We start from the raw sequence: 208,106 nt of genomic DNA, 5'->3' as shown, positions 1-208,106 counted from the left end.
GACGCGGGTCCATCCATAAGTGACAGCCGAAGCCGCCTTTCAATTTCGAACCATGCAGTTCAAAATGTTATCCGGTATTAGCCCCGGTTTCCCGGAGTTATCCCAGTCTTATGGGCAGGTTACCCACGTGTTACTCACCCGTCCGCCGCTAACTTCTTGAGAGCAAGCTCTCAATCCATTCGCTCGACTTGCATGTATTAGGCACGCCGCCAGCGTTCATCCTGAGCCAGGATCAAACTCTCCAATAAAGTTAGTTTGTCTAGCATCTAAAAATAAAAATTGACGTTTCACGTTGTTTGTTTCGTTCAGTTTTCAAAGAACTTGTCCGCCGCTTCAGAAGCGACTTCATCATATTAACATCTTCATTTTTCGATGTCAACTAAGTTTATAAATTTCTTTTTTGTCGTTTTCTGCGTTTCCGCATCAGCGACGTTTATTAATATACCATCATGATTTTTAAATAACAAGTGTTTTTTATAAAAAACACAAAAAAATTATCTATCCTACTTTCTTCTATAGAAAGAATTATTATCCTTCCTACTAAAAATAGTTATTCTGATTGTATACTACTACACTTCATTCAACCAAATTGCATTTCACAATACCTTCCCAGGTTTTCATTCTCTTCTATATTAAAGTTTATAATAATTATCCTTCTATAGAATAACGATATAACTTAGCCGTAAGAAAAAATCCCATCCACATTAAACAATTCCAATGCAAATATAAACTTAAGAATATTATTAGAATTTTTTTACATTTAATTAATGAAAAATATCCATTTTTTGTTATATAGTAAGAAAGGATGTACTCAACTATAAATAAACCAATGGAGGAATTATTTTATGGATAGGTTAACAAAGTTTTCATTAAAAAACCGAGCTGCCATTATCATCATGATTTTTCTCATTTCCATACTCGGTGTTTATTCCGGCTCTAAATTACCTATGGAATTTTTACCAAGTATCGACAATCCAGCAATTACCGTCACAACCTTATCTCAAGGACTCGACGCTGAAACGATGACAAAGGATGTAACTGATCCTCTCGAAAAACAATTTCGCAATTTAGAACACATCGACACCATTACTTCTTCTACATACGAGGGATTATCACGTATCGACATTGCGTATACATCAAAAGCAAACATGAAAGATGCAGCACGCGAAGTCGAAAAAGCCGTCAATACAATTAAATTACCTAAAGATGTAACCAAGCCCGTAGTTAGTCAACTAAACACTTCTATGATTCCACTCGCCCAAATTACTATCCAGAAACAAAACGGGTTTTCAAAAGCAGATGAAAAACAAATTGAAAAAGAAATCGTACCACAACTCGAAAACATTGATGGTGTTGCTAATGTTATGTTTTTCGGAAAATCCACCTCTGAATTATCTATCGTACTTGATCCGAACCAATTAAAAAACAAAAACGTAACATCACAGCAGGTACTCACTGTTTTACAAGGAAAAGAAACTTCTACTCCAGCTGGGGCAATTACTGTTAATCAGGAAGAATACAACCTCCGCGTCATTGGGGACATAAAAAATGTAAATGACATTAAAAACATCACTGTGGCACCCCAAGTGAAATTGCAAGACATTGCTCAAATTGAAATTAAACAACACTACGATACAATCTCACATATAAACGGAGAAGAAGGCACAGGATTAATCATCATGAAAGAACCAAGTAAAAATGCAGTTGCCATTGGAAAAGAGATTGATAAAAAAGTTAAAGAGATAGATAAGGAATATAAAGATCAATTTTCTATTAAACTTTTGGCTTCAACCCATGAACAAGTTGAAAATGCTGTTACTAGCATGGGAAAAGAAGTAATACTTGGAGCAATCGCTGCAACTCTAATTATCTTAATCTTTTTACGTAACTTCCGAACAACACTCATCGCTGTTGTCAGTATTCCATTATCTATTTTATTAACACTCTTTTTACTACATCAATCTAACATCACACTTAACATTTTAACCCTTGGTGGTTTAGCTGTTGCGGTTGGACGTCTCGTCGATGATAGTATCGTTGTCATCGAGAATATTTTCCGCCGTTTACAAAAAGATTCTTTCTCTAAAAATATTATTCTTGATGCAACGAAAGAAGTCGCCGTCGCAATTACTTCTTCTACTTTAACAACGGTCGCTGTTTTTTTACCTATCGGCCTCGTATCAGGAGCAATCGGAAAATTAATGTTACCTATGGTATTAGCAGTTGTATATTCTATTCTATCATCCTTAATCGTTGCACTCACAGTCGTTCCACTTATGGCTTTTTTACTACTCAAAAAAACAAAGCATCGAAAGTCAAGTTCTTCATCACGATATGTCGCTACGTTAAAGTGGTCTCTTTCTCATAAATTCATTATTCTACTTACTGCATTTTTATTATTTGCAGGATCGATTGCAGTCTATATATTACTACCGAAAGCAAACATAAAATCTGAGGATGACACAATGTTATCTATTAACATGACATTTCCAGCCGATTATAATGCTGAAGCTCAAAAACAAAAAGCATTCGATTTCGAAAAGAAATTACTTTCTAATTCATATGTAACAGACGTTATTTTACGAATGGGATCTAGCGCAGAAGATGCACAATGGGGGCAAACAACTAAAAATAACCTTGCTAGTATATTTGTAGTCTTTAAAAAAGGTTCTGATATTGATCAATATATTAAAGAGCTAAAAAAGGAAAATAAAACTTTTGAGCCTGCTGAACTTGATTATATAAAAACAAGTTATTCAAGCTCTGGCGGCGGCAACAACTTACAATTTAACGTAACAGCTACTAACGAAGCGGATTTAAAAGAGGCGGCTACTATCGTCGAAACAAAACTAAAAAGCATGGATGATCTTTCTAAAGTAAAAACGAATTTAGAAGACTCTAAGAAAGAATGGCAAATTCATATTGATCAAACAAAGGCTGAACAACTAGGTTTAACACCAGAAATAGCTGCGCAACAAGTATCATTCCTTATGAAGAAATCACCTATTGGCGAAATTACAATTAATAATGAAAAAACTACTATTATGATAGAACATAAAAAGGAAAACATTACTAAACAAGAAGATATTTTAAATACAAACATACTATCACCTACTAATGGACCAATTCCTTTAAAAGACATCGCAACTATTTCAGAAAAACAAACGCAAACAGAAATTTTCCATAAAGACGGAAAAGAAACAATTCAAATTACCGCCGAAGCTTCAAATGAAGATTTGAGTAAAGTAAACACAGCAGTAAATAAAGCGATAACTGACTTAGATTTACCTAGCGGTTCAAAAGTAAATATCGCAGGAGCTACTGAATCTATGCAAGAGAATTTTACAGATTTATTCAAAATTATGGGGATTGCAATCGGGATTGTATATTTAATTATGGTTATCACCTTCGGGCAAGCACGCGCTCCTTTTGCAATCCTATTCTCCTTACCGTTAGCTGCTGTCGGTGGTATTTTAGGATTAATCATTTCACGAACACCTGTTGATGTAAATTCCTTGATTGGCGCATTAATGTTAATCGGGATTGTCGTTACAAACGCTATTGTATTAATAGAAAGAGTCCAACAAAATCGGGAACACGGAATGGAAACTAGAGAAGCCTTACTTGAAGCAGGTTCTACTAGACTACGCCCAATTATTATGACAGCTATTACAACAATCGTTGCTATGCTCCCGCTCCTATTTGGCCAATCCCAAGCAGGAAGTATGGTATCAAAAAGTTTAGCCGTCGTTGTCATCGGCGGTTTGGCAGTCTCGACTGTTCTTACATTAGTAGTCGTTCCAGTTATGTATGAACTATTAGATAAAATCGGGAGAAAAAGACGCTCCCGTAGGAAAATAAGCACTTCTACAGAAACACCTGATATTTAAAAACAAAAGACGTTATCTTCACAAATGAAGATAACGTCTTTTCTCTACTTAGTCATATAATCCATCATTTTTTCCACATATTGCTCTATAGGCTTACTAGAATCCACAATAAGGTATTCATTATTTAAAGGTCTTTGACTACCATTTAACCACTTTTCAAAACCTACTTCCGACTCCACCTTTTCAATTTGACTGATCATACGCTTACGTGTTTGCAGTCTCCTATTAATCTCTTCCATATCATTAAGATAACACTCAATATATTTATATTTCACACCATGTTTAGTTGATAATTTAATTCCTTTTTCAACCATTCCCTCATATAAACACGGACTATCCAATATAACACTATGCCCTTGTTCTAAATAAGAATCAATCAATACCCATTCGGCATCATACGCAAGCCCACCAACAATCGTTGATTCAATTCCTTTTACTTTTAATGATTTTAACAACGCGGATTTCAAAACATCATGATCTATAATTACAGCACCTGTTAATTTCGCTATATACTTAGAAACTGTCGATTTTCCTGACCCAGGAAAACCTGACATTTGCAGAAAAAACAAATTAAAACTCCTCTCTAAATTACATCTGTTCTTCTTTATAATTAATCACAAATTCAACAATCATTACATCCATTCCTTCTATATTAAAATACAAAAGAACCCCCTACTTATAAAATAGCGAGTTCTTCTTTATAATTTATGCCGCTTTTACCTTTTTCGTTGCTTTACTTTTTCTTTTCGTTCCTGTAAAGCGCTTGTGTAATATAGATGCTATCAAGCGTGAAATAACATTGAATAGTAATACCATAATAATTAATACAGCTGCAGATTTTGTCGCAATCAACTTCGCATCTGGAATAACTCCTTCAGAATTTAATTTCCAAATGTGAACCGCTAATGTTTCAGCTGGTCTAAACGGATTTAAAGGATGCGCAGGACTTGAGAAATCCGCTGCTGAATTTAAAATCGGGGATGTTAAACCCGCTGTGTAAATTAATGCTGCCGCTTCCCCAAATATACGACCCGCCGCTAAAATAATCCCTGTAATAATTTGTGGTAATGACGATGGGATAATAATACGAGCGATTGTTTGCCACTTCGTTGCACCTAATCCAAGACTTGCCTCTTTTACATTATGAGGAACTTCTGAAATCGCATTTTCACAAACACGCGTTAAACCTGGTAAATTTAAAATAGTTAAAGCAAGAGCACCACCCATTACTGTGTATCCCCAACCTGTCATTGTAACGAACACTAACAAACCAAATAAACCAACAACAATAGAAGGTAAAGACGCCATCGTCTCTATACATAGACGAACAAAATTTAAAAAACGTCCTTGTTTTGCGTACTCTGCTAAATATATTCCAGCACCTAATCCAAGAGGAATAGATATAATAAGTGTTATAACAAGCATGTAGAAGGAATTGAATAACTGCGGACCAATCCCACCACCAGCTCTTGTATTGCTTGGTTCTCCAAACAAGAAATTAGGATCCCAAAATCCCCATCCCTTTTGTAAAATCTCAAATACTAAGAACACTAGCAAAGCTACAACTAAAGCCGCAACCGCATAAAAGATACCCGTCCAAACTTTATTTACCGTTCTTGCATTCATTATTATCGCTCACCTCTTTGCCCAATCGCTCGAATTACTAAAATAAACAGGAATGAAATAACAAGTAAAATCATCGCTAAAGTCCATAGCGCATTGTTCCAAGCAGTTCCGTTCAATGTATTCGTCATGTCCATTGTTAAAATACCAGTTAACGTCGCTGTCGGACTATATATTCCTTCTGGTAATTTAATCGTATTCCCGATTACCATCTGAACCGCTAACGCTTCACCGAAAGCACGCGCTAAGCCTAAAACAACACCTGTTAAAATCCCTTTTTTCGCAGCAGGAACAATCACTCGGCTAATCGCTTGCCATTTTGTTGATCCTAGACCATAAGAAGCTTCTAAATAATCAAATGGAACAGAACGTATTGCATCAGAAGCGATACTAGCAATAGTAGGTAAAATCATAATACTTAATACAACAATACCCGCAATTAAACTAAAGCCTACTCCCCCAAACGAATCACGTAATAGTGGTACTAAAATCGTAACCCCTAATAATCCGTATACAACCGAAGGAATACCAACTAACAATTCTAGAACAGGCTTCAATACTTTATTTCCAAACTTTGGCGAAATTAAATTCATGAATATAGCAAGAGCTATAGCAATTGGTGCACTAATAATAACCGCACCTAACGAAACCACCGTTGAACCTACAATGAAAATTAAAGCCCCGAAGGATCCTTGATCAGCATTTGGATTCCATTTTGTCGATGTTAACATCTCAGTAAATGAGATACCACTTTGTGTAAAAGATTGAATACCTTTACCACAAATAAACGCAATAATAGCTAATGTAATTAAAACAATAAAAATACCACAAAACGTAACAAGTGATCTTCCTATATATTCACTTTTCACGTAATTAATTTGTTTTTTCCCCTTCATCACAGGACAGACCCCACTTCACAGATTGAAATGAACAGGACTGGCCTTGCAGCCAGCCCCATAAAACTTTATTACTTATTTAATTTAGACATTGGAATGTAGCCCATATCTTCTACTTGCTTTTCAAAGTCTTTACCTTTTACATAATCGATGTAAGCTTTTGTTGCTTCTTTCGCTTCACCTTTTGTTACCATATACTCGTAAGACCAGAATGGATATTTACCAGACGCAATGTTTTCAACTTTCGGTTCAGCACCATCAATTTTCACTGTTTGTAGTGCACCTTTTTTATCTCCAACCATGTAAGACATCGCTAAATAGCTTACTGAACCTGGAGTAGAATTGATAGCTTGCTCTACTGCACCGTTAGAATCTTGTGTTGTACCAGTTCCATCATTAATTTTCGCGTCTTTCATAATCGTTTTTTCAAATGTAGCACGTGTACCAGATGAAGCCGGACGATTAATTACGTTGATTTTTTCATCTTTTCCGCCTACTTCTTTCCAGTTTGTTACTTTTCCAGTGAAGATATCTTGTACTTGTTGCACTGTTAAGTTATCAACTTTTACATCTTTATTTACGACAAGAGCGAATGCAATCCCCGCTACCTTGTTATCTACTAATTCTTTCGCCTTTTCAGCATCTTTTATTTTATCTCCAGACGGAACATCTGAATTACCAATTTGTACTGCACCAGATGCTACTTGGTTAATCCCAGTTCCACTACCGCCACCTTGAACTTGAATAGAAACTTTTGAATTTTTCTCCATGAATTTCTTTCCAGCTTCCTCCGCAAGAGGTAGAAGAGCTGTAGAACCAGCTGCTGCAATCGTACCTGATAATTCTTGTTTTGTATTATCGCTTCCTTTAGCAGTTTCTTTACTAGTTGTATCTTCTGCTTTCCCACACCCAACTAATGCTCCTGCTACCACTAAAGCTGCTAAAGAAAATTTAATACCTTTTTTCATAACCATGTCTTGTACCCCCATTTGGATTATCACTTTTCGAATTCATTTTCTTTCGAACACAAATTCATTGTAGGACAACAATATTATGTGAGTGTTAAGCAATTTTTAATTTTAAGTAAATGACGATAATCATCCTCAAAAGCTAGGAATCCCAACATTTGTAGTTAAAGAAGCAAACAAAAACCACACTAACTATGCTGTAATGTAAATTTATTCTTAACAATGTAAATTCAATGTAAATGTTTTTCTCTCTTTTTCCCTTTTAGTTAAAGTTACATTTACAATTCCGCTGTATTTTGTAACTTTTTCACGCCTAATTTATGCACATTAAAAAGAATTTCAGTAATATTTTTTAGTACAACTAAATAAATTGGAACAATTCTAAAATTAAATGAATATTTTTAAAGTACTAATTGACAGCATCATCCAATGTAGTCTACTATATTACTAACAAAAAGTTTACCTAAGGAAACTTTTTAAACTAACACTAAAAATATAGAGAAGAGGTAACTTTTATGGTATCGGCTAATACTAAACCCCTTTCCGAGTTTAAAACAGGGGAGTTTGTACAAATTGAGAAGATACAATTAGAAGGAACTATGAAACGACGTTTATTAGATTTGGGATTTATCCCAGGGGCAACGATTAAAGTATTGCAACGCAGTCCACTTGGAGATCCGGTCGCTTATCAAGTGAGCAACACAACTATTGCACTGCGCAAAGAAGAAAGCTCCCTTATTTTCGGGGTATTAATAGGAGATGATTTCAGATGAGCAAACATCGTATTGCTTTAGCTGGTAACCCGAATACCGGGAAAAGTACATTATTTAATACTTTAACAGGTTTAAAACAACATACTGGAAACTGGACGGGAAAAACTGTTTTAAAAGCTGAAGGAGAATATGAACATAACGGAAGTAATTATACATTAATAGATTTACCTGGAACTTACTCACTATACTCAAATTCCGCAGACGAAGAAGTAGCGAGGGATTATATTATATTTGAAAAACCAGAAGTAACTGTAGTTGTCATAGACGCAACTGCTATGGAAAGAAATTTAAATTTAGCACTCCAGGTGATGGAGATGACAAATAATGTAGTCATTTGCATTAACTTAATTGATGAAGCCGAGAAAAAAGGGATTGTTATCGATGAAAAGAAATTAGCAAAATCACTTGGTGTACCTGTCGTTAAAATTTCAGCACGTAACCGAGTAGGCATTGGTCATTTGCTAAATGTTATTGCAAAAGTAGCAAATAAAAAACTAATTCCAACACCAATTAAAATTACTTACAGCGAAAAAATCGAAAATATGATTCAGGAATTAGAACCACAAATTTATAAAGTGTTCGGTGATACGTATCCAGCACGTTGGATTGCGTTACGTATATTAGATGGAGATAAAAATTTCTTAACTACACTTCAAAAACACCATAATGAACCACTTGTAAGGGAGGTCGTAATTAATGGAATCTCACTCAGCCAGTAAAGCTCTTCCATTAGACTATATTATTCAACATGCACAAACACTTTCAAAAGAAGATATACGAGATGATATAGTCGGAGATATTTACCGAACATCTGCAAGCATATGTAAAGAATCTGTCCAATATACAAATACTGATAAATTATATCGTTCCGAAAAACTAGATAAAATTTTCACATCTCCAATCTGGGGATTTCCAATTATGCTCGGTATTTTATCTATTATTTTTTATCTTACAATTGCAGGCGCTAACGTACCATCTGATATGATTGCCGAATTCTTCGGATGGGCCGAAGGATATTTAACATCTTGGTTCCAAGCAGCGCATGCACCTGAATGGTTACATGGCATTTTAATACTTGGTTTGTTCCGTGGTATCGGTGCTGTTATTAGCGTTATGTTACCACCTATGGCAATCTTTTTCCCTATGTTCGCGCTATTAGAAAACTACGGATACTTACCACGTGTCGCGTTTAATATGGACCGCTTATTCAAACGATCCGGCGCACACGGGAAACAATCTTTAACAATGGCAATGGGATTTGGTTGTAATGCAGCAGCCATTATGTCAACACGTATCATTGAATCACCACGTGAACGTATGCTAGCAATTTTAACGAACAACTTCGTTCCTTGTAACGGTCGCTGGCCTATGTTAATTTTAATGGCTTCACTATTTATGGCTGCTGGTTATACAGGCAGTATGCAAACATTGGTTACTGCTGGCGTTGTAGTTGGAATGGTTGTAATTGGTGTTATTATGACATTAACTGTTTCTTGGGTACTATCAAAAACAGCCTTAAAAGGGGTTCCAACTCACTACACACTGGAGTTACCTCCGTACCGCAAGCCAAAAGTTTGGAATACAATTGTTCGCGCAACACTCGATAAATCAATCTACGTTTTAAAACGAGCTATAGTTGTTGCTGCCCCTGCAGCTGCATTAACTTGGTTACTTGCTAATATTTTTATTGGTGACACAAGCTTACTTATGTATTTTGTAAACTTTCTAGATCCATTTGCTAAAATGTTAGGACTTGACGGCTTTATTCTAGCTGCATTCATTCTTGGACTACCCGCTAATGAAATTGTAATCCCAATTTTATTAATGTCTTACTTATCAACTGGGGCTTTAACTGAAATAGATGATTTTAATCAAATTAAAAATCTATTCCTAGAAAATGGTTGGACTTGGTTAACAGCGTTAAACACAATGTTGTTCTCACTTCTTCATTTCCCGTGCGGAACAACACTTGTTAATATATACAAAGAAACAAAAAGTGCAAAATGGACATTCTTATCGTTTGCAATCCCTACCGTTATCGCCATTGTTGTTACATTCCTCTCTACACAATTGGTACATTGGTTAGGGCTTGTATAAAGCAAAGCATACATAGAAGGCATCCCCCTTCACATATGCTTTGCACGAAAGAAACCTGAAAATTATTCAGGTTTCTTTTTTTGTACATCAGTATTCCACGGCTGTGCTCCATACGTTGTGAGTTTTTTATGAATGAAATAAATAGCCCCCGGCAGCACCGCCATTAATATCGTGCAACTAATTCCTAATCCAGTAAACAACTTTCATCACCTTATTTCACTCTTTTCGGTAAAGCTGAACCTGAATGTTCAATTGTTGGATGAACGTGAACAGTAATTTCAGCATTACTAAAGTAATTTTCGCCTTGATCCCAATTCTTACTTACCTTTTTCCACTCTTTATAATTATGTCGCTTATACACTTCCCCTAACTCTAGTACATCTACCTTATATTTTTTTTGAACAAGTTTAATTGATTTTTGAATACGCTTCTCCATTTCTTCCGATATATCCTTCTCTAAACGCTTTTCATTCAAAACCTTTTTATGATCACTGAAATGCAACTCAGCCAATGTGCCTTCCAGAGATAAATGAATATCAAACTTTGGTTTTGTAGCATTCGTTGTGGATACTTTAATTTTTCGACGTAACTTATGAATTTCATATGTAATAAGTTGATTCTTTTTACGGATGGTAAAAAAACCTCCAATTTTTTTGCCTATTATATAATTCATCCCTACTGTTTCTTCCCCACTCAAATTGCCTACACATTTATTATCCTTTCCACGAAACAATGCTGCACCGTTCATTTGTACTCCTTGTTTTGTTAGTTCCAGAATAGGTAATACAAAACTTCGGTTAGAGATCATCTTTTCCTGCACCTCACCAATTCTTGCAGCCTCAATCATTTGGGCATTTTTCGGAGGGTGTTCAGCTAACATATCAATATACTGCGCCGGTAAATTTTCAGGCTTGGCACTTTGTTTTAAAATAGCTTCGGCATTTTTATTAGAAACGAACAAACGAATATTTCTTCTCATCTCATGATCGCGAATATATACATCTAACGTATTTTGTAAAATGTATGGATGTGAAAGTAATTCTTCAGAGAAAATAATCACCTGTATATGAGGGAAAAATAATGTACGACTAATTTTTTTGGCGATTATTCTTATTTGTTCAAATACACTATCTGCTTTTGCACTAACATTAATATAATTTTCGCTATCCCCACCCCCTTGTCCACCCTGTTGAGACAATTTACTGGGGAGTACCATCTGATAGGTCCCTTTCATAATTGGATTCGCTTTCTTCTCCTTCACAATATCGTAAGCCGCTCCTACTACAAATCCTCTTTCTTCTATCTCTTCTAACTCAGAACACCCACTCATAAATCCAGTTAAAGCCATAACCATTATAATTTTAAGAAGGTGTTTCATTTCCACCATTCCTTCTTTTTATTTTATATACAATTAAAACGAGCAAAGGAGCTAACACAACAAACCCCATATCTATCCAAGCTAAATAAGTCCCATAACTTGATAAAGTATTTAAACTACTAGGTATCATATTCACCATAAAAATAATAGGGGCACTTATGAAAATAAAAATTTGTTTCTTCACTTTCGGAAACATAGCACAAAACAATAAAGATGCGACGTCATAATACATTGCTGTAGTGTTATAAATAGTAATAATCCAAGTCGTAAAAAAAATCGCATCAAACCTTTCTAAAAATCCTCCACCAATTTCAATTTCTTTCCCTAATTCAATTGTTGGATATGTCAATCCACGTGTTGTCATATACGTAAAAACGCTAATACAAGTTACATAAATTAAAATGTATGACAGCACGTTTACCATCACCGCTTTCGCGACTGCCATTGGCGCTTTTTTCGCTGTCTTATCATTCAGCAACACCGCATAAAATAAAGCTACTTCAAATCCAATAAACGTAAAAATAGAATTTTTAACTCCAACAGCATATTGACTTACTTTCGTTTGAAAAGCTGGTAGTAAATTATTTATTTCCATTAAATTTATATTCAATAAAGAAAGAAGTACTATCGCAATTAAAACAATAGGCAAGAATAAAACATTTAACCTTAATAAGGCTGCTCTTGATCCTGCTATTCCATAAATAACAACTAATAAGAAGAAAAAAGACAGTAGTTGTATTGGTGTATCACTAAATAAATACGTTTGAGAAATAACTGAAATCATTCGCGATTCATACGCTGTCAAAGCAGCAAACGTTAATACTAAAATACTACTAATTGTGTATGCAACAGGCTTCGTCAAATGCGCACTCGTATATTGAACAAAATTTTGTTTCGGAAATAAGATAGCCACTCTCGTCACAAACCAGCCTAAAACTGCGCAAATCAGTCCACCCAAAAGCAAGATAATCCAACCGTCCGAAAATAAAGTTTGGTTAGCGATATCTCTTGGCATAGACAATGCCCCTATACCAATAATGGTCGATGATACCGCAAACCCAATTTCCCGAGATCCAATCTCTTCATCGCCATACTCAAATGGTTTCAATTATTTTCGCTCCTTTGGACGTATTGTAGAATCTTTTGTTTGTAAGTACTCCGGTCTATCTTTCAACATCGCTTTTGGTATGCGAATAAATTCTTCTTTCCAATCTTTATAAAATGCAGGAGCAATTGGAGTTGTATACGGTATACCAACACTTGTTAAATTTGTAATATGAACAGCAAGTGCAATCAGAGCTAGAATGATCCCATACAACCCAAAAGCAGTTGCAGCTAATACAAAGACGAAAAGTAAAATCCGGAACGTAATCGTAATACTATATACAGGAAGCGAGAACGTAGCAATCGCAGTAACTGCAATAATAATAACTAAAAACGGATTTACAATCCCTGCATTTACCGCAGCTTCTCCAATTACAAGACCTCCTACAATCCCTATCGTTTGTCCCATCGGTTTCGGCAATCGGATTCCAGCTTCTCGTATTAATTCCATAGTCAAGGCCATCATTAACGTTTCAATATATGCTGGGAACGGAACACCTTCCCTCGCACCTGCAATTGAATAAGCCAGTTTAGAAGGAATAAGTCCTTGATGATAAGATACAAGTGCTACATACATAGCTGGTAACAAAACCGCGATTATACCTGAACCCATACGTAAAAATCTTAGTAACGTTCCAATCACCCAGCGCTCGTAATGATCTTCTACAGATTGAAAAATATCAACAAACACAAGCGGTGCAATAAGAGCAAACGGAGATCCGTCTACTAAAATGGCCGCTTTTCCCTTCGCTAATGACGCTATAATATTATCTGGCCTCTCTGTATTCAAAAACTGTGGAAATGGAGATAAATTATTATCCTGAATTAATTGTTCAATCGTACCTGTTTCCAAAATAATATCTGTCACTATTGATTGAAGACGGCGATCTAACTCTTTTACAATGTGAGGATTAATAATATCTTCTATATATACTAGGGTTACTTCTTTCTGCGATCGCTTCCCCATAATATAAGATTGGAACCTCAACTTTGGATCGCGTAAACTGCGTCGGATTAACATTTTATTCACATTAATATCTTCATTTAATCCAACTCTCGGTCCGCGTATTAAATCTTCTGTCACTGGTGGCTCTAAACTTCTCTTCTCCCAAGCCCTACTATTAATAACGATAGCAGTTTGAATATTATCAATTAATATAACTGTATCTCCCGCTAAAATCGCATTTATAATATCCGGAAACGTTGTCTTCTTACCCACTTCCGCAATAGAAATAAAACGATCCAATAACGTCTGAACGACAGCCGCTTCATTTTGCACTTCTTCATATTGAAGAGTACGAACTACATATTTATAAACATTATCCTTGTCTGTTAACCCACATAAAAACACAACCGCACAACGTGTAAAACTCCCAGCAAGAACAACTTCTCTAATTGTTAAATCATTAGGTGAACCTAACTCATCCCTAATTTCTTTCATAACTTCAAATAAGTTACCTTCAAGCTCTAACAATTTCCCCACCTAACTTCCTTTTCAACAAGTTTTTAGTTAGATTCCGCTAATAGAAGAAAATATATACAAAAAAGAGCTATCTCTTTGCAAAGATAGCTCCAATAAACGAATTACTTTTCTACTATTGTAGTGTTTTTCTTTATAAATACACCTTTTGTAAATCCACTAACTACAAACATCACAATCATATTAATTAACAATGCGACTATGCCCACATTCAAATCTTTTATATACTGCGGAAAACTCGGAAACATCGTAGCTATAGTTGAGCCAGATAAGGTAATATATGCGACCACTAACAGCCCAACTCCCATTCCTGCAATCGCTCCTTGCTTCGTAACAATTTGGCGCGGAAACAAGCTACATACAAGTGCAGGGAAAAGTTGCGTAACGATACTGTACCCCATTAAGAGAAGTGCTCCTATTGTTTCCCCTCCTTTAAATGTAAATAAAACTGCCACGAGCGTTACTACAGGCACAAATAATTTTGCCATCTTAGCAACTTGTCTATCTGAAGCAGACGGAACGATCGTTCGATAAATATTTTTTGCTAACAGTGTAGAAGCCGCCATAACAAGCATAGAGCCTGGAACCAATGCCGTTAATACTCCCGCACTACCAATAATCCCAATAAACCAAGGATCAAAAGTTTGTAAAGCAAGACGGACTAACGAAAGATCTACATCCGCTCCCTTTAACCCAGGAACTTGCAATATAGCAGCAAACCCTGCGAAAAATACGAAAAGTAACACTAAAGAATACAATGGCATAATTGTTGCATTTTTACGAAATACTTTTTCATTTTTTGCAGAAAAAGCAGAAGCAAATGTATGAGGCCACATATAGAAACCGAGGGCCGTTAATATAATAGTAGAAACAAACCAAGAAATACTCATTCCTTCTTCAGGTAAAGATAAAAATCCTGGTTTCGCTGCTTCTACAGCTTCAAACATCGGCTGAAATCCTCCATAATAATGATACGGTAAATATATACCTAAAAACATAACGATAAACAGTATCATAATATCCTTCAAAGCAGCCGTCCAAGCTGAACCGTGTATACCTGAAACCATTACATATATAGTTATAACAATAGCACCAATCCAAACCGCAACAACAGGTGATACCCTTCCGTAAGACGCTTCTGAAACGATAATTCCCAGTCCCTTTAACTGTAAAACAAGATATGGGATGATGGAAATAACACCAACAATTGAAACAATAAGTCCAAGCGCCTTACTTCTGTATTTCTTCGCAAAAAAATCCGACTGCGAAACAAGGTTATGCTCTTTTGCATACTTCCAAATCGGTGGCAATAAAAAATACGATAAAAGATAAGCTAGAGCACCATAACCTAAAATATAAAAGGTAGGTGCGCCTTTACTATATGCCCAGCCGCTTCCTCCTAAAAATGTAAACGTCGTATAAATTTCACCTGCCATAAGGAGAAAAACAAAAATAGTGCCAAACCCTCTTCCTCCAACTGACCATTGCTCTAAATTCATATCTTTTCCATGTTGTGCCCGAATCCCTAAAAATAGTGCGAGAAACAAAAATAAAATAATGATAAGTAATGCAGTCATTTTACATCCTCCTTATTAGCAGGATCAAACACGTACACAAGCCCCATACAAAGAGATGTAATAAACACTGATAATAATACCCAAAATAATAAAAAGGGCATCCCTAATACGTAAGGAGTAACTGAATTCGCAAATATTGGCCCAACTACTAAACAAAGAACTGGAATAAGCGCTAGGATGTGTATTTTCTTCATCTCATTCTCCTTTACTTATAAAGTTCATAATGGCTGATACAAAGACTTCCACTCCAATCGGTAATGCATCTTCGTCAATCGTAAAACGAGGGTGATGGTGAGGATATATAATACCTTTCTCTTTATTTCCTGCTCCGATAAAAAAGAATGTCCCCGGTGCCTTTTGTAAAAACGCTGAAAAATCTTCTCCAGCCATCGTTGGCTGTAAACGAACAACTCTATCCCTTCCATAAAGTTGTAATGCCGTTTGTTCAATAAGCTCTGTAGCTTCATAGTCATTTACAACTGGTCGATATCCATATTCATATGAAAATGTATATTTCGCTCCGTAAGATTCCGTAATATACTTCACAATCCGCTCAATCTTCTTCTCTGTTTCACCTCGTAATTCATGTCTTAAACTTCTCACTGTCCCTTCAATCTCGGCTTGCTCTGGTATTACATTATGAGTTGTCCCCGCATGAAATTGCGTAACAGATATTACGAGCGAATCTAATGGATTCGTGAGGCGAGATACAATTTGCTGAAGTTGCGAAACGACTTGTGTTCCGATTACGATACTATCCACCGTTTCATGAGGGATTCCAGCATGTCCACCTTTTCCCTCTATCTTAATTTTAAAAACATCCGGTGCAGCCATTGCAGGACCATAAATAACACCTATTTTCCCAACCTCTAACGACGCCCAAAGGTGAGCACCAATAATATAATCCACACCTTCCATTACACCTGCAGCAACCATCTCCTCTGCACCACCAGGAAAATTTTCTTCAGCATGTTGGAATAGAAAACGAATCTCCCCTTTAATCTTCTCTCTTTCTTCTACTAACTTATGTACAACCCCAAGTAATATCGCTATATGTCCATCATGACCACATGCATGCATTACACCTTTATATGTAGAAATAAAATCAAACTCATTTTCTTCATGAATAGGAAGAGCATCCATATCGGCTCGAACCGCAACTGTTTTGCCCGGATGTTTACCTACTAACTTTGCCATCACACTATATTTAGTCGGCCGTGACACTTCTAAATATGGGAATTTCCGAAGTATATCGAACACAAACTGCGATGTTTTTTCTTCTTGAAAAGATAACTCTGGATACTTATGAAAATGCCTTCTCCACTCAACTAACTGATTTTTTGACAAAACAAATTCCTTTGCAACATCCATACTCCTTCACTCCTTCTTCACCAAGTTAAATGTTATTATAACGTGAATTGTTAACTTTTAAAAGAATCTTCTAAATTTTCTGTAATAATAACTCAAAAAGAAAAAGCCACCCAAAAGATGACTTTTTCATTATTATAAAATAGTAATTGCTTGTTTTCCCATTTGCTCCCAAGCTTTCTCAAATTCTGCTCGCGGAACAGCCAAACGCGGATTATTTTTAAGAGGATCATTTACATATACAAAGTTTTGATCATATCCAATTACTACTGCACTATGCTCATAATATGTAATTTTCACTTCACCTGAACTCGTATTCCATGTTTCAAAACTACTTTCAGCTAGCGGCTTAAACGTCGTATTAATAATGACCCATACCGGTGAACCAGAACTAATTACTTTATATATATCTTGCATGTCTCTACCTGTTAAATTAATTACTTTTTCAGGAACATATTTTTCTGCCAAATTAAAAATTGGTTGATTATATACACCATATCCAGGCTCTGCCTTTGTATAAATATTTCCAACAAACCCTTCGTAAGGATTTCCCCGTACGCCATTTTGTTCAAATGGAACACGATGAATTTCGCTAGCAAGTTGCATCTTATCTACTTGTACACCTTTATATTGCAACAACATAGCTAAACTTGTCACTTCACATCCTCGAGGTAATTCTGGTAATTGTTTAATAAACGGAACATCCTCAATCATAGCTGCTTCTTTCATTTCAGATAGAAACTCTAAGCGTAGAACTTGCGCCTTTTGCATAATTTTATCTTTTCCTATAAAAAATGCAGCAGCAAGTATAATCCCAAAAACAAAAAGATATTTTAACTTTTTCATTATAAACAAAACTCCATTAATTATTATTTTACAGACACAACTCTTATCATTGTACCCTTCTTCTTACTAGTTTGCTAGAAAGATCATGTGAATTATCGCTCATAGAATTAATTATAAAAATTCTAATTATTTTTAATAAAAAGAAAAATAAATATACATTTCCAGAATATTTTGCTAAAATCAAAATTGTTAACATGGTGAAGATATCACCATGTTAACAAACATTCTTAGAGTATTTAGTCATAGTTCGTTTTTTTACATACTCCATTCATTTCATAGTAAATAAACCGAGTGTGTGTTGCATCCCCCACTAATGATTAAAAACTCAGAATAAAACGAAGTTCACACATTCAAGAAAATACGGGGTGAGGGGCATATGAATCAACAAATTGAACAAACAGATTTAAAACGAACAATGAAAAGTAGACACCTATTTATGATTGCACTCGGCGGTGTTATCGGAACCGGGCTATTTATGGGATCTGGTCAAATTGTCCATAATGCCGGACCTGGTGGTGCTATTCTTGCATTTTTAGTCGGTGGATTTGTTATGTATTTAACGATGTTATGTCTTGGTGAATTATCCGTTGCTATGCCAGAAGCAGGTTCATTCCAAAGCTATGCAAGCAAATTCATTTCACCTGGTTTTGGATTTGTTGTCGGTTGGATGTATTGGCTAAATTGGGCTGTTACAGTTGGCGTAGAGTTAACAACTGTAAGTATTTTAATGAAACGCTGGTTTCCAGACGTTTCTTCATGGATTTGGTGCGTTACATTTGCAGCAGCGCTATTTCTCGTAAACGCTTTATCAGCAAAAGCATATGCAGAAGCAGAGTTTTGGTTCGCAAGTGTAAAAGTTGCAACAATTGTTATTTTCATCGTACTTGGTGGCGCTGTTATGTTCGGTCTACTAGACTTTAATGGAAAGCCAGCTCCGATGCTTCATAATTTCACTGAAAATGGCGGGCTATTTCCAAACGGTGCATTAGCTGTTCTTCTTACGATGATTACAGTAAATTACTCCTTCCAAGGAACAGAATTAATTGGAATCGCTTCAGGAGAAAGTGAAAATCCTGAAAAAACAATTCCAAAAGCAATCAAAAATACAATTTGGCGAACTCTCTTCTTCTTCGTCTTAGCGATATCAGTTGTTGTAGGTTTACTCCCGTGGCAAGAGGCTAATCTAGTCGAAAGTCCCTTTGTACTTGTATTTGATGTAGCCGGTGTCCCATATGCAGCAGACATTATGAACTTCGTTATTATTACAGCTGTATTATCCGTTGCTAACTCTGGTCTATACGCAAATTCTCGTATGCTGTGGGCGATGGCAAAACAAGGAATGGCAAGTCCAGCGTTTACTAAATTAACTAAAAGAGGTGTACCGCTAAACGCATTAATTTTCAGTCTGATTTTTGCAAGTCTTTCTTTATTAACAAGTGTATTTGCGGCAGATACTGTCTTTCTAGTTTTAACATCTATTGCAGCGATGGCTGCTGTTGTCGTGTGGATGTCAATCGCCGCTTCACAGTTTTTCTTCCGTAGAAATTTCGTGAAAAATGGTGGCGACATAAATGATTTAAAATATCGTACACCGCTCTATCCACTAGTTCCAATCGTAGCGTTCTCGCTCAATTTCATTACATTTGTTAGTTTGGCTTTCATTCCAGATCAAAGAATTGCTCTTTATTGTGGCATTCCATTTATGATTACTTGTTACATTTTATACCAAGTTAAATATAAAAAAATTGTCAAACTTGAACAGCCACGAACTGTCACACAAGAAATAAATTAAATATACAAAATATTCAGCTATCTTTCTTATGATAAGATAGCTTTTTTCTATTTCTTGGATATCCTGGTATAACTTTATTTATCTTAAAATTTTCACAATCACGTTTTTCTCTGGAAAATAGTTTACAATGTAATCAAGTTACAAATGATATTCACCTTAAAAAGTGTGCATTTGTGTCTATTTTTTAACAATATATCAAAAACTATTGCCTTCTATAAATTAATAGGTTTATATTGTTTTATTGGCATAGTTTCAATCCAAGGAGAAAGGAGATTTTCAATCGTGCAACTAAAGAAAGCGTTTTGGAAGTTGGCTTCGCTTCTTCCGTTATCATTACTTCTGTTCCTCGGTGGCTGTGATAAAAAACTCGCAGTATTAAATCCGCAAGGACCTGTTGCAAAAGCACAGTATGATTTAATTGTTTGGTCATTCTTGCTTATGTCATTAATTATCGCAATTGTATTCATTCTGTTTACAGTCATCTTGATTCGTTATCGTGAAAAACCAGAGAATATGGACTATGAGCCACCTGAACAACACGGTAACACATTACTAGAAATTATTTGGACGCTTGTTCCTGTTATTATCGTTATCGCATTATCGATTCCAACAGTAAAAGCAACTTATGCTTCGGAAGAGGTTCCGAAAGAGTCCAAACATATTAAACCAGTTGAAATTTATGTTACATCTGCAAACTGGAAATGGTTATTCAGTTACCCAGAGGAAAAAATTGAAACCGTTAACTATTTAAACATCCCAGCTGGTGTACCAATTCAATTCAAACTGACTTCTGTCGGCCCAATGAATGCTTTCTGGGTACCAGAACTTGGTGGTATGAAGTACACAATGGATGGCATGATTATGGATCTTTATTTACAAGCTGATAAGCCAGGTTCTTACCTAGGCCGTAGTGCGAACTTCTCTGGTGAAGGATTCACACACATGGAGTTCGAAGTTGAAGCGAAAACTAAAGAGAAATATGACAAGTGGGTTAAAGAAGTACAAGAAACTGCTCCTAAACTAACAGAAGCTAAGTACAACGAAATTGTTAAACCTGGTGTAGTTGGTCGTATGACATTCTCTAGTCACCACTTAAGTTATGTAGATCCAAAATCACTTGAATATTGTGATTACAACTACTACAAAAACAAAAAATAATAGCTATTATTCCAACAGATTGGAGTGAACACAGTGAAGCTTGATGAATTCTTTGTCACAGGTGACCCGATTATTTACGGTGCAGACGCTTCTATCGTTCTTGTGACATTAGCAATCATTTTCGTACTAACAAAGTATAAAAAATGGAAATGGCTTTGGGACGAATGGTTAACAACTGTTGACCATAAAAAAATCGGAGCCATGTATATTATTTCTGCGGTTATCATGTTATTCCGTGGTGGTATGGATGGTTTAATGATCCGTGCACAATTAACATTCCCAGAAACAACTTATTTAAACGCTGAACACTATAACGGAATCTTTACAACGCATGGTACAGTAATGATTCTTTTCATGGCAATGCCATTCGTTATGGGATTAATGAACCTTGTAGTACCATTACAAATTGGTGCTCGTGATGTTGCATATCCGTTCTTAAATGCTTTAAGTTTCTGGTTATTCTTTGTCGGAGCAATGTTATTCAACATCGCTTTCGTAATCGGTGGTTCTCCAGACGCTGGGTGGACTTCTTACTTCCCAATGGCAGGTACAGAGTTTACTTCAGGCGTAGGAAATAACTACTACGCAATTGCATTACAGATTTCAGGTCTCGGTACGCTAATGACCGGTATTAACTTCCTTGTTACTATCTTAAAAATGCGTACACCTGGTATGACTTTAATGAGAATGCCAATGTTTACTTGGTCAATCTTAATTACAACAATTATCATTATTTTCGCTTTCCCAGTATTAACAGTTGCTCTTGCATTAATGACATTTGACCGTCTATTCGATGCTCACTTCTTTACGATGGCGAGCGGCGGTATGCCGATGTTATGGGCCAACCTGTTCTGGGTATGGGGTCACCCTGAAGTATATATCGTTATTTTACCGGCATTCGGTATTTTCTCTGAAATCATTAGTACATTCTCACGTAAGCGTCTATTCGGTTACAGTGCGATGGTATACTCAATGGTTGCAATTTCTTTACTAAGTTTCGTCGTATGGCTTCACCACTTCTTCACGATGGGTGCAGGTCCAGCGGTTAACTCATTCTTCTCGATTTCGACAATGGCGATTTCGATTCCAACCGGTGTTAAGATCTTTAACTGGTTGTTTACACTGTATAAAGGACGTATCCGTTTTACAGTTCCAATGCTTTGGTCATTGGCATTTATTCCAAACTTCGTAGTCGGTGGGGTTACAGGGGTTATGCTTGGAATGGCAGCAGCTGATTATCAATACCATAACAGCTACTTCCTAATCGCTCACTTCCACTACGTATTAATCGCAGGTACAGTATTCGCTATGCTTGCTGGATTCACATTCTGGTATCCAAAAATGACTGGTCATATGTTAAATGAACGCCTAGGTAAATGGACATTCTGGATCTTTATGAGCGGATTCAACATCTGTTTCTTCCCAATGTACTTCTTAGGTTTAGACGGTATGACTCGTCGTATGTACACTTACTCTGAAAGTCTTGGATGGGGATGGCTAAACCAAATCGCATCTGTTGGTGCGGTAATGATGGGTATTGGCTTCCTACTTCTTTGCTACAACGTAATTTGGAGTGCACGTCACGGTGAACGTGACACAACTGGAGATCCATGGGATGGCCGTACACTTGAATGGGCAACTCAATCTCCTGTACAACATTACAACTTCGCGAAACTTCCTGAAATCAAAGAAGCTGATGCTTTCTGGTACATGAAAAAACGCGGAGAAACAGTTACACCAGCAGCAGAAGATATCAAACCAATTCACATGCCAAGTAACTCTGGTGTGCCTATTATTGCGTCTTTATTCTTCGGTCTTGCAGGTTTCGCATTAGTATTTAGCTGGTTCTGGCTTGCAGCAATCGGCGGCGTTGGTATTTTAGCTTGCTTAATCTATCGTTCATTCGATTATGATGATGGCTACTACGTAAGTGTTGATGAAATTAAAGAAACAGAACATATAGCATGAGAGGTGAAATGACATGGCGGCTTTAGATAAAAGCTTACCTTTGGAATATCAATCCGAACAAAGCAGATTGAATATCCTAGGATTCTGGATTTTTCTTGGGGCTGAAATTATGCTGTTCGCAACACTTTTCGCCTCTTATCTAGTCCTTGCTGGTCGTACGGCAGATGGCCCAACTCCAGCGCAACTGTTTGAACTTAAAACGCTTTTAATTCAAACATTACTACTTTTAACAAGTAGTTTCACATGTGGTATCGTAATTCACGAAATGCGTAAGCACAACCAAAAAGCAATGCTTGGATGGTTCATCCTTACATTACTTTTAGGTGCAGGTTTCCTATTCTTTGAAATCGAAGAGTTCATTATGTACATCGGTGAAGGCGCAACAATTCAAACAAGTGCTTTCCTATCTGCATTCTTCGTTCTTCTTGGAACGCATGGAGCCCACGTAACAGGCGGTATCATTTGGGCAATTTGTGTTATTATCCAAATTTTAAAACGAGGTTTAACACCAGTTACAGCTCGTAAAGTATTCATTATCAGCTTATACTGGCATTTCCTTGATCTTGTTTGGGTCTTTATTTACACACTAGTTTACTTGAACGGGATGGTGGCGTAGATGGCTCAAAACAACAATCAAGCAAACGGGCATGCGCATAGCGGATTCCCTTGGTCACACGTTTTCGGATTTATTTTATCGCTTGCATTAACGTTTCTAGCGTTATACGTGGCACTTTACACAACATTGCCACTCTCAACAGTCTTAACAACTATTATCATAATGGCTGTTGCGCAAGCATTGTTACAATTAATTATGTTCATGCATTTAAAAGAAGGAGAAGGAAGAGTTCAAATTCTTACAATGATATACAGTTTCTTCGTTGCAACTGCAACAGTTGGTTTAACTGTATGGATCTTCTTCTCAATGTAATGTACATGAAAAAGACTGCTGAGGAATCTCAGCAGTCTTTTTTTATTCTCCTCCCCCATTACATCCACATTACAGAATTAACAGCAGAATCATGAAGAATATACTTATTATGACAAATGTTAAGAAAAGTCTTTCTTTATGAAATCGAATCCATATGCGTTGCTTTTCTACCTATTATATGGCTAAATAGGTACTATATTTATTTGAAGGGAGAGAACGCAATGGAACATCATACTTCTGTTCTATCACTTATGGTTGTCGTTGCAATCGCGTTTTTCGTTCCCCTTTTGTTACAACGCTTTAAATTAAAAGCACTTCCTGTTGTCGTTGCAGAAATTATTGCAGGAATCTTTGTAGGTAAAAGTGGGTTTAATATTATTGAGCCAGATATGTGGCTTCAAGTTTTATCAACATTAGGATTTATCTTCCTCATGTTCTTAAGCGGTTTAGAAATTGATTTTTCTATCTTTAAACAAAAAGGGAAAAAAAATACGACAAACGAACCAAATACATTTCAAGCAGCAAGCATTATCTTCTTATTTATTTTCATCTTATCTTATGCCCTATCATTACTATTCGTATGGCTAGGATTTGTAGATAATGCAATGTTCATGACTTTAATTATTTCAACTATTTCTTTAGGTGTTGTTGTACCAACACTAAAAGAGAACAACCTAGGAAAAACTGCAATCGGACAAATCATTTTATTAGTTGCTGTTATTGCAGACTTAGTTACAATGATTTTACTCGCTGTTTTCGTCGGATTAAATTCCGAAAGCGGCCAAAGTATGTGGCTCTTACTTCTTCTATTCGGTGCCGGTATTGTCATTTACTTTATTGCAAAACGCTTTAAAAACATTCCATACTTAGATAGTTTAAAAGCTGGTAGTGTACAAATTGATACACGGGCTGTTTTTGCACTCATTTTAATCTTAGTTGGGTTATCGGAATCTGTTGGAGCAGAAAATATTTTAGGCGCCTTCTTAGCAGGTGTACTTGTATCGTTATTATCACCCAATGAAGATATGGTGGAAAAACTTGATTCCATCGGCTATGGTTTCTTCATCCCTATTTTCTTCGTAATGGTTGGTGTAAATCTAGAGGTATGGTCTATTTTTAAAGAGCCTTCTAGCATGCTAATGATCCCAATCTTAATTGTAGGACTCTTTATTTCAAAACTCTTACCATCACTCGTCTTACGAAAATGGTATCCACGTAATATCGTACTTGGAAGTGCAATCTTATTAACATCGACACTTTCTTTAGTTATCGCAGCTGCACAAATTGGTGAAAAACTAGGGATCATCAGTCCAAGTTTATCTGCCTCTCTTATTTTAAGCGCAGTTATTACTTGTATTTTTGCACCTATATTGTTTAAAAAAATGTTCCCAAAAGTAGAAACACCAAAACCAAAAGTAGCTATTATTGGCGCGAGCAGAATTACCCTTCCGTTATCACTAGATTTAAAACGAGAAGATTATGACGTAACACTATATATGATGCGTCAAAACAAAATAAATGATGAGGAAGCGAAATCGCATGACTTCCCTATCGTGAAATTAGATGACATCACAATCGCATCATTAACTGAACAAACAGCATTTGATGCAGATCGCGTCGTTGTTGCAACAAGCGATGATAAACAAAACTTATTATTAGCAGAACATGCAAAAGAGCTAGGTGTTGAACATGTTATTGCAAGTGTAGAAGATCCACTTCTACAAGAAAAAGCAACGCAAGAACATATCGCTGTATTCTCAACAATTAACTCTACACGTATTTTATTACGTGCACTTATTGATAAACCTAGTCTCGTTCGCTTAATTACAACAGCAAACGAAACAGTACGCGAAGTTGAACTACGCAGCAATAAATATAACGGCATTGCGCTTCGCCGCCTTCCGTTTTTAGGTGATGTACTTGTCATTCAAATCTACCGCGGTAATAAAGCATTAATACCACATGGTGATACAAGACTACAACACGGCGATACATTACTTGTAACAGGTTCAAAAGAGCATATCGATACACTAAAAAACATATTAGAGTAAAAAAATGCCCCTCACATAATTGAGGGGCATTTTTTTAATTTCATATGGTAAAATGTTACTATCACATATTATGAGGATGGATTACATTATGTCTATTGTAACTTTAGCTCTCTTATTATTAGCGGAAGTACTCGTCGCCATTATTCTCATCGGTGTTAGCATTGAAATTTGCAGCTATGGTTGGAAAAAATCAAATGGAGTTAAATACTCATTCCTTTTTCTTTCACTCCTTCTCGGAACCGCTAGTATACTCGGCCTTCTCGCTGCACCTGCATACTTCTTTATACAACTTATAGAAAAAGGTTTATAAGAAAGGATGATAACATGATTACTGTGCAGTATATTGATGCATCCGAGACACACTTATTACGCCAAGCGGTGTTGCGTCCCAATCAGTCCCTAGGAGACTGTAAATACTCTTCTGATTACGAAAAAGACACATTCCACTTAGGTGCCTTTATAAACGATGAGTTGATTAGCATCGCTTCCTTCTCAAAAGAAATATATCCTGATTTGCAAAAAAGTATCCATTATAGACTACGAGGAATGGCAACATTACCTAACTTTCGGAACAAAAGAGCTGGAAGCTCCTTAATTCAGAAGGCAGAACAAATTTTAAAAGAACGGAAAGCAAACATCCTATGGTGTAATGGCCGAATTACTGTAACTGACTATTACAAGCGATTAGGCTTTCAGGAGCATGGTGAAATTTTTGAAATTGAACCAATTGGCCTTCATAAAGTACTGTATAAAAAGATATAAGAAAAGCTTTCCTCAATACGGGAAAGCTTTTCTTATATTTCAATCTTCTCTTTTTGTTTTTTCATATATATGTATATAAACAAACTAGGAACTAAAAAACAAGCAAAAATAATAAGTGCTGTTATACTTATTTCTTTTATCGAGATATCTGGTGTTACAATGATACAAACAGCTAATATCCCCATAATAATACCTACTGGAATTAATAATAATTTCATGAAATATCTACGTGACACTCCGCCTGTGTGCTCATATACCTTTACAGAATGTTTTAAATTTAAGAAGTTAATAACTACGATACCGCCAATAAATATCATTAATAAATCCGAAACACTTTCATATCCTGCCTCTTGCAAGACATAGCGGTAAAAGATGATAGCTAGTATGACGATATTTTGTAAGATGAAAGCCAATCTAATATGTTTTAACCCTTCAATCATTAAACGTTCATCTTTCACGATTTTCACCCTATCACTCCTTTTCCTCCCAAAACAAATCATTCAATGTTTTATCTACCGCATAACAAATTTTCAAACATAAATCTAAAGATGGGTTGTATTTCCCCTTCTCAATTAAACTAATCGTTTGCCTTGTAACGCCTACTTTTTCTGCTAATTGTTGCTGTGTTAAATCTAACTGAACACGCGCGACTTTTATTTTACTTACAGCCATTCATGTTCCTCCTCCACCTTTATTGTAATATATATATTCCATTAGGTAATTTATATTTTGCGAAATTAATTTAATTTCCCCATTATCCCGACTGATGCGGGCTAATACACAGTGGGGATAAATCCCCACTACTGCCTATAGTTTTACTTTATTATACACAAAAAAGGAGCCTCTCATAAGAAGCTCACTCTCCTATATCTATATTATAAGAATAAATGACATCCAAATAAAATTGTAAATAAGTATAGTAATGGATGTACTTCCTTTCCTTTACCCTTCACAATTTTCAAAACTGGATATACTAAAAATCCAATTGCAATTCCATTTGCAATACTAGACGTTAACGGAATACCTATAAAAATCAAAAATGCTGGTAAAGCATCTTCAAATTCATTCCAATTAATATCTCGAATGCTTTGTGCCATTAAACTACCTACTATAATTAATGAAGGAGCTGTAATAGCGGCTACACTTGATAAAGAAGCAATAACAGGACTGAAAAATGCCGTTATAATTGTTAGACCAACAACTACAATCCCTGTTAATCCAGTTTTCCCACCTGCAGCAATACCTGCTGACGATTCAATCGTCGCTGCTGTTGGGCTTGTTCCAAAGATAGAACCTGTAGTCCCGCCAATTGCATCTGCAATAAACGCTTTACCAAAACGCTTCTCTGTATTGTCTGTAATTAAACCTGCTTGTTTAATTAAACCAAGTAATGCACCTGTTGTATCGAATAAAAGTACAAGTAAAAATGAAAATACAACACCATATAATCCGTATTCAATTACATCTGAAAATGCATTGATTGGGTTTGAAACGATAATACCCTCTGGCAAATGAGGCATCGCCACAATTTTATCAGCAAACTTCAATTGCCCTGTAAAGAAGGCGATAACTCCTGTCACAATCATACTAATAAATAATGCACCACTCACACGTAATGCCATTAATACCGCCGCTAATATTAAACCAATTAAAGTTAAAATAACAGCTGGAGAATGAAAATCACCAATCGTAACTAAATTAGAAGGATGATCCACGATAATTCCAGAAAGGCGCAATCCAATAAAAGCAATAAATAGTCCAATTCCACCTGCAATTGCATGCTTTAAACTATCAGGAATTGCTAAAATTAACTTTTGCCTAAACGAAGTAAAAGATAATAAAAGAAAAATAATCCCCGTTACAAATACAGCTGAAAAGGCAACTACATATGTAATCCCTTCTGCCTTCTGTACAACAGAATAAGCAAAATATGCATTCATTCCCATAGCTGGAGCAATAACAATCGGGTAATTCGCGAAAATCGCCATACCTACTGTTCCAACAACGGTTGCAATAATTGTTGCTGTAAACGCTTGGTCAAATGGTACACCTGCATCAGATAATATTTTTGGATTGATGACAAGAATATACGCAAATGTAAAAAAAGTTGTGATGCCAGCTAAAAACTCTTGCTTCACAGAAGTGTTATATTTTTGTAATTGAAACATGCTTATGTACCCTTCCTACACCTGAATTATTATCACACATTCTTTTCTTACTAGTATGTGAGAAAATATAATACTTAATCTTAACAATCAATAAAAAGAAGAGTCAATATATTCCCTAATAGTTCGAATTTTAAGTTTAAGTCTGACAAGTACAGATGTAGTACAGTTCATTATGATTATTTTTGTAGCATAACAGATAGAAATGTTTTATAATTTGAAATAGTTAAATATTTAGTAAACGCATTCAAATATTGTTCACTCTACAAGGGGGATTCTTCTTATGCAGCACACAAACAAATCTGGAACTTTAAATCGTGGTTTAAAAGAACGACATATTACTTTAATGTCACTTGGCTCAGCTATTGGCGTTGGGCTATTTTTAGGATCTGCTTCCGCTATTAAACTAGCCGGTCCTTCTATTTTACTAGGCTATATGATTGCCGGACTCGTTATTTTTTTCATCATGCGAGCTCTCGGGGAAATGGCAATTGAACAACCTGTTGCCGGTTCTTTTAGTAAATATGCATATGATTATATCGGCCCACTCGCTGGTTATATTACTGGCTGGAATTACTGGTTCTTATGGGTTGTTACTTGTATGGCTGAAATTACAGCAGCTGGTATTTACATGCAATACTGGTTCCCTGATATCCCGCGCTGGACTTGGGCGTTACTTGCTCTATTGTTAATGAGCGCTTTTAACTTCTTATCAGTAAAAGTATTTGGAGAACTTGAGTTTTGGTTTGCTCTCATTAAAATTGTCACAATTATCTGTATGATAGTAGTCGGCGCTGGTATTATTTTATTCGGATTCGGAAACGGTGGTATCGCTACTGGTATTTCAAACCTTTGGTCACATGGTGGCTGGTTCCCAAATGGTTTTTCTGGGTTACTACTCTCCATGCAGATGGTACTATTCGCTTATTTAGGCGTTGAATTAATCGGTGTCACAGCTGGTGAAGCTCAAAATCCGAAGAAAACACTCGCAAAAGCAATTGATAATGTGTTTTGGAGAATATTACTGTTCTACGTAGGAGCTCTATTCGTTATGATGGCAATTTATCCATGGAACGAACTTGGTGAGAAAGGAAGCCCATTCGTATTAACATTCCAGCAAATTGGTATCGCGAAAGCAGCAGGTATTATTAACTTTGTCGTATTAACAGCAGCTCTTTCTTCTTGTAACGGTGGTTTATTTAGTACAGGCCGTATGCTATTTACATTAGCTCAGCAGAAAAAAGCTCCTGAAAGATTTGGTCGTTTAAATAAAAATGGCATTCCAAGCCAAGGAATTGTAGCAACTGCTATCGTTTTACTCATTGGTGTTATATTAAACTATCTCGTACCTGCAAAGGTATTTACATGGCTTACTAGCATTTCAACTTTCGGCGCAATTTGGACTTGGGGAATTATATTAGTTGCTCAAATTAAATTCCGTAAAAGCTTACCTACTCAAAATAAACAAAAGTTATCGTATAAAATGCCTTTATACCCATTAAGCTCATATTTCTCACTCGTTTTCCTTGTATTAGTACTAGGTATAATGGCGTATTCAGAAGATACACGAATTGCATTGATTGTCGGCCCAATTTGGCTTATCGGCTTAGCAATCGTATATTACATGAAAGGGTTTCATAAGATTGATGAAACACCTAACTCAAAAATTAGTTAAGCAAAAACCCCTTCCTTATTACTTGGAAGGTTTTTTTTATATCTATATAAATATTTCTCAACAAAATTCACGGTATTTTTACAATCTTTTAATATTTTTTATGTTTTCCGTCTTTATTTTTACAGAAAAATAAATTACATTATTAAAGCACATATATTTATTATTAGGGGGATTCTTCTATGAAGAATAAAAAATGGATTACATTTTCTTTAGCAACAGCAATTACACTAAGTATAGGGACCTCGTTCATACCGTCTACTTATGCCGAAAGCTCTGTAGACCCAGCTCCTGAAATTGCTGCAAAAGTTGTAAATCAAAACAATGGGAAGAAAGTATTATTCGATAATACACACGGTCAAACTGCTGGGACAGCTGACTGGGTTATTGACGGCGGCTTTTCTGACTTCGGAAACGGCATTGCAAAAAACGGTTATCACGTAAAAGAACTTCGTAAATCAACACCTATTACGTACGAAGACTTAAAAGGTTACAATGTATTTATCGTTCCAGAAGCTAATATTCCTTACAAAAAATCTGAGCAGGACGCTATGTTACAATATGTAAAAAATGGCGGTAGTATCTTCTTTATTGCCGATCATTACAATGCAGATCGTAATAAAAATCGCTGGGACTCTTCTGAAGTATTTAATGGATATAGACGCGGTGCTTGGGATAATCCAGCAAAAGGAATGTCTAATGAAGAAGCAAATTCACAAGCTATGCAAGGAGTAGAAAGCACTGATTGGCTATCTGACAACTTCGGTATTCGCTTCCGCTACAATGCACTTGGTGATGTTTCAGCGAAAACAATTGTATCGCCTGAACAATCTTTCGGAATTACAAAAGGTGTTTCTTCTGTAGCAATGCATGCTGGTTCTACTCTAGCAATTACAAACCCAAAACTAGCAAAAGGACTTGTTTACCTTCCAGAAAATCCATCAAAATGGAATAACGCTGTTGATAGTGGCGTTTATAATGGCGGTGGTCTTGCAGAAGGCCCATATGCTGCAATTGCAAAAGTAGGACTTGGAAAAGCTGCCTTTATTGGTGACTCTTCTCCTGTTGAAGATGCTACGCCAAAGTACGTTCGTGAAGATTCTGGCCAAACAAAGAAAACTTACGATGGTTATAAAGAAGAAAACGATGCGATTTTATTAGAAAACATCGTAAATTGGTTATCGAATAAAGAGACATTTACAAGTTTAGATCAAGTAAATGGTTTACAACTTGATTCACCTACAGCTCTACAAACATTTGAACAGCCAAGCTTATCAACAGAACCACAACCTGAACCTTGGAGTGCACCAAATGCGGGTTATCAATGGTTTAATACAAATACTTTTAAACCAGGTTCATACGGTTATAACGGTGCGGTAACAACAAGCGACTACGTCGTTACACACCCTAGCATTCTACCAAACAATGAAATTTTCCAAATGAAGATTCAAGTAAACAACTTACTACCTAATACAACTTATAACAACTATTCTTTAGGTATATTCACTACTGGTGGAACACAAGTAGCAAAAATTCAAAATACAAACGGCACTTGGCCATCTGCTTTTGGATATAGTAGTGCCTTCTCTTTCACAACAAACAGCTTAGGCTCTGCTGAGAAAGTTGTAAATGTACAGATTGATTCAAATACAACTGGACAAGCAACTCTTCGTCTACGCCAAAATACAACAACGAAATATAATGAAACTGTAACGATTAATAAGAAATAATGAAAAAGGCAATCCATACATGGATTGCCTTCTTCTCACTTCTCTTCCTTCGAGAAAAACATTCTTGAAATAACGATACCTATACTACCGACGATTAGGAATAACACTGCCCTAATCATCATCGATACCTCTGGTAAGTCAAGTAGGAATAACTTCCCTACCGTTACTACTAATACGATTAATCCAGCATATAATATTTCATTCATCTGTCTATAACGGCCAAACCAAACTGCAAATAACGCATATATCATCCATAATAACGATACAGATACGCTAATTATACTTCCATCTGTAGAAAGAACTTCACCAATTCTAGTGATTGTAATAAATACAATGACCATTAACCAGTAGAGCGCTATAGAGTACACATACTTACCCATACTCGCTAACACTTCTTTCGCTTGTCTCATGCAATAATAGAACGTTCCTATTAAAATAAGATGAGCAACAAAACCTGCCGAAATAAATTCATCAAACGGGCTAAAAATCGTCTGTATCATTCCAATTGCGTAAACCGTCGCACTAACATACAATTTTATCTGTTGTTTTGCTTTAATAGAAGTGACCATGCCGAGGAAACCTTGTAATAATAGTACAATCGCTGCATTCACTAAACTATACTCGTATAAAATCGCTAAACTAAATGCTCCCATTGCGAAACCAAATAAGAGATTTGTAAATGTAGAATGTCTATTCTTCCTATACTCAAGCACAAACATAGCAGCGTGCACAATTGCACTAATAATCAATCCCCATGTTGTAAAATCAGGTATTTTGGCAATAGCTAGTATAAAGAAAACTGCATTCGCACTAAATATCGCCAAACGTGGTTCTGGTATAAAACTTCTCTCCGTAAACATATGCCAAAATAATAGTAAATGAATCAAACCATATACAATCGTTAACTGTATTTGCAAGTTCTCTACTAATATTGACATAACAGCAAAGAAGACAAAAAGAACAATGGCCGCGACAGCGTAAGAAATCATATATAAGTATTTATAACGATTTTTCAATCCATACCATAATAAACTAAGTGTTAATATCGTCTCGTATCCAAAGAAAATATAAGGATTAGGAGTCGTACTATTTAACAAGAATGGCACGAAGAACGCTCCTACCGCTACGAAGATAGTAAGGTATTCCGAGTTATATCTTTTCGCTAAATAAATCCCTAAAATAACCCATGCAATATTAAAGAGAAACGCGATACTTGCCGGAATAAATGCATACAAATAATGTGCCGCAAACGTCGTTAAAACAATCCCCGAAATATTTCCTCCAACCAATACTAATCCTAACGCCTGCCGCTCTCTTTTAATTTGAATATCTCCTATATAATACAAACCGATAGATAATGCGATACCAAACACAATTCGTATTGCTGGTGTTAATAAACCAGCATCTACTCCTGCTTTAAATAACCAGATCACTCCAAGCAACATAATACCGACAAATACACGCGGTAACCACGTTTGACAAAACTTAATAATATTAAATGGCTCTGGTTTAAAAACAGATATATCTACTTGTTTTACCTCATATTCTTGCACAGGCTCTTTTATCGTAACTATTTCTTCTTTTGGCTTTTCCTCCATTACCGTTTCAATATATTCTTTCTTTTCCTTACTAACATGTTGCTGAGCGTTTTCTACTTCTATTTCCCTTTGCTTCACTTTTAATTCAGCAAGTGCCTCTTGAATTGTTTCAATTGCCGTTTCGAGTGCTTCTATTTTCTTATCCAAATCCTTCTTCATACGCTACCCCCTTATTCGTAACTCTCATTAAACCTATATATTACCAATTATCTTTATCATACTCTTAGTCTATTCATTTTCAATAGTATTTTTTCCAAAAAAAGAAAGATGCCTTCCCAAAATAGGAAAACACCTTTTTACTCATTTATTCTTATTTAGAACAATGCTAACGATGACACCAACACACACGCCTATAATAGCTGGAACTATCCACCCAACACCTTCTGTATAAAATGGAATGTATTTTAATACTGACGTCCACTGATTCATCATTACATTTTTATTTAAAATATCAATTGCACTAAATATTGCTACAATCCAAACAGTTACTGCATATACGTATGCATACTTCCCAATATACTTATGGAATAACCCTAGAATAATAAGCGTTAATGCAATTGGATAAATAAATCCAAGAATTGGTACTGATACTTTTAAAATTTGCGTTAATCCTAAATTAGCTAAGATCATACTAACAACGCTTACTATAAATGCCCACACTTTATAAGATACTTTCGGAAATGCACTCGCAAAAAATTGACTACAAGACGTAACAAGTCCAATTGAAACACATAAACAAGCGATAGTAAAAATAAGACCTAATAAAACGACTCCGCCCTGTCCAAATAATGTAATCATAACTTGTACTAACACTTTCGCACCGTTATCAAATGTTCCTAATGAGCCACTAATTGCCCCCACATATCCAAGGATGACATAAATAATAGATAATAATAGTCCTGCCCCAATTCCAGCAATACTCATATATTTCGCTAAACCTTTATCATCTTCAATACCCTTTGCACGTAATGCATTTGCAATAACAATTCCAAAGATTAAAGCAGCTAACGCATCCATTGTTAAATATCCATCTAAAAACCCTTGAAACATAGGAGCTTGGCCATAGTTCCCTATTGGTTCTTTCATATCTCCTACTGTTGTAAACATACTCTTTATAAAAATAAGTGCAATCATACATAATAATAACGGCGTCAAGACTTTTCCAAACAACCCCATTAGTTTAGATGGTGATAAACTTAACCAGTAAACAATACTAAAGAAAATAACTGTGTAAAACAATAATACTCCGCTTCCTGCTTCAGGGAATAACTGACCTGGCCCCATTTCAAAGGCTAAACTTCCCGCACGTGGTATACCAAGCCCAGGTCCAATAAATACATACACGATACATGGAAAAATAATTGCAAATGAAGAATGAACTCTACCCGCTAACGTTTGAAAACTTCCTGCTTTTGCAATAGAGATAACACCTAATATAGGAAGACCTGTTGCTGATATAATAAATCCTACTAATGAAATCCACACATGTTCTCCTGCTTCATATCCAAGAAAAGGTGGGAATATAAGATTCCCTGCTCCAAAGAACATCGAAAATAACATAAGACTAATAAGTAAAATTTCTTTTTTCTGTAACAATTTCATTTCTTTCTCCTTCTTTAATTTCATCTCTTATGAAATCAATTCCACATATAAAAAAAGTACAATAACCCGCTTCCTTACAAAGAAAACATAGTCCATAGTCTATCACAAAAGAAACACCCCTTCTATAGCTATTCCCTTTTTCCAATTTCTTCTGAAAAATCAACCTTTATTGACTTATAATAGTTAATAAGGTAAAATATTAAATGTACAAAATTATTAACTTTGTTTTTGTTTGTGTCAGGAGGAAAATAACATGGAATCAGCGATACAACTAGAAAGAGAACAACAAAGAAAAAAGAAACATCCTCCAGGTTTATACTTACTCTTCTTTACAGAAATGTGGGAAAGATTTAGTTACTATGGATTACGAGGATTATTAACATTATATTTAACGACAGCTTTAGTAAGCGGTGGTCTTGGGTTTAGTCCCGCATGGGCACTCTCTATTTACGGATTTTATACTGGAGCCTGTTATTTCACACCAATGATTGGTGGTTACTTAACAGACCGTTTTCTAGGTAGACGAAAAGCAATCACAATTGGTGGTATAACAATGGCAATCGGTAACCTTACACTATTTGCCTTGCAAAACCAATTAGGCCTATACCTCGGATTAGCGCTTATTATTATCGGTAACGGATTCTTCAAACCGAACATCTCTACACTGGTTGGAGAATTATACGAAGAGAACGACCCAAAACGTGATAGTGCATTTACCATTTTCTATATGGGTATTAACGTCGGGTCATTTTTAGCTCCACTCGTTTGCGGATTTTTATCAGAAAATTTATTCAAAACAACAGTTGATGGCGTTGTACATTACGGATTCCGTTACGGTTTCTTAGCCGCTTCAATCGGAATGATCATTGGACAAATTTTATTTACAACACTCTCAAATCGCTTCCTTGGTAATATCGGTAAAAAACCAACTCGCGATTTACAAACAGCTGCTGGACAACCATCAGTAGGAGATACACCGTTAACAAAAAAAGAAAAACAACGTACCGCAGTTATCGTCATTTTAACATGCTTCGTTGTCTTCTTCTGGGCTGGCTTTGAACAAGCTGGTAGCTCATTAACATTATATACAAACAAATTTGTAGACCGCTCTGTGTTCGGATGGGAAGTTCCAACATCTTGGTTCCAATCGGTCAATCCATTATTTATTATTTTACTTGCTCCAGTCATTTCTGCATTATGGGCAAAACTTGCAACTCGCAAGCAGGGTGATTTAAAAATCCCAACTAAAATGGGACTTGGGATGATCTTGCTCGGTATCGGTTATATCATTCTCGTTATCGCTACATTAAAAACAGGTAGTGATGAACATAACATTACAGAAAAAGCAAACTTACTATTTATCGTCTTTACGTATCTTTTCCATACGTTAGGTGAGCTATTCTTATCACCTGTCGGACTATCAATGGTTAGTGCGCTTGCTCCGGTAAAATTAGCATCTTTACTAATGGGTGTATGGCTAGCAAGTTCAGGTATCGCCAACATTTTAGGCGGACAACTTGCAAGCTTCACAACTTCACTTGGATACGCTGAAGTATTCACAGTTATTGGCGCTGTGGCAATTGTATTAGGTTGTGTTTTATTATTAATTTCTAAGAAATTAGTAAAATGGATGGATTAAAAAAGATGAGGAATTTCTCCTCATCTTTTTTATGCCGTTTTACCTTTTTCTATTGCTTGTTCGTACAGCTCTTTATGTTCTTTATATTCACTTGGTACGAAACTCTTATAGAAAAATGAGAACCAGCTGTCTCCCTTTTTATACCCTTCTTCTCGAATTTCCGCTGCTTTTTTATTCGATTTAAATCCTTCAGTAAACCATTTCTTTAACAATTCATTTCTTTCATACTTAGCAGGAACTTTTAAATCATAGTTTTCAAATGCATACTTATAGCCAGCTTTTTCTACTGCCTTTTTTGTAGATTTATAGCCTTTTTCATACGCTGTTTCATATGCCTTCACGTATACTTCTTTCTCTCTATTTCCAGGATTCTTTTCAGCTAATTCTTTCCCTGTCTTTTCCCCTAATTCAGCTTGCTCTTTTTCAATTTTTTCTACTCTTTCTTTATTCCCTACTTTGAACCCGTCTGCAAAGTTTACCTTAAACTCTGGAGCAACTTGACTATCGTCCATCGTCTCTTGTGCTAAACCTTGTTCTTTTCCTTTTTCAAAATGCGTTTTCTTCTGCTCTTCTAAAGACCATGCGGCTGCATAAGTCGCTTTAAACGCTTGTTTATATGCATCAGATTTTCCAGCTATATGCACTTCTGCATCATTTTTTCCTGCTTTAAAATCAGTTTCTCCATTCTTTTGACCTTCAAGTTGACCTTTTTCCATATCAGCTTGGCGCTGCGCTTCCTCTTGTTTACGTGCCTCTTCAGCTTTTCTTTGTTCCTCGGCTACACGTTGTCTCTCTTCTTCATCTTTACGCTGTGCTTCTGCATTACGTTGTTTTTCAGCCTCAGTATTGCGCTGTGCTTCTACTTGTCTCTCAGCTTCTACAGCACTATTATTATTCTGGCTAGGAGCTGGGCTCGTTGCACCACTACTAGAAGCTGGTTTATTGTGATAATGATATTCCCCGTACTGTAATCCCCATTTCTCACAATTTGTACGACACGTATGTCCGCCATTAGCATCTGTACGCCCTGGATGCGCATAAGCTGAAATTGGAGCTACCAATAACGCTATACTCGTTGTTAAAAGAAGTTTCTTCACCTGTTGTCTCACTCTTGTTCCTCCCAAAATATAGAATTCTAAATTTATTATACATAAATAGAAGAATACTTAAATACCAACCAAAATATTCTATTATTTCTCAACATTAGTAAAAAAGAAGGTGAACTCTTTAAAGAGTTCACCTTCTTTTTTACTTCTTCGCCTTCGTTCCTACTAAATCACCAGCAACAACATAACGCTTAGAATTATCCTTTACAGATACACATGTAATAAGCGTTATCTCATCTTTCCCATGATCCTCTACAACTTCCCACTTATCAGGAGTTACTTCAGATACACCAGTAACCGCATACTCATATTCATTTTCATTGTCATACAAATAAATTTTATCGCCTCTTTTCAAAGAAGCTATATCACTAAATAAAACACCTTTTTTAGACATGTTATGTCCTGCTAGTGCGTAATTTCCTTTTCCCATAACTTGATTCTCTTTTACTGTCGCTGCACCTGATAATAAGTTTTTTTCAGTAGAAGCTTTCAAAACAGGCAGTTCTACTGAAACACTTGGAATCGAAATACGACCGATTACTTGTTTCTTATCTAATGATGCATTCGCTACTTCCGCCAAGTCTGGTTGATTAATTTTGGAAGCATCTACAAATTCCGTCTCATGCTTTTCATAATCCATCTTTTGAACAGCCTGCACATTTTCAGTCTGTTTCTTTTCAGCCTGATATCCATCATAAAATGGCTTTCCAATTAACACGCCACCTACAACAAATAGAAGGATTGCTACTATACTATAAATTCTTTGCTTATTCATATACAATTCCTTTCCCTTACAAAATCTTACTCTATATAAAATGATAAAATAATATCGCCATATGTACAAGTATTAGCTTAAAAAGAAACCTTCTTGCCGGTGCAAGAAGGTTTCTTTTTAAGCTAATTTATTTCTGTATAGTGATACGTGAAATACTGTCATTTGAATAAAGAAAATCGAAAATATAATATATAATGGGTATCCAGGAAGATATTCATTAATAATAGGCGAAAAAGTTAAAAATCCAACTGCACAAGGTAACACAAACCATAACGATACAAATGTTGTTCGGCAAGCTTTATCCGTAATCGCTTTTTCACGTTCATCTTCTAGTGGAAATAATAATGGATACATCCAAAAAGATAAATTCTTATATTTTTTCTTTTGAATTCTATAAAAAATTGTAACTATAATTGCTCCAATAAATAATAAAATGAATGGTACTCCATTAAACCATACTTCAAATGGGAATTTCTCGTTTTTAATTATATCTGCTAACTCTGTAATGACACTATAAAATTCAACAAATGTCCAGCATGCTAAAGCAGTATAAAGCACGTTTATGATATAAGAAAAAACAATTCTATTCATCCTCTTCCCCCTCCTTATTTAAAACAAACACATCTTCCATCTTTAACTGAAACACATCACAAATCGTAAGTGCTAATAACAACGAAGGAACGTAATCCCCTTTTTCAATTGCTGCAATTGTTTGTCTCGTTACTCCAACCTTTTCTGCTAATACGCTTTGTGTAAAGTTAAAACGAGCTCTTAATTCTTTTACTCTGTTTAAAATGGTCAAATTTACCACCTCTCACCATTATTGTATGCTATCCTTAACAAAATGTAAACTCAACTTAACATTATTCTTACAAAAAAATCCAACTTTACGTATTGTAAAGTTGGATTACGTTTTAGTTTAAAATTGTAAGCTTAACATTTTTTCTGCCCCACTTACTAGACGAAGCTTTATCTGGCATTAAAACATCAATTTTGTGACCTTTAATCGCGCCACCAGTATCTGCTGCAATTGCTTCTCCGTATCCTTCAACATATACACGAGAACCTAATGGGATAACAGATGGATCCACCGCAATCAATTTCATTCCTGGGTTTGCAGTTAGATTATAGCCTCCCCATGCAGAATATACTTGTTGACCTGGTGCATAGCCATTTTCACCTGGATCTGCTGTATAAGCTGTTGCATGTACATAAAGTTCTTTCCCGCCAGCAGTTGGCTTAGAAGACGGTTCAGGTTGTGCAGGTTTTGCAGGTTCTACCTTCGAATTATTATTAGCAACTGGTTCAGCCGGTTTACTAGCTTTTTCTTGCTTTTGCTTTTCAGCAATTTCTGCTTGTGCTTTCGCTAAAGCTTCTTGCTCTGCTTTTGCAGCCGCTTCTGCTTTTGCACGCTCTTCCGCCGCAATTCTTGCTGCTTCTTGTTCACGAGCAATTGTTTCTTGTACTGCCTTCATATTTGATTCAATTTTAGCTTTTTCTTCCGCTGCTAAATTAAGTTGACTTGCAACCTCATTATATTTAGCTTGAACTGTTTGTAAGTTATCTTGACGTTTTTTCAAGTTATCTTGCAGTTCAGCTTGCGCTTTTGCTAATTTTTGTTTATCTACTACTAAAGATGCTTCTTTTTCGTCAATTGTTTTCTTATCTTCTTCAATTTGACGAAGATCTTGTTCTTGTAGACGTAAAATTTCTTTATCAGCTTCTAGAATAGTAGAAACTGCGTTCATACGTTGTAAGAAGTCTGCAAAGTTTTTTGACTCTACTACAACTTCTACTACTAAACTTGTATTTGAGCTGTTTTGAACAGAAACCATACGTTTTCTCATAATATCTTTACGAGCAAGGACTTTATCCTCTAAAACGACAATTTCTTCCTTTTTTTGTTCAATCTGCTTATGTGTTTCATCGATTTTACGTTGAATAGCAGCTTGATCCTCTTTATTTTTTGCAATTGTATTATTTAAATTATGTAGTTCGTTTTCGATACCTTTAATTTCTTTACTAACAGCTTGCTTCTCTTGCTCTTTCTTTTGCATTTCTGCATCGTTTTGTTGCAATTGCTGTTGCATGTTGTTAAGTTTCTCGTCGTTTGACTCTGCTTTTACAGCGACTGTACTAGAAAGACCGATAATTCCTGCTAATACTAGACTACTGATTCGCTTAAAATAGTTCATAATCCGACTCCCTTCTTATACAGTTATACATGATTTATTTTACAGTTTGTTTACAAAACGATTAAATACAGTTTATTTTTCGTGACAAAAAAAAGAGAATTATGAATAAAATGTAATAGATTCTTAAATATTTAACAATTCCTATATTTAAAAAATACAAAAGATGCTAAAATCCAAATATAGAGAAAATATAACTTTCGAAGGCGGTTGAAATAAATACATGTTTACTCAAAAGAAATCACTCCAACATACAATTGCTCAATTAGAAGAGCGTATACAAGAATTAGAAGCAGAATTAAAACAAAAAGATATTGAAAAACAAGAGACTATTTCTACTATCCACGATCGTGTACAAAGCGTTGTCCAAGAGCACCAACTTGTAAATAACCAACACAATACACTCCAAAATTTAGTTCAACAATTAAGTTCATGTTTCGAAAATGTTTCAACACGTACGACACATTCCAATGAGTTAAATAATGAAATGTTACAAAAGGAACAAAGCTTAATTCAGTCTATTGCAGAAATTATTGACTGCTCTAATGAAGGAAAAGAATCCGTTCACCGCTTACTTATTGTAATTAATAAATTAGGTGAACAATCCCAACGCACGTCTAATAGTATGAATCATCTAAGCGAACGCTCAAAGGAAATCGAGCAAATTGTAGAAGTCATTCAAAACATTGCAGCACAAACAAATTTACTTGCTTTAAATGCGAGTATTGAAGCCGCACGTGCTGGAGAACACGGTAAAGGATTCGCTGTCGTTGCCAATGAAGTAAGAAAACTAGCAGAAAGTACAGCAGAAAGTACAAAAAACATAGGCAACTTAACGAAAAAAATTCAAGAAGAAATTGAAAAAGCATACGATAACACAAAAGATAATTTACATTTAGTCGATGAAGGTGTAGAAATGAGCGCCGATACAAACGCTAGAATTGAAAATATTTTAGTTATGATTCAAACGTTACAAAATGGTGCTACAAATGTTATTAAGGCTATTGAAAACCAAAAATCTTGTAATGATGACATATTACGAGAATTCGCTAACACACAACAAATGTTCCAAAAATTAAATACTACTATTATGAATCATATTCATGATGCTGAAAAAGTCGATGTTCAATTGTCTAAAAGTCTTCAAGGAACAGTAAATTCTTAATTAAAAATAAAAATCCCTTATACTGCTATAAGGGATTTTTATTTTATTTCGAATATTTATTTCTTTTCAATATTCATCCATATCTTTGTTATAATGGAAAAGTTGTTTCTTTCAACTAATAAACAAGGAGGTTATTATGGAACAATTTTACTACGTTTTAAAATATTTAATTCTCGGTCTGTTCCAAGGACTAACAGAACCAATTCCAATTTCTTCAAGTGGTCATCTCGTTTTAGCACAACATTTGCTAGGACTAAAAATAGAAGGGTTTAGCTTCGAACTACTTGTTAATTCAGCTTCATTATTAGCTGTATTACTTATTTATAGAAATGATTTAATTCGTCTAACGAAGAATGGTCTCTCTTATATATTTACAAGAGCAGAAGACGCAAAATCAGATTTCTTCTTTATTATTTATCTTGTTATTGCAACCATTCCAGCAGGTGTTATTGGTGTTTTATTTAAAGATTACATCGATCAGTACTTAAAAGGTGTGAAGATGGTTGGGATTTCCCTTCTTATTACTGCTGTCGGCCTTTGGATTATTAGAAATTTACGCGGTCGTAAAAATGATGGCGACCTTTCTATGAAAGATGCAATCATCGTCGGATTAGCACAAGCTTGCGCACTGATTCCCGGAATAAGCCGATCTGGTGCCACAATCGTAGCAGCAATGTTACTTGGTATGAAGCAAGAAACAGCTCTTCGCTTTTCATTCTTACTATACATTCCTGTTAGCTTAGGTGGCTTATTGTTAAGCATTACAGACATTGCAAATGATCCAAATCTAGACACATTATTCGTGCCATATGTTGTTGCATTCATCGCAACATTTATCATGACGTATATTTCACTAAAATGGTTTATGAACATTATGGCAAAAGGAAATTTAAAATATTTCTCTTTCTATTGTATTATCGTAGGTGTACTTACTCTTATTTTCTTATAAAATGAAACTTACAAATTGAAAGCGAGTCATTCTATTACACTAGATGACTCGCTTTTTTATACCTGTATTAAGTTAAAATCTATCATTTACTTTGAATTTTCTGAATAGTATGATATCATTTAAGTTCACTATTATAGTAAAGCTATCTTTCCTACTATTATCGTAAAAGAGGTGTTTATATGTTTATTGTTACTAAACTCATTCATATTAAGTACGGATATGAAAGTGAGCTTCTTTATGGGCTTAAACAATATTATCCTTCTCCCGGAACGAACGGTTGTATTAACATAGAGTTTTCACATGTTCATCCTACAAATGATAAGGCAGAATATATGATTCGTATGTTATGGAAAACACAACAAGATTACCATACATGGCTTTCTCAAAGAGAAAGAAATGTAACTTTGAAGCACAAAATACAAGGCTATATCCTTTCTTCCAAATCAAATGCTAGCTATGTACATTAACCCTTCTCTTTTTATTCCTTACGAGGGGAAAAATGATAAAGTGGAACTTTAATCAGCTCTCATCAATCGGGCTGTTCACAAATAACGAGATAAGGCCCCTCTTACTTTTCATACTGTAAGAGGGCTTCTCTTATGCATACACTTTCTTCTCTTGACAATACAAACGAATAACATGTTTATTTTGTTGAAATACATCATGCGTCAGACGAATAATAATAAAGTTTCTTTTTGTTTGATCATCATGAACAAAAATCTGTTCTCCCTCCTGAAAACGCCATGCACTTTCAAAAGTCGTAATATGATCCCCACTTACAGAAAAAAGTTCATATCGCATCTCTTGTACCCTCTCTCAACTTCTATAATCATAATATCCTCATATTAAATTTATTATAACTTAATTCCTATAAAATTAGTAATTTTTTCTATTTCGAAAGATTTGAACTTTGTATTTAAATATTTTTGGCGCTATAATGATAAACGAATTTTCATTGAAAGGAGTTTTACTTTGACTGCATATTTATTTCCAGTAAAAACAGCATTTATTTTATTTCCCTTTTTAGCAATGTTTCTTTTAATCCCTTTTTTAATATTTAATTATCGAAAATACGGTTATTTAAATAAATGGCGCTCATTTATTTTATACTCATTATTACTTTACTTATTAAATGCCTATTTTCTTGTTATTTTGCCGTTACCACAAACGTTTGATACTTGTAGCCTACAACCAGCTAATACACAACACATGCAACTCTCACCATTTTATTTCATACAAGAGATTAGTAGTCATACATCGGCAGTTTTAACGAAACCAGCTACTTATTTCTACTTATTAAAAGAGTCTGCGTTTTTACAAGTTGCATTTAATGTTCTATTAACTATTCCATTCGGTATTTACTTACGTTATTATTTCCGACGTAGTTTCTTACAAACAATTTGCATTTCCTTTTTCCTTTCACTATTTTTCGAGCTAACACAAGTGACTGGATTATACGGTATATACAATTGTGCATACCGATTATTTGATATCGATGATTTGTTTTTAAATACATTAGGTGGCGTAATTGGTTTTATCATTGCCCCAATATTTACGTACTTCCTTCCGAAGACAAATGAGTTAGATAGTCATATTGATTTAGAAACGAAACCAGTCGGATTCATTCGTCGCCTTATCGCGATGCAAATTGATTGGATTTTCTTATCTATCGTCGTACCTGTCGTTAAAAACAAAGGAAATTCATTCTTCGTTTCTAATATGCAATCTTACACGAATATGTATGAACTCATTTTCATTACGTGTTCAATCCTTATTTATTTTATTCTTATTCCATACTTTACAAATGGAAAAACAATTGGGAAAGCATTGCTTCGCATTCATCTGAAAGGAAAATCAGATCGTATTACATTAAAAGAACTATTTATTCGCTACGGTATATTTTATTTTGCGTTAGGCGGAATCAATTATATTCTTTCTAGTAGCTCTATGTTAAATCATACAGAACCTTTAGTATTACTCGTTACATTGTTATTCCTATTTATCATTAACGGCCTATTCATTATTCATGTTTTACTGCATGTATTTAGCCGTGATAAACTACTATTTTATGAACATATTAGTCATACAAGAAATGCAATTACACTAAAAAAAGCTGACAAATAATTATTTGTCAGCTTTTTTATATACATAATGTGAAACTTTAATCAGTGGGGGTCTTACTGCCCGGCAAATAGCGGGATAAATAACTTTTCTGCATAAGGATTAAAAAACATTCCAAGTTCATCTAGAGACTTCCTCGCCTGTAAAAACGAATGAAACTCTGGATATATATCTTGTAATTGCTCATACGATAATGTATGCATTTTCCCCCAATGCGGACGCCCTTCATACTTCAGAAAAATTTTTTCCACTTCGCCAAAGTAAGCAGCATATTTCATACCTTTATACATATGAACAGCGATATACGCTGAATCTCTTCCATAGGCTGGACTAAGCCATATATCATCACCCTTCACATAGCGGCATTCGATCGGGAAGTGCACCTTATACTTTTTCTTTTCAATAAGATTTGAGATTTCTTCTACCACAGTCCTCATATACTTTGAAGGAATGCTATACTCCATTTCATAAAATGGTACCGTACGTGATGTAGCAAATACTTCATAGCTCGGGCCAATTATTTTTGTGTTTGGTACAGCCTTAGCTGATAATCGACTCACTCCTTTACTTATAGAAGGAAACCATTTACACCCTTTAGATAGCAAAGAGAACATCCTATTTTCAAGTAACTCCACCTTTAGTTTATGCCATTTCAAATCACTGCCTGTATTCGTTGTTTCGTTCGTAAGTTTTACTTGTACTTCATCAGAATAAGGAAAAACGAAAAATTCAAAGTGACGATGCTTCTTATACTCTTCTAGTTTGTTCATTACAGTAGATAATGACTGTTTTTCACTTTCATAAACGAGTGAATACGCTGGAATAACCTTCAATTTTATCTTTACAATGATACCTAACATTCCAAGTGACAACTGAAACGCTCTCCAATATTCTACGTTCTCAGCTTCCGAACAAACTATACTCTCACCATTAGATAAAACGGCCGTAATCTCTATAACTTGTGTTGATAAACTCCCAAAGGTAATACCCGTTCCATGAGTCCCCGTACTAATCGCTCCTGCAATAGATTGTGAATCAATATCCCCTAAATTTTCTTGCGCATAACCTTTTTCCTCAAGTAACTTCCCTAAATCATATAACTTTGTTCCTGCCCACACTTCAGCGACCATCTTCTCTTCATCAATATTCACAATGCCCTTCAATTCATCTAAAGAAACTAAAACTTCTTCGGTTTGCACAAGGGGTGTAAACGAGTGTCCTGAACCAACAACACGAATTTTCCGCCCCTTTTTTCGTGCAAGCCCCACTACTTCTACTACATCTTGTATACTTTCTGGATACATCGTATAATGCGGCGTTCCTTCTACATTCCCTGTCCAATTCCTCCACTTTTGTCCCTTTATAGAAAGCATTGGCCATCCCCCCGATATGTTGAATACTCCCCAACAATCTCTCCTTTTTTAACACGATACAAAAAAGGAAAGCGCTCACATAATTCACCAGCCTTACTATGACGAAACAAAATGGACTCTCCTATATCCACTCGTTCCTCGCCGCTATAAAAAATTGGCGTTTGTACCTCGCCAGCACCTTCTAAAGCTAATAGTTTTGCACCCTTCGGTCTCCAAACTTCAGGCTCTTTATCTTTTCCAACTGCTCCTGAAGCAATATATCCACCACCTAGGCAAGTGTAAATAAACGGGACTGGTTTACGCACAACTGGTAAAGCAAATCCGACCGCTGGATGAAATTTCACCTCTTTATAATAATCAAACAGCTTCGGAGAATAAAAAGCAGAACCTATTGTAATCTCTGAAACTGAATTATCTTTCTCAGTTGTTTTTATGCTTCCTGTTCCGCCTCCATTTACAAACCTTAGCTCAATACCAAGTTTTTGTATTGCTTTTACAATATATTCTCTTCTTTCTTTCACTTCTAGCACTGATTTCTGCTTTAAATACGAAATCACTTTACTCTTCAGCCATTGATTCGGTATATGGTCTCCCACCCCAGCAATTTGAGCTTCATAACCCATCACACCATCTAACATTAAATATGATGACCTTCTCACCTTTTCTACTACTTTCAACGCATCCTGCACATTTTTTACTGGGGATCTTTGTACACCAAAATGAAATTGAAAGAAACGACTACTCATATCAATATCCAAACAAACACGAAAACATCCTCTAGATTTCTCAGCAATTTTTTCTAAATACACAATATGCTCTTCACAATCCACCATACAAGTTATAATGAAACCTTTCTTTGTTAGCAAACTAATTTCACACAAAGCTCTTTCATCATAAGCAGGATATCCGAGCAATAAATCATTAAATCCTTGTTCTATTAAAAATAAAACCTCTCTAGGTGAAAAGCACATAATACCTTGAAATCGATCATTTGCAGCTAAAATCTTTTGCATAATCGGAACAGAACGTAACGATTTACTCGCTATACGAATCTTCTTATTTCCACTTAACTCTATAATCGATTGAATATTTCTATCTAAAGCCACTTCATCCAAAAATGCACAAGGTAATGGAACTTCTTTAAAAATTCCTCGATCCACATTTTTCTCTCCTCTTTTCAATATGTCTTATACATATTGGAAAGAAAGTATGATTTTCCTGTTTGCAAATAAAAAAAGTTTCTTCTTTACGAAGAAACTTTTTGAAACTACTTCATAGAAATAGTCGCCTCTACTGGATAATGATCAGAGTAATCATTATACGTATATTTTTGGAACCACGATGTAACAGTCCATTGTGGAGATTTCGGCTGTAACACCTTATTCTCTATATACGATGGGTTCGCATGGTCTTTGCTTGCAATAATATAATCTAAATATTCGGCAGGACTATCAGGGAAATTATATTTTGCAATACTGTTTGTCGTTGCATCCCAAGTCGCTGTATGTCCAGTATAAGATGGTACAGAAGCGTTCAATGTTTTAAACATAGATGCATACTCTGAATCATTATTGTTCTCTGCATTTATCTTATTTACGTTCATATCACCACCAATTAACACATACTCATTATTTGGTATATTTTTATTTTTAATAAAATCTTGAATTTCTTTTAATTGGTTCGTACGTACAGATGCTGGTGAAGTTTTTCCGCACATACTATCTTCAGCCTGCAAATGCGTCCCAATCACGTGAACGAAACGATCATTTTTCTTAATTTTCGTGTATACAAATCCTTTATTCGATAAATTATCTGGCCCGCATCCTTTTGCAAATACATATTGAATCTTTTCAGCGATTGGCCATTTGCTCACAATCGCAACGCCACCATCTTCAGGAGTTGAAGATGAATAGTTTCCTAACGTTTTATCCCATTCGCTTCCACTACTACGACCTAATACTGCTGTTTGATTTGGATATTCTTTCTTCAAATTGCCTAATAAACGATCTGAAGCACTATTATCAAACACTTCATTTAATATAACAACATCTTGATTCTTTATATAATCTGCCGCCCCGATTAAATCAGCACGCTCAGTTTGTCCCCAGTTTGGATATAAGTTTGTTGATAGCATATATACATTATGCGTCATCACTTTTAATGTATCATTTTGATTTGTAGATGCTTCTGCTTGAGCTGAAGTTCCGCTATATAAAGCTCCTAAACCAACCCCTAAGCTAAGTACACCTTTTAGCAATTTACCTTTCACGTTTCATACCTCCATGTATTGTATAGTAATAAAAAGGCCAAATACTCTATTCTGAGATTTGACCTTTTTCAAATACTTAACGATTTCCGTACGTATCAAACCAAAGCTGAATGTATCCAGCAGTAACACGTTGTGCATCCATTAAACGCTTACCTGTCATTGGTGTAACTTCAGCGCGCCATTTATCTGCATATTCTTGTGATACAGCTGCTCTTACGAACCAATCTTTCGTATTATCATTTACAATGCCAGCGTAATCTTGTTTCGCAACTACTGCCGCTCCATGAATCCAATCTTCTGGATTCGTACCTTTCCAGTTCCAATACCCATTTCCATCCGTTACTTTATAATTATCTTTTATCGTATCTACAAAGTTTTCATATTTAGAATGGAATCCTTGTGGATACGAAAGGTTCGTAAAGTTTGCCGCATGCATTGGTTGGTTTACATCCCCTAAATAATGAAGAGATAATCCTAAATAGAAGAATGCTTGTTTCATATCTTTATTTTTGTAAGACTCACCAGCTAATTTAAAATATTTAGCTCCAGTTTCCTTTGCCTGCTTTGCATACGGAATATAAGTTTTCCCATTGTCAGGGTCATAGAAATGTGAAGCAAATGTGCTATTATCATAATAAGGATTTTCATAGTCAGCAGCATAAATACCGTTCTCTAACTCAGTACGCCATTCATTTAATAGTGCAACTCGATCTTGTTTTACAAGTGTTGTATTACGAGACATAATATCAATTGCACGGTTTACAATCCATAAATGAGAATTCACGCCTTCTTTATGTTTATCTTCAGCAGACCAGCGCGGAATAACTCCAAATCTCTGTCCCCCATCATTTTCATGAGCAAATGCAACACTTTGTAATGGAGCAACTAATGTAATAGCTGCCGCTAAAGCAAGTACTTTCTTTTTCATATAAAATCCTCCATTTTATAATTGAATTATTGTAAACATTTTGTTAGGATCCTATGATGTCGTCCGGTTAACCTATGACTAGAATATCCCACCTTTCACGAAATTTCTATCACTAAATTAAAATATGCAAATGTTCATATCATTATAACTTTATACATAGTGAATATAATGAATGAATACACTTTCATTTTAATAAACTATTATTAAGGCTTGTCTAAACTAATGTAAAAAAAGAGTAAAGCACCCACATGCTTTACTCTTTTTTTCTATTCGATAATATACTTGGCAATTGTACATTAACTGCCAACTTATGTATAAATCCAAACACTAATCCGATCCCTATAAATATGTATAATATCGTAAATATCTTTCCGAAGTCAGTTTGGGGACTAAATTGCCCATCACCGACAGTAGTCAGCGTCACAACGCTAAAATATAAAGCATCCAGAGGACGTAACCCCTCCACTGTACTATAAAAGATTGTACCAGATATTAATGTCAAAATTGTTAATACGAATAACACTTGAAATTCTTTATCTTTCCATGCTCGCAAACAAGCTTTTAGCATCCGTTTCAATGTCAATATAAATGAAAGCATTAGACTTCCCCTTCCAAACAAAATACCTTTAGTTACAGGAAAGTCTATCACCTTTCTGTACAGAAAAAAAGTAGCCCTCTTCTATTTCTAGAAAAGGGCTACTTTTTTCGATTCTATCTTATTTAGGTGAAACAAGAATTTTCACTTGGGTTTTATCTTTTACAAGTGCTTCAAATCCTTCTTCAACAACTTGATCCACTGTAATTTTTTTCGTAATTAATTTCTCTGCTTGAATTTGTCCAGAGCTAATCAATTTAATAACAGCTGGGAAGATGTGACGGTATCCTAAAATACCAATAACTTCTTTTTCTTTTAATACTAAGTTATTTGGAGTAATTGTTGCGTCTTTTTCCCATACACTAACAATTACAGTTTGTCCTTCGAAGCTTGTACTTTCAATCGCTTGGCGTAGTACAACTTCAACACCTGTTACTTCAAAGCTAACATTTACACCTAAACCATTTGTTAAGTTACGAATTTCAGCTAACACATCTTGAGTTGCTGGGTTTAATACATAATCCGCACCTGCTAATTTCGCTAACTCTTGACGTTCTTTAGAAAGTTCAACTGCAATAACAGGAGTTGCTCCTGCTGCTTTAGCTGCTTGGATAACAAGAAGTCCAATTGGACCGCAACCAAATACCGCTACAGCTTCCCCTTCTTTTAATTTACTTTGACGTACTGCATGAACTGCTACTGCTGCTGGTTCTACAAGCGCACCTTGTTCATACGTCATTTCATCTGGAATGTGATGAACCATATCTTCTGGTACTACTGTATATTCAGAGAAACCGCCGCCTTCTCCGCCAAGACCGTGGAAAACAAGTTGTTCACAAACATTGTAATGTCCATGTTTACAAGCTTCACATTTACCACAAGAATAAATTGGCTCTACAACAACGCGGTCTCCCACTTTATGAGATGTAACTCCTTCACCAATCTCTATTACCTCACCACTAAACTCATGACCTAAAATAACAGGTGCTTTCACATGTGTTAATGGATGTTCTTCTGTTGGAATAAAAATAGGCCCTGCTAAATATTCATGCAAGTCTGTCCCACAAATACCACACCATTTAACTTTGATTTTCACTGTTCCTGGTTTTACTGTTGGTTCTGGTACTTCTTCTACTCGTACATCACGTTGATTATGCCAAAGTAGTGCTTTCATTTTATACATCCCTCTCTATGTATATACTTAACCTGGTGAAGTTTACAACTCTATTATAATACTTCTATCCATATATTTCAAAAAAACAATCACGTTCCCACTAATTTTTTACAAATAACGTTCAATATTTTGTCACTTTGTACTTTTTTCCACATCTGTTAATTCAATTTCATTGCAGGTGAAATTAGCATTGTGCCATAATAGCATAGGAGAGGTGAATATCGCTTGAAATATTTTATTTACTTTATCGTTATCGTGGCATTTTTAGATACATTTTCACAATTACCTATTATGAGTACTTTCGCTCAAAGCCTTGGAGGAACTCCTCTTATTATCGGTCTAGTTGTCGGTATGTACTCATTCGCTAATATGATCGGTAATATTATTGCTGGAGCCGCTGTCGATAAATTTGGTGCAAAAAAAATCCTTTATATAAGCATGGGAATTACGAGTTTCATAGTCTTGTTATACACCGTTGTTCAAAGTGGTGAACAACTATTAGTTGTGCGCTTTATGCATGGATTTAGTGATGGCTTTTTAATTCCTGCTGCCTTTACATTTTTATCAAAACAAACAAATGCAAAAAGACAAGGAAAAGCAATGGCTCTATCTGGTGCTGCTGTTGGAACAGCCGCAATCGTAGGACCTGCTTTCAGCGGTATTATGAAAGCAACAGCTGGCGTAGAGTGGGTCTTCATTACTATTTCTATTTTAATGGCTCTTGGTACGATCGTATCTCTATTCTTCTTACCAAATAACGTATCAAGAAAAGATACATCAAGAACGCAAATGATGAACAAAGAAGATATGGTTGAACTTTTAAAATCAGAACCGTTATTACAAGCATATATTGGTGCTTTCACATTAATGTTTTCACAAGGAATTGTCACTTATATGTTACCAGTAAAAGTTGAGGCATTAGCGCTTAAAGCATCCACAACAGGCATGATGTTAAGTGTATTCGGTATAACTGCTATCCTCTTCTTCTTGCTTCCAACAAATCGTATTTACGATCGATTTAATCGTTCGAAACTAATGCTAATCGGAATTGCAGTTATGGCATTCGCATTATCTTTACTCGGATTATTTGCTACAAAAGGTATGCTCTTTATCGTAATGATGATTTATGGAATTGGATTCGCAATCCTCTTTCCGTCTATTAACGCTTTACTCGTTGAAAATACTACAGACGATAATCGTGGAAAGGCATTCGGATTATTTTATGCCTTCTTCTCATTAGGAGTTGTTGCTGGCTCCTTTACAGTCGGCGCAATCGGAGCATCACCTAGCATCAGCTTCATTATCGGGACAGCATTTTTATTAACATTTGCTGGGATGATTTATGTAAGAAGCAAAGTAAAAAAGACAATGATGGGATAATCCATCGTTGTCTTTTTTAAAATGCATATTGATATAATCCGTAATATAATGGAAGCGTTGGAATAATGCCAATTAATTTAAATATAAAAGGTAATGGCTCATCTCGCTCTTCATATAAACGAAAAACAAAAACTGCAGTTAAAGTCCAAATGACGCTAAACAAGAAGATACATTTCCAAACAATTGAGGTTAATATTTGTATATCAAATACAAAACCAAAAAGCCCTATCCACGTAATAATAGATACTACAAAGTCAAACTTTTGAATTGGTGTTTGAAACATACCCCTTACTAACGAAATAATAGCTAACATTGCTACAATAACTAAATATATTTTCCAAAGCATAATGATAATCTCCTATTCAATTTAACTTTTAACTTTCAGCAAACCATATTTAATAAACAATATAGCATTATATTTTTCATAGAAATAATACAATGGATAACAAAATAAAAAGAAAATAAGTACAGTTGGTACATTGTCTACAATAGAAAAATATTTTACTAGTAATTCCTTAATACTCTCTCCAATAATAATAAACAATGGAATTATACAAATCACCGCTAATATTAAACATGGCGTTACCCTAATTTCTTTCAACTTCACCTTACAATGTGGACACCTTAATGAAAAAGGATGCGGGAGATCAATAATATGCTGTACAGTAATATCCCCTTCACACTGTGGACATTCAATAACTTCTTTCATTTATCGCTTACTCCTTTCTATCTATAAAAAGAGCCCTATTGAATAGAACTCTTTTTTGCCCAATATATTACTTTTGTGTATAACCAAATAACAATGTAAATAAATTGAGCCGTAAAGGCAATAATACATCGCTTCTTTTAAAAAGAAAGTTTATAAATACCGACGATACTTCGACAATTTCCTCGGAAATATTTCCTTTCCCCACATAATTTGATACACTACACATGAATAAACACTTGTATTACATAAACTAAAATAATAACTTACTGTACAAATTAAAAAGCACACTCTTCATATGAAGAATGTGCTTTTATGTTATTAACGTTTAATCCAAACAGCGCCTGCCGATTTATCTTCTGCCTGTCCAACAACTTGGAATTTAAGTCCAAGGTTTGGAACTTTTCTTCCTGCATCTGCAATTTGCTTGTTACTATATACTTTTGAATCATCAAAAGTTGTAACACCTTGTAATCCAGAATAGTTAAACTGACCACGTGTTAATGAATTTACACTCCATGCTGGTGTTTTATCAAATGAAAATGCAGCATCTGCAATTTGCATGCCCGTATTACCGTATGCTGGTTTTCCGTTTAAATTACCAACTAGCGCTTCTGGATGAGAATCTACAACACCAAGGAATCCTTCACCTGGATGCACCCCAACCCAGTTATCTTTGAAACTATCATCTGCATACCAAACGACAAGACCTGTATTATACACTGGACCTTTTCCTGCTTTTAAACCATTATCTGATCCCGCATAGTTTCTCCACTCTAAGTAGTAATAATGAGCTTTCTTCTCTGTCCCATCAGAAACAACAAAACCATTTAAATTCATTTTAGACTGTCCTTCTGCATCATCAGAAAATACAACTTGTCCATCAACAGTTACATTTACATTGTCCATCGCAAAACCTTTATATGTTACAGCCGGATCTGTAATATAGTCTAATTGTAGTTTCACTTTTTTGCCTTTAAATTGACTTAAATCATATGATTTATCAATCCATTTCCCATCTGTTGTATCTTTATCTCCTTGGACTACTTTTTCTCCAAGTCTATCAATTAACGTCTTCGTTCCATCTTCTGTTACTGCATGTACTTCGACGAAATCGCACTCTGCTTCTAACTCATAATTTGCTTTATAATCGAATTTTGCATTTGTTCCTTTTGTTAAATCAAAGAAAGGTGTCTCTAACGTTGTATGCATATCATCGCCTCTTGTACTATAATATGCATGCTTTCCAAACTCCGGTTTAATCGTTTCAACACTTTTACCTGGTAAGTTAACACGTACAACGCCTGGACGATTTGATTTCGTAACACTTTGATCAATATAGGTAGGAACTCCCACACCACTCTTAATTTTATCGTAATCTACTTCTAATATTTTTGCCCAGTTGCCACCCATATTCTTTTGTAAGAAGTCTTTATTTTGTGGTGAAAAACTTGTCGGCTCCGTTCCTGCGATTTTTCCTGTCCAACTACCTCCACTCATTAACGACCAAGCTTCGACAGGTGAACCATTTCCAGTATATTTCGTGTCATATTCATCTGGTAATCCAAGATCATGTCCAAATTCATGCGCAAACACACCTACAGCTCCATCTTCTGGTTCAATTGTGTAATCATGTGCTGCTACTTTTCCACCAAAGTAATCTACTTTTGATTTTGTACCTTCAATCGCTACTGGATCTACTGCTAATTTTGAACGATGTGACCAGATCGCATCATCACCTAATTTACCACCACCTGCTTCTTGACCAACACCAGCATGGATTACCATTAAATGATCAATTACACCGTCAGGTTCATTTTGATTCCCATCCCCGTTTGTATCATATCTATCAAACTGATCAAACTGAGATAAATCTAGTCCTTTCTCAGCAGCTGCATGCAAAGCTTCTTTCACTAAATCACGTGCACCTTTCGGACCTTTATTATCGTGACCACTGCTACCATCAGCTCCATAATCAGATGCTTTTCCTGGAACTGTTAGCCACTCCGTTACATATCCGTCTGTCGTATAACTACCACCAGACTGCTCTTCATAGTATTGTTTAAACGTTTTTACTTTTGAACCATCAAATAATGTATAAGGCTCCTTACCGAACAACATCTTTTGATAATGTTCTCTACTAAAGTCTTTCGAATACATATAACCTGGTGTTTGATCAATATTATTATGTTTATAATCACTAAATTCAACGAGTAGCACTAATACTTTATCCGATCGAACAGATCCTTTATATGGAGCTTGCTTTGCTTTTGAAGTTGGAACTTGCCCATTTAATTGCTTTTTATTTGGTTCTGGCTTTTGCTCAAGATTAATATTTTTTTCAGTCTTTTTTACATTTTCCTTTTCTTCCATCTTTTTCTCTTTTACTTTTTTTGTGAAATCAGACGTTTCTTGTGAGTGAGCATCTGGAAGAATTTCTTTGTTCGCCTGATCTCCTTGTTTCTTTTCAATATATTGCTCGACAGCCTTTTTCGTCTCTTCTTTAGAAGATGCTGGATTAATTGTTCCTCTTTCTTTCAAAGCTTCCGCTAAACGATCTTCTTGAATTAAATTGTAATCAATTGGCGTTGTAGACACATTCTCTTTCTCTTTTGCTGGCGTTTCTGCATATGCTAACGGCGCACTCATTACAGATGTGCATCCGATAATTGCTGCAATTGCTAATGATGACAACACTTTAAATGGGGCTTTTCTTCTCATTCCATTTCTCTCCTTTTATAAAACTTAAAATTCAGATAAATCGGTGCGTTTTTGTCGAAATCTCTGTTTACTACCCTCCCTATATAAAAAGACATAATTCTATAAACATTAAACTTTCTGTTATAGAATCATGCCCTCCAGTTTTCTGGTCAGACCCTCTATCTGTTTATCCCTTGGTTCAACTAATAATCAGTGTGCTGATGAACAAAGCCCCCACTGATTAAAGTTTCACTTTATATCGAAATATGAAAAATAAAGAGTTATGTGATATATATTAAATATCTTATATAACAAATTTAAAAGACAATATGCAAAATTGCATGAAAATTCTTTTAAATAAAAAAGAATCCTAGTCAATTAAACTAGGATTCTTGATTTTCTATTATTTCTCTTGTGTTTTTTCCCAATCAGCTAAGAATTTCTCAATTCCTTGATCTGTTAATGGGTGCTTCACTAATGAAGCAATTACGTTTGCTGGGATTGTTGCAATATGTGCACCGTTTAATGCTGCGTCAGTTACGTGAACGCTGTGACGTACAGATGCTGCAATGATTTCTGTTTCGATGCCATGAATTGCAAAGATTTCTGCGATTTGACGAATTAAATCCATACCGTTATGACCGATATCATCTAAACGACCTAAGAATGGTGAAACATATGTTGCACCAGCGCGAGCTGCAAGTAATGCTTGAACTGCTGAGAATACTAATGTAACGTTTGTACGAATTCCTAAATCTGAGAATGCTTTTACTGCTTTTAAACCTTCTGTTGTCATTGGAACTTTTACAACAACGTTTGGAGCAATCTTCGCTAATTCTTTTCCTTCTTCAATCATTTTATCAGCTTCTAAGCTAATTACTTCTGCACTTACAGGTCCTTCTATAAAGCTGCAAATTTCACGAATACGCTCATGGAAATCTACGCCTTCTTTTGCTACAAGTGATGGGTTTGTCGTTACTCCAGCTACTACGCCTAATGCATTTGCCTCTTTAATTTCGTTAATGTTTGCTGTATCAATAAAAAATTTCATTTGTTATTCTTCCTTCCTAATTTTCATTTTATATTTATTTATTTTTCTTAATAAGCTCTAATTCAATCGGAATAGATTTGTCCACTTTTTTACCTTGTGTTATCTCTTTTGCTGTTTGCATCGCCTTCTCTCCGATTAATTCCGGTTTTTGAGCGACTGTTGCAGCCATACGCCCATCGTTAACCGCTTTCACAGCATCTTCTGTTGCATCAAATCCAACAACTACTACATCTGTTTTTCCAGCAGACTTCAATGCTTCAAGTGCACCTAATGCCATCTCGTCGTTATGCGCAAACACGGCTTTAATATCACCATTTGCTTGCAAAATGTTTTCCATAACAGATAATCCTTTCGCTCTATCAAAATCAGCCGCTTGTTTGGCAACTACTTTTAAAGACTTATCGGCTACGTTATGGAATCCTTTCCCACGTTCACGAGCAGCAGACGATCCAGGGATTCCTTCTAACTCAGCAACGTTTGCTCCTTCGCCGACTAATTCACGAATGTAATCACTAGCCATTTGACCACCTTCGATATTATTAGATGCAATGTGAGAAACAACCTTACCTGAATTCGCAACGCGGTCTACTGTAATAACAGGAACATTTGCTGCATTTGCCGCACTTACCGCTGAAGCAACAGCATCTGAATCGGTCGGATTAATAACAACTACATCGACACCCTTTTGAATTAAATCTTCAACATCGTTCGTTTGCTTCGCTGCATCATTTTGCGCATCAACAGCAATCAATTCGATGCCGCTATCTTTCGCTTTCTTTTCTGCACCCTTTTTCAAAGTTACAAAGAAGGGATTATTTAAAGTTGAAACAGAGAATCCAACTTTAATAGTTTTATTTCGACCTTTATCGCTAGAATCCTTTGCCCATTCTGGTGGTTCCATTGAACAACCAGCAGTAATGACCATAATACATGCAACGAGTATAAGTAACCATTTCTTCATGAACTGTCCCTCCATTACGCTTCTTTTCGGCGATCAATTAATACAGCTAGTAAGATTACAAGTCCTTTTACAACTTGTTGGAAGAAAGAAGATACACCTAATAAATTTAAACCATTATTTAGTACACCGATAATTAGTACACCGATGAATGTACCAACAATCCATCCTCTTCCCCCAGAAAGACTTGTTCCACCTAATACAACTGCTGCAATTGCATCTAATTCGTAAGAAGTACCTGCAGTCGGCTGTGCAGAATCTAGTCGTGATGTTAAGACAATACCTGCAAGCGCTGCCAAAATTCCGGAAAGACCGTAAATCATTACTTTAATTCTCGTAACATTAATACCTGATAGTGCTGCTGCTTCTTCATTTCCACCAATTGCAAATGTACGACGGCCAAATGTCGTTTTCTTCAAAATGAAGTACAGTACTGCGAAAGCGATCATCATTGTAACAGCTGGTACCGGAATACCAAGAAAATAACCGCGGCCAAACATTTGGAACATTAAATGATCACCAAGACCAGTGATCGGACGTCCGTCCATATAAACAAGCGTCAACCCACGAAAAATAGTCATTGTTGCTAAAGTTGCAATAAATGGAGCTACTTTTCCTTTCGCAATGATGATACCGTTTACAATCCCCATTACAAGACCTGCTAATAGTCCAACTGCCATTGCAAGGAACGGATCCATGCCACTTGCCATCATTCCAGCAACAAGTGCACTTGATAATGCTAAAATAGAACCTACCGATAAGTCAATACCCCCTGTTAAAATTACGAAGGTCATTCCGAATGCAATAAGCGCATTAATCGATACTTGACGCAGTATATTAAATAAATTTGGAATTTCAATGAACGCTGGATTTAAAACTGTAATTACGACGATAATTAATACTAAACCGATTAAAGAACCGAGTTGTTGTAATACATTCCCCTTCTTAGCCATCCTTACTCTCCCCCTGTAGCTAGTGCCATAATAGACTCTTGTGATGCCTCATCTTTCCCTAAAATGCCGCCGACTTTTCCTTCATGAATAACAAGAACTCGATCACTCATTCCTAAAACTTCCGGAAGCTCAGATGATACCATAATAACGGCATCGCCTTGCTCTGTAAGCTTATTCATAATAGAGTAAATTTCTTTTTTCGCTCCAACATCGACACCTCTTGTTGGCTCATCTAAAATGAGTAATTGCGGATGAATGCCTAGCCATTTTGCGATTACAATCTTTTGCTGATTTCCACCAGAAAGAGATTTCACTGCCTGCTCTCCGCTAGATGCTTTCACATTAAGAAGCTTCATCATATCCTCTGTAAACTGTTGTTCTAGCTCATTGCTTAGAACACTTCCCTTTGAAAGACTTTCTAAATTCGGTAAAGCTAAATTTTCTCTAATTGAAAAATCTAACACTAATCCTTCAGACTTTCTATCTTCTGTAATGAAAGCAATTCTTTGTCTAATTGCATCTATCGGACTATCAATCTTTACTTCTTGTCCATTTATAAAAATTTGTCCAGAATCTAAAGGTTCATAACCAAATATCGCTTTCATAATATCAGTACGACCAGCCCCCATCAAACCAGCTACACCAAGGATTTCACCTTTCCTCACTTGAAACGAAACATTTTCAAATTTCCCTTTCTTCGTTCCGTTACGCATTTCAAAAATGACATCACCAATTTGACTATTTCGCTCTGGGTAACGTTCACCAATGCTGCGCCCCACCATCATACTCACTACTTCATCAAATGATGTTTCTGGAATTAATCTCTTTCCAACGTATTCTCCATCACGCAAAATCGTAATGGCATCACATATTGAGAAAATCTCTTCCATACGATGCGAAATGTACACGAATGAAACACCTTCTTTACGTAACTTGTTGATTACTGTAAAGAGCGTTTCGATTTCACGATCCGTCAGTGCCGCAGTAGGTTCATCCATAATAATAACGCTCGCGTTTGTCATTAACGCTTTCGCAATTTCGATAATTTGCTGTTGTCCAACCGATAGTTCCTCTGCTAACATAGCACCTCGTACATGCAATCCTAGCTCTGCTAGTTGCTGCTGCGCAATCGCGTTCATTTGTCGAGTGCGTAAAATACCTGTTTTCCCATACATTAACTCTTTACCAAGAAACATATTTTCAGCTACTGTTAAATTCGGCAATATGTTTAGTTCTTGATGTATAAATGCGATGCCGTACTCTTCAGCTTCTTTCGCATTTTTAAAGGTGCGCTCTTGCCCATCAATCGTGATTGTCCCATCATCTTTTTTGTATACACCTGTTAAAATCTTCATGAGCGTTGATTTACCCGCTCCATTTTCCCCCATCAATGCATGGACTTCTCCTGTTTCAATCATAAACTGTGCATTCTTCAAAACAGGATTGCCATTGAACGCCTTTGAAATGTTTTTCATTTCAATATGCATTCCCATCACTTCCCTTTATTAAAAAATCACGCCTGCATGTAAAATTACATTTGCATAAGGCGTAGCCTCGCCTGTACGAATAATCGCCTTCGCTTTCTTTGTATGCTCTTTAAATTGTTCATGAGATACATACTCAAATGCTGGCTCTATTAATTTTTGCTCGATCTCTTTATTTACTTCCGCATTATTTATAATGACTTCTTCTGCTAACGTCACTTTTTCAATTGCCATATCATCAGCTACAACTTGTAACACCTCTAAAAAACTCGGTTTTCCAATCTCAACAGCTAAATCAATTCGTTTTACTCCATCCGGAATCGGTAACCCGCAATCAGCAATTACAACCGTATCTGTATGCCCAAGTGAAGCAAGGACTGCCGCGATTTCACTGTTTAATACACCATGCTTTTTCATCCAACAATCACCTGCACTTCACGTACTCGATCTCTCGTTGGCATACCGCCCTGTGCTCCAAGTTTCGTTACAGAAAGACCACCGGCAATATTCGCGAAACGAATTGCTTTTTGAAGTGTCTCTCCTTCAGAAAGTGCAACTGCTAACGCACCATTAAATGTATCACCAGCTCCAGTTGTATCCACTACATCAACAGCAATGCTAGGAACATGTACAATCTCCGTGCCATTATGGAAACGAACACCGTTAGAACCTTCTGTCATCAATAATTTATTTGGATACTTCGCCAATAAATCTTCAATTGGTGATGTAAAATCATCTAATACGATGCGGCACTCATGTTCATTTGGCGTAATATAAGTTGCTTTTTCTAAAATTTCTTCTGATAAAACTTGTGCTGGCGCTGGATTCAACATAACAGGAATATTATGTTCCTCACAAATAGCCAATACATATTTTACTGTTTCAAGTGGAATTTCTAGTTGAAGAACAACCATATCCGCTTTTACAAGAAGGTCTTTGGAGCGATCTACAACTGACTTATTTACAAGAGCATTTGCCCCTTGTACGACAACAATACTGTTATCTTCTTCTGCTAAAACGATATGAGCAATTCCTGTCGTTCTATCTGTAACCGGTACCACATAATCGATAAAAATGCGTTCGTTCTCTAAATTTTTTCTAACTACTGTTCCATAATCATCATTTCCTACCGCTCCAACCATTGCTACATTTGCTCCTAACCTAGCTGCAGCAACTGCTTGGTTTGCCCCTTTCCCTCCTGGGATTGTATGAAACGCTTCACCAATTACTGTTTCTCCTGCTTTCGGCCGTTTTTTTGAAACAGCCACTAAGTCCATTGAAATGCTTCCTACTACTGCAATATTTGGCATCTGTTTCATCTCCTTACTTCGTTGTATTTCGTTCTATAATTTCAATCGGCAAACGATAGTGTTTCTCTTCTAATGTATTTCCTTCCATTTGCTCTAACAACAACTCTGTTGCAATTTTCCCCATTTCATATATCGGTTGTGCAACTGTTGTAATAGATGGATACATCATTTCTGTTAAAGAAATTCCATCAAATCCGATAATTTGTAAATCATCTGGAATGGCAATCCCCTTTTGAAGTGCAGCCTTTACAATACCAATAGCAATTAAATCATTCCCAGCAACAATACCATCAATATGCGGGTATTCTTCTAATAATTCCATCGCTACACGCTCACTATTTGCTGGCTCAAACGTACTCTCCGCAATCATATACGAAAGATTATTTTGCGTAATAACGTCTACAAAACCTTCAAAACGTTCATTTGCAGTACTCACATCACGTGGTCCGCGAATATGTGCAATATGTTTACATCCTTTATCTAGTAACAACTTTGTCGCAGCCTGACTTCCTGCATAGTTATCTGCATATACAGTAGGAATACGCTCATTAAACATACGGTCAATCGCAACAACCGGAACAGATAAATTCATGTAATTAACACTATTTTGTGGATTCGTTGCTACAATAAATCCATCTACATTATTTTGTCTAAGTACATCAATGTATTGTTTCTCTTTTTCTAAACTTTCATCAGAGTTACAAAGGACAACTGTGTAACCTTGTTTATGTGCTACATCTTCTACGGCACGTGCAACTTCTGGAAAGAACGGATTCACGATATTCGGAACAACTAAGCCAATTAAACGAGACTTTTTATTATACAGTGAACGCGCTACTGTACTAGGCTTATAATCTAACATCTCTATTGCACGCTCTACCTTTTTTAATGTATCTTCATGAACATATCCATTTTTATTTAGAACTCTGGAAACGGTCGCAACAGATACTCCCGCTAATTTCGCAACGTCTTTAATCGTACTCATTCTCTTTTCTCCTCATTTCATGTAACCGTTTACAGAAAATAATATAACGTATTTCTAAAAATACGTCAATCATTTCTCACTAAAAAGCTTTTAAGGTTATACTCAAAAAAGCACCGCCATAAGGCGATGCTTCTTCATTACGAGTATGATACAGTTTTTTCTTTTTCTTCAACAGCAGGCTCTTCAGCATCTTTTTTACGATCTGATAGTTTAATTTTTTGTAAGAAAATCGTAAAGATGGCACCTACTACGATAAATACTAATCCTGTTAAGAATACAGTATGAAGCGAGTCTACTAAAGAGTTTTTCAAAATAGGTACAATGCTGTTAGCAAACGCTTCTGGCATTTGTTTTAATGCCTCTGGGCTAAATAGCATCGAATATAAACCTTGTGGATCTGTGTGAATCATATCTTTAAATTTCGTTACCATTTGTCCCGCTTCTTTCGGGAATGTATCTAATACAGGTACTAATTTATTTGTTAACGTTGTACCTGAAGTGTTATTCATAATTGATCCTAAAATTGTAATACCAAATGTTCCACCAATTTGACGGAAGAACTGACTTGATGACGTTACGACACCAAGGTCTTTTTTCGGAAAGCTTTCTTGTAACGCTAATGTTAATGTCGGCATTACAAGACCCATTCCTAAACCGATAACCATCATATAAGAAGTAGCTGTAAGCTTCGTTGTGTGCATATCCATCGTTGTTAATAACCAAAAACCACCGGCCATAATAAGCATACCTGCGATAATTTGTGGTTTTACACCAACTTTTAATACAAGTTGCCCACCGATAATACTCATTACAATCATTGTAATCATCATTGGAGTCATAATTGTTCCTGATTCAGCAGCACTTACTCCTACAATACCTTGCATGAAGAATGGTACGAACATAATCGCGCCGAACATTCCAATACTCATAAAGAATCCAATCGCATTCAGTATTGTAAATGTGCGATTTTTAAAGAAATGCATTGGTAAAATCGGCTCTTCAGCTTTCGTTTCAACAATAACAAAGCTAACGATACCAATTACAGCTAGTGCGAATAAACCGATAATTTGCCAAGAATCCCATGCATAATCTTTTCCGCCAAACGTTAGCGCAAGTAATAAACTTACAACACCTAGAATCATCGTAAAGATTCCAGCGATATCAATTTTAATTGGTCCTGTTTGTTTATGTGATTTTAATCCCATTGCAATAAAGATTGTTGCTAAAATACCAACCGGTAAGTTAATGTAGAATACCCATCTCCAGTTCACTGCATCTACAATCCAACCACCAACTTGCGGTCCAATTACAGAAGCAAGACCGTATAACGCACCAAAAATACCTTGCCATTTCGCACGTTCTTTTCCCGTGAACATATCTCCAATAATAATCATAGCCATTGGCATCATAATACCGCCACCAAGACCTTGAATACCACGGAAAATAATTAATTCTGTCATACCATTCGCCATACCACATAACGCCGAACCAATCATGAAAATAACTAGCCCTGTTATATATACGTTACGACGACCAAGTAAATCCGCTAATTTACCTGCAATTGGTACAACTGTCGTTGATGTTAACATATAAGCTGTCGTTAACCATGTCATTAAACTTAATCCGCCTAGGTCACCGACGATACGTGGCATTGCTGTACCAACAATTGTTCCATCTAATGCAGCAAATAGCATCGCGATTACTAAACCGATTAACAACAACTTTCTATTTTGATTTTCTTGTTGCTCCATGTAATCTCCTCAATTCCTCTTAGTTATTCTCTTTTTTCTCTTGTGTCCCGCAAATAATGGTTTCTAACTTCTCAAAGAGACGTAATAAATCTTCTCTTTCTTGCAACTCTAAATGTGAAAAGTATTTTGCAATATGCTCGTTGCGAGCTGTCATTGCCTCTTCTACTCTAGCTTTCCCCTTTTTCGTTAACTCGATGATGACAACACGACGGTCATCTTTGTCGTGATAGCGTTCTACAAGTTCTTGATCGATTAGACGATCAATCATCACTGTAATCGCGCTAGGCTTCACATACATCTTTTTTGCTAATGTTGTCGCTCTTGAAGCCCCATAATGATCTAAAATCTTTAAAATATAAAACTGCGGTGGTGTAAGTCCTGTTGCTTGCATTTGTTCTAATAACTCCGTCTGCATTTTCTTTCCAATCGAAAAGGCAAGAGCTTGAATTTTATCGATATGCGTCATATCATTTGGCATGTTATCCACCTCTTATTTAAACAATAAAATATTTAACGTATTTAAATATTAATCCCGCGAACAAAATCCGTCAATACTTTTATTTATAAAAACGTTTACATTTTTGTCACAAAGTTGTATAATTTTCGACGAAGTTAATATTGACAGTCACGGAGAAACGGAGTACACGGCTATGAATCATAAAAAAGGAAACTTTTTTATATTTCATGGCCTTTTTATGTTCTCTGTCTTAAAACGCTTCGAATTAATTAGGGGAGGATTTTCATTTTATGTTTTTCACACAATTATTTAAACCTGCGCCCCACGCGGAACGCTTACCAGCTGATCGCGTTGATAGCGAATACCGTAAATTACGTTTACAAGTATTCTTAGGTATCTTCATCGGTTATGCAGGTTACTACTTTGTTCGAAAAAACTTTTCACTAGCTATGCCATACTTAATCGAGCAAGGCTTTAGTAAAGGGGAACTTGGGGTTATCCTTTCAGCAGTATCTATCGCTTACGGATTAAGTAAATTCTTGATGGGTATCGTATCCGATCGTTGTAATCCTCGCTACTTTTTAGCAGCTGGGCTATTTTTATCAGGTATCATTAATATTATTTTCGGCTCATTTTCTTTCATTACAACGAGCATTATACTTATGTTTGTACTTCAGTTTTTAAATGGATGGGTACAAGGTATGGGCTGGCCTCCTTGTGGCCGTACGATGGTTCACTGGTTCTCTATTAGCGAACGTGGTACAAAAATGTCTATTTGGAACGTCGCTCATAATGTCGGCGGCGCGCTTATGCCTTCTCTTGTAACATTAGGCTTATACTTCTTCGCAGATGACTGGAAAAGTATTTTTTACTTCCCAGGTATTCTTTCAATTTTAGTTGGTATTTATGTATTAATTACAATGAAAGATACGCCTCAATCTTGTGGACTACCTTCTATTGAAGAGCATACTGGAGAATATCCACCAGATGAGAAAATAAAAGATCGCGAACGCGAACTTTCGGCAAAAGAAATTTTATTTAAATACGTACTAAACAATAAGTTTTTATGGTACATCGCTATTGCGAACGTTTTCGTATATTTCGTACGTTACGGCGTTGTAGACTGGGCTCCTACTTATTTAGTAGAAGAAAAAAGCTTTACTCATAGTAGCTCACGTACTGCTTACGCTCTATATGAATGGGCTGGTATTCCAGGTACGCTTCTTTGCGGATGGATGAGTGATAAACTATTTAAAGGACGTCGTGCACCTGCTGGTATTTTATTTATGGTTGGTGTATTTATCGCAGTTCTTGTTTACTGGTTAAACCCTCCTGGTAATCCAATGGTTGATAGTATCGCACTTGTCGCAATTGGATTTTTAATTTACGGACCGGTTATGCTAATTGGTCTACACGCTCTTGACTTAGCACCAAAGAAAGCTGCTGGAACAGCAGCAGGCTTAACTGGATTCTTCGGTTACTTAGGCGGAGCTGCTTTCGCTAGTGCCGCTATGGGCTTTATCGTAGATGCATTCGGATGGGATGGCGGATTCATCTTATTACTTGCATCTTGCATACTTGCAATGTTCTTCCTTGCCCTTACTTTAAATACAGGGTCAACAAAACAAAAGCAAGCTTAAGTACAAATATTATACTTATCAAAAAAAGAGAGACCATTCTTTCCAGAATGCCTCTCTTTTTTCTACATATAAATCTTTTTTCTTACAAAAGATTTATTTTCCTCTCATATATATGTTAGCGCTTCCAAACAACTTCAACACCTAATACAACTGCATTCAAATTTTATATAAAAAGATTTTTGAATATTTTTTCAACTTATTCTTGTCAAACATTGTCAATTTATATTAAAATAACAACATACAAAATATTTAGTTTTTTCAGAAAAGATGGAGGGATAGCCATGAAGAATCCACTTCTTCGTATTGAAAACTTGCAAACTTCCTTTCGTATACAAGATCAGTATCATGCAGCAGTTGATGATGTATCCTTAACTGTTCATGAAAATGAAATTGTTGCTATCGTTGGTGAGTCAGGATGCGGAAAAAGTGCACTTGCCCTTTCCATTATGCGATTGCATAATGAAGCAAATACAAAATTACAAGGGCAGCTTAACTATAGAGATAAGGATCTATTAACCATGTCCGCCGCAGAGATGAATAAAGTACGCGGATCAAACATCGGTATGATTTTCCAAGAACCTCTTACAGCACTCGACCCTCTTATGACAGTTGGAAAACAAATCGAAGAAAACTTAGACTACCACACAAGCCTTTCAAAAGTTGAAAAGAAAGAACGCACCTTAGAACTACTCCATCAAGTTGGTATTCCAAAACCAGAACTTACATATAAACAATACCCACACGAATTATCTGGCGGAATGAGACAAAGAATTGTTATCGCAATTGCAATTGCTTGTAAGCCTGGACTCATCATTGCAGATGAGCCAACAACCGCTCTAGATGTAACAATTCAAGCTCAAATATTAGACTTACTAAAATCCATTCAAGAACAAACAAAAATGGGCATCATCTTAATTACACACGATTTAAGCGTCGTTGCCGAAACCGCCGATCGTATTGTCGTTATGTATGCAGGACAAGTTGTAGAAACAGGAACAGTAGAAGAGATTTTTAATAATCCTCTTCATCCATACACTCGTTCCTTATTAAACTCAATCCCGTCTGCATATGCAGAAAAAGAAAAGTTACACGTGATTCAAGGGGTTGTTCCTTCGTTGGCGAAGATGCCTCGCACGGGTTGCCGTTTCCAAGCTCGAATTCCATGGATTAGACCTGATCACCACGAGGAAAATCCAATTTTGCATGAAGTAAAGCCAGACCATTGGGTACGTTGTACTTGCTACAAGCATTTCAACTTCCAAGATAAGAAAGGAGATGACGTAACTCATGGCACTGCTTAAAGTAGACGATTTAAAAGTACATTTCCCAATTAAAGGTGGTTTCTTCGGACGTACATTAGATTACGTGCGCGCTGTCGATGGCGTAAGTTTTGAATTACAACCGGGTGAAACATATGGAATCGTTGGTGAATCTGGTAGTGGTAAATCAACAACAGGTAAAGCAATTATGCATTTAACGAAAGCGACAAATGGTAGCATTCATTTTAACAATAAAGACTTAACAAAGTTAAGTCGCTCTGAGCTACGTGAACAACGAAAAGATATTCAAATGATTTTCCAAGATCCCTATTCATCATTAAATCCGAAAAAACGTGTTCTCGATATTATCGCTGAACCTCTTCGGAATTTTGAGAAGCTCTCACCTGATGAAGAACGTAGAACCGTTCAAGAGTATCTTAGTATAGTTGGATTAAATCCAGAATCTGTTTATAAATATCCACATGAGTTTTCTGGTGGACAAAGACAGCGAATTGGTATTGCACGGGCACTTACATTAAAACCGAAGCTTATTATCGCGGACGAACCTGTATCTGCACTTGACGTGTCGGTACAAGCTCAAGTTTTAAACTTCTTGCAAGATTTACAAGCTGAACTCGGACTAACATACTTATTTATTAGTCATGATTTAGGCGTAATTCGCCATATGTGTGACCGTATCGGTGTTATGTATCGCGGACGCATCGTTGAAGAAGCAACAAGTGCAGAAATTTATAATAATCCACAACATATTTATACGAAGCGCTTAATATCAGCTATTCCTGATATTCGTCCTGAAAACCGCGAACAACAACGTAAATTACGTCGTGAAGTAAGCGCTGAATACGAAAAATCATACGAAAACTATTTCAACGAAAATGGTCGTGCTTACGATTTAAAAACAATCTCGCCAACACACCGGGTGGCATTACCTTAAGGGAGTGATAAAACATGTGGAAGTTTATATTACGGAGATTTTTAGTGATGATCCCGCAATTATTCGTGTTAAGTATACTTGTCTTTCTACTAGCTAAAGCAATGCCAGGCGATGCCTTAACCGGCAGAGCAATGAATCCAAAAGCGGATCCAAAAGTAATTGAAGAACAACGTGAAAAGCTTGGATTAAATGACCCAGTTACAACACAATATGTTCGCTGGATTAAAAATGCAGTCCAAGGTGACTTCGGTATTTCCTATGCACACAAAATGAAAGTAACCGAGTTAATTGGAGAACGCCTTGGAAATACAGTATCTTTAGCACTTGTTATTCTTATTCTTACTTATTTAATTGCCATACCACTAGGAGTTATAAGTGGGCGGTGGAATGATACATGGGCTGATCGACTCATTACCATTTACAACTATCTAGGTTTTGCTACACCACTATTTATATTTGCACTCGTTATGCTCTTCCTATTCGGATTTAAGTTTGCAATATTCCCAACCGGCGGTAGCGTAGATCCTCAAGTTGCAACAGGAACATTTGCTTACTATTTAAGCAAATTAAATCACATGCTACTACCAGCTTTATCAGGGGCATTAATTGCAACAGTTGGTACTGTTCAATATTTACGAAGCGAAATTATTGATACGAAACATAAAGACTTTGTGCGTACAGTAAGAGCAAAAGGTGTTCCAGAATCAAAAATCTATTCTAGACATATTTTACGCAATTCATTCTTACCAATTGCAGCCTTCTTAGGCTATGAAATTACAGGATTAGTTGGCGGTGCCATCTTCTTAGAAAGTATTTTTAGCTATCCAGGAATTGGACAACTATTTATACAATCTATTTCTCAACGTGATTTTAGTGTAATAACTGCACTCGTTATGTTTACTGGATTTGCAACGTTACTTGGAACTCTCCTTTCAGATATTATTCTAAGCATCGTCGATCCACGTATTCGTATTGATTAATGGAGGTGAAGAAACATTATGTTAGCAAAACCCGAAAAACAAACTGAAGTTATTCATTACGAAAAAAGCCCTTCCGGTTTCTCTATTATGTGGCGAGAACTTCGTAAAGATAAATTAGCAATGTTTTCACTTTTTTTCCTAGCAATTTTATTACTAGCAGTCTACGCAACATCTTTTATTATGAAACAAGAAGATATTGTACGAGTTGATTTATTCGCTATTTATGCTCCTCCCTCTGCTGAACATTGGTTAGGAACAGATTACGGAGGACGCGATATTTTCGGTCAACTTATTATTGGTACACGTAACTCATTTACAATTGGATTAGCAATTACTATTCTTTCTTGTTTAATTGGTCTTTCAATTGGATTAATTGCCGGTTATTTCGGAGGAACTATTGATAATATCATTATGCGCGTTATCGACTTTGTTATGGTTTTACCATTTTTAATGCTTGTAATTGTATTTATTACACTTGTTCCTACGTTCAATATTTTCACTTTCATTTTAATTATGAGCGTGTTCTTATGGACAGGAAAAGCCAGATTAATTCGCTCAAAAGTATTAACTGAAAAAGAACTCGATTATGTCTCTGCATCTAAAACTTTAGGAACACCAAACTGGAAAATCATTCTTTTCCAAGTACTACCTAACTTAAGTTCAATTATCATTGTTAGCGTTACATTAAATCTTGCTGGAAACATCGGTATTGAATCTGGTCTAACTTTCTTAGGATTTGGTCTACCAGAAAGTACACCAAGCCTTGGTACACTTGTTAGTTATGCTAGAAATCCAGATGTATTACAAGAGAAATGGTGGATTTGGTTACCCGCATCAATCATGATTTTAACATTGATGCTGTGTATAAATTTTATTGGTCAAGCGCTACGCCGTTCGGCCGATGCAAGACAAAGAAAGGGATAAGGGGTGGAAGAAATGACAAATAAGCCAAAGTTTTTCAAAGTATTAAGTACACTTGCAGTTTCAACATTACTACTTTCAGCATGTGGGGGCAGTGGTGGTAGTGAAAAAACGAGCAGCACAAAAAAAGTAGATACAAATAAATTTAGTGCATCTGTTAAAAATGATAAAAAGGAAATTAAAGATGGTTCATTAACATATGGTCTTGTTTCTAACACACCATTTGAAGGACTTTTAAATTTCGCTGTATATGAAGGAGATCCTGATAACCAAGTCATTACAATTTTCGATGAATCTTTATTATCAAATGACGAAAACTGGGAATACACAAATGATGGCGCTGCTACATATGAAATTTCTGCAGATAAAAAGACAATTACACTAAAAATCAAAGATAATGTAAAATGGCATGATGGAAACCCTGTTACTGCTGAAGATTTAGAATACTCTTATCTAGTGATTGGTAGTAAAAAATATGCCGGTTCTCGCTATGACACTCAAATGCAAATGATTGAAGGTATGGAAGATTACCACAATGGAAAAGCCGAAAAAATTTCAGGTATAAAGGTAACGGATCCAAAAACAATTTCGATTACATTTAAAGAGCCGAATCCTTCAGTGAAAACTGGGCTTTGGGCATACCCTCTTCATAAGAAATATTTAGGAGATGTACCAATCGATAAATTAGCAGAATCTGATAAAATTCGTAAAAACCCAATTGGTTTCGGACCTTTTAAAGTGAAGAAAATTACTCCAGGAGAATCTGTTGAATTTGAACGTTTTGATGATTATTATGGTGGAAAACCAAAACTGAAAAGTATGGTTTTAAAAGTTGTTAACCCTTCCGTTGTTAACGCGTCCTTAAAAAATGGTGATATTGACATTGCTGAAGTAAGTGCAGATCAGTATCCAAATGTAAGTAAATTAAAAAATGCACAATTAGTCGGTAAAACCGATTTATACTATAGTTATATCGGCTTTAAATTAGGCCATATGGATAAAGAAAAAGAAGAAGTAGTGATGGATAAGGATAAGTTTAAAGATGTTCGTGTACGTCAAGCAATGGCTTATGCTATTGATCGAAAAGAAATTGGCGAAAAATTATATCACGGCCTACGTTATCCGGCTAACTCACCAATCCCACCATCTCTACCAAAATATCATAACAATAAAATTGGTGCCTATGATAAAGATGTAGAGAAAGCTAAAAAGTTATTAGATGAAGCTGGCTATAAAGATACGAACGGAGATGGATTCCGTGAAGATCCGAATGGTAAAGAATTTAAAGCTAATTTCTTATCAATGAGTGGTAGCGATGTGAGTGAACCACTTGCAAAATTCTTTATTCAATCTTGGAAAGACATCGGCCTAAAAGTAGAACTTCTTGATGGTCGCTTACACGAATTCAACTCATTCTACGATATGATTAAAAAAGATGATCCAAAGGTTGATCTTTTCGCTGCTGCTTGGGGAACTGCATCTGATCCAGACCCTTCTGGTATTTGGGCTAAAAATGCAGCGTTCAATTACACACGTTGGGCTACTGACAAAAACACAGAATTATTAAAACAAGGTATTTCTCCAAAAGCTGCTGATGAAAAGTACCGTAAAGATGTCTACGATAAATGGCAAAAATTAGTTCATGATGAAGTACCATTAATTCCACTTCATTATAAATTTGACCTAAAAGGTGTAAATAATCGCGTAAAAGATTACAAATATACACCAGAAGATCAATATAAGTGGGGTAAAGTTAGCGTAACGAGCGATAAAGCAGAAACAGAGAAATAATAAAATAGCTCCTGGCACTGAGATACATGCCAGGAGCTATTTTTTATTTACAATCCTTTTCTTACTATTTATAACAACCAATTCCTTCCCTACTATAAAATCAAAAAATTTGATGAAACACCTTTATTAAAACAGCTAACGTAACAGATGCAGCAAATCCTCCTAGACAAATTAAGCTTACCCCTTGACTATATGACAAATTTTGAAATGATTTCATTGCTTCCATCCTCCCTATCTCCCCTTTGATACTTTTATTTTACCAATGGGAAAAATTTCATAACATCGATTTCTCTAACAACTAACTTACAAATTTGTAAGTTAACATCTTTTCAAATTATATATCTAGTATTTCCACAAATAAGAGTTCTTTATACATAAAAAAGACCTCAGTTATACTAAGGTCTTCATTACATTCTATTTTATTTTATAATCATCATCGGACATTTCACTCGTTTTGCTATTTTATGACTTACACTACCAAGTACCATTTCTTGCAGTGTATTTAGCCCTCTGCTTCCGGCGATAACAAGATCTATATCTCCTGTATTTACATATTGAACAATTGTATCTCCAGGATCACCATGTAATATCGTAATTGTATAAGATATGTTCTCTTTCTTTAATAAAACTTCAATCTCTTTTAATTTATCTTTTCGACTAGCCGATATTGTTTCTAAATCTGTTTGACCTTGTATAATATCTGATTTTGCCGTTCTATTATCTACTACGTACACAACTTCAACATTTGTTTCTGCGCTACATTTCGCAATATATGTTGCATGTTCCGCTGCTCGAAGTGCATGTTCAGAACCGTCACATGCTAATATAATTTGTTTGTACATATGCTGAATCCCCTTTTCGTTATCCTACTCGTATTATATAATAAAGCCTCCTAAAAAGGAGGCTTTTAACTAGCAATTCTTTTATTATAAGTAGCTAAATTTGCAACAAGTTTTGAGCTACGTTCATTTAATCCTGTTATACTTACTTTCACACCACTTTGCTCATACTTTATGATAACTTTATCAATTGATGCCACCGCTGAATCATCCCATACGTGCGCATGAGTAAAATTCATTTCAATTTCTTTTACATCTTCATTAAATGAAAAATTATTTATGAAATCGGCTGTGGATGCAAAGAAAAGTTGACCGTGAATTTCGTATATTTTCTTATTTTCAATATATAAATGTTTCACGTGAATCTTTGCCATATTGAATGCAAATAACACCGCACTAATTACTGTTCCGATAATTACACCTAATGCTAAGTTATGTGTAATTAGGACAATCACAACTGTTACGATCATAACAAATGCGTTTCCTTTTGGTACTTTATGAATCGTTGTTACAGAGTTCCAATCAAACGTTCCGATTGAAACCATAATCATAACCGCAACTAAAGCTGCCATCGGAATATGAACGACATAATCTCCTAAAACGAATAATAATACGATTAAAAATCCGCCCGCTACAAATGTTGATAGGCGACCTCGTCCACCTGATTTAATATTAATAACAGATTGGCCGATCATTGCACATCCTGCCATTCCTCCGAAAAATCCAGCAACGATGTTTGCGATCCCTTGTCCGCGTGCCTCTTTATGCTTATTACTTTCTGTATGCGTCATATCATCTAAAACTGAAGCTGTTAATAAAGACTCTAGTAAACCAATGATTGCAAGCATAACTGCATAAGGTAAAATAATCCCTAATGTTTCTAATGTAAATGGCACATCAGGAATACTAAAGAACGGTAATTCTTTCGGCAGGCTTCCCATATCCCCTACTGTTTTCAACTGTAATCCGCTCATAAGTGCAATACTCGTCACAATAATAATTGAAATAAGCGTAGAAGGTACAACCGTTGTAATACGTGGAAATAAATATATAATTGCAAGTCCTAATACAACGAGTGCATACATTTGCCAAGTTGTATTTTTAAAATGCGGTAATTGCGCTGTAAAAACTAAAATTCCAAGTGAATTTAAAAAACCACTCATAACAGATTTCGGAACAAACTTCATAAATGAGCTCAGTTTGAACACGCCAAAAATAATTTGGACGATACCTGTTAATATTGTTGTAGCAAATAAATATTGCAAACCATGATCTTTAACAAGCGTTACCATTAATAATGCCATTGCACCTGTTGCAGCTGAAATCATTCCAGTTCTTCCGCCAACAAATGAAATGGTAACTGCAATACAAAAGGCTGCGTATAGTCCAACTGTTGGATCCACGCCTGCAATAACAGAGAAGGCTATCGCTTCAGGGATTAATGCTAAAGCAACGACAATTCCTGATAACACGTCCCCTCTCACATTAGAAAACCAGTCATTTTTTATCGTTTGAAACAAAATACCACTCCTCTACTCCTTTATAATTTGATTTTCTCCATAAGAAAATCTAGCCGACTGCACGAAAGCTATTATATAACGAGTAGAAGATTTTTTGCTATGTAAAAGTTTCCTAAAGAAAAAGACGCTACCTTAGTAGCATCTTTTCTCATTTCATTAATGTCCACCGTGTCCTTGACCACTTTCCTGAACAATTTCTAACCTCTCATCTAGTATTCCTTGTGTTTCAAATGAAATATCACTCGTACTTCCTAATAAGAAACCGTGATTATATGGTCCAAGTGTTGGATCATCTTTAAACTTCGGCTGAATGCTTGCAAGGAAGTCATACACTGGTTGTGAAGCTTTACCTTCTTCTAATAATACAACAGGTGCGTGTTTACCCATATGTGAAAAAGGTGCCCCAGCAACTGCTAAATCTGGTGTTTTGCTTGAAACAAATGATAAACCGTGACCAGGTTTTGTGAATCCCCAGCCAAATTTTGTTTTTTCATCTTTAAATTTAGCGAACGCAATCGAGTTTTCTGTAGGGGTCTCTCCACTAATACGCGTTACTTTCCCGTATTTGCTTAACTCCTTTTCTACTTCTTTTGAAACAATTTTTTCTGGCCCTAATATATATATATTTGCTTTATCTTTTCTCATCTTTAATGCCTCTATTGTCGCTTCTGGCACTTTATTCTTTTCTGTATAGAGTAGTGGTTCCGGCATATGAGAAATCCAATTTACAGCGGGTGTTGTATATAAACGTCCTTCTTCTGCAGATGAACCGAGAATAACACTATTTGGGTAGCTTCCTGTTATATCGGCATACTCCTTATCAACATCTTTCGCAAATATAGCTGGGTCCGTTTCTTTTATTTGTTTTACTTTATAACCTTTTAATTGTTCAAGCGCGCTAGTACCTACATCCCCCATCACCATAATTTGTGTTCCATCTTTCGTTCCGATTGGATTTAATCGTTTTATTTCTTTTAACGTCATTTCCGGTATCTTTTCTTTTTCTATAAATAAAATCGGCCCGTTATTCGGATGATGAATAAGGTCTGCACTCGCAATACCTAATTGCCACTCGCTTGCTGGTACTAAAATAACAGCACCCGGCTGGTTCTCTTTATGGGTTGCTGGCCATATCGTTTGCGAAGTTAACACTGCCATTTGCAGGGGATCATTTGTATTTAACCTCGTCACATTTTTTAAACTTGTCGTTAATAAATCATACGATGCCCCTTGGTTCATTTCTTTTGGCGCCGTTACCTCCTGATTCATTTTCATTTCCTTTTGCTCTGTTTTTTTCTCTTTTGTAGATTCATGGTTTTTATGGTCTGTATTCGTTTGTCCGCATGCAGCAAGACCAACTGCTGTAATTATTGTTATCCCAAAAATTCGGGTCATTTTTTTCATTATACCGCCTCCGTATTAATCATTTTTGAGCCAATATGATTACCTAAAATGTAATTTCAACTCCACAATAACAAGCAATTCTGAAGAAATTATGCAGACACATCATAATCTGCACCATTTCTTCATGATTTTGCATTACACTTTAAGTAACGATTATAAATATGGAGGGCTCTCTATGATTGATATACTGCTCGTAGACGATGAACCGAGAATGCTTGAATTATTAACGCTTTATCTTACCCCAATTGGATATAACTGCGTATGTGCGACTTCAGGAGAAGAGGCTATTTTACATATAGAAAATCGAAACTTTAAATTTGTTTTACTCGATATTATGATGCCAAAGATGGACGGATGGGAAACGTGCAAAAAAATCCGATCTTTTAGTAACATTCCCATTATTATGGTTACAGCTCGTGATCAAACAGTAGATGTCGTTCAAGGATTAAAACTGGGAGCCGATGATTACGTAACGAAACCTTTCCATGAAGAAGAACTTTTCGCAAGAATTGAAGCCGTTTTAAGACGTACAAATGAACATAAACAAATCCAATATCACGGTATTGTATGGGATGAAACAAAACACTTCGTTTCTGTCCATAATGAAGAACTCCTTCTCACACCAATTGAATTTTCTTTACTCGGATTATTTTTACGCCATGTGAACTACGTATTAAACCGTGATCAGCTCATCGAACGAATTTGGGGGCTAAACACAAATACAGAAGATCGCACAGTCGATTCACATATTCGTAATTTACGTGATAAATTGCGAAAAGCAAATTTCCCTATTGATCACCATTTAAAAACTGTTTACGGAGTCGGATATCGATGGGTTGATACTCTAGATTAAGGAGCAAAGCAATGAAGCGAATTTCTATTCAGCTCGGATTTTATTTTTTGATTGTTACACTTTTAATCGAAAGTGTTCTATTTGTCTCGCTTTATTATAGCCTTGTCAACAATAGAGTAAATGAAGAAATGACAGCTTTATTAAAGCGCGGAAATAGTCACAGAGATGTCCTTGAAAAGTATTTTGATAAGCAAACAATCTCCCATGTTGCACTAATGGAATCCGAAGCCGAAACTACTGTTGTTATTACAAATGCAAATAAGGAGGTACTAGCTAAATCCAATGAAATAAATACTACTATAAAAAAGCATATTGAAAAGATGCAAACACGGACAGATCATGACGGAGCAATTATAGAGAATCATTGGAAAACATCTAATTATATATGTACAGTTAGCCCCATTGTAGTGGCTGGAAAAACGGAAGGATACGTATATATGTTTCTCGGGACGGAATCAATCGAGGAAATGGTTAACGGGCTAACAAGACAATTCATTATTGCCGGAGTCATTACGTTTCTACTAACAGCCATCACCATCTTTCTATTATCACGTTTGTTAACAAAACCATTGTTACACATGAAACATGCAACTGAAAAAATGAGTAAAGGCGATTTGTCCGTTTCGTTAACAACTACTCGAAATGATGAAATTGGTGAACTAGCATCATCTATTCAAACGCTCGCAAATGATTTACATTATATGAAAACAGAGCGAAGTGAATTCCTAGCAAGTGTTGCTCACGAATTACGAACACCGTTAACATACGTAAGAGGTTATGCTGACATTGCTTTAAAAGAAAGCACCTCTCCTGAACAACGTTTACGATATTTATCGATTATAAAAGATGAGTCTGATTACATTACAAACTTAGTTCAAGATTTATTTTCACTTGCACAAATGGAACAACATAACTTTTCTATTCAAGTAAAGGAAGTGCATTTACACACCTTCCTTACTCGCATAGCTGAAAAAGTAAACGCCATGTATAAAGAAAGATACATTAAAGTTTCTTTCTCTTGTTCTCCTACACTGCTAGTAAACTTAGATGAACAGCGATTTGAACAAGTTATAGTAAACATTTTAAATAACGCTTATAGACATTCAAAAGAACATTCTCATATAAACATTTCTATTACAGAAGAACATAAACGTATCTCCATTACAATTGAAGATGAAGGCGAAGGTATCCCGCCTGAAGACCTCCCTCACATTTTCGACCGCTTTTATCGTGTTGATAAAGCTAGATCACGAGCTACAGGTGGAACTGGTTTAGGACTATCTATCGTGAAGGAAATTGTAGAGCTACACGGCGGAAATATTACAGTAACGAGTGAAGTCAATCACGGGTCTTGCTTTATAATTTCATTACCATCTATAAAGAAACACGACTATCATCAGTAGTCGTGTTTCTTTATCCCGCATTAACGGGCAGTACGACCCCTACATCAAAATTCAGCGGAAGCAAAGAAGTTAGGTGGGGGATCAACTGCCCGTAAAAGCCCGATTGGTTCAACTAATAATCAGTGGGAGATGAACAAAACCCCCACTGATTAAAGTTTCACTTTATCATTTTACTTTATAATATAAATTTACAAATTGCCCAAAACGTTTCGTATCCGTTAAAGTTAAATTAATTTCTGGATTCTTTTCTTTAAATAATGGGACACCTGAGCCTAATATATGCGGTGTAATCGTAACAATATATTCATCAATTAGATTATTTTTAAAGAATTCTCTCAGTAGCTCTCCTCCACCAACCATCCATATTTTAGATCCTTCTTGTGCTTTTAACCTTTTTGTAAACTCCACTACATCTTCATTTACAAATTCCACGTTTCCGTCTGAACCTTTTTCTGAACGAGAAAAAACATAACATGCTTTATCTAAGTACGGGAATGTTTCCGTATGCTCTACTACATAATCGTACGTTCTCTTTCCCATTATTATTGTATCAATTGTTTCATACATTTCTGTATAACCGTTATCTCCCTCTCCTTCCGTTTCCATTAACCACTCTAAATCATCATTTTCTTTCGCAATATACCCATCTAAGCTCGCCGCTATAAATAAAACTATTTCACGTGACATATCTTTTCCTCCTTGCATCTCATCTTGATAACATATGATGTAAACAATATACTAACAATAAAACATGACAATTTATGTCATGTTAAAAAGAAAAAAGGTGATACATTTGTCAAAAGCTAAACGCTTATTAGATATTCTTATATTTGCTTCTGCAAAAAAAGCATTTACAGCTCAAGAAATAGCCGATGAATTTAATATTTCCGTTCGTACTGTCCATAGATATATTTTAGATTTAAGTGATATGGGATTACCCATTTACGCTGAACAAGGTCGCAACGGAGGATATAAAGTATTAACAACTAGGGTCATTCCACCTATCTTATTTACCGAAGAAGAAGCAGTCTCCATCTTTTTTGCCTTTCAATCTTTAAGCTACTACAGAGACTTACCTTTTAACACAGAAATAAATTCCGTTACACATAAACTATATAGCTCCCTACAACATGATGCGAAAGCGAAAGTTGATAAAATACGTTCTTATATCGCCTTTTGGAATCCGAAGAGAACAATTGAGACCCCACTTTTAAACGAAGTGTTAACAGCGGCTATTGAAAATAAAAATTTACACTTTCAATACGAATCTAAATCAGGGATAAAAACAAAACATGTTCATCCGATTGGTGTATATGCTCACGACGGGTTATGGTACTTACCGTCCTATGACTTCGGTAGAAAAAAAGTATTACTGTATCGCGTTGATCGTGTTCTCTCAATATTATCGATGGAAGAAAATACAGATACATTCATGAATTTAGAAGAGTGGTTTGCCTCTAACTCTAACGTAGTACACAATCCTACTCAGTTACATGTTTTACTGACAACAGAAGGCGTACGCCAATGTAAAAGCGTTCCTTATCTTGAGGAATTCGTTATAGTAAACGAGGATGGGACAGGATATATAAATTCAACAATTAATAAAGGTGAGATTAACTTTATTACTCCTTTATTTTATAGACTTGGAAAAGATGCAAAAGTTTTAGAACCGAAAGAATTGATAGATGGTTTACGTATACGTGCGAAAGAAGTTTTACATATGTATGAAGACGAAAAAAGCTGCTAAATATAAGCAGCTTTTTGTGTATTTGTTCCTATTGTTTTGACTGTTGACGAATATCAATCCACCAACGATATGACGCATTCATATTTTCAGTACTTCCATTCCCTCTGTAATGGAAAGCATCCAAAAAGATTGAATCTAGTTTATCTTCATCTACAAAGTAACCTAAGTTAACTTTTACCGTTTCTCCTGGTCGGATACTGCCAATATTGTAGAAGCTTTTCCCATCTCCGTGAGGCTCTAAATAATCAACTTCTCCCGTCATAATACGCGTTGCATCCATTCCCTCTTCTTTAGCGTATTTCCATGCATTCCCTTCAAATTTAAGCTGCTTTATGGATGGATGCATATAGATTTCTTCTGTTGCCTGTTTACCAATATTTCTCACTGTTGTTGTTAAATAGACAAATTTAACATTAACTAATTTCGAATCTACTAATGTATCAATTGAATCTTTACCATTCCCTAGTTTATATTCATCTCGTCTGTACGATAGTAATTTTCCCATCTGATCTAAAGCCTTATTCTTGCTTAATATCTCTAGGCCAAGTTCATTAAAATTCTCTTGTTTAAAATCTTTAATTGAATCAAAGACTTCAACTTTTTCTATCACATATTCAATTTGGCTGTTATCCATAGATATCGTTACTGGAACCTTTTGTCCTATATGAAATAGTCGTTTACTATCTTTTTTCAATGGAATCACCTTATTTTCTTTCGGTTCAGCTGCTTTGGTAAAGCGATTTTCATCATAATCTGCTATATATGATGCCTTTTCTTTTGACGTAGGCTCAAGTGAAATACTCCCTAACACATCTATCATTTGTTCTTCGTTTACATCGGATCCAATATAACTTTCTAACATAATCCCTTCTTTCTCAAAAAAGAGAAAGACCTTTCTGTCAAACATTACGTTGTTGTTTCCAGTTTCTTTATGGACAATTACTGCTTTCCTGCCATTTATCTCTTTTTCTTCATAACTTTTTGAATATAAAGTTTGAAAATCCGCATTTTCTCCCACTCTCGAAAGAACGAATGAAAACCCGCCCATTGCGTCGTTATCTTTAAATGAATATTTCATAGCACTATCATCGATTGCTTCCATATTTTCTGGCAATTTACCTATTTTCAGCTTATACCACTTATCACTCTTTTTTGAGTCCTTATTTTTTACCGACACATTTACTTCGTAATTTTGTTTTTGAACAATCATATTATAGACTTTCACTGCACCAAAAACAGTTGTTGGCATACCAATTAATAAACAGGCAGCAGCGATTAACATACGATGTCTTTTACGCTTTTTCTGTGGTCGCTCGCCTCTCAGCTTCATTTCTTCCATAAACAATTTCTTTTTGCGCGTATATGTATGTGAAAATTCATGTTGTTCTTCGAGTTTATCAAAATCATCTAAAGCAATTTTTTCAGCAAGTTCATATATTTCTTTGGAGTTCTTTGAATTCGTCATGTTGTATACCTCCTATCATATTTTGGACTCGTTTTCGAGCACGCTCAAACTGCTTGCGGACATTGGCCTCCGTTATCCCCATGACACTTGAAATTTCTTGATACGTTAAGTTATAGAAGACTTTATACTTAAACACCTGTCTATTAGACTCATTTAACTCTTTTAACAATGCATCAATTTGAAACTCGGACATTACACGTTTTTCCCACTCTTCAATATTTTCATCTACTGTTTCTGTTGATTCTCTTTCATATTCTTCTAAAAATGTTTCATGTCGTCTATTTTTCCGATAGCTATCAATCGCCTTGTTTTTCGCAACCCTCAAAATGTAGCGTTTAAGCTCTTCAGTACTCAAGCTATGGAGCTTTTCCAAGTTCTTATAAAGAGTAATAAACGTCTCTTGAACCGCATCTTCAGCCTGTTGAATATTATTTAAAATAGAATAAGCTACATAATAAATTTTTTGTTCATACAACTCATATAGCTCTTCCATCTTTTCATAATCGTTGTTTGTAACTTTCATATAATTCCTCCTCTCACTCTATATAACGAATGAGCACTGTAACTTTGTGACACTGCAAAATCTTTTTATAGATAAAATTTAATAATAGAATAAACAAAAGCCCAATTTCTCTATTGTAACTAAGAAATTGGGCTTTTTAATATTAGAATTTTCCTGACTGTATCTCTAAGAAAAATTCTTTTACACCTTTTCAATATGCAGTATTTGCTCTATCGCTTCTTTTAACAAATTCTTTGTCTCTTCAAAGTTATGATTCTTCTTTTCCTCCGTTTGCACCGTATAAAACTCAGCAAACGAACGCTCTTTATATCTTGGTACGACATGCATATGGTAATGTGTTAACTCGTTAAATACTCCACCATTTTGACAAACTGTAATTCCATCTGGTTTATATAATGCCTTAATCGCTTTTGCAATCAGCTTAGAAGCATCCATAATTGATCTTGCTACAATGTCATCTAATTCGTCTACTTCTACAACATGCTGCTTTGGCACAATTAAAGTATGTCCTGGGTAGAAAGGTGCATGATCTAAAAAGCAAGTTACATAATCATCTTCATATACTTTATATATTTTTTCCTCTTCGTTTGCTAATTTACAACCTAAACAGTCCACTACACTTTCCCCTCTTTCTAAAAACATAAAAACGTGAGAATACGGCTCTCACGTTTTTATGTTTCATTTTATTAGTTCAATTGTTTCCGTAACTTTTATACTGTCTTTTACAGATTGAACAATCGTGCAATTTTTCACTGCAAGCTGCAATGCTTTGTCCAACTGCTCTTCTGTAATGTTTTCCGCTTTAATTTTATAGTGCAAATGAACACTTTCAACTGGTTTGGATAAAGCTTCACTTCTACCAATTTCAGTTTCGATCGTAAACGTATCGTATGTAATACGTTTCTTTTCTAAAATTGTTCGAAAGACAATTGCACTACATCCTGCGATAGAAGAAACGAGTAATTGTAACGGTGAATACCCGTTTTCTTTTCCAATCGCTAATTGAGCGTACGATAAATCTGCCTTTATATCATCGTGTTTGATTGTTAGTTTCATTTGTTTTGTCCATCTCCACTTTCATCGGTTTCTGCTGTTTCTTACTCATATAATAATAATATATATAGCAGAAAATGATAAATGGAATACCGCAGTATAACGCCATTCTTTGTTCAGGAATAAACGCTAAACTAATAACAACGATGCTATTTGTAATTAAAGCTAAAATTGGAACAATCGGATATAGTGGTGTTCTATACTTTAAGTCCTCTAACTTTCCTCCGCCTTTTATATACTGACTTCTAAAGCGAAGTTGCGATAAAGCAATAATGATCCAACTTGAAACAGCCGATAAACCAGCTATCGATAATAAGTACATGTATACTGTATCTTCTGCAAGGAAACTTGTGAATAGAGATAATCCAGCTACCGCAATCGTTACGACTAGCGCTGTAATTGGAATACCACGCTTATTTACTTTCTGGAAGGAAGTTGGTGCCATTCCTTCATTTGCAAGTGACCATAATATACGTGTCGCTGCATATAATCCAGAGTTCGCTACAGATAATAACGCAGTAATAATAACGAAGTTCATAATATCAGCTGCATATGGAATACCGATTTTATCAAATACAACTACGAATGGACTTTCAATTACGCCTGCTTCTTTCCAAGAAATTAATCCTACTAAAATTGTCATTGTTAAAATGAAGAATAACATAATACGCCATACTGTATTACGGATCGCACGTGGAATTGTTTTTTCTGGATTTTCACTTTCTCCCGCTGCAATTCCGATTAACTCTGTTCCTTGGAACGAGAAGTTAACTGTAATCATTGTAAGTAATACGGCAGCTAGTCCATTTGGGAAAAGTCCACCATCGCTTACAAAGTTAGAGAAAAGAGGTGCTGCTTCTTTTCCGTCATATGATATAAATCCTAATAATGCACTACCACCAAGAACAACAAATGCAAGGATTGTAATTACTTTAATACTAGAAAACCAAAATTCTAATTCGGCATAACTTTTCGCCGAAATTGCGTTTGAAGCATATAAAATAACGCCGAATACAAGGCACCATACCCAAACATCAACATTTGGAAACCATCTTTTCATCATTAAACCGATTGACGTTAATTCTAGTCCTACTGTTACTGCCCAGCCAAGCCAGTATAACCAGCCGATCATAAAGCCCGTTCCTGGTCCAATAAACTTCGTCGCATACTTTTGGAAAGAACCTGAAACTGGCATTGCTACCGTTAACTCTCCAAGACAAAGCATTGTTAAATACATAATAAATCCGCCTACTAAATATGAAAGGATGGCTCCCCCTGGTCCAGCCTGATTAATAGTGTAACCAGAACCTAAGAAAAAACCAGTTCCGATTACACCACCTAGTGCGATCATAAATAAATGTCTACTCTTCATCGTACGATGTAATTTCTCATTCGTTGGTTGCTGCATCTAAATCCTCCCCCTACCATACCCCTATGTCTTGTTAAAATTTTCTGATAATAAAAATATACACGAAAGCGATTACATTTTCTATATAAAATTAAAACTTTTCTGATAAAATAATATAAAAAATCTAATTATTGCAAGATTTAGATTCTATTTAGAGGAAAATAAGGATAAACAAGGAAAAAACCCTTACATATATTGTAAGAGTCAACGAAGTTCTAACCTTCTCGATAAAATTGATAAACTATAATTTACGATAAAATACATACAAGCAACTACTATAAACGTCGGAATCATATAATTTACATTTTGCCCGCTAATAATTTGAGCATTATGAATAAGCTCTGGTAGTGATATAACGACTGCTAGCGCTGTATCTTTCAGCAATGAAATAAACTGACTGACAAGTGGCGGGACCATTCTTCTTAATGCTTGTGGCAAAATAATATGCCACAGCGCTTGCACATACGTTAATCCGGAAGACCTCGCTGCTTCGATTTGCCCTTTTTCGATAGATAATAGACCACTTCGAACAATTTCAGATATCATTGCAGCTTCAAATATTGTTAAAGCAACAATTGTAGCTGTTATAATTTCTAATTTCAAGCCTGCTTCTGGAAGTGCAAAATACGTGAAAAATATAATTAACAGTAGTGGTAAGTTTCGAATCACTTCAACGATAATTCCTAATATTTGTGAGAAGACAGGTATTTTCGTGTAGCGCAATATTCCTATTACACTACCGATAATAAAGCTAAGTACAATTGCTACGAGCGCTACCTCTAACGTTATAAGTAATCCTTTTAATAAAAATAGAATATGATCCCCTGTAATTGCTCCCTTAAAATCCATTTACACCGCCTCCTTTGCCAAGCGTTTTTCTAAATAACGCACTAGCATACTGAGCGGAATTGTTAATATTAAATAAAACATCCCGACAAATATATAAACATCAAACGTAACAAACGTCTTCGTTGAAATTAAATCTCCTTGATACATTAAATCAGTACCAGCGATAATTCCGAGTATGGAAGAGTTTTTTACTAAATTGAGAAATTGATTTCCTAGAGGAGGAATTACGATTTTCATCGCTTGAGGTAAGACAACATAATACATCGCCTGTACATACGTTAACCCTGAAGACCTTGCTGCTTCCATCTGACCTTTCGCGACTGATAGAATACCAGCGCGAATAACTTCCGCAATAAACGCTGCCGTATATACCGTAAGCGTAACTGTTCCTGCTACAAAACCATTTAAAGTAATTCCTATTACAGGTAAAGCAAAATAGAATATAAATGCAATTAATACGAGTGGAATATTTCTTACAAACTCTACAAAAGCTGATCCTACCCAATTTAAAATACGAATCGGTGCAATACGCATTACCGCCAAAATTACTCCTAAAATAAAGCTTCCTATTAATGCAATTACACTAGACATAACTGTATACTTAAAGCCTTCTAAATACATATCAATGTTATTCGTTAGTATAGAAAAATCAGGCACATATTCTCCCCTCTTTCTTTACAAGAAGAGGATGAGCATCCCTCATCCTCTCACTCTTATTATTTATTCCAATTAAGTGTCACTTTATTTTTCTTGTTTTTGACCAATCCATTTCTCATACAATTTATCGTATTCTCCATTCGCTTTCATATCTTTTAGCAAGCTATTAATCTCTTTCGTTAAATCATCTGCACCTTTTTGCACTGCAATTCCGTACGGTTCATCCGTGAAAATTTTCCCTACAACTTCATAATTTGAATCTTGTTTTGCCATGCCGTAAAGAATTGCATTATCTGTCGTTAAAACATCACCTTTTCCTGCTTTTAATGCCGTAAATGCCTCACTGTAATTTTCAAATTCTAATACAGTCGCTTCTGGTGACTTTTGACGAATGTTATTTGTAGATGTTGAGCCTTTTACAGCTAATACTTTCACACCTTGTTTTATATCATCAATACTCTTAATATTGCTTCCTTTTTTCACAAGTAACGATTGCCCTGCTTTAAAATATACATCTGAAAAATCAACTTCTTTTTTACGTTCTTCCGTAATTGTCATTGTTGCGATAATTGCATCAATATCACCATTTTTCAGTAGTGGAATACGTGTTTTAGATGTTACTTCTTTCAACTCTAGTTTCTTTTCGTCCCCAAGAATTTTTTTCGCAAGTGCCTTCGCGATATCAACATCGAATCCTTCTACTTGCCCTGTTGAAGGATTTTTTAATCCAAATAAATTCGTATCATTCTTCACCCCAACTACTAATTTCCCTCGTTTCTTAATTTGCTCAACAGCCCCGCCTTGCTTCGTATTTGTTTCCTTTGCCTCATCTTTTTTACTTCCGCATCCAGCAACGACAAGCACGAATAAACATGAAAATACGATTAAAGTAAATAACTTTTTCATTTTAAGCATGAAATTCCTCCTCTAATGATTTAGCACCCGACTTAAAAATAAACGAGCTCTTTCTTGTTCAGGATTTGCAAAAAATTGTGCCGGTGTTGTATCTTCAATAATTTGACCATCATCCATAAATAAAATCCGATCTGCTACTTCTCGTGCAAATCCCATTTCATGCGTGACAACGACCATTGTCATCCCTTCTTTAGCTAGCGTTTTCATAACATCAAGTACTTCCCCGATCATCTCCGGATCAAGAGCAGACGTAGGCTCATCGAACAGCATAATTTCCGGTTGCATCGCAAGTCCTCTAGCAATTGCTACCCTTTGCTGTTGTCCTCCGGATAATTGATGTGGATATACGTTAGCCTTCTCTGGGATTCCTACTTTCTCTAAATAAAGCATTGCTGTTTTCTCTGCTTCTTCTTTGGAAACTTTATTTACTTTAATCGGTGCTAATGTAATATTTTGCAGAACTGTTTTATGTGGGTATAAATAAAAATGTTGAAAGACCATCCCAATATTTCGCCGCAATTCATTCATGTCCGTTTTTTTATTGTGTACCTCTGTATTTTGTACAATTAATTCTCCATCTGTAATTGCCTCTAATTGATTTATACATCGAAGCAATGTACTTTTTCCTGATCCTGAAGGCCCGACAACTACTACCACTTCGCCTTTTTTCACTTGCACATTAATATTTTTCAAAACTTGAAAGTTACCATAATATTTATTTACATTACGAAATTCTATCAACATACTCCCCCCTTCCCCTAACAACGCATGTACATTCTTTTTATATTCAAAAATAGTCCCAAAAATAACTTTTAGCTTCAATTTGTCCATAAAAAAAAGCAAAGGGTTTCCCCTTTGCTTCTTCATTTCTATTCTATTAAGATACTTCTTCTTTCTTATCTTTCCCGTATTCATGCTCCCAAAAATCAGCATTTTTAATTCCTAATGGCCCTGGATCGAATACTGGATCTTTTCCTTCTTTTTTCTGTTTTTCATAATCCTTTAATGCGACTAATGCAGGTTTTTGTAATAGTAAAATCGCAATGATATTTACCCATGCCATAATTCCTACCCCAATGTCGCCTAAAGCCCAAGCCGTTGCTGCTGTTTTTATACAGCCATAGAATACTGCTCCTAAAAATACAAACTTTAGTATCATGGACAGCCAAGGACGATCCTTATCACGATTTAAGTACGCTATATTCGTTTCTGCAATGTAGTAATACGCCATAATTGTTGTAAACGCGAAGAATAATAGCGAGATTGCAACGAAACCGTTTCCAAATCCAGGGAAAACAGATTCTACCGCTGCCTGTGTATATCCTGGTCCTGGCTGAGCACCATTTAATTTATTAACGATAAAGTTTTTTCCGCTTGCATCAAATACGTTATACATGCCTGTAATAATCATCATAAATGCTGTTGCTGAACAAACAAATAATGTATCAATGTAAACGGAAAATGCTTGCACTAAACCTTGTTTAGCTGGATGTGATACTTCAGCTGCTGCTGCTGCATGTGGCCCAGTTCCTTGCCCTGCTTCATTAGAATAAATACCACGTTTTACTCCCCAAGAAATTGCTAAACCGATAATACCACCAAATGCAGCTTCTAATGCAAATGCACTTCTTATAATTAACATAAATGCTTCTGGCAATTTTTCAATATTCATAGCAACAATGACGCAAGCTACTAAAATATAGCCTATTGCCATAAACGGTACGACAACTTGCGCTACGTTAACAATCCGCTTTACTCCACCGAAAATGATAAGAGCTAATACGACAACTAATATAGCCCCTGATACGGTAGTATTAATACCAAAAGCTGTTTCTAAACTTACAGCAATACTATTTGCTTGTACACCTGGTAATAAAAGTCCTGTTGCAAGAATTGTCGCTGCAACGAATACTAAAGCATACCATTTAACTCCTAGACCTTTTTCGATGTAGTAAGCAGGCCCACCACGAAACTGCCCTTGATGTTTCGTCTTATATATTTGCGCGAGTGTTGATTCTACATAAGCTGATCCTGCCCCTAAAAAGGCTACTGCCCACATCCAAAATACAGCTCCTGGTCCACCGAATGCAACCGCTGTTGCTACTCCAGCAATATTTCCTGTTCCAACGCGTCCTGATAATGAAAGTGCTAACGCTTGGAATGAAGAAACACCAGCTTCTGATTTTTCTCCTTGAAATGTCAGCTTCACCATTTCTCCTACGTGCCTTACTTGTAAAAACTTCGTTCGAATGGAAAAATATAAACCTACTCCTAAACATAAATAAACAAGTGCTGGACTCCAAACAATATTATTTAACCAATTTACGAAAGCTTCCAACATTCCCCCTCCTTCTTTATAAAGAATATTCAGAATATATATAAAATTATAAGTGTATACCGAATCCAGGACAATATTATTTTAATAAAGTAAACATATTTTTGTATAAAAAAACAAAGTATATATTTGTTTTATATACTTTGTTTTGAACTAAATGTATTATATATTCACAATTGCTTCTCTTTTAATAATTCTTTCGTATAGCTCTTCTGATAATTTCAAGAAGTTATCAGGCATATCTTTCCCTTTAAACTTCTTCTGAAGCGTTCCATATAAACCTATATCACGTAAACGTAAAAATAGTGGTATCGATTCATACCAACTATCCGCCAGCCTGTGCTCATACTCATATCCTTTTCGTAACACTTGTAACTGTTTACGAGCAAAATCTGTCTTCTCTTCTGCTGTCCACGGTGTAAATAGAACAGAGTAGTATAGAACCATCGCTAAATCATGTATAAAGTAATTATAAGCTGCATCGTCAAAATCAAAGATTGTAAGCTCTTTTCCATCATAATGGAAATTACCTTGATGGATATCACCGTGCATAAGACCGAACGTTTCTCTTTCAACTGGAAGAGCCTTAATTTCATCCATTAATACCGCTGCAATCTCTTTCACTTGACCATCTTCTAATTCATTAACAATTCCACTTTCGTCTTCTTCCCACGTTTCACGGTAGTCTGTTTTAGGATAATCCATTGTAAGGCGATGCAGTTGCCCAATCGCTTTTCCCCACGCTTCAAAATAAGCATTTCCCCAATAAGGCGATTCTGCTCCTTTTACTGGCTCACCTTTTGCATATGTAAATAAAGAAGCGAAAAAGAAAGTCCCATCCTCTGCTACGATTTCTTCTACGAGATTTCGAGACGTTGAATAAAGAGGTCCTGCTACCTTTGCCCCATTCTCCGCAACATATCGTAAAAAATCTAGTTCAGCCTCTACCTCTTGTTTAGAACGATGAGAAGAATGTGTTAAACGTAATACGTAATCTTCATCATTATCACCCTTCGCCTTAAAAATATAATTCTCAAAATCTCCAAGTGGCTTTTCTTCTACTGTTACATGAAACAAATTCGCTGCTCTTTTTAAAATCTCTTTCGTAAAAACACGTTCTACAGCTATTTCCATATATATCCCTCCTATATATCTTCTTAATTCGACACAAATGTTAGAAGTACTGCTATGAAATTGAATAATGCACAAAAGACAATGTAACGTAACCTTCAATCCTCTTTTTTTTAAAATAATTCAAGCATAAATTTCTCACAAACAACAAAAATTAACAGAAACAATTGCACTTTAAGAGAGGTGGAAATTATGACAGAGCAAAAAGAACAACAAGAGAGTAAAAACCAAAAGCATATGTTTCCATCACTTCCGGAGAACATTAATTACATTGAAAATAAACTTTCTCATTCTGATGATATAAAAAAATTAGATCTCCCTTTTCAAAACGGAAAAGGAACAATCTTATATATCGAATCTTTAGCAGATCCAAATCTAATTCATCAGTTAGTCCTTGAGCCATTATTAACGCAATCAGATTTATCTTTAGATAAAGCTTTTTCTACGTTAAATATGAAAAAAGAAACGAATTTAAATTATGGGATACAACTTTTATTACAAGGTAAATCCTTATATTTTCATGAACACGTCGACAGTTTTTGTATTTTCGAAACAGCCTTATCTTTAAAGAGAGATATAGCAGAGCCTGATAATGAAGGAGTTGTGCGCGGTCCACATACTGGTTTTGTAGAGGATCTAGCAACTAATTTAACCTCTATTCGTAAACTCATTAAGAGTCCAAATTTAGTTGTTAAATATTTTACACTCGGTGAAGAAATGCACACGAAAGTGGCAATTACTTATATGCAAAATATAGCGAATGACGATTTAGTTATAGAAGTGAAAAGAAGATTGGAAACCATTAAAACGGATGCACTTATGCCACCAGGATACATACAAGAATTTATAGAGGATACGTCTTTCTCCCCATTTCCGCAGCAATTAAATACAGAGCGTCCAGATAGAACTGTTGCTAATTTAATGGAAGGGCGTGTTGCTATTTTATCTGACGGAGATCCAACAGCACTCATCGTACCGGTTACGTTATTCGCTTTTTATCAATCACCAGATGATTATAATAACCGTTGGATTGTCGGTTCTTTCGTCCGAATGATTCGCTTAGTAAGTTTTTTAATTGCCTTTCTCTTACCAGCTTTATATATTGCAACTGTCGCTTTTCATCCTGATGTGTTACCGCTCGAACTTGTGTATACGATTAAAGCTTCATTAGAGAAAGTACCGCTTCCTCCTATTTTTGAAGCTCTCTTAATGGAGTTAATTTTCGAGTTATTACGAGAAGCTGGTATTCGCTTGCCGAGCCGCGTTGGACAAACAATCGGTATTGTAGGTGGTTTAGTAATTGGGGATGCAATTGTAAAAGCTGGACTCGTTTCTTACACAATGATCATCGTTGTAGCTTTAACTGCAATCTCATCTTTTCTCGTTCCATCAAACGATATGAGTTCAGCAGTTCGGATTCTTCGTTTTCCATTAATGCTCCTTGCTGCCATATTCGGATATGTAGGAATATCATTCGGTCTCATTATAACTTTCGTTCACTTATGTCAGCTTCATTCATTTCATACACCATATCTTTCTCCTGTTGCCCCGATGCGGATTAAAGATATGAAAGATTCTTTCATAAGACTACCAATTTGGTCATTTTGGGAAAGACCACATGATCCAAAACCGAAAAAAATGCAGCGCCAACCTGTAACGAGAGAGGATGAGGACGGTGACAAACACGCAAAGTAAAATTTCACTTGTTCAATTTACCTTTTTCGTTATTCAATGCCAAATTGGGGTCGGTATACTATCTCTACCTAACCGGCTTCATCCGATAGCAAAAGGTGGTGGTTGGATTTCTGCGCTCATCGCGGGGCTTGCCATTCAACTTATTATTTTACTTATGTGGCTTTTCTTAAAACGATTTCCTGATGCAGATATGTATAAAAGTGTTTGTATGCTATTTGGTAATAAGTTAGGAAAACTATTGGGCTTTTCTTATGTTTTTTATTTTACCCTTATCGGTATGACGGTTATGTTGAATGCTTGTAACGTCATTAAAGTATGGGTTTTACACGCAACTCCGTGGTCTGCAATTCTCATATTATGTACAGTAGCTTGTTGTTATGTAGCTTATAACACATTTAAAGTCATCGTACGATTTTATGTCATGGCCTCTATTCTCATTATTCCAATGGCCCTTTTAATTGCCCTAGGGCTTTCACGAGCTGATTTCTCTTATATTTTTCCTATTACAGAAGCCGGATGGTGGAATATAATTCAAGCATCCAAGGAAACAATTACAGCCATGTATGGTTTTGAAATTATTCTTATCGCTTTCCCAAAAGTAAATGGGAGTTCTATTGCAAAACTGAAGGCCATTTCTATCGCCAATGGATTTGTAACTCTTTTTTATACTTTTACCGTTTGGATTTGCTTTATCGTATTTAGTCCAAAGCAAATTGAGCTTATTCCAGAGCCAGTTGCTTACTTATTACGCTCCTTGCATATTGGAATTATAGATCGAACGGACCTAATCTTCATCCCAATTTGGATGATAACAGTTGTCGCTTCTATTGCTAGTTATTACTGCGCTGCTTCAATCGGAATTGGACATATATTCAACCTTGCTAATCATAAAAAGGCTGTTCCAATCGTTGGTATTATTGCTTTTAGTGTAGCCTTATTTATAGATACACCTGAAGAATTAAAAGTAATTTCAACTTTCACTGATAAGTTCACCTATATTTTCATAGTTGTCCTTCCTCTTTTATTTCTACTTTATTCTGTGATACGAAATAAGAAAGGAGAACAGTATGTTCAAAAAAAGAGTTAAATTACTTTTAATATTATGTGCTAGTTCCCTCCTTTCTGGCTGTTGGGATCAAGAACCATTAAGGGAGGCAAGTTTAGCTTATAGCGTTGGAGCTGATATTACGGAAGAGAATAAACTCCAGCAAACAATCGAGCTCGTAAAAAGTTCAAGCGGAGAGCAATCTTCATTTGAGAATGAAATATATTCAGCAACCGGGCATAACATAATGGATACAGGCGATGCCCTAAAAAAAAATGTGACTGGGAATATTCGCTATTTTAAATATGGTGTTCAATTACTCGGAACCAAAATTCTAAAAAAGGGTATACTCCCCTATTTAGATGTCAGCTTTCGAGATCCAACAAACCCAACTGCTTTAGTAAAACTTATTGCAGTAGATGGTGAAACATCGGAGATACTCGAAAAAAAGAAAATAGGAAATTTACTAATTGGAGATTTTCTAAAGAAAAAAGTGAAAAGCTTAGAAGATATGAGTGTATTTCCAAAAGAAACTTTAGAAACAGCTGCTACAAAAATGTTAGATCCCGGTAAAGACTTTACCCTTCCTTCTATAAAAATAAAAGGAAAAGAAGTAGTTACAAACGGGTTAGCTTTATTTAACAATGATAAATTAACTGGGCATTTACCTTTGAAACAATCTGTTTTATTCGTGTTATTAACCGGAAAAATGGGAACAAGTGCCCGTATAACCCAAAAACTGACTAGTGATGAATCTGAGAAGACATCTGATTATTTAACAATGGAAATTAGTAATCGAAAATTAAAACGCGACTTAAAAATAACAACAGATAAAAAAGGAAATGTTTATGCTCACATTAAGCTCCAATTAAAAGTTATAGCACTTGAATCTCCAAGAGATAATATGTATACAATGGACGATAGAGAAAAACTAAATAAAGAACTTTCTAAACAACTCACGAAAGAAGCGAAAAAAATAACACGAAAACTACAAAAAGCAAATTGTGATGCTTTCGGTATTGGAAGACATCTTATCGCTTATCATCCTAACTTATGGAAGAAAAAAAATTGGAATAAAGATTATGCAAAAGTAAAATTCAAACCTGAAGTAGAAGTAAGCATTTTGTATAGTGGTGTCTTAAAATAAAAAGGTTGTATGCCGCTCGGGCATACAACCTTTTTATTTCGTATATCGATACACAATTGATTCATATGGTCTTAAGTTAAGTTTTGCAATATCCTTGCTGGCATCTTTATAATTCGAAAGTAGTACTTCTTGTTTCATTCCATCTAACTGAACGTGCGCTGGTACTGAATACGTTATTTCTTCTCCATAGAAGTTATTTATAACAAGTAGTACTTCACTTTCTGTAGTACGAGTATATGCCCAAATTTTAGGATCATTTTTATCCAAAATAGCATATTCTCCTTCTGTAATTACATCATACGTTTTTCTAAGCTCTATTAACTTTTTATAATGATAAAATACGGACTCTTTATCTTCTAATGCTTTCTCTACGTTTATTTCTTTAAAATTTTCAGCCGCTGAAATCCAAGGTGTACTTGTTGTAAAACCACTGTTCATCTCTTCATTCCACTGCATCGGAGTGCGAGAGTTGTCACGAGATTTTTGCTTTAAAATCCCTATAATCTCTTCTTTTGATAGCCCTTCTTTTAGCTTTATATCGTATATATTTAACGATTCTACATCACGATATTGCTCGATGGACTCAAATTTAGGATTCGTCATACCGATTTCTTCCCCTTGATAAATATAAGGCGTTCCTTGCAGCATGTGCATGGCTGTCGCTAACATTTTTGCAGATTCGTTTCGGTACTTTCCATCATCACCAAAGCGTGACACGATGCGAGGCTGGTCATGATTACACCAAAATAACGCATTCCATCCTCCGCCCTTTTGCATTTCAATTTGCCAGTTAGACATAATCTCTTTTAATTTAATAAAATCAAACTCTGCTTTCGTCCACTTATCACCATTCGGATAATCTACTTTTAAATGATGGAAACTAAACGTCATGCTTAATTCATTACGCTCAGGATTAGAATATTTAATACAATTATCAATTGTCGTAGATGACATTTCTCCAACTGTAATGACATCTTTTCCTGCAAAAACATTTCGGTTCATCTCTTGTAAATATTCATGAACACGCGGACCATCTGTATAATACTTGCGTCCATCACTTGTCGCAGTACTACCTTCATCGTTTAAGAAGCATTGGTCTTTTGAAATTAAGTTAATGACATCTAATCGGAATCCTGTTACCCCTTTATCCAGCCAAAAACGCATCATATCATATACTTCTTCACGAAGTTTTTCATTTTCCCAATTTAAATCAGCTTGTGTTTCATCAAATAAATGTAAATAATATTGCTCCGTCTTCTCCTCATATTTCCAAGCAGATCCACCAAACTTAGACTGCCAATTATTTTTTTCATCACGCCAAATATAGTAATTACGATATGGACTATTTTTATCTTCCTTCGCTTCTTTAAACCACTTATGTTCAGTCGAACTATGATTTACAACAATATCAAGCATAATCTCAATGTTACGTACTTTCGCTTCTGCTAAAAGTTCTTCAAACTCTTCCATCGTTCCGTAAGATGGATCAATGCTGTAGTAATCACTTACATCATATCCATTATCATTTTGTGGTGATTGGTATATCGGTGTTAACCATATATAATCCACTCCGAGTTCTTTTAAATAATCTAGTTTCTCTGTAACCCCTTTTATATCACCGGTTTCTCTATTGTAATAACTATTAAAGCTCTTCGGATAAATTTGATAGACTACACTTTTATGCCAATCCTTCATGTTTAACTTCCTCCTACTTCTGTTTGACTCTTTTTGCAAATAACCATGTTAAAGTAAATGGGATTACAACTGCAATAATCATTCCTACAATAAACATTGGAATCGATTTCGGAATGATAGAAATAAATGCTGGCAATCCGCCAATTCCGATAGCAGGTGCTAATACACCATTTAATGTAATGAATATCGCTGCCACAGCAGACCCTATAATCGCTGCATAGAACGGGAACTTATTTCGTAAATTCACACCAAACATCGCTGGTTCTGTAATACCGAAGTATGCTGAAATGGCTGATGTTGATGCCATACTTTTATCATTTTGATTTTTAGAAATCCAGAACATCGCAAGTGCCGCACTACCTTGCGCAATGTTAGAAAGAGCGATCATCGGCCAAATAAATGTACCGCCATGTTGTGCAATCAATTGTAAATCAATTGCAATAAACATATGATGCATACCTGTAATTACAAGGGGTGCATATAACGCTCCAAATAATACTGCTCCAACTACTGGTACTGTTTCATATACACCTACTAATCCTACTGTTAATAAATCTCCAATATGACGTGTAACCGGACCGATAATTCCTAGTGCCAACACACCTGTCACAACGATTGTTGTAATTGGTACAACTAATAATTGAATTGCATTTGGTACATGTTTCTTTAAGAAAATTTCCACTTTACTTAATACAAATGCTGCTACTAAAACAGGTAAAATTTGTCCTTGATATCCTACCTTCTCAATTTGGAATAGTCCTAAAATATTGAAGTACTCAATCTTTTGACCCTCTAAACCAGTCGCTGCTTTTCCATAGTCCCAAGCGTTTAATAAGGCCGGGTGCACAAGCATTAATCCCATAACAATCCCTAGTATTGGACTACCACCAAAACGCTTCGTTGCTGACCACCCGACAAGTGCTGGTAAGAATACGAATGCTGTATTGGCCATCATATTAATTAAATCCCAAAGCCCACCTAAGTTCGGATAAACATCTAATAAATTTTTCCCATCAAAAAATAAGTCCTTTGCCCCTAATAGATTGTTAATACCCATTAGTAAACCAGCCGTTACGATCGCTGGTAATATAGGCATAAATACATCCGAAAATATTTTTACAAACTTTTGAGCTGGATTTAACTTCTGATTTCCAGAGTCTTTTACGTCAGCTACAGTCGATTCTTTCATACCTGCAAGCGTTATCAATTCAGCGTAAACACGATCTACATCCCCTGGACCAATTACAACTTGAAATATACCAGCGTTATGAAACGCTCCTTTCACTAATGAAACAGACTGTAATTTATCATTATCTATTTTACTTTCATCTTTTAAAGCGATACGGAGCCTCGTCACACAATGTGCAGCTTGTTCAATATTGTCTTTCCCACCAATATACTGCAACACTTCCTCTGCTGTTTTACGATAGTCTTTCCCCATATTCCCGTCCCTCTTTTCTTTTTTTGATACCGTTTACAATTACATATTAACTCGTATATATAAGTTAGTCAACACTCGTATATACGAGTTCGTGTTTTTTTTTTATAAAAAAAGAGATGAAACAATATTTTGTTCCACCTCTTTACTTCCTGCGTGCCACATCCGAAAAGTGAAAAATATCTAAACGGTGGCGTGATTCTGTATATTCGAACTGACTTCCATCATACAAATGTGTAAAGTTTTTCACAACGACAACATAGTCTGTTCCATTTAAATCTAAATACTTTCTGTCATCCTCTGTACATGGCTGTACTTCTATTACCCTCTGCGAATAACTAATATGTAGCCCAAGCTCTTTCTCGATGTATTTATAAATCGATGCTGTTGCAATTTCTTTCGTTAATCCTGGAATAAATTCAGATACAAAATGATTTATATCTAAAATTACTTTTTCTCCATCAATATTTCGTACACGTTTAATATGGTCAATCTCTGTTTTTTCTTTTACATTTAATAATTTCGCAATTTCTTTTGTGGCTTTTTCTTTGTCCATTTCCACAACTTCCGTAATACAATGACGTCCTAAACGTTCATTTTCTTCTTGGAAACTTACAATACCGCCAAAATTAAATTCAATATTTTTTCGCTTTAAAACAAAAACACCTTTTCCATGAATTTTTTGCACATATCCACGCTCTTGCAGTAAATCTACAGCTTTTCTTACCGTGCCTCGGCTTGCCTCATACTGCTTCATTAATTCTGTTTCTGATGGAATTTTGCATCCCTCTTTTAATTGTTTATTATCAATAGATTTACTGATTTCTGTATAAATTTGTTCATACTTACTCATCATCTACAATAGCCCCTTGTCACCTTCTAATTCTATATGTATTATAACATGCTTCACTCTTCTGCCAATCTCTCACTTATTTTCCAGTACAAGAAAAATATAGGTAAATATTTAATCTTTAAAACGTATTTTTATAAAAATTTTTATATTTTTCTTTTCATTCAAAAAAACATGTAGTATACTAACTTCAAAATCAGAGGAGAAAGGGAGCAAAGAACTATGCTTACTTATACAACAACTGTAGTTACATTTGCACAAAAACATCATCATCATACGTAACCCTTGAAACCTAGCGGAAAAATTACGCGTAGGTACAAGGGTTATTCCCGTTGTACCTACGTTAGGCAAAGAGCCATGTAGGTATTTTTTATCTACATGGCTCTTTTTTATTGTCAAAAAGCTAGTAAAAAATGATGTTTAAGCAAAACTTACTACAAAGGAGTTAACAAAAATGGAAACGAAAAAATGGGGATTATGGGTTTTAACAGCATTTGTTATCGGGAATATGGTTGGCGGTGGCGTATTTATGCTTCCAGCAAATTTAGCACAAGTATCAGGTCCGATGGGTTCTACACTCGCATGGAGTATTACAGGCCTTGGCGTATTTATGATTGCACTTGTATTTGGAAATTTAGCGATTCGGAAACCAGAATTAAAGGCTGGACCACAAAGCTATGCTCAAGCTATGTTTCCTTCAAAAAAAGCTGGTAAAGTTGCAGGATATAGTATGGCATGGGGATATTGGGCTGCTAACTGGGCTGCAACAGCATCTGTAATTATTTCCTTTGCTGGATATTTATCAACATTCTTTCCAGTTTTACAAAGTAAGCAAATTCTTTTTTCAATAAATGGATTTTCACTGGAACTCGGAAAAGGATTAACTTTCCTCGTATGTAGCCTTATGCTGTGGGGAATTCAATATATTCTTTCTCAAAATATTGATCGAGCTGGAAACATGAATCTACTTGCTACCATTGCAAAAATTATCGGATTTACAATGTTTATTGTAATTACATTATTCATTTTCAATGCCTCTAATTTCGGAGACGGTCAAACCTTTATGAATGAAGCAGGACAATCCATCTCGTTAGGGGGACAAATCAATTCAGCTGCTATTGCAACACTCTGGGCATTTATCGGTATTGAATCAGCAGTTATGCTTTCTAATCGTGCAAAATCACAGCGCGATGTAAAAAAAGCTACGATTTTCGGATTAATTATCGCTCTTCTTATTTACATGTCAATTACTTTACTTACAATGGGAGCTCTTCCGCAAGATGCTTTAAAAGAGTCTCAAAAACCATTAGTAGACGCATTAAATTTAGCAATTGGAAATAAAGGCGCATATATCATGGCTTTACTCGCTCTTATATCTTTATTTGGATCTACAGTTGGCTGGATTGTTGTTAGTTCAGAAGTACCTTACCAGGCAGCAAAGAATGGACTTTTCCCTAAGTTTTTCGGGAAAACAAATAAAAAAGGTAGTCCTTCAAAATCATTATTGATTACAAATGTAATGACGCAAATCTTCTTATTTTCAACGATTTCTGGTACTGTTTCAGAAGCGTATAGTTTCGCTATCGTCGTAGCAACATTAGCCTATTTAATTCCATACCTTGTTTCTACTCTGTACCAATTCAAACTGGTTATTACAGGAGAAACGTATGATATAATGCCTGGTTCTCGAATAAAGGACGGAATCATCACTACATTAGCATTTATATACTCAATTTGGGTTATCAAAACAGGAACTGCTGACTTAAAAACGTTCTTCTTAGGAATTGGATTGTTCGTATTAGGTCTTATTCTTTATCCTGTACTAATGAAAGACTCACAAAAAACGGATTAAATAAAGAGAAGCTGCTGGCTTCTCTTTTTTATTAAAAATCTGTAATTAACTTTTCTTTTAGCTCTCCTACAGATAAAGGTTTCGCATAATAAAATCCCTGTACATAATCACAGCTCATTGATTGTAACAAACTCTCTTGCTCTACTGTTTCTACCCCTTCAGCAACTACTGCTAAATTTAAACTATGAGCAATTTCAATAACGGATTTTACAATCGTTCGTTCTGGCTGTGCGTGATCATAATGAAATTCACGAATAAAATTACGATCAATTTTTACAATATCCAGTGGTAGTTGTTTTAAATAATATAAGGAAGAATAACCAGTTCCGAAATCATCCAAAGCAATTAAAACACCCATATTTCTTAATTCTTGTAATGTAGCAATAATATAATCAAAATGGCGAACTGCAATGCTTTCCGTTATTTCTAATATTAAACGGTTCGGAGGAAAACCAGTTCTCTTTAAAATGCTACGTACAGACAAAATAAAACGTTTCTGCATTAATTGTTGTATAGATAAATTCACAGATAACTTTAGTCCTTCTTGATAATTTGGCAAAGTTTTAAACAATCGGCATGACTTTTCTAATACCCAGTCTCCTAGCTTTATAATAAGTCCAGACTCTTCAGCAACAGGGATAAATTCGCTTGGTGAAATAGGTCCGTCTTCTGTCATACAACGTACTAGAGCTTCTATACCAGAATATCTCTTCGTTTTCAAATCAATAATAGGCTGCAATGCTACATCTAACTCTTCATCACGAATTGCCTTTTGCAAAGCAAACTCAACTTTCATTCTACGATTTATTTTCGCGCGTAGCTCATCTGTAAAGAAACACGCAGCGTTTCTCCCCTGTTCTTTTGCACTATACATAGCTAAGTCAGAGTTTTTCAATAAAGTTTCCACATCTTGTCCGTCTTGTGGATAAGAACAAAGTCCTAGACTAGCTGAAATGTATACTTCATGGCCTTCCAGCATAAATGGTGCCTGAAAACATGACAACACAGATGTCGCTAACTGACTCATATCATCTTGTCTATGATTTTTTGTTAACAGCACAAATTCGTCGCCACCTAGCCTAGCCAGAACATCTTTCTCTCCTAGTACATAATGCAACCGTGAAGCAACTTCGCTTAAAAGTAAATCCCCTATCATATGACCTAACGTATCATTTACTAATTTAAAACGGTCCAAATCAAAGTAAATCATACCAAATTCTTTTTTATCTGCAATCAATTTATTAACGGTCGTTATTAATTGTAAACGGTTAGGCAAACTCGTTAAAGCATCATGATAGGCAAGTTCCCTATAACGACTTTCACTTAGCCGCAATCTATGTTCCGCTTCTTTTCTACTACTAATATCATTTCGAATTGCGATAAACTGGTATGGCTCTCCTTTTTCATTTAAAAATGGAACAATTGTTGTTTTGACCCAATAATATGTACCATCTTTTGCTCGATTCCGAATCTCACCTGTCCATACTTTCCCATTCAAAATACGTTTCCATAAGTCTTGAAAAAAGGTTTTTGGATGATGTCCTGAATTTAAAATACGGTGATCTTTTCCAATTAATTCTTCTCTTTTGTATTTAGAGATTTCACAAAATTTATCATTTACATATGTAATAAGACCTTTTCGATCTGTAATTGCAACAATTGAAGACTCATCTAATGCTAACTTTAAATCTCGCAATGAAGAGTCATATAATGCATGACCTCTCTGTTCTAGCATGCGCATCTCTCCTTGCTTCTATCTGACTAAAACACAACCTGTTTCTCTTCATAGAAATAGAGATATTTCATTTTCTAACACTAGCCCATTACATAAATTATCTTTTTAAATAGACCGATTAAAATAACATAATATTATTTGTAATAAAAAGCAATATTATACCGTTCCAATTATAACTAGTAACTTCTCATCTCCCTAATTATTTCGCGCCTTATTATACTGCAATCCCTTTAAGTGGCTCTATGCAAGCCTTGTTTCCAACTAATACCACTCACATCTGATCTCTTTGTTTTTAATAACGAAATAGAAATTAGAACATACTACATAACTATTCACGAATAATAATATAAAACTCTACATCAATGTATATGTTTTTGAATTACAATAACAAAATATTAACATATTTTCACCTTAATTTTGGAAGTATTTTATAAATAAATACCGTATTAAACTAAAAAAGAGGATAGCCTCTTTTTTAGTTTAATACGAATATGGTATTTGCTGATAACCTGGGTATGGCATTGGATACGTTACAGGGTATGGTGATGGATAAGCTACTGGATATGGAGCCGGATAATATCCTCCACTTGTTGCACCTGTTAACGCACCCGCTGTCAGTCCGCCTAACACTCCTCCTGCAAAGCTTCCAGGGAAAAATCCGCCTCCCCATGAACTACCACCACCCCAGCCCCATCCGCCTCCGTGATGATGATGGTGATCATAGTGATTGTGTCCTCCATGGTGATGATGTCCGCCGTTATGATTATGCCCACCATGATTGTGTCCTCCATGATGATTCCGATAGTACAATCCATTATTTTCTATATAATTCATGTTTCTCCGCTCCTTTTCGATTTTTTCATTTTCATATGCGTTAAGAGTGAGATAAAAAATGGGATAGTACACTGTATGTAGGACAAATGCGGAAAGTATAGGTGAAATGTCTATATTTTGTAAAAAAAGCAAAACACCTTATAATAAAGATGTCATATTACATCTTCTATTTAAGAAGTCTATATTGAAAAAAGATTAGGGGAATTATATAGAAATGAAGAAGCCTATCGTTCAATTACTATTAATATTTACAATTGTATCTATCGTTCTGTTCCTATTAAATACATCGTATATCTCGTTATATACATTTGTCGGTGCTCTATGGTCCATCACAATCGTAGGAATTTCATTCGTTATTTTTATAGAAAATAGATCTCCACAAAGTACATTAGCATGGTTTTTAGTATTAGCACTTCTTCCTATTATAGGTGTGCTTTTATACGCTATTTTCGGACGCAGCCGCTGGAGAAGAAAAAAACATCTCCATCGTTCAGAAGAACAAAGAAAATTATTCCGTGAAATATTAGAAGGAAGAAGACTAGAGTTATTACTCACAGTCCCACTAAATGAACGTTCCTTACATTTAACAGAAGTCATACAAAAATTTGGAGGCGGTCCTGCCGCAGATAAAACAACTACAAAACTTTTAACAAACGGAGATCAAACATTTTCAGAAATTTTGCGAGCTATAGAGCAGGCAAAACATCATATACATATTCAATACTACATTTATAAATCTGATGAAATTGGTACAAAAGTTCGAGATGCTTTAATACAAAAAGCAAAAGATGGTGTTATTGTACGCTTCCTTTATGATGGCCTTGGAAGTAATACGTTAAGAAGACGATTTTTACAACCTATGAAAGAAGCTGGGATTGAAATTGTAGAATTTGACCCTATTTTTTCAGCTTGGTTACTTGAAACTGTCAATTATCGTAACCATCGAAAAATTGTTATTGTAGATGGAAAAATTGGTTTTACCGGAGGACTCAATGTCGGCGATGAATATCTTGGCCGTTCAAAGAAATTTCCTGTTTGGCGTGATAGTCATTTAAAAATAGAAGGAAAAGCATTATATAAATTACAAGCAATCTTTCTAGAAGACTGGCTCTATGCCTCTAGTGGTTTAAATACTTATTCCTGGGATCAATTCATGAATAGACAATACTTCCCAGGTAAAGAGATTTCAAATGCAGAAGGTGCTGTTCAAATCGTAGCAAGCGGACCAAGCTCCGATGATAAAAGTATTCGTAATACATTATTAGCTGTTATGGGCTCTGCAAAAAAATCCATTTGGATTGCTACACCCTACTTTATTCCAGATCAAGAAACTTTAACATTATTACGCTTAAGTGCAATTGCCGGAATAGATGTACGGATTTTATATCCAGGTAAAAGTGATAGCATCATTAGTGATCAAGCATCTCAATCCTATTTCACTCCGCTTTTAAAAGCTGGTGCTTCTATTTACAGTTATAAAGATGGTTTTATGCATGCAAAAATTGTACTCGTTGATGATACAATTGCAACGATTGGAACAGCAAACATGGATGTACGTAGCTTTGAATTGAATTACGAAATTATTAGCGTACTTTATGAATCAAAAACAGTTCACGATATTAAACGTGATTTTGAAGAAGACTTTAAACATTCAACTGAAATTAAATGGAACTCTTTCCAAAAAAGAAGTATAAAAAAACGCATATTGGAGTCTTTCATGAGGCTCATTTCTCCTTTACTGTAAGCAATCAACTTCATCTTGATTGCTTTTTCTTTTCCCTTTATCCTCCTTCCTTTTCTTTGCATACCATATTAAAACAAGTTATCATAAGATGTATTACTTTATGAAAATAATGTTAGGTGGGAAATACATGTTAGAACAATTTCATATACATTCTGATTTAAAACAACAGCTTTCTACGATTCATGAAAAGAATAAACAAGAAGCTGGTGAAAATGCACATTTAATCGGAACGAAAATATATAAAGCGTCTGATAATAGCATTATTGAAGATGCGATTACAGCACTTCTTCTTGGCAAGAACATTCTATTAAAAGGACCGACTGGTAGTGGTAAAACAGTACTAGCGGAAACTCTTTCTTCTTTATTCCAAAAACCAATGCATAGCATTAACTGCTCTGTCGACTTAGATGTAGAAGGTATTTTAGGATACAACACACTACAAACGAAAGATGGTGCATCTGAAGTTTCATTCGTTAACGGTCCTCTTATGAAAGCAATGAAGAACGGTCACTTCCTATATATTGACGAAATCAATATGGCAAAACCTGAAACTTTACCGCTACTTCACGGCGCATTAGATTACCGTAAAATGATCACAAACCCATTTACACAAGAGGTTGTATACGGTGATGACGAATACCGTGTAATTGCTGCGATTAACGAAGGTTACGTTGGAACAAGTGAACTAAATGAAGCATTAAAAAACCGTTTCGTTATTATTGAAGTTCCTTACATTCAAGGTGACACATTAAAAGAACTATTATTAGCAGAATCAAAATTAAATAATGTTGCAACAATTGAAAAGTTTGTTGCATTTGCAAGCGACCTTATGCCTTTAGCTCGCGATGGACGTGTAAGTGAAGAAGCAGCAAGTATTCGTGGTATTATCGACGCATGTGATTTAGGTGTATATATTCCTGTTATGCGAGCGATTGAACGAAGCATAATTGCAAAACTTAATGATGAAACAGAACAAATGACTGTCCGTGAATTAGCAGAAAGTTATTTCTTTGAGGGATAATTTATGAGACAAATTTTTAGTGACAAAAAAATTGATGCGTCGCTGTTTCTACAAATGGAAAACTTAATGTATGCCCTTCTAAAAGAAGACGATGCCTATCTTGAATATGGCTATAAAGCATACTACGACGAAATTGAAAAGAAAGTTGTCATTAGTCACTTTTGGGATGATCGAAAAGAAGAAGATACAGTAATCGGATTAAAAAGCGAAGTGTTCTTAAAAGCACTTGGTAATAAACATTACTCGGACATGACTTTAATTCGTTCTTATGCAATTGAATTGCAAGAATCGCCCCTAAAAAAGTTTTTAACACAATTATTTGTTCTATTAGAAGATTTACGCGTTGAGGAAATCGTAAAGAACTTACGTCCTGGCACGAAACATATTTTTAAACGCCGAAAAGAAATGTACCGCAATTATTTCGGCTCTCAAAATGAAATAAACCGCGTTCGTAATTATCACGGTGATCGTCTATTTTGCCTATGCTATCTTTCATTAACGAGCGATAAATATGAAATGTTTAATAATGAATATTTTGAGCAAATTGAAGCGATTTTACATGAAACATTCCAAGCACGTAATACAGAAGATATTATGTATATCGTTGAGAAAATTCGCTATCGCTTAGAGGCGCTTCTTGAAAGTGATATGCTTAACAACTATTTCGGACATGCTCCACTTTACTTATCTGTTCTTGCAGACGAAAAGAACTGTCGCGTCGAAGATTTAGCAAATGATGATACGCAGCTTATAGATGACGATGAAAATAAAAACAAAATGGATGAAAGTTTCTCCACATGGCATCGTGAAAATAAAAATAACGAAAACGAGAACTTTTTACGCTTTGAATTAGAAAGCGGAACAAAAACAAACATGATGGGCGATACTGCTCGTGAATCAGAAGATGGCGACCAAGCACTTGGTTCTGTACAAGGTACTTCTCAAAAAAGTACACAATCCAACTTTGATGGCGCTGATACAGAAGAAGCAAGGGCTTCACACGCTTCTAGCCAGCACGACGGTGCATATGGGAAGTATAATGTAGGTGCTTCTCATACATTTAAAGAAGCTCGCAAAGTAAATATTGATGAGAAAAAAGATTACCAAGCTATCAAATCAGTCGTCAATAAAGATGTAAAAGAATTAAAGAAAATTATCGAAAAAACGATTGAAAATAAAACGAATGCGAATAGTGATAAATATTACGGAAGACTTCGTAAGAAATTCCTCCGTATTTATACCGAAAAACAACCGCGGATGTTTTATAAAAAAGGACAAGAGTCACAAGAACTCGATGTTGCATTCCAACTGTTAGTTGACTGTTCTGGTTCTATGTATAACAAAATGGAAGAAACGAAGAAGAGTGTTGTACTATTCCATGAAGCTTTAAAATCTTTAAAAATCCCGCACGCTATTAGCGGATTTTGGGAAGATGCCTCTAGCGCTAAACCTGAAGATAAGCCGAACGTTATCCATGAAGTTGTAAATTATAAAAACTCAACGTTACCAAACGTTGGTCCAGAAATTATGCAACTTCGTGAAGAAGAAGATAACCGCGACGGATATATTATTCGTATCGTTTCTGAAAAGCTTGCCAAAAGACCTGAGAAACATAAATTCTTACTAGTCTTCACAGACGGTGAGCCTTCTGCGCTAGACTATCAACAAGACGGAATTTTAGATACGCATGAAGCTGTTAAACTCGCGCGTAAAAGTGGTATGGAAGTAATCGGTATCTTCATCGAAGAAGGCGAAGCGAAAGAAGCAACTTATCAATTGATGAAAAACATTTATAACCATCACTTCTTAGTTGCAAATCACGCTGAAGATTTACGTCTAAAGATTAAACCACTATTGAAAAAGTTATTACTGAAGACGATTGAATAGAAAATAGGAGCCTTGTGGCTCCTGTTTTTTCGTTCAATTACTTTGTTTCTGGTTGAAACTTGTATGGAATGGCTACTTCTAACAAAGATTCAAATCCTCCGTCATAGTATGGGAAGCGCTCATTCGCAATTGTTCGACCCACCCACTCTATTGCAGAAATTTCACCTTCATCTTCCGCAATAAGTTCACCTTTTACTACATTCACTCGGAATGTAAAAAATAGCGCATGATTCCCTGATTCTTCAAAGAATTTTTCATTAATCGCAACAAGTCCAGCTAACGCAGCAGTTAAACCTGTCTCTTCTTTCACTTCTCTTATTAGTGCTTCCTCTAATATTTCACCTTTTTCTACAGCCCCGCCTGGCAATGACCAAACGTTTTGTTCTACATTATGTACCATTAATATTTTATCTGTTTCTTCGTCATGTATTAGTGCATATACGACATCAACTCTCTGCATAAGGCTTCTCTCCCTCCAAAAATGATGAAGAGCCGATTCCTAAGAATCGACTCTTCCTATTAATTCATCACTAACTCAGCTGTGAGCTTTTTTTTTAACTTAGCCAGCATGTCAGTTGTCATTTTATCTAAATCGTATTCTGCTTTGAAGCCCCACTCTTTCATTGCTGCTGTTGCGTCAATAGAGTTTGGCCAGCTATCAGCGATTGTTTGACGAGCTGGATCTACTGCATAATCCATTGTAAACGTCGGAATGTGTTTACGAATTGACGCTGCAATTTGCTCTGGCTCAAAGCTCATTGCTGTAATGTTAAATGCATTTCTATGCACTAGCTTACTTGGATCAGCTTCCATTAATGAAATGATCGCTTGTAAAGCATCAGGCATATACATCATGTCCATGTACGTTCCTTCAGCAATGTATGAGGTGTATGCACCTTTTTTAATCGCCTCATAATAAATTTCAACTGCATAATCAGTTGTTCCGCCTCCTGGAGGAGCTACGTAAGAAATTAAACCTGGGAAACGGACACCGCGCGTATCTACGCCAAATTTTTGATGATAATAATCACACAGTAATTCTCCCGCTACTTTGTTTACCCCATACATCGTAGTAGGACGTTGAATTGTATCTTGCGGTGTATTATCTTTTGGCGTTGATGGACCGAATGCACCGATAGAACTTGGCGTGAAGAACTTACAGTTTAATTCACGAGCTGCTTCTAGAGCATTTACAAGTCCACCCATATTTAGGTTCCATGCAAATAACGGATTTTTTTCTGCTGTTGCTGAAAGTAAAGCTGCTAAATGAATAATTGTATCTACTTCATTACGCTTTGCGATATCATGTAGTTTTTGTCCATCTGTTACATCTAACGTTTCAAATGGACCAGACGTTACTACTTCACTATCTGTTTCACGAATATCTGTTGCAATAACATTTGATGCGCCGTATACATCACGAAGTTTCATTACTAGTTCAGAACCAATTTGCCCTAAAGAACCGGTTACTAGAATTTTTTTCATTTTCCCCACTCCTCATTTGCAAGCTATTCAAAAGATGTCGTTACTTAAATGATACCCATTTCTTTCCCTACTTTTTCATACTTACAAATTGCTTCATCTAACATTTCTTTCGTATGAGCTGCTGTAGGCATATTACGAACACGACCTGTTCCTTTTGCTACAGTTGGGAACACGATAGATTTTGCGTATACGCCTTCTTCATTTAGACGTTTACTAAATTCTTGTGTTAATACTTCGTCCCCAATAATACAAGGTGTAATTGGCGTTTCACTTTCCCCAATGTTAAAGCCAAGTTCTTTTAACCCTTGTTTTAAATAGCGACCGTTTTCCCATAGACGATCATGTAACTCTGTGCTTTCCATTAAGATTTCAATTGATCTCATGCAAGCTGCCGCATCAGCTGGTGTTAATGCTGTAGAGAATAAGAATGGACGTGAACGAACTTTTAACCAGTCAATTAAGTTTTGTTTCCCTGCTACATATCCACCAATTACCCCAATTGCTTTTGATAATGTACCAATTTGGAAATCAACTTTATCAGAAAGACCGAAGTGCTTTACAGTTCCTGCACCTTTTCCAAGTACACCTGAACCGTGTGCATCATCTACGTATGTCATTAAATCTAACTCTTCTGCAATCTCAACAATTTCTGGTAGTTTTGCAACATCTCCATCCATTGAGAAAACACCGTCTGTAATTACCATTAATTTATTGTAAAGACCTGATTCTTTCGCCGCGATTGCTTTTTGGCGTAAATCTTCCATATCAGAATGTTTATAAACAATAATTTTTGCTTTTGATAGACGACTACCGTCAATAATAGATGCATGATTTAATTCGTCTGAAAGAATCGCATCATTTTTATCCATAACAGCTGAAATCGCTGCCATATTACAGTTAAATCCTGATTGATAAGCAATTGCTGCTTCTGTATGTTTAAACTTTGCAATTGTTTCTTCTAACTTAATATGCAAATCTAAAGTACCGTTAATTGTACGAACAGCCCCTGCTCCAACACCGTACTTATGAATAGCACCAATTGCTGCTTCTTGCAAACGGCTATCTGTTGCTAATCCAAGATAGTTGTTTGAAGATAAGTTAATATATTCTTTTCCGCCAATTGTAATGATTGGTCCATTCGAACTCTCAAGCGGATCAATTACGTTATAAAGCCCCTTTGATTTTAAATCCTCTAAATTTTCTTCTAAAAATTTCGCAAGTGTTTTACTAGACATTGTGAAGCCTCCCATCGTTCATGTAAGCGGATTATTGTCTTAATAGTTCTAATAATCCCTCTACTAGCTTAACACGTTTTCAGAATTTATTATAGAAAAATAGTTTAAAGTAACCGCTTACAATTCTAGATTATATATGATTCATTACAATAAATCTATCATTTACTTTTCATATTTGATAGAATTAAAAAAATATTTAGGGAGGCTTCAAACATGGCATTTACAGAATCTGATGTATACAATAACACAGCATTTTTCGAACAATATATGAAACGAAAATACCGAGAAAATAGCCCAAATGAATCCATTGAAAAACCAGTATTCTTTCAGCTCATTGGTCATGTGCAAGGAAAACAAATTCTCGATTTAGGCTGTGGTGATGCTAAGTTTGGTGCGGAATTATTAGAAAAGGGATGCTACTCTTACACCGGCATTGAAGGCTCCGAGCTTATGTATGGAAAAGCTAAAAAACAACTAGAAAATAAAAATGGATCTGTTCATTTTTTAAACCTCAAAGATTATACCTATCCCTCTTCCACTTTTGATTTAGTAACCTCTAGACTCGCCTTACATTATATTGAACATCTTGATATCATTTTTCAAAATGTGTTTCAAACTTTAAAAACAAATGGCACCTTTATCTTTAGCGTTCAACATCCCGTTATTACTTCTTCATTTGAAAGCTTACAAACAAGTGGTAAAAGAACGAGTTGGCTCGTCGATGATTATTTTAAACTAGGCAAACGGGTTGAACCATGGATTGACCAAGAAGTTATTAAATATCATCGTACAACGGAAGAGTATTTCACATTATTACAGCAAGCTGGATTTACCATTACATCATTAAAAGAAGCTACACCAAATCCAACCTATTTTCAAGATGAAGAAGAGTATAAACGTCGCTTACGTATTCCTCTCTTCCTCTTATTTTCTTGTACCAAATAAAAAAAACGATGACTCACTCATCGTTTTTTTATCTCATTGCCTGAGCAACTTCTTTAACTACACGTCTTCCTCTTCCGTGAGGGATACAAAGCGGTGTTCCAAACAACGGATCCGTACTAATTTGACACTCCATTCGGAATACATCACGTACTAGTTTCTCATCTACCACTTCTTCAGGTTTACCTTGTGCATATATTTGTTTATCTTGAATTGCTACAATGTTATCTGCATAGCGGCATGCTAAATTCAGATCATGTAATACCATAACAATTGTTCTTTGTTCTGTTTCATTTAATTCGAATAATAAATCTAGCACTTCAATTTGGTGAGTCATATCTAAGTATGTAGTTGGCTCATCCAGTAAAATGATATCTGTATCTTGTGCAAGTGTCATTGCGATCCAAGCACGTTGACGCTGCCCACCTGAAAGAGCATGCACATCACGCTCAGCAAATTCTGTCATACCTGTTGCTGCAAGTGCCTTCTGTACCATTTCCTCGTCTTTTTCTGACCATTGCTTCAGCCATGTTTGATATGGATAGCGTCCTTGCTTTACAAGTTGTAATACTGTAAGTCCTTCTGGTGCTTGTGGTCCTTGCGGTAAAATCGCCATTTGACGAGCAATTTGCTTCGTTTGCATACTTTGAATTGCTTGATTATCTAACAAAATATCACCATTTGTTGGCTTTAATAATCTGGCTAGTGAACGTAATAAAGTTGATTTCCCGCAACCGTTAGAACCGATAAAAATTGTAATTTCTCCTTTTGGAATTTCTAAGTTCAGCTCATCAATAATAATTGTTTCACCATAAGACAACGTCAAGCGTTTCGTCTCCAATGCTTTTTGCATATTCATCTCCCTTTATGAATTCCGACTTTTATAAAGTAAATAAATGAAATAAGGTGCACCAATTGCTGATGTAAATACCCCTGCTGGAATTTCAAGTGGTGTGAAAATTGTACGCCCTATTAAATCTGCAGCAAGTACTAGAATTGCACCGACAATAGCTGCAACTGGGAGTAATGCACCGTATAAAGAACCAACTAATCTTCGTGAAATATGAGGTGCCATTAAACCGACAAATCCAATCCCTCCGGCAAAAGCTACCGCACCACCAATTAAAGCTGTACTAAGTAATAACATAAATACACGCGACTTCGTTAAAGGAACCCCAAGTCCTACCGCTATATCATCCCCTAGCTCTTGTGCATTTAAATGCCTAGCTGCGATAAATGATATTACTGTTAAAATGAGAACCCAAGGCGCAAGTACCATAACATTTTGCCAAGAAGAGCCGTAAACGGTACCCGTAATCCATACATTCGCTTGGCTCGCTTGATAAATTGGTGCTAGCAACATAAATAATGTTGTCGCCGCCTTCGTTAATGCCCAAAATCCAACACCAATTAAAACGAGACTAATTGGTGATAATCCATCATTTTGCCATGCAAATAAGTATACAAAAACCGCTACAATCGTTGCTCCTGCAAAAGCTGCAAGCGGCATATAATGAATACTTACCGTTAGTGCATTATTTTTATCACTAAATAACGCTAAAAATAATACAACTGCGACACTTGCCCCGCCCGTAATCCCGATGATATCAGGAGAAGCAAGTGGATTTCGAACGAGCCCTTGTAAAATACAGCCCGCTACCGCAAGCGCAATTCCTACGAGGATAGCAATTAAAATACGTGGCATACGAAACTTATTTACAACCATATTTGACATTGCATCGCCATTTCCGGTAATTGCTTGCCATACGTCATAAGGAGCAATTTTCATGTCTCCCATACCTGCGCTCGCAAAGAATAATCCTATTAAAACAACTAGTAAACTTAACAAGACGAGACAAGCTCGTTTATACATTAAAAACGAGAGCTCGCCTTTTCCTATACGAAACGGAATATATTTCTTCATTTGCTAAGCCCTCTCTTACGTGCAATATAAATAAAGAACGGTGCTCCAATAAATGCTGTCATAACTCCTACTGGTACTTCTTGTGGCATAATGACATATCTTGCTGCTATATCAGCCAATATTAGTAGTATTGCACCTAACAATCCGCTATAAGGCACTCTCCATCTGTGGTCAACTCCAACAAGAAATCTAGCAAAATGCGGAGTAATAATTCCAATAAATCCAATTGGGCCAGCAACCGCAACTGAACCACCAGACAATAGTACAATAATAAGTAACACGAATGATTTCATTAAAATTGTTCGTTGTCCAAGTCCTTTCGCGACGTCTTCTCCCATCATCAATGTATTTACTTTCCCTGCCATCATAAGAGACGCAATCCATCCTATTAATAAATATGGGAATACAGATTGTAAAATTTCTAACTTTCTCCCTTGCACAGATCCGGCAAGCCAAAATAATACCTCTTCAAGCGCTTTTTCATTTAACACAAGTAATCCTTGTGTTAATGATGAAAATAACGCACTAATTGCGACCCCTGCTAACGTTAACTTAAGAGGAGTAGTCCCTTCTTTTCCTAAAGAACTAGAAGCAAATACAAGTACAGCGGCAACCGCCGCTCCTAAAAAGGCAATCCATGTGAAAGCTGATAATGATGTTACTGAAAAGATTACAATTGCTACAACTATGAAGAACGCAGCACCTGAATTTAATCCAATAAAATCTGGAGAAGCAAGTGGATTCTTAGTTAAAGTTTGCATAAGACAACCCGCGATGGCTAAACTAGCACCAACACTTGCTGCTATAAGTGCCCTTGGAAGGCGCACATTTTGAATAATAATATGTTCATTAGAACCATTAAAATGGAAAAAAGCATCTAGCGCTAATTTCCAGCTCGTATTTGTATATCCGAAAATAATACTTCCCCAAATACAAATAACGACTGCAATGATTCCAACAAATAATCCAATCCATTTTGCTTGATTTGTTTTTAATAACATGCAGCGTTTCCCCTTCAATGTATAATGATACGTTGTAAGTGTATTTCAACTTAATTCTTATTGTCAACGGAAATGAGAATTATTTTCAACCATATGTATTGACAATCAAAAGATAAAGGCTTAATATCATGCTTGCTATTGAAAAATATTCTCAACATGTAGGGGGTACATAATGAATTTCATGCGGAAAAAATCGTTTACAGTATTTGTATTTTTACTAGCATTTTCAATGCTTTTAAGCGCTTGTGGAAAATCAAATAACAAAGAAGAATCTACAAAAGAAGATAATAAAAAAGAAGTGGTTACTGTAGAACATGCAATGGGTAAAACAGAAGTTCCTGCTAATCCAAAACGTGTAGTTATCTTAACAAATGAAGGAACTGAAGCTTTACTTGAATTAGGTGTGAAACCAGTTGGTTCTGTAAAGTCTTGGACTGGTGATCCATGGTATCCACATATTAAGGATAAAATGAAAGATGTAAAAGTTGTTGGTGATGAAGGACAAGTTAACGTTGAAACAATTGCTTCTTTAAAACCAGACTTAATTATCGGTAACAAAATGCGTCACGAAAAAGTGTACGAACAACTAAAAGCAATTGCACCTACTGTGTTCTCAGAAACATTACGTGGGGAATGGAAAGATAACTTCAAATTTTATGCAAAAGCATTAAATAAAGAAAAAGAAGGTCAAAAAGTTGTAGCTGATTACGAATCACGTATGAAAGATTTAAAAGGCAAACTTGGCGATAAAGTAAATCAAGAAATCTCTATGGTTCGTTTCATGCCTGGTGATGTTCGTATTTATCATGGCGATACATTCTCTGGTGTTATTTTAAAAGAACTTGGATTTAAACGTCCTGGAGATCAAAATAAAGACGACTTTGCAGAGCGTAACGTATCTAAAGAACGTATTTCTGCAATGGATGGCGACGTATTATTCTACTTCACATTCGATAAAGGAAATGAGAAAAAAGGCTCTGAATTAGAAAAAGAATATATCAATGATCCGCTATTTAAAAATTTAAATGCAGTGAAAAATGGTAAAGCATACAAAGTTGATGACGTTATTTGGAATACAGCTGGTGGTGTAATGGCTGCTAACCTACTATTAGATGATATCGAAAAACGCTTTGTTAAATAATTTTATTCTAACCAGCTCTCTCTTTGATGGAGCTGGTTTTTTCATTTCACTGAAGTGTCACATTATTTCATTTTGTATTTTTATTCCCAATATGTTATATTATAAAAGTAAATAGAATATATTTTCTTTATATCAGAATAGATTTTTTAATCTAAATTTTCTGATTAATCACTATTTTATTTTCTTTTAGAATTCAATTATTACATTTGAAAACGCTTATCATCTCGTTTTCAGGGCAAAATACAGTAACGGTTGAAGAAAAATAGAACTTTTTTAGAAATTTTCTTTCTATTTCCATATAATTCTATTGACTTCTAAATATTTTGTAAATTAAAATGATTACATAAATATCCGTTATACAGGATTAGGGGGAAACAAAAATGGATGCAGCTTTAAAATTAGACAAAGCTGGAGAGCAACAATCACCAAAAAAACATCCACCAGGGTTGTATTTGTTGTTCTTAACAGAAATGTGGGAAAGATTTAGTTATTATGGAATGCGTGGCCTTTTAGTTCTTTATTTAACAACTGCTGCTGTTAGTGGTGGGTTAGGATTTGATAAGGCAGTCGCAGTGCAATTATATGGTACTTTTACAGCGGCAGTATATTTCATGCCAATTATAGGCGGATGGCTAACGGATCATTATATCACAAGACGTCATGCCATTACTCTCGGCGGAATTATTATGGCAATCGGCAACTTTGTACTATTCTCAATGAATACAAAAACAGGACTATTTCTAGGATTAATACTATTAGTTATTGGTAATGGGTTCTTCAAACCAAATATTTCTACACTGTTAGGTGAATTATATGGTGAAAATGATTCACGTCGTGACAGTGCATTTACTATCTTCTATATGGGTATTAACGTAGGTGCTTTCTTCGCTCCACTTATTTGTGGATTTTTAGCAGAAGATTTCTTTAAAACAAGCGTTGATGGCGTTATGGTTATGGGATATAAATACGGATTCTTAGCAGCTTGTATCGGTATGATTATTGGACAAATTGTTTTCAACTTATTAGCTCCTCGCTACCTTGGTACAGCAGGAACAACAATTGTTGGTAAAAAAACAAAAAATCAACCTGCAATCGAAAAGAAACCTTTAACAAAACAAGAAAAAAATCGCACTTGGGCAATTGTAATTTTAACTTGTTTCGTAGTATTCTTCTGGGCAGGCTTTGAACAAGCTGGTAGTTCTTTAACACTCTATACAGATAAATTTGTTGATCGTACAATTTTTGGATGGGAAGTTCCAACATCTTGGTTCCAATCCGTTAATCCAGCGTTCATCGTACTCCTTGCACCATTCGTATCTATGCTATGGTTAAAACTTTCTAAATCAAAGCGTGGCGATTTAAAAATACCAACAAAAATGGCATTTGGTATGATTTTACTAGGTATAGGTTACCTGGTTTTAACATTAGCGGTTCTAAAAACTGGAAGTAGTGAAGCTGATATAACTGTTAAAGCAAACTTATTATTCATCGTTATCACTTATATGTTCCATACAATTGGAGAACTATTCTTATCACCAATCGGTCTATCAATGGTAAGTGCAATTGCACCTGTTAAATTAGCATCATTACTAATGGGTGTATGGTTAGCTGGTTCAGGTATGGCTAACTGGTTAGCTGGTAAACTTGCTTCCTTTACACAATCATTAGGATACCTTGAAGTATTTGCAAGTATTGGTATTATCGTTATCGTCTTAGGACTTGTACTCCTTCTCTTCTCTAAAAAAGTTGCGAGTATGATGGAATAATACAAAAAAAGACGCTTCTAAAATTAGAAGCGTCTTTTTTATTATTTCTCCTCTAAAGCTGTCACGTCCACATGAACGCTCTCACCAGGATTAGATACATCATACACTTGAGCACTCCCCTTCTGCTCATCACAGCTCTCAATCCATACTGGTACGCCCTCATATGTAACGTCAATTCTACTTGAAGAAGATAAGATTTGTTTCACACGTTTCACATCCATACTAATATCCCTCCTTTTGCTTACTGCACTCCTTTCTATTTTTTCTTTTCCTTTTAGAATATATTCCGTAAAGCAGCATGTTGATTGATAGTCATTTCTTCCTCACATGCTAATATTTACTCTCTCGCTACCTTTCCGACAAATAAAAAAAGACGTATATTCTACACGTCTTTTTCCATAATATTCAAATTTTAAGAAAATAATGTTTTTACTACCGCACTTACTTTATCATTATGGATTTGGTAATACACTTCTAATCCTCGTCTTTCAAAGCGCACTACTTTATTTTGCTTTAACTTCGTTAAATGTTGTGAAACCGTTGATTGCGGAATTTCTAATACTTCCTGTAGTTGTGTTACATTACATGTTCCTCTTTGCATAAGTTCCATTACTAGACGTAGACGAAGTGGGTGAGCTAACGCTCTTAACATTTGTACATCTTCTTCTGAAATACGACATTCGAATTGATTTTGGCTCATAAAGTTCCCCTCATTTTCGTTTTTATTTGCGTTTTTATGTTCTTTTTATTTATTTATATATCTGTTCTTATATTTCCTGTTACGACATAACTTTATCAACCTATAAAGCCGAAAAATTTTTCCATTTTAATCAACAAAAATTCAGGAAAAAATCCTTGTTGATTTTGAATATTATACTATATGATATAACGAAAAAGCAAAATAATGGCCTACGAATACTTTGCTTGCAAACGTTGTTTTATCAGGCTTTTTGTTATATTTTCACCTCATTGAAATGCACAGTAACGGTATTGTAAAATACCGTCTATAATTGATAACCTATCGTAATGTAGCTGAACTATACTTAACCTCTTTGTTACGCTAAAAGGAATTTTCAGTAAAAAGAGATGATGTGGTATTAAAAATTTGTTTCTAATTTTTTATTCGTATTGCAAGCGGTTGGACTGTTGTGCCAAACTTCCTATTAAATCTACTCACCATTCCTCCCTCACTAGATCAAACAGGACAGATCAGTTCATATATCAAACTTTATACTCGATATAAAAGATGGCATCTAATATACGCCTATAAGGAACATGCCATCTGAATAAGCAAAATAATATGCAAATAACTTATACAGCACACTTAAATTCATTTGAGTGTGTTTTTTGTCTACTTTATGAACAAAGCTTTTCTTTTAACACTATTATGGAATAATTATACTTTTTTACGTTGACAATAGTGTTGAAGGAGAATATACTAAGCATGTAAGTTGATTGTGAACAGTTTCACAAATAATGTGAATTTCTTCACATATAATAGATAGGAGTTGTCATTATTATGAGTACTTGGACACAAATTTATGACCCATTAAACAATATTTGGCTATCTGCACTAATCGCAGCACTTCCAATCTTTTGTTTCATCATTTGTTTAATGGGATTCAAAATGAAAAGTTACATGGCTGGTCTTTATAGTGTGATTGTCGCTATTATCCTTGCAATATTTGTTTATAAAATGCCAGCAACAGTAGCTGTAGCATCTGCCGGATTCGGTGTTTTATCTGGATTTTATCCAATTTGTACTATCGTTATCGCCGCAATTTTCCTTTACAAATTAACTGTTAAAACAGAGCAATTCAATATTATTCGCGATAGTATTTCAAGCATTACAAATGATCAACGTTTACAAGTATTATTAATCGCTTATTCTTTCGGTGCTTTCTTAGAAGGCGCAGCTGGTCTAGGGGTTCCAGTTGCTATTACAGCTGCACTACTTGTAGGTATGGGATTTAACCCATTAAAAGCAGCAGGTATTTGTTTAGTAGCTAATATCGCTGGTGGTGCTATGGGTGCTATGGGTATTCCAGTTACAGTACCAGCACAATTAACTGAACTTGACGCATTAACTATCGGTCGTCAAACTGTTCTTATTTTACCTTTCATTAGTATCATCTTACCTTTCTTACTTGTTTCAATGGTCGATGGAATTAAAGGTATTAAAGAAACTTGGCAAGGTATTCTTGTAAGTGGTGTTTCTTTCGCAATTACTCAATTCGCTGTAACTTACTTCTTAGGTGCAGAACTTACTAATATTTTCGCAGCCGTTGTAAGTATGATTGCTCTTGCATTATTCTTACGTGTTTGGCAACCAAAATCTTCTACTAAAGAAGAAAAACAAGAAACTAAAGTATCACATACATTCAATCAAATTTTATATGCTTGGTCTCCATTCGTATTCTTAACTGCATTTGTAACAATCTTTAACTTAAAACCGATTAAAGCTTTATTTGCTCCAGATGGTGCGTTAGCGAACTTAGTATTTAACATTCAGTTCCCTGGTCTTCATAATGCTGTTATGAAAACTACACCAATTACAAAAGCTGATACACCTTTCGCAGCTGTTTTCAAATTCGATGTATTCTCTTCTACAACTACTGCGATTGTACTAGCAATTATCGTTTCACTTATCGTTTACCGCGTAAAAGGTAAAATGGTTAAAGAATTAATGATTGAAACAATGAAAGAATTAAAAGCTCCAGTATATACAATTTGTAGCGTTATCGCTTTAGCTTACGTAGAGAACTACTCTGGTATGTCATCTACACTTGGACTTGCATTCTCTTCTACTGGTAATGCATTCCCAGTTCTTTCTCCAATCTTAGGATGGATTGGCGTATTCATTACAGGTTCAGTAGTTTCAAGTGGTTCTTTATTCGCACCACTTCAAGCAGTAACAGCAGACCAGTTAAACATCGTTCCTTCTACACTCGTTGCCTTAAACGTAGTAGGTGGTACAATGGCAAAAATGGTTTCACCACAATCTGTAGCAGTTGCTTGTGCCGCAGTTGGACTAGTTGGGAAAGAATCTGCTCTATTTAAAACAGCAATGAAATACAGTTTAATCTTCTTAGCTGTTATTAGCTTACTTCAATTAAACGCTGTATTTAATATCTTTTAAAAATAAAACACCGATCCAAATGGATCGGTGTTTTTCACATTACATTTTTTTATTTTTTAATAAAGAAGCTCCAGCAATTTCAGGGTGAGTCATTTCGAATGGATCTAAAATAATATCCAATTCCTCTTCTGTCAGTACACCATGTTCTAAACATAACTCCCTAACAGATTTTCCTGTTTCAATTGCTTCACGTGCAATACGAGATGCTGCTTCATAACCAATATGAGGATTAACTGCTGTAATAATTCCAACACTTTTCTCAACATATTGCTTCAGCAATTCTTCATTTGCTGTAATTCCTTCAATACAATATTCACGGAATACACGGAATCCATTATTCATAATACTTATAGATTGAATTAAATTAAATACAAGCACAGGCTCCATTACGTTTAACTCTAATTGTCCTGCTTCTGATGCTAAGCAAATTGTATGATCGTTTCCGATTACTTGGAATGCGACTTGGTTAATCACTTCTGCCATAACTGGATTTACTTTACCTGGCATAATCGATGAACCCGGCTGACGTGCTGGCAATTGAATTTCAGCTAACCCAACACGTGGACCAGACGCCATAATACGAAGATCGTTTGCAATTTTAGACATGTTCATCATACATACTTTAAGTGCTGCAGATACTTCTGTGTATGCATCTGTATTTTGCGTTGCATCAACTAAATGCTCTGCACCAACAAGTGGGAATCCACTAAACGTTCTTAAATGTTTTACTACTTGTTCAATATACGTAGGATTTGCATTTAATCCTGTACCAACAGCTGTCGCCCCCATATTCACTTCATATAAATGTTGACGAGACTGTTTAATTCTTTTTATATCACGCGCAAGCACTCGGCTATACGCTTCAAATTCTTGCCCAAGGCGAATTGGAACTGCATCTTGTAAATGTGTGCGTCCCATTTTAATAACGTGATCAAACTCTTTTGCTTTTTTACGAAAAGCAGAATGAAGTTCTTCCATTGTAATAAGAAGCTTTTCTAACATCATAAGAGTTGCAATATGAATCCCTGTTGGAAACGCATCGTTCGTTGATTGGGCCATGTTCACATGAGTGTTTGGGCTAATTTTCGCATACGCCCCTTTTTCATATCCCATACGTTCTAACGCTCTATTCGCAATTACTTCATTTGTATTCATATTAATAGAAGTTCCGGCTCCGCCTTGAATAGGATCCACGATAAATTGATCATGAAACTTTCCATCAACAATTTCTTGCGCTGCTTCTGCAATTTCATATCCAATGTCTTTAGCTAAGTAACCAGTATCTATATTCGCAAGCGCCGCCGCTTTTTTCACAATTGCCATTGCTGTAATGAGTGATGGATGAATGCGATATCCTGTAATTGGGAAGTTTTCTACGGCACGTAATGTTTGTACACCATAATAAGCTGCACTTGGTACTTCTTTTTCACCTAAAAAATCTTTTTCTATACGTATATCCTTCGTTGCTATCATTTTTATCACCTATACTTTTTCATTCTAAATCCTTATCCAAAAAATCCGCCCTCTAAAAACACGAGTATCATTCAGAAGAATTTTTCAGTATCCACCTTCACTATATAGCACCTTTTTTGAAAGCGCAAACATTTATTTTTCTGTATATCCTTTTTATTAAAGTTTATAGAAAATCATTCTTCTACTTTCCTTATTTCCACTCGTTTAATTTGATGCATATCCTTTTCAAGGACTTTAAAATAAAAACCGTGTTTCTCAATAACATCTCCTTCAGCAACGATTTGTTTTTGTACCATAATCCAGCCACCAATTGTATCTACATCATCAGCAATTAAATGTATGCCAAGCAAATCATTTACTTCACTAATAAGCACTTTTCCCTCTACGATTTTATACCCTTCACTTACATGCTCTATAGGTGGATTCTCATCTTCATCGTATTCATCTCGAATTTCTCCAACAATTTCTTCTAAAATATCTTCTAGTGTAACAATCCCTGCTGTACCACCATATTCATCATACAATACAGCTAATGGAATGTGTTTTCTTTGCATTTGTAATAGCAAATCATGAATTGGAATATTTTCTAGCACTTCAATAACTGGCCTTGTATATGGCATAATCGAGCACTCCTCGTCCCGATTCCCATCCATATAACGAATAAATAAATCTTTTACATTAACCATCCCAATAATTTCATCTTTATCTTCACCAAATACAGGATATCTCGTGTACTTTTCTTGTGCGATTACTTTAATATGTGTTTCAAATGGTTCGTCCTCATATAAGCCTACAACTTCCGTACGAGGTACCATAATTTCTTTTGCTACTCTATTATCAAATTCAAAAATATTATTTACATATTTAAATTCCCTTTGGTTAATCTCTCCGCTCTCATAGCTCTCAGATAAGATTAACCTTAATTCTTCTTCTGAATGAGCTACTTCATGTTCAGAAGCTGGATGTAATCCGAATAAACCAGTAACAACCCTCGCTGAACCATTCAAAGCCCAAATAAACGGATACATAACTCGGTAAAAATAAATAAGTGGTTTCGATAACAATAAGCTAACTTGTTCTGCTTTTTGTATAGCAAATGTCTTTGGAGCAAGTTCCCCAATGACAACATGTAAAAATGTAATTACTGCAAAGGCAATAATAAATGAAACTGTACTGGAAATTGCAGGTGAGAATTGTAATTTTAAAAACAACGGCTCAAGTAAATGTTTAATAGTTGGTTCCCCTAACCACCCGAGCCCTAAAGCAGTAATTGTAATACCTAGCTGACAGGCCGATAAATATTCATCTAAATTTGAAGTTACCTTTTTAGCTGCCAGTGCACCTCGTCTTTTTTCGCTAACGAGTTGATCAATACGACTGCTACGTACCTTAATAATTGCAAACTCAACAGCCACAAAAAATGCTGTTAACCCAATAAGAATGACTACCATCAATAATTTTAAAATATCCACATATGTCCTTTAGCTTTCTTAGCTAAAGTTACACCTCCTTTTAAAAAGAAGTTTCACTTTAGTTTCTTCAATTATTGGAAAGCAACTCTATATAAAATCCACCAATTTTCAAACCTCATACAATTCTAAAGGTAAACCATCAGGATCTTGGAAAAAGACGAATTTCTTCTCCGTTATTTCATCAATACGGATTGATTCTGTCTCAACACCACATTGATTTAAATGCTTCACAGCTTCTTCTATATTTGTAACAGCAAATGCTAAATGTCTAAGACCTGCTGCTTCTGGAAAACTTTTGCGCTCAGGTGGATTTGGAAATGAAAATAATTCGATTTGATACTCTTCTCCTACACATAAATCTAATTTATAAGAATCTCGTTCCTTTCTATATACTTCATTAAGTTCTTTAAATCCTAATATTCTAGTATAAAAATACTTTGACGTCTCATAATTCGAACAAATAATTGCAACGTGATGCACTCTACATATATTCATACTCTCTCTATTCCTTTCTTTACCAAAGATGCATATTCTCTCTTGAAATGAAAAACATATATAGCAGAATATCTCTTTTAGGGGGCTTATCATGAAATTCATTACTTTTTTCGTCGGACTAATTGTTGTTTTCTTGCTCGCTTATATTGCTAGCAATAATAAGAAGCATATTAAATTTAAACCAATTTTTATCATGCTTATTATACAGTTAATTTTAACCTATTTACTACTAAATACAGAAGTCGGCCTCATACTAATTAGAATCATTTCCAGTTTGTTTACCAAGCTACTCGAGTATGCTGCTGATGGAATAAATTTCGTATTTGGTGGTCTTGCAAATAAAGGTGAAATGCCATTTTTCCTTAATGTATTATTACCAATCGTCTTTATTTCTGTTTTAATTGGCATATTACAACATTTCAAAATACTACCATTTTTTATTCATTGGATCGGGTACTTTCTTAGTAAAATAAATGGTCTTGGGAAATTAGAATCTTACAACGCTATTGCCTCTGCCATTGTCGGCCAATCAGAAGTTTTTATTACAGTGAAAAAGCAATTAGCTCAAATTCCAAAACACCGTCTTTATACACTTTGTGCCTCTGCTATGTCAACCGTATCTATGTCTATCGTAGGTGCCTATATGACAATGATTGAACCTAAATATGTAGTAACTGCACTCGTTCTCAATTTATTTAGCGGTTTTATTATCGTACTCATCATTAACCCTTACGACGTTAAAGATGACGAAGATATTTTAGAAATCAAAGGTGAAAAACAGAGCTTTTTTGAAATGCTTGGAGAATACATTCTTGATGGTTTTCGTGTAGCCATTGTTGTCGGCGCTATGCTCATCGGATTCGTCGCATTAATTAGTTGTATTAATGACCTGTTCCTCATTATATTCGGTATTACGTTCCAACAATTAATCGGCTATATATTTGCACCTATCGCATTCCTTATCGGTGTACCAAGTTCTGAAATTGTCGCAGCTGGCAGCATTATGGCAACGAAGCTTGTAACGAATGAATTTGTTGCAATGATGGACCTCAGTAAAATTTCTAATAGCCTTTCTCCCCGTACAGTTGGTATTATTTCTGTTTTCCTTGTGTCTTTTGCCAATTTCTCTTCCATTGGTATTATTTCAGGTGCGGTAAAAGGACTAAACGAGGAACAAGGAAACGTTGTTGCAAGGTTTGGCCTTAAATTACTATATGGAGCTACTCTCGTTAGTATTTTATCTGCAATTATCGTAAGCATTATGTTGTAATTAGGTAAAATTTTATCATTTTCTTATCCCTATCTTTTGTATACAATAACGAATAGGTGTCTTATAAATAATCAAGACATCTATTTTTTATACATGTACAATCGCTTTTATTTAGCGTAAAATATTTTTTATGTGTTTGAATACACTTCTAAATGTATACACTTTGATAGTTTTAAAGGAGAAAAAATGATGAAATCCGACACGAACAACAATACGCGAGCCAAAAAAGGACGCTCAAAGAAAAAACGCCTACTTTGGTTCCTTCTTATTCCATTACTAATTGTAGCACTTGGAGCAGGAGGCTACTCCTTCCATATATACAGTAAAGCAAAGTCCGTCTTAAATAATGCTTATGCTGAACTAGGTCGAGGAGATAAGTCCAGCAAACGTGAAAAAGCTGTTAAACCTATGACCGACAACATTTCCGTACTTATTATGGGTGTTGATGAAAGTGAAATTAGGGAAAAAGGTTATGGAAAAGCGACTCGAACAGATGCGTTATTACTTGCAACAATTAATAAAAACGATAAATCCGTTAAACTTGTAAGCATTCCACGTGACTCACGCGTCTACATTAAATCACGTGATAAATACGATAAAATTACACATGCGCACGTATTCGGTGGTGTAGACAGCACAATTGATACGGTAGAGAACTTTTTAGATGTTCCAGTTGATTACTATGTAAAATTCAACTTTAAATCCTTTATTAAAATTGTTGATTCTCTTGGTGGTATTACTGTAGACGTTCCAGTTGAGTTCACAGAGCAAAATAGTAAAGATGAAGCAGATGCAATTCATCTTAAAAAAGGACGTCAACATTTAAATGGAGAAGAAGCATTGGCGCTAGCTAGAACTCGTCATATCGATAGTGATTATATGCGTGGCCAACGACAACAGCTTGTATTAGAGGCCATTGCTGAAAAGGCACTATCTCTTAATTCCATTAATAAAATCGGTGGCCTACTAGACGCTGTCGATAAGGATTTAAAAACCAATTTAACGTTTGATGATATGATGACAATTACAAAAAATTCAATGGATTCAAATTTAAAGATGGAAAAAATGCAAGTAGAAGGTACAGATAAATATATAGGTGGTATTTATTATTACGTTCCAAATGAAAAAAGCGTCGACACTATTTCAACTACCCTTCAAAAACATCTCGGTGTTACGAATAAAAATGAACATAAAAAATTATAATAAAAAGGCTGCTAGATCTTTCTAGACAGCCTTTTTATTATATTTTTCAACATATTTTTCATACACATTGTGACAAGAAGTGACAATTATTACAACGATGTAACATTTTTTATGAAAACATTACACACAGTGAAAATAATAGTATACTAGTACGTACATAATGTTATTTTCATCATTTTTATACAAAAAATGTAATACATATATTTATACATAAATTTCTGGGGGGAAATAAATGAAGCTAAGTAAAATACTGATTGGTTCTGCAATTGCTGGGGGCATATTACTTTGTGTAGGCGGTGTTGGGGGATATCAATATGTATCCAAATTAAATAATCAATTAAATACTACTGCATTACCAAATACTACATTTGAAGGTATTTCTCTCGAAGGAAAAAATAGGAAAGATATTCAAGCAATTATTAATCAAAAGGTAACTGAGTTAGATCAAAAATCCCTTACCTACATATTCCAAAACGATAAACAAACTTACACATGGAAAGATTTAGGGATAAATTATAAAGAGAAAGATATTATTGACAAAATCTTCAAAGAACAAGAAGGAAACGTAATGAATCGTTACAAAATGCGTAAGCAAGCTGAAAACGGTGAATTAAAACGTGACTATAAATTAACACCACAATTAAATGCAACAGCTTATGAAACCTTTATAAAAGATAAATATAATGAAACATTAAAAAATCCTGTTAATGCAGAATTGAGTATTGAAGGCTCAACAGTAAATGTTAGTCAAAGCCAAAACGGAGAAAAAATTGATAAAGGGAAACTAAACGATTTAACAAACGAAGCTATTACTACTGGTAAATCAGATGTTACATTGCCAGTTACATTTATAAAACCAGAACGTTCTACAGAAGACATACAGAAAATGGGTATTAAAGAAGTCATCGCTGAATATTCTACTCCAATGGCCGGCCGTAACGGAAATCAATCATTTAACGTAAATAAGTCAGCCAATACTTTAAGTGGGGTTATTGTCGCACCTGATGAAACATTTAGTTTTAATGGCCGCGTTGGCGTAACTGATGCTGCACATGGTTATAAATCTGCAGCAGTATATTCACAAGGTAAAGTAATACAAAGTGCAGGCGGAGGAGTTTGCCAAGTCAGTAGTACTTTATACAGCGCAGCTTTAAGGGCAGATTTAGGCATTGTTTCTCGAAGCAATCATTCTATGCCGGTAAATTATTTACCACTTGGGCAAGATGCAGCAGTAGCAGATTATGGTCCAGATTTAAAATTTAAAAATAATACGGGCAATCATATTTATATTCAAGCATTTTCAAATGGAGGTAGTATTACTACACGCATTTTCGGTACAAATACTGGTAAAAATGTTGAAGTTTCTTCCCAAGTAATTAGTAGGACTAGTGATAAAATCACAGCGGTTACGTATAAAAAAGTAACACAAAACGGGGCAGTAATATCAAATGGACAAATTTCAAAAAGCGTATATAAAAGCGCTCCAAAAGAATAGATAATATCAACCGAATAGCATAAAGAAAAAGGCGTGATTTAATCACGCCTTTTTCTTTTGCAGTAATAGTAAAAAAGTTTCAAGATGGTCTTTCGTTTCTTCTAAAGACCACATACGATTCCCTTCCTTCGCAGCTAATACACACGCCTCTTCCCACACGTTCTTTTTCTTCATATTTATTAATTCATCACGTAATTTCAAAACGATTTCTTCGTCTTCTTGTTCAATAAACTCTTCCATCACGCTTACTATTTCATCCTCATGAATACTTAACGTACAGTACGATTTAAGAAAGTATTGTAATGTCGTATACATAATGTACTCCCCCTTCTTATTTATCAGATGGATAAGAAGTAATAATCTTAAACCCTAATTCTCCTGACTTATCTCTTGCTAAAACAGTAACAGTTTTTACCAACTTGTCTTTTACACTCATATTTTTCTTTATTACCGTTTTTCCAACCGGGAATGAATGTGTTGTATTTAATACGAGACGAGCCTCTTTAGAATTTTTTAACCAGTCTTGAATTTCCTTATCATGCTGCTTCAAACTATCTTTTACAGCTTTCGTTGCTGTTTCCTTGTCATAGTATGTACTTGCTGCTGATACTTTATCTGTCTTCAAGCGATTCTTCAAATCTTCTTCTGATTTGCCTACATGTCTTTCAATCGTATGACCATTTTTAGGTGGCCCTTCCATTTCATCTAAAATATTATCACTAATTTTTTCTACTGATGTCGATTGATTCCCTGTTTGTTTCTCTGTTTTTTGTTCTTTTCCTGCACATCCACTTAAGATCAGCATTAGTGCCAATAAACCACTCAAGAAAAGACTACTTATTCGTTTCATCATATCACCTCTTTCATGATTATTATCGCAACTTCACTAAAAGTCAATTTCACAACGAAAAAATCTATCAGTTTTCATTTTTTTCATCTATTTTTCCATATTTACCCGCGCAATTTCATCAATCCTCTATTTTTCGACTTTTATAATATATACCCCCTATATTTTATGATTATTTCCCATATAAAAACAATGATAATATAACTATAAAACTCTTTCATACAAAGGTTTTTATAGTGTTTTTCAAAATATTTTAAAATACCCCTGTTTTCATATACCCAATACCCATATAAGGTATAAAGCCCCCTTCTTATCAACGTTTTTCTACATTATGTAAATTTACCCTTGCCTATACAAACGAAATATGGTGTAATGCAAAAAAAGATAAAGGATTTTAAACAATGGCTGAAACGATTCAAAATTTCTTAACAGAATACTATTCAATCGCAATTCCACTTAGTATCTTAATTAACATCATCATTAGTCTTTTAGGCGTTATTCCTAGCATCTTTTTAACCGCCATTAATATACAGCTCTTCGGTGTAACAAATGGCACAATCATTTCGATCGTAGGTGAGGCCTTAGGGGCTATTATCTCGTTTTATATTTACCGCATAGGCCTTCAAAAGTTCACTCACGATAAAGTAAATAAGCACCCAAAGGTAGAGCGTCTTCTTTATGTACAAGGTAGAGAGGCCTTTCTACTCGTTCTATCGTTTCGATTGATACCTTTCATCCCATCAAGTATCGTGACTTTATTTGCAGCTCTAGGGAAAATGTCATTACTCTCCTTCAGTATTGCCAGTACAATAGGTAAAATACCGGCATTATTGATTGAAGTATATTCGGCATACCAAGTCATGAACGGAACAAATGAAGCGAAGTGGATTGTGACAATCGCAGGTTGTATCGGATTATATTATTTGTGGAAAAAATGGAGAAAAAAATAAAGAAGGAGCCTATGCTCCTTCTTTATTTTTGAGGTATTTTATTAATAGCTATCCTTTAAATCCTTAGTTAATACCAACAGCACTAAACGATTGCTTAACTGCCGCTACTTCCGCAGAAGTCGCACCATATAAATCAGCTGCAGCTTGTACTGCACCAGCACGAGCTTGGCTAAATGTAGTAGATTGCGTGAAATATTGTGTATTTGCACGGTAGTAAATCGCACCTAACTTATCTTTACCAATGCCCGTTACAGTTACACCCGAATGCGTACCACCATTTGCTAATAAATAAGCTTGTTTGTTAATGATACCACTGTTTGTATGAACCCCACCGTTATCACTAGTACCAGTGTAACGCTTAGAATAATGGTCTGGGTCACCATATTTCGCTGGATCACTCATAGAGCGAAGCGCATCTCCCGCTTTACCAGGCGTGTAAATATCTTCACCAATCTCCCAATCTGGGTTACGGTTATCATAGAATTCTACTAAAGTACCAAAGATATCAGAAATCGCTTCATTTAACGCTCCTGATTCATTTTGATAAATTAAGTCCGAGCTATTTTCCGTAACAGCATGCGTTAATTCGTGACCAATTACGTCAATTCCACCAGATAATGAAGTGAATGTTACACCATCTCCATCTCCGTATACCATTTGTGAGCCGTTCCAGAATGCATTATTATACTTACTTCCGTAATGAACTGTTGATTTTAAAGGTGCCCCTGCATCATTAATAGAGTTTCTATTAAATGTAGCTTTATAATAATCATATGTTTTACCTGCATAGTAATGAGCATCTACTGCCGCTGCATCATACGCTGCATTGAAAACATTATCTGCATCTACCCATAAAGTTCCTGGCAATGTAGTACGATTTTTCGCATCATATGTGAAAATCGTTGCTCCGCGCGTATTATCTTGTAAGTAGTAAGATGAGCCAGATAATGTTGTATTGAGTGATTTCGTATCTCCTAATACACCTTTACCAGTTCCTACTTTATTTGTTCCTGTTACAGGTTTTACTACTGCTTTCGCATCCTGTTTAGGAGCCTCTTGCTTAATTGGTGATTTATCTTCATTTGCTACATGATCCAATTTATTATATTTATTTAATACTTTACCGCTGTCTGCTTCAATGAAATAGTAGTAGTTTCCTGGACTTGGATCTAAGAAATTTAGATTTACAACATATGCATATGTTGTTTCTTCACCATTTTGATATACATATAAGTCCGCTTTTGGTTCTACCTCATATTTCGGTGTTACCCCTAAATCTTGCTGCGCGATTTCAATTGCTTTTGCGCCTTCAATCTTATTTTTATTTTTTAACTTTTCCTTTTTGTCTAAATCAGGTGCAACTGTTCCAGACAATACTTTTAAAGAACCGTCTTTACTTACGTGAGCTACTTGAGTAGAACCCCATACAGGTACTCCTTCGTAAACTTGTTGCATACGTACTACTGTTGAATCAGTTACAGCATCTTTCTTCACTTGTTTCACTTTGAAAGAATCTTGCGCACTCTTTTCCCCTAGCTTGTAATCACCTTTTGCTGCGTTTAAGTAATCAAACACAACAGATTCTGCTTTCTTACCAGTCGCTCCAGTTAGATCACCAGAAATAAACTCAGGTGACTGTACTGTCTCATTGTACTTCTTCGTAGAGAGTACATTTTTAGAATCCGCAAATGCAGAGCCTGTCCCTCCAAACGTTGTAACTGCCATTCCTGTCGCTAACACTAACGCTAAACTTTTCTTTTTCATGAACCTTCCCCCTAATAAAAATTTTTTTGAAAAAGAGTAGTTTCATATTAGCATTATGTTTCCACTATTAATATACTAAAAATTCAATTAATTTATTTCTCAAGTTTTGTAGAATTTTGAGGAACAAATATTGAAAAACCCCTTTCCGGTTGGAAAGGGGTTTCTTCATTATGAATTAATTTGTTCAACGGTTTTAGCTTCTTGACCAAGGACATCTGGTTTCCAAGCATACTGAATATCTAATACTATCGCCGCAATTGACATAATTACAAATGTTCCTACAATAAACTTTTTCATAATCTCACTCCTTTTTATTCTTCTAATAATTTTATTGCTAATTTATAATAATAATTACTTTCTTTAAAATCTGCGCATTCTTCTAAGTACTCCGCCAACTCTAAATATATAGTTTTCAAATCTTTTATATTGTTTTCAGCTTTAAAAAAAGGAACTACCTCTGTTTCCAAAAACCTTTTATAAGTATCTCTTTTTTCAAAATACTTATATTGTAAACTTAATAGTAAATATAACATTCCTTTGTATCTTTCAGCTTTCTTTGCAGCAAAAATACCTTTTTCAATCCATTTCTTCGCGTCTTCAAATTCTCCCAATTGAATACATTGTAAGGATAGTTCATACATAGCATCAATATAATTCATATCCTCTTCTTTTTTATACTTTAAACATTCTATATAATACTCTTTTGCCTTCACATAATTCTTTTGACGGTAATACAAATAACCAATATTATTTAAAGCGATTGACATAATATTATCTTTATCCGCAAAAGAATTTGCTTCTCTTAGAATATGATTATAGATTTCCATCGCTTCATTATATTGTTTTTTTCGAGTATAACTAAATGCAATTAGAAATTTACAATTAATTATATTTCTAAACTTATACTCACTCTTAAAGCCTTCTAACGCAACATTGGCAAAGTATAAAGTCATGTGGTCTATTTCCATCTGACTATATGTGAGCGCTAAATTATAATATATCCCCGTTTCATAATAGCCCAGTGCCTTCGCCATGGTTTCCGTTTGCAGTAAGTACTCCAAAGCCTGTGTATATTTATACTGTAAAGAATATAATAACGCCCTACTATACGTATAAAGCATTTTTTGAAATGGTGAATATTTTTTATACACCTTTTTCAACTTATCCAATTCTTCTTCAAGAGCTACTAAGTCCCTTTTCATAATTAAATATCGCGTATACAGCAGTTTATAATAATTTATAATTTCAAAATCCAACACATGCTTCATTTCACCTTGCAACTCTTCATATATACGTTCTACTTGTTGCTTGTCTAAATGAACTAGTGCATTTAACCATTCATCCAGCTTCCCCTTCACATCTTCTTCTACATCTCTCAAATCCGTCACGGCAATTTCTAGTCTTGTGCAGAGCAATTGTAGAATTTCTTCTGATGCTTCGATCTTTCCATTTTCAATCTTACTTAAGTATGAGACAGAACAAATGCCCTGACATAATTCTTCTTGTGTCATTTTTTGCTGAAGCCGTTTGTAAAAGACTTGTTTGCCTATTTTTTCTAATGTTTGTTGCATTGTCCTCCTCCATTCTCATTACCCCATTACTCTAATAATACATAAAATCTGGAGAAATATAAATTGATAAATATAAATTTTCTAAAAAATATGCATAATTTCATTTTTTTCTCTCTTGACTTCACTTCAATATCTCTTCTTTGCTACGAATGGTGAAAAATTGGTATACTATAACCAAATTATGGAGGTGTTCTCGCGATGACTCATTATAAAGACGATAGTTATGCCTTACATACAGACCTATATCAAATCAACATGGCTTATACATATTGGAAAGATGGTATTCATAATCGCCGTTCTGTTTTTGATTTATATTTTCGAAAGCTTCCATTTGAGAACGGCTACGCTGTTTTTGCTGGCCTTGAGAAAATTGTAGAGTACATAGAAAATTTCAGTTTTACTGAAAGCGATATCGCTTATTTAGCAGAATTAAAATTTGAAGAAGAATTCCTTCATTATTTACAAAATATGAAATTCACTGGGACGATTCGCAGTATGCAAGAAGGTGAAGTTGTATTTAATAACGAGCCTTTATTACGTGTTGATGCACCACTGGGTGAAGCACAAATTATTGAAACCGCCCTCTTAAATATTGTGAATTACCAAACATTAATTGCAACAAAAGCTGCTCGTATGAAACATGCTGCAAGTAATGATGAGCTTTTAGAGTTCGGCACAAGACGTGCCCATGAGTTCGATGCCGCCCTTTGGGGGACACGCGCTGCCTTTATTGGTGGTTTCTCCTCTACAAGCAACGTTCGTGCTGGGAAACGCTTCGGGATCCCTGTAGCTGGCACACACGCTCACTCTTTCGTTCAAGCATATCGCGATGAATACGTTGCGTTTAAGAAATACGCTGAAACTCATAAGAAGTGCGTCTTTCTCGTTGATACATATGACACATTGAAATCTGGTGTTCCAAATGCAATTCGTGTTGCAAAAGAATTTGGGGATCGTATTGATTTCTATGGTATACGTCTTGATAGTGGTGATATGGCTTATTTATCGAAAAAGGCACGAAAACTACTAGATGAATCAGGGTTTACAAATACAAAAATTATCGCTTCTAGCGATTTAGATGAATACACAATTATGCACCTTAAATCTCAAGGGGCAAAAATTGACGTATGGGGCGTTGGGACGAAATTAATTACGTCCTTTGAGCAACCTGCATTAGGGGCTGTTTACAAACTAGTTGCAATTGAAGATACTGACGGAAAATTAAATGATACGATTAAAATTTCATCTAATCCTGAAAAAATTACCACTCCAGGACTGAAACGAATTTATCGTATTATCAATCGGGTTAACGATCATGCAGAAGGCGATTATATTGCGTTAGATTCTGAAGAACCTGGAAAAGAAGAGCGCTTAAAAATGTTCCATCCAGTTCACACATATATAAGTAAATTCGTAACAAACTTTGAAGCCCGTGAACTCCATAAAGACATTTTCGTTAACGGCGAAAGAACATATGAACTACCAAGTATATTAGATATTCAACAATATAATGAACAGAGTCTCGCTCTATTTTGGGAAGAATACATGCGAACTTTAAATCCCGAAGAGTATCCTGTCGATTTAAGCCAAGAATGTTGGGATCATAAAATGAATTACATTCAAACTGTTCGAGAACAAGTTGAAAAAAACATACAAAAGTAAACAGAGAAGTTTCTCCTTCTCTGTTTTTTCAATACTATATGGATATTTGTAAAAAATATATTAAAATAATACGACGAATGTTTTTTATTTGTAAATTTTAATATTATATTATTTAAAAGTAAAATAATATTTGATATTATTTTATTAAATCAATTTCAACAAAATAACCAATAAAAAAGAGGACGCAGGTTGCGTCCTCTTTTTTATAAATCTTTCACTCGTAATACACGCATTGCATTTAACACTGCAAGTAGTGTCACACCAACATCTGAGAAAACAGCTTCCCACATTGTTGCAATACCAAAGGCACCAAGTAATAGAACGATCCCTTTTACACCTAAAGCAAAGATGATATTTTGCCACACTATACTTCTTGTGCGTTTTGCAATTTTTACAGCTGTCGCAATTTTTGAAGGCTCATCAGTCATAATAACGATGTCTGCCGCTTCAATTGCTGCATCTGATCCTAAACCACCCATCGCAATACCAACGTCTGCACGGGCTAATACTGGTGTATCGTTAATACCGTCACCAACGAAGGCAATTTTTTCTTTTCCATGCTTCGCTGCATCAATTTTTTCAATCTCTTCTACTTTTTGTTGCGGTAGTAATTCCGCATGAACTTCATCTAAGCCTAATTCTTTACCGACAGCTTCACCAACTGTTTTTGCATCACCAGTTAACATTACTGTCTTTTTAATACCTAGTTCTTTTAACTTTTGAATCGCTTGTTTCGAATCCTCTTTTACCTCATCAGAAATAACAATATAACCTGCATATTTTCCATCTACAGCAACGTGAACTAATGTACCTACTGTTTCTGGTTGTTTAAATTCAATATTTTCTTTTCTCATTAATTTTGCATTACCTGCAAAAATTTCTTTTCCTTGTACTTTTACGACTGTACCGTGACCAGAAATTTCGTTATAATCATCGATTATTTTTTCATCAATTGATTTTCCATATGCCTTTCGAATAGATTGGGCAATTGGATGGTTAGAATACACTTCAGCAAATGCCGCATACTCTAATAACTCTTCGCTTGTAGTACCTTCGCTCGGTTCCATTTTTGTAACTTTGAAAACACCTTTTGTTAATGTTCCTGTTTTGTCAAAAACAATATATTTTACATCATTTAAAGCTTCTAAATAGTTACTACCTTTTACTAACACACCACTTTTAGATGCACCACCGATACCTCCAAAGAATCCAAGAGGAATGGATACAACTAACGCACATGGACAAGAGATTACTAAGAACACTAAAGCTCTATAAATCCACTCAGAGAATGTAGCCCCTTCTAAAATAAGCGGTGGAATAAACGCCATGATCGCCGCTGTAATAACTACAACTGGAGTGTAGTAACGCGCAAACTTCGTAATAAAGTTTTCTGTTGGTGCTTTTTTACTGCTTGCATTTTGAACTAAATCTAAAATTTTCGATACAGTTGATTCACCAAACTCTTTTGTAACTTCAATTGTTAATACACCGTTTTGGTTCACAAAGCCACTTAATACATCATTTCCAACTTCAACTTCACGTGGTACAGATTCACCAGTTAATGCTGAAGTATCTACCATTGATGTTCCTTCAATTACTTTTCCGTCTAATGGTACTTTCTCACCTGGCTTAACGATAATATAATCGCCAATTTGTACATCTTCTGGTGATACTTGTTTCGTTTCATTCCCAATCTTTACATTCGCATAATCAGGACGAATATCCATTAATGAAGTAATTGATTTTCGAGAGCGGTTTACCGCAATGCTTTGGAATAGTTCTCCTACTTGATAAAATAGCATTACTGCTACGGCTTCTGAATATTGCTGAATTGCAAAGGCTCCTACAGTTGCAATTGCCATTAAGAAGTTTTCATCAAATACTTGGCCGCGAGTTATGTTTCTTACCGCTCTCCAAACGATATCTCCACCTATTAATAAATAAGCAAGGACGAATAACGGAATTGTTACCATTTGTGGTAAGCTCGCTAATGCAGCAATTGCTGTCAAAATTCCGCCGACCACTAATCTCCCTACCATCTTTTTCACGTTTGCTTCACCATGATCGTGACTATGTCCGTGGTCATGACCGTTCTTCTCTTCACGAACAACTTTCACATCTGGCTCTAACTTTTGAACGACATTTGTTATATTTGCTACAGTTGCTTCTAGTTCTCTTTTATTCGCAACTTCTACTCGTAGTTTCTTCGATACGAAATCAACAGTTGCTTCTGAGACAGCTGACATTTCCTTCACTTTATTTTCAATTTTCATTGCACAGTTCGCGCAATCTAAACCTTCTAATATAAATACTTCTTTAGCAATTTTATTTTTTTGCTCTTCTTGCACTTTAATATGCGGTTCTAATTTTGTAACGAGTTGTTTTGCTTCCGTAACAACTTCGTTTTCTTTATTTTGTGCTGTTTCTAAGATCATTGTCTTTGTTGCGAAGTTTACAGAGCAAGAATTTACTCCTTCTATATTCCCAACACCTTTTTCAATTTTCATTGCACAATTCGCACAATCTAAACCTTCTAACATCAGTTTCTTTTTCACTAACGCTTCAGCCATCGTTCTCCCTCCTCGCGTTCTTTTTATTCTTCTTCGTTTACGTGTTCAAACGCTTGCTCGAAGATATGAATTACGTGCTGGTCAGCTAACGAATAATAAACAACCTTTCCTTCTTTACGATTCTTCACAAGTTTCGCTTGCTTTAACACACGAAGCTGATGCGAAATAGATGATTGTGTCATTCCTAATAAATAAGCTAAATCACAAACGCACATTTCAGCTTCAAATAGCGCATGTAATATTCTCGTACGTGTACGGTCACCTAATACTTTAAATAGTTCTGCTACTTTACTTAAACTTTCATCAGTTGGAATTGTTTGTTTTACTTGCTCTACAACTTCTTCATGAATTATCGTTTGAGAACATGTCTCTTGTGGTGTTTCTACTTTATTTCCAGCCATAATAGCTCACCTCTTTAATTGAACATATGAACAATCATTCATATATCTTATACTCTTATTATATGAGCGCCTACTCATATGTGTCAATGAAATCTGAATTTTTTTTATGAACATTCCGTTCACATTTTAGTAAGGCATATACATATTTTCCGCATCCTCTATATTCTCATACAAAAAAGGATGTACAATTCGCACACCCTTTTTTCATATTCCGACATAAAAATTCAACAAAGTAATATATGTTCCCTTTATTTCAACAAAAGAAAAAGCCTTGCGCGCTCCCTAGACGCACAAGGCTTACTGTGTTTATATCCCTTTAATTAGCTTGATCTAAATTATCCTGCGAACTTCCATCGTCTTTTAAATGACTATGCTTTTTCGAATAAACAAAGTATACAACTACTCCAATCGCTAACCAAATACCAAAGTATATCCATGTTGTTAACGGTAAATTTACCATTAAGAATAGACAACATGCAATTGAAATAATCGGTAAGATCGGTACAAGTGGTACCATAAATCCACGTTGTAATTTCGGATGCGTTTTACGAAGAATGATAACAGTTACACCAACCATGGCGAATGTTAATAACGCTCCAATATTCGCTAAATTCGACAATTCTTTTAAATCGATAAATCCAGCAATTAAAGCACTACCAATTCCTGTTAACCAAACTGAAAATGTTGGCGCTTCAGTCTTCTTGTTAATTTTCGCAAAAGATTTTGGTAATAAACCGTCACGACTCATTGCGAAGAATACACGTGTTGTCGCATAAATGTAAGCGAAAATTACAGCCATAATACCGATTACAGCTCCAATAGCAATTACACCAGCCACTTTATCTTGTCCTACAACCTCTAACACATATGCCATCGCTTCCGGTACATCTAGCTCTTTATAAGAAACCATACCCGTCATAACGAGACAAACTACAACATAAATGATTGTACAAATAACTAACGAAGCAATAATACCAATTGGTAGATCACGTTGCGGATTTTTTACTTCTTCAGCAGAAGTTGCTAATGCATCAAATCCTAAGAAAGCAAAGAATACTGCTGCTCCCCCTGCGAACACTCCACTTAAACCGTAAGGTGCAAATGGTATCCAGTTTTCTGGTTTCACGTAGAATACACCAACTGCAATGAATAAAACAACAATACCAATTTTAATTAATACCATTATGTTATTCACACGCTTACTTTCTTTCGTACCTCGTGATAATAACCAAGTTATCACTAACGTAACGATAACTGCTGGTAAGTTTACCATACCACCTTGCGCTGGAATTGTTAGCAACGCTTTCGGAATTTCAAGTCCCAGTCCACTCACTAAATTATTGAAATAACCCGTCCATCCGCCAGCTACTGCGGCAGTCGTTACGACATATACGGATAACAATGTCCATCCCATTAAATGAGCAACAAACTCACCAATTGTTGCATACGAATATGTGTACACACTACCTGAAACAGGAAGTGTAGATGCAACTTCTGCATAACATAATGCTGCAAATCCACAAACAATTGCTGCAATCATAAATGAAAAAATAACTGCTGGACCAGCATCTCTTGCTGCTACTAATCCAGTTAATACTAGAACTCCTGTACCAATTATCGCACCAATCCCTAGCATTGTTAGGTCAAATGCCCCTAGCGTTTTCGTCAAAGTTTTACTTTTACTTTCCCCTAACAATTGCGTAACGGATTTCTTTTTAAATAGGTTGGCCACGATGTATGCCCCCTTTTACTAAGAAGAGCTAAGAGGTATTATCTCTTAGCTCTTATCATGTTGTATTATATATTGTTCGATTTTGTTTTGTATAATGCTTCTATTAGCAAGATACTGTTTCTGCTTCTAATAATTCTTTAGCACCTTTGTACTCTACACCGTGAGCTTCTGCAACTGCTTCAAATGTTACATAGCCATCTAATGTGTTAATACCTTTTAGTAATGCAGAGTTGCCTAGGCAAGCTTCTTTGTAGCCTTTGTTAGCAATTTGTACTGCATATGGTACTGTTACGTTTGTTAATGCAAGAGTTGATGTACGTGGAACCGCACCTGGCATGTTTGCAACTGCATAATGAACAACGCCGTGTTCTTCGTAAGTTGGGTTATCATGAGTTGTAATACGGTCAGTTGTTTCGAAAATACCACCTTGGTCAATCGCGATATCTACAACAACAGAACCTGGTTCCATTGATTTAATCATTTCTTCTGTTACAAGTTTTGGCGCTTTTGCACCTGGGATTAATACTGCACCGATTACAAGATCAGACTCTTTTACAGCTTCTGCAATATTGTAAGGATTAGACATTAAAGTTTTTACTTGGTTTCCGAAAATGTCATCTAATTGACGAAGACGTTCTGCACTTAAGTCGATGATTGTTACATCCGCACCTAGTCCAACTGCAATTTTAGCAGCATTTGTACCAGCTTGTCCACCACCGATGATTGTTACTTTACCACGTTTAACTCCTGGAACACCTGCAAGTAAGATACCTTTACCGCCTTTGTTTTTCTCAAGGAATTGCGCACCAATTTGTGCAGCCATACGACCAGCTACTTCACTCATAGGTGCAAGTAATGGTAGAGAACGGTTTTCTAATTGTACTGTTTCGTATGCAATCGCAACAACTTTCTTCTCAATTAACGCTTTTGTTAATTCTGGCTCTGGAGCTAAGTGTAAGTATGTGAATAAGATTAAGCCTTCACTGAAGTGTTTGTATTCGCTTTCAATTGGTTCTTTAACTTTCATAACCATTTCCATGTTCCAAGCTTCTTCAGCTGTATCAACAATTTTTGCTCCCGCTTCAACATACTGAGCGTCTGTGAAACCAGATCCTAAACCTGCACCCTTTTGAATGAATACTTCGTGATTGTTACGAATTAAATGTACAACACCTGCTGGTGTCATTGCCACACGGTTTTCGTTGTTTTTAATTTCTGCTGGTACCCCAATACGCATAATGAAATGCCCCCTTATAATTAACAGAAAAAAGAGATTCTTTTTTCTTTTTGTAATAATTAATAACTTATGTCCTTATTCTAGCATAACTTAAAAGTTATGAAAACGCTAACATATCATTTTTATAAAGTTTATATATTTAGAATAGTGTAAATATATAAAACATTGATTCTATTAGGGGTTTCGTGACATTCCATTATCTTTCACTCAATTTTTATTATACTTCTTCAAAATAAACAGTAATCATTTATTATTTGACAATAATGTAACAATGTAAAAAACTAAGCGATAACGTATACATATACAGTTATTACTTTACTTAATACTTTAGAAATATATTCTTTTCACAAAAAAACAGCTGCTAGCATTTAGCTAGCAGCTGGGTAACTTATAAATAATTTTAAAAACAAATCATCTGTCGTTTCAGTAATTTTATCAAACAGATCACTTTCTTCCGCTTCTTGCTCTTTTAACATCTTAATTGTTTCACGTGCATCTTCAGGGTAATCAGTTATGATACCATCTACGTTTAACTTATAATATGCCTTTAAATTTTCCATATCATTTACTGTCCATACGTAAATTGGTTTGTTTAACTTCCTTGCTTCTTTTACTAATTTCTTATTTAACATATATTCTTCTGCTACGTAAAAGTCAGCCTTCACATTCTTTAAGTTAGCTCTACTTGCATACAATATATACCCTACTTTTATATCTGGATTTGCACGCTTAAACTCTTTAATAAGCGGATAGTGTAACGTTTGAATTACACATTGCTTCTCAAATTCATTATCTTTAATCGTTTTTAAGACTTTGTTTACAAAGTCTTTTTCGCCCCCATGAAGCTTCACTTCTATATTAAGTTTGATTTTGCCATTTGCTAGCTTAATGATTTCATCAAGTGTACTTATTTGTCCTGAAAGTCCATCTTGACTAAGGGTAAGCTGCCTTAACTCAGCCATCGTTAAATCTGACACATGCACATTTGCATTTGCGAGACGTTTCAGCTTCAAATCATGTATAACCGCTAGTTCACCGTCTTTCGTTTGTAATACATCTATTTCAGCGTAGTCTGCTTTTGCATCAATAGCACCTTGCACAGCTTCTTTCGTATTTTCTACGCCTTTTGATATATACCCGCGGTGCGCCATAATAATCGGTTCTTTATACGAATTTGAAATAAACGTTACAATGAAGGCAACGACCATTCCCGCAGTAATAATCCCTACAATGTATACGCCAATGAATTTCCAACGATGTTTTTGGAAGAAACATTTATCTGCTTTCGTTTTCGAATAATCTAATCCTTCTTCTAATAAAACATCTTCAACCGGTACCTTTTGTAAGTATAATCGCGTAATCGCCATAATATAAAATGGCGTCACGATAAAGCTGAATAAATACAATGTGCTCGTTAAAAATACAGAAATCGTTGATTCAGCTAATAATGCAAATGTTCCTTTCGGGTTTGTAAATTCATAAACACCCCATAGGCACAATAAATATATTCCCAAAAATACGACATATACAATTCCAATTGAAATAAAAAATCCTACTAAAAAGAGTAGTACTTTAAAAAAGCTTTCCTTTACTAAATTTGCACTTTTACGTGCTGCCACGCGAAATGATTTTTGCTCTAAAACAACAATAGGTAGAACGAAAATCCATCGAAGATTCAAATACGCGACTACAGCAAAGAACGTGTAATAACCAACTTGCCCCATCGTCGTCTTAAACAGTTCTCCTGTAATAAAGTTAGGAATTTGAATTTGCGGGATTAATGCCGTTTCATATCCCATATTTAAAAGAGGCAACAATACGACAGCATATAAAATAAATCCTGGTAAGCAATATGTGAAAAGAGTAGGTAAATACGTTACCGTTTTATATAAAATCGGACGTAATTTCACCTTCTGTCTTTTATGAGCGAAATACGAAATAATAATAAGCACCGCAAATTCCGTAAAGATAAGAAACAGTGCTAACAATGATAAAATTACGATTGCTAAGATGCCATAAGGCGTCTTTAAAAACGCTAATAATTCATCATTTGTCGCATTTGCATAACCACCAAAATACAATAACTTATTAAAAATAATTCCAAATAGCGGAACAAACACAATCGCTGCTAATAATTTATAAGCAAGTTGAAAAGTTAATACATTCCAAAAAGAAAATTTAACTGTTTGAAAGGAATGTCTCATTACTCCTGGTATAGATAGTTTTTTACGGTGTTGCATATATTCCTCCAAATTCTAAAACGGTATTTGAGATGGATTCCATATTTCCAGTTCTAATCCATCTTTTTAATAATAATATATTCCGCTTAACATGAACACTCTTATACATATAATGAAAAAAGTGATGGCTACTTCCCATCACTTTTTCATTTATTCTATTTTTTCTCTAGCCCTTGTCCAAATGCTTTCAAGAAGCTAAAACCGAATGTAATAGCTCTATTGATATCTGGATCTTTTAATACTTTAAAGAAATCCATCACTTTTGTTTTTTTGCCACTATTTAATTCATCTGTTGCAAATTGCAATCCTGTAACTAAACTTGACGTAATTTGCTTCGTTATTTCTGGGTCAACTGAAGATAACGCTTCTCCTGCCCCCATCATATTATTTAACGCATTTTTAACGGGTTCACGATTTAATTGCTCCACAGCGATTTTTGAAACATCTTCCTTCGCAGCAAGTAAACTAATTGCCGCATCTAATATACCAGCCTTCTGCAACTGTGCTAAAAGCTGCATCGTTTCTTCTACTGCTTCACGATTATTAGATAGCTCATTTAGAAGTTCATCTGCTACTTGCTGTTTCTGTTCTTCCTCTGTTACAACTTTCTTTTTAATTACAGTAATTTCTTTCGCCACTCTCTCCGCCCCCTAGTCCACAAGTGATACGTATTGTTTTCTTTGCCATTTTTGCTGGATTTCAACACCGTTTTGCGGATTACGCTTTTTATCTCTCGGGTTTGAAGATGGTAACGGACGATTCCCTTTTTCACGTAGTACACGCATCTTTACCATCGTTTGTTTGTACGCTGGTGTACACGTATAAAGATCTGTCGCCGTTCCAGTTAAAATATTGATTGCCTCTTCATTTACCGTTGCATGCATCGGTAAATATAGCTCTTTCCCCGTTACACGATCTGTAACAAGTGCCTGTACTTTAATTTTCCCAAATGGTGATGCTAATTCTACAAGACCACCATCTTTCACATTGCGCTCTAGGGCAAGTTCAGGCGAGATTTCAACGAACACTTCAGATACTTTAGATAAAATACCAGCCGATTTATTCGTCATATTCCCTTCATGGAAATGTTCTAACATACGACCATTATTTAAAAGTAAATCATACTCATCTGGCGCTACAACTGGTGGTACCCATTCATCTAATGATAGACGAGCTAGTTTATCTGGGAAGTTAAATCCGTCCACATATAATAGTGGTGTATCGCTGCCATCATGGCTACCCCAACATAAACTATTCCATCCTTCTAAACGATCGTATGTTGCCTGAGAATATAAAGGTGCAAGCGATGCAATTTCATCCATGATTTCACTTGGATTTTCATAATTCCAGTCCCCGCCAAGTGCACGAGCTACTTTTTGTAAAATCCACCAGTCTGGCTTTGAATCACCAAGCGGCTTCAATACTTCATATAATCTTTGAATACGGCGCTCTGTATTCGTAAATGTTCCCTCTTTTTCTAAGCTTGGTGCTGCCGGTAAAATAACATCAGCAAAACGAGCTGTTTTCGATAAGAACATATCTTGAACAACAAGGAAATCTAAATTCGCTAAAATATGTTGTACATGGTTGGCATTCGAATCTACTAAAGCCATTTCTTCACCCATAACATACATACCACGCAGTTTTCCTTCATCTGCCGCAAGTAACATTGCAATATTATTTAAGCCTGGTGCTTTCGGAATTGTAGTACCGTATGCTTTTTCAAATTTCGCACGGAGCGCATCATCTGAAACTGCTTGGTAACCTGGAAGCCAGTTTGGTAATGTTGCCATATCACAAGCGCCTTGTACGTTATTATGTCCGCGTAATGGATATGCTCCTGCACCAGGACGACGATAATTACCCGTAACAAGCAATAGATTTGAAATTGCTGCTGAAGTTGTACTTCCTCCAGTATTTTGCGTTACACCCATTCCCCAAAGTACACAAGTACCATCTGCTTCATATACCATACGAGCCATTTCTTTCAGATTTTCTTTCGAAATCCCCGTAATTTCTTCTGTATAATCAAGCGTATACTTTTCTACCATTTTGCTATATTCATCAAAATTCTTCACATTTTCAGCTATGAACTTTTTATCGTGCCAATCTTGATCAATAATATATTTCGTAATACCAGCGAGCCATACGTAATCAGTTCCTTGGCGCGGATGAATGAATAAATCCGCACGCTCTGCCATTTCATGTTTACGAAGGTCCGCCACAATTAATTTTTGGTCATGTAATTTATGAGCACGTTTTACACGCGTTGCAAGTACAGGATGTCCTTCTGTTGGATTTGCTCCAACGATAATGACAAGGCCAGCTTCCGCAATATCTTTCACTGTTCCAGCGTCCCCGCCCATACCGACAGTTTTAAATAAACCGTCTGTTGCTGGAGATTGACAATAACGGGAACAGTTGTCTACATTATTCGTTCCATATATTTGACGGGCTAGTTTTTGCATAAGATAATTTTCTTCATTCGTTACTTTTGAAGAAGAAATAAATCCAAATGCATCACTTCCATATTCTGATTTAATATGCTGCATATTGGATGCAACAACTTCAAGAGCCTCTTCCCATGAAGCTTCAACAAACATATCTCCTTGGCGAATTAATGGCTTTGTAATTCGATCTTCACTGTTTACAAAATCCCATCCAAATTTGCCTTTTACGCATGTGGAAATACCGTTAACCGGCGCATCTGAAACAGGCTGTACTTTCAAAATGTGGCGGTCTTTCGTCCATACTTCAAATGAACAACCTACACCACAAAATGTACAAACTGTTTTTGTTTTATTCACTTTCGTCTTACGCATCGCAGCCTCTACTTCTGAAACTGCTAAAATACTACTATATCCAGGCTCTACATCCTTTACAAAATCAATCATTGGATCTAACACATCCGGTTTCAATCCAGTCATGAATCCGGCTTCACCCAGCATTGTTTTTTCCATTAACGCATTACATGGACATACTGTTACACACTGTCCACAACTTACACAAGATGAGTCATTTATACTTACACCATTGTCCCATATAACACGTGGACGGTCTAAGCTCCAATCAATCGATATAGTTTCATTCACTTGTAAGTTTTGACATACTTCTACACACTGCCCACAAGCAATACATTGATTTGGATCATATCGATAAAATGGATGTGACATATCCACTTCACACGCACTTACTTTCGGCTCATACGGATATTTCTGTTCCTCAATTCCCAGCATATGTACTGTATTATGGACTTTACAGTTACCATTATTGTTATCACAAACGGTACAATACAGTAGATGATTCTCTAATATTCGATCCATTGCCTCAGTCTGTGCCTCTTTTGCACGCTGGGACTGTCTTTCGATATGCATACCGTTCTCTAATTTCGTTGAACAAGCACGCAATAACTTTCCATTTACTTCTACAATACACGTATCACAAGTTTGAATTGGATCTACTTCTGGTACATGACAAATTTGAGGATGTTCCAAATTACTCTCGTTAAATAATTGTAGTATCGTCTTTTCACCTGATGCAGAAAATTCTTTACCATCGACGGTTACACGGACTGTCTGTTCTGCCATAGTTTCCCCTCTCCTTACAACCAACTGTACAACACAATTATGAATCCGTTTTCAAAACCGCATTACTGTACATATTTTTGAAACGCTCTACCCAAATACTTTCTTATGAAGTCGATTCTAGATGTTATAAGGTATAACTACGAAAGCTTGAAAATATCACTATTCTACAGTTCTATTATATCGTACATATACAATAATAACCAAAATAATCTGTGATCTTCTTGTTAATAGGTGTTTTTATTTTTTCCATTGTTTTATGATAAATGTGGGAGAGAAATACATATAAAAGGGGAATTAAATATGGGGCCTACGCAAGAGACTTATACAATTGTACGTTATCAATCTGGTACATTTTCAAAACAACTTGACGAGATTGTTACAGAATCTCCTATTACTATTAAATTGAATGGTGAAGAATATGTAACAGTCGTATGCACACCAAATTATATTGAAGATATGGTAATTGGTTTTTTAATTTCTGAGGGGATTATTTCTTCCTATAACGATGTTGAAGAACTATGGGTTCAAAAAGATAACGGAATTGTCCATGTAAAATCATCAAAAGTGAATCCGCTCTATCAAACTTTATATAATAAACGATACATCACTTCTTGCTGCGGAAAAGGTAGACAAGGTTTTATTTTCATAAACGATGCGGCAAAAGCAAAAGACTTACATGATATACATGTAAAAATTACTCCTGAAGAATGTTTTTACTTAATGAATACTTTACAACAATCTTCCACTACCTTTCGCCAAACTGGTGGTGTTCACAATACCGCGCTATGTGATCGAAATAATATCCTTCTATCAAGAATGGATATCGGAAGACATAATGCATTAGACAAAATATACGGTCATTGTTTACGCAATGATATATCTGTTAAAGGAAAAATTATCGCATTTAGCGGACGTATTTCATCCGAAATTTTACTCAAAGTTTCAAAAATCGGATGTGAAATTGTTCTATCTAAATCTGCCCCAACAAAACTAGCATTACAACTCGCTCACGATTTAGGCATTACAGTCGTAGGATTTATCAGAAATGAATCCTGCAATATTTACACACATCCACATCGAATTGATGGTTATCAATCGAATAACTAAAATAACTCCTCAATTGAGGAGTTATTTTAGTTATGAAAATGTAATATATTAAAGACTTGAATAGTTAATAAAGTTAATATATAATTTCATTACATATTAAAAAACAAAACATTGTAGCATATATCTTTTCATTCTTTTACAAATTAAAAGAGACTGCTAACAAAACACATACACAATCTTATAAAAGTAATGGATTTATTTTATTTGAAATCGACCAAGGAGGTTACAACTATGGAAATTCGCTTATTAACGACAGAGGACGCAGAAATATATTTAAAAGTTTGTATGGAAGGTTTAACGAAGAACCCGGAAGCTTTTAGCTCTTCCTATGAAGATGTTTTGAAACATGAGGATCCTGTAGCTGCTATGGCAAAACGATTAAGCAATCCGGATAAGTATACTCTAGGGGTCTTCAAAGATGATGATTTAATCGGCATTGCTACTTTAGAAACAAAGCCTTTTATTAAACAAGAACATAAAGCAAAAATCGGTTCCGTTTTCGTTTCCCCAAAAGCGCGTGGCCTTGGAGCAGGACGAGCTCTTATTAAAGCAATTATTGAAAATGCCGATAAATTACATGTAGAACAACTTATGCTCGATGTTGTAGTTGGTAACGCCGGTGCCAAAAAATTATATGAATCATTAGGTTTCCAAACTTACGGCGTACAAGAGCGTTCATTAAAACATAACGGTCAATATTGGGACGAGGAACATATGGTTCTGTTCTTAAATGATTAATACTTCAATATAGTTTTCCAAAAGCATCTTTTTATTAAGAAAGATGCTTTTTTCATTACAACAATGTAATCTTCATGTCACCTTTATCGATCGTACCAAACCTTTCCATTCATTATACTAAAAATATAAAGTGACACTTTACTCAGTGAGGAACCACATCTCACACTGATCGCATGTACTTGATATGTAAAGGAGAATGTGACATGAAACAAAACAAACGAGCTATGCTTTTAATATTTACTACAGCAATTATAACTTCTGGATTAGCAATTTTACCTTGGTTTATTATATAGAAATACTCCCCCTAACAACGAAAAAAGCTGATTGCTTCTTAAGAAGCAATCAGCTTTTTTTATATTATAAAATCCCCAAAATTTTATTTACGCAACTTATAATAATAACCATAGATACGGCAACGCACATGACAACCGTATTACGATCTTGCTTTTCTTTTTTTGAAATTTCTTCTTTTGAATTCATGTGTATGATCTCCTTTTAAAAAAAGTGTGAGATAGGAAATTTTTCTTATCCGATGCGAGGTGAATACGAAAACCCTCTCTATCTCACATACACAATAGAATGGAATTGTCATTTTATAAATAAAATGACATGACGTTATGTCGCAACATAGGGTATTTTGTGTCGCTACGTTTTCTATTATAAAAAATAGTTGTGCAAAACTAGTGCATTTTTTATGTCAATTACTCTGAGCGAAAAAATCAGCCCTCCATTCAATCACATAAAAAGAGTTTTTTATTATTTTCATGTAAACTATACAAGTAGAATGAACAGTTTGGGGTGCACAAGATTATGGTAAAAATTTTATTAGTAGACGATGAAGAACGTATGTTGCGATTATTAGATCTGTTCTTAAGCCCTCGCGGCTATTTTTGTATGAAAGCTACCTCTGGCCTTGAAGCACTAAAATTAATCGAACAAAAAGAATTCGATATTATTTTATTAGATGTTATGATGCCAAATATGGATGGGTGGGATACTTGCTATCAAATTCGTCAAATTTCCAACGTTCCTATCATTATGTTAACAGCTCGCAACCAAAACTACGATATGGTGAAAGGCCTCACGATGGGCGCAGATGATTATATTACAAAACCGTTTGATGAGCATGTATTAGTCGCACGAATCGAGGCTATATTACGCCGTACAAAAAAAGATGGATTTGTTAGTTTTAATGGTATTGAGTGGGATAAAACGAAACATACCGTCACAGTGTACGATGAAAAAATCTCGCTAACTCCTATCGAATTTTCGTTACTCGGACTATTTTTGCAAAATACAAACCGTGCTTATAGCCGAGATGATTTAATCGAAAAAATTTGGGGCTATGAAACAGATATCGAATATAGAACAATTGACTCACACATTCGTAATATCCGTGATAAACTACGCAAAAAAGGATTTCCGATTGAAGATTACCTAGAAACGGTCTATAAAGTCGGATATAAATGGAAAAGTGAATAATTACTTCGGTCAGTGGGAAATCGTATACCACTGACTCTTTATTATGAATAAGGTATGGTGAAAAAATGAGTAAACTTTCCCTTAAAATTGGGACATACTTTTTAATATTAGCTTTATGTATTGAAACAATTGCTTTCGTATCTTTTTATAAAAGCCTTTCAAAAATGCGTATTGTAGAGGAAACAGATGCTCTTTTAGAGAAAGGTAATCGCTATAGTAAAAAAATTAAAAGCCGCGAGAGACGGGATGAATATTATAAAGAAATGAAACACGCTGAACATAATAAAAATCCTAAACGTCCTGTGTACCCTGAGTTCGATATTACGAATGAGGCTGCACACTTAGTTGAATCGGAATCAATTTCTAACTCCGATATAGCTATCATTATTACTGACCATAACGGCAAAATTATTTCCACCTCAGAACCCGTAACAAAAGATATGCAAAAACAACTTACTTGTAAAACAGAAACTGTCCCAGACGGCGGCTTAGTCGTTGAAAGGAACTGGAAAAAATCAAAGTTCATCACAACAGTAAGCCCACTTAACACAACAAAGTTTCAAGGAAAGCTATATATGTTATTAAAAACATCTTTCCTAGAAAATATGTTGCTTAAACTCATGAACCAATTTCTTATCATTAGCGTTTTAACAATTATTTTAACAACAATTTCTGTCTTTGTTTTTTCACGCGTTATTACAGAACCACTTGTAAAAATGAAGAGAGCGACAGAAAAAATATCAAAATTAAACAAGCCAATTCAATTAGGTATTAAACGAAATGATGAACTCGGAAGTTTAGCAAAAACAATTGAAGATTTATCGAGTGAACTTACGTATATGAAAAAAGAGCGCAATGAATTTCTCGCTAGTGTCGCTCATGAACTATTAACTCCATTGACCTATATGAAAGGTTATGCGAAGGTAGCAAAGAGAGACTCTTTAACAAAAGAGGAGCGAGAAGAATACTTACAAATCATTGAGGATGAAACGGATAGTGTAACCGATCTCGTCCAAGATTTATTTATGCTTGTACAATTAGAACAACACCAATTTGTTATAAAAAAACAAAAAGTGCTTCTTCAGCCATTTTTAGAACGAATGGTAGAAAAAACAAAAACAACATTAACAAATAAGCAAATGCAACTTCATGTATATTGCAAAGATGATTTAGAAGTTTGTATAGACGAAAGACGTATGGAACAAGTTATGTTAAATTTATTACACAACGCTTATCAACATTCGCCAGAAAACACAGCCATTACGATACGTGTACTTACAAAAACAGATTCTTTTACAATAAGTGTACAAGATGAAGGTGAAGGTATTCCTGAAGAAGATATCCCGCATATATTTGACCGTTTTTATCGTGTCGATAAATCTAGAACACGAGCTACAGGCGGAAAAGGTATCGGGCTAGCTGTTGCAAAGGAAATTGTAGAATTGCATAACGGTTCTATTCTAGTAACAAGCCAATTAGGAGCGGGAACAAACTTTATAATCGAGCTACCTTTTGAATAATATGCGTGTGAAAACACCAGTAGTAGTAAACACTACTGGTGTTATTTTGTTCATAAAAACAGTTCATATAAGCTAAGCTTTTGAAATTATTCTTATTTCAATATAAAATAAAGGTACATTTGCAAAGATTTGGAGGGTGATATAATTGGATATCCATGTATTAACAAAAGACGAAGCAGAAATTTACTTAGAACTTCGCGTAGAAGGATTAAAGCAAAACCCTGAAGCATTCAGCTCTTCTTATGAAGATATTATTAATAAAGAGTGTGCGATTGAATATAAAGCACAAAAATTAGCACAAGATGAAAACTATACGCTAGGTGCATTTAAAGATGGAAAATTAATCGGGGTTGCAACACTGGAAACGAAACCATATGTAAAACAAGAACATAAAGCTAAAATCGGTTCTGTATATGTATCTCCAAAAGCACGCGGACTTGGAGCAGGAAAAGCACTTATTAAAGAATGTCTTGAGCTTGCTAAATCTTTAGAAGTAGAACAAGTTATGCTTGATGTTGTTGTTGGAAACGATGGAGCGAAAAAACTTTATGAATCATTAGGTTTTAAAACATTCGGTGTACAAGAACGTTCATTAAAATATAACGGACAATATTGGGACGAAGAGCATATGGTCTTATTCTTAGATGAAAATAAATAATAAAAAACATCCTCATGTTTGGAGGATGTTTTTTACTTTCTTGTAAACCATGCCGTGTGTAATAATTGAATCGCTTTCGCAATTTCTTCCTCTGATAATATCGCAAACCCAAGTAAAACTACACTCTCAGGCGCCGTACCGTCTTTATAGTACGTAGACACAGGATATATTTTGATACTATGTTTCGCAGCTTCTTGAATTAATTCTTCTTCCCGCATTCCATTATGCACTTTTAATAAAATGTGTAATCCCGAATCTTCTCCTATCACTTCAACACGATTAGAGAAATACTTCTCTATTTCAAAAACAAGTCGATCTCTCTTCTTTCGGTAGACGACACGCATTTTATGAATATGTTTTTCCCAATAGCCTTCATTTAAAAATCTTCTAATCACTTCTTGGTCCATTCTTGAAACACTTTGTGTATAAAATAAATATTGCTGTTGATACTTTTTAATTAATTTCTTCGGCAACACCATATAGCTCATCCGTAGCGATGGCAATAATGCTTTAGATAGTGTCCCCATATAAATAACTTTCCCCTCTGTATCTAACCCTTGCAGCGCCGGTATAGGCTTTCCAGAATAGCGAAATTCACTATCGTAATCATCTTCAATAATATACCTGCTCTCTTCTTTCTTTGCCCATTGTAAAAGCTGCATCCTTCTCGTAATAGGCATAATCATTCCATATGGAAACTGATGGGAAGGTGTAACAAATACAACATTCGCATTGCTATTTTCTAAATCTGCAATACAAATTCCATCTCTATCTAAAGATAACATTTGGACTCTTGCTTCCCCCTTTTCAAAAACAACCATCTTTCTATGATACCCTGGGTTTTCAACTGCATAATTGCTTCCCTTTAACAATTGAAACAATAGTTTCACTAATATTTGTGTTCCCGCTCCTAATATAATTTGACTAGCTGAACAACGTACACCTCTAGATTCATACAAATAATTCGTAATCTCTTCTCTTAAGCTCGCTTCCCCTTGAGGGTGTCCTAGAAAGAGAAGTTCGTTATTATGCGGCTGCCATATTTCATTTACAATTTTCCGATACATATTGAATGGAAAAGCATTTGTATCAATTCCTGTTTGTGTAAAGTCAAATTTATAACTCTTCTCCTGAAACAGTACTTCTTCTATTCTCTCTCCGCTATCCTCTATATGAACCATTTGCTCAATCTTGCATACAAAATAACCTTTTCTCGATATCGACTCAATATAACCTTCTGCAAGTAATTGTTCGTACGCTGCCTCTACTGTATTTTTACTTACTTGTAAATGTATCGCTAACTTTCGCTTAGCCGGTAATTTCGTAAAAGGGACAATCGATCCATCTTTAATTTCTTTTTTTATATACTCATACAATTGCACATACAATGCCTTTTTACTATTCATATTTAAATTAGGCGTTAATTCTAACATAATATCTGACCCCTTAATAAAAATAAAATCTGATACTTTTTACAGTATCAGAAGTTATATATAATTCCTTTTATCATGTCACACATAAAAAATCAAATACTGGAGAGGAGAAACATGATAATGAACAATGGTAGACGTATCGGACTCATTATGATTATTACAGGGGCTACATTATGGGGATTATCTGGTCCAATGATTCAGTGGCTATTTCAACATACTAATGTATCCTCAATTGATTTTTTAACAATTCGATTGTTGCTTGCAGGAATATTTATTTTGTCTTTCTTACTTATAAAGAAACAAAACATATTTCAAATTTGGAAACACCCTAGATATTCTATACAACTTATTATTTTTTCTATTCTCGGCATGCTTGGTGCGCAATACGCCTTTATCGAAACAGTTCATATTAGTAACGCGGTCACAGCAACACTATTTCAATTTCTAGGTCCTGTTCTTATAACCATGTATGTTGCATTTGAACAAAGAAAATTCCCTGCTTCCATGCAACTATTCGCAATTATAGCCGCGCTAATAGGAACATACTTTATTATTACAAATGGCTCAATTGAAAATGTTGTTTTATCTAAAGAAGCTATTATTTTTGGACTATTAACAGCAATTGGATTTGCATTTTATACCCTTCATCCGGCTTCTCTCATTAAAGAATGTGGGACAACTGTAGTAATTGGTTGGGGGATGTTAATCGGAGGAATTGCACTACTTATTTATAATCGTTCATTCGGGTGGAATCACTTTTCACAAACCCTTACACTAAAAACTTTTTCTATGCTTATCCTTATCATTATTAGTGGTACCCTTTCTTTCCTTCTATATATCGGCAGTCTTAAATATTTAGCAGCAACAGAAACAAGCATTTTATCTAGCATTGAACCCCTTGTAGCTGCCATCGTTTCAATTACTTGGCTAAATGAATCTTTTGGAACATATCAATTATTAGGCGGCGTATGTATCGTTCTGTCCGTTATTTTTTTGACGATGCCTCAAAAAGAAACCGAACCAACCTATACAACTGAACAAGTATAAAGTGAAACTTTAATTAGTGGGGCTATCTCCCACTGATTATTAACCTACACCAATCGGGCTTTTACGGGATAAAAAATGTCAAAAGAGGTCGTACAAAACTTACGACCTCTTTTTATACTTTAAAGGAATTGTCCCGCCTTCTAGCAAATACAATTACACTAACAATAAAAACTAGGAGTGTGGCACCATGAAAAAAATCGGAACTATGCTACTTCTCTCCTTCCTCATCACTGGATGCACACCAGCACAACCTGATTCAAAAGCATCTAAAACTGAAGCTGTCGCAACGTCATCCAATCAAGTGAACGCACCTTCCTTCTTTCATCTTAGTGTTTTAAAAGATGTAAATTGGGAAGAAGCCCCCTCATTCATAGACGGAAAAATACCTTTAAAAGGCATCGAAGGAAAAATCGCAATGGCTGATAGTCCTATTATCGCGAATGAACAAAATGAAATAATGTGGTACTTTCTAGATTCTGAAATACCAACTGGAAAATTGTCTATTATTGCGCTAAAACAAGGATCTGTAACTCCGACACCAGTACTCTTTCAAAAAGAAACTTCCAAACAAACTTGGACCACTTCAAATACAATCGATTCTACTGCAAACGAACTCCCTCTCACTATGTCACTACCTTCATCTGGATTATGGTTATTAAATATATATGTGAATGAAAAATATTATGATCAGTTTGTAATCACTGCTGAGTAAAGTGACAAAAATAAACCACTTTCTTACAACAATGTAATTTCTACGGAATGTACTTCGATAGTTGAATTATCTCTCTTCTCTTATACTTAAAGTAAGAAATGAAACGAGGAGAGATGAAAAAAATGATAGAAGTAATCGTAGCAGTAACTGAGGTTTTAGTGAATGGTAAACAAGTTGCAATGGAATTAAATAAATAGTGAAGAAACATAAATAATTCTACACTTCTTCATTATTTTGATTTCTTATCTCAAAAAAGCAGTGCCTTTTAGGCACTGCTTTTAGCTATTAATAACTTGGTATTTTCGTAATTTGCGCCACGCCCGAATCAATAGCTGCTTTCGCTACTGCTTCTGCAACACTTGGAACAACTCTTTTATCTAATGGATTCGGGATTACATAATTCGCATTACGTTCTTCGTCAGTAATGATGTTAGCGATCCCATATGCTGCCGCTAATTTCATCTCTTCTGTAATATCAGTTGCGCGCACATCTAACGCACCGCGGAATATTCCGGGAAACGCCAATACATTATTTACTTGATTCGCATAATCCGAGCGCCCAGTTCCTACTACAGCTGCCCCAGCCTCTAATGCATCCTCAGGGAAGATTTCTGGAATTGGATTCGCCATTGCAAACACAATTGCTTTCTCATTCATCGTCTGTACAAGTTCTTTCGTTAATACGTTAGGAGCAGATACGCCAATAAAAATATCAGCTTGGTGAATCGCTTCTTTTAACGTTCCACGCACATGTTCACGATTTGTCTTTTTTGAAACTTCAATTTGTGCTTCGTTCATCCATGTTTCACCTTCACAAACAATACCTTCTAGGCTAACTAGCGTAATGTGCTTTGCACCAGCCTTTAATAATAATTTTCCAATTGCAATTCCTGCCGAACCCGCACCGTTAATAACGATTTTCACATTATCCATTTGTTTGCTAACAACTTTTAATGCATTAATAACAGCTGCTAAAACGACAATAGCTGTTCCATGTTGATCATCATGGAATACAGGAATATTCGTCTCTTCTTTTAATCGTTTTTCAATTTCAAAACAACGTGGTGCTGCAATATCTTCTAAATTAATCCCTGCAAATGTAGGCTCTAAATTTTTTACAAGGGTAACGATTTCATCTACATCCGTTGTGCCTAAACATAATGGGAAAGCATCTACATTCGCAAATTTCTTAAATAAAATACTTTTTCCTTCCATAACAGGCATAGCCGCTTTCGGTCCAATGTTTCCTAAACCAAGTACCGCTGTTCCATCTGAAACAACTGCCACCATATTACCACGTGCTGTATAGTCATACACCGTTTCTTCATCTGCCGCAATTGCTTTACAAGACTCCGCTACACCTGGTGTATACGTCAGGCTTAAATCATCCGCTGAATTTACTTCCACTTTACTTGTAATTTCAATTTTCCCTACTAATTCTTTATGCAATAACAATGATCTTTCATTAATTTGATTTGCTAACATACTTATAATCTCCCCTTAATTTGACAAGCTAGCTATATGAATATAGCTAGCTTGTTTGATCATGAAAACATTTTTAATAATATTGTCGCTGTTACAACCATTGCCGCTCCGCCTAAACGAGTAGAAATTTGCGCGAACGGCATTAATTCCATACGATTTGAAGCTGATAAAATAGCAACATCTCCAGTTCCACCTAAACCGCTATGACATCCAGTTACAATCGCCGATTCAACTGGATACATCTTCATCACTTTCCCTACAATAAAACCTGATGCTACCATTGTAAGAACAACCGATGCGCACACAACAACATATCCTACTGAAAGAACTGCTGCTACGTCTTTTAACGGAATATATAGCAATCCTAATCCAACCATTAAAGGCCAAGTTAAATTCTTCGAAATAAATTTATATAAATGGAATGCTCCTTGCTCCATTTTTGCTGGCATTAATTTAAAGTATTTCACAAGTGCTGCTGAAAAAATCATAATGATTGCCCCAGGAATACCGATGAACTTAGAAGCAAATCCTCCGAAGATGAAGAACGTACACGCAATTAATAAACCTGCTCCCATTAATGAGAAGTCAATTGGCTTCTCTGTATTTTGTTCTTTTAATAATTCTGCTTGATTGTCTGTTTTCACTAATACACCGTTACCACTAAGCTCCGGTTTCTTCTCACCTAAACGCTTCATATACCCTGCACTTACAATTGCGAACATATTTCCAATAATAGCTGCTGGAATAAGCTGTGATACAAACGTTGCTGACGATTCATTTAAAATATCACTATAAGCTAGCGACAATGGTAAAATCCCTTCCCCGATACCACCACTTACAATTGGTACGATGATAAAGAAGAATGTGTGCTTCATTTCAAATCCAAATAATGAACCGACCAATAACCCTACTGCTACAGAAGCTAACGTCCCTACTACTAAAGGAATAAACATGCGAACGAAACCTTGTACTAACACTTTACGGTTCATTCCTAAAATACTTCCGACTACTAAACAAGAAATATATAAATATAAAAAGTTCGATTTTTTCATTAACATAGTCGCAGCTTCCATTGAAGCTGGATTCATCCAGTTAAAAAATACAAGTAATGATGGAATAAATAACGAAAGTATTGCTGGACCGCCGATATTTTTTAAAATTGGAATTCTCATCCCAATATCGCCTAAGAAAATCCCCATGATCATAATAACTGCAAATCCACCAATCATATCTGCTGGCAATTTATTATATACAGATGCCCCATAAATAATAGCAGCCAATACTACATATAACGGTAAAGGTATAACACCGATTTTTACATTCATAATTTTAGAAGCGAAAGATTCTCTTTGTACTTCATTTCCGTCAGAAAATGATACCGCTTCCACATTCTTTTGAATTCCCATATGGCACCCCCTCGTTTTCTTAATAACAATATTAAAACGCTTTCAATAGTAAAAATAGTTTTTGTAAGTTTTGTAATTGATTTTGTAATTAAAAAAAGTATAAGCGACTTATACTAAGTCGCTTATACGTAAAACTCTATTTTCTTTTGATTAACACATCTTAATTTACTTACAGGTCTTCCCACATGTTGGTACATCATTTCATTTTCTAACACCCCAATGTCAGTCAGAAACATTACATATTTCCGAATAGAAACTCTTGAAATTCCAACTAATTGTGCCATTTCATCTGTTGTAAACGCTCGTCCATTCAACGACTCGATCTTCTGCCAAATTAATTGCAACGTTTGCTTCGTTAATCCTTTCGGAAGCTCTTTAGTGACAGTAGGCTCTCTTTTTTCTTTTTGTAAAATTAACGAATCTAATTCCGATTGACTAAGCTTTTGTTGTTCTTTCATGAAAGTAAGTTTTTCTCGATATATAGTTAATGCCTCTTTAAATCGTTCGAATGTAAATGGTTTAATTAAATAATCTACAACTCCGTATTGTAATGCTTTTTTAATACTCCCCATATCATGTACAGCTGAAATCATTATAATATCGATTTCTTTTTCTTGATTCCGAATATACATTAAAAGCTCAAACCCAGTCTCTTCAGGCATAAAAATATCAAGTAATACTAAATCCACTCGTGATTTCTCTAATACTTCTATCGCCGACTTTACTGAGTTAACTGCTTGAACAAGTTCAAACCCTCCTACTTGCTCTAAATAATGCGTATTTAACATTGCTACCATCGGGTCATCTTCTACAATTAAAACTTTAATCATATTTGCCTCTCATCCCTACCTTTAGGTATTTCAATTGTTATCGTTGTTCCCTTTCCTACTAATGAATGTATATCAATTTCCCCATTTATTCGCTGTATACTTTCTTTTACAAGATACAAACCATAACCGCGGTTATCTCCCTTTGTTGAATAACCTTTCGTAAATAATGCCTCTATTTCTTTTTCTTGTATACCTTTTCCCGTATCTTGTACTGTAATAGTTAATATATCCCCATATTGTATCTCAACTTCAACTTGCTTCTTTTCACAATTCGTCACTGCCTCTAACGCATTATCAATTAAATTTCCCACAATCGTAATAAGTTCATGAGTAATACTTTCATCATCTATTTCCGGCATATGAGAATCTTCACTTATAATTAATTTGATATTCTTCTCTCTAGCATAGCTGAGCTTACCTAGTAAAAAACCAGCAAATACTGGATTTTTTATTCTTTTCATAACTCCACCAATTTCATATTGATGCTCTGATACCATACCGCTTATATACTTCTGTAATTCTTCATACTGTTTCATATGTGTAAGCCCTAATACGACATGCATCTTATTCATAAACTCATGAGATTGTGCCCGTAATGCTTCTGCATATAGTCTAATACCAGTTAGTTCCTCTGCTAGTTTTCGAATCTCTGTTTTATCACGAAATGTTGCAATTGCGCCAACTATTTCTCCTTTTACATATAAAGGAACTCGATTCGTCACAATCGTAATTCCATAAATATTTTGTTCTTCGTTTAATTGTACTTCTCCCGTTTGCAATACTTCTTTTATACGTGAATTCGGCATATACAACTCAACATCTTTACCGATAAAATCTTCTTCAAGTCCGCTTTTTTTAAATAGACGTTTCGCTTCATTATTAATTAGCGTTACTCTAGCCTCTTTATCTACAGCAATAATACCTTCCTTTACAGATTGTAGCATCGTATTTCTTTCTTCAAGAATTTTTGCTATCCTGTGAGGTTCAAGACCGAATAAGCTTTTCTTTATATGTCTAGCTAGCAATATCGCTCCTATAATTCCGACTAATACTCCAACTCCAACTCCAATATAAATGATATATCTACTTTCCTTAACTCTCTCTTTTACATTATCTGCTGAAATACCGACCGCCACCGCTCCAAGCTGTTCACCCGTTTCAGAAAATACAGGTACAAACACTCGCATTGAAATACCTAAAGTTCCTTCTGCCAGTGATACATGTTCCTTTCCTTTCAATGCAGGCCCTTCATCTCCCCCAATAAAATGATGACCTATTTTTTGAGGATTTGGATGTGATTTTCTTATTCCATTCATGTCCATAACTACAATAAATTGAACACCTGTGTTTTTTAATATCCTATTTGTATACGTTTGGATTGCAGAAGTATCTGCTTTCCCAATCAAGCCATCGATTACAATCGAATCATTCGCCACAATGTGTGCAATTGTTTTTGCTTTCTCTGCTTGGTTATCCTCCGTTGTCCGTTCTACATTGTGACTAATTAATATATCTGTCACAAGTAAAGAAAAAATCACAACTGTACAAACTAACAATGTAATCGTTTTCCATAAATTCCATAGTCTTTTTCTTTTTTTCATCCCGTTAATGACTCCCCTAATTGCTGAATAGAAAAATAAGTAAGGTGATATTATTTTCACCTTACTTATCTGCTGTTATTATACTTTAAATTTACTAGTCATCGCTTGTAATTCTTCTGCCATCCCAGCTAAGTTTTGCGAAGCAGAACTAATTTCTTCCATTGAATTAACTTGTTCTTCTGTTGAAGCTGCAACACTTTGCATACTAGCTGTATTTTCTTCTGCAGCCGCTGCAATTTCATCAATAGCATTTGTCACTTCATTTGCATCTCCCGCAATTCTCTTCGTTGTTTCTACCATTTGATTAACTTGAGAAACAATATGTGTAGTAGAACTTAAAATTTCCGTAAAACTTACTTTCGTTTTTGTTACAACATCAAGGCCTTGTTGAACTTCTCCATTCACATTATCCATTGCCTTAACAGTATGTTCAATATCCGCCTTAATTTCTGCAATTAAATTTGCAATCTCTCCAGATGACTCTCCTGATTGCTCTGCTAATTTTCTAACCTCATCTGCTACAATAGCAAATCCTCGTCCCTGTTCACCTGCTCTTGCTGCTTCAATAGCCGCATTTAAAGCTAATAAGTTCGTTTGAGTAGCGATATTTTGAATTGCTTCAGAAATAGCTCCTACCTGCTTTGATTTCTCATCAAGAAGTTTAATAATAGCATCTGACTCGGATACCGACCTAGAAATAGACTGCATTTGTTTTGCGGTTTGTTCAACTAAATCTTCTCCCTCTTCAGCTCTTTCTCGCGCATGTAATGAGGAAATAGAAATTGACTCTGCGCTTCCAGTTACATCTTGAATTGCTGTATTTACTTGTTGTAATGTAGCCGCACCTTCTTCAACACCTTGGCTTTGTGATTCAGCCCCACCTGATACTTGCTCCATTGCAATTGTAATTTGATCTGTCGCATCATTCGCTTGCTGTACGCTCGCTGTTAACTCTTCTGCCGATGCTGCAACATGTTCTGCTGAAAAGCTAATTTGGGTAATAACATCTTGTAAAGACGTAGACATTTCATTAAATGAATTCCCTAGTTTCCCTATATCATCTTTGGAATGGATTGTAATTTTCTCTGTTAAATCTCCCTTACTAATTTTATGTGCCGATTCAGCTATTTTTCGTAATGGCCTTGTAATAGACTTTGTAATGAAATAAATTAATACACTACCAAATACAATAGCGATAGCAATAACAATTAAAGTCTTATAAAACACTGGATTTGCAGCTTGGGTAATTTCTTCATCGAACATAACTCCAACTACTTTCCAGCCTGTTTTCTCATTTGTTGCAAAGATTAAATTCTTTTTATCATCTTGTTCTGTATAAGACACATTTCCTTGTTTATCTTCATAAATTGGTTTAATCCAAGGATCAGTAACTTTTGTACCTGGTTTTCTAGATGGATGACTAACAATTTGCTTATTTTGATCTAAAATAACTGCATAACCTTTTTCACCAATGTTAATCATTTTGGAAATTTTTAAGATGTTATCTAAGTTTAAATTAATTCCTATAACACCTTTACCATCTTTTACTTCTTTCGCAATTGTCACTACCATATTTTTTGTAGATGCTGACTGATATGGCGCAGTAACAATTACTTTCCCTTTATTTTCATGTGCTTCTTTATACCAAGATCTATCTGTTGGATTATACCCATCAGCCATTTGAATAAATGGTTCTCTTATAAACTTTCCCGTCTCTGTTCCAATATAAATACCTTCTACTTCTGGATGAAGCTTTATATATTGTGCTAACTTCGTTCTTACTATTTCTTCTTGTCCATTTGGATATGTATCCTCTGTTAAGATGTCTGCAAAGTACGTCGCATCAACAAATTTCTCTTCTATATTTTGAGAAATAACAGTATTTAAAATCGAAATATTCTCCTTTGCCTTATCTGTCATTTGATGTTCAAAATTTGTTTTGGCAGTTTGATATGAAACACCACCGATAATAATTCCTGGTATAGTTAAAATAATAAAAAATGAAATGATTAATTTTTTATTGATACTCATACATTTAACCCAGTTAAATACTTTTTGCATAATAAGCCTCCTTTATGTAATGTGGATACTTGTGTCATTTTATACAATTAACATATATAAAACAATATATAATGATAAAATGTAATTTTTTCTTCAATTATGCATTTTTACATATTTACTCCCTATAAGTATTTTAATCATAAAAACAAGAGAACTTTAGCATTATATATGCTAAAGTTCTCTTATTTCTTAACAGCTTCTACTCTATAAAACTTCTCTTATAATCCTCAAATGTTTTATCCTTCACCTTATAGTCATATTACTAAAAATCTTCTTCCTAATTTATTTAGCGCTCTTTACATAACTAATTGCCTGACTTCCCATTTGTACCCATGCCTGTTCAAAGGTTTCTCTCGGTACTTTTACATCTAAGCTATCCTCAAGTGGATCTCGAATATATACAGATTCCTGATCATACCCAATAAGTACAACACAATGTTCATTATACGTAATAGAAACATCTCCACTATTTGTTTCCCATGTAGTAAATTCATCTTCATCTAATGGTGCAAATGTTGCATTCGTGATCATGACTACAGGTTTCCCTGCTTTTACACTCTTATAAATTTCTTCTATATTCTTCCCTGTTAAGTCTACAGCTTTATTAGGTAAATATTTTTCCGCTAACTGAAAAAGTGGCCCATGATATACACCGTATCCTGATTCAGAGAATGTATAAATATTACCTACAAATCCTTCATTTGGATTCCCGCGCACACCATCGTCTATAAAATCAACTTTTTTTATTTCATTTGCTAATGTCATCTTATCCACTGAAACACCAGCGTATTGTAACATCATCGCTAAGCTTGTCACTTCACAGCCTCTATCCAATTCTGGTAACTGCTGAATTAATGGAACATTTGATAAGATGACTTTTTCATCGTTATTACTAAACTCCGTTTCTTTTCCTCTTTGTATATTTGAGAATGTTAACTTCTCTACATACTTTGGAATTCCATTTGTATATACACTCCATATTGCTGTACCTAGTAAAGCTGTACATATATACCACTTCAATTTTCTTATCGCTTTCACGCCCTTATTAATTCGTTAAATAAGAATAAAATGCGTCAGCATCCGTTCGTATCATCGGTACAAAATTTAGTTCTTTTCCTTTTTCAGGCTGATCTTTTTTTATCTTTTCCGCTAACTCTTGAATATTCATATTCATTTTATCCATATTAAGCTCATCTGCCATTTGTAGCACCATTTGTTCATTAATTTCTCTTAATATTTGATATATATCTTTACCATACAAATCAATATGATATTTTTTTGCTTCTTCTTGTACTTTTTGTTCGTACACTTCTTGTGCTAACTCTTCAATTTCTTTTCCTTTTTGAGAAATATCTAACTTTCCTGCTTCTTCTCTTACTTTCTTTCCGTAGATTTCTTCCGCGATGTCTTCGATTTCTTGTCCATCTGTCGAAATACCTAATTTATCTGCTTCATCTTTAATTTTAATCGCATTAATTTGAGTAATTAAATCTACAATTGATGTATTCTCTATAGATATACCTAGCTTTAACGCTTCTTGCTTTACTTTTGTTTCATAGATTTCTTCTGACAGCGTCCCAACATCTTTTCCTTCAATCGATATGCCTAACTGCTCTGCTTCCCTTCCTACTTCTGTTTCATGAATTTCTTTTTCTAGTGTAATTTGTTCTTTTCCTTCCGTTTCAATACCTAGTTTCTCTGCTTTTTCTTCTGTATGCACTGCATGTATCTTACCATTGTTCAATTGTTCTTTACTGCGCTGTGTGTAATCTGTCTTTCCTTTTTGTGTTTCAGAAGGAGAGGCACCCCCTAATATACTTAAACTCATTACTCCAATAGTGAATACCGTCATCATTTTCTTTTTCAAAATTAATTCCTCCCTCTTATACTTTCTTTCCCATCATTCCCCTAGTTTTTTTAATACTATACATACATCTCATCGCTGCTTGAGATAACATTATGATTGATAAAACTCACTCACATACACCTAGTCTCTTCTTCATGTAACGAACTTTCTTTATGCCATACATAATATAAATAGTTTCTTAACTTTCCCTTAAAAAAGACGACCTTGTAAAAACAAGATCGTCTTCTTACTTATATTTTTTGATTTTTAGGGAAAATCACTTCAAAGCAAGTTCCATCTCCCCATTTGCTCTCTACTGATATTTTTCCATAATGCTTTTCTACAATCCAATTTGCGATTGAAAGACCTAATCCAGCTCCTTCTGACGTACTTCTTGCTTTATCCCCTTGATAAAAACGATCAAATAATTTCGGAATATCTTCTTCTTTCACTCCTATCCCGTCATCTTTCACATGTATACGAATTGAACTACTCGTTTGCGTGCAATCGATTTGAATATGCCCACCTTCGTTTGTATACTTCATCGCATTATCTAACAGTATGACCATCATTTGATGAATCCGCTCTCTATCCCCCATAAAAGATACACCACGTTCTACTTTTAGCATCATTTCTTTTTCTTGATAAGAAGCAATCTCCTTATATGGAGCTACTATTTCTTCTAACAATTTATCAAGTTCAAATGTTTTCTTATCCATCTCAATTTGATTAGAATCAGAACGTGCTAGCAATAATAAATTACTAACGAGTTTCGATAACCGCCTACATTCTTTTGAAATTGTAGAAATATCCATCGCTTTTTCTTCTATCGTAGCGGATGGTGACTGGAATAAAACATCCGTTTTTGATTGAATAACTGCAAGTGGTGTCCTGAGTTCATGTGATGCATCAGAAACGAATTGCTGCTGTTTCTCCCATGAATTTTGAATAGGTACGAGTGCCCTACCAGCTAAGAAAAAGCCGATTCCTATTGCACATAAACTTCCTATGCTACAACCTATAATAAGAATTAAAAATAAAGTATTTAACATTCCTTCTTCCGCTGTTATATCTCGCACGATTTGAACTATTTCTCCATCTTTTTGAAGCGAAAATGCTCTAAAATATCGTCCTTGTACTTTGATATCTTGTAACTCCCCTATTTTTTCCGGAGAAAACTTTTCCAAATTCTCTTCAAAAATAGAACGGAATTTACGGTTATCGCCCTCTATTTTCACTATTTTCCCATTCCAAGTTATTCTAGTTACTCGCGGATCTCCAATTTGGATATTCTCCATACGTTTTCTTGGTGGTATTTTAACATCTAATTTTTCTCTATACTGAGCCATCATTTTTATAGATTGATCCACTTCATTATAAATACGCTTATATGTGTATGAATAAATAATACTACCTAATATACCTATTAATAGGATAAATACTAATGAATTCACTATAGTCAAACGAATGCGTGTCTTTTGAAACATACTTCCCTTTTTCATTGTTCTTTTAATATATATCCAATACCTCGAACGGTTTGAATATCTTTCTGATAACCGAATGGTTCTAATTTTTTACGCAAATGATGCACATACACTTCCACAATGGCTACTGTCGTATCTGAATCAAATCCCCAAACACGATCAAAAATTTGTTCACGCATTAAAATCTTCCCGCTATTTTGAATGAGATACTCTAGTAGCTCATATTGTTTCAATGTCAACTTAATACTTTGTCCATCTACTTGAACGTCTTTATCTTTTCCGAACAATTCAATCCCTTTATAACGAATCGTTTGCTGGGTTGTTAAACTACCACTTCTGCGTAGTAAAGCGCGAATTCTCGCTTTTAATTCAGGGGCCTGGAATGGCTTAACTATATAGTCATCTCCACCAAAATCCAATCCCTTCACCCGATCTTCTAAAGAATCTCTCGCTGTCAAAAACAGGACTGGTGTTTCAATCTTTTCATCACGTATTTTTTGAATTACTTCAAATCCGTCCATTCCTGGCATCATCACATCCAGCAAAATTGCATCATATATATTTTGAAGCGCTAAAAACAATCCATCTTCTCCATTTATTGCCGTATCTACTTCAAATTCATCACGCAAAATTTGTACGATAGACTCTAATAACGAGGCATTATCTTCTACTACAAGTAATCGCATGCTCTCACCTTCCATCAAATAGTTCAATTCTATTTATTATTACATTTCTTCTCTTCATAACAAAAGAATGTAGTTACATTACGTATTTTCATTTTTAACTATTTCCTTCTAAAATTTTGAAGTTTTATTATAAAAACTTTGTCTTAAATTTAGCTTAATAAAAAATTGAAAGAAATAAGATTCCTCTTATCTCTTTCAATTTTTTATTACATATACCTTTTTACTCGGCAACTCCAAACAATTTAGCTGACCACCATACACAGCCCCGCCATCAATTCCAATAATACGATTACTCCCAAAATACACTCCGCAATCCTCACTACCATGAAGCGTTTTTGTTTCCGTGTGCCCAAATACAACAACCTTTTCACCACTATATCCATTATGAAATTCATTACGGATCCACATTAACGTATATGGTTCAGATTCAGAAACTCGTTTCATCGGTTCAACCCCAGCATGTACAAATATATACTCTTCTGTTTCAATGTAATGATCTAATTCTTGAATAAACTTTATATGTTCCTCTAATACACGAGATTGTAACATCGGTTTTTGGAAGTCTTTCTCATTAACCGCAATATCCTCTTCTACAAATCCATAGCTATATAATGTCTTATCTCCACCATTTCTTTTTACCCAATGGTTCCATGAACGTTCCTCATTTGTCGTTAACGCCTTAATCATCATATCTTCATGATTTCCTTTTAAAATGAGTGCTCCCTCTTCTTTCAATTCTCTTACCTTTTCAATTACAGCACGCGCATTTGGACCACGATCTACATAATCTCCCAGTAAGATTAATTGATCCTGTTTCGCATCATATTGAGCTTCTTCCAATAACTGTTCGAACTTTTCTATCTCTCCATGAATATCACTAATAACAAGAATTCTTTTCATATTATCCCCCTCTTTCTAATTATAGTTCAAAACGACAGAAAGTTCAGAATTGAAATCCCGCATTAACGGGCAGTAAGCCCCCCACTGATTACAGTTTCACTTTATTACAAACTAAACTATTATCCTTACAACAATGTAAGTCTCTTGTCATCCAATTCGATAGTTGTAATTACTGTATTTCCTTATACTGAGAGTAAGAAATGAAACAAAAAATAAGGAGAGATGAGAGATGAAAAAAGTAATGGAAGTTGTAGTAGCGGTAGTAGAGGTTTTCGTAAATGGTAAACAAGTCGCAATGGAGTTAAATAAATAATGAAAAGGACAACATTCACTCTAGACCCTTTACTCATATAAAAGAGATAAGACTTCATCATTTCTTTGATCCCTTATCTCCCTATAGAGAAAGCCGTATCCCTTTTAAGGATACGGCTTTCTCTTATTTTTGACTCGTACGAGCTGAAATGCTAATTGCTCTATCTGTTGCTTTGGCAGCTTCATCTAACGCTTCTTTACTATTCTTCCCGTCATACATTGCTTCTAATGCTTTTACAACTGCATCTCTTGATTCTGGGAATACACTAATTAAAGCACCTTGTGTTGCCGGAGTTTGCTTCGTCGCTTGCAGTTGATCTACTGTTACTTTCAACTGCGGATATTTTTCATATTGCTCTTTTACTAATGGCTCATTATATGCATCTGGATTAATTGAGAAATAACCTGTTGCAGTATGCCATTTTGCTTGTACGTCTGGCTTCGTTAAATATTTCATAAAGTCCCAAGCACCTTGTTGCGTTTCTTCTGAAACCATATTCGTCATCCATAATGATGCTCCACCAATAACAACACCATTTTGTTTCGAATCCTCTGGATACGGAATATATGAAACACCTACATTAAACTTAGATGCATCAATTAAATCACGAACACCTGCTGAAGAATCTAAATACATAGCAACTTGTCCAGACTGGAACGCGGCACGAATATCATCCCAACTTGCTCCATACTTTCCAAGTGCGCCAGCTTTATTTAAATCATCTAACATTCCAAATACTTTCTGTCCTTCTTTACCGTTAAATACCGCCTTCTTTGCAGCATCTTTACGGCCGTTTTCGTTATCTACATATAAAGCACCTTGTGTCGCTAACAATTCTTCAAAGAACCAACCATAGTTAAGCATGGAGAATCCATATTGTTTTACATTTCCACCTTCTTTAATCGTTAACTTTTTCGCTGCTTCTTGTAATTCCGCATATGTTTTCGGAGCTTTCTCTGGATCTAAGCCCGCCTTTGCAAAAGCATCTTTATTATAAATTAATACTGGTGTAGATGAATTAAATGGCATAGAATACATTTTTCCATCAACTGAATAATAATTTGTAATTGCTTTTTCTAATTTTGACGTATCGTACTTATCTTTTTTTATCCAGCTATCAATTGGTGTGATTTTTTTGCTATCAATCATATATTTCGTTGTAATTTCACTCGATTGAACAAGAGCTGGCGCTTCTTTCGTTGCAGACATCGTTCTAAATTTTGTTAAAGACTCTTCATATGTCCCTTGGAACTCTGCCTTTATCTCGTATTTATTTTGTGACTTATTATAGTCTGCAACAAGACCATCTAGTACACCTTGTGTTTTTCCACCCATCGCATGCCAGAAGCGAATTACAGTTTTATCACCATTTTTTTCAACTGGTGCTACTTTTGCCTGCGCTTCAGGTTTTCCCTCTGTTTTACTATTTGAACAAGCGGCACTAGATAATGCCATTGTTGCTGCCATTAATAGAGCAGCACCTTTTTTTACTAAACTCATTTTAAGCTCACCTTCTCTTAGTTATTTAATTGCACCTTTTGTTAATCCTTGTTGTAATTGTTTTTGTCCTAAAAATAGTAAAATCAATGTTGGAATAACGATAACCGTAACACCGGCCATTACACTTCCCCAATCAGTTGCAACTTCTTGAGACTGAAGCTGCTTTACACCGATTTGCACTGTTCTTACTTTTTCATCAGTGGTCACTAAAAGTGGCCATAAATACATATTCCATGTTGTTAAAAAGCTATATACTCCAAGCGTAATAAAACTCGTTTTACAATACGGTATTACAACGCTGAATAAAAATCTTATATTTCCAATCCCTTCAATAAAAGCAGCTTCTTTCAGTTCATTCGGGAGTGTCATAAAATGTTGGCGTAACAAGAAAATACCGAAAGCTGTTGCAAAAAACGGCACTGTCATCCCAGCGAAACTATTGATCCAGCCAAAGTTTTGAATCGTTAAAAAGTTAGGTACCATCGTTGCTTCCCACGGAATAAGCATCGTTGAAATAAACAGGAAGAAAATTAAGTTTCTCCCTTTAAATTGAAGAAAAACAAAAGCATACGCCGCTAAGCTTGATACGATAAGTTGTCCAATCATAACGACTGTCGATACAATTAAACTGTTATATAAGTATGTAAAAAGTGGTACTTTTTGAAAAATATTAATGAAATTATCAAAAGTAAATTGAGTTGGAAATAACCTTCTCATTTGAATATCGTCTGGTGTCATAAAGCTTATTAAAAACGCATACAGTACAGGAAAAAATACCATTACTGCACTAATTATGAGCAGCATGTATAATAGGAAATTTTGCTTCCACTGTTTAACAATCATTTATAATGCACCTTTCTCTCAGCAAACTTAAATTGAAGTAATGTAGCAATGAAAATGAAAACAAATAATACCATCGCTTGTGCACTTGCTGTTCCAAATTGATGATTCACAAACGCCTCTTTGTAAATCGAGTACACAATTAAATTCGTTGCATCATTTGGTCCACCGTGCGTTAAAATATCAATTTGTCCAAAGCTTTGGAACGCACTAATTAATGTTACTGTTACAATAAAGAATAAAGTTGGCGATAGCATCGGTAATGTAACACGGCGAAGCTTATATAAATAACTAGCACCATCTATAGATGCACTCTCATATAAAGACGTATCAATATTTTGTAAACCACCTAATATAACTAAAAATGCAAAACCTGTATTCACCCAAACTGTTGTAACTGATACAGAGAATAGTGCCCAGTCCGGACTCGTTAACCATGCGATTGCAGGAAGGTTCATAGAGGCTAATATATTATTAAATAATCCTACACTTGGATGAAATAAAAATAGCCAAATCACTGCACTAGCAGCTACTGATATTCCCATCGTCGAAGAAAACAGAACTCGGAATAACCCAATACCTCTTACCTTTCCATTTGCAATCAATGCAAGAAACAAAGCAAATATAATACTCGTAGGAACTGTATATAAAACAAATAATAAAGTTGATTTTATACTTTTGTAGAAGGCTGGATCAGAGAATAAATATTGATAATTTTCTAAGCCAACGAAGAGATTAGCTTCTCCATGTATATCGGTTAAATAAAAACTATAATAAATCGTCCTAAACAATGGATAGAACAGAAAAATCGAAAATAGCAAAATAGATGGCGCCAAAAACAATAATCCTATTCTTAAATCTTTCGTTCTCTCCCATAATTTTTTCTTTTTTGACACCTTTGTTTGAACTGGTAACTTACTTACTTCGATCATTATTTCGCCACCACTTTCAACTCTTCTTCAGCTACCACTTTTAAGCGTTCATTCGTGTTTTCGTTAAAGAAGCATAACTTTTCTTGCGAGAATAATAATTTTACTTTGTCACCTTTGTTCAGGAGTAACTGTCCGATAACTTTCGCACTCCAAGTTGTTCCATTTACCGCAAAGTTCAATATAGATTCATTCCCTAATACTTCTACAGATTGCAACGTCACTTCTTGTCCCTCCTCAGACAGTGCAATATGCTCAGGGCGCATGCCTATGCGAATTGTTCCTTCTGGTAATTGCTTTAACTGTCTAATAGATAATGGAATTTGCAATTTCCCTATATGTAATACACCTTTTTCTTTATCCACTTCTCCATCATTTATATTCATAGAAGGAGAACCTATAAAGCTTGCAACAAATTCGTTTGCTGGTTCGTTATATATGTCAAGTGGTGTTCCAACTTGCTGTATACTTCCTTTATTTAAAACCATGATACGATCTCCCATAGTCATCGCTTCTATTTGATCGTGGGTAACGTAAATCATCGTAATTCCTAATCGCTGCTGAATTTCTCTAATTTCAATTCTCATTTGCGCACGTAATTTCGCATCTAAATTCGAAAGTGGTTCATCCATTAAACAGATTGGTGCTTGACTCACGATCGCCCTAGCAAGCGCAACACGCTGTCTTTGTCCGCCTGATAATTGACCTGGTTTCATTTTCACATACTCTTTCAGTCCTACCATTTCAATAGCTTCCATTAGTCGCTTTTGTCGCTCTTCTTTTTGTACTTTTCTTACCTTAAGTCCAAATAAAATATTTTCTTCTACAGATAAGTGTGGATATAATGCATAATTTTGAAATACCATTGATAGATTACGGTCTTTCGGCTCTAGATCATTTGCAACACGTTCATTAATAATTAAATCTCCCGAAGAAATCTCTTCTAAGCCAGCGATCATTCGTAATAATGTGCTTTTCCCGCATCCCGAAGGCCCAACTAAAACAAAAAATTCGCCCTTCTTAATATGAACCGATACGCCTTTAACCGCTGTCTCTTCTGCATTTTTATATACCTTTGAAACATTTTTCAATTCAATCACAAAGTTGCACTCCTTTTTTCTTCATGTATCCATACTTCATAATGACTTGTTGAAATCGCACTTGCTCCTGCACGAATTGCAATTTCCGCATCTTCTCGCGTTTGAATCAACCCGCCTGCAATAATAGGAAACTCTATTTCCTCTACTAGCTGTTTAATTATAGAAGGCATAATCCCCGGCATAATCTCTACTGCATTTGGTTTAGTCGTTTTACAATTTTCAATTGATTTAGTAAGAGATAAAGTATCTACAATAAAAATACGTTGAATTGTTTTCAATCCAATTTTATTAGCATTTCGAATTGTCGAACCCTTTGTTGAAATAATACCTTGTGCCCCGATAACATCTTGAATATACAAAAGTGCTTCCTCTGTATTCGTATTTAAACCTTGTATAAAATCACAATGAAGAAATACATCATGTCCATGTTTCTGCAATTCATATACACGCTCTGGTAATTCCAGCATTGAACCAGTCATAAGAAAAACTGTTTTCGGCAATTTTTTGTATGCTTTGTATCCTTCCCAATCCTTTATCATCGCAATATAAGGTTCTTTAAACATTCATTCCACCTAACTGTTCTATTTTTATCCAAACTAAAAACACCTACTTACATAGAACGCCTTTCTCCTTATTTGAACTCTAGGGAATAGAGCACACCTAAGAAAGTGGCACATTATATGTAAGTGGGTGTTCTCAAATATTCTCTACCCTAGTTATTTTGTTACTTTTACTATATTACGCATTTATTAAGTCAGTTTTGATAGATTGTTAATTAGGTGTTAATCGAATGTTAATATTCACCACATCATTTTTTACATTAATCTAGATATTAAAATATAAATAAATAGAACGAAACAATACTTAAAATTCAATCAATATGTAAATTCATTCCATAGTTAATGATTTTTAGTTTGCTTGCCACTGCTTGCAAACTAAAGTTATCCCAAGCGGTGCTATAAAGTGGAATGCGCCTTTTCTCTTGTATTGATATGGCCCAGGCTGTAACAACATCAGTACCATATCCGTTCCCTTGAAACTCCGCTAAAGTTTCCACACTTGCCTCAGCAGCTACGGGCGTACTTCTGGCACTGCAACAAACAGAAACTACTTTTTCATTTTTTACAATTGCCAAATAAGGTTGCCTCCTTATTTACTCCATATACCATCCATTCATAATCTATTTTTCATGTTCAAAATAAAAATCCCATTCAAATACACATTACTGAATCCATCATACTAACTGATTTCTTCATTCTGTCTATCTAAATGGGATTATTTTTCGTTTTTTACTCTACTGGTTGTTGTGGCTGTACTACTTCATTCGCTCCAGCTACCCTCAACATATTTACAATATCTTTAAAACCTCTTTTTTCAGCGTATTGCAGTGGCGTCAGATGTTCCTTGTTAGCCATGTTTACATCTGCACCGTGATCAATAAGCAATTGAATTACTTTCTTATGGTTTTCACTACCATTTCCTAATACAATTGCTTCTAATAGCGCTGTTCCACCACGTTCATTTTTATAATTCACATCAATATCTGTATGCTCTAATAATTCTTTAACAACCTCTACATGGCCACGTTCAGATGCAGAAATAAGTGCTGTCCCACCTGACCTAGTCGTTTCTTTCGTATTAACTCCTGCATTAATTAATACTTTTACAATATCCGTATATCCTTCTCTACTTGCATAAAGAAGTGGATTACTTTTTTTCTCATCTTTAATTTCAATATTAGCACCTGCACCAATTAATGCTTTAACTGTCTCTACATGATTTTGGTACGTCGCTGCAAGGACAGGCGTTTCTCCGTTGTCACCTTCTACGTTTATATTCGCTCCATCCTGAATCAACTTCATAGCTGTCTCTGTGTCTCCAAGAGTAGCTGAAAGTAACAACTGTTTGTCCATTAAATTTATACTTTTCTCTTCTTTAGATTCTTCCTGTTCTTTATGCTTCTCTTTTTTCTTTTCATTTTTCACATGAACCGGTTTCGATTCTGGTTCTTCTTGCTTATCGCAAGCCACTACCGTCATTAAAAGTCCTAATAAAATACATAATAAAATTTTTTGTTTTCTCACAACTACAGCTCCTATGAAAGATAATGTTTTCTTAACCATTCCTCCATCACATACAATAACTCTTCTTGAGTACATTTATCCATAAGCCCTTTAGATTCCTTCTTTAATCGGATTATCTTAAGCTTATACTATGTTTCTCAACCTATTGAAATGATACGCCTGATGGCCCCATCATTAACATTATGAAGCAATTAGTTTAGCACGTTTTTACCGCATTTGTATACATTTCTAAAAAGTACATAAATGATTGCTTTAGGTTACTATATTCCATTGTAACCGTTCTGCTAAAAATTTTACACCTTTTCTATATTTGCACCTGAGTAATAATAGAAAAAGACAACTACATAGTTGTCTTTTTCTATTAATGATGTCCACCATGATTTCCTGCTTTCGGTTTCCCCATCATCTCTTTATTCATTTCCCATTTATGCTCTGCTAGCTCTTTATACGAAAGAACTTTCCCCTTATAGTTAGATACAAAGCTCTCTGCATCTTTTTTATTTTTAAATGAAATGACATTATAAGCCATCGGTGTCGTTATTGTTTTATCATATACGTAAGTAGCGTCTTCTAACGAAATCCAATCTTTCGAATCATAATCTCGGACAAATTTCTCTTTCGTCTTTTCATCTGAGTTGATCTCCATCCATTTATACATACAACCGATATCATCAAACTTTAACGCTTTTCCATTTTCTAAAATAATTTCTGTTGCAAATTGATTATCTGTTACCCCAATTTGGCAAATATCACATTTATCATGTTTCTCATCAATGGCAACAGCTGCTGTTTCCTTTTTCCCACACCCGACTACTGTAAATACGAAACATAAACATATAGCAAGTACGACATATTTTACTTTCATCAATATTCCTCCCTAGAAACCGTATACTCCACGAAAAGAATACCAAAAGGTTGTGTGAGATTTGTGAAAAAACAATGTGCTTTTTGTAATATAGGAAACAAAAAAAGATGTGTAGTTATTTCTACACATCTCTCATCACTCACAACCTGTAATTAATAAATCATCTTCTAATTTAACTAATAATGTATCCGCACTAATTTCCTGTCCAACTTCTACATTTACCAATCTTATATTTCCACTAATCCCGACTGCAATTTTTTTTAGCTCACCGTCATTTTTTCGGATCATCAGTAATTTTTCCCATTCATATACGTAAGAAGATTCATTAATAAAAATCTCCTCTACTTTTCCTTCATAAGAGCTATAAATCTCTTCTATTCTCGTTTTCATATAACATCTACTCCCTATTTCACACTTCACTATTTTCATCTTATTCTACCATTCTTACGAGGAGTGGCTTACTTTTTAAAAATTCAAATTAACTACCGTGAACAAAATGAACAAAATAAAAATTATGCTTCTAATGATGTTATTTTTCAAATTATTTACCATTTGAATAGCTGCTTTTATTATAAATAAAAAACCTTTTTCTGAATTTTTATTCTATTTTGAAAGCGCAATCATTCTTTTGAGGGGGAAATTACATGTTAGCACTACTTGGATTTGCGATGGTATTTGTCTTTATGTTTTTAATTATGACGAAACGTATGTCAGCACTAGTAGCCTTAATATTAATTCCGAGTGTTTTTGCAGTAATTGGCGGATTCTATGCCAATATGGGGCCTATGATGTTAGAGGGGATTCAAAAATTAGCACCTACTGGTATTATGCTTATGTTCGCTATTTTATATTTTGGGATTATGATTGATAGCGGTTTATTTGATCCTGTCATTAGTAAGATTTTAAAATTTGTAAAAGGAGATCCTTTAAAAATCGTTGTCGGAACGGCTATATTGACTATTATCGTTTCTCTAGATGGTGATGGTACAACAACATACATGATTACAGTTTCCGCAATGTATCCACTATATAAGCGCCTTGGAATGAACCCCCTCATATTAGCTGGAGTTGTTATGTTAGGGGCGGGGGTAACAAATCTTACACCTTGGGGTGGACCCACAGCTCGTGTTATGAGCGCACTTGGACTTGAGGCTTCCGAATTATTTACACCTCTTATTCCAGGAATGATTGCTGGTGCAATTTGGGTTGTTTTCGTTGCCTACTATCTTGGAAAAAAAGAAAGAAAACGTTTAGGAATTATGGATGTACAGTATTTAAAACAAATGCAAACAATGGATGAGCAAGCTGCAACTGTTGAAGCTGCAGCGCATAAACGCCCTAAACTTCTATGGATTAACTTTTTATTAACCGCTGCATTACTTGTTTGTCTCATACTAGAAGTTATGCCGTTACCTGTTTTATTTACAGTCGCTTTTGCTATTGCTGTTATGATTAACTATCCAAACTTAGAGCAACAGAAAGAACGTATTGCTTCTCATGCAGGGAATGTATTAGCAGTTGTTTCTCTCGTATTTGCTGCCGGTATTTTCACTGGTATTTTATCTGGAACAAAAATGGTAGATGCAATGGCTAACAGTGTAGTAACTCTTATACCAGATGCACTTGGACCACAACTACCAATTATTACAGCACTTCTCAGTATGCCATTCACATTTTTCATGTCTAATGATGCATTTTACTTCGGGGTATTACCTATTTTGACGAAAGCTGCTGCTACTTACGGAATTAGTGCAGCTGAAATGGGACGCGCTTCCTTACTTGGGCAACCCGTTCACTTATTAAGTCCTCTTGTCGCTTCCACTTATTTATTGGTCGGAATGGCCAAAGTTGATTTCGGTGAACATCAACGCTTCACTTTATTGTGGGCCGTTGGAACGACAATGGTTATGTTAATTACCGGAATTGTAATTGGGATTATTCCAATATAAGATGCAAAAAAACAGTAGAAGAAATAAAATCCTCTACTGTTTTTTATTATGAAGAAGCAAGAAAATACCGTCTCTCCGGTCTCCCAACACTTCCATATATTAGCTCTGCGTGGACTTTCTTCCCAGATATCAAATACTCTAAATAGCGCCTTGCCGTTGATCGGCTTACTCCAATCATTGAGCTTAACATTTCTGCTGTAATCCCTTCTTCATTAACTGTTAACATATGCTTTTTTACTTTCGCTAAAGTATAAGGATCTATCCCTTTCGGGGCATATTCTATTTGATCTCCCTTCACGCCTCTTTGAGACCATAAATATTCAATTTGTTCCGTAGATAATTGATTGTTCTTCTTTAACTGTATAATCTTTTTTTGATAGCCTTCTAGACTTGCTTTAAATCGATCAAACATTAGTGGCTTTACGATATAATCTGTTACTCCGCCCCGTAGGGCGTGCCTCACTACATCTGTTTCCGATGCCGCTGTAATCATAATAATATCTGTATCGTGCAAATGATTCCTAATATATGTGACAAGTTCCGTTCCTTGCATATCAGGTAAGTACACATCTAATAACACGAGCTGTGGCTTCACAAGCTCTAGCCATTCTTTCGCTTGTTCTCCAGTCGTTGCCGTTCCAATTACTTTAAATCCCTCAATTTTTTCAGTAAAACGACGATGAATGTCAGCAATCCGAATATCATCTTCTACAATTAATACTTCAATCTCCTCACCCATTACTATTCGCCTCTCTCTTTCGGTAGTGCAATAATAAATAACGCACCACCTAAATCCCCTTTTTCAATCGCAATACTTCCATTTAAATCTTCTACTAACTCTTTCACTTTTGCTAATCCATACCCTCGCTCTCCTCCTTCTTTCGTCGAAAAGCCTTTATAGAATATGCTAGTAATTATTTCATCATGAATCCCTTGCCCTGAATCTTCCACTTCAATTAATATTTCTTCTCCAATATCAGTTACAAACATCCTTACTTTCTTATCATTCTCTTCATTTTTTTCAATTGCTTCAAATGCATTCGTAATTAAATTTCCTAAAATAGAAACGACATAATTACTCTCAATATGTGGACTTAATTTGTCTAAACCACTTTCTCTATCTAGCATAAAATCAATCTTCAACTCTCGTGCTCTATTATAAAATCCAATTAAAATTCCACCTAGCCATGGATTTTGAATCCGCTTCATAATAAATTGAACAAAATCTTGATATACCGCTGTTTCCTTATGAATAAGCTCTAAAGCATCTTCGTATGATTCTAATTGGATAAGACCTGAAAGCGTATACAATAAATTGTTATATTCGTGCGTTTGCGCTCGTAATGCCTCTGTATATTGCTTCGTCTGAGATAATTCTGCTGTTAACTGATCCATTTCAGATTTCAAACGTAAGCTCGATACAACGCCAGTTACTTTATTCTTTACTTTAATAGGTAGACGGTTCGCAATAACAGCCTGTCCTTTTATATTTAATTGACGATCAAACTGTTCTTCACCAGTTTGAAGTACATCTAGTATCGTTGAATTAGGAATTACATTTAAAATAAATTCCCCAATAATATTTTGTTGCTTATCTAGCGAAAGAATATCATAAGCTGCTTGATTGACTAAACTAATCATGCCAGTTTTATCGATTACAATAATCCCTTCACGTACAGATTGAATCACTGTACTATGCTCTTCATATAAAGATGAAATTTCTTCTGGTTCCATCCCGAACATCATTCTTTTTATACTTGCCGCTAAATATATAGAGCCGATTATTCCAATTAAAAGACCTATTATTGTAATCCAAAATACACGCTTTCCATACACTTCTACCGCTCCATGAATATCAGCCATTGAAAACCCAACAGACACCACACCAATAATTTCATTTTCCTGGTTACGGACTGGGACTTTCCCACGCAACGAAGGGCCTAATGATCCATTAGCTTTAGAAACATAAGATTTCCCTTCTAATAAAACGCCTTTATTATCTCCGCCAACCATTTTTTCTCCTATTTTATCTCGCTCAGGATGCGCATAACGAATCCCCTCTTTGTTTCCAACTACAATAAAGTCAGCCTCTGTATCAATTCGAATTTTTTCTGCGATTGGCTGAATAATAGAAGCTGGATTTTCTTTTTGAAAAGCTTCCTGAATTTCTGGTATCGCGGCAACTGTTTTCGCAACATGCAAAGCCCGTTTACCAATTTGCTCTTCTACCGTTTCAGATAATATGTAATAAAATAAATAACTCGTTAGCATAAGTACAACTAAAATAAGTGTACTAATAGTTAATGTAATTCTCGGTTGGAGTTTTAATTTTTTAAATTTCAAAACCATTCCCCTAACATGATTAAAGATAGAATTTAAAGAAAATACAGTTTTTTATTATCATAACACGGTTACTATATATTTCTTTCTTTTTTATCTTCATAAAAAAAGAAACGAAGCATAAGTACTACTTCGTTTCTTAACAGTTTATTATTATATTTTAAACTTACCAATCATCTCTTGTAATTCTTCTGCCATTTGTGATAAATGGACTGCTGCTGCATTTATTTCATCTACTGAAGCTAATTGTTCCTCAGAGGAACCAGCAATATTTTGAACACTTGCGGCATTTTCTTCAATCGTAGCTGCAATTTCATTAATAGATGCACTTACTTGTTTTGCATCTACCGTCATTTGTTTTGCTACATCTACCATGCTATCAATTTGTACAACTGTATCATTTGTAGACTTCAATATTTCGACAAAGCTTTGCTTCGTTTCATTTGCAACTACAAGTCCTGATTGTACTTCTGCTCCAACTTGATTCATAGAGCTTACTGTTTCTTTTATATCAAATTGAATCTCTTTCACTAGTTTCCCAATTTCCGTAGAAGACTGTCCTGATTGTTCCGCTAGCTTTCGCACTTCATCTGCTACAATTGCAAATCCTCTACCTTGCTCTCCAGCTCTCGCAGCCTCAATTGCCGCATTTAACGCTAATAAATTTGTCTGTTCTGCAATATGTTGAATTACTTCAAGGATTGCTCCAATTTGTTTCGACTTATCGTCTAACAAACCAATGATTTTGTCTGACTGTGAAACAGACTCATGAATTAATTGCATTTGATTCACAGTTTGTTCAACTAACTTCCCACCATTTTCAGCTTTTTTCTTCGTATACATAGAGGCTGTAGATACTAATGAAGAACTATCTGCAACACGCTGAATTCCTTCTGTAACTTCTTCTAACAATGTTGCTCCTTCTTCAACTTCTTTCGTTTGTATTTCTGCACCACTTGATACTTGCTCTATAGCTTGTGTAATTTGTTCCGTTGCTTCGCTTGTCTGCTTCATACTAGCTGTTAATTCTTCTGAAGATGCCGCTACATGACTTGCTGAAGTGTTTATATTAGAAATGACACTTTGTAACGATGCAGCCATCTCGTTAAAACTTTCTCCTAGCTGTCCAATTTCATCTTTAGAATGAACTGTAATTGATTCTGTTAAATCACCTTCACTAATCTTCTTCGATGATATGACAAGTTGTTTTAACGGTTTAATAATAGACGCAATTATGAAGTAAATTACAATCCCACCGATTATTAGTGAAATTCCAAGAACAGTTATTGTTTTATAGAAAATAGGTTCAGCCGCTTCGATAATTTCTTTGGAAGGCATAATTCCTGCTATTTTCCATCCAGTTTTCTTATTCGTTTTAAAAGTGATATTGCGATCTTCACCATCTAATGAATAATGAAAATCCCCAGCTTCCTGTTTATACAATTCTTTACTAAGTTTCTCTTCTAATTTCTCTCCTGGCTTCATTTTCGGGTGCGCTACTACATTTTTATCTTGATCAAATATCGCTACATATCCTTCCTTACCGATATTAACCATCTTAGAAGTAGTAACGATATCATTAATGATTAAGTCAATCCCAAGAACTCCACTTTTATCCTCGTTTTGTTTTGCTAGTGTAATAACAATATTTCCTGTCGTTTTTGACTTATATGGAGCAGTTACAATTACTTCTCCTCTTTTCTTCACTGCCTCTTTATACCAATCTCTTTCTGTAGGATTATATCCATCTGGCATCTGAATAGCTGGTGATTGAATGAACTGTCCATTACTAGATCCTGTATAGATTGCTTCCATTTCTGGATGCAGTTTATTGTATTCTTCTAGTTTATTTTGTATGTTTTGAATTTGATCTGCTTGGTAACTTGATTGTGTAAATAATTTCGTAAAATAAGTTGCATCTATTTTTTTACTATCCAATTCCTTATTAATTACATTATCCAAAATTTTTATATTATCTTTCGCCGAGTTTAAAATTGTTTCATTAAAATTCGTCTTCGCCTGTTGATAAGACGTCCAACCAATTACAATACTTGGAAGAATTAAAATAATAATAAATGATACAAGTAACTTTGTTTTTAAACTACTACTCCTTAATTTCCCTTGAAACATACTTCTACCCCTCCATACCGTTTTAAATGTAATTAATTAACATTTAATCTTTCTATAAAAATAATACGATTTAAATGTATCAATGAGACTCTCTATCTTTTTATACATCTAAAGAATTGATACATATCTTTTTCATTCTATATAAATTAAATAATTAAAACAATGTATAAAAATGTATATTATTCGAAATATTATAATTCATAGGAGAACCTCTAGTATTTCACTTACTAGAGGTTCTTTTCACCTTACTATTCTTTATCTACTTCTTTTTTCTCATCTTCTACTACAGATACAACAGGTTTATCGCTTGATAATTGTTGTACCGCTCCTTTTCCTGCAAATCCTTCTAATAGCTCTTTTAAGTCAATGCCAGAAGAAGCTTTTAACGTTTCTTGCATCGTTGCCATTAAATCAGTCGCATAACCCGCAACTTTTCCGGCCCCGCTATTTTTACCACCGCCGCCTGTATCGACAACTGTGATTTTATCAATATTACTAAGCGGACTTGCAAGTTCCTTCGCATAACTTGGAAGCATTTTAAGAACCATATCCATAATTGCCGCTTGACCATATAATTCAAATGCTTCTGCGATTTTTTGTTTCGCTTCTGCTTCTGCTAAACCTTTTAATCTAATAACATCTGCCTCTGCTGTACCTTGCGCTTTTTGTACTTCCGCTTTCGCTTGACCTTGTGCTTTTTCAATTTCCGCCTTCGCTAAACCTTCTACACGTACTTCTTCTGCACGTGCTCTCGCTTCTGCTTCAATCTTATATTGATCCGCATCGGCTTTTTTAATTTGTTTTACTTTTTCTGCTTCCGCTGATTGCTCAACAGCATAGCGATCTGCATCGGCTTTTTTCTTAACTTCTGCATCATATTGCTTTTCACGACGCGCAATTTCTTTTTCTTCTAACTCAATTTGCTTTTCACGCTCAATGATTTTAACGCGCATTTGCTCTTCTGTAACACCTTGTTGTGCTTTCGCTTGTTGTAATTCGTAAGAAAGATCCGCATCTGCACGCGCTTGTTCTTGTTCTCTCTTATAAGACTGTACTTTTAATTCTTTATGTTTTTCAGCTTCAGCGATTTGTGCATCACGTTGATATTCTGCTTCTTTTGCCTCTTTTTCAGCACGGGCTTTTTCAATACGTGCTTCTTTTTCACGCTCTGCATTCGCAATTGTTGCATCACGCTTAACTGTCGCAATTTGGGGCTGACCAAGCGCATCTAAGTATCCGTTTTTATCCATTATTTCTTTAATTGTGAAAGAAACAATGCGAAGTCCCATCTTCTTTAAATCTGTAGAAGCTACTTCATGTACCTTTTGAGCAAATTGCTCTCTATTACTATACGCATCTTCTACTGTCATAGAAGATAAGATAGCACGGAGATGCCCTTCTAAAACTTCTTTTGCTTCTATTTTTAACTCTTCTGTTTCTTTTCCTAAATATTGTTCAGCTGCTGTGGAAACTTCTTCAATTGTTGATCCCACTTTAATAATAGAAACACCGTTTACTGTGATCGGTACACCTTGTTTCGTATACGTATCACGTGTACCAACTTCTAATTTATAGTTTAATAAGCTTAAAGGCTCTGCTCTTTGCATAATTGGAACTACGAAAGTACCGCCCCCGCGAATAATCTTAATCTTCTTTCCATCATCAGTGGTAACTACATTCTTTCCTCCACCAAGCCAGTTCCCTGTAACAATTAACGCTTCATCCGGACCAACCGTACGATACTTCGTAATAAATACTAAAATGAGTAGAATTAAAATTGCGAGTAAAACTCCACCGATAATTAATGGAATCGTCATGTAAATTCCCCCTTATAATTTTGGTTTCTTTAAAGAATAAGCGATGTTTTGTACAAGTAAAACACCATCTTGGACTCCCTCGATAATAACCTCTGTTCCTTGCGAAATATCTTTTTTTCCAACAGTTTTAGCTGGGATTGCATTACTTCCAAATTGGGATGAAATTAATACTTCACCAAATCCTTCTGTAGGAATTGTCGTAATGACTTCTCCTTTACAACCGATAAATTCATCCATACGTTGTACGGTATTTTGTTCTGCTTCTGCAATCGGTTTTAAAATTAGTATTTTCATGATGAAAACACCGATAAAAGATATAGCAAATGCAGCCCCAAAAATAAGAATGCTATTAAAGGAAAATAAATATTCTCCTATATAACTAAGTCCACATAACATGGCGAAAAAACTAAGTAATAAAGTAACAACGGATACAGATCCGCCCCCAAAACTAAATATCGATTCAAATATATCTCCAAAAAAGATATAAATAACAGTGAGTATAGTAGCAATAATAAATCCATATAAATAAATTGTTTCAAGTGGATAACCAAACAAAGCCATTTCTTATCCCCCTCTCTTAAACAATCCCTTTTTTGTTATGTGTATGCCCCACCTCTTTCAAAGATTATCGTTCTTAATTTTCAGTCATTTCCCTTTTAAATAAAAGCCTGTAAGACAGGCCTCTAAAAAAGAACAGGAGAAACCTATTGTGACAGGCTCCTCCTAGAAAATAACCGATATATTATATATCTATATAATATACTATTTTCCACAAAAAGTAAAGTTAAACATACATTGGAAAAGCGCTTATTTTACTGACAATTCGTATGTTCCATCGCCATTATCATATTTATATACATACAAGTAATACTTACCTGGTTTTGCATTAAATTTTGCTTCTATATGATTCCCATTAGCTTGACCGTAAGCCGCATAATTTTGCATATCTGATTCATGGTGAAGTACCCATGTCATCCCAATTCCATACTCATTTAAAACAGAAATGTCGATATCTTTCGCTGATGCTACATTAAATGTATAAACATCAGTGTGGTCCCCGCCAATAAGACTACCTTTTATCTTACTATTTAGCTCGATACGATTTGCTTCCTCTGGACGATTATTTGGTTCTGATTCTGTTAAACTTCCATCTTTAATCGTAACAGTTGTTTCGCTTCTGCTCTCTTTTCCTTTATCGTCTTTTACTCTTAACGATACTTTATAAGAACCTTCTTTTTCATATACATGTACTGGATTCACTTCTGCACTTGTGCTTCCATCTCCAAATTCCCATAAATAAGAAACAATTTTTCCATCTTCATCGTTTGAATCATCACTTTTAAATTGAATTCCCTCTTTTACAAGCCCATTATAAGGGCCATTTATATTAACTGTTGGAGCTTTATTTTCTCCATCATCTTTCGCAATTCCATGGAAGACTACATCATATTCAAATTCATTTGAACTATTCACACGATAATTAACGAAGTAAGCTGTAACAGTTTTGTAGCCACTCCATTCTTTTTGCGCCAATTGTTCTAAAGATTCATTTACTCTTTTACTCATTTCTTTCCAATCTTCTGATTCACCTTTTGTGACACTTCCTGTATACGTACCTTCTAATGTAAATGTATTAAAGAATTGAGAATTATGTTTTGTCATTTTTGTATCTTTCATAGGCAACGTATCACTAATTTCTTTCTTCACCGCTGTTAATGACTTCGTTGCATGTTCAGCTAAATAATCACCAGCTACTTCTGGTACAGTGTATGTATCTTGATTATCAATTAACTGCTGCATATACTCTTGATACTCTTTATTTAACTTAGGATCTTTACTTAGATTTTCACGATATGCATCATAATTTTTCACATCATTCGCACGAATCAAATCTTGAATTTTATCAAATGTTTCAAACTGATGCGTATATAAGTAAGACTGCAATGCGAACGAGTAATTATAGAAATCCCAAGAACCGTATTTAGCAAATAGTGTACGCTCTGCTGTATAACGGCTTGCAGGATCAGATGATAATCCGCTAATTATGCTCTTTCTTGGTACAACGTTATTCGTACGAGTAGATCCTGCGAAAAACTCTGCATTTCCTTCTTGGAACCAAGTTAACCTTTCATTTTGATACATATCTCCTCTTCCAAATAGACCTGGTACTTCATATCTACCTTGCAGGTAATGAGTAAATTCATGACGGAATAACTCTTCTAAACTATAAATACTTTGCTCTGGTGTACGCTCATATGTAAAGAATGTACCTGTCTCTTCAATATAAATTCCACCGTTGTTTGTTTCATATCCATACAATTGTCTATTTAACTGATATTCATCTGGACTATTATAAATTACGATCGTTAATACATCATCCGCATTTCCTGGCTCTAACGCTTTGTCATTTCCAATTACACGGTGATACTGTGCCTTTACTTCCTTCGCAGCCCAATATAGTCTCTTAATTTTTTCTTCTGATACTTTATCTCCTGTTTTGAACACAATTGATCCATCGTCGAATGTATACGTTTTTGGTAAGTATTGCTCTTTTCCTTCTTTACGTATTTTCTCTAAATCTACTGTATTCCCGCTATAATCTTTACCATTATAATTTGTTGTAATTTGTTCTACCGCAACAAAATAAGGTTCACTTAAGCGCGGGTACATATGCATGGCTTTTGTAACAACCTCTAATCCTTTATTTGGATTGCTATGAAACTTCCCTAAACGGCTAGCAAAATAAATTCCATTATTAACGAGCCATTTATTTTCTGACGTTACTTCATTTAGAAGAGCAATACGATTTATTTCATTAATAAACCCATCTACTTTTCCATACCACATCGTTTCATTCGCTTCTTTACGAGCCTCAGTTAAGTACGACTGTATATCATAGTCAATACCTTGCATAATATCGTATATTGCTTGTCCCTTCATTCGATCATTTACATAAGTAGTATAATTATCATTGTATTGCTTTAAAATATTCGATGCGTATTGAACCGTTTCAACATCGCTTGAAGCATTACTAATTAATTTACCGTATGCAGATACGACTGTATCTTGTTCAACTGTACCAAGCTTAAAGTTTGGATTTTTTGCGATTGCTTTTAAAGCAGGTAAACATTTATCCTGGAAGCTTCTTTCATTTAAGTCGCTTAATTCACTATTATAAAATGCAAGATAAAAAGCTGAACGCAACACTTCAGTAAACGTTTGAATTCCTTTTGAATCATCTTTCGTAAATGTACTACCTCTATGAGCTAATTCATCTATAATGACTTGCATTTTTCCTTTATCTTTATAAAAAGCCTTTGCATCTTCATTAAACTGGAATAAGTCTGTAATTTGGTGCCACTTAATACTGCCTAACGTTTCAACTAATTCTTGATCATTCATTTTGTTTAAATCAGCCATTGAATAGCTTTCTTTAACTTGCTTTACTGCAGTTTTCTTCGTAATAGATGCTGGTCGCTGTGAAAAATCTCCTACTTTTAAACGTTCTTGAAATGATAAAGTTTCATCAACTTTTGAAATATGTCCAACTTCATCTACCGACTTTTCAATTCCAACCGGTTTCGTTTTCAACACGTTATACGGTACTTTTTCTTCCGCTGCTGCATGAGTTTGAAGTGCCCCTAACGATAAAGCCATTGTACTAATGCTAAGCATCACTTTATTGATCTTTGATTTCTTGTTCATATCCTTGCCCCCTATTTTAATATTCCATTCAAGAATTTAACATAAAATCTGGATGTAACAATATAAAATGCAATATTTCATATTATTTCTTCCTATAATTTGTACATATCGTGAACGCATTGCTCTTTACCTCCCTAAAACAAATTACATCCTTTCATGTTACAAAAAGAGAATTTTTTGACAATTAAAAACTTAATTGTTATGATTATTATAATTGTTAACTTTATTAAATAAGGGTGGGATTCTATGATAAAAAAAGAAAACAGTGTATTTTATATCTCCTTCTTGCTAACAACATTATTCATTATATGGGGAATTACCCCAGCAAGTTGGATACAAGGCTACGATTTACAAAGTGTTACATCTTCTTTAAACTCATTTATCCTCAATAAATTTGGGTGGTTTTACTCTCTACTTATGACTACAATGATTATTTTGGCTGCTTATTTAGCATTTTCTAAGTACGGTTCTATTCGTCTTGGTAAAGATGGAGAAAAGCCAAAATATAATTATCCATCTTGGCTATCCATGTTGTTTGGGGCAGGAATGGGAATTGGACTCCTCTTTTATGGAATCGCTGAACCGATTTCACATTTTACAGATCCATTAACAGGAAAAGCAGGTACAGAAGAAAGCGCCAAACTCGCTATGCAATATTCATTTTTCCACTGGGGACTCTTTCCGTGGTCACTATACGCAATGGTCGCTTTAACAATTGCATATTTCACATTCCGCAAACAAAAAGGTAGCACTATCGGGGCTACAGTTACTCCATTATTTAATCGATCGAAAAATTCCCGTATCGGAAAAACAGTTGATATTTTAGCTGTTTTAGCCACAGTGTTTGGCATTGTACCATCTGTTGGGATTGGTGCTCAACAAATTGCTGGAGGATTAAGCTATTTATTCCCTTCCATTCATAACACTTTACTTACCCAGCTCGTACTTATAGCTATCTTCGCTGTTTTATATTTAACAAGTGCACAAACTGGCTTAGATCGTGGGATTAAATATTTGAGTAACTTGAATTTCTCTCTTGCAGGTATTTTACTCATCTCTTTCTTACTTTTAGGGCCAACCGTATTTATTATGAAATATTTCACATCTACACTCGGTTCTTATATTGGAGCTTTGCCTAGTATGGGATTAAATTTAGGAGCATTTAATGAAAAATCTTCTTCTTGGATTGAAAATTGGACTATTTTCTATTGGGGATGGTGGATTTCTTGGTCTCCATTCGTCGGCACATTTATCGCACGTATTTCTAAAGGGCGTACAATAAAAGAATTTATTTTTGGAGTTGTATTAGTCCCAACTCTTATCTGTACATTTTGGTTTGCAGTATTTGGTGGTACCGCAATTCATATGGAAATGTTCCAATCGCTTGGAATAGCTGATGAAATTGCAAAAAATGGTACAGAGATTGGATTATTTGCTGTTATTTCACATCTACCATTCTCTACATTTTTAACGATTATCGGGTTAATTTTAGTAGCCACATTTTTCGTTACTTCTGCTGATTCAGCAACATTTGTTGTTTCCATGCAAACGAGTAACGGAAGCTTATCACCGAAAAATAGTTTAAAACTTATATGGGGATTAACAATCGCGATAATTGCCGCTATTTTATTACAAGCTGGAGGATTAAATGCACTACAAATCGCAGCTATCATCGCAGCACTACCATTTTCTATCGTAGTCGTTCTTATGGTCATTTCGCTCTTTAAGGAGCTGCGAAAAGAAGATGTTAATTTGCAAACAAAAGAAGTATCTCAAAAAATAAAAAAGGTTATGTAACGATTAGCACCTCAAATTACTTCTGAATCCGTAACAACTGAGGGAAAAGTAGATTAATAAAACCCATTCGTATGAAATATAATTTTCATACAAATGGGTTTTCACTCTATTATATAGTGTTGTAAACATGCCTTCTCCTCAAATTCTACTTTCTTGTACAATTTCATCGCACGATCATTATTCGTATTCAAACATAATTCTATCTCCTTCATTCCTTGGAAGGAAATAATATACTGAATTGCCTTTTGTAATAACCGCTCTCCGACACCTTTTCTTCTACTATTTTCAGCGGTTGCAATAAATTCGATATTCGCTTCTTGAAACTCTGGATTTACTTCCACATATACATAACCTTCTAACTTATCATTCTTCATACTTACAAATAATTTATTCGTATTACTTAAACGTTCAATAATTTCGTTTCCGTCATAATACGTATTAGAAAACACATGATTGTGTAAAGCGATAAACTGCTCAAACACTTGTGGTAAAGCCTCTTCTACATTACATATAATACGGTGCTTCACAATATTATTTAAAACGAGAATACTATGTCGACCTTGTTCTTTTGCATGTAAATTCCTCATTAAACGGGCACAATTATTATTTTCCACATGATAAAAACCATAAAATCTCTCAATATGAAAAGGCACCTTTTCTATAAGTTCCTTCCACATATGTAAAGCAACTTCTTCCCAATTCTCTGCGATAATAAACGGTCCCCATATCTCTGCACATTTCTTTACTTCATCCACATCAAATCCTAATAAACCTATTAAATTATTATTCTCATAAGTAGCAACAAAAGATTGTTCCCAGCCTATATCTGAAAAATCATGAATAATTGTCTGTAACAACTCCTCTTTCTCATCTCCACAATAGCCAACATGATGAGTAGCATCTTTATTCATATTCGCAATAAATGCTGCCACCTCTTCAATTTCCAAAATAGAACTGACATACATAACCTCTCCTCCTTCACTAATATATTCACACCTTTTCCATTTATCTCCTTCTAAAAAAGACATCACCATAAGCATATTTCAAAATGAAATCGCCATGATAATGTCTTCTCAAAAACTCATATAATCATCTTACGTTATAATAAGATAGAACGTTTTTTATTTCTTAAATAATCTCTTTCTAAATACAAACATACTCAGTGCTGAAAGAACTAACGCTATGCCTGAAAGTAATGTTGATGTATTCTCTTGTCCACCTGTTGCTCCTAATGATTTCTTACTTTCTTCTTGCTTATTAACAGCTGGTTTATTTTCTTTCACAACTTGATTATTCACGTTTTGTTCTTGGACTACTGCTGATTGATTTACCGCGTCTTTTGAACCTTCAATTTCTTTTCCTGTTTCTTTTACCTCCGCTTTCGATCCTTCAACTCCTGTTGTTGGCTCGTCCACTTCCTCTTTCGCTTCTTCAACTTCTTTCGTTGGCTCTTTTACTTCCTCTTTTACTTCTTTTAGCGGTTCTTTCACTTCTTCTTTTGTACCTTCAACTTCTTTTATCGGTTCTTTCACTTCTTCTTTTGTACCTTCAACTTCTTTTACCGGTTCTTTCACTTCTTCTTTTGTTTCTTCAACTTCTTTTACCGGTTCTTTTACTTCTTCTTTTGTTTCTTCAACTTCTTTTACCGGTTCTTTTACTTCTTCTTTCGTTTCTTCAACTTCTTTTACCGGTTCTTTTACTTCTTCTTTCGTTTCTTCAACTTCTTTTGTTGGCTCTTTTACTTCTTCTTTCGCTTCTTCAACTTCTTTTGTTGGTTCTGTCACTTCTTCTTTTTCAACTATATTTTGGATTACCGTTCCGTTAAACCTTATGCTAATTTCATCAGAATCTAAATCAAATTTATACACCTTTTCACCTGGGGTACTCCATTTTATTACTCCGTTATTAAACGTCCCTCCCTCACTTACCAATTGAATATTTTCAATACTTTCTCCTTCTAAATCATATACAGGAACTTGAATTTCTTCGTTTATTTTTGCATCATTTAAAATGATATTTTGTCTTCCAACATCAATTGTAAACCACTGACCTAATTGTATTAACGGCCTTACATCACGAATCTCATTTCCAGCTAAATTTAAGCTAAATAAGTTTAGCATGGAACCAATAACCGTTACATCTTTAATATGATTGTCCGCAAGATTTAACCACTGTAAATTTTCCAATGAAGATAGTGGTGTTATATCTTCAATTTGATTATGAGATACATTCACATTATTCAATTGTTTCAAGTTTGAGATGAACTCAATATTTTTCAGGCCTACTCCTTCTAAAGTGAGTTTTTCTAAGTTCGTCATGTACTCTAAACCTGTTATATTTTTTATCTCATTTCCATTTTCTTTAAGTATCTCTAATTTTTTAATCTGTAATAAATCTTCTTTTGTAATAGGAGCGTTTAAATTCTCTCTACCTAAATTCTCTTTATTAATATGTTGTTGTAAAGTTTTATCGAGAATTACATTTTCCTTTTGTTCATTATCCTCTTTTATTGTTTCCTTGATTTCGTCTAATCTTTCAACAACATTTTGAATTACTGTTCCATTAAACTTAATACGATTCTCTTCTGGCTTTATATCCAACGTAAATTCGTATGTTTTTTCACCAGTAGTCCCCCATTTAACAGAACCATTATTAACTATCCCATCTTCACTCTTCAATTGAATAGTATCAAGTGGCTCTCCTTGTAAATTATAGATAGGTATTTTAACTTCCTTATCTTTTTCTACATTATCTAAAAAGATTTTTTGTCTTTGAATATCGATATATATTCTTTTTCCTAGCTCTTGAACAGGTCTAACATCACGAATTTCATTTGAACCTAGCTTTAAATCATATAAGTCTGTTAAGTGACTAAATGGCGTTATATCTGAAATATAGTTTTCTTCTAAATTAAGTGATTGTACAGTAGATAATCTTGATAAAGGTTCGATGTTTTCTAATTCATTTTTAGCAAGATCTAACTCTACTAATTTTTTCATTGATGTAATATGTTCAATATTCGTAAGTCCATTGTTACTTAAAGATAAGTTTTTTACATTTTTCAATTGCTCAATTCCAGCAAGGTTATCATTACTAATTTGATTATTTGCCACAGTCAAAGTCCTTAAAGATTTCACTGTAAATAATGGTTTAATATCTTTTATATAATTACTATTTAAATCTAGCATTTTAATCTTCTTCATTTGGCTTAATGGGCTTAAATCTGAGATTTTATTGTTTCTCAAAGTTAAAAACTCAATATGCTCTAACTCAGCCAAAGGTCCAATATCTTCAAGTTCACCATAGGTTATACTTAATGATTTTAATTGTCTCAATTCCGAGATAAATTTTATATTTTTTAACTTAACTTCTTCCAACTTTAAGTTTTCTAAGTTCGTCATATATTCTAGACCGCTTACGTCTTGTATTCCTTTATTTTTAGCTTCAACGACTATTAAAGATTTAACTTTTAATAAATCTTCCTTAGTTATTGGGGTATCTAGATTTTCTCTATTCAAATTATATTTATTAATATGCCTTTGTAGTTGCTTATCTACTATTACATTTCCAATTTCATCTTGTTGATCCACTTTATCCTCTTTATTTTCCTTTTGTTTTTCTGGAACATTGTTCTCTAAATTCAATGTATTTACTTCAAACTGTACTTGGTACTTATTGTCATAGGCCATTGTTGGAATATAAATATGCATTCGCATATTATACCTTTTTCCTAATTCCCCTACTTCAAACTGAATCACTTTCGTTCCATTTTTCTTTTTATCTTCTGATATTACTTTCACATCATGAAACACACCTGGAGTATGAATATCCTCTGTTTTCAAGTATTGAAAGAAATCACTATCACTTAACGTTGCTGTTACAATTTTCTTTCCATTCTCAATTGTTAGTTTCGGACCCTTTATATAAACAGCTGCCATAGACTCTTCATTCGTTTTATCTTTATACGCTTTAATAACAGCGTCATATGTACCATCTTCTAAACCTTGTCCCGTTTTATTCGTCTCAATTGCTACTGCCGCTAAAGCAGGTGTTGAATAAACAGCAAACGGAAGTGATAACATCGCCACTATAATCATTGCATTTATACGTTTTCTTTTATTTTGTTTCAACTTTACATCTCCTCTGAAATATATAATTCGAAATGTAATCATTTCTCGAATAAATGATAATGATTTTCATTATCATTGTCAACTAAAAAAATAAAAAGTTTACAAAAAAAGAACCTCTTTAAAAGAGGTTATGCCATTTTCTCACCTGATTCTTCTCTAAAAAAGCTTTTCATCGCATGAAATACGTCTGCTTTTTGCTTTAAAATATAGTATCTAAAGTTTTCATCTTTAATATTTTTATAGGCTGACATGAGTGTACTGTGGCGGTTATACTGGTTCACTTCCCCATATCCAAACATATTACATTTCTTCATTAATTCTTCCACAAGCTTTACACATCTAGCATTATCTGATGTTAAATTATCACCATCTGAAAAATGGAATGGATAAATATTATAGCGATCTGGTGAATATTTATTATCGATTAACTCGAGTGCTTTTTTGTATACGGAGGAGCAGATTGTTCCACCACTTTCTCCTTTTGAAAAGAATTCTTCTTCTGTAACGACTTTCGCTTCTGTATGATGAGCAATAAATTCAATATCAACTGTTTCATACTTTGTGCGTAAAAATCTTGTCATCCAGAAAAAGAAGCTACGTGCCATATACTTCTCCCACATTCCCATCGATCCACTCGTATCCATCATCGCTAAGACAACAGCCTTTGAATCTGGCTTTAATACTTCATTCCAAGTGCGGAACTTTAAATCTTCTTGATGAATTGGATGGAAAGATGCTTTACCACGCATCGCATTTCGTTTATATGCGGATATCATTGTTCGTTTCTTATCGATATTTCCCCATAATCCTGTTTTTCTAATGTCATTAAATTCAACATGTTCAATCCGGTTTTCATCTATTTCTTTTCTCTTTAAATTAGGCAGCTCTAACTCTCTGAAAAACGCTTGCTCTAATTCTAAAATAGAGACTTCAGCTTCATAGTAATCTTCCCCAGCTGCATCTCCTGCTCCTTGCCCTTTTCCTGGCCCTTTTTGTTTTTGACCACCTGATCCATCTCTCGCAACGACATCACCAACTTTGCTGTCACCGTTTCCTTGCCCAACATGTTTATTTTTATCATAATTGTATCTAATCTTATATTCATCTAGAGAACGAATTGGTATTTTTACAACATCCTTGCCATTAGACATAACTATACTTTCTTCTGTTACAAGATCGGGTAAATTATTCTTAATTGCCTCTTGTACTTTTTCTTGATGGCGCTGTTGGTCGTCATATCCTTTGCGATGGAGGGACCAGTTTTCCTGTGAAATCGTATAATTTGGTTGATTTTCTTCGCCCATTCCTTTCCCTCCTTACTGTAATTGTCTTCCTGTATGAACAGCAAGCTACAAATTTTGTTCTGTAATGTGCAAGCTAGAATATTTGAAAGGTAACTGCCCATAGAAAATCATCCCATAAACATTTATAACGTTTTTCATACAATACCCCGAGCATCCTAAACAAAATTTTGCCACTCACATAATAGAAAGAAATATTCAGCCACTGATAAGAAAGAAACACAATGCATTGTTGCACACATTTTTACTTTGCAACATATTGTATTGTGTTGGCTTTTTTCGTATGAATGGTTGGTTACTCTATCATATGCATATTGTAAAAATAATTGACAATAAATTCATGAAATTGCATCTTAATTTATTACATTTGGACAAGGTATGACACTTTACACACATATGAACGGATAATAAAACGCTGTCCCGCAAAATACAAGAGACAGCGTTTTGTTATCAAACTATCGGTTTAACAAGCTACCTACATAGCGTAGTAATTCATTTGCTGAAGAAGAATTATAGCCATGCTCATCAATTAAACGTGCAACAACATCATTGATTTTCTTAAGCTGATTTTCGTCCGGTGTTTTCGTTGATGTTGTAATTTTCACTATATCTTTTAAATCAGCAAATAGTTTTTTCTGAATCGCTTCACGAAGACGTTCATGTGAATTATAATCAAAGCGTTTTCCTTTACGGGCATAAGCAGAAATGCGAATTAAAATCTCTTCACGGAATGCTTTCTTAGCATTTTCTGAAATTCCAATTTGCTCTTCAATTGAGCGCATTAGTTTTTCATCTGGACTCATTTCTTCCCCTGTTAACGGATCACGTAATTTCGATTTATTGCAGTACGCCTCGACGTTATCTAAGTAATTATCCATAAGCGTCTTAGCTGATTCTTCATATGAATAAACAAACGCTTTTTGTACTTCTTTCTTCGCGATTTCATCGTATTCTTTTCTCGCTAATGAGATGAAATTCATATAACGTTCACGGTCTTCATTACTAATCGATGGATGCTGATCCAGCCCATCTTTTAAAGATCTAAGTACATCTAACGCGTTAATAGATGGTACCTCTTTTCGAATGATTGTAGACGAAATTCGGTTAATGACATAACGAGGATCAATACCCTTCATACCTTCATCTTGATATTCGCGTTGTAATTCTTCTACATCAATCGCATTATAACCTTCTACCGTTTCTCCATCATACAAACGCATCTTTTTAATTAAATCAATATCCGGACGCTTCGGATCTTTTAAACGAGTTAAAATAGTGAACATTGCTGCAACGCGAAGTGTATGTGGTGCAATGTGAACATTCGACACATCACTTTCACGAATCATTTTTTCATAAATATGTTCTTCTTCACTTACTCGTAAATTATAAGGAACTGGCATTACAATAATTCTTGAGTGTAATGCTTCATTTTTCTTATTTGCTATAAATGAGCGATACTCTGTTTCATTCGTATGCGCTACAATTAATTCATCTGCTGAAATAAGCGCAAATCTTCCCGCTTTGAAATTCCCTTCTTGCGTAAGCGATAATAAGTGCCATAAAAACTTCTCATCGCATTTTAACATCTCTTGGAACTCCATCATTCCTCGGTTTGCCTTATTTAATTCTCCATCAAATCGATACGCACGGGGATCTGATTCTGAACCATATTCTGCAATCGTAGAAAAGTCCAGACTACCTGTTAAATCTGCAATATCCTGTGATTTTGGATCAGACGGGCTAAATGTACCAATCCCTGTACGGCGATCTTCAGAGAAGAAAATACGCTCTACAACTACATCCTCAATTCTTGATCCATATTCTTGCTCTAAACGCATGACATTTAGTGGTGATAAATTCCCTTCAATTCTAACTCCATACTCATCAAAGAAATCATCTCGTAAATGATGTGGAATTAAATGCAGTGGATCCTCATGCATTGGGCATCCTTTAATTGCAAAAATGGCTCCGCGATCTGTTCTTGAATATGTTTCTAATCCTCGTTTCAACATCGTAACTAACGTTGATTTCCCTCCACTAACAGGACCCATTAATAATAAAATTCTTTTTCTAACATCTAATCGTTTTGCAGATGGATGAAAATATTCCTCTACAAGACGTTCTAGAGCATCCTCTAATCCAAAGAGCTGATTACTAAAGAAGTTATACTTTCTTCTACCATCAACTTCTTCAATTCCGGCATCTTTTATCATATTGTAAATGCGAGAGTGTGCTGTTTGAGCCACCCATGGTCTTTCTTTCACAAGCTCCAAATACTCCGCAAACGTACCTTCCCATTGTAAACGTTCTTCTGCTGCTCGATGCTGTTCAATCTTTTTTAGAATATCCATTATAGCTCCTCCCCCATCTCCTTGTTCAATCGGATTATTATAAAAGGTATGCTAGGATGTCCTTAAACATTCTTTAAATCAAAACGAAATATATAATAGCACGCTAAAATTCTCTCCAAAATTCAAAGAAAATTCTGTATAATATAGGTATTAACGTTTTTACACTGCTATTCATTATAAATAAATTCTTTTCTTCTAAGAACCTTACATACATTTTGGGTAATAAATAAAACTCGTGAACCGAAAAAAGTAAGGAGGATATTAGTATGAAATTATTATTAATTTTAGGTGTATCACTCACATTTCTTACAGCGATTTTTACATCCGGTTACAATGACAAACCAGGTACACATAAAAAATGATGTGCTTTTAGCACATCATTTTTTATGCATTATTTATAATACATATTTTCCATATCATATTTGGATAGTGGTCGGCTATAATAATAACCTTGTACAAGCTTCACATTCTTTTCTTTCAAAAACTGTATTTGCTCCTTTTTTTCTACTCCCTCTGCAATTACATTCAATTCTAAAGTATGAGCTAAATGAATAATTGCAGCTGTAATATTCGTATCACGTTCATCTATATGTATACCTTCCATAAAAGAACGATCAATTTTTAAAGTATCAATTGGATATGTTTTTAAGTAACTTAAAGATGAATAACCTGTTCCAAAATCATCTAAATGAATCTTTAAATTTTCTTCTTTTAATTGTAGTAACACTCTCTTCGATATATCTTTATGTATAAGAGCTCCTTCTGTAACCTCTATCGCTAATAAATGAGCTGGTACATTGTACTTATTTAAAGCCCGTGTAATCATCTCTATTAATGTAATAGAGCGAAAGTGTCTAGCTGAAATATTAACTGCAATTGGGACCACTTCATATCCTTTATTTAACCATTCGCGCAGTTGCTGACACACTTGATTTACTACCCATTCATCGAGCTTAATAATAAATCCTGTTCTTTCTGCCAACGGAATAAATTGGTTTGGAGAAACAAATCCTAATTCCTTATTCTCCCACCTTATTAAAGCTTCCATACTAGCTATTTTTTTCGTCTCAATATTAATTTGTGGCTGATAATATAAGAAAAATTCATTTTTTTCTATAGCACGATGTAACTGGTTTTCTATTATAAACCTTTGTTCACGCTCACAGTCTAATCCACTACAATAAAAATGATAATGTCCTTTTCCTTTGTCTTTTGCTTTTTCTAAGGCAGCATCGACTCTCTGAAATAGTATTTTTTCATCTTCTCCATCTGCTGGAGCCATTACAATTCCAATTGACGCACTTAAATATACATCTTCTTTCTCAATTACAAAATATTCACTAATATTTTTCAGTATGCTTTTTGCAACTTCCTCTACACATTCTTTCGTTATATTTTCTATCAACATAACAAATTGATCATCGTGTTCTCTAAATAAGTGCATACCTTCTATTTTTAGATTGCTTAAACATTCTGTCACTTTTTGTAATACTTTATCTCCCTCTTTATGACCAAATGTATCATTAATACGATGAAACTCATCTAAATCTATAAATACAAGCGCAAAATTTATACTCTCTTTTAAAAAAGTATTTAACTTATTTGTACATGAAATTCTATTCATTAATCCTGTTAACTGGTCATAGTAAGCTAAATATTCTGTTCGCATTTCGTTTAATACTTGCCTTGTAACATCTCTCGTAACAATATACACTCCAACAATTTCACCGTTCACAATAATCGGGATAGTTCTCAAAGAAATATATAGCTCGTACCCTTCTTTATGAACATATTTCTTTGAAACAATTTGTTTTGCTTTTCCTTGCATCGATCCCTTAAATATAATTTGAAAATCTTTTTCATATTCTTTATTAATAAATTCAAAAATAAATTTATTATTTAATTCCTCATACCGGTATCCAAATATTTCATACGTTGCCGGATTTGCATATGTAACTCTCCCTATAGAATCTATAGATATAATTGAGTCATTATTATATTCCAGTAACGACTTAAATAACATTTGTTTTTCCTCTATCTCTGTCTTCTCCTCAATTTGAGCTGTAATATCTCTTGTAATACAAATAACAAATTGACATATTCCTTCTTCATCGCAGACAGGATTAAGTGAAGATTCATAATGTATCTCACCTTTTGGTAATTTGACTACATCACAAAAAGTGTGTGCTTTCGCTTCTCTCACTACTTTTTCATATTGCCTTTGCAATATCCCCGCTATATCTTTCGGTAATACTTCTGCAAAAGTTTTTCCATAGCACTCTTCGCTTAACCTAGCATAATCCATTCCTATTTTATTCACATACATATATTTAAACGTTTCATCATCAATAACTTTCAATATAAATACTAAATCTTGAATAGCATGTAATAACCCTTGTCTAATTAAATCCATATCTATCATACTTAAAAAGGTATTTTGATTACTATATTCTTCCTTCATATTTATCTCAACCCGTCTTATCTATTTTTAATCATATATCCCATTCTATATGATTATGTCCTCTCTTTTAAACGTATGATCACATATTATTTTTATTTTATAAAAAAAAGTCGCCATATGGCGACTTTTAATAAACGATTTCTAAATCTAATCCAGGGTAATTTTGTTGACGGAATGCTTCATAAATTAAAATTGCTGCTGTATTAGATAAATTTAATGAACGTACTTTATCTGTCATTGGAATACGTAAACAATGATCAAAGTTTTCTTCGATTACATTAGCTGGTAAGCCGTTTGTTTCTCTTCCAAATACAAAATAGTAATCCTTCTCGCGCTTGCTATAGTCAAACGCTGTATGAGCTTTCTCGCCATACTTCGTTAAATAGAAGAATTCACCATCTTTATTTTTTTCATAAAATTCTTCAATTGAATCATAATACGTAATTTTCACGTGCTGCCAATAATCTAATCCGGCACGCTTTAACATTTTATCATCCGTTGAAAATCCAAGCGGTCTAATCAAATGTAATTCTGTTCCAGTTGCTGCACAAGTACGAGCAATATTTCCTGTATTTGCTGGAATTTCTGGCTGATATAAAACAACATGTACTCCCACGCGATATTCACCTCTGTTTTTTGTCTACTACGTATTATACCACTTGAGCGAAAAATCTCTACCCATTAATAATATGAAAGAATTTATATTTCATTTGTGGTGTATATTTACTAGAGTCTTCATAGTTCCAATAACGTCGACGGCTATTTGCTGAATGTGCATTTACAAGCGGCATACCATCTGCATCTTTTGCTACTACAATCGTCGTATGATTCCATCTTCCGTCATCCTCGAAATCATAAGCAATTACATCTCCAAGAATAAGTTCTTCTGGCCTCTCTACCGCCTCTGCTCGAAGTCCTGTTGTAGCACCTGACAAATACCAATAAAAAGAATGTGCAACAGCCCAGCTCCAACTCCACTGATTCTCCCTTTGCCACCATCCTTTACGAATATTAGGATATCCGTTCATAGGTACTTCTCCAGTATGAAGACATTGAGAAATGAAATTCGTACAATTATCAGGGAAATTACGATACATAGGATTTCGGTCATCCCACCAACGCTCTGCATATTTCACTGCCTCTAAACGATTATACTGATAAGAACCGTACTTCTCTTTCGTAATTTCCCTTTCTAATGTCTCACCCATTCTAATTTCTTCTGACACTTCAATATCATAATCGCCTATAATCCGACTATTATTTAAACAAACTCTTCGTTTTAATTGTTCCTCTTCAATATAAAATAATTCTTTATGCTTAATTAAATATTTAAAATGTATTTGATAATCAATTTCTTGATGGTCATTACTATTTAATTGTCTAATGAAAGAAACATCCGCAATTGCTTTCACTATATGTGCACTACGCCTTTGAAACAATTGTTTCTTTCTCTGTGCCATTTGTAGTAAATCCTCAGCAATACCATCCACGTCTGTTCGTTTCTCTGTGATATATGCTAAAAACTGTTGTACTTGCTTTTCAATATTCATTTTTACAGCCATTTCGTTTCCCTCCCATATTACAATATGAAAAAGGGAAATATTATCTACTCTTTTTTCTGTGCTAACAATTCAAGCCCGCGATTCATTTCATGAAGTACTTCTTCATCTTTCTCACGTTCCATCGCTTTCTCAATCGCTTCGCCTACTCCATCTCCCCCAATTTTCCCAAGTGCCCATGCTGCCGTTCCGCGCAATACCGGTCTTGGGTCATCTTTCATAACACCAATTAAATCAGGAATTGCCGATGCTTCTTTAAAATGTGCTAATGCTAAAATCGCATTTCTTTGCAGTGGCTTTTTCCCTCTCCATGACCCTGACATAATCCCATATTTCTCTTTAAAATCACGATTACTAATTGTTAAAAGTGGCGTTAATAATGGTTTAACTAGCTCAGGATCCGGCTCCATCTCAGGATGATTATGAAAATCCATTCCTTTGTTTTTCGGGCAAACAGTCTGACACGTATCACATCCATATATACGATTTCCTATTTTATCGCGATATTCTTCAGGTAGGAATCCTTTCGTCTGTGTTAAAAACGCAATACACTTCTTCGAATCTAACTGTCCCCCCTGTATTAAAGCACCTGTAGGACAAATATCGATACATTTCGTACAGCCCCCGCATTGATCTTCTATCGGCTTATCTGGCGGGAATGGAACATTTGTAATCATTTCCCCTAAGTATACGTACGAACCGAATTCAGGTGTAATAATAGCACAGTTTTTCCCACTCCAGCCAATGCCTGCACGCTCTGATACAGCTCGATCACTTAATTCACCTGTATCAACCATGGACTTCACTTCTATATCTGGAAGTTTTTCAATTAAATATGCTTCTAATTTTTGCAAACGATCTCGTAAAACAAGATGATAATCTTGTCCCCAAGAAGCACGGCAAAAAATTCCACGGCGTTCTCCACGCTTACTTAATGGTGCATTTTTTAATTTTGAAGGATATGCTAAAGCAATCGCAATAATTGATTTAGCACCCGGTAATAAAAGTTGCGGATTCGTTCTCTTCTCTATATCAGGCTCTTCAAATCCAGATTGATAATTTAATTGTTGTTGCTGGATTAAGCGCTGCTTTAATTCCTCAAAAGGAGAAGCACTCGCAAAGCCTATTTTATCTATGCCAATTGTTTTACTATACGCAATTACATCTTGCTTTAATTGTTCAAAATCCACTCTTAATCGCCTCCTCAGATGAATCCATCATCCCTTATGTAACGACTTTATTGGTTAGTAATTCACTTTTGGAATACTATTATTTACTTCTATTTTCGCATGTAATTATATTTTTCAAACATTAAAAAACGCAATGCCTCGTTTATCTCGGAAACGAAACACTGCGTTGATCACAATTTATAGAAAAACATTTAATAAAATTTGGAGCGGGTGAAGAGAATCGAACTCTCGACCAGAGCTTGGAAGGCTCTTGTTTTACCACTAAACTACACCCGCAAATATGAATTACATATAAGATATTAGAATAACTTATGTAAAGTAGTATAGCATGTTAAAAAAATAGAGGCAAGAATTTTATCGAAAAAAGTCGAAAAAGTGATGAGAGACCTCATCACTTTTTCAATTCTTTATCAATGGCCTTCTTCATACTATCGAAATCAGGGTTTGCAAGATTTCCGTTTACATATACTGAAGGAGCACCTTGAACTTTTAATTTTTGAGCACGATCTGAATCTTTACGTACTTTTTCTGTAATTTCTTTACTGTGTAAATCTTTCTTAAATTGCTCTACATCAACTTTTGGAAGTTTCTCTTTCACAATGCTAAGAAGCAAATCTTCTGTAATCCATTCTTCCGTATCTTTCTTTTGATTTTGATAAATCTCATCATAGAAAATCCAGAATGAATCTTTATCTTGTTTATAAATTGCTTCACCAGCTGCTGCACCTAAATCCGAGTCTTTTCCGATAAATGGGAAGTTAATAAAATATAACTGCACTTTGCCTTTATCAATATACTCTTCTTTTAATCGAGGTAATACTGTTACATCCCAAGTACGACAAGCAGGACATTTAAAGTCTCCAAATTCAACTACCTTAACTGGAGCATCATCTTTCCCTAAAGATTGTTGCGTGGAATAAGCAAACATCTCATTCCCTTTATCTTTCTTGTCATTTATGATGCTATACGCAATTGTTCCAATTACAATCAATACTGCGATAGAAAAAACTATACCAAGAGCCATGAGTTTATTTGATTTCATATACATTCCTCTTTAAATTCATATTCTGTATACAGCATTGTACACAATACACATAATATCAACACTTATATACGTCACGCAATGAACACGCTCACATAAATTACAAAAACACAATAATTGTGACGATATTGTGTCACAATTTGTCACAATTTATTCAAAAAAAGAAGCTCCTCTGTAGGAACTTCTCTTAACTTACTGCTTTTTTACGCGCACTATTTAACATCGACTGCTCTATTTTTATATCATGACGAATTACTAATTTCTCACTAACTGCTTGAACATACTCATCATGGCTTATATAGCCTTCTTTCTCCATTAGTCTCAACACAACATTTCGTCTCTCTACTGCTTTATCATAATTTTGGGCAGGTGAGTAATAAGCAGGTGCTTTTACTACAGCAGCCATCATTGCACTTTCAGCCAACGTTAATTGGTTCACCTTTTTACCGAAGTAAAGGTTTGCTGCTTTTTCAATTCCCCATGCTCCTTCACCATAATAAATGTTACTTACATATAATTTTAAAATTTCATCCTTCGTAAATGTACGTTCAATTTTTTTCGTATAAAAAATCTCTTTCCACTTACGAGAAAATGTACGCTCATTAGTTAAAAAAGCATTTTTAGATAGCTGCTGTGTAATCGTGCTTCCTCCTTGCACGACACCACCAGCCTTTATATTCTCAACAGAGGCCCTAATAATTGCTATATAATCTAAACCGTTATGATGATAAAATCTTTTATCTTCTGTCGCAATAAATGCATGTGTTAATGATTCTGGCACCTCTAAATTAGCCGGTACATGTAATTTACTAATGTCACTTTTCTCAATCATTACATTTCCAATGAATAATAACGTACAACTTAACAATAATAATAATATAATGGCTTTATAAAAAAGTTTAGTCATTGGATTTAATGCAACTTTTTGATGATAGTTCACCCTAGATAATACTCGTTCTTTCATCTTGAACACCTCTTTTCCACACAGCATATAACTCTTACTTTAAGAATACATTGTTGTAAAAAAATATCCCATCGATTTCTCTTACACGTACCTTACATCATTGTAAGGTATAAAGTGAAACTTTAATCAGCCCTCACCAATCACGTTCCCGGCAAATAGCGGGGTAAAAAAGTATTGTATCACAGACCTTTTTTATCTACTATTCATCTGAAATATTGAATATAGATTATATTCAATCACGAATAACCAATAACAGAGTAAGCCTTAAGGCTATTATATTTTCACTTTATACTTTAATTATATCATCTACAAATATATGTACTTTTGAGTATCTAGTAATCTTAATGTATATAACATATACATTATACAGAACAAACGTTCTATAAATCAATACTAACACTATTATTATTTTGACCTTTTTCTTAAACAGTATACAAAAAAGAGTAGTGATTTGAATGTATCTCAAATCAGCTACTCTTTTCTTTACAATCTTCCTATTAAATTATATGGCTGTACTTCCCACGTTTCATACGGAATACAATGTGTTGCTCTCATTGCATCAAGCGTTCTGGATTTCATATGAGGACGAGTTATATACTCATCTATGTTCTCTTCATTTAAATCAACAAATTTAGCCTCTTGTATTTCTTCAGGTTGAATTTTTATTTCGCCACTCACATATGCTACTTTAAAAACAACAGCTAGAATGTGCATAGAGGCATTATAATAAACCCCGGTAATTCCGATAGGCTTCACCGTTAACCCTGTTTCCTCTTTTATTTCCCTACAGACAGCTTGATCGAGTGCTTCTCCTTCTTCTACCTGTCCTCCTGGCATTTCCCACGTATCAGCTCGCCAGTGTACCTTTGTTAATAACACTTCATTTTTCTCATTTGTTAAATAACCTGCTACGGCAACTATATGCTTTGGTGTCTTATGTTCCATACTAAGCCTCCTAGAAATAATGGTTATTTCATATATCCCTATAAGCATATTCCCTATCTATACCAAAATACCTTTAATAATTCATCACCTTAATTAACTTCATAAAAAAAGCCCCTATTCGTTAAACGAAAAGGGGCTTTCATCGTATTACTCTCCTAAGTCTACGTTGTGGTAAACTTGTTGTACATCTTCTAAATCTTCTAATGCATCAACCATTTTCTCAAATTGTACTTGAGCATCTTCAGGAAGTGTAACATCACTTTGTGCAAGCATTGTTAATTCTGCAACTGTAAATTCTTCAACACCAGCACCTTTAAGTGCAGATTGTACTGAATGGAATTGATCTGGTTCAGCATACACGATAACAGCATCTTCTTCTTCTAGAATGTCACGTGCATCTACATCTGCTTCCATTAAAATTTCAAGAACTTCATCTGATGTTTTACCTTCAAGGCCGATAACAGCTGTCGCATCAAACATGTAAGCTACAGAACCGTTTACACCCATGTTACCACTGTTTTTGCTAAATGCAGCTCGTACATCTGCTGCAGTACGGTTTACGTTATTTGTAAGTGTATCTACAATAACCATGGCTCCATTTGGTCCAAATCCTTCATAACGAAGCTCGTCATAATTTTCCTCTGAACCGCCTTTTGCTTTTTCAACTGCACGATCAATAATTGTTCTTGGTACATTGTATGTTTTCGCACGTTCTAATACGACTCTAAGCGCTTGGTTTGATTCTGGATCTGGCTCGCCTTGTTTTGCCGCCACATAAATTTCACGTCCAAATTTCGCGTATATACGGCTTGTATTTGCATCTTTTGATGCTTTTTTGTCTTTAATATTGTTCCATTTACGGCCCATACTTTCCACTCTCTTTCTCGTTTTAAATCTACATAAAAATATTAATATGAAATATAATGTGTGTTCAACACATTTTTAAAAGAAATATAAAAAGTTCATTTTTGATTCATATTACAGACATAATATAAATCACTATCATTTTGTTCTTTCGACAAGTTATATTATACATGAATTCCTAAGTTTATTACGAATTTTAGCATCACATAATATAATTTAACAAAAAAGACTCTAACATTTCTGTTAGAGTCTTTTTATATTGCTGATACCTATTTCCATAATATTCCTATAATTACTTTCTATTGTTGTATAATAAAACAGGGAAAAATTTGAAGAAAAGATGAAGGGAGAATTATGACACATTCAAATGAAAAAAAATCACATGCTTTTAAAGGAATAGGAGAAAAGTTAAACCCAACTATCTATCAAGTAAGATTCATGAAATGAGATGAACCAATCCAATTTGAGGCGTTTCCTAAATTGAAGGAATTAGGGGACTGGTTAAGTACTTCAACGCAAATGTGGGCGTGCCACTCAACAATGTATAAGTACAACAGAGAAGAGTTTAAAAAGAAGTTTTTAGAAATTACAAACTTAACCGTTGATAATGTACTAATATCTACTGGTGGTGTCGGATTTAACTTCATGTCACCAGGGTGGAGAAATTCTCACTAAATACCGCAATTAAAAGGATAAAATTGAATGTTTGTTTTTATCCTTTTAATGTTTCCGTACACTTTTTGTGCTTATTTTGTCATGTAATGAAAAGAAAACAAAAAAAAACTCTATACTAATTGTATAGAGTTTTTTTACGACGTTCATGATACCGATGGTCGGGGTCGAACCGACACTCCCGAAGGAACACGATTTTGAGTCGTGCGCGTCTGCCAATTCCGCCACATCGGCACAAAAGAAAAGGCGGCAACCGGATTTGAACCGGTGATAAAGGTTTTGCAGACCTCTGCCTTACCACTTGGCTATGCCGCCATATTAAATTTTATTGGAGCGGAAGACGGGATTCGAACCCGCGACCCCAACCTTGGCAAGGTTGTATTCTACCACTGAACTACTTCCGCAAAAATGGCTGGGCTAGCTGGATTCGAACCAGCGCATGACGGAGTCAAAGTCCGTTGCCTTACCGCTTGGCTATAGCCCATCGAATTCTTACTTAATTATATGTAAGTATCAATTAAATTATTTGTAATTTTTAAAATAAAAATGGGGCGACTGATGGGAATCGAACCCACGAATGCCGGAGCCACAATCCGGTGCGTTAACCACTTCGCCACAACCGCCATGTTGTGTAAATATATTTGGCAGGGGCAGTAGGAATCGAACCCACACTGGAGGTTTTGGAGACCTCAGTTCTACCTTTAAACTATGCCCCTATGTAAATGGTGGAGGGGGGCAGATTCGAACTGCCGAACCCGAAGGAGCGGATTTACAGTCCGCCGCGTTTAGCCACTTCGCTACCCCTCCGAAACTTACATGGTGCCGGCTAGAGGACTTGAACCCCCAACCTACTGATTACAAGTCAGTTGCTCTACCAATTGAGCTAAGCCGGCGTATTTTATTGAAATAAATGGTGGCTCGGGACGGAATCGAACCGCCGACACGAGGATTTTCAGTCCTCTGCTCTACCGACTGAGCTACCGAGCCTTATTAAAATGGCGGTCCCGACCGGGGTCGAACCGGCGATCTCCTGCGTGACAGGCAGGCATGTTAACCACTACACCACGGGACCATTTGGTTGCGGGGACAGGATTTGAACCTGCGACCTTCGGGTTATGAGCCCGACGAGCTACCGTGCTGCTCCACCCCGCGATAATACTATTCATATAAAATTTATATGGTGGAGGATGACGGGATCGAACCGCCGACCCCCTGCTTGTAAGGCAGGTGCTCTCCCAGCTGAGCTAATCCTCCAAAGTGGTGACCCGTACGGGATTCGAACCCGTGTTACCGCCGTGAAAGGGCGGTGTCTTAACCACTTGACCAACGGGCCAAATATTATAAATCCTATGGCGGAGAGCAAGGGATTCGAACCCTTGATACGCTTGTGACGTATACACGATTTCCAATCGTGCTCCTTCGGCCAACTCGGACAGCTCTCCAATGGCTCCGCAGGTAGGAATCGAACCTACGACCGATCGGTTAACAGCCGATAGCTCTACCGCTGAGCTACTGCGGAATAATATTGCCTGGCAACGTCCTACTCTCACAGGGACAAGGTCCCAACTACCATCGGCGCTAGAGAGCTTAACTTCCGTGTTCGGTATGGGAACGGGTGTGAC

The 208,106-nt window shown here is 35.1% G+C and carries 177 protein-coding genes, 16 tRNA genes, 2 rRNA genes and 2 pseudogenes; 55 read left to right on the top strand and 142 right to left on the bottom strand.

The annotated features are described in order from the left end of the window. Positions 1-248 (bottom strand): 16S ribosomal RNA (locus BM089_RS25800); the annotation flags it as partial. Positions 249-845: 597 nt separating this feature from the next. Between BM089_RS25800 and BM089_RS25790 the strand changes: the two genes are divergently transcribed. Next, positions 846-3,890, top strand: coding sequence for an efflux RND transporter permease subunit (locus BM089_RS25790; RefSeq protein ID WP_090978425.1), 3,045 nt, complete (start codon positions 846-848; stop codon positions 3,888-3,890). 44 nt (positions 3,891-3,934) lie between these two features. On the opposite strand, the gene BM089_RS25785 is transcribed toward BM089_RS25790, so the two are convergent. The 4 genes from BM089_RS25785 to BM089_RS25770 all read right to left on the bottom strand — a co-directional run bounded on the left by BM089_RS25785 (position 3,935) and on the right by BM089_RS25770 (position 7,383). After that, a complete protein-coding gene (locus tag BM089_RS25785) occupies positions 3,935-4,459 on the bottom strand; it encodes a P-loop nucleotide/nucleoside kinase family protein (protein ID WP_063546482.1) in 525 nt (174 codons plus the stop codon). A 136-nt stretch (positions 4,460-4,595) separates the two neighbouring features. Beyond that, positions 4,596-5,516 (bottom strand): phosphate ABC transporter permease PstA, encoded by a 921-nt coding sequence (gene pstA, locus BM089_RS25780; protein WP_000994139.1) that lies wholly within the window; start codon positions 5,514-5,516, stop codon positions 4,596-4,598. A gap of 2 nt (positions 5,517-5,518) precedes the next feature. Further along, positions 5,519-6,409 (bottom strand): phosphate ABC transporter permease subunit PstC, encoded by an 891-nt coding sequence (gene pstC / locus BM089_RS25775; RefSeq protein ID WP_000676676.1) that lies wholly within the window; start codon positions 6,407-6,409, stop codon positions 5,519-5,521. A 71-nt stretch (positions 6,410-6,480) separates the two neighbouring features. Then, positions 6,481-7,383: a phosphate ABC transporter substrate-binding protein PstS family protein gene (locus tag BM089_RS25770; protein ID WP_000245112.1), complete on the bottom strand. Its 903-nt coding sequence runs from the start codon at positions 7,381-7,383 to the stop codon at positions 6,481-6,483. A 509-nt stretch (positions 7,384-7,892) separates the two neighbouring features. On the opposite strand from BM089_RS25770, the gene BM089_RS25765 reads away from it, so the two are divergent. Genes BM089_RS25765 through BM089_RS25755 form a run of 3 tightly spaced genes read left to right on the top strand, consistent with a single transcriptional unit; the run spans position 7,893 to position 10,247 of the window. Next, positions 7,893-8,150 (top strand): FeoA family protein, encoded by a 258-nt coding sequence (locus tag BM089_RS25765; protein ID WP_000252989.1) that lies wholly within the window; start codon positions 7,893-7,895, stop codon positions 8,148-8,150. Next, entirely contained in the window at positions 8,147-8,869 is a 723-nt protein-coding gene (locus BM089_RS25760; RefSeq protein ID WP_000033865.1) for a FeoB small GTPase domain-containing protein, read from the top strand. Before BM089_RS25765 ends, BM089_RS25760 begins: the two co-directional genes overlap by 4 nt. Then, complete coding sequence (locus BM089_RS25755; protein ID WP_000443602.1) at positions 8,847-10,247, top strand: nucleoside recognition domain-containing protein; 1,401 nt, start codon at positions 8,847-8,849, stop codon at positions 10,245-10,247. Before BM089_RS25760 ends, BM089_RS25755 begins: the two co-directional genes overlap by 23 nt. A gap of 62 nt (positions 10,248-10,309) precedes the next feature. Here BM089_RS25755 and BM089_RS31215 read toward each other — a convergent pair whose 3' ends face one another. The 8 genes from BM089_RS31215 to BM089_RS25715 form a co-directional block, all read right to left on the bottom strand. After that, positions 10,310-10,447 (bottom strand): hypothetical protein, encoded by a 138-nt coding sequence (locus BM089_RS31215; RefSeq protein ID WP_000493991.1) that lies wholly within the window; start codon positions 10,445-10,447, stop codon positions 10,310-10,312. Between the two features lie 11 nt (positions 10,448-10,458). Next, on the bottom strand, positions 10,459-11,625 hold the full coding sequence (gene gerLC, locus BM089_RS25745) for a spore germination protein GerLC (RefSeq protein WP_000681631.1): 1,167 nt from the start codon (positions 11,623-11,625) through the stop codon (positions 10,459-10,461). Further along, positions 11,609-12,733 carry a spore germination protein GerLB gene (gerLB, locus tag BM089_RS25740; RefSeq protein WP_000802008.1) on the bottom strand — a complete coding sequence of 375 codons (1,125 nt, stop codon included), beginning with the start codon at positions 12,731-12,733 and terminating at the stop codon, positions 11,609-11,611. Before gerLB ends, gerLC begins: the two co-directional genes overlap by 17 nt. Further along, complete coding sequence (gene gerLA, locus BM089_RS25735; protein WP_002060757.1) at positions 12,734-14,212, bottom strand: spore germination protein GerLA; 1,479 nt, start codon at positions 14,210-14,212, stop codon at positions 12,734-12,736. Positions 14,213-14,313: 101 nt separating this feature from the next. After that, complete coding sequence (locus tag BM089_RS25730; RefSeq protein ID WP_000125935.1) at positions 14,314-15,786, bottom strand: sodium:solute symporter family protein; 1,473 nt, start codon at positions 15,784-15,786, stop codon at positions 14,314-14,316. Continuing rightward, positions 15,783-15,980 (bottom strand): DUF3311 domain-containing protein, encoded by a 198-nt coding sequence (locus BM089_RS25725; protein WP_000719836.1) that lies wholly within the window; start codon positions 15,978-15,980, stop codon positions 15,783-15,785. Before BM089_RS25725 ends, BM089_RS25730 begins: the two co-directional genes overlap by 4 nt. Before the next feature lies 1 nt (position 15,981). Continuing rightward, entirely contained in the window at positions 15,982-17,157 is a 1,176-nt protein-coding gene (locus tag BM089_RS25720; RefSeq protein WP_000382086.1) for an amidohydrolase, read from the bottom strand. 132 nt (positions 17,158-17,289) lie between these two features. After that, positions 17,290-18,000: a C39 family peptidase gene (locus BM089_RS25715; protein WP_000734491.1), complete on the bottom strand. Its 711-nt coding sequence runs from the start codon at positions 17,998-18,000 to the stop codon at positions 17,290-17,292. A 376-nt stretch (positions 18,001-18,376) separates the two neighbouring features. Here BM089_RS25715 and BM089_RS25710 point away from each other — a divergent pair, with 376 nt between their 5' ends. From BM089_RS25710 to BM089_RS25675, 8 genes are all read left to right on the top strand, one after another. Continuing rightward, positions 18,377-19,792 (top strand): amino acid permease, encoded by a 1,416-nt coding sequence (locus tag BM089_RS25710; RefSeq protein WP_001075764.1) that lies wholly within the window; start codon positions 18,377-18,379, stop codon positions 19,790-19,792. A gap of 282 nt (positions 19,793-20,074) precedes the next feature. Continuing rightward, positions 20,075-20,950 carry a cytochrome aa3 quinol oxidase subunit II gene (locus tag BM089_RS25705; RefSeq protein WP_001176165.1) on the top strand — a complete coding sequence of 292 codons (876 nt, stop codon included), beginning with the start codon at positions 20,075-20,077 and terminating at the stop codon, positions 20,948-20,950. 33 nt (positions 20,951-20,983) lie between these two features. Next, a complete protein-coding gene (gene qoxB / locus BM089_RS25700) occupies positions 20,984-22,918 on the top strand; it encodes a cytochrome aa3 quinol oxidase subunit I (RefSeq protein ID WP_000762374.1) in 1,935 nt (644 codons plus the stop codon). 13 nt (positions 22,919-22,931) lie between these two features. After that, complete coding sequence (gene qoxC, locus BM089_RS25695) at positions 22,932-23,534, top strand: cytochrome aa3 quinol oxidase subunit III (protein ID WP_000729313.1); 603 nt, start codon at positions 22,932-22,934, stop codon at positions 23,532-23,534. Further along, positions 23,535-23,846, top strand: coding sequence for a cytochrome aa3 quinol oxidase subunit IV (gene qoxD, locus BM089_RS25690; RefSeq protein WP_000068425.1), 312 nt, complete (start codon positions 23,535-23,537; stop codon positions 23,844-23,846). Positions 23,847-24,067: 221 nt separating this feature from the next. Beyond that, entirely contained in the window at positions 24,068-25,897 is a 1,830-nt protein-coding gene (locus tag BM089_RS25685; protein WP_090978423.1) for a monovalent cation:proton antiporter family protein, read from the top strand. 52 nt (positions 25,898-25,949) lie between these two features. Beyond that, the gene (locus BM089_RS25680; RefSeq protein WP_071714271.1) at positions 25,950-26,207 is read left to right on the top strand and encodes a DUF4022 family protein; all 258 of its coding nucleotides are present in this window, start codon (positions 25,950-25,952) and stop codon (positions 26,205-26,207) included. Positions 26,208-26,221: 14 nt separating this feature from the next. Next, positions 26,222-26,659, top strand: a complete 438-nt coding sequence (locus tag BM089_RS25675; protein ID WP_000633851.1) for a GNAT family N-acetyltransferase — start codon at positions 26,222-26,224, stop codon at positions 26,657-26,659. A gap of 32 nt (positions 26,660-26,691) precedes the next feature. Here BM089_RS25675 and BM089_RS25670 read toward each other — a convergent pair whose 3' ends face one another. From BM089_RS25670 to BM089_RS25660, 3 genes are all read right to left on the bottom strand, one after another. Continuing rightward, positions 26,692-27,126 carry a hypothetical protein gene (locus BM089_RS25670; RefSeq protein WP_000706626.1) on the bottom strand — a complete coding sequence of 145 codons (435 nt, stop codon included), beginning with the start codon at positions 27,124-27,126 and terminating at the stop codon, positions 26,692-26,694. Between the two features lie 4 nt (positions 27,127-27,130). After that, positions 27,131-27,331 (bottom strand): helix-turn-helix transcriptional regulator, encoded by a 201-nt coding sequence (locus BM089_RS25665; RefSeq protein WP_000301182.1) that lies wholly within the window; start codon positions 27,329-27,331, stop codon positions 27,131-27,133. A 203-nt stretch (positions 27,332-27,534) separates the two neighbouring features. Continuing rightward, complete coding sequence (locus tag BM089_RS25660) at positions 27,535-28,827, bottom strand: NCS2 family permease (RefSeq protein ID WP_000487188.1); 1,293 nt, start codon at positions 28,825-28,827, stop codon at positions 27,535-27,537. A gap of 280 nt (positions 28,828-29,107) precedes the next feature. On the opposite strand from BM089_RS25660, the gene BM089_RS25655 reads away from it, so the two are divergent. Continuing rightward, entirely contained in the window at positions 29,108-30,499 is a 1,392-nt protein-coding gene (locus tag BM089_RS25655) for an amino acid permease (RefSeq protein ID WP_001164892.1), read from the top strand. 179 nt (positions 30,500-30,678) lie between these two features. After that, positions 30,679-32,226 carry a DNA-binding protein gene (locus BM089_RS25650; RefSeq protein ID WP_090978421.1) on the top strand — a complete coding sequence of 516 codons (1,548 nt, stop codon included), beginning with the start codon at positions 30,679-30,681 and terminating at the stop codon, positions 32,224-32,226. Between the two features lie 35 nt (positions 32,227-32,261). On the opposite strand, the gene BM089_RS25645 is transcribed toward BM089_RS25650, so the two are convergent. Next, positions 32,262-33,983 carry a DUF2339 domain-containing protein gene (locus BM089_RS25645; protein ID WP_090978419.1) on the bottom strand — a complete coding sequence of 574 codons (1,722 nt, stop codon included), beginning with the start codon at positions 33,981-33,983 and terminating at the stop codon, positions 32,262-32,264. A gap of 141 nt (positions 33,984-34,124) precedes the next feature. After that, positions 34,125-35,426, bottom strand: a complete 1,302-nt coding sequence (brnQ, locus tag BM089_RS25640; RefSeq protein WP_090978417.1) for a branched-chain amino acid transport system II carrier protein BrnQ1 — start codon at positions 35,424-35,426, stop codon at positions 34,125-34,127. Between the two features lie 253 nt (positions 35,427-35,679). On the opposite strand from brnQ, the gene BM089_RS25635 reads away from it, so the two are divergent. Then, positions 35,680-37,065 (top strand): peptide MFS transporter, encoded by a 1,386-nt coding sequence (locus BM089_RS25635; protein ID WP_000443143.1) that lies wholly within the window; start codon positions 35,680-35,682, stop codon positions 37,063-37,065. Positions 37,066-37,094: 29 nt separating this feature from the next. Here BM089_RS25635 and BM089_RS25630 read toward each other — a convergent pair whose 3' ends face one another. From BM089_RS25630 to BM089_RS25610, 5 genes are all read right to left on the bottom strand, one after another. Continuing rightward, positions 37,095-38,174 (bottom strand): YHYH domain-containing protein, encoded by a 1,080-nt coding sequence (locus BM089_RS25630; RefSeq protein ID WP_090978415.1) that lies wholly within the window; start codon positions 38,172-38,174, stop codon positions 37,095-37,097. Between the two features lie 139 nt (positions 38,175-38,313). Further along, positions 38,314-38,946 carry a class A sortase gene (locus BM089_RS25625; RefSeq protein ID WP_001041728.1) on the bottom strand — a complete coding sequence of 211 codons (633 nt, stop codon included), beginning with the start codon at positions 38,944-38,946 and terminating at the stop codon, positions 38,314-38,316. 117 nt (positions 38,947-39,063) lie between these two features. Continuing rightward, positions 39,064-39,537, bottom strand: a complete 474-nt coding sequence (locus BM089_RS25620; protein WP_001080041.1) for a DUF2178 domain-containing protein — start codon at positions 39,535-39,537, stop codon at positions 39,064-39,066. Beyond that, positions 39,530-39,748 (bottom strand): helix-turn-helix transcriptional regulator, encoded by a 219-nt coding sequence (locus BM089_RS25615; protein ID WP_000154019.1) that lies wholly within the window; start codon positions 39,746-39,748, stop codon positions 39,530-39,532. The genes BM089_RS25620 and BM089_RS25615 overlap by 8 nt, the downstream gene beginning before the upstream one ends. A gap of 112 nt (positions 39,749-39,860) precedes the next feature. Next, positions 39,861-41,141, bottom strand: a complete 1,281-nt coding sequence (locus BM089_RS25610) for a 3D domain-containing protein (protein ID WP_001105810.1) — start codon at positions 41,139-41,141, stop codon at positions 39,861-39,863. Between the two features lie 220 nt (positions 41,142-41,361). On the opposite strand from BM089_RS25610, the gene BM089_RS25605 reads away from it, so the two are divergent. From BM089_RS25605 to BM089_RS25595, 3 genes are all read left to right on the top strand, one after another. After that, a complete protein-coding gene (locus tag BM089_RS25605) occupies positions 41,362-42,303 on the top strand; it encodes a methyl-accepting chemotaxis protein (protein WP_000495032.1) in 942 nt (313 codons plus the stop codon). 136 nt (positions 42,304-42,439) lie between these two features. Then, positions 42,440-43,252 carry an undecaprenyl-diphosphate phosphatase gene (locus tag BM089_RS25600; RefSeq protein ID WP_000434794.1) on the top strand — a complete coding sequence of 271 codons (813 nt, stop codon included), beginning with the start codon at positions 42,440-42,442 and terminating at the stop codon, positions 43,250-43,252. Positions 43,253-43,431: 179 nt separating this feature from the next. Beyond that, positions 43,432-43,719: an antibiotic biosynthesis monooxygenase gene (locus BM089_RS25595; RefSeq protein WP_000471253.1), complete on the top strand. Its 288-nt coding sequence runs from the start codon at positions 43,432-43,434 to the stop codon at positions 43,717-43,719. Positions 43,720-43,849: 130 nt separating this feature from the next. Here BM089_RS25595 and BM089_RS25590 read toward each other — a convergent pair whose 3' ends face one another. Next, positions 43,850-44,053, bottom strand: coding sequence for a hypothetical protein (locus tag BM089_RS25590; protein ID WP_001268332.1), 204 nt, complete (start codon positions 44,051-44,053; stop codon positions 43,850-43,852). 171 nt (positions 44,054-44,224) lie between these two features. Between BM089_RS25590 and BM089_RS25585 the strand changes: the two genes are divergently transcribed. Continuing rightward, positions 44,225-45,376: a VanZ family protein gene (locus BM089_RS25585; RefSeq protein WP_000128016.1), complete on the top strand. Its 1,152-nt coding sequence runs from the start codon at positions 44,225-44,227 to the stop codon at positions 45,374-45,376. Positions 45,377-45,429: 53 nt separating this feature from the next. Here the strand turns inward: BM089_RS25585 and BM089_RS25580 are convergent, their stop codons facing one another. The 6 genes from BM089_RS25580 to bdhA form a co-directional block, all read right to left on the bottom strand. Further along, complete coding sequence (locus tag BM089_RS25580; RefSeq protein WP_065229759.1) at positions 45,430-46,746, bottom strand: D-arabinono-1,4-lactone oxidase; 1,317 nt, start codon at positions 46,744-46,746, stop codon at positions 45,430-45,432. Next, entirely contained in the window at positions 46,734-47,906 is a 1,173-nt protein-coding gene (locus BM089_RS25575) for an amino acid deaminase/aldolase (protein WP_000373758.1), read from the bottom strand. Before BM089_RS25575 ends, BM089_RS25580 begins: the two co-directional genes overlap by 13 nt. A gap of 107 nt (positions 47,907-48,013) precedes the next feature. Continuing rightward, positions 48,014-49,015, bottom strand: coding sequence for a sphingomyelinase C (gene sph, locus BM089_RS25570; protein ID WP_000676799.1), 1,002 nt, complete (start codon positions 49,013-49,015; stop codon positions 48,014-48,016). A 76-nt stretch (positions 49,016-49,091) separates the two neighbouring features. Then, positions 49,092-49,943 (bottom strand): phospholipase CerA, encoded by an 852-nt coding sequence (gene cerA / locus BM089_RS25565; protein WP_000730997.1) that lies wholly within the window; start codon positions 49,941-49,943, stop codon positions 49,092-49,094. A 253-nt stretch (positions 49,944-50,196) separates the two neighbouring features. Further along, positions 50,197-50,541: a potassium channel family protein gene (locus tag BM089_RS25560; RefSeq protein ID WP_000948035.1), complete on the bottom strand. Its 345-nt coding sequence runs from the start codon at positions 50,539-50,541 to the stop codon at positions 50,197-50,199. 118 nt (positions 50,542-50,659) lie between these two features. Then, the gene (bdhA, locus tag BM089_RS25555; RefSeq protein WP_000645827.1) at positions 50,660-51,712 is read right to left on the bottom strand and encodes a (R,R)-butanediol dehydrogenase; all 1,053 of its coding nucleotides are present in this window, start codon (positions 51,710-51,712) and stop codon (positions 50,660-50,662) included. Between the two features lie 225 nt (positions 51,713-51,937). On the opposite strand from bdhA, the gene BM089_RS25550 reads away from it, so the two are divergent. After that, positions 51,938-53,092, top strand: a complete 1,155-nt coding sequence (locus BM089_RS25550) for an MFS transporter (RefSeq protein WP_000873271.1) — start codon at positions 51,938-51,940, stop codon at positions 53,090-53,092. 16 nt (positions 53,093-53,108) lie between these two features. Here BM089_RS25550 and BM089_RS25545 read toward each other — a convergent pair whose 3' ends face one another. From BM089_RS25545 to BM089_RS25490, 12 genes are all read right to left on the bottom strand, one after another. Beyond that, entirely contained in the window at positions 53,109-53,438 is a 330-nt protein-coding gene (locus BM089_RS25545) for a hypothetical protein (protein ID WP_000964465.1), read from the bottom strand. 21 nt (positions 53,439-53,459) lie between these two features. Then, positions 53,460-53,801: a hypothetical protein gene (locus tag BM089_RS25540; protein ID WP_090978413.1), complete on the bottom strand. Its 342-nt coding sequence runs from the start codon at positions 53,799-53,801 to the stop codon at positions 53,460-53,462. 318 nt (positions 53,802-54,119) lie between these two features. Further along, positions 54,120-56,519, bottom strand: a complete 2,400-nt coding sequence (inhA2, locus tag BM089_RS25535) for a M6 family metalloprotease immune inhibitor InhA2 (protein WP_001252976.1) — start codon at positions 56,517-56,519, stop codon at positions 54,120-54,122. A 382-nt stretch (positions 56,520-56,901) separates the two neighbouring features. Further along, complete coding sequence (gene fsa, locus BM089_RS25530) at positions 56,902-57,549, bottom strand: fructose-6-phosphate aldolase (protein ID WP_000667666.1); 648 nt, start codon at positions 57,547-57,549, stop codon at positions 56,902-56,904. 34 nt (positions 57,550-57,583) lie between these two features. Continuing rightward, the gene (rbsB, locus tag BM089_RS25525) at positions 57,584-58,510 is read right to left on the bottom strand and encodes a ribose ABC transporter substrate-binding protein RbsB (protein ID WP_000758975.1); all 927 of its coding nucleotides are present in this window, start codon (positions 58,508-58,510) and stop codon (positions 57,584-57,586) included. Between the two features lie 14 nt (positions 58,511-58,524). Beyond that, positions 58,525-59,460 carry an ABC transporter permease subunit gene (gene rbsC / locus BM089_RS25520; RefSeq protein ID WP_001074649.1) on the bottom strand — a complete coding sequence of 312 codons (936 nt, stop codon included), beginning with the start codon at positions 59,458-59,460 and terminating at the stop codon, positions 58,525-58,527. Between the two features lie 2 nt (positions 59,461-59,462). Beyond that, complete coding sequence (rbsA, locus tag BM089_RS25515) at positions 59,463-60,947, bottom strand: ribose ABC transporter ATP-binding protein RbsA (protein WP_002094284.1); 1,485 nt, start codon at positions 60,945-60,947, stop codon at positions 59,463-59,465. Positions 60,948-60,965: 18 nt separating this feature from the next. Next, on the bottom strand, positions 60,966-61,361 hold the full coding sequence (rbsD, locus tag BM089_RS25510) for a D-ribose pyranase (protein WP_000716151.1): 396 nt from the start codon (positions 61,359-61,361) through the stop codon (positions 60,966-60,968). Further along, positions 61,358-62,254, bottom strand: a complete 897-nt coding sequence (rbsK, locus tag BM089_RS25505; protein ID WP_001132865.1) for a ribokinase — start codon at positions 62,252-62,254, stop codon at positions 61,358-61,360. Before rbsK ends, rbsD begins: the two co-directional genes overlap by 4 nt. Positions 62,255-62,267: 13 nt before the next feature. Further along, complete coding sequence (rbsR, locus tag BM089_RS25500) at positions 62,268-63,239, bottom strand: ribose operon transcriptional repressor RbsR (protein ID WP_000104051.1); 972 nt, start codon at positions 63,237-63,239, stop codon at positions 62,268-62,270. 137 nt (positions 63,240-63,376) lie between these two features. Further along, positions 63,377-64,990 (bottom strand): MDR family MFS transporter, encoded by a 1,614-nt coding sequence (locus tag BM089_RS25495; RefSeq protein ID WP_000437647.1) that lies wholly within the window; start codon positions 64,988-64,990, stop codon positions 63,377-63,379. Between the two features lie 19 nt (positions 64,991-65,009). Next, positions 65,010-65,468: a MarR family winged helix-turn-helix transcriptional regulator gene (locus BM089_RS25490; protein ID WP_001132365.1), complete on the bottom strand. Its 459-nt coding sequence runs from the start codon at positions 65,466-65,468 to the stop codon at positions 65,010-65,012. A gap of 269 nt (positions 65,469-65,737) precedes the next feature. On the opposite strand from BM089_RS25490, the gene glpT reads away from it, so the two are divergent. The 6 genes from glpT (at position 65,738) to opp4A (ending at position 72,993) form a co-directional block, all read left to right on the top strand. Beyond that, positions 65,738-67,087 carry a glycerol-3-phosphate transporter gene (glpT, locus tag BM089_RS25485; protein WP_000466382.1) on the top strand — a complete coding sequence of 450 codons (1,350 nt, stop codon included), beginning with the start codon at positions 65,738-65,740 and terminating at the stop codon, positions 67,085-67,087. Between the two features lie 281 nt (positions 67,088-67,368). After that, positions 67,369-68,388 (top strand): ABC transporter ATP-binding protein, encoded by a 1,020-nt coding sequence (locus BM089_RS25480; RefSeq protein WP_090978411.1) that lies wholly within the window; start codon positions 67,369-67,371, stop codon positions 68,386-68,388. After that, positions 68,375-69,301, top strand: coding sequence for an ABC transporter ATP-binding protein (locus tag BM089_RS25475; RefSeq protein WP_090978408.1), 927 nt, complete (start codon positions 68,375-68,377; stop codon positions 69,299-69,301). Before BM089_RS25480 ends, BM089_RS25475 begins: the two co-directional genes overlap by 14 nt. A 14-nt stretch (positions 69,302-69,315) precedes the next feature. Beyond that, a complete protein-coding gene (gene opp4B / locus BM089_RS25470; protein ID WP_064532045.1) occupies positions 69,316-70,281 on the top strand; it encodes an oligopeptide ABC transporter permease in 966 nt (321 codons plus the stop codon). An 18-nt stretch (positions 70,282-70,299) separates the two neighbouring features. Further along, a complete protein-coding gene (locus tag BM089_RS25465; RefSeq protein WP_065482183.1) occupies positions 70,300-71,205 on the top strand; it encodes an ABC transporter permease in 906 nt (301 codons plus the stop codon). A 12-nt stretch (positions 71,206-71,217) separates the two neighbouring features. Beyond that, the gene (gene opp4A, locus BM089_RS25460; protein ID WP_090978406.1) at positions 71,218-72,993 is read left to right on the top strand and encodes an oligopeptide ABC transporter substrate-binding protein; all 1,776 of its coding nucleotides are present in this window, start codon (positions 71,218-71,220) and stop codon (positions 72,991-72,993) included. Between the two features lie 100 nt (positions 72,994-73,093). Here the strand turns inward: opp4A and BM089_RS25455 are convergent, their stop codons facing one another. The 4 genes from BM089_RS25455 to BM089_RS25440 all read right to left on the bottom strand — a co-directional run bounded on the left by BM089_RS25455 (position 73,094) and on the right by BM089_RS25440 (position 76,756). Next, positions 73,094-73,210, bottom strand: coding sequence for a DUF4027 family protein (locus BM089_RS25455; protein ID WP_000834733.1), 117 nt, complete (start codon positions 73,208-73,210; stop codon positions 73,094-73,096). A 202-nt stretch (positions 73,211-73,412) separates the two neighbouring features. Then, positions 73,413-73,835 carry a universal stress protein gene (locus tag BM089_RS25450; RefSeq protein WP_090978404.1) on the bottom strand — a complete coding sequence of 141 codons (423 nt, stop codon included), beginning with the start codon at positions 73,833-73,835 and terminating at the stop codon, positions 73,413-73,415. A 65-nt stretch (positions 73,836-73,900) separates the two neighbouring features. Continuing rightward, complete coding sequence (locus BM089_RS25445; RefSeq protein WP_090978402.1) at positions 73,901-75,352, bottom strand: SulP family inorganic anion transporter; 1,452 nt, start codon at positions 75,350-75,352, stop codon at positions 73,901-73,903. Between the two features lie 156 nt (positions 75,353-75,508). Next, positions 75,509-76,756: a cell wall-binding repeat-containing protein gene (locus tag BM089_RS25440; RefSeq protein ID WP_090978400.1), complete on the bottom strand. Its 1,248-nt coding sequence runs from the start codon at positions 76,754-76,756 to the stop codon at positions 75,509-75,511. Positions 76,757-76,931: 175 nt separating this feature from the next. Between BM089_RS25440 and BM089_RS25435 the strand changes: the two genes are divergently transcribed. Together BM089_RS25435 and BM089_RS25430 are read left to right on the top strand one after the other, a co-directional pair. Next, entirely contained in the window at positions 76,932-77,609 is a 678-nt protein-coding gene (locus BM089_RS25435) for a response regulator transcription factor (RefSeq protein WP_053565245.1), read from the top strand. Between the two features lie 11 nt (positions 77,610-77,620). Next, positions 77,621-79,012 (top strand): sensor histidine kinase, encoded by a 1,392-nt coding sequence (locus tag BM089_RS25430; RefSeq protein WP_000822579.1) that lies wholly within the window; start codon positions 77,621-77,623, stop codon positions 79,010-79,012. A gap of 165 nt (positions 79,013-79,177) precedes the next feature. Here the strand turns inward: BM089_RS25430 and BM089_RS25425 are convergent, their stop codons facing one another. Further along, complete coding sequence (locus BM089_RS25425) at positions 79,178-79,699, bottom strand: dihydrofolate reductase family protein (protein WP_071714257.1); 522 nt, start codon at positions 79,697-79,699, stop codon at positions 79,178-79,180. A gap of 64 nt (positions 79,700-79,763) precedes the next feature. On the opposite strand from BM089_RS25425, the gene BM089_RS25420 reads away from it, so the two are divergent. Further along, positions 79,764-80,759, top strand: coding sequence for a helix-turn-helix transcriptional regulator (locus tag BM089_RS25420; protein WP_175495699.1), 996 nt, complete (start codon positions 79,764-79,766; stop codon positions 80,757-80,759). 28 nt (positions 80,760-80,787) lie between these two features. Here BM089_RS25420 and BM089_RS25415 read toward each other — a convergent pair whose 3' ends face one another. The 11 genes from BM089_RS25415 to BM089_RS25365 form a co-directional block, all read right to left on the bottom strand. Further along, positions 80,788-82,224 carry a DUF4367 domain-containing protein gene (locus BM089_RS25415; RefSeq protein WP_090978396.1) on the bottom strand — a complete coding sequence of 479 codons (1,437 nt, stop codon included), beginning with the start codon at positions 82,222-82,224 and terminating at the stop codon, positions 80,788-80,790. Then, positions 82,190-82,747, bottom strand: a complete 558-nt coding sequence (locus BM089_RS25410) for an RNA polymerase sigma factor (protein ID WP_090978394.1) — start codon at positions 82,745-82,747, stop codon at positions 82,190-82,192. Before BM089_RS25410 ends, BM089_RS25415 begins: the two co-directional genes overlap by 35 nt. Before the next feature lie 180 nt (positions 82,748-82,927). Beyond that, the gene (locus BM089_RS25405) at positions 82,928-83,362 is read right to left on the bottom strand and encodes an HIT family protein (RefSeq protein ID WP_090978392.1); all 435 of its coding nucleotides are present in this window, start codon (positions 83,360-83,362) and stop codon (positions 82,928-82,930) included. A 63-nt stretch (positions 83,363-83,425) separates the two neighbouring features. After that, a complete protein-coding gene (locus BM089_RS25400; RefSeq protein ID WP_000778853.1) occupies positions 83,426-83,803 on the bottom strand; it encodes an OsmC family protein in 378 nt (125 codons plus the stop codon). After that, on the bottom strand, positions 83,778-85,208 hold the full coding sequence (locus tag BM089_RS25395; protein ID WP_001187099.1) for an amino acid permease: 1,431 nt from the start codon (positions 85,206-85,208) through the stop codon (positions 83,778-83,780). The genes BM089_RS25400 and BM089_RS25395 overlap by 26 nt, the downstream gene beginning before the upstream one ends. Before the next feature lie 204 nt (positions 85,209-85,412). Beyond that, positions 85,413-86,057, bottom strand: coding sequence for an amino acid ABC transporter permease (locus tag BM089_RS25390; RefSeq protein WP_090978390.1), 645 nt, complete (start codon positions 86,055-86,057; stop codon positions 85,413-85,415). Further along, positions 86,058-86,714 carry an amino acid ABC transporter permease gene (locus tag BM089_RS25385; protein WP_001112682.1) on the bottom strand — a complete coding sequence of 219 codons (657 nt, stop codon included), beginning with the start codon at positions 86,712-86,714 and terminating at the stop codon, positions 86,058-86,060. A gap of 84 nt (positions 86,715-86,798) precedes the next feature. Continuing rightward, positions 86,799-87,629 carry a glutamine ABC transporter substrate-binding protein GlnH gene (gene glnH, locus BM089_RS25380; protein WP_000916477.1) on the bottom strand — a complete coding sequence of 277 codons (831 nt, stop codon included), beginning with the start codon at positions 87,627-87,629 and terminating at the stop codon, positions 86,799-86,801. A 12-nt stretch (positions 87,630-87,641) separates the two neighbouring features. After that, positions 87,642-88,496, bottom strand: coding sequence for an amino acid ABC transporter ATP-binding protein (locus tag BM089_RS25375; protein ID WP_141544020.1), 855 nt, complete (start codon positions 88,494-88,496; stop codon positions 87,642-87,644). A 10-nt stretch (positions 88,497-88,506) separates the two neighbouring features. Continuing rightward, the gene (locus tag BM089_RS25370; protein WP_000387158.1) at positions 88,507-89,967 is read right to left on the bottom strand and encodes an alanine/glycine:cation symporter family protein; all 1,461 of its coding nucleotides are present in this window, start codon (positions 89,965-89,967) and stop codon (positions 88,507-88,509) included. A gap of 159 nt (positions 89,968-90,126) precedes the next feature. Then, positions 90,127-91,098 carry a phosphotransferase enzyme family protein gene (locus BM089_RS25365; protein ID WP_090978388.1) on the bottom strand — a complete coding sequence of 324 codons (972 nt, stop codon included), beginning with the start codon at positions 91,096-91,098 and terminating at the stop codon, positions 90,127-90,129. A gap of 189 nt (positions 91,099-91,287) precedes the next feature. Here BM089_RS25365 and gerKA point away from each other — a divergent pair, with 189 nt between their 5' ends. The 3 genes from gerKA to BM089_RS25350 are packed head-to-tail and all read left to right on the top strand — an operon-like array spanning position 91,288 to position 94,982. Further along, positions 91,288-92,790: a spore germination protein GerKA gene (gerKA, locus tag BM089_RS25360; RefSeq protein ID WP_090978386.1), complete on the top strand. Its 1,503-nt coding sequence runs from the start codon at positions 91,288-91,290 to the stop codon at positions 92,788-92,790. After that, positions 92,771-93,877 carry a GerAB/ArcD/ProY family transporter gene (locus tag BM089_RS25355; RefSeq protein ID WP_000185797.1) on the top strand — a complete coding sequence of 369 codons (1,107 nt, stop codon included), beginning with the start codon at positions 92,771-92,773 and terminating at the stop codon, positions 93,875-93,877. The genes gerKA and BM089_RS25355 overlap by 20 nt, the downstream gene beginning before the upstream one ends. Beyond that, on the top strand, positions 93,858-94,982 hold the full coding sequence (locus BM089_RS25350) for a Ger(x)C family spore germination protein (protein ID WP_000474045.1): 1,125 nt from the start codon (positions 93,858-93,860) through the stop codon (positions 94,980-94,982). The genes BM089_RS25355 and BM089_RS25350 overlap by 20 nt, the downstream gene beginning before the upstream one ends. A gap of 33 nt (positions 94,983-95,015) precedes the next feature. Here the strand turns inward: BM089_RS25350 and treC are convergent, their stop codons facing one another. The 3 genes from treC to treR form a co-directional block, all read right to left on the bottom strand. After that, entirely contained in the window at positions 95,016-96,677 is a 1,662-nt protein-coding gene (gene treC, locus BM089_RS25345) for an alpha,alpha-phosphotrehalase (RefSeq protein ID WP_000656151.1), read from the bottom strand. A 13-nt stretch (positions 96,678-96,690) separates the two neighbouring features. After that, positions 96,691-98,118, bottom strand: coding sequence for a PTS system trehalose-specific EIIBC component (treP, locus tag BM089_RS25340; RefSeq protein ID WP_000513942.1), 1,428 nt, complete (start codon positions 98,116-98,118; stop codon positions 96,691-96,693). A gap of 142 nt (positions 98,119-98,260) precedes the next feature. Continuing rightward, the gene (gene treR, locus BM089_RS25335; RefSeq protein WP_000987242.1) at positions 98,261-98,971 is read right to left on the bottom strand and encodes a trehalose operon repressor; all 711 of its coding nucleotides are present in this window, start codon (positions 98,969-98,971) and stop codon (positions 98,261-98,263) included. A 448-nt stretch (positions 98,972-99,419) separates the two neighbouring features. Here treR and BM089_RS25330 point away from each other — a divergent pair, with 448 nt between their 5' ends. Continuing rightward, positions 99,420-100,817, top strand: a complete 1,398-nt coding sequence (locus BM089_RS25330) for an amino acid permease (protein WP_000448445.1) — start codon at positions 99,420-99,422, stop codon at positions 100,815-100,817. 31 nt (positions 100,818-100,848) lie between these two features. On the opposite strand, the gene BM089_RS25325 is transcribed toward BM089_RS25330, so the two are convergent. Beyond that, positions 100,849-102,552, bottom strand: a complete 1,704-nt coding sequence (locus BM089_RS25325; RefSeq protein WP_000893346.1) for a putative bifunctional diguanylate cyclase/phosphodiesterase — start codon at positions 102,550-102,552, stop codon at positions 100,849-100,851. Positions 102,553-103,032: 480 nt separating this feature from the next. After that, positions 103,033-103,386, bottom strand: a complete 354-nt coding sequence (locus tag BM089_RS25320) for a hypothetical protein (RefSeq protein ID WP_001106379.1) — start codon at positions 103,384-103,386, stop codon at positions 103,033-103,035. A 214-nt stretch (positions 103,387-103,600) separates the two neighbouring features. On the opposite strand from BM089_RS25320, the gene BM089_RS25310 reads away from it, so the two are divergent. The 3 genes from BM089_RS25310 to BM089_RS25300 all read left to right on the top strand — a co-directional run bounded on the left by BM089_RS25310 (position 103,601) and on the right by BM089_RS25300 (position 108,038). Beyond that, positions 103,601-105,130 carry a cardiolipin synthase gene (locus BM089_RS25310; protein ID WP_090978384.1) on the top strand — a complete coding sequence of 510 codons (1,530 nt, stop codon included), beginning with the start codon at positions 103,601-103,603 and terminating at the stop codon, positions 105,128-105,130. Positions 105,131-105,257: 127 nt separating this feature from the next. Further along, complete coding sequence (locus BM089_RS25305) at positions 105,258-106,151, top strand: ATP-binding protein (protein ID WP_065229746.1); 894 nt, start codon at positions 105,258-105,260, stop codon at positions 106,149-106,151. 3 nt (positions 106,152-106,154) lie between these two features. Continuing rightward, positions 106,155-108,038: a vWA domain-containing protein gene (locus tag BM089_RS25300; protein ID WP_016083554.1), complete on the top strand. Its 1,884-nt coding sequence runs from the start codon at positions 106,155-106,157 to the stop codon at positions 108,036-108,038. A gap of 37 nt (positions 108,039-108,075) precedes the next feature. Here BM089_RS25300 and BM089_RS25295 read toward each other — a convergent pair whose 3' ends face one another. From BM089_RS25295 to BM089_RS25285, 3 genes are read right to left on the bottom strand one after another with little or no spacing between them, the layout of a single operon-like run. Beyond that, positions 108,076-108,498, bottom strand: coding sequence for an NUDIX hydrolase (locus tag BM089_RS25295; RefSeq protein WP_090978382.1), 423 nt, complete (start codon positions 108,496-108,498; stop codon positions 108,076-108,078). A gap of 59 nt (positions 108,499-108,557) precedes the next feature. After that, entirely contained in the window at positions 108,558-109,523 is a 966-nt protein-coding gene (locus BM089_RS25290) for an L-threonine 3-dehydrogenase (RefSeq protein WP_000723125.1), read from the bottom strand. A 44-nt stretch (positions 109,524-109,567) separates the two neighbouring features. Next, a complete protein-coding gene (locus BM089_RS25285; RefSeq protein WP_000095904.1) occupies positions 109,568-110,758 on the bottom strand; it encodes a glycine C-acetyltransferase in 1,191 nt (396 codons plus the stop codon). Between the two features lie 213 nt (positions 110,759-110,971). On the opposite strand from BM089_RS25285, the gene BM089_RS25280 reads away from it, so the two are divergent. Next, positions 110,972-111,703: a class I SAM-dependent DNA methyltransferase gene (locus BM089_RS25280; RefSeq protein ID WP_000885964.1), complete on the top strand. Its 732-nt coding sequence runs from the start codon at positions 110,972-110,974 to the stop codon at positions 111,701-111,703. A 28-nt stretch (positions 111,704-111,731) separates the two neighbouring features. On the opposite strand, the gene BM089_RS25275 is transcribed toward BM089_RS25280, so the two are convergent. The 3 genes from BM089_RS25275 to BM089_RS25265 are packed head-to-tail and all read right to left on the bottom strand — an operon-like array spanning position 111,732 to position 114,625. Continuing rightward, on the bottom strand, positions 111,732-112,553 hold the full coding sequence (locus BM089_RS25275) for an ABC transporter ATP-binding protein (RefSeq protein ID WP_001167953.1): 822 nt from the start codon (positions 112,551-112,553) through the stop codon (positions 111,732-111,734). A gap of 12 nt (positions 112,554-112,565) precedes the next feature. Continuing rightward, the gene (locus tag BM089_RS25270; protein ID WP_000760059.1) at positions 112,566-113,624 is read right to left on the bottom strand and encodes a FecCD family ABC transporter permease; all 1,059 of its coding nucleotides are present in this window, start codon (positions 113,622-113,624) and stop codon (positions 112,566-112,568) included. Continuing rightward, positions 113,621-114,625 carry a FecCD family ABC transporter permease gene (locus BM089_RS25265; protein ID WP_000925211.1) on the bottom strand — a complete coding sequence of 335 codons (1,005 nt, stop codon included), beginning with the start codon at positions 114,623-114,625 and terminating at the stop codon, positions 113,621-113,623. Before BM089_RS25265 ends, BM089_RS25270 begins: the two co-directional genes overlap by 4 nt. Before the next feature lie 172 nt (positions 114,626-114,797). On the opposite strand from BM089_RS25265, the gene BM089_RS25260 reads away from it, so the two are divergent. After that, positions 114,798-115,766, top strand: coding sequence for an ABC transporter substrate-binding protein (locus BM089_RS25260; RefSeq protein WP_090978380.1), 969 nt, complete (start codon positions 114,798-114,800; stop codon positions 115,764-115,766). Between the two features lie 380 nt (positions 115,767-116,146). Then, on the top strand, positions 116,147-117,532 hold the full coding sequence (locus BM089_RS25255; RefSeq protein WP_069354950.1) for a peptide MFS transporter: 1,386 nt from the start codon (positions 116,147-116,149) through the stop codon (positions 117,530-117,532). 41 nt (positions 117,533-117,573) lie between these two features. On the opposite strand, the gene BM089_RS25250 is transcribed toward BM089_RS25255, so the two are convergent. Beyond that, positions 117,574-117,753: an acid-soluble spore protein H gene (locus tag BM089_RS25250; protein ID WP_000382679.1), complete on the bottom strand. Its 180-nt coding sequence runs from the start codon at positions 117,751-117,753 to the stop codon at positions 117,574-117,576. A gap of 191 nt (positions 117,754-117,944) precedes the next feature. Further along, entirely contained in the window at positions 117,945-118,232 is a 288-nt protein-coding gene (locus BM089_RS25245; RefSeq protein WP_000081428.1) for an ArsR/SmtB family transcription factor, read from the bottom strand. A gap of 819 nt (positions 118,233-119,051) precedes the next feature. On the opposite strand from BM089_RS25245, the gene BM089_RS25240 reads away from it, so the two are divergent. After that, on the top strand, positions 119,052-120,671 hold the full coding sequence (locus BM089_RS25240) for an L-lactate permease (protein WP_000109093.1): 1,620 nt from the start codon (positions 119,052-119,054) through the stop codon (positions 120,669-120,671). Positions 120,672-120,710: 39 nt separating this feature from the next. On the opposite strand, the gene aspA is transcribed toward BM089_RS25240, so the two are convergent. The 3 genes from aspA to BM089_RS25225 all read right to left on the bottom strand — a co-directional run bounded on the left by aspA (position 120,711) and on the right by BM089_RS25225 (position 124,111). Then, positions 120,711-122,144 (bottom strand): aspartate ammonia-lyase, encoded by a 1,434-nt coding sequence (aspA, locus tag BM089_RS25235; protein WP_075718941.1) that lies wholly within the window; start codon positions 122,142-122,144, stop codon positions 120,711-120,713. A gap of 173 nt (positions 122,145-122,317) precedes the next feature. Beyond that, positions 122,318-123,616, bottom strand: a complete 1,299-nt coding sequence (locus tag BM089_RS25230) for a hemolysin family protein (protein ID WP_000353320.1) — start codon at positions 123,614-123,616, stop codon at positions 122,318-122,320. A 108-nt stretch (positions 123,617-123,724) separates the two neighbouring features. After that, positions 123,725-124,111, bottom strand: a complete 387-nt coding sequence (locus BM089_RS25225; RefSeq protein ID WP_001017682.1) for an SMU1112c/YaeR family gloxylase I-like metalloprotein — start codon at positions 124,109-124,111, stop codon at positions 123,725-123,727. A 91-nt stretch (positions 124,112-124,202) separates the two neighbouring features. Between BM089_RS25225 and BM089_RS25220 the strand changes: the two genes are divergently transcribed. The 3 genes from BM089_RS25220 (at position 124,203) to BM089_RS25210 (ending at position 128,079) form a co-directional block, all read left to right on the top strand. Then, the gene (locus tag BM089_RS25220) at positions 124,203-125,381 is read left to right on the top strand and encodes a NupC/NupG family nucleoside CNT transporter (RefSeq protein WP_090978378.1); all 1,179 of its coding nucleotides are present in this window, start codon (positions 124,203-124,205) and stop codon (positions 125,379-125,381) included. Positions 125,382-125,567: 186 nt separating this feature from the next. Continuing rightward, entirely contained in the window at positions 125,568-126,584 is a 1,017-nt protein-coding gene (locus tag BM089_RS25215) for an LCP family protein (protein ID WP_002153524.1), read from the top strand. A 232-nt stretch (positions 126,585-126,816) separates the two neighbouring features. Further along, complete coding sequence (locus BM089_RS25210) at positions 126,817-128,079, top strand: VanW family protein (RefSeq protein WP_000777371.1); 1,263 nt, start codon at positions 126,817-126,819, stop codon at positions 128,077-128,079. A gap of 42 nt (positions 128,080-128,121) precedes the next feature. Here BM089_RS25210 and BM089_RS25205 read toward each other — a convergent pair whose 3' ends face one another. Beyond that, positions 128,122-128,394, bottom strand: a complete 273-nt coding sequence (locus BM089_RS25205) for a hypothetical protein (RefSeq protein ID WP_000288806.1) — start codon at positions 128,392-128,394, stop codon at positions 128,122-128,124. A gap of 16 nt (positions 128,395-128,410) precedes the next feature. Continuing rightward, entirely contained in the window at positions 128,411-128,929 is a 519-nt protein-coding gene (locus BM089_RS25200) for an RNase A-like domain-containing lipoprotein (RefSeq protein ID WP_000822706.1), read from the bottom strand. 398 nt (positions 128,930-129,327) lie between these two features. On the opposite strand from BM089_RS25200, the gene BM089_RS25195 reads away from it, so the two are divergent. After that, positions 129,328-129,876, top strand: a complete 549-nt coding sequence (locus BM089_RS25195) for a TVP38/TMEM64 family protein (RefSeq protein ID WP_061661012.1) — start codon at positions 129,328-129,330, stop codon at positions 129,874-129,876. A 63-nt stretch (positions 129,877-129,939) separates the two neighbouring features. Here the strand turns inward: BM089_RS25195 and BM089_RS25190 are convergent, their stop codons facing one another. The 3 genes from BM089_RS25190 to BM089_RS25185 all read right to left on the bottom strand — a co-directional run bounded on the left by BM089_RS25190 (position 129,940) and on the right by BM089_RS25185 (position 133,211). Then, complete coding sequence (locus BM089_RS25190; RefSeq protein WP_000730376.1) at positions 129,940-131,640, bottom strand: M4 family metallopeptidase; 1,701 nt, start codon at positions 131,638-131,640, stop codon at positions 129,940-129,942. A gap of 168 nt (positions 131,641-131,808) precedes the next feature. Further along, positions 131,809-131,937 (bottom strand): NprX family peptide pheromone, encoded by a 129-nt coding sequence (locus BM089_RS30790; RefSeq protein ID WP_000713580.1) that lies wholly within the window; start codon positions 131,935-131,937, stop codon positions 131,809-131,811. Positions 131,938-131,951: 14 nt separating this feature from the next. Further along, on the bottom strand, positions 131,952-133,211 hold the full coding sequence (locus tag BM089_RS25185; protein ID WP_061661011.1) for a tetratricopeptide repeat protein: 1,260 nt from the start codon (positions 133,209-133,211) through the stop codon (positions 131,952-131,954). A 198-nt stretch (positions 133,212-133,409) separates the two neighbouring features. Between BM089_RS25185 and BM089_RS25180 the strand changes: the two genes are divergently transcribed. Then, positions 133,410-134,873, top strand: coding sequence for a nicotinate phosphoribosyltransferase (locus BM089_RS25180; protein ID WP_000150177.1), 1,464 nt, complete (start codon positions 133,410-133,412; stop codon positions 134,871-134,873). Positions 134,874-135,076: 203 nt separating this feature from the next. Here BM089_RS25180 and BM089_RS25175 read toward each other — a convergent pair whose 3' ends face one another. The 7 genes from BM089_RS25175 to fdhF all read right to left on the bottom strand — a co-directional run bounded on the left by BM089_RS25175 (position 135,077) and on the right by fdhF (position 146,640). Continuing rightward, positions 135,077-137,443 (bottom strand): heavy metal translocating P-type ATPase, encoded by a 2,367-nt coding sequence (locus tag BM089_RS25175; protein WP_090978376.1) that lies wholly within the window; start codon positions 137,441-137,443, stop codon positions 135,077-135,079. Between the two features lie 23 nt (positions 137,444-137,466). Continuing rightward, entirely contained in the window at positions 137,467-137,844 is a 378-nt protein-coding gene (locus tag BM089_RS25170; protein WP_000918378.1) for an ArsR/SmtB family transcription factor, read from the bottom strand. A gap of 316 nt (positions 137,845-138,160) precedes the next feature. Next, the gene (locus BM089_RS25165) at positions 138,161-139,576 is read right to left on the bottom strand and encodes an amino acid permease (protein WP_001284896.1); all 1,416 of its coding nucleotides are present in this window, start codon (positions 139,574-139,576) and stop codon (positions 138,161-138,163) included. Between the two features lie 103 nt (positions 139,577-139,679). Beyond that, positions 139,680-140,813, bottom strand: a complete 1,134-nt coding sequence (ald, locus tag BM089_RS25160) for an alanine dehydrogenase (protein ID WP_090978374.1) — start codon at positions 140,811-140,813, stop codon at positions 139,680-139,682. 368 nt (positions 140,814-141,181) lie between these two features. Next, positions 141,182-143,053, bottom strand: coding sequence for a glycerophosphodiester phosphodiesterase (locus BM089_RS25155; protein ID WP_016513621.1), 1,872 nt, complete (start codon positions 143,051-143,053; stop codon positions 141,182-141,184). Between the two features lie 155 nt (positions 143,054-143,208). Then, complete coding sequence (locus BM089_RS25150; protein WP_001040540.1) at positions 143,209-143,691, bottom strand: helical membrane plugin domain-containing protein; 483 nt, start codon at positions 143,689-143,691, stop codon at positions 143,209-143,211. Between the two features lie 12 nt (positions 143,692-143,703). Further along, positions 143,704-146,640 carry a formate dehydrogenase subunit alpha gene (gene fdhF, locus BM089_RS25145; protein ID WP_090978372.1) on the bottom strand — a complete coding sequence of 979 codons (2,937 nt, stop codon included), beginning with the start codon at positions 146,638-146,640 and terminating at the stop codon, positions 143,704-143,706. 300 nt (positions 146,641-146,940) lie between these two features. Here fdhF and fdhD point away from each other — a divergent pair, with 300 nt between their 5' ends. After that, a complete protein-coding gene (fdhD, locus tag BM089_RS25140) occupies positions 146,941-147,747 on the top strand; it encodes a formate dehydrogenase accessory sulfurtransferase FdhD (protein WP_053565276.1) in 807 nt (268 codons plus the stop codon). Between the two features lie 231 nt (positions 147,748-147,978). Beyond that, positions 147,979-148,485 (top strand): GNAT family N-acetyltransferase, encoded by a 507-nt coding sequence (locus BM089_RS25135; RefSeq protein WP_000405868.1) that lies wholly within the window; start codon positions 147,979-147,981, stop codon positions 148,483-148,485. 357 nt (positions 148,486-148,842) lie between these two features. Here the strand turns inward: BM089_RS25135 and BM089_RS31800 are convergent, their stop codons facing one another. Next, positions 148,843-148,965 (bottom strand): hypothetical protein, encoded by a 123-nt coding sequence (locus BM089_RS31800; protein WP_001085006.1) that lies wholly within the window; start codon positions 148,963-148,965, stop codon positions 148,843-148,845. Between the two features lie 330 nt (positions 148,966-149,295). On the opposite strand from BM089_RS31800, the gene BM089_RS25125 reads away from it, so the two are divergent. The 3 genes from BM089_RS25125 (at position 149,296) to BM089_RS25115 (ending at position 152,145) form a co-directional block, all read left to right on the top strand. Next, a complete protein-coding gene (locus BM089_RS25125) occupies positions 149,296-149,967 on the top strand; it encodes a response regulator transcription factor (RefSeq protein ID WP_000238956.1) in 672 nt (223 codons plus the stop codon). A 65-nt stretch (positions 149,968-150,032) separates the two neighbouring features. Further along, entirely contained in the window at positions 150,033-151,487 is a 1,455-nt protein-coding gene (locus BM089_RS25120) for a sensor histidine kinase (protein ID WP_069354938.1), read from the top strand. Between the two features lie 145 nt (positions 151,488-151,632). After that, positions 151,633-152,145, top strand: a complete 513-nt coding sequence (locus BM089_RS25115; protein ID WP_000351212.1) for a GNAT family N-acetyltransferase — start codon at positions 151,633-151,635, stop codon at positions 152,143-152,145. Positions 152,146-152,177: 32 nt separating this feature from the next. Here the strand turns inward: BM089_RS25115 and BM089_RS25110 are convergent, their stop codons facing one another. Next, positions 152,178-153,578: a MocR-like pyridoxine biosynthesis transcription factor PdxR gene (locus tag BM089_RS25110; RefSeq protein WP_000891880.1), complete on the bottom strand. Its 1,401-nt coding sequence runs from the start codon at positions 153,576-153,578 to the stop codon at positions 152,178-152,180. A gap of 120 nt (positions 153,579-153,698) precedes the next feature. Between BM089_RS25110 and BM089_RS25105 the strand changes: the two genes are divergently transcribed. After that, entirely contained in the window at positions 153,699-154,625 is a 927-nt protein-coding gene (locus BM089_RS25105) for a DMT family transporter (protein ID WP_001059057.1), read from the top strand. Between the two features lie 187 nt (positions 154,626-154,812). Further along, a complete protein-coding gene (locus BM089_RS25100) occupies positions 154,813-155,337 on the top strand; it encodes a DUF4871 domain-containing protein (protein ID WP_000719680.1) in 525 nt (174 codons plus the stop codon). Positions 155,338-155,622: 285 nt separating this feature from the next. On the opposite strand, the gene BM089_RS25095 is transcribed toward BM089_RS25100, so the two are convergent. The 19 genes and pseudogenes from BM089_RS25095 to BM089_RS25005 all read right to left on the bottom strand — a co-directional run bounded on the left by BM089_RS25095 (position 155,623) and on the right by BM089_RS25005 (position 175,657). Further along, positions 155,623-156,822 (bottom strand): NAD(P)-dependent malic enzyme, encoded by a 1,200-nt coding sequence (locus tag BM089_RS25095; protein WP_000880781.1) that lies wholly within the window; start codon positions 156,820-156,822, stop codon positions 155,623-155,625. Positions 156,823-156,881: 59 nt separating this feature from the next. Continuing rightward, on the bottom strand, positions 156,882-158,228 hold the full coding sequence (locus BM089_RS25090) for a 2-hydroxycarboxylate transporter family protein (RefSeq protein WP_090978370.1): 1,347 nt from the start codon (positions 158,226-158,228) through the stop codon (positions 156,882-156,884). A 122-nt stretch (positions 158,229-158,350) separates the two neighbouring features. Continuing rightward, complete coding sequence (locus BM089_RS25085) at positions 158,351-159,058, bottom strand: response regulator (RefSeq protein WP_000598688.1); 708 nt, start codon at positions 159,056-159,058, stop codon at positions 158,351-158,353. Beyond that, the gene (locus tag BM089_RS25080) at positions 159,055-160,659 is read right to left on the bottom strand and encodes a sensor histidine kinase (RefSeq protein WP_065229735.1); all 1,605 of its coding nucleotides are present in this window, start codon (positions 160,657-160,659) and stop codon (positions 159,055-159,057) included. The genes BM089_RS25085 and BM089_RS25080 overlap by 4 nt, the downstream gene beginning before the upstream one ends. Positions 160,660-160,737: 78 nt before the next feature. Beyond that, positions 160,738-162,720: a methyl-accepting chemotaxis protein gene (locus tag BM089_RS25075; protein ID WP_071714238.1), complete on the bottom strand. Its 1,983-nt coding sequence runs from the start codon at positions 162,718-162,720 to the stop codon at positions 160,738-160,740. 282 nt (positions 162,721-163,002) lie between these two features. Continuing rightward, the gene (locus BM089_RS25070; protein ID WP_086387701.1) at positions 163,003-163,758 is read right to left on the bottom strand and encodes a C39 family peptidase; all 756 of its coding nucleotides are present in this window, start codon (positions 163,756-163,758) and stop codon (positions 163,003-163,005) included. A 7-nt stretch (positions 163,759-163,765) separates the two neighbouring features. Further along, complete coding sequence (locus BM089_RS25065; protein ID WP_000728588.1) at positions 163,766-164,587, bottom strand: hypothetical protein; 822 nt, start codon at positions 164,585-164,587, stop codon at positions 163,766-163,768. 230 nt (positions 164,588-164,817) lie between these two features. Continuing rightward, entirely contained in the window at positions 164,818-166,068 is a 1,251-nt protein-coding gene (locus BM089_RS25060) for a sensor histidine kinase (protein WP_080017751.1), read from the bottom strand. Beyond that, a complete protein-coding gene (locus tag BM089_RS25055) occupies positions 166,065-166,736 on the bottom strand; it encodes a response regulator transcription factor (RefSeq protein ID WP_001238623.1) in 672 nt (223 codons plus the stop codon). Before BM089_RS25055 ends, BM089_RS25060 begins: the two co-directional genes overlap by 4 nt. Positions 166,737-166,931: 195 nt before the next feature. Beyond that, positions 166,932-167,636 carry a metallophosphoesterase family protein gene (locus BM089_RS25050; protein WP_000821970.1) on the bottom strand — a complete coding sequence of 235 codons (705 nt, stop codon included), beginning with the start codon at positions 167,634-167,636 and terminating at the stop codon, positions 166,932-166,934. Between the two features lie 436 nt (positions 167,637-168,072). After that, on the bottom strand, positions 168,073-169,449 hold the full coding sequence (locus BM089_RS25045; protein ID WP_000060580.1) for an ABC transporter substrate-binding protein: 1,377 nt from the start codon (positions 169,447-169,449) through the stop codon (positions 168,073-168,075). A 21-nt stretch (positions 169,450-169,470) separates the two neighbouring features. Beyond that, positions 169,471-170,292: a carbohydrate ABC transporter permease gene (locus BM089_RS25040; protein WP_000635946.1), complete on the bottom strand. Its 822-nt coding sequence runs from the start codon at positions 170,290-170,292 to the stop codon at positions 169,471-169,473. Continuing rightward, the gene (locus BM089_RS25035; RefSeq protein WP_000573796.1) at positions 170,289-171,221 is read right to left on the bottom strand and encodes a carbohydrate ABC transporter permease; all 933 of its coding nucleotides are present in this window, start codon (positions 171,219-171,221) and stop codon (positions 170,289-170,291) included. The genes BM089_RS25040 and BM089_RS25035 overlap by 4 nt, the downstream gene beginning before the upstream one ends. After that, positions 171,221-172,318 (bottom strand): ABC transporter ATP-binding protein, encoded by a 1,098-nt coding sequence (gene ugpC, locus BM089_RS25030; RefSeq protein WP_000571384.1) that lies wholly within the window; start codon positions 172,316-172,318, stop codon positions 171,221-171,223. Before ugpC ends, BM089_RS25035 begins: the two co-directional genes overlap by 1 nt. Next, complete coding sequence (locus tag BM089_RS25025) at positions 172,315-172,881, bottom strand: glycerol-3-phosphate responsive antiterminator (protein ID WP_090978368.1); 567 nt, start codon at positions 172,879-172,881, stop codon at positions 172,315-172,317. The genes ugpC and BM089_RS25025 overlap by 4 nt, the downstream gene beginning before the upstream one ends. Positions 172,882-173,189: 308 nt before the next feature. Next, positions 173,190-173,465, bottom strand: a pseudogene (locus BM089_RS25020) (GNAT family N-acetyltransferase); the annotation flags it as partial. A gap of 142 nt (positions 173,466-173,607) precedes the next feature. Then, a complete protein-coding gene (locus tag BM089_RS25015) occupies positions 173,608-174,477 on the bottom strand; it encodes an ankyrin repeat domain-containing protein (protein WP_000287336.1) in 870 nt (289 codons plus the stop codon). 286 nt (positions 174,478-174,763) lie between these two features. Beyond that, positions 174,764-175,267 carry a nitrous oxide reductase accessory protein NosL gene (locus BM089_RS25010; protein WP_000865665.1) on the bottom strand — a complete coding sequence of 168 codons (504 nt, stop codon included), beginning with the start codon at positions 175,265-175,267 and terminating at the stop codon, positions 174,764-174,766. A gap of 135 nt (positions 175,268-175,402) precedes the next feature. Further along, positions 175,403-175,657: a hypothetical protein gene (locus BM089_RS25005; protein ID WP_000857376.1), complete on the bottom strand. Its 255-nt coding sequence runs from the start codon at positions 175,655-175,657 to the stop codon at positions 175,403-175,405. Positions 175,658-175,911: 254 nt separating this feature from the next. Here BM089_RS25005 and BM089_RS25000 point away from each other — a divergent pair, with 254 nt between their 5' ends. Then, complete coding sequence (locus tag BM089_RS25000) at positions 175,912-177,216, top strand: CitMHS family transporter (protein WP_053565293.1); 1,305 nt, start codon at positions 175,912-175,914, stop codon at positions 177,214-177,216. Positions 177,217-177,262: 46 nt separating this feature from the next. Here BM089_RS25000 and BM089_RS24995 read toward each other — a convergent pair whose 3' ends face one another. The 6 genes from BM089_RS24995 to colA form a co-directional block, all read right to left on the bottom strand. Beyond that, positions 177,263-177,955, bottom strand: coding sequence for a response regulator (locus tag BM089_RS24995; RefSeq protein ID WP_000503468.1), 693 nt, complete (start codon positions 177,953-177,955; stop codon positions 177,263-177,265). A gap of 2 nt (positions 177,956-177,957) precedes the next feature. Next, positions 177,958-179,565 (bottom strand): ATP-binding protein, encoded by a 1,608-nt coding sequence (locus tag BM089_RS24990; protein WP_090978366.1) that lies wholly within the window; start codon positions 179,563-179,565, stop codon positions 177,958-177,960. Positions 179,566-179,709: 144 nt separating this feature from the next. Beyond that, positions 179,710-181,686, bottom strand: coding sequence for a methyl-accepting chemotaxis protein (locus tag BM089_RS24985; protein WP_090978364.1), 1,977 nt, complete (start codon positions 181,684-181,686; stop codon positions 179,710-179,712). Positions 181,687-181,934: 248 nt separating this feature from the next. Further along, a complete protein-coding gene (locus tag BM089_RS24980) occupies positions 181,935-183,503 on the bottom strand; it encodes a flotillin family protein (protein ID WP_000154998.1) in 1,569 nt (522 codons plus the stop codon). A gap of 12 nt (positions 183,504-183,515) precedes the next feature. Then, complete coding sequence (locus BM089_RS24975) at positions 183,516-184,064, bottom strand: NfeD family protein (protein WP_001173144.1); 549 nt, start codon at positions 184,062-184,064, stop codon at positions 183,516-183,518. Positions 184,065-184,310: 246 nt separating this feature from the next. Further along, complete coding sequence (gene colA, locus BM089_RS24970; RefSeq protein ID WP_078994602.1) at positions 184,311-187,208, bottom strand: collagenase ColA; 2,898 nt, start codon at positions 187,206-187,208, stop codon at positions 184,311-184,313. 246 nt (positions 187,209-187,454) lie between these two features. Here colA and opuD point away from each other — a divergent pair, with 246 nt between their 5' ends. Then, complete coding sequence (opuD, locus tag BM089_RS24965) at positions 187,455-189,005, top strand: glycine betaine transporter OpuD (RefSeq protein ID WP_071739131.1); 1,551 nt, start codon at positions 187,455-187,457, stop codon at positions 189,003-189,005. A gap of 101 nt (positions 189,006-189,106) precedes the next feature. Here the strand turns inward: opuD and BM089_RS24960 are convergent, their stop codons facing one another. From BM089_RS24960 to BM089_RS24890, 13 genes are all read right to left on the bottom strand, one after another. Then, a complete protein-coding gene (locus BM089_RS24960; protein WP_090978362.1) occupies positions 189,107-189,970 on the bottom strand; it encodes a GNAT family N-acetyltransferase in 864 nt (287 codons plus the stop codon). Positions 189,971-190,126: 156 nt separating this feature from the next. Beyond that, positions 190,127-193,135 carry an NEAT domain-containing protein gene (locus BM089_RS24955; RefSeq protein ID WP_090978360.1) on the bottom strand — a complete coding sequence of 1,003 codons (3,009 nt, stop codon included), beginning with the start codon at positions 193,133-193,135 and terminating at the stop codon, positions 190,127-190,129. A 128-nt stretch (positions 193,136-193,263) separates the two neighbouring features. Further along, positions 193,264-194,439 carry a sporulation protein YhbH gene (gene yhbH / locus BM089_RS24950; protein ID WP_000503516.1) on the bottom strand — a complete coding sequence of 392 codons (1,176 nt, stop codon included), beginning with the start codon at positions 194,437-194,439 and terminating at the stop codon, positions 193,264-193,266. A gap of 452 nt (positions 194,440-194,891) precedes the next feature. Further along, positions 194,892-196,787 carry a PrkA family serine protein kinase gene (locus BM089_RS24940; RefSeq protein WP_000353273.1) on the bottom strand — a complete coding sequence of 632 codons (1,896 nt, stop codon included), beginning with the start codon at positions 196,785-196,787 and terminating at the stop codon, positions 194,892-194,894. Positions 196,788-197,178: 391 nt separating this feature from the next. Further along, entirely contained in the window at positions 197,179-199,248 is a 2,070-nt protein-coding gene (locus BM089_RS24930) for a sensor domain-containing protein (RefSeq protein WP_000657161.1), read from the bottom strand. Positions 199,249-199,375: 127 nt separating this feature from the next. Next, the gene (trmL, locus tag BM089_RS24925) at positions 199,376-199,864 is read right to left on the bottom strand and encodes a tRNA (uridine(34)/cytosine(34)/5-carboxymethylaminomethyluridine(34)-2'-O)-methyltransferase TrmL (RefSeq protein WP_000538147.1); all 489 of its coding nucleotides are present in this window, start codon (positions 199,862-199,864) and stop codon (positions 199,376-199,378) included. A gap of 58 nt (positions 199,865-199,922) precedes the next feature. Beyond that, positions 199,923-200,810, bottom strand: a complete 888-nt coding sequence (locus BM089_RS24920; protein ID WP_000279322.1) for an amidase domain-containing protein — start codon at positions 200,808-200,810, stop codon at positions 199,923-199,925. A gap of 44 nt (positions 200,811-200,854) precedes the next feature. Further along, positions 200,855-201,997 (bottom strand): tRNA epoxyqueuosine(34) reductase QueG, encoded by a 1,143-nt coding sequence (gene queG / locus BM089_RS24915; protein WP_000345209.1) that lies wholly within the window; start codon positions 201,995-201,997, stop codon positions 200,855-200,857. A 202-nt stretch (positions 201,998-202,199) separates the two neighbouring features. Next, a tRNA-Gly gene (locus BM089_RS24910) sits at positions 202,200-202,273 on the bottom strand. A gap of 115 nt (positions 202,274-202,388) precedes the next feature. Continuing rightward, a complete protein-coding gene (locus BM089_RS24905) occupies positions 202,389-203,039 on the bottom strand; it encodes a DsbA family protein (protein ID WP_000841308.1) in 651 nt (216 codons plus the stop codon). 187 nt (positions 203,040-203,226) lie between these two features. After that, entirely contained in the window at positions 203,227-204,003 is a 777-nt protein-coding gene (locus tag BM089_RS24900; RefSeq protein ID WP_000664716.1) for a transglycosylase domain-containing protein, read from the bottom strand. A gap of 483 nt (positions 204,004-204,486) precedes the next feature. After that, positions 204,487-204,948 carry an NUDIX hydrolase gene (locus BM089_RS24895; RefSeq protein WP_000400463.1) on the bottom strand — a complete coding sequence of 154 codons (462 nt, stop codon included), beginning with the start codon at positions 204,946-204,948 and terminating at the stop codon, positions 204,487-204,489. Between the two features lie 147 nt (positions 204,949-205,095). Then, entirely contained in the window at positions 205,096-205,815 is a 720-nt protein-coding gene (locus BM089_RS24890) for a YebC/PmpR family DNA-binding transcriptional regulator (protein WP_000532949.1), read from the bottom strand. Positions 205,816-206,166: 351 nt separating this feature from the next. Here BM089_RS24890 and BM089_RS24885 point away from each other — a divergent pair. Next, a pseudogene (locus tag BM089_RS24885) lies at positions 206,167-206,487 on the top strand (DUF3884 family protein). Between the two features lie 149 nt (positions 206,488-206,636). Here the strand turns inward: BM089_RS24885 and BM089_RS24880 are convergent. The 16 genes from BM089_RS24880 to rrf form a co-directional block, all read right to left on the bottom strand. Beyond that, positions 206,637-206,718 (bottom strand) — tRNA-Leu (locus BM089_RS24880). A gap of 10 nt (positions 206,719-206,728) precedes the next feature. Beyond that, positions 206,729-206,799, bottom strand: a tRNA-Cys gene (locus BM089_RS24875). A gap of 14 nt (positions 206,800-206,813) precedes the next feature. After that, positions 206,814-206,888: transfer RNA gene (locus tag BM089_RS24870), tRNA-Gly, on the bottom strand. A 5-nt stretch (positions 206,889-206,893) separates the two neighbouring features. After that, positions 206,894-206,968, bottom strand: a tRNA-Gln gene (locus tag BM089_RS24865). 63 nt (positions 206,969-207,031) lie between these two features. Continuing rightward, positions 207,032-207,107, bottom strand: a tRNA-His gene (locus BM089_RS24860). 19 nt (positions 207,108-207,126) lie between these two features. Further along, positions 207,127-207,200, bottom strand: a tRNA-Trp gene (locus BM089_RS24855). A gap of 7 nt (positions 207,201-207,207) precedes the next feature. Continuing rightward, a tRNA-Tyr gene (locus BM089_RS24850) sits at positions 207,208-207,291 on the bottom strand. A 10-nt stretch (positions 207,292-207,301) separates the two neighbouring features. Then, a tRNA-Thr gene (locus BM089_RS24845) sits at positions 207,302-207,377 on the bottom strand. Between the two features lie 18 nt (positions 207,378-207,395). Beyond that, positions 207,396-207,471 (bottom strand) — tRNA-Phe (locus BM089_RS24840). 9 nt (positions 207,472-207,480) lie between these two features. Continuing rightward, a tRNA-Asp gene (locus BM089_RS24835) sits at positions 207,481-207,556 on the bottom strand. 3 nt (positions 207,557-207,559) lie between these two features. Beyond that, positions 207,560-207,636: transfer RNA gene (locus BM089_RS24830), tRNA-Met, on the bottom strand. Between the two features lie 26 nt (positions 207,637-207,662). After that, positions 207,663-207,738, bottom strand: a tRNA-Val gene (locus tag BM089_RS24825). 4 nt (positions 207,739-207,742) lie between these two features. Further along, positions 207,743-207,817: transfer RNA gene (locus BM089_RS24820), tRNA-Glu, on the bottom strand. A 17-nt stretch (positions 207,818-207,834) separates the two neighbouring features. Continuing rightward, positions 207,835-207,926 (bottom strand) — tRNA-Ser (locus tag BM089_RS24815). A 2-nt stretch (positions 207,927-207,928) separates the two neighbouring features. Continuing rightward, positions 207,929-208,003, bottom strand: a tRNA-Asn gene (locus BM089_RS24810). An 8-nt stretch (positions 208,004-208,011) separates the two neighbouring features. Beyond that, positions 208,012-208,106: ribosomal RNA gene (rrf, locus tag BM089_RS24805) — 5S ribosomal RNA — on the bottom strand; the annotation flags it as partial.

This window comes from Bacillus sp. 5mfcol3.1 (genome assembly GCF_900114335.1).
GTDB lineage: Bacteria > Bacillota > Bacilli > Bacillales > Bacillaceae_G > Bacillus_A > Bacillus_A thuringiensis_S.
The sequence above is the reverse complement of the archived record's forward strand: the minus strand, read 5'-3'. Positions and strand labels throughout refer to the sequence as shown.

What these genes read in the sequence shown, in the direction of transcription:
- BM089_RS25545 (WP_000964465.1), bottom strand. Translation starts at nt 53,438, where the DNA reads ATGCTTTGGAAAATATATTTAGTTATTGTAGCAATGTTAGCTATTATT.
- glnH (WP_000916477.1), bottom strand. Translation starts at nt 87,629, where the DNA reads ATGCTTAAAATGAAAAAGTTATTTACTTTAATCGTATTTTCATGTTTA.
- BM089_RS24990 (WP_090978366.1), bottom strand. Translation starts at nt 179,565, where the DNA reads ATGGTTTTGAAATTTAAAAAATTAAAACTCCAACCGAGAATTACATTA.
- BM089_RS25365 (WP_090978388.1), bottom strand. Translation starts at nt 91,098, where the DNA reads ATGGAAATAGCTGTAGAACGTGTTTTTACGAAAGAGATTTTAAAAAGA.
- BM089_RS25400 (WP_000778853.1), bottom strand. Translation starts at nt 83,803, where the DNA reads ATGAAACTAACAATCAAACACGATGATATAAAGGCAGATTTATCGTAC.
- fdhD (WP_053565276.1), top strand. Translation starts at nt 146,941, where the DNA reads ATGGGGCCTACGCAAGAGACTTATACAATTGTACGTTATCAATCTGGT.
- BM089_RS24900 (WP_000664716.1), bottom strand. Translation starts at nt 204,003, where the DNA reads ATGAAAGAACGAGTATTATCTAGGGTGAACTATCATCAAAAAGTTGCA.
- BM089_RS25040 (WP_000635946.1), bottom strand. Translation starts at nt 170,292, where the DNA reads ATGATTGTTAAACAGTGGAAGCAAAATTTCCTATTATACATGCTGCTC.
- qoxC (WP_000729313.1), top strand. Translation starts at nt 22,932, where the DNA reads ATGGCGGCTTTAGATAAAAGCTTACCTTTGGAATATCAATCCGAACAA.
- yhbH (WP_000503516.1), bottom strand. Translation starts at nt 194,439, where the DNA reads ATGGGCGAAGAAAATCAACCAAATTATACGATTTCACAGGAAAACTGG.
- BM089_RS25010 (WP_000865665.1), bottom strand. Translation starts at nt 175,267, where the DNA reads ATGAAAGTAAAATATGTCGTACTTGCTATATGTTTATGTTTCGTATTT.
- BM089_RS25180 (WP_000150177.1), top strand. Translation starts at nt 133,410, where the DNA reads ATGACTCATTATAAAGACGATAGTTATGCCTTACATACAGACCTATAT.
- BM089_RS24920 (WP_000279322.1), bottom strand. Translation starts at nt 200,810, where the DNA reads ATGGCTGTAAAAATGAATATTGAAAAGCAAGTACAACAGTTTTTAGCA.
- BM089_RS25320 (WP_001106379.1), bottom strand. Translation starts at nt 103,386, where the DNA reads ATGAATTATATAGAAAATAATGGATTGTACTATCGGAATCATCATGGA.
- BM089_RS25255 (WP_069354950.1), top strand. Translation starts at nt 116,147, where the DNA reads ATGGATGCAGCTTTAAAATTAGACAAAGCTGGAGAGCAACAATCACCA.
- BM089_RS25680 (WP_071714271.1), top strand. Translation starts at nt 25,950, where the DNA reads ATGTTACTATCACATATTATGAGGATGGATTACATTATGTCTATTGTA.
- gerLC (WP_000681631.1), bottom strand. Translation starts at nt 11,625, where the DNA reads ATGAAACACCTTCTTAAAATTATAATGGTTATGGCTTTAACTGGATTT.
- cerA (WP_000730997.1), bottom strand. Translation starts at nt 49,943, where the DNA reads ATGAAAAAGAAAGTACTTGCTTTAGCGGCAGCTATTACATTAGTTGCT.
- BM089_RS25175 (WP_090978376.1), bottom strand. Translation starts at nt 137,443, where the DNA reads ATGGCTGAAGCGTTAGTGAAAAAGAAACTGATGTTAGAAGGTTTAGAT.
- BM089_RS25060 (WP_080017751.1), bottom strand. Translation starts at nt 166,068, where the DNA reads ATGAAAAAGGGAAGTATGTTTCAAAAGACACGCATTCGTTTGACTATA.
- BM089_RS25620 (WP_001080041.1), bottom strand. Translation starts at nt 39,537, where the DNA reads ATGAATAGAATTGTTTTTTCTTATATCATAAACGTGCTTTATACTGCT.
- BM089_RS25350 (WP_000474045.1), top strand. Translation starts at nt 93,858, where the DNA reads ATGTTCAAAAAAAGAGTTAAATTACTTTTAATATTATGTGCTAGTTCC.
- BM089_RS25260 (WP_090978380.1), top strand. Translation starts at nt 114,798, where the DNA reads ATGAATTTCATGCGGAAAAAATCGTTTACAGTATTTGTATTTTTACTA.
- BM089_RS25665 (WP_000301182.1), bottom strand. Translation starts at nt 27,331, where the DNA reads ATGGCTGTAAGTAAAATAAAAGTCGCGCGTGTTCAGTTAGATTTAACA.
- BM089_RS25655 (WP_001164892.1), top strand. Translation starts at nt 29,108, where the DNA reads ATGCAGCACACAAACAAATCTGGAACTTTAAATCGTGGTTTAAAAGAA.
- BM089_RS25390 (WP_090978390.1), bottom strand. Translation starts at nt 86,057, where the DNA reads ATGGATTTTAAGGGAGCAATTACAGGGGATCATATTCTATTTTTATTA.
- BM089_RS25035 (WP_000573796.1), bottom strand. Translation starts at nt 171,221, where the DNA reads ATGATCGAAGTAAGTAAGTTACCAGTTCAAACAAAGGTGTCAAAAAAG.
- BM089_RS25215 (WP_002153524.1), top strand. Translation starts at nt 125,568, where the DNA reads ATGATGAAATCCGACACGAACAACAATACGCGAGCCAAAAAAGGACGC.
- rbsB (WP_000758975.1), bottom strand. Translation starts at nt 58,510, where the DNA reads ATGAAGAAATGGTTACTTATACTCGTTGCATGTATTATGGTCATTACT.
- BM089_RS25245 (WP_000081428.1), bottom strand. Translation starts at nt 118,232, where the DNA reads ATGAGCCAAAATCAATTCGAATGTCGTATTTCAGAAGAAGATGTACAA.
- BM089_RS25265 (WP_000925211.1), bottom strand. Translation starts at nt 114,625, where the DNA reads ATGTTATTAAAAACAAATCAAGCAAAATGGATTGGATTATTTGTTGGA.
- BM089_RS25760 (WP_000033865.1), top strand. Translation starts at nt 8,147, where the DNA reads ATGAGCAAACATCGTATTGCTTTAGCTGGTAACCCGAATACCGGGAAA.
- glpT (WP_000466382.1), top strand. Translation starts at nt 65,738, where the DNA reads ATGTTTTTCACACAATTATTTAAACCTGCGCCCCACGCGGAACGCTTA.
- BM089_RS25170 (WP_000918378.1), bottom strand. Translation starts at nt 137,844, where the DNA reads ATGGCTGGAAATAAAGTAGAAACACCACAAGAGACATGTTCTCAAACG.
- fsa (WP_000667666.1), bottom strand. Translation starts at nt 57,549, where the DNA reads ATGAAATTTTTTATTGATACAGCAAACATTAACGAAATTAAAGAGGCA.
- BM089_RS25415 (WP_090978396.1), bottom strand. Translation starts at nt 82,224, where the DNA reads ATGACGAATTCAAAGAACTCCAAAGAAATATATGAACTTGCTGAAAAA.
- BM089_RS25770 (WP_000245112.1), bottom strand. Translation starts at nt 7,383, where the DNA reads ATGGTTATGAAAAAAGGTATTAAATTTTCTTTAGCAGCTTTAGTGGTA.
- BM089_RS25435 (WP_053565245.1), top strand. Translation starts at nt 76,932, where the DNA reads ATGATTGATATACTGCTCGTAGACGATGAACCGAGAATGCTTGAATTA.
- BM089_RS25725 (WP_000719836.1), bottom strand. Translation starts at nt 15,980, where the DNA reads ATGAAGAAAATACACATCCTAGCGCTTATTCCAGTTCTTTGTTTAGTA.
- BM089_RS25055 (WP_001238623.1), bottom strand. Translation starts at nt 166,736, where the DNA reads ATGCGATTACTTGTAGTAGAAGATAATGCCTCGTTATTAGAGTCTATC.
- BM089_RS25250 (WP_000382679.1), bottom strand. Translation starts at nt 117,753, where the DNA reads ATGGATGTGAAACGTGTGAAACAAATCTTATCTTCTTCAAGTAGAATT.
- colA (WP_078994602.1), bottom strand. Translation starts at nt 187,208, where the DNA reads ATGAACAAGAAATCAAAGATCAATAAAGTGATGCTTAGCATTAGTACA.
- BM089_RS25675 (WP_000633851.1), top strand. Translation starts at nt 26,222, where the DNA reads ATGATTACTGTGCAGTATATTGATGCATCCGAGACACACTTATTACGC.
- BM089_RS25185 (WP_061661011.1), bottom strand. Translation starts at nt 133,211, where the DNA reads ATGCAACAAACATTAGAAAAAATAGGCAAACAAGTCTTTTACAAACGG.
- BM089_RS25625 (WP_001041728.1), bottom strand. Translation starts at nt 38,946, where the DNA reads ATGAATAAGCAAAGAATTTATAGTATAGTAGCAATCCTTCTATTTGTT.
- BM089_RS25450 (WP_090978404.1), bottom strand. Translation starts at nt 73,835, where the DNA reads ATGTACAAACAAATTATATTAGCATGTGACGGTTCTGAACATGCACTT.
- aspA (WP_075718941.1), bottom strand. Translation starts at nt 122,144, where the DNA reads ATGATAGCAACGAAGGATATACGTATAGAAAAAGATTTTTTAGGTGAA.
- BM089_RS25295 (WP_090978382.1), bottom strand. Translation starts at nt 108,498, where the DNA reads ATGCAGAGAGTTGATGTCGTATATGCACTAATACATGACGAAGAAACA.
- BM089_RS25685 (WP_090978423.1), top strand. Translation starts at nt 24,068, where the DNA reads ATGGAACATCATACTTCTGTTCTATCACTTATGGTTGTCGTTGCAATC.
- BM089_RS25495 (WP_000437647.1), bottom strand. Translation starts at nt 64,990, where the DNA reads ATGGAGCAACAAGAAAATCAAAATAGAAAGTTGTTGTTAATCGGTTTA.
- BM089_RS24995 (WP_000503468.1), bottom strand. Translation starts at nt 177,955, where the DNA reads ATGGGTGAGGAGATTGAAGTATTAATTGTAGAAGATGATATTCGGATT.
- inhA2 (WP_001252976.1), bottom strand. Translation starts at nt 56,519, where the DNA reads ATGAGAAGAAAAGCCCCATTTAAAGTGTTGTCATCATTAGCAATTGCA.
- BM089_RS25285 (WP_000095904.1), bottom strand. Translation starts at nt 110,758, where the DNA reads ATGTCTAGTAAAACACTTGCGAAATTTTTAGAAGAAAATTTAGAGGAT.
- BM089_RS25755 (WP_000443602.1), top strand. Translation starts at nt 8,847, where the DNA reads ATGGAATCTCACTCAGCCAGTAAAGCTCTTCCATTAGACTATATTATT.
- BM089_RS25730 (WP_000125935.1), bottom strand. Translation starts at nt 15,786, where the DNA reads ATGACTGCATTACTTATCATTATTTTATTTTTGTTTCTCGCACTATTT.
- BM089_RS25710 (WP_001075764.1), top strand. Translation starts at nt 18,377, where the DNA reads ATGAATCAACAAATTGAACAAACAGATTTAAAACGAACAATGAAAAGT.
- BM089_RS25765 (WP_000252989.1), top strand. Translation starts at nt 7,893, where the DNA reads ATGGTATCGGCTAATACTAAACCCCTTTCCGAGTTTAAAACAGGGGAG.
- BM089_RS25155 (WP_016513621.1), bottom strand. Translation starts at nt 143,053, where the DNA reads ATGCAACACCGTAAAAAACTATCTATACCAGGAGTAATGAGACATTCC.
- treR (WP_000987242.1), bottom strand. Translation starts at nt 98,971, where the DNA reads ATGATGAGTAAGTATGAACAAATTTATACAGAAATCAGTAAATCTATT.
- BM089_RS25605 (WP_000495032.1), top strand. Translation starts at nt 41,362, where the DNA reads ATGTTTACTCAAAAGAAATCACTCCAACATACAATTGCTCAATTAGAA.
- BM089_RS25135 (WP_000405868.1), top strand. Translation starts at nt 147,979, where the DNA reads ATGGAAATTCGCTTATTAACGACAGAGGACGCAGAAATATATTTAAAA.
- BM089_RS25045 (WP_000060580.1), bottom strand. Translation starts at nt 169,449, where the DNA reads ATGAGTTTAGTAAAAAAAGGTGCTGCTCTATTAATGGCAGCAACAATG.
- BM089_RS25025 (WP_090978368.1), bottom strand. Translation starts at nt 172,881, where the DNA reads ATGTTTAAAGAACCTTATATTGCGATGATAAAGGATTGGGAAGGATAC.
- BM089_RS25395 (WP_001187099.1), bottom strand. Translation starts at nt 85,208, where the DNA reads ATGCAGCAACCAACGAATGAGAAATTACATCGTACGATGAAGAGTAGA.
- opp4A (WP_090978406.1), top strand. Translation starts at nt 71,218, where the DNA reads ATGACAAATAAGCCAAAGTTTTTCAAAGTATTAAGTACACTTGCAGTT.
- BM089_RS25225 (WP_001017682.1), bottom strand. Translation starts at nt 124,111, where the DNA reads ATGAATATATGTAGAGTGCATCACGTTGCAATTATTTGTTCGAATTAT.
- BM089_RS25475 (WP_090978408.1), top strand. Translation starts at nt 68,375, where the DNA reads ATGGCACTGCTTAAAGTAGACGATTTAAAAGTACATTTCCCAATTAAA.
- BM089_RS25300 (WP_016083554.1), top strand. Translation starts at nt 106,155, where the DNA reads ATGAGACAAATTTTTAGTGACAAAAAAATTGATGCGTCGCTGTTTCTA.
- BM089_RS25650 (WP_090978421.1), top strand. Translation starts at nt 30,679, where the DNA reads ATGAAGAATAAAAAATGGATTACATTTTCTTTAGCAACAGCAATTACA.
- BM089_RS25080 (WP_065229735.1), bottom strand. Translation starts at nt 160,659, where the DNA reads ATGAAAAAAAGAAAAAGACTATGGAATTTATGGAAAACGATTACATTG.
- BM089_RS25270 (WP_000760059.1), bottom strand. Translation starts at nt 113,624, where the DNA reads ATGAAGAAATATATTCCGTTTCGTATAGGAAAAGGCGAGCTCTCGTTT.
- qoxD (WP_000068425.1), top strand. Translation starts at nt 23,535, where the DNA reads ATGGCTCAAAACAACAATCAAGCAAACGGGCATGCGCATAGCGGATTC.
- BM089_RS25595 (WP_000471253.1), top strand. Translation starts at nt 43,432, where the DNA reads ATGTTTATTGTTACTAAACTCATTCATATTAAGTACGGATATGAAAGT.
- BM089_RS25375 (WP_141544020.1), bottom strand. Translation starts at nt 88,496, where the DNA reads ATGAAGAAGCAAAGGGGAAACCCTTTGCTTTTTTTTATGGACAAATTG.
- BM089_RS25280 (WP_000885964.1), top strand. Translation starts at nt 110,972, where the DNA reads ATGGCATTTACAGAATCTGATGTATACAATAACACAGCATTTTTCGAA.
- BM089_RS25635 (WP_000443143.1), top strand. Translation starts at nt 35,680, where the DNA reads ATGGAATCAGCGATACAACTAGAAAGAGAACAACAAAGAAAAAAGAAA.
- treP (WP_000513942.1), bottom strand. Translation starts at nt 98,118, where the DNA reads ATGGGGAAAGACTATCGTAAAACAGCAGAGGAAGTGTTGCAGTATATT.
- gerKA (WP_090978386.1), top strand. Translation starts at nt 91,288, where the DNA reads ATGACAGAGCAAAAAGAACAACAAGAGAGTAAAAACCAAAAGCATATG.
- BM089_RS25200 (WP_000822706.1), bottom strand. Translation starts at nt 128,929, where the DNA reads ATGAAACGAATAAGTAGTCTTTTCTTGAGTGGTTTATTGGCACTAATG.
- BM089_RS25715 (WP_000734491.1), bottom strand. Translation starts at nt 18,000, where the DNA reads ATGAAAAAGTTAAAATATCTTTTTGTTTTTGGGATTATACTTGCTGCT.
- opp4B (WP_064532045.1), top strand. Translation starts at nt 69,316, where the DNA reads ATGTGGAAGTTTATATTACGGAGATTTTTAGTGATGATCCCGCAATTA.
- BM089_RS25490 (WP_001132365.1), bottom strand. Translation starts at nt 65,468, where the DNA reads ATGCCAAATGATATGACGCATATCGATAAAATTCAAGCTCTTGCCTTT.
- rbsD (WP_000716151.1), bottom strand. Translation starts at nt 61,361, where the DNA reads ATGAAAAAGCATGGTGTATTAAACAGTGAAATCGCGGCAGTCCTTGCT.
- BM089_RS25590 (WP_001268332.1), bottom strand. Translation starts at nt 44,053, where the DNA reads ATGCGATATGAACTTTTTTCTGTAAGTGGGGATCATATTACGACTTTT.
- BM089_RS25110 (WP_000891880.1), bottom strand. Translation starts at nt 153,578, where the DNA reads ATGTTAGAATTAACGCCTAATTTAAATATGAATAGTAAAAAGGCATTG.
- BM089_RS25290 (WP_000723125.1), bottom strand. Translation starts at nt 109,523, where the DNA reads ATGAAAAAAATTCTAGTAACCGGTTCTTTAGGGCAAATTGGTTCTGAA.
- pstC (WP_000676676.1), bottom strand. Translation starts at nt 6,409, where the DNA reads ATGAAGGGGAAAAAACAAATTAATTACGTGAAAAGTGAATATATAGGA.
- pstA (WP_000994139.1), bottom strand. Translation starts at nt 5,516, where the DNA reads ATGAATGCAAGAACGGTAAATAAAGTTTGGACGGGTATCTTTTATGCG.
- BM089_RS30790 (WP_000713580.1), bottom strand. Translation starts at nt 131,937, where the DNA reads ATGAAAAAGTTTATTGTAGGAACATTTGTAATTATGTCAATTGCGGCG.
- BM089_RS25560 (WP_000948035.1), bottom strand. Translation starts at nt 50,541, where the DNA reads ATGCTTTCATTTATATTGACATTGAAACGGATGCTAAAAGCTTGTTTG.
- BM089_RS25090 (WP_090978370.1), bottom strand. Translation starts at nt 158,228, where the DNA reads ATGGGAATTCAAAAGAATGTGGAAGCGGTATCATTTTCTGACGGAAAT.
- BM089_RS25125 (WP_000238956.1), top strand. Translation starts at nt 149,296, where the DNA reads ATGGTAAAAATTTTATTAGTAGACGATGAAGAACGTATGTTGCGATTA.
- BM089_RS25005 (WP_000857376.1), bottom strand. Translation starts at nt 175,657, where the DNA reads ATGAAAACGAGAATAGAAGAGATTTATAGCTCTTATGAAGGAAAAGTA.
- BM089_RS25240 (WP_000109093.1), top strand. Translation starts at nt 119,052, where the DNA reads ATGAGTACTTGGACACAAATTTATGACCCATTAAACAATATTTGGCTA.
- brnQ (WP_090978417.1), bottom strand. Translation starts at nt 35,426, where the DNA reads ATGAAATTGTTACAGAAAAAAGAAATTTTACTTATTAGTCTTATGTTA.
- BM089_RS25330 (WP_000448445.1), top strand. Translation starts at nt 99,420, where the DNA reads ATGGAAACGAAAAAATGGGGATTATGGGTTTTAACAGCATTTGTTATC.
- BM089_RS25325 (WP_000893346.1), bottom strand. Translation starts at nt 102,552, where the DNA reads ATGCTAGAACAGAGAGGTCATGCATTATATGACTCTTCATTGCGAGAT.
- bdhA (WP_000645827.1), bottom strand. Translation starts at nt 51,712, where the DNA reads ATGAAAGCACTACTTTGGCATAATCAACGTGATGTACGAGTAGAAGAA.
- BM089_RS25410 (WP_090978394.1), bottom strand. Translation starts at nt 82,747, where the DNA reads ATGAAAGTTACAAACAACGATTATGAAAAGATGGAAGAGCTATATGAG.
- BM089_RS25120 (WP_069354938.1), top strand. Translation starts at nt 150,033, where the DNA reads ATGAGTAAACTTTCCCTTAAAATTGGGACATACTTTTTAATATTAGCT.
- BM089_RS24940 (WP_000353273.1), bottom strand. Translation starts at nt 196,787, where the DNA reads ATGGATATTCTAAAAAAGATTGAACAGCATCGAGCAGCAGAAGAACGT.
- opuD (WP_071739131.1), top strand. Translation starts at nt 187,455, where the DNA reads ATGATAAAAAAAGAAAACAGTGTATTTTATATCTCCTTCTTGCTAACA.
- BM089_RS24975 (WP_001173144.1), bottom strand. Translation starts at nt 184,064, where the DNA reads ATGGCTTTGTTTGGTTATCCACTTGAAACAATTTATTTATATGGATTT.
- BM089_RS25645 (WP_090978419.1), bottom strand. Translation starts at nt 33,983, where the DNA reads ATGAAGAAGGATTTGGATAAGAAAATAGAAGCACTCGAAACGGCAATT.
- BM089_RS25420 (WP_175495699.1), top strand. Translation starts at nt 79,764, where the DNA reads ATGACAATTTATGTCATGTTAAAAAGAAAAAAGGTGATACATTTGTCA.
- rbsC (WP_001074649.1), bottom strand. Translation starts at nt 59,460, where the DNA reads ATGGCTAAGAAGGGGAATGTATTACAACAACTCGGTTCTTTAATCGGT.
- BM089_RS25660 (WP_000487188.1), bottom strand. Translation starts at nt 28,827, where the DNA reads ATGTTTCAATTACAAAAATATAACACTTCTGTGAAGCAAGAGTTTTTA.
- BM089_RS25085 (WP_000598688.1), bottom strand. Translation starts at nt 159,058, where the DNA reads ATGATTAAAGTTTTAATTGTAGAAGATGACCCGATGGTAGCAATGTTA.
- BM089_RS24930 (WP_000657161.1), bottom strand. Translation starts at nt 199,248, where the DNA reads ATGAAGGAAGAATATAGTAATCAAAATACCTTTTTAAGTATGATAGAT.
- ald (WP_090978374.1), bottom strand. Translation starts at nt 140,813, where the DNA reads ATGCGTATTGGGGTACCAGCAGAAATTAAAAACAACGAAAACCGTGTG.
- BM089_RS25610 (WP_001105810.1), bottom strand. Translation starts at nt 41,141, where the DNA reads ATGAACTATTTTAAGCGAATCAGTAGTCTAGTATTAGCAGGAATTATC.
- BM089_RS25100 (WP_000719680.1), top strand. Translation starts at nt 154,813, where the DNA reads ATGAAAAAAATCGGAACTATGCTACTTCTCTCCTTCCTCATCACTGGA.
- rbsA (WP_002094284.1), bottom strand. Translation starts at nt 60,947, where the DNA reads ATGCATATTGAAATGAAAAACATTTCAAAGGCGTTCAATGGCAATCCT.
- BM089_RS25220 (WP_090978378.1), top strand. Translation starts at nt 124,203, where the DNA reads ATGAAATTCATTACTTTTTTCGTCGGACTAATTGTTGTTTTCTTGCTC.
- fdhF (WP_090978372.1), bottom strand. Translation starts at nt 146,640, where the DNA reads ATGGCAGAACAGACAGTCCGTGTAACCGTCGATGGTAAAGAATTTTCT.
- rbsK (WP_001132865.1), bottom strand. Translation starts at nt 62,254, where the DNA reads ATGCCAAATATTGCAGTAGTAGGAAGCATTTCAATGGACTTAGTGGCT.
- BM089_RS25540 (WP_090978413.1), bottom strand. Translation starts at nt 53,801, where the DNA reads ATGAAAGAAGTTATTGAATGTCCACAGTGTGAAGGGGATATTACTGTA.
- BM089_RS24905 (WP_000841308.1), bottom strand. Translation starts at nt 203,039, where the DNA reads ATGAAATCAAATAAACTCATGGCTCTTGGTATAGTTTTTTCTATCGCA.
- BM089_RS24960 (WP_090978362.1), bottom strand. Translation starts at nt 189,970, where the DNA reads ATGTATGTCAGTTCTATTTTGGAAATTGAAGAGGTGGCAGCATTTATT.
- BM089_RS25720 (WP_000382086.1), bottom strand. Translation starts at nt 17,157, where the DNA reads ATGGATGTTGCAAAGGAATTTGTTTTGTCAAAAAATCAGTTAGTTGAG.
- BM089_RS25455 (WP_000834733.1), bottom strand. Translation starts at nt 73,210, where the DNA reads ATGAAATCATTTCAAAATTTGTCATATAGTCAAGGGGTAAGCTTAATT.
- BM089_RS25600 (WP_000434794.1), top strand. Translation starts at nt 42,440, where the DNA reads ATGGAACAATTTTACTACGTTTTAAAATATTTAATTCTCGGTCTGTTC.
- BM089_RS25105 (WP_001059057.1), top strand. Translation starts at nt 153,699, where the DNA reads ATGAACAATGGTAGACGTATCGGACTCATTATGATTATTACAGGGGCT.
- BM089_RS25310 (WP_090978384.1), top strand. Translation starts at nt 103,601, where the DNA reads ATGAAGAAGCCTATCGTTCAATTACTATTAATATTTACAATTGTATCT.
- BM089_RS25075 (WP_071714238.1), bottom strand. Translation starts at nt 162,720, where the DNA reads ATGCAAAAAGTATTTAACTGGGTTAAATGTATGAGTATCAATAAAAAA.
- BM089_RS25205 (WP_000288806.1), bottom strand. Translation starts at nt 128,394, where the DNA reads ATGTATACGACATTACAATACTTTCTTAAATCGTACTGTACGTTAAGT.
- BM089_RS25195 (WP_061661012.1), top strand. Translation starts at nt 129,328, where the DNA reads ATGGCTGAAACGATTCAAAATTTCTTAACAGAATACTATTCAATCGCA.
- BM089_RS24890 (WP_000532949.1), bottom strand. Translation starts at nt 205,815, where the DNA reads ATGGGCCGTAAATGGAACAATATTAAAGACAAAAAAGCATCAAAAGAT.
- BM089_RS25440 (WP_090978400.1), bottom strand. Translation starts at nt 76,756, where the DNA reads ATGAAAAAAATGACCCGAATTTTTGGGATAACAATAATTACAGCAGTT.
- BM089_RS25430 (WP_000822579.1), top strand. Translation starts at nt 77,621, where the DNA reads ATGAAGCGAATTTCTATTCAGCTCGGATTTTATTTTTTGATTGTTACA.
- rbsR (WP_000104051.1), bottom strand. Translation starts at nt 63,239, where the DNA reads ATGAGTACGATTAAAGACGTTGCGAAATTAGCGGGAGTATCTGTTGCG.
- BM089_RS25305 (WP_065229746.1), top strand. Translation starts at nt 105,258, where the DNA reads ATGTTAGAACAATTTCATATACATTCTGATTTAAAACAACAGCTTTCT.
- BM089_RS25425 (WP_071714257.1), bottom strand. Translation starts at nt 79,699, where the DNA reads ATGTCACGTGAAATAGTTTTATTTATAGCGGCGAGCTTAGATGGGTAT.
- BM089_RS25480 (WP_090978411.1), top strand. Translation starts at nt 67,369, where the DNA reads ATGAAGAATCCACTTCTTCGTATTGAAAACTTGCAAACTTCCTTTCGT.
- BM089_RS25190 (WP_000730376.1), bottom strand. Translation starts at nt 131,640, where the DNA reads ATGAAAAAGAAAAGTTTAGCGTTAGTGTTAGCGACAGGAATGGCAGTT.
- BM089_RS24895 (WP_000400463.1), bottom strand. Translation starts at nt 204,948, where the DNA reads ATGGAACATAAGACACCAAAGCATATAGTTGCCGTAGCAGGTTATTTA.
- BM089_RS25000 (WP_053565293.1), top strand. Translation starts at nt 175,912, where the DNA reads ATGTTAGCACTACTTGGATTTGCGATGGTATTTGTCTTTATGTTTTTA.
- BM089_RS25465 (WP_065482183.1), top strand. Translation starts at nt 70,300, where the DNA reads ATGTTAGCAAAACCCGAAAAACAAACTGAAGTTATTCATTACGAAAAA.
- BM089_RS25790 (WP_090978425.1), top strand. Translation starts at nt 846, where the DNA reads ATGGATAGGTTAACAAAGTTTTCATTAAAAAACCGAGCTGCCATTATC.
- BM089_RS25050 (WP_000821970.1), bottom strand. Translation starts at nt 167,636, where the DNA reads ATGAAAAGAATTCTTGTTATTAGTGATATTCATGGAGAGATAGAAAAG.
- BM089_RS25210 (WP_000777371.1), top strand. Translation starts at nt 126,817, where the DNA reads ATGAAGCTAAGTAAAATACTGATTGGTTCTGCAATTGCTGGGGGCATA.
- BM089_RS25015 (WP_000287336.1), bottom strand. Translation starts at nt 174,477, where the DNA reads ATGTACTCAAGAAGAGTTATTGTATGTGATGGAGGAATGGTTAAGAAA.
- BM089_RS25580 (WP_065229759.1), bottom strand. Translation starts at nt 46,746, where the DNA reads ATGCTTTCTATAAAGGGACAAAAGTGGAGGAATTGGACAGGGAATGTA.
- BM089_RS24985 (WP_090978364.1), bottom strand. Translation starts at nt 181,686, where the DNA reads ATGTTTCAAGGGAAATTAAGGAGTAGTAGTTTAAAAACAAAGTTACTT.
- BM089_RS31800 (WP_001085006.1), bottom strand. Translation starts at nt 148,965, where the DNA reads ATGAATTCAAAAGAAGAAATTTCAAAAAAAGAAAAGCAAGATCGTAAT.
- BM089_RS25275 (WP_001167953.1), bottom strand. Translation starts at nt 112,553, where the DNA reads ATGCAAAAAGCATTGGAGACGAAACGCTTGACGTTGTCTTATGGTGAA.
- treC (WP_000656151.1), bottom strand. Translation starts at nt 96,677, where the DNA reads ATGAAGGATTGGCATAAAAGTGTAGTCTATCAAATTTATCCGAAGAGC.
- BM089_RS24980 (WP_000154998.1), bottom strand. Translation starts at nt 183,503, where the DNA reads ATGACGATTCCATTAATTATCGGTGGAGTTTTACTCGCAATTTTAATT.
- BM089_RS25095 (WP_000880781.1), bottom strand. Translation starts at nt 156,822, where the DNA reads ATGTTAGCAAATCAAATTAATGAAAGATCATTGTTATTGCATAAAGAA.